Raw genomic sequence first — 187,719 nt, forward strand, 5'->3', positions numbered from 1 at the left:
AGCAAGGCATACGCCGTTACATCCACTACTACAATCACGATCGCATCAAGCTCAAACTAAAAGGCCTGAGTCCGGTTCAGTACCGAACCCAGGCCTCGGGTGCCTAGCGCCTAAACTGTCCAACTTCTTGGGGTCAGTTCAAAAGGGCCCTTTCCACTCGTCCATGACTCATCCCTGAGAGCTCGATCGGAAATCGATCAGCCGTTGATGCAGGTGCTGACCTTGGTGTTGGCGGTCGGCGCGGTGACGAACGCATAACCGGTGCCGGTGCCGATGAGCGTGGCGCCGACGCGGCGGGTGGCGCTGTAGGTGTACGACATCAGGTCACGCACGGCGGTGACGTCCGTGCCATTGCCCTTCTCGTTGAAGATCAGGTTCGACACGGCGAGGATCGGATAGCTCGTGCCGATGCCGTTGGCGTAAGCCGTCGGATTGACCATGAGCATGCAACCCGGGACCGGAGCGGCCGGGCTCAGGGCCTGGAGCTTCGGCGTGCCCAGGGTACCGGTCGTGTTCCAGCCGTTGATGACGTTGTCGACCACGATCGTGGTGAACGTGTAGGAGGAGGCCAGATCCGAGTACGGGTTCTTGCCATTCACGTTGGCAACGTGGGTGTTGGCCGAAACAGTCGTGTGCTGCAGGTTGGCCGACTCGGCATAACCGATGGCACCGGCATTGTTGCTGATGGCAGCCACCACGCCCGGGTTACCGGTACCGGCGATCGAACCGGCCGGCAGGCCGAACTGGGCAACGACAGTGGCGAACGACTGATCGGCCTGGAAGTACTTGCCACCGATCGTGCCGCAAACGGTGCTCAGGTGGTTGGCCAGCGAGAAGGTCGTGCCGCTGCCATCGCCACGATAGGCGACTTTGAGCGCGCGCGACGGCAGCGGGAACGTGGACGGCAGGGTGTGGAAGTCGGACGAAACCAGGTTGGTCCAGTCGGTGACCTGGCCCGAGAAGATGCGGCAGATGCCGGCATCGCTCAGATCGAGGCTCGAGGCATCCGGGTTGTTGAACGCGATGGCGACCGAGCCGACGATGGCCGGGAACTGCGACGGCTGTCCATACTGGGTAGCCTTGTTGCCGAGGTTCGTGCCATTGCCGAACCAGGTGAACTCAGACTGGGACATCGGAGCATCGCTGCCGACGAAATGCGGATCGACGATCGACGTATCCGCACCGAAGCCGGTTGTCGCGCTCGCGGAGCCGGTGCAAGCCTGGCCCGCGCCGCCCCACGTCGCCGTGCCGTCGGAATGATCGAAGATCTTCTTGCCGCCGCCGCTGCCGGTCTGGCAGTACGACACGCTGTTGCCGCTGGTGCTGGCCCAGTTGCCGATCAGCGAAGTCGAATCGACGGTGGCGCCCGGCTTGCCCGATACGTTGCTCGAGAAGACCGTGGAGGTCGCGCCCGACGTGGTGAAGTTCCAACCGACATAACCGCCGGCTGGCAGCGTGGCACCGCCGCCGCCCACGTTGGTGCTCATCGCGGCACCGGCAGCAGTCAAACCGAGCGTCATCAGGACAGCGCCAGCGAGAAGCTTGGCGCGGGTGTTCCCCATAGCATTACGGTTGAACATGGTGTTACCCCTAGTCGTTAGACCTCCTTTTGGAGGCCTTTCGATTATTCGCTCGATAATTGTCGTACGAATGACGTGGGCATGTCCCTCGATATGCCAGGACGATGACAGATTTAACGCGCAGTCGTCAGTAACGAGTTAATGACAAATAACATGACAATGACAGGGAAAAAGATGCCGGCGTGACATCGTCGCGCCGGCATCGTGTTGCGTTGCCTAGGCCAGGTTACTGCACCAGTCGCGCGCGCTCCGTCGGCGTCAGTCCATCGCCCGCGATTCCCGCGCGACGAACCACCTGCACCGGACTTGCACTGTCGTAGCCCGAGCCGCGCGTTCCGCTATCGATGCTCGCGCTAGGGTCGGCCCCAATCACCTGTACCGAGATGATCGACGGCTGGCGATCGCGTGCATCGGACTGCTGTTGACGCGCTACGTCTTCGGCGGCCTTCGTTGCGGCAGTCGCTGCCGAACTCGCCGCATTGAGTGCACCGACGTTCACCGCCTGCACGACGGGCAGACCGACGGAATCGCCCTTGACCTGCACGTTATCGGCATTGGCAACGTGCGCCGCGGCGACAACGAGGTTGCCGGAAACGCGTATGCCTGCGTCGCCAGCATCCACCGTGCCTCGCGGCGCCATGAGGTACACCGATCCTTCCGGGGCATCCGGAATCGTCTGCAACGTGGCGATACCCGCGCCGCTTACCTGACCGGCCGCATCCTGCGAACACCAGGCGTCGAGCGTACATTCGTAACGAACCGGCGGGATTTCGCTGTTGGTCTTCGCGCCCTTGCCTGCATTGATATCGCCGTTGGAGCTCCATATGGTCACATCACCGCCCTGCTCGGTGAAGATGCGGCTCTGCGCGAGCAAGGTGCTGGTGTCGGTGAAGATCGACACATTGCCTTGCTGAAGAGTGAGGATGCCCTGCGTGTTCGGGCCAGCGAGCACACTGCCGGACACCTTGTCGACGATTACCGGAGGTGCCGACGCGCTCCCCAACAGTGCTTCGCCGCCTGGCGCGAGAATGGAAACATCCCCTCCCCGCTGGGTCTGGATCGTGCTGCCGCGTATGTCCAGATCACCCGTATGCACGGTTTGCTGGGCACCATTGCTGCCGCCACCCAGTCCGTTCGCGGTGTAACCCAACGACGCAGGGAACAACGTGTTCAGCGCTTCGTAGCCACGGATGTACTGGTTTGCGTACGGGCTCGATGCGTCGCCGTAATCCTTACCCACCTTCGCCAACACACTGAACAGCGTCTGCTGCACGAAGATCGCCTTCGCCTCGTCCGGCAAGGCCTGGAACCTCGCCCACGCCTGATCGATGGTGTACGTCGGCACGTGGCGGTCGGCGAGAAGTCCCGTATCCACGGCCTGGCCGGCGTCGTAGTTTTCGACGAACGTCACCAGGCTGGCCGAACCATCGTCCAGACCAGGCGGTTTGACCACGGAAGGATCGATGTAATGGGCGATGAAGGACGCGGTATCGACACCTGGCGCAACCCCGTACGACGCGATGATCGATGCGCCCTGCCCCGTAAGGTTGGGGTTGTAGATATTGCCTACCGAATCGATGCCGGTGTACTGGCCACCGCCCGCCGGGGGAGCGAGAGAATTGAACAATATCTGCTTGTTTGCGTAGTACTCCGTCTGCGACGCGAGACGTCCGAGATTGCGCCCGGCTTCGACGGAGAGATAGCCCGGCCCGGCCTGGGCGATCACCGCCAGGATGTTGCGCAAAACGTCCACCGGACCAACGGTTCCCAACGGCGTATCGATGATGTCCCGACCAGCCTTGATGACGGAAATATCGTTGCCATGGAGCTGCTGACCGACGTAAGCAAGATCCACGATGTCACGGCCTGCCTCGATATGCGACACCTTGTTGGGCATGAAGAATACTGCGTCGGCACCGCCCCCCGTGCCGTTGACGATATCGCCGCCCACTGCGTAAACACGCACGGGGTCGGTATCGTCGGCGTGCCACGGATCGGCCGCGTGATACAGGACCGAATCCTGCGGGTTAGTGGATATCTGTTTCGCCAGGTAACCGCCCGGAGGGGCATCAGCCCCTGGCACGGCATTGGGATCGATCGGGAGAAGGTTCAGCGGCGACACCATGGAGCTCAGTGGCGCATCGATCATGCCCCAGGCATAGCGCGTTGCCTGTCCCAGACCCGTGAGATCGAAGGTCACGTCGCCCTGCGCCAACAGGCCCAGGTTGCCATCGGCGGACGGGAAGAGTTCGCCGCTGGTAAGCAAGGTCAGGTTGCCATGAGCAGCTGTGAAGTCGACGGACGCGGGCAGGATGTCCCCGCCCGTATCAAGGGAGGTGTTGGCCTGCGCAAGCAGGCCGGGGGCAAACAGAGCGATCGGTGACGCAAGGTCCCCATAGGTAATATCGCCTGTGAACGAGGTCACATCGATGCGCGAGCTGGAGGAATAGTTCTGTCCATCGACATGACCTGTCGGTGCCAGGGCCATCACACTGCTGCTATTGAGCAATGACGGATCGAAGATACCGCCAAGACTCACCGGCCCGGCTGCCTGGACCGACACCTGGCTGTCCTGCATGGCGATGAGCGTGGAAACGGGTGTGGTCGTCGACTTGCCGCCGATCGGCGTCGTATAAGCCACCGAGAAATCGCTACCGATCTGTCCACCAGCCTGGATGCTGCCCTGTCCTCGCGCGACGAAATAACTGCCGCTGAGGATGTCGCCACCAGCACGAACATCGAGGTCACCGCCGCCGAAGGTCTGCAGGCGACGCGTACCACTGGCATCGGTATTGATCGTCCATGTGGTGGGCAGCGATACCGAGAGTTCGCGGATATCGCCACCAGCCTGCACGCTCACATTGCCGCCAACGCTCATCACTCCCTGATCGAACCCACCGAAGTTGATCGACGAGCGACTGTCGGTGTTGCCCGTCTGCATCCACGGCCACCAGTACTGCGCCGTGCGCGTACCGGCCGTTCCCGTCAGGTCGCCCGTCGTGTCGACCGTATTCTGAATTCCGTCGATATCGCCACCCGCACGCAGGCTCAAGTGGCCTGCGCCGTCGGGATTGACCTCGCCGGTGACGACAAGCTCCGGTGTGGCCGACAGCGCCAACCCGTTATTCAGCGAGGGACGAAGGAGCGATACCCCATCGTCCGCCGTCGTGCCTTGCGCCGGTGCGCCTGCCGTGTATACCGCGGCGGGGGCCCGATCATCCGTCCAGCGAATGTCACCCGCGGCGGCGATCTCGATATCACCGGTACCGGTGCGCACGACGGTGGGTGCGGCGAGGACGCGATTGGTTTGCGGATCGGCGTAGTCGGTATGGCCTCCCAGCAGTACCGCGCCCAGGGCACCCTGGAGGGTTGCTCCGGGATCGCTGGACGCGAAATCCGCGCCCGCCGTCAGGCGGTAACTGGAACTGTTACCGCCGGTCAACGTGGCACTGAGAATCGGCAGAGGATTGGCCGCAACCGCACGCGGCGACGGGCTGTTGTCGACCGGAGCGGCCGTGGGAGTGATCAGGTCCAGTGTCGTCGGCGGCCCATCCAAGGTGGCGAAGTCGATCGGCATCGTGAATGTATCCGCGAAATCGGTCGATCTGGCTGCCGTAAGTAGATAGTTCTTGTACGCCGTCAGGTAGGAAGGAAATTCGTTCAGCGTTTGCGGTGTCGGCAGTTTCGCGGGCGCTTCCACCGTTGGGTCGGTAATACTGAAACCGACGCCGAACGAGATCACGGTAGCTGCGGAGACGGGCGTGGGACTACCAGGAACGGTGAGTTCGCCGATCGTCGCAGTCAGGTACTTCGCATACTCTACGTACTGACCGTAGTATTCCTTCACCGCTTCCGAGTCACCGTCGGCAAACTCGGCCGGCTTCGTGAAGACGCCATCGATCTGATCGGCGCCGTTGCCCTGGCTGACGATCTGGTCGTACCAGGTCTCCGCCTCGGCCTGGGTCGATTCCGGCGGCGCGCCACCTACGCCACCCGCGCTTCCCTGCTGATAGAAGCCGTCGGTGATGCTCGCCCGGATGTCCAAGTCGCCTTCGGCCCGCAGACTGAGCGCGGGCGCCTGGCCACCGTAACGATAAGCAAGGTGGAGCGTGCCATCGGCGTCGCTGGTTCCCGCGCCGAGGTTCCAGTTGGTGAGCACGGAGATATCACCTCCGTTCCAGGAGGCATTCTCGTTGCGCAATTCGACACCGGGCCGCACGACCAGGCCGGGCACCGCACTCTTCAATCGGGACTCGAAGGCAAAGCCCGGATTCTCGATGAAGTTCATCAACGTGCCGGCACCCTGCCCTTCGTCGCCATTGACGTAGCCGTAGAACGTCGTATGCGCCAGGTTCGGATTGGTCGGCGTGAACCGATAGCGGGCAAGGTAGTCGGCCACCTGTGTCGCATTGGTCGGATCCGGTCCGGCGACCGCATTGCCCGCGTCATCGGAGAACGTGCCGGGAACGAGCGTCGGGAGGCCCGTCACCGGATCGGCTGCATACCATCCCGCCGCGTCGACGAGGCCATCGAAGTGTTTCCCTGCATCGGCCACCGGGTCGACCGGTGTATCGCGTGTGTCCCACACCGCGTATGCCTCGACTGAAGGATCGCGACTGTGTGACAGATCCACACCCGGCGCGATGTCGATGGGTACGTCGCCGTCACTGAGCAGCGGCGCACGCAGGTAGAGCTTGCCGTTGGCATCGGTGCCGCTCTGCACGATGCGCGCACTGCTTCCGATACGAATATGTCCCGCATCGGCGCGTTGCACTTCCTCGTAGCCGAACGTGGCGTTCAGCTGCCCATCGCTCGTGCCGCTCGTGCCGATGAAAATGTCGCCACCATCCTTCCCGGCGGCGGATGCACTCGTGTTCAGGCCACCGTCGATATCGACGCCGCGGGCACCCGTCAGGTTGATCGTGCCACCGAACGTGCCCGACGCATCGATATCGCCACCGACATTCACCTCGCCACCGTCCGCGGTGAGCTTCACCACATGTGCGCGCAACGTCTGCCCACGGCCGATAGAAAGGTCACCGCTGCGCGTATGCACGGACACCGAGCCATCCAAGCCGCCTGCGTTGGTAATCGCGGCCAGCGAGCCCATGTCGACCGCACCCAAGGTATCGAGCGAGAGCGTGCCTCCCAGGTAGCCCTCCGCCGCGCGGCCGACGAGCGAGCCGCCGAGCGTGGCGCTCCCCTTCGAAGCGACGACATCCAGGTCGCCGGCGCTGCCGGAGCTTTTGCCACCGTCGGGACCGCTGATGTCGATCGACGAGCCCGCGGACGTCACGACATTGCCTGCGTCCGCCTGCAGGGTCACCACGCCACCCGGCACAGGCACGGTCGTATCGATGAAGGGCAAGGTGACACCGGCGACGTCGACGATCGCGTGGTCGCCGAGGTGGACATCGCCCTGCGTGGCACGCAACGAGACGTTTCCGCCCGGCACCACGATAGCCGTATCGACATCGAGGCTCCCCGCCTGCAGCCCGAGCTTGCCGCCTGTGTCATCACTGGAGGCCGGTGCGGGACCGTTGGTGGACAGATGCATGGCACCCGTCGTCTCCACGCGATTGTCCGCACCGATAGAGGCCACGATACCCGGCGTGGCGATGTCGATGTTGGCGCCTCCCAGATCGATGGTGCCGACACCCGACGCATGGACCCGAGAGGCGACATTCGCGGTGAACTGCCCGAGCCCACTTAGTACCGTATTGCCTGAACCCAGGTGCAGATCGTTCGCATCGACCTCGAGCTGGCCGGTGCCGACCGACGACATCGGCGACGCGGCGCCGGTGTCGTTCTCTATGGTGAGCGAACCTGCGGCGAGCGCAGCCTTTCCGCCATCGCTCTGGATCGACGGCGCGCTAAGCGTCAGCGCATTCGACACGGATAGCGAAGCGTCGCCGATCAGGTCGATGGCCTGGCGGCCGCGCAAGGTGGTTTCATCGCTGTTGGCGAACTGCGCGAGGATACGCGGTCCGATAAGCAGGCTGCCAGTCTGGTCCTGCACCGTGGGATCGGTGCCGGTCAGGCCGATGCGACGGGCCGTCACGTCGATCGCATGCGCACCGAGCGTGGCGTCGGGCGCGAGCGAGGTCAGTCCCGTGGCATCCAGGGTGATCGCGTTCGCGGCATCGATCACGGCACCCGCGCCGATCGCGAGGTTGCCGCCTGATGGACCGGCGGGGCCATCCAGGCCAGTGATGTTCGTACGCACGATGGGCGCGACATCGTTGCCCGACACGCGCAACAGGGCGCCATCGCCACTAACCGCCGGGGCGGTGTCCGTGGCCTTCTGACCGATGTGCAGAGCGGGCCCTGCCGCATCCTCGGTGGCCATGGCGCGCAGTACGCTGCCATTGTCGAGCGTTACGCCACCCTGACCGTCCGCGACGAGGATGATCTCGCTGCCTTGCAAGGGATGCGCCGCGTCGTTGGACAGCAGCACGCTGCCTGCGAGCACATCGACGCTGTCGCCGGCGTCGGTGCTTTCGCGCTTGCCACCGATGAGCAGACTGCCCGCGCCCAGTGTCGACAGCTCATCCGCTGAAACGTGCAGGTAGCCGTCGCGTGCGGTTTCGCCGGCACCCAGGATCTGAATGGCGTCGCCTGCGATGTCCACCTGGGACCCGCGGCCGCCCTTTGCCGGGGCGGCATCCAATGTCGCGCCCAGGCTCAGCGCCGCCGTGGCGGCAATGCTCAGCCGACCGGCATCGGCACCCAGACGGGGGATGACATCGCCATTCGCGTTGGCCTTGTTAGCGAAGAATGTCGATGCCGAGGTAAGGGAGTACTCCGAGTACTGACCCCACGTGGCTGCGGACTGCACGATGAAAGAACTCGACCGCGCATCCCGCGCGCCGGTCAAGGTGTCAGTGAAGTACCCCGTCACGATGTGGCTACCGTCGGGCGCTGTCGTGGATGCGCCGGGCACGGGATCTTTTACCCCAGTGTTCTGCACGACGCGATAAGCGCCGGGCAGCGTTGCGTAACGGGCGGGAAGCAAGGTGTAGACGCCATCCGGCAGTCCGGGCACGCCGGAAAGGTACACGGCCTGGCCTACGCCCGGCGCGGCGCCCGCACCCCATTCAAGCGCGGCATCGTGTGCGGAAAGCGGCGACTGAACACCGGGAACGATCGCGTAGATCGGGCGGTCATCCGCATATTGCGACTTCTGCACCCCCGCCTGGGAGCTCGTATAGTCGGTATAGGTCTGCGCCAGTACGTCGCGCGACCCTCCCGTACCCGGAATCCATTCGACGGCCTGCAGATCGCCGCCACCGGAAAGATCCACGGTCGCACCCGTATCCATGGATACCGAACTACCCGCGATCGACACCGATTTCTCGGGCGGACGATCCACCAGCGGCTGTGCCGTGCCGGCGTTCTCGTAGTGCCAGTCCTTGCCGTCCTGGGTGGTGCCGTAGGGCACGATCGCATTGTCGAGGGATACCGACGTGACGCTGCCCGACGCGAGATGCACGTCGCGCGTCGACACGATCGGCAGCGCACTGTTCAGTCCGAGAGCCGCCTTCATGTCCGCCGGATCGTCGGTACCCAGGACAATCGAACCCGATGGCACCCAGAGCGTACCGTCCTGCTCGATATGAGTGGCAGCCACGGCAAGCGTGCCGCCGGCGCTCAGCGGCGTCGAATCGTCGCTATCGGCTGCCCGGTGGAAGCCGACCGTGGTCTCGGAGGACGGATTGGCGGCATCGATCAGGAACGCGTAATGCGTCATCGGATAAAGACGGCTGGCCGTGAACTCCAGGTTGCCCGTGCTGTAGAGCCATCCCGTCTGGTTGCTGCCGGAGTCGCCGGTAGGCAGGGTGAAACGGATGTCACCGCTCGAATCGAACGATGCCTGGCCGAAGCCGGACAGGTTGACGCGACCGCCGAGATCGATGAAGTCGGCATTGACGTCGAGCGTCCCGTCTGCCGCCATGGCCTGCGTGGGCGGGGTAGGAGCCGCCGCCGGGATACGAGAGCCAAGGACCGAAACGTAAGGCGCCTGGAGAACGACTTGTCCGGCATGGCCGTCCGCGGCGTCGCCCGGGGTACGCGCCTCGGCGGCCATCGCGGACAGGCCAATCGTCTGCAGCTGGATGCTGCGGCCTGTGCGCAGTGACACGTCGCCCGCAAACGCGACGGTCATGGCCTGCAGCTGGGTGGTGTCGCCGCCGACGATCGGAAGGCCGATATAGAGATCGTCGACGCCCGAGCCATTCAGACGGTCGACAGCGAAGCGAAGGTCGCCACCGTCGAGCCTGTCCAGGCTGGTGGTTGCAAAAGGATCGCTCCCTTCCGGCAGCCGCCATTCGTCCTGTGTCAGGACGAGCAGCCCCTTGCTGAGGCTGGCCTGCTGGGGCCCCACCCGAGTCGAGATGGATACCTGACCTCCGCGGGCCTGCGCCGCGCCACCATGAGCGTCGAGGCTTCCATCGAAATACAGACCCGTGTTTGTCTGGATATCCAGGGTGCCAGCATCACTCCATACCGGCGTCGCCAGATAGGAAGCCTGTTCGATTCCCGTACGGCGGCCCTCCGTCGGCAGATCGTACGTATCGCTTGCGCCGGAAAGCAATATCTGGGATCCGCGCGCCGCGACCACGTCATGATCCGAATACAGCTGAACCGTGCCTCCAGAGAGAACCACACCGTCCGCACGAAGTACGTCGTCGGTCCCGTCACGAGGAAGCAGGCCCGCCGTGGGATCCCGCAGGGATATACCACTGGCATCCAGCACGCTGCCGCCCCCCAGCCAGACGCTACGGTTGGGCGCATCCGGTTTTACTGCCTCGGGCTCGAGGTTATGTAATGCGATCGCCCCGCCATGGGCAACGAGTGCACCGTCGACCACCACGTTGCCTGTACCGGTCAAGGCAATGGTGTCGCCCGTATCCACCTCGATGCGGGCGCCTTCGCCCACCACCACGCTACCGCTGATGCCAGGCAGTTCCGGGCCATGCCAATTGCGATAGTCGCCGGCCTCGATCGTCAGGCCGTCGTTCGCATTCCGATGCCTATACCGCACATACGGATCGAGAACGCCCAGGGATGCCACGTCGCCCTGCCCGTCTGCACCGAGCAGGTTGGTGCGACTACGCGTACCAAGCAGCGCCGTCTGATCGGCAAGCATCGCGCGCGGACGCACCGTAACCTGCGTGCCCGGCATCACCGTGGCATCCGTGTCGGCAATCACGTCGTATCGGGAGAAGCCCAGCGAAGAAAACATCGCGGGGTCGAGGTAAAGAAGCGATATGTCAGATGTGGGCGATGCCTCTCCACCAATCTGAATCTGCGGCGCGTGCAGGGTGAGCGTACCGCCGCCGGAGAATCCCTGGGCGACGAGCGTCGCACCGAGGTCGATGCCACCCCCCAGCAGGTCGCCCGACTGGGTGCCCAGCGATACATAATCGAGTCCGGGTCCATCGACATGGGTCTGAATGGTGACATTGCCGCCGCGCCCGCGCGGCACGTCGCCGTCCATAGACAAGAGACCATCGGTGCCGACATAGCCACCACCGGAGACATCAATCACTGCACCCTTGTCCAGCACGATATCCGGCGTGGTGTCGGGCACATTGCCACCACCGCTCTTCAACCCGGTCAGCGATATGCTGCCGCCATTTATCCAGTGGTCGCCCTGCAAGTCATCGGCCGTGCGTCCTGCGTCGTTCACCCATAGGCCACTGGTGTCGAGTCGAGCCCGCTCGCCCATCGAAATCGAAGAGGAAACGCCGTCCTGGTAGTCGCCATTGGTGTTACGGGCGGAAAGATTGATGGCACCGCCGTGAGCGACGATCGCGCCCTCTACATCGACGTTCGTCGCGGTGATATCCACTTCACCACCGTCGGCAACATGCAGATCGGAACCGTCCTTCACCAACACTGTGCCTGCCGTGGTGAGGCGCACCTTGCGGAGCCCCGCGTTGTCGATCATGGCAGTGGAAAGGCTGTGCCACCACAGCGGATTGTTAGGATCGGCCGGATCCCCACCCGGGGTCGGCCAGGGATCGCCGGCGCTGAAGTCGGGCGAATAGGTTTCCAGTGGAACGCGATCCGACTGGATCACAAAGTTGACCGCCCTGCCCTGATTATTGTCGGTCGCTTGAAAGAACGGGATATCGATAATGTTGATATCGAGTGTGCCACCCAGCGGTTCACTGCCATTACGCACCTGCTCACGACCGGCATAGGCATGCGCGCTGACGTCGCCATCCAGGATGACGTTGTCGACCAGCGTGGTGTTACCGCTCTGTCCGAACGACAGGGTGCCGGCGTTGCCGCCACTGATGAAACCGGGGTCCCAGCGCCCCATGTTCGCCAACAACGGGCTGGTATAGGTTTCGGTCACGCCCCAACGGGCATGATTCTGGCTGAAGACACCGGCAAAGCCGGTGTAGTCGACATTCGGATCCGCGGAAGCGATGTCGTAGACCAGGCCGTTCGCTGCCTGGAGGCGCGGTGTGCTGATGTAACCTGGCAGGTAGTTGAGGAAACCGCCTTCCAGCCGCAACTGCGCACCCGTCCGCACTATCCCGCCCAGCTGGAAGGCTATGTTGCCTGAGTTGATCATCAACTGGTCGACCGTGCGCGGTACGTTGTTCACATAGCCGGCCGCATTGAGCACGGGGCTACCGACCCAGTCGAGGCCATCGCTTCGCGTACCGGACTGGGTGCTGTCCACCGCGACATTCTTTGCGGAGAACAGGAAGCTGTTGCGCAGCAGCGGCGAGTTAGCAAGCTCGTTCAGACCGATGCGAGGAATGATCACCAACAGCGCCGACATCGGCAAGGTCACGTTGGCCAGTCCGGACACATCGATCGTCGCGCCGCCGTCCACGTAGGCCTCGCGGTGGAAGGTGACCTTGCCTGCAGGCACCTCCACCAGTGCACCGGGATTCAACACCGCTTTCATGTTGAAGTCCACGCTGCTTGTCGCGAAAGCCGCGTCGGCATCGGCCGTCGAGGTGGTGGTTTCGCCGTCCTTTTCGGGCAGCACCGTCGTGACCGATCCTTGACCAAGCGTCACCACCGTCGACACGTTGTGGGCGCTTCCCAGATCGAAGGTGATGCTACCTGGGTGACTCAGGCTCGTCGACGCCACGAGCACGCCGTTCTGGTGCAGATCTTCGCCGAGCCACTGGATCCGACCCTGGCGCGCCTGGATGAGACCCGTGTTTTCGATCGACCCGTTGAAGTCGGTGGAGGTGAATTGGGCAACCGCGCTCAAGCCACCGCCAGACGCATTCGTCGCGATACTCAGACCCTGCACGGCTGCCAGGATCACCTGGCCGTTATCGGCAACGATCTCACCAGCCTGGCTGATAGCGGGAGCGGCAACCAGGGCGAAGCCATCCTTGGAGGCATTGATCGACGCGCCCTGCTCGACCTTGACCGCACCGCGTTGCGCACCAGGCCTTGCCGCGTCGCCGCTGTCGGTGAGGGAGATGACCGCAGCGCTGCCGTTGCCCAGGATATTCTCCGGGTCCGACCCGCTGCCGACACCGTACTTGAGGAAGAACGCGTTACTCTTCGTCACGTCGTTCGTGAACAGATCCAGCGAACTCGCGATCAACGAATGCGTATCGACCTGCGCCCCGCCACCGAAGATCATGCCATTGCGATTGAGCAGGTAAACCGTACCCTCCGCCTTGATCTGCCCGAGAATGGTGCTCGGATTCCCCGAAGGATCGTTGATCCGGTTCAGCGCGATCCACTGGTTGGCACCGTTCGTCTGCGTGCCAGCGGTCTGGTCGAAATGCACCGTGGTGTTACGACCGACGTTGAACGATTCCCAGGTCAGGATCGCCTTGGATGCCGTCTGCTTGATCTCGACGTCGGTGTGACCACTTGCCACCGACTGCGTCGGGGCGTTCGCGTTCTGCCACAGCGTGGGGTCGCTGAGGACGTTGCGGTCGACCTTCAGACCACCGGCGGCGATACCGTCGGGTATGTTCGACGCCAGCTGTTGCGCCGCCTGCTGCGCACTCTTCTGCGCGGCCATCTGTGCCGCGACCGCCTGTGCGGCGGCGTCGAGGTTGGCGATGGACTGCTGGACGCGCTGCTGCAACATGATGTTGCCGGGCGTGAAGACGTTCCCGCCACTGGTGCCCGCGCCGCCCGCTTGCGTGGGCGTGGTCGGCTGCGTGGCGCCGGCCTGCTTGGCGGCCAGCCAGGCCTGGCTGAAAGGCGGCGGCGTCGCGGCGTGAGCCGTGCCACCGAACAGCGCCACGGCGATGAAGTGGCACATGGCATTGCGGCGGAAAGTCGGGCGCGGCTTGTTCATGAGAAATCACCAGTCATCGATGCCACTTCATCATTGAGTTCGGGCAGTGCGGCGAGCTCCCTGAGCTCGTCGTCGCAGAGTTCGCGGAGCACCGCCCGGATCGCCAGGCGGCGTCCGTCGTGCAGCCACGCATTGAGCACGCTGGCGATCGCGAGGATCGTCGGCAGCGCGGAGTCTTCCAGTTGCGCCTTGCGGTGCTTAAGGCGATCGTCGACCGCGTAACGTACGCGGCCGCCGAGAAACGCCGTCGGCTCGCCGAGCAATTGCTCCAACGTTTCGCGCGAGCAGCGATCCAGCAGCGTCTCGGCCGCCTTGTTCTGCCGGGCCGCGTAAAGCTGGCGAAGCATCTCCGCCAGGGCGTGCAGGCAGGTCATGCCACCCACCCTTGCGTCCACTTCGGCACGCGCGCGGGAAGCACGCGGCCGCGTGCAGCGGTATTCGGGCAGGCATGTCGAATCATGGTCGGGATACACGGAATGCCTCGCTGACCTGATGCATGAAAGAGAGACGTCCCTGTCCGTTGCGATGTCCTATGCATTCCTTTGCGCCCCACCGCCGGGCTGACGGGTCCTGTTTCATTTCGTAGCTGACGTCTGGCCGGCACGGGGATCGAAGCGCTGGTCGTACAACGTGTCGCCGAAGGATTGCGCCGCATTCTCGAGCTTCACCCGCGACTTGGCCGCGAATGGCTGGCGCGAGCTGACGATGTCCGACGTGTCGATGTTCTCGTAGGCGGCAATCACCTCCTGTCCGACCCGATACATCTGCACGTTACGCGCGGTGCAGGCATCCACCTGGGAGTGCGACAGATCGAGCTCCTTCGCCAGGCGCGCGCGCTCGGCTTCCGCCGTATGCAGGGCCACGCTCGCCGCATCGGTGTCGGCTTTGTTCCGCTGCAGGCTGGCTTCGGCCGCCTCGCGGCGCTGGCGCTCCGCCGCCAACTCACGCGTGATCTCCGGCGATACCGACGGCACCGCCTTGCTCGCGTGCGCCGCTTCGACTTCCTGTTTCGCTGCGTCGCGCTCTTTTTCCAGCGCTGCCTTCTCCGCTGCCCAGGTGGACTGCTGGGCCTGGAGCTCCTGCAACTGCGATCGCGTTTCGCGAAGCTGGTCGCGCATACGGCTTTCCAGGCTGGCGGTTTGCGCCTGCGCCGCCGGGAAAACGGCGAGCAGGATCAGCGCGATGAGGGTGCGTTTCATATCGCCTCCTTAGAACCGGGCATTCATTTCAAGCTGGAACACATCGATCGAGAGCGGCGGCCCAAACACTTCCTTGGCGTTGAAGTAGCGCAGGCTGAGCCATGCGTACTTCGAGATGCCGTAGCTGCCGCCGAGGATGAAGCCCTTGGCATTGGTGCCACCGAGGTGGAAATCGGTGTCCGTCAGGCCGTCGAGCGTCGCGTCCGGCTGCAGGTATTTGTAGGCCAGGCTCACATTCCAGTCGCCGGAGGCATGCGGGTTCACGTCGCCGAGGGTGGCGCGAAGCATCCAGCCCACCGGACCGCTCTTGTACGTGCCCTCGCTGACGTCGCCCGCACCGAAGTTGTTGACCAGGCGATTCAGGCCGACATCGGAACGGAACGCGTCCGCGCGGTGGTAGGCCATGTTGCGGATGTAGTCGGCTTCGACGCGCAGCGGCGTATCCGCCACCTTGGTGTCGAGCTGAACGTTGGCGTCGGCGACGTGATAGTCGTAGACCAGGCCCACGAACTGGGGCTGCGCGTAGTTGGTCGGCGAGTTCGGATCCGGCACGATGTCGCGGATCAGGAACAGCGAGTTACCCTTCTGCATGAAGGCGGAACGGCTCGTGTCGGTATCGCAGGCGGTCACGCCCAGATAGATGGAGCACGGTGACGACAGCTGTCCTTGCATGTGGTCGAAGCGGTAGTAGGCCAGCGCGGCTTTCAGCTCGGTGTCTTCGTTGAACTTCCACTTCGCACCGAGCTGCGCGCCGGTCATCCACTTGTCGCGGCTGGCTTGCTTGACGCCCTGCTGCGACGGAAAGTCGTCGGCCTGGTATTCGATGGGGAACATGCCGACATTGGCAAAGGTGCTGAGCTGGTCGGTCATCGGTACGTTGAACTTGCCGACGATACCGTCGAAGTTCAGGTCGTTCGAGTAGACGAGGTCCGTACTCATGAAGGGGTTCGGCATGCGACCGCCAACCACCTCCGCCCAGTCGGTCGGCTTCCAGGCCAACCAGGCCTGATCCAGCCAGAGATCCTTCTTGGCCAGTCCCCCACCGAGGGTCTGCGTGGTCGAGACCGGATTGTTATCGTTGCCCGTACCGATGCGGATGCCGGCGGTAACTCCCTCGCCAAGGTCCACGTTCACGCCCAGACGCGCGCGGATACGCAATGAGTTGGTACGATTTTCCAGCGTATTGAGCAGCGGCGGCGGGTTCGTGCCGTTGAGGTCGTAGGGACCGGTCCTGTTGAGTTGTGCGAAGTCCACCACCGGGGAGGCATTGCCCTTGTCGTAGTAATGGAATTCGTCACGCACGCGCATGTCGCCGGCCCAGCTGATCCGGTCGAGCCACTCGGGCAGCTTGCCCGGCTCGGCCCAATGCTCGGTCTTCGCCTGCGCGACCACTTCCTGGCGCAGCTCGTCCTTGATCTGGTTGCGCACCACTTCCGGCACGTAGGTGACGCGCACCTGGCCCGGCGTGGTCGGCGCAGCGTTGGCGGTGCCGGCGAGCTTCTGTGCCTGAGCGGCTTCGGCATTGGCCTGGGCGATCAGGCCGTCGGCGTCCGACTGGGTGAGCACGCCGCGCTTCACCAGCAGGCGCACGAGGTTGATCGTGGCGTTATCCGACGCGGCACTCTGCGCCTGGGCCGCGCCCGCACAGAGCGACAGCCCGATGGCAAGGGCCAGCATGGCTCGCGCGGGTCGATGGCGGGCCTTTCCGATGGTCATGCGAACTCTCCGGGGTTCCAAAGCGTGTGTTTCGAAGGGGGTTGGCGTAGCGGGCGTCATACGGGGCGCTTCCCGCGGATGGACACGCGCACGGGGAAGTGCAGCGTGGCCGGCGGCGCCACGTCGATACGCGGCATGGCGCGCAAGGCGTCGAGCAGGGCTTCGTCGGTCTTCGCGTTGCCGCTGCCGCCGACGAGTTCGGCGCGGGCAACCTTGCCCTCGGCGTCCAGCCAGACATCGGCGCGCACGTCGAAGGCTAGGCGGTTGACCCGGTCGTCACGCTGCACCGCCTGCTGGATCGCATAGCCCAGGTACTGGCCGTAACTGCCCGTACCCGTACCGGTGCCACCACCGGAACCGACCATGCCGCCGCCGTCACCGGCGCCGATGTTGAAGTTGTCGGTACCGGACTGTGCATCACCGTTGATCGTGACGTTCTTCGCCACGTCGTTGCTCGGCTTTGGCGCATCCGTCGGTTTTTGCGGAATGTCCTGCGGTTTATCGATCGGCTTGATGTCTTCCTCGACCTTCTTCGGCTCCGGCGGCTTTTCCTTCGGCGGCGGAGGCGGTGGGGGCAAGGGCGTGATGGTGGCGATGCGCGGCGCCTCGCGACGCACGCCGACGCTGCTGCCGGCGAAGTGCCAGATCAGCAGGCCCAGTAAGACTAGTGCGACGACACCGACCGCCGGACCGAACCAGCGTCTAGGTGTTCCGCGACGGGAGGTGGGCAAGGTCACGCGCTCATCCCTTCGGCGACTTGCCGGTAACCAAGCCAACCTGCGGCAGGTCCACGCGACGCAGTAGATCCAGGATGTCCATCACCTTCTGGTACTGGACCGTGGAATCGCCCTTCACCACCACCGGGAAATCCGGGGTGACCGCCTTCAGCGAGCGCAGACGCGCCTCGAGTTCGCCGATCGTGACCGGGTACGCGTCGAGGAAGATCTGACCCGATTCCGAAATCGTGATCGCCTTGGTCTGCGGCTTGGCCATGCTCACCGCGGCACTGGCCTTGGGCAGGTTCACCTTGATGCCCTGCACCGACGCGGTGGTCATGATGATGAAGATCACGAGCAACACGTACGCCAGATCGAGCATCGGCGTGATGTTGATGTCGTCGTACGGCTTGTCTTCGTCTTGTGCGCGCATGATCCGTTCCTCAATCAGGCCGCGACGGCCGACGGGTGGGTGGCGCGCTGCTGTTCCGCCAGGCGAGTCACGAACTCGTCGACGAATACCTGCATGTTCGCGGTGACGTTCTTGTTGCGGATCAACAGGTAGTTGTAGCCGAACAGCGCGGGGATCGCGACGAACAGGCCGGCGACGGTGGCCAGCAGCGCGGCGGCGATACCCGGAGCGATGGCGTTGACATTCACATCGCCCGCCGCGGCAATCGCGGCGAAGGTGATCATGACGCCGACCACGGTACCGAGCAGGCCGAGGAACGGTCCGCCGGAGATGGCGATGGTCAACAGCACCATCGATTTCGACAAGCGCTGGTTCTCGCGCACGAGCACCGAGTCCATGGTGGCGCGGATCGCTTCGATGGATTCCGAGGCGATGTGGTCGTGTCCGTCGGCGTCGCGGCGGTTCCATACTTCAGCCGCGCCGACCTTGTACAGGCGGTACAGTGAGGCATCCTGCAGGCGGGCGGCGGAAGGATCTTTCGACAGCGCCAGGATGTTGCGCCCCTGCTGACGGAAGGCCTCGAGGAAGTCCTCGTTGGCGTTGGTCACCCGATTGACGTAAGCCGCACGCTGCCACATCACGACCCAGGACAGGACCGCCATGATGAGCAGGATGCCGATGATGGACCAGGCATCCGCGGTAACCGACTTGACGATGATGCCGAAGTAGCCGAAGCCGACGCCCGACTGCTTCTCGTCCGCGCCATAGGCCAGCAGCTTGGATTCCGCGCCCTGGGTCTGTGCATCCACGGCGATCAGCGTGGCCGGGCGGGCGATGCGCGACAGGCGCACTTCGTCCATCTGCCCGACGAAGGGTACGAAGGTTTCGGTCTGACCGGCGATGTCGCCGCCGAGCGTGGCCTGGCTGGTCATCGCCGGGAGCCTTGCGGCGAGCTTGGCGTACGGCTTGCCGTCGACGTAGAGCCCGATATCGTCGCCGGCGGCGGTCACGGCGAGGTGCGTCCAGGCGCCAGCCTTGATCGGCTCACCGGCGGCGCTGGTGGCGTCGCCCGTCTGCACGAAGGGTATGCCGTGGTCGAGGCCGATCAGCAGCTTCTGGCCGCCCTGGCGGCGGGCATAGACCAGTGCGCGGCCGTCGGCGACCGTGTCTGCCTTGATCCAGGCGCTGAAGGTGAAGGTGCCGCCTTCGGCGACATTCATCGACACACTGCCCGGCAGTGTGACGATCTTCGAACCGTCGAAGCGAGCTGCCTTGCCGATGATGCCGTCGACGCCGACGATATCGTTGCCGATGGGGTTGTTGCCGTAGGCGGTGGCATCGTGCGGCGGCGTACCGGCGGGTTGATCGAAGTGGTAGACGGCGGCGTAGTCGGCGTCGAACACCGCACCGGCCTTCTCCCCGCCCTGCGCCTTCGCATTGCCGTAGTACATCCAGATCTGTTGTTGCGCATCCGCGGCCAACTGCGGCACGTCCACCCAGATCAGGGCCACGCCAAGCACCGGATCGAAGCTCTCGATCTGGAAGTTCAGCGGCGTCTTGTCGTCGGCGGCGACGAAGCGGATGTCCGCACCGGACTCCGACACGCCGTCGAAGGTGAAGTTGCCCGAGTGCAGGCGAACCAGAAGCGGTGTGCGACCGACCGCCGTGGTGACATTGCCACCCTTGGCGGTGGTGTCGATGGTGATCGCCTTGCGGAAAGAGAAATCCTGGTTCCACCACGAGGTGTCGGCGTGTGCCGCAGGCACCCAGCCGAGGATCAGCAAGCAGGTCAGTAACAAGATTCGAGTCACGGTGATACCCCTGGAGTCTATGGTCCGACCTGCCGGTCAGAGATCCGCTTTGAGTGAGAAATGGATACGCGTGTCGTGAGCGCGCGTGGCCTGCCCGTTGTTGAACGGATAAGCCACTTCGAACGCGCCGGTGGCGATGTTGAAGATCTGGAAACGGGTACCGACGCCCACGCTGGAAAGGTCGTAACTGTTCACGCGCGTGCTACCCGCGTCCGGCTTGGCCGGATCGATCAGCTGCGGCAAGGCGTTCATCAATGCAAGGTGCGCGGCATCGGCAAAGGCATGGAAGCGCCAGTCGTTCACCCAGCCACCGATGTGCTGGGCAATCGACGGCGTGCGAAGTTCGATCGAGCCGATCACGCCATGGTCGGCGGTCTCTTCGGCTTCGAGATACCCCCGCACGGTGCTGTCCCCGCCCGCCGCGTACTGTTCGCTGGATACCAGCGACGAGGTCGAAAGCTGCAACCCGAGACGCCCCGCCAGACTGAAACCGTCCTCGAACATCAGCGTGTGGCCACCGTCGACCTTCATGTAGAAGAAGTTCTGCCGCGCCTTGTAACGCTGGTTGTCGAAAGCGGCCGAGTCGCTTCCACCGGCACGGAAACCGAACGTGCCACTGATACCGATGCTGCTCGACGACCGCTCACCGATGGACTGCCCCTGGTAGCTGGCGGTCAGCGGGATGTACGTGATCGGTGCCTTTGACGTATTCGCGCCGAGGCTGATGTTCTGGTCGAAGTGCTTGCGCATGAGGCCGAGCGACAACGACTGCGAGTACTCGCCGTGGCTCGGCAGCGTGCGCACGAAGGTGAAGCCGAAGGCATTGCCCTTGCCGAGCACCGTGGTACCGCCGACGGCGTTGGCATTGCTGTTGGACTTGTAGCCCGAGCCAAGCACGCTCCAGTCGCTGTCCAGCGGAATGAGGTACGACCCGGCCCAGACTTCGGCCGCATTGCGGTCCTGCGGCGCGACGATATAAGTCAGCGAGGCCGACTGCCCCTTCTGAAACAGGTTGTCGTCACGTACGCTGGCCACGGTGCGTAGCTCGGGCGTGTTCACGCTGTGGTCGTTGTTGACCTCGAGGCTGGCATGCAGCGGCGAGCTATCGGTGACCTTGAGCGTCACGTCCATGGTCTGCGGCAGCTTGCCCTGGGCCAGCACCGGCACGACCTGGGCACCACCGCGCTTGTTCACGTCGGTGAGCTGCTGTTGGGCATTGGCAAAGTTCGGCACCTCGCCTTCCCGCAGCGCCGGCACCGCCTCACGGATGTCCTTGGGCGAGCGATACGTCGCGCCTTCCACACGCACGCGGCCTATGCTGTTCTCGGTAACCTGCAAGCGGACCACGCCACCCTTCACCTGCTGCGGCGGCAGATCCACCACGACGGACTGGTAGCCGTGCGCCTGATAGAGCTTTTGCAGCGCATCCCGCGCCGCGCTCACGTCGTTCATCGACTTGCCGGGTCCAAGGAATGGATACACGGCCGTTTCGATATCCAGCGGTTGGAGAGTCGTGTTGCCGTCGACGACGTACTCGTTCACGTCGAACGCGGTCGGCGCGTCCTGCGCCGTGGCAGCGCCTGTCAGCGCCAGCGAGATCGCCAGTGCCAGCGCATGTGCGCCTCGCACCCATACTGCTCGTGTAGCCACGCGGATCTTCCCCTGATGTTCCATCTGCCCTAATGACGCGTGGGCGGCGGCGGCACTGAACCGTTGTCACGAAAAATTCATGGGACGATCGGTTCCGTCCCTGCGCGACCGTCAGCTCAACAACACCCAGCCACCCGGAAGGTGAGTCGCGTGCGCGCCATAGGCCTCTTCGATCAGCGAGGCCACGTCGGCCATCTGGTCCAGGGTGAAGCGTGCATGCACGCGGCGCTCGCCGAGCGTGCGGTCGGTGATCACGATGCGGCCCGGGCGATATCGATTGATGTCGGTAACGACATCGGCAAGGGGCTGGTTGTCGTAAATCAATACGCGGTGCCTCCAAGCAAGCGCGGTATCGGGATTCACGGCGATCGCGGTGCCGAGGCCATCCGCGTCGAACGCCAGTTGCTGCGAGGGTTTGACCAAGGTCTTGCTTGTGGCGTGCGCCAGCACGGCCTGCCCTTCGAGGCAGGTGACCGTGGAAACGCCGTCCACGCAGCGCACCGCGAATGACGAACCCGGACGGGAGAGCACGCGGGCGTCTTCCAGTTCGACCACGAAGGGCGCGGTATGCGAGGGGGCGATGCGAACCACGGCCTCGCCCGAACGCAGGCGGAACCCGGTGACCGTGTTACCCGAAGAACGCACGCCAATGTTCGTGGCGGTGTTCATTTCCAGCGCGACGCCCTGCGTCACATCCACGTGCCTCTGCTCGCCGATGGCCGTGCGTAGCGTGGCGCCGCTTCCGCGTTGCCCGCCCATGTCGAGGCCATAGCCGGCGACGACGAGGGCGGCCACGGAAGCCGTGACGGCCGTGCCGAGGAAGGCGCGACGGCTCATGCGTATCGCATGCCGGGGTGCAGGGCGCCCCCCGCGCGATGCGGACTCCTGGCGCCGGGCGATGGCGGGGCCGAGGTCATGCCACATCCGTCGCGTGCGCGCGAAGGCGTCCGCATGCTGCTCGCTCGAGAGGCACCAGCGACGGAACGCTTCGCCATCCTCTCGCGTGGCCGTGCCCGAGGTCAGATGCACGAGCCACGCCTGGGCCTGGCGTTCGCTCTCGTGGATGTTGGTCGTGTCCATATCGGTCAAGACGGATCTCCGGCGCCGGGACCGAACCGCTGTACCGATTTTCTTCCCACTTTTGTGGCGCAGGTCTCAAGAGCCTTCTTCAGCTCCTTGCCCACCATGCGTACGGAGATGCCGTAACGCGCGGCGATCTCCGCCTGCGGCAGCTCGTCGATACGCGCGGCGATGAGGATCTCGCGCTGCCGGCGGGTGAGCATGTCCAGCGCCAGCCCGAGTGCCACGATGTCCTGCTGCGAGGACAGCACCGTCGGCGGGTCGAGGTGATCGTCCACGCCGTGGATCAGGTCGTCGACCTCGTCACCGGTAAGCAGGCGCCCGGACGCGCGATGATGATCGGCGGCCATATTGAGGGCCATGCGGAACAGGTACCCGGTCGGATGCGTCGCGCGCTCGGCCTCGGGATCGAGTCGCTCCACGCGCAGATAGGTCTCCTGGAGCACGTCGTCGACCAGATCGTCCGAACGAAGTCGACGACGCAGCCGACGACGGAAGTCTTCATAGTTGGCGAGGAAGAGGCCGAGCATGGACGTATCCACGTCAGCTCTGCCACGCACGCGCACCGGCGCAGCGATACGTACCGGGAGCCGACGGCGTCAGCAGAACTGTCACGGGGCTGAAACGGGACATCGACGGAGCCACGCGGACGCCGCGGAGCGCGGCGAGCACCTGGGTATCGCGCTGCGGGTCGTCCGACGGCGCCAGCGCAGCGACATCGTCGATCGCGCCCGTCGCGTCGATCCACACCTGCATGGCCAGCCGGAAGCTACCCGGACGCGTCGCCACATGCGCGCAGAGCGCCGCTTCGATGGCCGCCTGGATCATGGCGGCATCACGCGACCCGAGCGACGGCGCATCGTCGCTCGAATCCGCTTTCGCGACTCGGTTGGCTTCGGTCACGGTCGCGGGATCGGCGGTCACCGTGAACGCATTCATCGAGGAAAAATGAGCACTGAGGCCCGTTCCCACGAGCAGAACGCGCAGCGCATCGCGTGCATCGACCACCCCATGGATACCCGGCGACGAACGCCCCTCGACCAGTGCCCCATCGAAGAGAACGGCAATGCCCGTCGCTTCGCTATAGCCGCGAAGAGCGGTCGCGAGCGGCTGTGCGTCGATGTCGAAGCGCGTTGGCGCATGCGTTTCTTCCGACCCCTGTGATGCCTCCGCCGGTGTACGCGTTTGCGCCGCGAGTGGCGGCGATGCGAACAGGATGGAGCACGCGACCAGCGCGAAAACGCAGCGTGTCACGGTCATTCCTTCGCGCATGGGCGTACGGGACGGGGACTTGTCTCGTGGGAAGGCTAGGCGCGGTAAATGACACAACCGCGCTGTTTTCGTGACAAAGTGGATGACAGGAGCATGACAACGGCCTTGCCACTTCCGCAGGCCCCGCCGCGCGTGGTATCCAACGCGGCGAAGCCTCACGGAATGATGTATGCATATTCGGCACTGGGTGTTCTTACTAACCTGCTCGGCAGCGTCTGGCGCGTTCGCGCAGGACACGAAGAGCGTCGTCACGCTGCCGGGCGTGCATGCGTCGGCGACGCCGGCCTGTGTCGAACACGCCGAAGGCTCGACCGCGACCCTGTCGTATGCGTGCCTCAATCACCTCGTCGCGAACGATGTGGCGCCGGTACCCATGCCCGGCAATGCGGACATCGCCAGAGGTCCGTCGAACACCCTTGGCCTCTACAATGCCAACAGCCTGAGCCACCGCATGGGCCCGAACCTCGGTACCTCAGTCCAGCCCTACCGCCCCAAGGTGACGTATCCGTCGCCGTTGACCCAGCCGGCCATTCCCACGCACTAGCGCGAGCGGCACGCGGTCACCGGTGACCCTGAACTCCGTAGGACCACCATAGGCCAATGCTTGCAGGCGCGCCCCGGGCGCCTTTCCTCATGGTTTCCGGGGGGGCGACGACACGGCGGGCTGCTGACCGGCCGCCTTGGCGTCGGCACTGTACGGGCGCAGCGATTCGAACTTGCGCTGGTACTCGTCGGTGATCTGCTTGGCGTCATCGCTATTGGTGACCACGCGCGGCGTAATCAGGACGATCAGCTCGGTGCGGTTGCGACTGCGGTTGGTCGAGCCGAAGAGGCGACCGAACACGGGTATGCGGTTGAGACCGGGAATACCCGTATCGGTGACGCCTTCGTCCTGCTTGATGAGGCCGCCCAGCAGCACGGTCTGTCCGCTCTGCACAGCGACCTGGGTCGCCACTTCGCGCTGTTGGATCGGGAAGTTGCCCGTAGCCGTGTCTTTCGCGCCCGGCGAACTCACTACCTGGTTGATGTTGAGGTACACCAGGCCACCCGGATTCACGCGCGGACGCACGTTGAGGATCACGCCGGTGTCCTTGTACTCCACCTGGCCGATCGTGTTGTCGGTGTTCGCTCCGGTGTTCACATAGGTCTGCGTGATGGGAATCTGGTCGCCGACCTGGATATGCGCCTTCTGATTGTTGAGCACGACCAGCGATGGCGCGGAAAGCGTCTTCGTGTTGCCGCTGGTCTCCATCGCCTTCAAGGCGACCGACAGGTTGTTGTTCACGAAGGAGTAGAAGAAGCTGTCAGTGGACGGGTTATAGACATTGCCACCGTTACCGAGCGCCCACTGTTGCTTGTTCCCCGGTTGGCCCACCGAGCCGTTCTTGCCGCCGACAAGGCCCTCGAGGTACCACTGCACGCCGAACTGGAAGTTCCCCGTAAGCGCCACTTCGAGAATCCGCGTCTCGATCTGCACCTGCAGCGGTACCGCATCGAGACGCTTGATCGCCTGCTCGATCTCGGCCCACTGCGCCGGACGACAACGCACCATCAGCTGGTTGTTCGAGTCCACCGAGGTGATGCGAACGCCTTCGTCCGTAGTGATGCCACCGCTGTGCGAACGATGCGAGTTGTCATCGTCACCGAAGCCGCTGCCGGCGAAACCACTCTGGGAGCCGTTGATCGACGAACCACCGCTGCCGAATCCCGAAGACGAGCCGTTGATCCCGTTGCCGGTGGTCGTGTTGATGTAACCGCCGCTGGACGAGGACGACGACGACCCGCTGCCAAACGTGCCCGAGCCGCTGCCAAAGCCTGAGCCGCCGCGATTTGAATCGCTGTCGCCACCGAGCGTACCGGAGCTCAGGCCCGGGCCTACCTTGCCGCCTTTGTCGCCGGAACGCCCTCCGCCGGAACCGCCACCGTAGATGTCGGAGAGATAGTCGGCCAGATCCGAAGCCTGCACGTTGCGCACGTCATAGACATAGAGCTGGGCTTCGTTACCACCGCCATGGTCGATGCGGTCGATCCAGCTGCGCACTTCGTCCAGATACGCCGGCTGCGGACTGATCACCACCAGCGAATTGGTCCGTTCGATGGGGATGAAGCGCAGCAGACCCGCCATCGGCGTGTTGCCCTTGTCGCCGAAGAGCTTGTCGAGCATCGGCGTGAGGTCCTTGACCTCGGCGCGCTGCAGGCTGAACACGCCCACGGACATGCCGCGCAACCAGTCCACGTCGAACGTGGCCACCGTGCGCTGGTAATTGTCGAGTTCGCTCGGCGTGCCAGCCATCACCAGCACGTTGCGCGTGGGATCGGCGAGCAACACGGCATCGGCACGGGCGAAGGGCTTGATGAGTTTCTGCATCTCGGTGGCCGAGATGAAGCGCAACGGGAACAAGCGGGCCTGCAGACCACCGGCCGGCGCCGTCGCGCCGATGCTCGGCACGAGGTTGCCGGCAACGGCATCCTTGGCCGGCATCACCACGTAGCGACCGTTGCTGTGGACCAGCGCGTTGCCCGTCCACGAGAGCAGGGTCTCCAGGATCGGCAGGGCCTGCTCGGCGGTAACCGGCTGGGACGTAGAGAACGATACGTTGCCCTGCACACCCGGCACGATCGAATAGTTCTCGTGCAGCAGGTCGCCCAGGATGGCTTTCACCACCGACTCGACCGGCTGGTTCTCGAAATTGAAGGTGACCGTGCCCGCGCCCTCGGCCACCGGCTTCGGCTTGGCCAGGCCGACGGCCTTGACGAATTCGCCGGTACCCGTGGTCACGTCCGGCGCAGCCACGCCCGGCGCGGCCGGATTGGTGCTGGGGACGACGACAGGTCGTGGCGCCGGCTTTTCCGTGCCGGCCACGGCTTCCCGCTGAAGCGCCCCGTCATCGCGCGGTTGAGGCAGCGTCGAGCATCCGGCCAGCGCCACCGCGAGCGCCACGGCGCCGGTCAGCTTACATCTCAGCATCAAACAACGTACTCCCTCGTTGGTCGCGAAAGAGCCACCGCTCATGCGGCGGCCCTCCCGATTCCGCCAACTCTAAAGGGAGGTTCCCTGTCAGCGCTAGCTCCTAGATGTCGAAGGCGCGACGCAAGTCCGCTTACAACGACGCAGGGCACCGGCCTACAGGTTCGACACAGGACCGCTTCATCGCCCCCGTGGGAGCCGATTCATCGCCCCTGTGGAAGCCGATTCATCGGCCATGTGGGAGCCGATTCATCGGCGATCCCGCGGCAGCGGGCCAGGGTGCAGCAAGCACCCATCGCCGCTGAAGCGGCTCCCACAAATGAAGCGGTTCCCACATGACGGCTTGCCACATCGCGAGCGCTCCCACATGGCGAGCCGTCATGGCCGATAAATCGCCCCTACTCCGCCCACTCGGCGTGGAAGCTACCCTTCTCGTCCACCCGCTCGAAGGTGTGGGCACCGAAGTAGTCGCGCTGTGCCTGAATGAGATTTGCCGGAAGCCTGTCCGCGCGATAGCTGTCGTAGTAGGCGATGGCCGCGGAGAAGCCAGGCACCGGCACACCCACGCGGACCGCTTCGGCGACCACCTCGCGCAGGGCTGACTGGTAGTTCTGCACGATGTCCCTGAAGTACGGGTCGAGAAGCAGGTTTTTCACGTCGCCATCGTTCTTGTAGGCGTCGGTGATCTTCTGCAGGAAACGTGCGCGGATGATGCAGCCGGCACGGAAGATCTTCGCGATGGCGCCGTAGTCCAACTTCCAGTCGTTTTCGTCCGAGGCCGCGCGCAGCTGCGCAAAGCCCTGGGCATAGGAGATGAGCTTGCTCATGTAAAGCGCGCGACGCACCGATTCCTTGAACGCCGAACGGTCGCCCGAGAAGGCCTCCGCCTTGGGCCCGGACAGCAACTTGCTCGCCGCCACGCGCTCTTCCTTCAGCGAGGACAGCCCCCGGGCAAAGACGGACTCGGTGATCAACGTCAGAGGGACGCCGAGGTCGAGCGCGCTCTGGCTGGTCCACTTGCCGGTGCCCTTCTGCGCGGCGCGGTCGAGGATCACGTCCACGAGCATGTTGTCGCTCTTGTCGTCCTTCTTGGTGAAGATCTTCGAGGTGATCTCGATCAGGAAGCTGTCCAGCTCGCCTTCGTTCCATTCGCTGTAGACATCGGCCAGGGCCTGGTTGTCCAGGCCGAGCACGTGCTTGAGCACGGCATAGCTCTCCGAGATGAGCTGCATGTCGCCATATTCGATGCCGTTGTGCACCATTTTCACGTAATGGCCGGCGCCGCCCGGACCGATATAGGTGACGCAGGGCTCGCCATCGGGCGCCTTGGCGGCGATCTCGGTGAGGATCGGCGCGACCAGGTCGTAAGCGTCGCGCGGACCTCCCGGCATGATCGACGGCCCCTTCAGCGCACCTTCTTCACCACCGGACACACCGGTACCGATGAAGTGCAAGCCGTCCTTCGCCAGTTCTTCGCCGCGGCGTACGGTGTCCTTGTAGTAGGTATTGCCGCCATCGATGAGGATGTCGCCCTTGTCCAGCAGGGGGCGAAGCTGCTCGATCACGGCGTCCGTGCCCTTGCCTGCCTGCACCATCAACAGGATACGGCGGGGCTTTTCCAGCGAGTCGACGAACGCTTCGAGCGTATAGGTGGGCACGAGTTGCTTGCCCTTGCTCTCGGACATCACCTCGTCGGTCTTTTCCTTACTTCGGTTGAAGATGGACACGGCGTGACCACGGCTTTCGATATTCCAGGCGAGGTTGCGGCCCATGACGGCCATGCCGATCACGCCGATCTTCTGCTTGCTCACGAGAAACCTCCAGGTTGAAGAATTACGGGAGACGGGCTGGAAACCTGTCGATCAAACCGCCAACGGAGCGCAAGGTCTTGGTCGTTTCGGACTTTGCTGCCCAGCACCATGGACCAGCGTGAACCCACGAAGGGCCACGGGACGTGATGGCGCTCGGCTATGATGGCGGGCGAACCGGCGGCGGGACCGCCCGGATGGACTCGACAACGCATGAACCAGGTGAAGTCGCATTCGCGCGACAAACGCGTCGCCAACGCCCACGAGGCGCTGGCCGGCCTCGTGGCCGACGGACAGATCATCGCCGTGGGTGGCTTCGGCCTCTGCGGTATTCCCGAGCTCCTCATCGAAGCGCTTCGCGATTCCGGGGTGAAGGGCCTGACCGCGGTTTCCAACAACGCCGGCATCGACGGCGTGGGCCTGGGCCTGCTGCTGGCCACCCGCCAGATCCGCAAGATGGTTTCCTCGTACGTGGGCGAGAACAAGGAGTTCGAGCGTCAATTCCTGGCCGGCGAACTCGAGGTCGAGTTCACCCCCCAGGGCACGCTGGCCGAGAAGCTGCGCGCCGGCGGCGCGGGCATCCCGGCCTTCTTCACCCGCACCGGCTATGGCACCCAGGTCGCCGAGGGCAAGGAGACCCGCGAGTTCGACGGCAACATGTACGTCATGGAACGGTCCATCGTCGCCGACGTGGCGCTGGTCAAGGCATGGAAGGCCGATCCCTCGGGCAACCTCGTTTATCGCAAGACCGCACGCAACTTCAATCCGATGGCCGCGACGGCCGGCAAGGTCTGCATCGCCGAGGTGGAGATCATGGTGGAAGTGGGCGAGCTGGACCCCGACCAGGTCCACACGCCGGGCATCTACGTCGATCGCATCGTGCACAATCCCGCGCCGTCCAAGCGCATCGAACAGCGCACCGTGCGCGCCTGAGGAGAACACCATGGCCTGGACTCGTGAACAGATGGCGCAGCGCGCCGCCCTGGAACTCGCCGACGGCGACTACGTGAACCTGGGCATCGGCTTGCCGACCCTGGTCGCCAACCACCTGCCCGAGGGCGTGGACGTGTGGCTGCAGTCGGAAAACGGCCTGCTCGGCATCGGCCCATTTCCGACCGAAGACGAAGTGGACGCCGACCTGATCAACGCCGGCAAGCAGACCGTGACCGCCCGTCCGGGCGCGTCGTTCTTCTCCAGTGCGGACTCCTTCGCGATGATCCGCGGCGGCCACGTGGATATCTCGATCCTCGGCGCCATGCAGGTCACCGCCGAAGGCGACATCGCCAACTGGATGGTCCCCGGCAAGATGGTCAAGGGCATGGGCGGCGCGATGGACCTGGTTGCCGGCGTGAAGCGCGTGGTGGTGGTGATGGAACACACCGCGAAGGACGGCACGCCGAAGATCCTCACCGAGTGCAACCTGCCGTTGACCGGCAAGGGCGTCGTCGACCGGATCATCACCGACCTGGCGGTGTTCGACGTCACTCCGGACGGCCTCGCGCTGATCGAGCTAGCCCCTGGCGTCGACGAAGACCATGTGCGCGCCACCACCGAATGCGCCTTCACCTCGAAGGTGTAAGGGCCGCTCCTGGAAGGTGTAAAGGCTGCTCCTGGAAGGTGTAAGGGCTGCTCGCGCCGGTGACTTGCTCCGTGCGTGCAGGGGCCTCGCTCCGTGCTTCCAGGGACCTTGCTCCGTGCTTGCCGGGGCTTTGCTCCGTGTGGGAGCCGCTTCAGCGGCGATGGGGTGCTGGCACCACCCTGGCCCGCTGCCGCGGGGATCGCCGCTGAAGCGGCTCCCACACGTTTCGGCTTCCTTACCTTTCGGACCCCACACGTGTCGGACCCCACACGTATCGGAACCCGCACGCTTCGGATCCCGGAAAGAAAGTCGCCCCGCAGAGGACGCCTCGGTATGGGCCTCGGGGGGGGAGGTAGGCCAGATACCGGTGTTTAGCGTCGATGCGGGGCGAGGGACCTACCGACCCAGGGGGAGGGTTGATTGGTAGGTCGACGAGGATTCTAGATTTCCTAGGAATTTCTCGCCAATATATCTTTCACTGCCCACTTAGACGAAAATCGACTATGTTCGATCTGCGCCAGCTGCGCTACTTCGTGGAAGTGGCGGAAACCCTCAGTTTCACCCAGGCCGCCCAGCGCCTGCACATCTCGCAGCCTCCGCTGTCGCAGCAGATTCTCGCCCTGGAGGCCGATCTTGGCGTGCGCCTGCTCGACCGCAACCGGCGCCGCGTCGCGCTGACCGAGCCGGGGCGGCTGTTCCTGCTCGAAGCCAAGGCCATCCTGGCGCGGGCGGAGAGTGCACGAACCGTCGTGACCGAGGCAGCCGCCGGGTTCACCGGCCAACTGAGGCTGGCCTATGCCGTCTCCGTATCATTCCACCGGGCGCTGCCGGAAACCTTGCTGCGCTTCACACAAGCGGCACCGGGGGTCAGCCTGCACCTCGGCGAGATGCTCACCGGCGCCCAGTACGACGCCATCCTCAGCGGGCAGATCGACGTGGGCCTGCTCCGGGCGCATCCCGAAGGCGTGGCCAACGCCCGCCAGCTCAATGTCGAGGTGATCGACCACGAACCGCTGGTCATTGCCTTGCCCAAGCGACACCGCTTCGCCGGCCGCGAATCGCTGCGCATGGAGGAACTGGCCCACGAACGCTTCGTCGCTCCGCCGCGGGCGCACGCGGCCACGCTGATCGACCGCCTGATGCTGCTGGCTAACAAGGCCAAGTTCCGTCCGAACGTGCGCCAGGAAGCCCAGCAGATCCCTTCCCTGCTCCCGCTGGTGGCCGCCGGACTGGGCCTGGCCCTGGTGCCTGCCTCGTTGCGTGCCGTGCACCTGGATGGCGTCGCCTTCGTCGCGGTGGACGATCCGGAAGCACACCTGTTGCTTGCCGTGGCCAGTCGCGTCGACAATACGTCCCCCGTGCTCGACAGCTTCCTGCGCACCGTGCGCGAGGCGCGCACGGCCCTCGGCCTCGGCTGAAAGACCAATCTTTCCCGACGCTTGCGTAACGCCGACCGGATCGCTACAATTCCGTTTTTCCTTGTCCTTAAAGTTTCAGGAGCTGGCCGTGAAGGTGCTTTCCTCTTTGAAGTCCGCGAAGTCGCGTCACCGTGACTGCAAAGTCGTTCGCCGTCGCGGCAAAGTGTTCGTGATCTGCAAGAGCAACCCCCGTTTCAAGGCTCGTCAGCGCTGATTTCAGCCGCGACGGGTAACTGAAAAAGGCCGCGAAAGCGGCCTTTTTTTATGCCTGAAGCCTGGCGTCCCGAGTCAGCCACGCGCCTCGGTCAGGTACGGCGAATCCGGGATATCTCCCGTATCGCCCATGAAGACGCAATTGCGCCCTGCCCGCTTCGCGCGATAAAGCGCGGCATCGGCCACGACCAGCAGCCGGTGCAGTTCGAATCCGCATTGCAGCGTGGACGAGACACCGAAGCTCGCCGTGACCGCCAGCTCGGGACGCGCCTGCGTGGCCGACGTCGCCGAGATCGACAGCCGAAGCTGTTCGGCACGGGCTCGCGCCTGCGCGGGACTGCAATCGGGAAGAAGAATGGCGAACTCCTCGCCCCCCAGCCGGCCAAACACGTCACACGCATGCAAGGCACGGTGGCAGACGTCGACGGCACGCTTGAGCACTTCGTCGCCGACGGCATGGCCGTAGGTATCGTTGACGTTCTTGAAGTGATCCAGGTCGAACAGGATGACACACAGGCCGCGATCGGAGCGCGCACCGTAGGCAAGCACGCGATCGGCCTGTTCCACGAAGTGTTCGCGATTGCAGATACCGGTGAGACCATCGCGACGTGCGAGTTTCATGAAACGCATCTGCGAACGGCGCAGCCAGAGCACCAGCCAGGCGACGGCGAGCAGGCTCAGACCGAGGATGAAGATGTAGAGCCGTCCGGTCTCGACCTCCTTGCGGTCGAGCACGCCGTTCAGGCGCAGGATCTCGTTCTGCCGGTTGAGCACTTCGACCTCGGCCTTGCGCGCGACCAACTGCTGGTCGACGATCTGGAAGGCCAGGCTGCGCGCGCTCAAGTCGTTGAGGTAGGCCTTGTCCGCAGCCATGAACTGCTCGTGGTACCCGAGCGCAGCCGCCGCGTTGCCCAGACGCTCCTCGACCTGATAAAGCACTTCGTATCCCGCACGCCGCGCGTCGGTGAACTCACCCTGGATGGAACCGGCGAGCGCCGAAAGGCCGTAGCGCCGTGCGTTCGGCAGGTCGCCCAGCTTGAGGTAGGCCTGTGCGAGCAGCGCATCGAACTCGGCGAGCGTCGTCGGATAGTGCAGCGCGCGAAGGCCGTCGCGGTTCGCGACCAGGATCTTCACGGCTTCTTCGGGATGGCCGTTGGCCAGGTGGAACGCGGCGACGTCGGCGCGCATGGCATCGGCGAAAACTTCATCGCCACCTTCCACGCATGAGTCGATGGCTTTCTGGTAAATCGGATCGAGCGTTCGCAGCCGGCCGCCTTCACGGCGGGCACGCATGAGGTGTTGAGCGCCCTTGCAGATGGATTCGCCCGGCGGCGGGTCGTCCATCATCTGCTGCGCATAGGCCTCGGCCTGATCGAACTGCCCGGCCGTACTGAGCATCTGCGAGGCTTCGCCGAGCGCCTGGAAGCGCGCCTTGCGGTCGCGGATGGACGGCAACATGTCCTGGAGCTGGTTCAGACGCGTAAAGGCCTGTTCGTAGCGATGACCGATGCCAAGCAGGTTGATCAGGGTGGCTGTCGCGCGAGCACGCAGCACGTTGCTGCTCGAGGTGTCCGCGACGTTGTCGAGTTCGGCTTTGCCCGTTTCGTAATCGCCCACCCAGGTAGCGCGCCAACCACGGAGGAAATGGAACAGCGACTTCTGCTCGCGGTCGAGCTCCGCCTCCCTCGCACCGATTTCCTCGAGAAGCCGAGTGAAGCGGCCCAGGTCGACGACCTTGATCGCATCCGCGCGGGCCAGCATCGCGTCGAGATCGGCCTTGTGTTCGGCGGGCGGGCGTGGTGTGGACCCCGGCAGCTGGGGCGCCGCCAGCGTGATCGTCGCCTTGCTCGTGAAGACGAGCAAGGCGACGATCAGGCCCATGCGGACGCCGGCGTTCATGGAGTCAGTGCCGCGGACCGGGGACGGGCGGCTTTGGCCCGCGGCGCGACGATTTCTCGCCTTCTTCGTCGTCGTCCTCGCCTTCGTCGCCCTCGTCGTCTTCCGGCTCTTCCACTTCACGGAGCGGCTCACCCATCTGGGTGTTGAAGTAGATGCCCTGCCCGGCCACGGTACGAAGCGCTGTCACAGCCTCGTCCATGCCGGCCTCGCTCACGAGGGCGGCAAGCGTCTCGTCGGACGCATGGCACAGCGACGCGTCTTGACCAAGACGCGCCAGAAACTCGATGACGCTCCCCATCCCACTCATCCCTTGAGCACAGAGGACCAACCCCTGGCCCGAACTGGCGAATCCTCCCCTTGAGGTCGCCGTGCCGTGGATGATAGCGGTATGGGTCCCGGGGTTGAAGTAGGCCAGTCGGCCGGCCGTGAACCGGTCTTTCAGGCTAAGTAAAACGCCTTATCGTGCGATCGCCGGCGATCCGGACCGCATCGTGGCCGATTTCCGGCAGCCAACCTCCCAGGTTCGTCGCCGTCAGGGGGGGAAGACGACATTCGGTCATGTCGCGAACGCCGACTGTGCGAACCAGGCGTCGAAGCCCATCGTGCCAAGCTTCGCGCCCGCTCCCGGAATCAGCGAGTCGTCCTCCAGCACCGTACCGAAGTAGAGCGCCTGCGGGTCGGGAGTCACCCTGCGCGGATCCTTGATGGCGACGAGAAAGCGCTGCACCAGGTCGGCCATGCGGATCTTGTCCGGGCCGCCGATCTCGACGATGCCGTTGGCCGGCGCTCCCACGGTCGCCGTCGTCATGGCATCGGCGACTTCGTCCGAGGCGATGGGCTGCATGTATCCGGTCGACAGAGGCACCGACTCGCCGTTCGCACTGGCCTGGACGATGCCATTGAGGAACTCGAAGAACTGCGTCGAGCGAACGATGGTGTATGGCACGCCCGAGGCCCGGATCAGGTTCTCCTGCACGACCTTCGCACGCAGGTAACCGCTATCGGGCAGCCGGTCGGCGCCGACGACAGACAGGGCGATATGGTGCTTCACGCCCGCCTTCGCTTCCGAGGCAGCAATGTTGCGGCCGGTGGTCTCGAAGAACGCGAGTACGTCCTTGTCGGCGAACGACGGCGAGTTGCTCAGGTCCAGCACGGCGTCGACGCCCGCCATGGCCGCGTCGAGGCCTTCGCCGGTCACCGTGTCGACGCCGGACGAGGGAGAGGCGGAGATCGCTTCGTGGCCAAATGCGCGCAGCCGGGGAACCACCTTGCTACCGATGAGGCCTGAGCCACCGATGACGAGAATTTTCACGGGGTATCTCCTGTTCGAACGAACATGGCGCCATGCCCGAGGAACGGCATGGCGGGTTGGGAAAACGGTAGGCTTGCGCCAAGCCGGCCGGTAGAACCCTTGGTGGGACCACCGTGTTGCCTCTGCCGCACCAATCCTCAGATGAGGCCGGCGGTCGCCGGCAGACCGCCGCATCGCAGGTCCAGAGCGCGCACGCGGGCGATCATGTAGTCGACGAAAACACGGATACGCGACGGCAACTGCCGGCGGCTCAGGTAACAGATGTAGTGACCCCGATCGTCCGGCGCGTACTGGGGAAGACAGGCGACGAGCCGGCCCGAACGCAGGTGCTCGCACACCTGGTAGGCCGCCAACTGCGCCAGCCCGCGACCGTCGAGGGCCGCATCCATGAGCAGGTCGGTGTCGTTGAAGGTGAGCATCGCCTTGGGCAGCACTTTCTGCAGACGGCCCTCGACCTTGAATTCCCACTCGTGGAGACGACCCGACGCGAGGCGGAAATTCAGGCACTGGTGATCGGCGAGTCCGGCAACGCTTTTCGGCAAGCCGTATGCCGCGGCATAAGCAGGCGAGGCACAAACGATCATATGCATGGGAATGAGCTGGCGTGCGATCACCTGGCTGTCTTCCATCCGTCCGTTACGGAAGGAAACATCGATCTGTTCCGTCGTGAAGTCCGCCGTGTGATCGCCAAGCAGCAGGTCCACGGCAATCTCGGGATACAGGTCGCGAAAGCCGTTCAACAGCGGCGCGACGACCTTGCGCCCGAAGCCTGCCGCGGAACTGATACGTAGCTGGCCGCGTGGCGGCCCCTCGCGTAGCTCCTGCATATCGGCCAATGCCTGGGTGATGCGATCGACGCCGGGCTTGCAGTTCCCGAAGAAGATCTCGCCCTCTCGCGTCAGCGCGTTGCTGCGCGTCGTGCGGATGAAAAGTCGCGCACCCACCTGCCCTTCCAGCTTCTGCACGCTACGGCTGACTGCGGAGCGGCCGATGCCGAGCCGGTCGGCGGCCCTCGCGAAACTGCCTTCGTTGACCACCGCGATAAAGGCGATAACACCCGCGTAACTCGCGGAAAAACTCGAGGCCAGGGCGTCTGCCGGGCTGGCGGCGAAGGGGCCGGTCTGGTCGGTTGTCATGAAGTGCCTCCGCGTACATTCGGGTCGTGGCGGGCGACTTGGACGTGCGCGCGCGCCCGCTCGACAAGCTCGCGGCAGCAGGCGGTATCGCAGCGTATCAAGGCCGCCACGTCCTCCACGCGCATGTCGAATACCTCACTGAGGAGGAAAGCGACGCATGCCTCCGTTGGCAGCTGATCCAGCGATGCCAGCAATCCAGCCCAGACCGCATCGGGTGAGTCTCTCGGTTCGTCCATAACCAACAGACGCGGCAGCCGACGCTCTTGTGACGCCCCCAGGGGATTTATTGGCAGCCATTGGTGCTCGGCATGCAACACGGTGGTCCCACCCACGGACCTAGCGGGTAGCCAAGGGCATGCTTAACCTTTTCCCTCACCGCCATCCTCCATCGCTAACGAGGCGATGGCATGCACATCAGGAATACGACGATCCACGGCGAGCGCGCCTTGCGCCTGCACCGCCTCGCCATCGGGCGTGAATCGAACCTGTTCGCACCGCGTGAGCGTGCGTGCCTGGCCTGGGCCGAGGTCCTGACGCCGAAAAAGGCCAATCTTTCCTGACACCGCGAGGAATCCAAGATGAAACGCTTCAAGACGCTCACCCTGCTCCTGCTGGTGGTCGCCGGCAACACGGCCGCTCATGACGCCGCCACCCATGGCGATGCCTCCGCACCGCAAGCCAGGGTCACCGAGAACATGACCAGGCTCCTTGCCGACTACCCGGGCAAGGAGATTCTCACCATCACTGTCGATTACCCGCCGGGCGCCGTGGACCCTGTCCATCGCCACGACGCACACGCCATCGTCTACGTGCTCGAAGGTTCGATCGTCATGGGCGTGAACGGCCAGAAGGAGCAGGTACTCAAGCCCGGCGACACCTTCTACGAAGGACCGGACGACATCCACACCGTCGGCCGCAATGCGAGCAAGACCCTGCCCGCCAGGTTCGTCGTGTTCCTGCTGAAGAGCCAGAACACGCCGGTGCTTACCCCGGTGAACTGAAGCAGGTTCTGCAAGACGACGGCGGTTAGACTGACCCACCGTGTCACAACGACACGCGCTGGACCGTCTTGGTCTGTATGGACGACGCAACCGCCACCTTTACCGCGCTCCGTGCACGCCTGCACGGCGTCGCCTACCGCATGCTCGGCTCGGTTTCCGAAGCCGAGGATGTCGTTCAGGACGTCTGGATCAGCTGGAACGAGGCCAACCAGGCCGCGATCGGCAACGCCGAGGCCTGGTTGGTCACCGCCACCACGCGCCGCGCCATCGACCGCCTGCGCGCGGCGAAGGCGCGGCGGGAGCACTATGCCGGCATCTGGATACCCGAGCCGGTGCTGACCGGCGAATCGCACTCGCCGGAGTCCCTGCAAGAGCTGGCCAGCGATGTGTCGGTCGCCTTCCTGCTCCTTCTGGAACGGCTCACGCCCGAGGCACGCGCGGCCTTCGTGCTGCGCGAGGTGCTCGACTCGGACTATCCCGAGATAGCGCATACCCTCGGCAAGAGCGAAGCCGCCTGCCGGCAACTGGTCCACCGCGCCAAGGACCAGATCCGTGACGAACGCCCCCGCCAGTCCGTGACACCGGACGGCCATCGCCAGCTGATGCATCGCTTCGCCAGCGCGCTATCCGCCGGCGACTTCCCCGCCATCCGCGCCATGCTGGCCACCGACGCCGTGCTCATGGGCGATGGCGGCGGCAAGGTCACCAGCTTCCCAAAACCGATGGTCGGTGGGCAGCGCATCGCACAGCTCTTCTACGCGGCGAACCTGCGTTACAAGTACGGGCTCATGTTGCAGATCGCAGAGATCAACGGCGAGCCGTCGCTACTGCGCTACCTCAACGGGCAGCTGGAGTCGGTACAGACCTACGTCGTCGACGGCGAGCACATCACGCAGATCCTCGTCCAACGCAATCCGGACAAGCTCGAGCGCATCCTGAAAGCCCTGCACTGAACACGGCGACGCCTGTAGGAGCCGCTTCAGCGGCTCCTACAAAAAACAAAGCCCCTCGATGAGGGGCTTGTGTTCGTAGCATAAGTTCAACGATCAGCTATAGCGAACCTTCTCGATCGAATACGTCTTCACGCCATTCGGCGCCGTGAAGTCGAACTCGTCGCCTTCGCTCTTGCCGATGAGGGCGCGAGCGATGGGCGAAGAGACCGCGATGAGACCCTTCTTGATGTCGGCTTCCACGTCGCCGACGATCTGGTAGGTCACTTCGGTATCGGTGTCCACGTCTATCAGGTCGACGATGGCGCCGAACACGATACGTGTACCGACGGTCAGGCGCTCGGTGTCGATGATCTCCGAGTTCGACAGCGCGGCCTCGAGTTCGGCGATGCGACCTTCGTTGAAACCGTGTTCCTCGCGCGCGGCGTGGTACTCGGCGTTCTCTTTCAGGTCGCCATGCGCACGCGCCTCGGCGACCGCGGCGATGATCGCCTGGCGCTTCGGACCCTTCATGTGCTCCAGTTCCAGACGCAGGCGATCGGCGCCCCTCTGGGTCATGGGAGGACGGCTGCTCATGCGTTCAGCTCCTTGTGCAGATCCTGCAGGCTGTTCACTTCCCCGTTGGCGTGGAAGTCGAGCGAATGCACGAGGGCACGCGCGCCTGCGACGGTCGTGGAATACGTGACCCGCTGCTGCAGCGCTTCACGGCGGATCGAGAACGAGTCGGAGATGGCCTGCTTGCCTTCCGTCGTGTTGACGATATAGACCACTTCGCCGTTCTTGATCAGGTCGACGATATGCGGGCGGCCCTCGAGCACCTTGTTGATGCGCTCGCACAGCACGCCGTTGTCCTGCAGGAACTTCGCGGTGCCGGACGTGGCGACCACGACGTAGCCACGCTCGGCGACATCCTTCGCGATCGGCAGCAGGCGATCCTTGTCGGCGTCGCGCACGGACATGAACACCTTGCCCTTCGGCGGCGCCTTGATGCCGGCAGCCTCGTGGCCACGAGCGAAGGCGGCGCCGAATGTGCGGCCCACGCCCATCACCTCACCGGTGGAGCGCATCTCGGGACCGAGGATCGGATCGACGTTCTGGAACTTCAGGAACGGGAAGATCGCTTCCTTCACCGAGTAGTACGAAGGGATGATTTCCTTCGTCGTGCCCTGCTCGACCAGCGTGCGGCCGGCCATGGCGCGCGCGGCGATCTTCGCCAGCGACATGCCGGTGGCCTTGCAGACGAAGGGCACCGTACGCGAGGCGCGCGGGTTCACTTCGAGGATGAAGACCTCGTCGCCCTGGATGGCGAACTGCGTATTCATCAGGCCGATGACCTTCAGCTCACGCGCCAGCAGGGTGACCTGGCGGCGCATTTCGTCCTGCACCTCCTGCGACAGCGAGTACGGGGGCAGCGAGCACGAGGAGTCGCCCGAATGCACGCCGGCTTCCTCGATGTGCTCCATGATGCCGCCGACCAGCACGTTGCCGTCGGCGTCGGCGACGATATCCACGTCCACTTCCACCGCGTGATCGAGGAAGCGATCGAGCAGCACCGGCGAATCGTTCGAGACCTGCACGGCATCGCGGATATAACGCGAGAGGTCGGCGTCGGCGTAGACGATTTCCATGGCGCGGCCGCCGAGCACATAGCTCGGACGTACGACCAGCGGATAACCGATCTCGCGGGCCAGGGCCAGCGCTTCGTCGGCGTTGCGCGCGGTACGGTTCGGCGGCTGCTTGAGGTCGAGCTTGGTGATCAGGTGCTGGAAGCGCTCACGGTCTTCGGCCAGGTCGATGGACTCGGCATTGGTGCCGATCACCGGCACACCGGCCGCTTCGAGCGCGCGCGCCAGCTTCAGCGGGGTCTGGCCGCCGTACTGCACGATGACGCCCTTCGGCTTTTCGAGGTCGACGATCTCCAGCACGTCTTCCAGCGTCAGCGGCTCGAAATACAGGCGGTCGGAGGTGTCGTAGTCGGTCGAGACGGTTTCCGGGTTGCAGTTGACCATGATGGTTTCGAAACCATCCTCGCGCAGGGCGAGCGCCGCGTGCACGCAGCAGTAGTCGAATTCGATGCCCTGGCCGATACGGTTCGGGCCGCCGCCGAGCACGATGATCTTGTCGCGGTCGGTCGGGTTCGCTTCGCACTCTTCCTCGTACGTGGAATACATGTAAGCGGTGGTGGTGGCGAACTCGGCGGCGCAGGAGTCGACGCGCTTGTACACCGGGCGCACGCCGAGGGTGTGGCGGAGGTGGCGCAGTGCCTTCTCGTCGGTGCCGACCAGCTCGGCCATGCGCGCGTCGGAGAAGCCCATGCGCTTGAGTTCGCGAATGCGCTCCGCGTTGAGCGCGGTGAGACCCTGGCGCTGCATCTCGCCCTCGGTCATCACGATGTCCTCGAACGCGGCGAGGAACCAGGGATCGATACGCGTGAGGTCGTGGACTTCTTCCAGCGACAGGCCGGCGCGGAATGCATCGGCGACGTGGAACACGCGATCCGGACGCGGCTCGCGCAGTTCGCGCTTGAGTGTCAGGAAGCCTTCCTCGCTGCCGATGTCCAGGCCGGTCGGATTGAGGCCGGTCTTGCCGATTTCCAGACCGCGCAGGGCTTTCTGCAGCGATTCGTGGAAGGTGCGGCCCATCGCCATCACCTCGCCCACCGACTTCATCTGAGTGGTCAGGCGCGCGTCGGCGGCCGGGAACTTCTCGAACGCGAAGCGCGGAATCTTGGTGACGACGTAATCGATGGACGGCTCGAACGATGCCGGCGTGAGGCCGCCGGTGATGTCGTTGCGCAGTTCGTCGAGCGTGTAGCCGACGGCGAGCTTGGCGGCGACCTTGGCGATCGGGAAGCCGGTGGCCTTGGAGGCTAGCGCCGACGAACGCGACACGCGCGGATTCATTTCGATGACGACCACGCGGCCATCCTCGGCGTTGATGCCGAACTGCACGTTGGAGCCGCCGGTGTCGACGCCGATCTTGCGCAGCACCGCGATCGAGGCGTTACGCAGGCGCTGGTATTCCTTGTCGGTGAGCGTCTGCGCCGGAGCGACGGTGATCGAGTCGCCGGTGTGCACGCCCATCGGATCGAAGTTCTCGATCGAGCAGACGATGATGCAGTTGTCCGCCTTGTCGCGGACCACCTCCATCTCGAATTCCTTCCAGCCCAGCACCGACTCTTCGACCAGTACTTCGTGCACGGGCGAGAGTTCGAGGCCGCGGCCGACGATCTCGATGAATTCTTCCTTGTTGTACGCGATGCCGCCACCCGAACCGCCGAGCGTGAAGCTGGGACGGATGATGGTCGGGAAGCCGACCGTGGTCTGGATTTCCAGCGCTTGCTCCATCGAGCGCGCGACTTCCGCCTTCGGGCAATCCAGGCCGATATCGGCCATGGCGTGGCGGAACAGGTTGCGGTCCTCGGCCATGCGGATGGCTTCGCGCGACGCGCCGATCAGCTCGACGTTGTACTTCTCGAGCACGCCGTGGTCGGCGAGGTCGAGCGCGCAGTTGAGACCGGTCTGGCCGCCCATCGTCGGCAGCACCGCATCCGGGCGCTCCTTGGCGATGATGCGTTCCACCGTCTGCCAGTTGATCGGCTCGATGTAGACGGCGTGGGCCGTCTCGGGGTCGGTCATGATCGTCGCCGGGTTCGAATTGACCAGGACGACGCGGTAACCCTCTTCCTTCAGCGCCTTGCAGGCCTGGGCGCCGGAGTAGTCGAACTCGCAGGCCTGGCCGATGACGATCGGGCCGGCACCGATGACGAGGATGGTCTTGATGTCTGTGCGCTTGGGCATGGTTTCTCTCGCGAATCGAAGCGGATGGTCGAGTGGGCGGGCTAGCGGCGCGTCAGGACGCGCGCTTGGCCTTGTGCTCTTCCATCGAGGCGATGAACGTGTCGAACAGGTAGCCGACGTCTTCGGGACCCGGGCTGGCTTCCGGATGACCCTGGAAGCAGAACGCCGGGCGATCGGTCAGCGCGAAGCCCTGCAGGGAGCCGTCGAACAACGAGGTGTGCGTCACCCGCACGTTGGCCGGCAGCGTGTCCGCATCCACCGCGAAGCCGTGGTTCTGCGAGCTGATCAGCACGCGACCGGTGTCGAGGTCCTTCACCGGGTGGTTGGCGCCGTGGTGACCGAACTTCATTTTCAGCGTCTTCGCGCCGATGGCCAGCGCGAGGATCTGGTGACCCAGGCAGATGCCGAACAGCGGGATCTTCGTTTCGAGGATCTGCCTGGTCGCTTCGATCGCGTAGTCGCAGGCGGCCGGGTCGCCCGGGCCGTTGGCGAGGAAGATGCCGTCCGGATTCATGGCGAGCACATCGGCGGCCGGCGTCTGCGCGGGCACCACCGTGATGTCGACGCCGCGGTGAGCGAGCAGACGCAGGATGTTCTGCTTGACGCCGTAGTCGTAGGCGACCACGCGGAATTTCTTCGGCGCGTTGAAGAAGGCCTGCTTGTCGAGGTCGTACGTGCCCTCGCTCCACTGGTAGCTCTTGGTGGTGCTGACCACCTTGGCCAGATCCATGCCGTTGAGGCCCGGGAAGGCCTTCGCCTTGGCCACCGCGGCGTCGACGTCGATGGCGTCACCGGCGACGATGCAGCCGTTCAGCGCGCCCTTCTCGCGAAGGATGCGCGTGAGGCGGCGCGTGTCGATACCGGCGATGGCCACCACATTCTGGCGCTCGAGGTAATGCGGCAGCGGCTCGGTGCTTCGCCAGTTGCTGGCCAGGCGCGGCACATCGCGGACGATCAGTCCCGCCGCATGGACGCGGTCGGCCTCGACGTCGACGCCGTTGGTGCCGGTGTTGCCGATATGGGGATACGTCAGCGTAACGATCTGGCGGGAGTACGAGGGGTCGGTCAGGATTTCCTGATAACCGGTCATGGCGGTGTTGAACACCACCTCGCCAATCGTTTCGCCTCGTGCACCGACCGAGTGGCCGTGAAAAACGCTGCCGTCTTCGAGAGCAAGCAGAGCAGGAGTACGCATGGGATGGGCCGCCTTCAGGTGCAGCAAAGCCCGCAAGCCTGCTTTGAGCGGCTCGTGGGCCTTGGGGATAAGGGATCGTTGGGCGGGTATGAATGATAGGTGTGAAGGCGGCTTTTGTCCATCGGAAAACCATGAACGGCCGTGTAGGAAAAATCGCTGGCAACCCTGCCTGACACGATACAATGCCGTCCGAGGTACCTAGCCGAGATTCGCCCGCATGCTGCTCGACCCCGCCCGTCTGGAGCGTCCCGATACCGATATCCGGCATGAGCCGTTTTCGTTCATGATCGCCCACGGCCAGCTGCCGGACGAATCGCGCAACGACCTGGAACGCGACTTCCCCCAGTATTCGAGCGCCGGGTTCTTCCCCTACGACGCCAGCGACTGCGGCCCGTCGGTCAACGAACTGGTCGAGCAGATGACCTCCCGGGCGTTTTCCTCGGCCATCGGGCGTCACCTGGGCATTCCCGGCCTCGAGGACTACCCCACCCTGGTCACCCTGTGCCGACTGCTCAACCGCCGCCACGGCACCATCCACACCGACAGCAAGTCCAAGATCGCCACCGCGTTGATCTACCTCAACCCGATGTGGCCGGATACCAGCGACGGCTGCCTGCGCTTCCTGGCCTCGATCGACGATATCGACAACACCGTGGCGCCCGAGCTCAAGCCGCTCTACGGCGAGTTCGCGGTGTTCCGTCGCGCCGAGAACTCCTTCCACGGCCACCTGCCCTACGAGGGCGAGCGCCGGGTCATCCAGGTGGCCTGGCTGACCTCGGAGGAAGAAAAGGCCCGCAAGACCAAGCGGGGCAAGTTCTCCCGCGTCTTCAAGAAAATCTTCGGCAAGCTCGACCGCCAGCACGGCGCCGGCCGCGACCGCAGCGCCAACCACCCGGATTGAGTGCGGAAGCCGGCTATGTGCCGGCGATCCTGTGGGAGCCAGCTATGTGCCGGCAATCCTGTGGGAGCCGGCTATGTGCCGGCGATCCTGTGGGAGCCGGCTATGTGCCGGCGATCCCGCGGCAGCGGGCCAGGCTGCCGCGAGCACCCAATCGCCGCTGAAGCGGCTCCCACACCAGGGCTCCCAAACCGGGGCTCCCAAACCAGGGCTCCCAAACCAAGGCTCCCACACCCGGGCTCTCACACCAGTCTGCCGCGACTTCAGTGGGTACCGAACCACCAGCCCACGAACACCGCGAACACCCCGTACAGGCCGCCGATCGGCATCAGCCAGCGCGCTTCGACCGAACCGCGGCGGAACATGGCCCATAGCGCCACCACCGCCACCATGGTGATCGCGCCGGCGACGATCAACGGCGTGTCGAACAGCCACGGTGTCGCGAACAGCGCCAGCGAGCTCGGGATCGTCGCCTGGATCATCATCGCGCCCGAAATGTTGGCCAAAGCCAGGCGTTCCTTCCCCTGGCGCACCCAGATCAGCGCGTTCACCGTCTCCGGCAGCTCCGTGGCGACGGGGCTCAGCACCAGGGCCACGATGTGCGGCGACAGATGGAAGAAATCGCCGAACGCCTCCAACTGCCAGACGAAGGTGCGCGAGGCAATGGCAATGACGACGAGCGCAAGCCCCGTCTGCAGCATCACCCAGGTCATCGACGGGTTGGCGTCGTGGGGCCGGAAGGTGAGCGGGTCGAGTTCGTCCTCGCCCTCGGGAGCGCCGGTGTCGTCGCGCATTTCGCGCCATACATAGGCGACGTAGGCCAACAGAAAGAGCACACCTAGCCAGGGCTTCCACGCGAAGGCAATGAGGCCGAGTCCCACTTTCACCACGAAGATCGCAAGGAACCAGGACTGGTCGCGGGCCAGGCGACGGTTGTCCACGCGGACCCGGGTATCCGGTCTTTTCAGGCGCTTACGGCCAGCATATAAGGCGAATCCGACAACGGCGTAGGCGATCGTAGCAAGCACCAGCGGACCGCCCAGGGCCGCCCCCACGCCGATGTCCTTCGCTTCCGGCGTCTTGCCGAACATCACCGCGACGAAGGTCACCGCGCTTTCCGGAAGGGCCGTGCCGAAGGCGGCGAGCACCGTGCCGGTGGCCGTGGCGCCAAGATTGAGCTTGCGCCCGAACCATTCGACACCGTTGACGAAGTATTCGCAGGCGAAATAGATGGCCCCGGCCGAAACCAGGAAGAGGAAGCATGTCAGCAGCATGTTTTGTCTAAGGCCGGGCGAGCGAGTAATACCGATGGCACAGCCACACCGCTCGCCCGGCCCGGGTAAGCATGTCGCTGGCCAAAGGTCTCGCCGGGCGGACAGCGCACTCTCCAGGCGCTGTGCCGTTCGCGCCATGGGGCGCGAGGCCACCAAGTGTGTTGACGCGAACTCCTCGGGGTAGAGGATGGCTACTCCCCAATGACTTCGGCGCGGATCTTAACACGCGTTCGAGGATTCGGTGCGGAACATTCGCGCCCCCCTTGTAGGAGCCCAGCCTCACATCTTGCTGGTGATGACGTCTTCGATGGTCCACAAGCCCGGTGCCCGCCCGGCCATCCAGTTCGCCGCTTCCAGTGCCCCGCGCGCGAAGATCGAGCGATCCGTCGCCCGATGCGCCAGTTCGATCCGCTCGCCCTGCCCCATCAGCAACGCCTGGTGCTCGCCGACGATGTCCCCGCCACGGACCACGGCGAAACCGATCGTGCCGCCCTTGCGCGCGCCGGGACGGCCTTCGCGCGAATACACGGCAAGCTCCTCCAGGGTGGCCCCCCGTCCCGCCGCAGCGGCGTGACCCAGTGCCAGGGCCGTTCCGGAGGGCGCATCTTCCTTGCGTCCATGGTGCGCCTCGACGATGTCGAGATCCCAGCCCGGCAACGCCGCCGCGGCTTCGCGGAGCAGGCGTGTGAGCACAGCCACGCCGAGGCTGAAGTTGGCAGCGCGCAGCAAGGCGATGCGCTCGGCGGCCTTACTGAGCCGTTCTTCCAGGGCAGGCTCCAGACCGGTGGTGCCGGTGACGAGCGACGCGCCCGAGGCTTCGCAGTAATCGAGCGCGGCAACGAGCCCCTCCGGGCCGCTGAAGTCGATCACGACATCGATATCGCCAGCGTCGGTCCAGTCGGTGAAACGCAGCGCGGACACGTCGCCGAACGCCGCCTTGCCCAGGCGCGGCGAAGACGACGAGACGATGGCCCTGACCAGCTCGAAACGTTCGTCATCGCGCACGAGACCGAGCAGAGCGGTGCCCATGCGGCCGGAGGCGCCGCTGATGGCGAGACGGGCGGGGCGGGTCATAGGCGATGCCTTCGGAATGGGGAAGGCAATGCTAGTCGATGATTGCGGAAAGAGCATCGCCGATGAATCGGCTCCCACAAGGAGCGAGCCACTGGGAGCCACGGGGAGCAAGGGAAGCCATGGCAATGGGAGCAGGAGCAGGAGCAGGAGCCATGAGAGCCATGAGAGCCATGAGAGCCATGGGGAGCAATGTGGGAGCCGCTTCAGCGGCGATGCTCTTAATCGGCAGGAGCCGCTTCAGCGGCGATGCTCTTACTCGGCAGGATCAGCTTCAGCGGCGATGCTCTTGCTCGGCAGGAGCCGATCCATCAGCGATGGGACATTCGGCATCTTCGCTCCGCTGGCATTTCGCCGCTGAAGCGGCTCCCACATGCTAGTTATTACGAAGTGACTCGCGACCAGAAATCCTTCACGCCATCGATGAAGGTCGTGGAGCGCGGCGTGTGCTTGGCGGCGTCCTCGCCGACGAAGGTCGCTTCGAGCTGCGTGAGCAGTTCGCGTTGCTCCTTGGTCAGGCGAACCGGGGTCTCGACGACGACAGTACAGATAAGGTCGCCCGTGCGGCCACCGCGAACCGACTTCACGCCACGGCCGCGCATGCGGAACTGGTGGCCGGTTTGCGTTTCCGGCGGCACGCTGACCGGGATCTCACCTTCGAGCGTCGGCACCATAAGCTCGGTACCGAGGGCGGCCTGGGCGAAACGGATCGGCACCTCGCAGTAAAGGTCGCTACCGTCGCGCTGGAAGATGGCGTGCTCGCGCACACGCACTTCCACGTACAGATCGCCCGAGGGTGCACCCGCGGGACCGGCTTCGCCCTGCCCTGTAAGACGAATGCGATCGCCGTTGTCGACGCCGGCGGGAATCCGCACGGACAACGTGCGCTCTTCCTCGAGGCGACCTTCGCCGTGGCACTTCTTGCAGGGCTTGTCGATCTTCTGGCCGGAGCCATGGCAGGTCGGGCACGCCTGCTGGATCGAGAAGATGCCGTTCTGCATGCGCACGCGACCGTGACCGGCGCAGGTGCTGCACTTGGACACCTTGCCGTCTTCCGACCCCGAGCCGTTGCAGTGGTGGCAATTGACCTGGGTCGGCACTTCGATCTTCTTCTCGACGCCGAACACGGCTTCCTCGAGGTCCAGATCCATCATGTAGCGCAGGTCTGCGCCACGACGCGCGCGCTGGCGACCCGCGCCACCGCCGCCGAAGATGTCACCAAAGATGTCGCCGAAGATATCGCCGACGTCGCCGAAACCGGCGCCACCGCCACGACCGAACCCGCCACCTTCGAACGCGGCGTGCCCGTGCTGGTCGTACATCGCGCGCTTCTGCGCGTCGGCCAGCACTTCGTAAGCCTCTTTGGCTTCCTTGAATTTTTCGATCGCTTCCGGATCGTCCGGATTGCGGTCAGGGTGATACTTCATCGCGACGCGACGAAAGGTCTTCTTGAGGTCACCCTCGGTCACGGTGCGTTCCACACCGAGGATTTCGTAGTAGTCGCGCTTGCTCATTACACGTTCGCTTTCCCTGGACGGACGAACGCGCCGGCGGGTTGCCCCTCGGCGCGATCGTTCCGGTTAACCGTCGGTTCCGCACCGCGGGCGTGGAGCCCGCGGCGCGTCGTTACATGCCGAAGACGAATTACTTCTTCTCGTCCTTGACTTCGGTGAACTCGGCGTCGACCACGTCGTCCGGCTGGGCCGAACCACCGCCCGGTGCCGACTGCTGCGCGGTGTCCTGCGCGCCGCCCGACTGCGCCGCGGCGTTGAGCGCCTGGGCGACCTGCTCGAGGTTGGTGATCTTCGACTCGATGGCGTCCTTGTCTTCGCCGGTCAACGCCTTCTCCAGATCCGACACGGCGCTGTCGATACCGGCAAGCTGCTCAGCCGGGATCTTGCCGCCGTGCTCCTTGAGCTGGCTGCGCGTGGCATGAACGAGCTGGTCGCCACGGTTACGCACCTGCACGAGCTCGTGGAACTTCTTGTCGTCTTCGCGGTTCGCTTCCGCGTCGGCGACCATGCGCTGGACTTCCTCGTCCGACAGGCCCGAACCGGCCTTGATCTCGATCTTCTGTTCCTTACCGGTGTCCTTGTCCTTCGCCGACACGTGCAGGATGCCGTTGGCGTCGATGTCGAAGGTCACTTCGATCTGCGGCTGGCCACGCGGGGCCGAACGGATACCGGAGAGGTCGAACTTGCCCAGCGACTTGTTCGCGTTGGCACGCTCGCGCTCGCCCTGCAGCACGTGCACGGTGACCGCGGTCTGGTTGTCGTCGGCGGTGGAGAAGGTCTGCGAGGCCTTGGTCGGCACCGTGGTGTTCTTCTCGATCAGCTTGGTCATCACGCCACCCATCGTCTCGATACCGAGCGACAGCGGAGTGACGTCGAGCAGGAGGACGTCCTTGACGGAACCGCCCAGCACGCCACCCTGGATAGCGGCGCCGACGGCGACGGCTTCATCCGGGTTGACGTCCTTGCGCGGCTCGCGGCCGAAGAAGTCCTTGACCGCTTCCTGCACCTTGGGCATGCGGGTCTGGCCACCGACGAGGATCACTTCGTTGATGTCCGAGATCTTCAGGCCGGCGTCGTTGAGCGCGGTGCGGCACGGGTCGATCGTGCCCTTGACCAGGTCTTCCACCAGCGACTCGAGCTTGGCGCGGGTCAGCTTGATGTTCAGATGCTTCGGACCCGAGGCATCGGCGGTGACGTACGGCAGGTTCACATCGGTCTGGTGGGCCGAAGAGAGCTCGATCTTCGCGCGCTCTGCAGCGTCCTTCAGGCGCTGAAGGGCGAGCTGGTCCTGGCGCAGGTCGATGCCCTGCTCCTTCTTGAACTCTTCGACGAGATAGTCGATGACGCGGTTGTCGAAGTCCTCACCACCGAGGAAGGTGTTGCCGTTGGTCGACAGCACTTCGAACTGCTTCTCGCCGTCGACGTTGGCGATCTCGATGATCGAGACGTCGAACGTGCCGCCGCCCAGGTCGTACACAGCGATCTTGCGGTCGCGTGCATCGGTCTTGTCCAGGCCATAGGCCAGCGCGGCCGCGGTCGGCTCGTTGATGATGCGCTTGACGTCGAGACCGGCGATCTTGCCTGCGTCCTTGGTGGCCTGGCGCTGGCTGTCGTTGAAGTAGGCCGGTACGGTGATGACCGCTTCGGTGACCGCTTCACCGAGGAAGTCCTCGGCGGTCTTCTTCATCTTCATCAGCACCTTCGAAGAGATCTCCTGCGGCGCCATCTTCTTGCCGTCGGCGGTCTGCACCCAAGCGTCGCCGTTATCGTGCGCAACGATGCCGTAGGGGACCAGCTTCAGGTCTTTCTGCACTTCGGCGTCGGTGAACTTGCGACCGATGAGGCGCTTCACCGCGTAGAAGGTGTTCTTGGGGTTGGTCACGCTCTGGCGCTTGGCCGGCGCGCCCACGAGGACTTCGTTGTCCTTGGTGAAAGCCACGATGGACGGCGTGGTGCGATCGCCCTCTGCATTCTCGATGACGCGTGCGGTCGAACCTTCCATCACTGCTACGCAGGAATTGGTCGTACCGAGGTCGATACCGATGATCTTGCCCATAGTCACGTTGCTCCGAATTTCATGCGGCCCCCGCGGCCGCGACTGTTTTGGAAAATGGGGGTAACCCCCATCGATTCAATATCTTTGGTGAAGCTGTTCAGTTGTCGCGCACCACGGCGACGAGCGCCGGACGCAGCAGACGGTCGTTCAGCACGAAGCCCTTCTGGACCACGGCGACGACGGTGTTGGGCGCGTGCTCGTTCGAATCGACCGAGCTGATCGCCTGGTGGTGCTCCGGATTGAACGGCTGGTGCAGCGGATCGACCACCGACAGTCCGTTGGACTGGGTGACCTTCTCCAGCTGCTTCAACGACATATCCAGACCCTCGCGCAGCGTCTTCGCATCCGCGGCCTGGTTGGCAAGACCCAGAGCGATGCCGTCGTATACCGGCAGCAACTCGGCCAGCAACTTCTCGTTGGCGAAGCGGCGGGCCTGGTCGATGTCACGCTGCATGCGGCGGCGCTGGTTCTCGATCTCCGCCTTTTCGCGCAGCACCGTCTCGCGCGCCTGGGCCAGCTCGGTTTCCATCGCGGCCAGCTTGGTGTTCAGGGCCTCGATCTCGGCGTTGACGCCGTTATCGGCCACACCGCCGTCCTGCGCCGGATCCGGCACGTGGGGATCGTTGTTTTGCATTACTTGCTCCAAATGTCAGCGTACCGACCCCTCCGACGGAAGGGTCGAACATTCGCGGGAAATACTAAACCCGCCTCCCGTGGCGGTTTATGAGGTCGCCGCGGCGCGATTCAAGGCGTCGCTGAGCAGTCCGGCGGTGGCTTGCACCACCGGGATCACCCGCTCATATGCCATACGCGTCGGTCCAATAACTCCGATCGCACCCAGCATGCGCCCGTTCGTGCCGTAGGTGGCGGTGACGATGCTGCAACCGTCCAGGGCCGAGAATCCGGACTCCTCGCCGATGAACAGCCGCACGCCAGGGGCCTTGACGCACATTTCCATGAGCTGAAGCAGGTCGCGCTTCTGCTGGAAAGCGTCGAAAAGATCGCGGAGCCGGTCGATATCGGCCAGCTCGGAATAACCCATCAGGTTGGTCTGGCCACTGACCAGCACGTCGTCCGCGTCCTCGTCGGAGCTGAACGAGGCTGTGGCCAGTTCGACCACCCCATCGAGCAGGCGATTGAGTTCGCCACCCGCCTCGCGCAGCTCGATGGCCAGATGCGCACGGATGTCCGCCAGGCGAAAACCGGCGAACTGAGCGTTGAGATAGTTGGCGGCCTGCTCCAGCTCGGCCGATTCGAGTGCCTTGGCGAGTTGGACGACCCGGTTCTGTACCTGGTTATCCGAGAACACCAGGATCACCAGCACCCGCGCATCGGGCAAATTGACGAAATCGATATGCCGCAGCGGAAAGTCGCCCTGGCGCGGCACGGTCACCACACCGGCGAAGTGAGTCATCGCCGAAAGCAGGTGGGACACGTTGCCGAGCAGGTCGCGCGTGGTCGTCTGGTGTGGCGGCAAGCCGCCCTGCAGGCGCGCCATCTCGTCGCGCGGCAGCGGCTTGAGTTCGAGCAGGCTGTCGACGAACAGGCGCAGGCCGCGCGGCGTCGGGATTCGTCCCGCCGAGGTGTGCGGCGAGGCGACCAGTCCGGCCTCTTCGAGGTCGGCCATGATGTTGCGGATGGTCGCCGGGCTGACTTCCAGACCGGACGACTTCGCCAGCGTGCGTGAGCCGACCGGCTCGCCGTCCGACAGGTATTGGGAGATCAGGGTACGCAGCAGCCGGCGCGCGCGTGCATCGATGTCGTGACCGGAAAACGGATTCATGCGCGTGGGCGGGCCGGGGGTTGGTTCGTCGGGCTATCAATAAGGTCTCGACGGCTCCGTTGCAAGTCTCGGCTTCTGCGACGCGCCTGCCGCTACAATCAGCGCGATTCCATCCGCCGCCATCGGTAGCCATGCTCACCTCGCTCTACGTCCGCCAGTTTGCCGTCGTCGAAGAAGCCGAGATCGCCTTTGGGCCCGGGCTCACCGTGGTCAGTGGCGAGACCGGCGCCGGCAAGTCCCTCCTCGTGGACGCCCTCATGCTCCTGGCCGGCGCCCGCGCCGACAGCGGCATGGTCCGCTCCGGCAGCGATCGGGCCGAGCTGGCGGCGGAATTCGATCTCACCGGATTGCCCGAGGCCACCGCCTGGCTGCGCCAGGAAGAACTGGACGACGGCGAGACCTGCCAGCTGCGCCGCGTCATCCGCGTCGAGGGCAGCTCGCGCGGCTGGATCAACGGTCGCCCCGCCAGCCTCGCGCAGATGTCGGCCCTGGCCGCGCTCATCGTCGAAATCCACGGCCAGCACGAACACCAGGCTCTGCTGTCGCGCCAGCACCAGATGGGCCTGCTCGACGCCTACGCCGGCAACGAGGCACTGCAGGCCAGCGTGCGCGACACGGCCAGGTCGTGGCGCGAGGCCGTTGCCCGCATCCGCGCCTTGTCAGGCGGCGACGATCGCGAGCGTCAGATCGAACTGCTCGCCCACGAACTGGAAGAACTGGACCGCTGGGCACTCGCGCCTGCCGCGCTGGAAGAACTCGAAGCCCAGCATCGCCGGCTGGCCAACGCCGGCCGACTGGCCGAAGGCGCCAATGGCGTGGTCGAGATCCTCGACGGCGAAAGCGAGTTCGCCGTCGGCCGCGCCCTGCTGCGCGCCCACGCCGAGCTGTCCCGGCTGGCCGAACTGGACGCCTCCCTGGTGCCCACCCTCGAACTGCTCGACAGCGCGCAGATCCAGGTCGGCGAGGCCGTGGACGGTCTCGGCCGCTACGCGCAGGACGTGGAGCTCGATCCCGAGCGCCTGGCCGAGGTCGATACGCACCTCACCCACCTGCACGACCTCTCGCGCCGTTACCGGCTGCCGATCGAGGAACTGACGGTGAAGGCCGAGGAGATACGCGAGCGCCTGGCCGAACTCGAAGGCGCGGGCGATGCACTGGATCGTCTTGCCCATGAACGCGACCGCCTGCGCAAGGCCTACGACGAAGCGGCCGCCGCCTTGTCGGCCGCGCGTTCCGCCGCCGCCGGCCGCCTCGGCACCTCGGTCGCCGCGCTCATGGGCGAGCTCGGCATGGCCGGCGGTCGCCTGGAAGTCTCGCTGGAACGGGTCGAAGGCGACGAGCCCGATCCGCAGGGTCGCGAGCGTTGCGAACTGCTGGTCAGCGCCAACCCGGGCCAACCGCCCCGCCCGCTGCGTAAGGTCGCCTCGGGTGGCGAACTGGCCCGCATCAGCCTGGCCATCGAGGTCGCCACGCTGGGCAACGACAACATCGGCTGCATGATTTTCGACGAAGTGGACACCGGCATCGGCGGCGCCGTGGCCGAAGTGGTCGGCCAGAAGCTGCGCGCGCTCGGCGAGCGGGTCCAGGTGATGTGCGTCACCCACCTGCCCCAGGTCGCCGCGCAAGGCCATGCGCATCTGCAGGTCGCCAAGGAAAGCGACGGCGAAGCCACCCGCACGCGCATCCACACGCTCGACGCCGCCGGCCGTCGCGACGAACTCTCGCGCATGCTCGGCGGCGTGGAAATCACCAAGGAAACCCGCGCCCACGCGAAGAAGATGCTCGACCGCGCCCAGGGCTGAAGGCCAGGCTCGGGCACGCATCGTCAGGCCCGGATCAAGCCCCGTTCCTGCGCCATCCGGTAGAGGTCGAGTTCCGACCCCGCATTGAGCTTGTTCATCACCGCGGCGCGGTGGATATAGATCGTCTTCTGTCCGATCCCCAGCTCGGCCGCCACCTGCTTCGGCGCCCGCCCCGCCGCCAGCAGCAGGAACACCTCGCGCTCGCGCGCGGTCAGGCGGCTGAAGGGATCGAGGTCCACCGAGGACCGGCCCGAGCGGCGCTCGCGCAAGTCCGAACTCAGGTACTGCTCGCCGGCCAGCACGGCACGCACCGCCACGACCAGTTCCTCGGGTGCCACGCCCTTGGTGACGTAACCGCGGGCACCACGGCGCAGCGCTTCGGACACGTACGGCTCACCGTCGTGCATGCTCAGCACGACGATCTTCATGTTCGGGGAAATGCTGGCCAGATGCTCGATCAGTGGCAAGCCGCTGCCATCGGGCAGCGACAGGTCAACCGCCACCAGGTCAGGGCGGTGCTGGGTGACCGCGTCGACCGCTTCGTCGGCGTTCCTGGCCTCGGCGACGACGTCGAGGTCGGGTTCCAGCTCGATGAGGCGTTTAAAACCCTCACGAACAATGGCGTGGTCATCTACGAGGACGATTCTTGGCATGGACAGAATGTAACAGGCTCGCCCGACGCGTGCGTATGGCGGGGATAAGGCAGCGTCAGTCGAGGTTCGCCGTGTAACATTCGGCGAATGCGACTAAATGCCGTCTCCCGGTTCGCCGGCCCCCTGTTTGCCCTGGTCTACGGCGCCGCCTGGGTCCTGCTGTGGCCGACGGAACAACCTTACTGGGTGCTGCCGTTCGGCCTGCGCTTCGGCGCCCTGCTCCTCATGCGCACGCGCAACTGGTTCTGGATCCTCGGCGCCGAAATCGTCGCCAGCGCATTCTGCGAATGGCGTAGCGGCCTGCCGATCGGCGGCGCCGGCTTCGTGCTGGGCGACGCCCCGGAACCGCTGATGGTCGCCGCGTGCCTGTGGCTATTGCGCCGGGCCCACTTGCACGCCAGCCTCAACACGCCCGAAGACGTCGCCCGCCTGCTGCTGTCGGCCATGGTCACGGCCACCGTCGCCACCGCCGGCAACGCGGCGATGATGGCCTCCCTGCACCCCGCCGCGCCGGTGGAAATGCTCGGCACCACCTTCGGCAGCGACCTGCTCGGCAACTACCTCGGCGTGCTGCTGGTCGTCCCGGTGATGATCCTCATCTTCCGCGAGCGGCCCACCCAGTCGGCGCTGGCGGAGTTGCTGCTCGACGGGCTGCTGGTGATGCTCCCCTCGCTGGCGATCCTGGTGACGCTGGCCGAGTACTCGCCGCAGCCGCAGTTCGCCCGCGTGCTGTCGCTGGCACCGGTGCTGTTCTTCGCCTTCCGGCACGGCTGGCGCGGTGCGGGCCTGGCCATGTTGATCACCAGCGTCGGGCTGAACGTCACCGAGGACATGATCGGCCGCGGCGCGCCGACGGCGGCCGCCCATCTGTTCCTCGCCGTGGCCGGTACGGGCACCCTCATGCTCGGCGCGGCCACCGACGCCCTGCGCCGGAGCAGCGAGCGCGTGGCCCAGCAGAACACCCATCTGGCGGCCGCCAACCAGCGCCTCGACCAGCTCGCCCGCCAGCTGCGGGACGCGGCCCGCGGCAACCTTCAGGCCGAAGAAGACCTGCGCAAGCACATGGCCGCGGAGCTTCACGACGAGCTGGGCCAGAACCTCACCGCCATCCAGACCCATCTGAAGCTCGCCCAGGCCCGGCTGGGCAGCGCCGGCCTCGACGACATCGGCGCCTCGATCAACGGCATCCTCGGCCACATGCGCCGGGCCCTGCACAAGATGCTCGACAGCCTGCGCCCCTCCGTCCTCGACGAGTTCGGCTTGCTCAGGGCGCTCGACGAGGGCCCGGTCCGCGACATGCTGACCGCCGCCGGCATCCATTACGTAACCGACCTGCGGGGCGAGCCGAGGCTGCTCGACGATGAAACCCTTACCGCGATCTACCGCGTCGTGCAGGAAAGTGCGACCAATGTGGTTCGCCATTCCGGGGCGAAGGAACTGAAATTGCGGCTGCGCATCGGACTGCGCGACAGCGGTCCGGTGGCCATCCTCGACATACGTGACGACGGTACCGGCCTGCCCGCCACACCCAGGCCAGTCCGCACAGACGGTGGCGGACGCGGCCTACAGGGAATGAGCGACCGCATCACCGCTCTGGGCGGCATCTTCCGCATCCGTCCCGAGCCAATCGGATTACACCTTCGGGTGTTGCTTCGCAGCACAAGTATCGGAACTCACATAGGAAATTTTCCGATACCGGGCCAGTGAACGGTTCGTTACGATTCCGTCATCGATGTGGGGGAGCCGCCGTCGAGAGACGGTGAGCCCAGGTCGGTCGTGGGGACGATCGACCTGATGAGGCGACAGGATGTCAGCCTCGCCGATGCGAAATGGTGACCCGTGGATCCCGCGAGCAACTCGCGATTCACGAACCATGGAAACATCGGATCAAGCCGCTGGTGGACAGGAGTCCGCCAGCGGCGTTTTTATTTGGGAAAGCCTTTATTTGGGAAAGCCTTTAATTGTGGGAGCCGCTTCAGCGGCGATTGCCAGGCTGCCGTGCCCGTCGCCGGCACAGCCGGCTCCTCCAAAAGCCCTCGCCCACCAAAGAAAAAGGCTCCCATAGGGAGCCTTTTCATGCCTGCCAAGCCGTAAAGACCCCGCCTCAGCGCTTCTTCTTGGGTCGCACGTACAGCACCAGGCTGTGATCTTCGATCACGTACCCATGACGCTCCGCGATTTCATGCTGGAGGCGCTCGATCTCCTCGCTGATGAACTCGATGACCTTCCCGCTGTCCACATCGATCATGTGGTCATGATGCTTGCCGCGGTCCAGCTCGTAGACGGCCTGCCCACCCTCGAAGTTGTGCTTCATGACGATGCCGGCAGCTTCGAACTGGGTCAGCACCCGATACACCGTGGCAAGCCCGATGTCTTCCTGGTGCGCAAGCAGACGCTTGTAGATATCTTCGGCGGTCAGGTGGCGCTCGTCCGCCTCCTCGAAGATCTGCAGGATCCGCATGCGCGGATGTGTGACTTTAAGCCCCGCCTTACGCAGTTCTTTTGTTTCCTGGTCCATTGGGACCCCCTCGCGGTGCCGTCAGGCGCTTAGTGTATCATCGCAGGCTTCACGATCCGGACGTTACTACGCATGCAAAAGCTCATTCGCCGCACGCTGGGTATGGCCATGATGGCGGTCGCCATCGAGGGCTGCAGCCTTCTCTATACCCCCGACGTGCAGCAGGGCAACCTGCTCGACAAGAAAAATGTCGAACAGCTGCAGCCGGGTCTGACCAAGCGCCAGGTCCTGGTGCTGCTGGGCACCCCTTCGGTGGCCTCCCCCTTCGATAACGACCGCTGGGACTACGTCTCCACGTTCTCGCATCGTGGCGGCAAGATGACCACCCGTACGCTCACGCTGACCTTCAATAACGACACCCTGGTCCGTACCGAAGGCGATTTCTTCGCCCAGGACGCCCAGCAGCTGTTGAAGGACTCCAAGAAGTACAAGAACGATCCGGTCAACGGCACCAAGGGTGACAAGAACACCAGCGCCAACGACAAGAAGGATGACGACCAGGGCGGCATCTTCGGCGGCAGCTCGTCGGACGACAAGAAGTAACAGGCCTCTCAGGCGCCGCGCTTGGCGCGGCGCCGCCTGGCCTCCATCGGATCGAGTGTCAGCGGCCGGTACAGCTCCACCCGGTCGCCCTCCTCCAGGACTCGGTCCGCGGCGACTTTCTTCGCGAAAATGCCCAGCCTGTCCGGGTCGGGCATGACTCCCTTGGGTAAACCGCCCGCCGCCAGCTCGACCGCCTGCCAGGCGGTTGTCCCCGACGGAACGACCAGTGCAAGGACGACCTGCCCTTCCGGGCCGACGTAGGCGACCTCGACAGCCAGCTCAGCCATACTGCCGGCGCGCCTCGTCGCAGAAGTCGTCGACCATGCGGTTGGCCAGTTGCTGGAAGCCCATCCTCAGCACCGAACCACCCAGCCCGGCGTAGTCGAAGTCCAGCGCCAGGGCGATCTTGCAGCCCACATCGCCCAACGCCTGGAAGGTGAACACCCCATCCAGCGAGCGAAACGGGCCCTCGACGAATTTCATGGCCAGGCTATTCGGCTTGTCCATCGTGTTACGGGTAGTGAAACTCTGCTTCAGCCCGGCGAACTTGAGATCCAGCCTGGCCACCAGCACGTTGTCTTCCCGCTCGAGCACTTCGGCGGCGTCACACCAGCCGAAGCGCTTTGGGTATGCTTCCACATCGTTGACCAGGTCGAACATCTGCGCGGGCGTGAAAGGCACGATCGCACTGCGGCGGATTTCAATCACTGCTTTGACCTCGTCTCATTTGCCGGCTCACGGACCCGCCGGCCTTGTATCAGGGATCCGATAGACCGATTTTAGCGGACATGGCAAAAGCGAAACCGAAGGACACGGAAAAAGAAGGCGGCGGCACGATCGCGCTGAACAAGCGCGCGCGCCACGAATATCACATCGACCAGCGCTTCGAGTGCGGCATGGCCCTGCAAGGCTGGGAACTGAAGTCCCTGCGCGCGGGCCGGATCAATTTCGGCGAAGGCTGCTACGCGATCATCCAGCACGGTGAGGTCTTCCTCGTCGGCGCCCAGATCCCGCCCCTGATCAGCGCCTCCACCCACGTGATCGCCAACGACCGGCGCACCCGCAAGCTGCTCCTGCACCGCGAGGAGATCGACCGCCTGATCGGCGCCGTCGAGCGCAAGGGCTACACCCTCGTGCCCACCGCGATGTACTGGAAGAACAACAAGGTGAAGTGCGAGATCGGCCTGGCCAAGGGTAAGCAGGACCACGACAAGCGCACCGCGGAGAAAGAACGTGAGTGGGCGGTCGACAAACAACGGGTCATGCGCTCCCACAACAAGTTGGGCTGACCTGAACGGACGGGCGGCGCCCATTGTGGGTGGCCTGCCCCGGCCATATACTGCTAGATGTAGTCACACCACAGTTTTCCCCGGGGGTGTTCTGGTTTCGACGGGGGTAGTGCGATCTACTGGTGCATGCCGAGGGGGTAGCTTTCCTCGTTAAACCAGCTGCAAAACTATAGTTGCCAATGACAACTACTACGGTAATGACGCTTCGGTGGCTCTCGCCGCCTAAAGCGTTCGGCCCCTAAAAAAGGCCCTACCCCCGAACCGATCTTGTGCTCATGCTCGTCGGTGTAGGGTCACTATCATGAGACCGCCGAAAGACTCTCCATCTGTGGGTCTGACGCTAGATCAATCAGATATGTCCGTCGGTGCGCTTCGCACACCGTGCTGCTGGCGGACGAGACTTAACGGTGAGCTAAGCATGTAGATCTGGAGATTAAACGCCTTCGGACGCGGGTTCGACTCCCGCCACCTCCACCAATCGACGCTCGGGCCAAGGCTTAAACCCTTGGCCCGATTGCGTTTTTAGCGCCGCATTTCGATGACCCAAACGACCCTTCGAGGTATCGTTTGAGGTATCGATTTTGCCGAAACCCTATTTTCTTCAGCGCCCGTCCGGCATCTAACGTCAGACCCGCCCAATCGTTCCCTGTTCGCAAAGGAATGACTACGAAAGGGGCAACGCGTCTTTAGTCGTCAAGTTCTGCGGCCCCTCGCCGCGACGGGGCCGCAGAACCTGACGACCACACGGCCCTACCGACCGTCCTTTTTTGCGGATCCCGCCGCGATGCGCTTGGTCTCCTCGTAGACGTCCTTTGCTTCCTTCAACGGCGCGGAGTTGCCACAGCTATCCACGAAGTCCATTTCCGGGGAATGCTGAACGAAAAGAAGATAGGGAACATTGAGGTCCATCGGAAAGCGTGAAGATGTGTTGACCGAGAACAGCCATAACCTCTTCGCCGGCTTACCCTTGATGACTTCCCGTGCCTTCACGATGTAAATCGTATAGCTGGACATGCCATCGTCGTTGTCATCTGGCACGTCATGGCTCTCGATCGCTGTGCCGACCATCACAATGGGTGTCTTGGCGAACTCTTCCGCTACCTTGGGGTTCCCGTCCAGACAGGCCGCTGACGCGCCCCCTCCCCAGAATAAAAGGAGTCCAAATATGGCAACGGATAGACCAGCGCGACGGACAGATGTTGCTGTCATAGAGTGACCTTGACGTCGTCCCACTTTTTCGGCACCGCTGAAAACTGGAGTTAAGGTCGCCTCATCCACAGGCCCACGGGGTCGACAGAAGAAGATGACGGATATTATGGAGGCTCGCTGAATCGACCTTACAAAGTGCGCGCAAGCAAACGCTGCGCAAGATTCCAAACGCTTCATTTCCCTGTCCCCTGTTTGCCCACCGTCGTCGCGCGAGCCGCGTGTGCATTCTGTGATTATCCGGCGTGCCAGGGCATATCTTTCCGGAGCTTGCCGGTACACGACATTTAGCGGCATAAGTGGACCGCTAAAAACAAAGTCAATTTTGCAAACACTCGCCCGCCGCGTGACCGTGTGCATACGACCGTGGCACGTAAGCTGCCTGATGAGTGTCTGCCGAGTTGCAAAAATCTATTTGGTGACCGACTTTATAAAGTCTTCCAGCCTCCCCGGTTCAGGGAAATCGGCTAGCGTGAGCTGTCGCAGGTTTGTACCGGAATCTTGAAGGACTCGATCAAGCTCGTCAGCCACGGTCTGCGTCGCGCCGACGATAGTGACGTCGTGTTCCGCGAGTACTGCGATGGTTTGAGAACCGTTGTACGCAACCCATTCCACCGCGCCCTGAACCGACCAGCCCGGAATGTAGAGAAACGAGTCCCAGTCAAACGAAAACGATACGGGATCCGGCTGAGGCATCTCTGACCCAGCGTAGCCGCAAATCCACCAACAAGAGTCCTCGCTCGCTTCTCGAAGCGCTTCCCAGAGCAGCTTTGGCATGGCGTGCCACTCATACTTATCACGGTCAAGAACTGCGCCTCGCCAGCTTTTTCTGGCGAATCCGTCCTGTGCGCCCTCGTCCTCGACGAAAAAAGATCGTCGAGCCTCGTCAATCTTCATTGGCCTCGGAGAATTCATACTCACGATCCCCCTGGAGCTTCAGATTTTGGCTGAGGTTGAGGTGGCGGTGGCGGCTTCGGAAAACGAACGGTGCCGATGATTTTTCCGCTCGGATCGGTGATCTTGATGCTCGGCGTCCCTTGTGGATACTGACTCTTTGTACTGTTGTGTAAATCAGCGACGCCGCCATCGGACAAGACCTTCACTTTCGCGCTGCCCTTGTCTTCCTCCGTGCCGTCGATTTTGTCCCAAGCCTCCTTCTCCCCTCCGGCCACTCCTTCACGCTCCCCTTTTTTTCCTGCTGTCCCGACCGCGGGACTGGTGCCTTCAAAGATCTTGTCTTTCGCCTCTCCCGACGTCGGTGCTTCATTGAAAACGATAGAGCCCGTGCCTGGTTGCTGACGGTTTACCTGGTCGACGATCATGTAAGTGGCGTAGCCAGCACCCGCTGCCACAATGACCGCGCCGCCTACATAGACGACCTCAGCCGCGCAAGGCGCACACTTACCCGTCGGGTCAGACAAACTGACCGGGTTGTTGTTGACGTATGCGTACCTGTTCCCATCAAACACATTTCCCGCAGTGGGAACAATTGGGTCAACGGACAAGAACCGGCCGATTGCGGGATCGTAGTATCGGGCTTGCATGTAGACAAGCCCGGTGTCCGGATCACCGACGTGGCCGGTATATCCTGGGCCAGCCGCTTGGCTTCCGATGCTGTTCTGACCGAAGGGCCGATAGTCGGCTTGTGAGGTTATGTTGCCCGCGGCGTCGGCAGTTGCGAGTACGGACCCTAGCGAGTCACTGTAGTAATAGGTAACGCTTCTCGATTGCGCGCTTACTGAGCCACTAACGCACACGGCGACTAGTGCGGCCCCTCTCGCCAGAAGTCGAAGTCTGAGAACCAGAGGGTTCATCATTTACCCTTGATGTTTAAAAGTTGATGACCCGAGGTCTCAACGCGATGCACCGAAGTGCTGGTGCGCAGCAAAAGGGCGTATGACTGACTTAATCGGGCAAACGGACGCCATTTGTTACGCCCGGAGACACGACCTCCTGAAACGGGCGCTATGCACATCGCAGCGGCTCGTTGTAAGCCAAGACTCGAGTCCGACGGTGAAAAACACCCTGGCTCTCACTCAGGATGATGATGCATACAAGGGCTTGTCAGTCGCGTCGAGGACTTCATCCACTTCGCGGGTCAAGCAGTAAAACTCCGGCCGACGAAGAGAAATCGCCCTCACGACGCAGCACCTCTCTCCGGATGCTGCCGAGACTTCGCCCAACACCGTATGTCGCGCAGGAAACGAAAAACCCGTCAACTCCGGCGAGCCGACGACCTGACGTTCGTACATTCCGTTGCCCCTTCTTCTGGCGCGCTGCCAGGTCGCAAAAACCTACGCCCCCCACAAGAATGTGTCAACACACTCCATCAAGTCGCACATGATCACTCCGAAAGTCGGAGTGCTCGCCAGTGCGCTCTTCGAATTGCGCCGATATGCGCTGCTGATCGGCCGTCATTTAGACGAGCCCCCCACCAGCCCGAGCATCAATTTGAATCGACGGAATCTGGATGTCGCTAGGAATTCTCTTCAGGATGAATGGCCCGCAGGATCTTCTTTCTTGAACGACAAGGATTTCAGAAGCTGCTGATAGATCTTCCGCACCTTCGGTACCTCGTCGGCCGGCGCCACCATGATGGCTTGGCCGTCCGCAAACACGGTCCGCACGGGGGCGCTGAACGAGACAATCTCGTTCACCATCTCCTGGTGTTCCACCGTTCCTCTGCGCTGCTCTAACCATGCCTGCGTGCCATCCAACTCGACAACGGTCGAACCAGGTGGGCGAGTTGGCTTTTCGTCTTCTTCTACCCGCCATCCGACCAAAATGACGATGCAGCTTGAGTGGGACCCAACCGGGAAGATGTCGAACCCGTGGAAAGGGGCGTCATCTGCGACACCACCCCACCCCGTCTCCCCATTAGGAACGCTGATGACCATGTGATAGTCGTCATTCACCACGCGACCTCGATACGCGACCCCCGTTCCCGGTGACCCCGTAGTGAAGTCCGCGCACGTCCGGACAGATTGATTCTCGCTTCCCCATACCGGCGAGAGCGTGGATGCGACAACGAGCACTGCCAGGGCGTATAGGCGCATGTCTATATCTCAGATCAGAAGCTACTTATACCGATCCATCAGGAAACCAGGGGAGCGCCGATCCTCACCCGCGCAAGATCGGCTTGCTTGGTCGTTGGGGTAGTGGAAAGCCGAGCCGCAACGTTACTGGGCAAAGTTAAAGGAGACAGCGAATGGGTGTCTGTAGGGGAAGTCCTACATTTCCGAATAATACGATGGCTATCGCAAGCGATCAGGCAAGCGGATCGCGTGGATTTTTAGACAACCCGGGCATCCCGAGACAGCGCCGCTCCCTGGGCGACCCTCCCGTCAACTGATCCTCCGGCGGCGCCCGAACTGCATCACGCTTCAATGCCGGGCAGTAGCCGGAATGCACCTGAATCATCCGCGCCCCGCACCCGCCCCCGGCAACACATAAAACAACACAGCGAAGTAATGCAAAACACTTCCCGCCAACACAAACAAATGCCACAGCGAATGGTGAAACGGCAACCGCTTTGCCAGATAGAACGGAACACCCGCCGTATAGGCAACACCGCCCGCCACCAACAGCATCAGGCCGTCCTTCGGCACGTGACCTGCCAGCGGCTGGAACGTGGCGATCGCGCCCCATCCCATGGCGACGTACAGGAACACGGCCGCATGGTGATAACGCCTCAAGATGCCTAGCTCGAGCACCGTGCCGGCGATGGCAAGCAGCCAAATCGCCCCGAACAAGACAAAGCCCCACGTTTCGGGCATCGCGATAAGCGCGAAGGGGGTATAGGTGCCCGCGATCAGCCAGTAGATGCCCACATGGTCGAGCGTCCGAAGAAAGCTCTGGGCGCGGTGATTCTTAAGGGTGTGATAAAGGGTCGAAGCGGTAAAGAGGAAAATCAGTGTCGCCCCATAGAGCGCACTGGCGAACACCGCAAGAGGACCACCATACGAGGTCGCTTTCGCCACCAGGGCGACGAGCCCGGCGACGCTGAGCCCGACGGCCAGCCCATGGACGATGCAACTACCCAACTCGTCGATGCGTGCATAGGGAACAGAAGCGAGGTCCGGGTCCGTAGCCATCTGGGAATCCACTCGAAGGCAAGGGCCCATCGTGCCAGCGTGGTATTGCAGTTGTAGCTTGACAAACCGTCCGCCCCCACTTATTCATTGCCGCCGAGCCTTTACGCTGCAACCAAGCATGGATTAGGGGAAAAGGAAGATGCATCGGTCCGTATGGTTGTACCTCTCTTTAGGCCTTCTTGCGTTATGCCTGAGCACAGGCGCCCTCGCCCAGGATGCGTGCTCGTTTAAATCCGGTGGCGATAAGTCCACCGGACTGACCTTCGGAGCCGGCATAACATCGCCCGGCCTGCCCGCCCGGAGCGCCATTGCGCAATTGAAGGACATCGCCACCGCGAAGGGGTTCGATGTCGACCAGGGTAACGTCCAGGGGTCACAGGGATCGCTGACCATTCATCAGAAAGCGAGCGGAACCGCGCGAGGCTTTCCGCTCTTCATCACGGCCACCGATGCTGGCGCGGTCAATCTCGACGTGACGCTTCCCGCAGGCATGATGGTAAAACCGGACGATATGCGCGGGGCGATATGCGGCATGCTCGCGCAGGTGAAAAACTCCGGTGGCGCCGTCGCGGCCGCCGCACCGGATAGTCACGCCCCGACCGCCAGCGCCCTGCCCAGCGCGGCGATGCTATTCGGGCCGGTGGACTCCACGAAGCTCTGCATGACGAACTTCACGACGGCGCTGAACGACGACGAGGGCAGCGCGTACTCCACGTGGACCATGGCACCCAGCATCGATCCGCACGATGCGATCGCGAGCATGAAGAAGTTCATCGCTGCGATGAAGGACTGGGAGGTTCTTGTTGAGGACTATCACGGCCATCAGGGCGAGTTGACCGTCGCGATGAAGAGTATCGATGCGGTCAGGGATTCGGGCTACAGCTTTAACGGTCCAGATAAACGAGGTTTCCCCTTCCACGTCACGGTGGACGGTGATCTTGCCGCGATTTCCTTCGTGGCCCAGGTAAACCCGGATCAGACGAATATCAACGCCGCTCATATGGAATACCTGGCCTGCGGCCTGCTCGCTGGGGCCACCCACTCCGAGTTGCCGCCGGATCTGTCGAGAACGGGTGCGGGATCGCTTCCCGCTCAATCGTCGTCCCGCCTAGCGAACCTGTTCAAGACCCGCAAGACACTCGTTAAAGAGATAACGCAACAGGCCGCCGACAAACTGAAGGCCAGGCAGGACGCGAGTGCGACGCTGTATCGAAGGGCGCTTGCCTCCGGCAAGGCCGTCGTTGTCATGCCGATGGTGGATATCGGGGAGAAATACAAGAATGCGGGCCTGCCGACACCGGGTACGGACAGCTATCCCGATTACAGCCTGGACCGGAACTCCGCCATCATCTGGCAGAAAGACGGCGATCCAAAGAGCATCCTCAAGGTCGGCTATCCGCAATCCATGGATCGTGTCGGACTGCACGGCTACCTGACAGGCATCGATGCCGGCAAGTCGTATTACATGTTTTACATCGTCGATCCGGGTACGTATTCGCTTGTTGGCAATACCTACAAGTTGCTTCGAACGAACTTTCCGGACATGAGCGCGAAGCAGTGGCAAGCGAAGCCGAAGATCGGCCTCGCCTCACTGACCGCAACGAAGGAGAAGGAGTTCTACCAGACACAGGAATGGTTCGCTGCGCAATATGGTAGTAAGACCGTCTTCGACGGCACCTACTGCGACATGATGATGGTCGGTGGCGCGGGCGGCGGTGGCTGCGCACACATGTCCGAGGCCTCTCACAGCGAAACCGTGACGACCGATCCGGGCGGTTGGCGTAGCATCCTGCACGCAAAAATGGTCGACGGCGTCGCGGTGGCAACCAAGCTCACCCGCCCCTTCGCAAAGGTCAGCGTAGGTGCCGGCGAAGCGGTTGTCGTCGATGGCTTTTATAACGACAGCAATAACACCGCCCTGAACACGGATGGCTGCAATCAGGCCGACTCGAACCTGGTGAACTGCGCAATCAAGACGTTCACGCTGCATCGCATTCCCTCCCGCGTCGGCGACCTCAACGACGGTCCGGGCAACGCCATGGATTCGCTGTATCTGATCAACGATCGCCTGCCTTTCAGCAAGGACATCATCAAGACTCGCCAGCTGAATGTTTTGGCGAGCCCCGCAGATGCCAAGATCGGCACGTTCGAAGCGGGGTGGGCGAAGCCGTACTCCTTGTCAACTCAGTAGCGGCGAGTCTGAGTCACGCAGAAAGAATCGCTTGCCGAGGCGAGGGGTTCTTTCATGTTTGGAGGGAGGGCCTCTGTGGATCGGCGCGGCCGCGCTTGTAGTCACGAGTCTGGTTAGACCAACCGAGCGGGTCATCGGGGAGGTCCGAGAAATGCGAAGCCTCATGCACGCCGTCGTCATATATTTGTCTTCCGCATGGCCGATCGTGTCGACGAAGTAGCCGCGTGAGGCTGCGTGCGTATTGAAGCCACTCGGCGGCCTCGTTCATCAGGTCTTTCTGCGCTCTCGCAACCATCCACGCGCGGACTTCGAAACTTCGGAGCCATACGACGCGAAAGCGTCTCGGTCGAAGGCCTTCGGCGAGGTAGACGCACGGCTACGCGTCCGACCTTACGCGCTTGTAGCCGATCGAACGCTGCACAACTTTCCGTTTGCAAACGACGGATTAGCCAACCTCTTGCCGGAAAAGCGCCCGCCTTGTGTGGTGTACGGCCATGTTCGGCCCGGTATCGTTCTCGTGGGTGATGGCTCGGCCACACCCGTCCTTCCACCTACTGGAGCACGCCATGTACGCACTCGTCCGCCCGACCCTGATCGTTGCCGCCCTGCTTGCCCTCTCCTGCGGTGTCGCCGTGGCCAAGACGACGGCGCACACCGCCGCCGGTGCCAGCACGCAACAGACCCCGCATGCCGTCGACGCCGTACGTTGCAAGAATCCGGCGGAATGCAGCGTTCCGCGTTAAGGCGGGGTCGCCTGCGCACCGCGCCGACCCGCGCGCATGGGAAGTCTTGCGCCGACCATGAGCGCCGCTGAAAGGAACAGTGCCAGGACCACCTGGCACTGGATCATGGCCGGATCGAGCAAGGCCGTGCCGGTAGCCGCCAGGGCGATGCTTGCGCCCATGCCAGCGATCGCCGTGCCGTGCCACCCATGGCGCACCGCCAGGACCAGAACGGGCAACAGCAAGGCCAATCGCGCCGCCTGACGGAGACCATCGTGCTGCGTCGCCAGTGCAAGCCAGGCGAGGCCGAACAAGACCGGGACCACCCACAACACGACGTCGCGAAGCAGTGGGCTGCCCCAGAGGGACGCCCCGGTCGCTTGCACGTCGCCGCCGGCGCGCTCGCGCAAGGCGAGAATCGTCGGCGTAAGCGTCAGGGCACCGAGATAGGCGCCCAACACATAAGCCCAGAAATACGTGGCGACCGAAATATCCGGCCAGGCCTCCGGCGAATGCAGCAACGCCGTCATCAGCGTCACGACCGTCTTTACCGCCGTCAGCACCGCGCAGCCGAGCGTCGCGGCCAGGACCATGCCCATTCTCAGCTGTCCATCCGCCGTATAGAGGCTCCATCGCTGCCGCAGCGGCTGGACCCAGGCCATGCACAGCACGATCATCGGCACCGAGGCGGAGACTGCCCACGCGAGGCCGAACTGCGGCATGCACAGCACCGCGTTTTCAATCATGGGAAGCGCTTCGCCGGCGGCGAGCGCAGGCCAGTAGCGCCGTGGCATGAGCAGGAGGCAGGCCAGGCGAAGGCCGGCCGTGAGTATCCAGTGGGAGAAGGTCACATGGCGTGTGACCTCGTAGCAAGCCGCGTACGCGGCGGCTACCGCAAGGTGCTGGCCCCATGCATTCCATCGCGCGGCGCGTCCGTTCACTGCTTCCCCTGGCGGGTGGTCTGGAGGCCGAAGGATGCCATGAACCTGACCGGCCACGCCGTCCGAAACTGCGGCACTGCCGACAAAGGAGAACACCATGCCGAAAATGCATGGCGTTCATCGTTAGTCCACCAAGGTCGCCGCGGTCGCCTGCTCGGTGTTGTGAACTGCCCGCTTACGTGGCAGGAAGCTCGCCGCGATCAGCCCGAGTACGACCACGCCGAGCGCCCAGACAAAGGTGTGCCCGAAGGCGCGGCCGAGCGCAGGCAGGATTGCCGTGTGCATCGCAGGCGTCATGGTGCGGACAACGGCAAGGCCGGTTTCCTGCACGCCGGTCGAGGGCATCACACTGGCGATCTGGTGCGACAGCACCACCGCCAGCAATGCGGTACCCACGGAGCCGCCGACGCGCTGCACGACATTCATGCCGCTGGTGACACGCGCGATTTCGTGGCGCTGCAAGCTGCTCAGCGCGGCCGTCATCGACGGCATCATCGTCGAACCCATGCCCAGGCCGAGCAGGAACAGCATGCCCTCGACCATCCACATCGGTGTATCGCTCTGAATCTGGGTGAGCCCCACAAGACCGAGCGCCGTCATGGAAAGACCGACCAGCACGATGCGTCCGGGGCCGGTCTTGTCGGTCAGGCGGGCGGCGATCGGCATGGAGATCATCGCACCGATGCCCTGTGCCGCCATCAACAGGCCGGCACTCAACGCGGACTCGTTGCGCACCAGTTGGAAGTAAAGCGGCAGCAAGAGCGCGGTGCCGAAGAAGGCCGTACCGAAGAAAAACGACGTGGAGGCCGCGGCGCCAACGATACGCGTACCGAACAGGCGCACATCGATCAGGGCGCCTTCCTTGCGACGCGCATGCCAGACGAAGCCGATGACCAGGGCAAGACCCAACAGCACGCCGCCCACGGCGTCGGGCCGGCTGAAGCCACCGCCAGCCGCCGTCTCGGCCAGCCCGTAGACGAAGATCGCCAGACCCGGCGAGAGCATCAGCAAGCCGCGCCAGTCGAGCGAGTGATGCGGCTTGGGCTCGTCGCGTTCGAGGAAACGGGACGCCGCGAACAACGCGACCACGCCGATCGGCAGGTTCACGAAGAAGATCCAGCGCCAGGACAGATCGTCGACGAACCAGCCACCGAGGATGGGACCGACGATCGGCGCGACCAACATCGGTATGCCGACCAGTCCCATCACCCGTCCCATGCGTTCACGTCCGGCCGCGTGGGAGAGGATGGTCATGCCGGCGGGCATGATCATCCCGCCGCCGAAACCCTGCAGCACGCGGAAGACGATCAGCGAGGTCGCCGACCAAGCCAGTCCGCATAGCGCGGACCCGATCACGAACAACGCGATGGAGCCGATGTACAGGCGCTTGGTGCCGAAGCGGTCGGCAGCCCATCCGGTCAGCGGGATCACCGTGGCGAGCGCCAGCATGTAGCCGGTGGAGATCCACTGCGTGACCGACAGCGACGTGCCGAACGAGTGCGACAACTCACGAATGGCGACATTGACGATCGTGGTGTCGAGGATCGACATGAAACTGCCGAGGACGACGACGGAAGCGATGCTCAGCAACCGGCGGTCGAGCGTCGGCGACGCGGCGGTCTGGGTGGGGCCATTCATTCGGGCTTTTCCGGAGAGCAGTAGGAGGCGCCGGTGGGGACGGCGAAATGCTTGCGGGTGAGAACGCCGAGGGTGGTCAGCGCACCGGCGAGATCGGCACGCTCCTCTTCCGTGAGCGCCTCGACAAAGCGTTCGGCGGATCGACCGCGAGCGCGGCCGATCTTCTCGAGCGTTTCGCGCCCCGGCTCGGCCAGACCGATGCGCTTGATGCGCCGGTCCGCTTCGTCTTCCCGCCGCGTAAGCAGGCCGACGCGAACCATGCCGTCCACGGCGCGCCCGGCGGCCGGAAGCGACAGGGAAACCATCTCGGCCAGCTCGGTCACGGCGAGGTCGGAGCCAGAGTTATCGAGGATCCACAGCATGCGCAGCTGCGAAAAGGTCAGGTCGAAACCGGCCATGACCGCAGCCACGCCGGCCTGGCTGTCCTTGATGATGGGCATGAGCACGCCCATAAGTTCGGCCGCGAGCGGATGTGTGTCTGGAGGTAGCTTATGCATAGGCGCAATAGTACTCATCTGAGCAATAGTTGCAAGTGCGCAAGTATATAAGCATACGACGCAAGGCTGATGCCGCCTTCGCGGTAGGCCGCCTATGCTCGATCCATGGCCACCATCGACAAAGAAACCATACTCAGCCGCAGCCGCCTGGCGCTGGATGCGTCGGCGATCGGGCATGCCGTGATGGAAGGCGACATGGAGGAAGCGCGCTTTCGCGCCTATCTCCTGCGCAGCCAGGCCTCCGAACTGGGGCTCGAGGACGTCGAGAAAGCGGCGCTGATGGTTGTCGTGATGCTGCCCAGCGACGAGGGCATGCCCAAACGCGGCATTGGCCGGGCCATGTCGCGGCTTTGCGACACCCTCGACATCCGGCGTTGGGCACCGTAGCCAGCCCGCATCCGCAGGCCTTCCCCTTCGCTCATTTGAACGTGGCGAGCCACTTCAGCACGGCCTGCGACAGCTCGGTGCGCTGGTCCGAATAAGCGTGGTCGGTGGGCAGATGAAGGCTCGTTACCTGGGTGTCGCCAGCCCGACGAAGCGCGTTGGCGAACGCGTCATTCGCAGGAGCCAGACCATCGTCCGAGGTGATCACGAAGGCTGGCCGATGCGCGAGCCCTCCAACCTTGGAAAGAAATGCCCAGGCAGCCGCGTGCTCCGCCAGATCCGTGGCCAGGCTATCGGGCGTACATCCACTGAGCGGCGCCAGCCCCTCCTCCGCCAGTGCCGCACCCATCTTCTTGACCGCCACGGTTTGCGATCCCTGCTCCTGCGCCTGCATCTGGACAAACCTGCCGGCGAGGTCCGCAGCCGAGATCATCGCTATGCCCTCGATGGCAGGGTCGGCGGCAGCGGCCTGCACGGCCATGAAGCCGCCCATGCTGTGACCGACCAGCACGATGCGCGAAGGATCCAGCCGCAGCCGCTTGGCGTTCTCGGGCTGGCGCAGGTAAGCGATAGCGGACGCCACGTCTTCGATGCTGTGCGAGAACGAGAAGTCGCCCGGCGTTCCCCATGAACCGCGATAGTTGAAGAACAGGACGTCCCATCCGGCGCGACGCATGTCCTGCGCGAGATCCAGGTTGCGCTCGTTGCCGGGAAAGCCGTGCAGCAGGATCACGACCGGATGCGGCTGGGCGCCGGCGGCCACGTACACCAGGGCATTCAACGCAGATCCATGACTGGGAATCTGCATCGTTTGCATCGACGCCTTGGCGGCGACGTCAGGCTTGGCGAGTAAGGCCGGCTTCGCTGCCTCATCGGCGTGTGCCGCGGTGACTGCCATCGATAGCAGCAAGGAAACCGCCAAGCGCGTAACGGTCGAATGGATCTTCATGTCGCCCCCGTGTCATTCGGCGTGGACCTCTCGAGAAACGGAGTTCCGTTCGGAAAGTAGCTCGATCGCTGGAAGCATGCTCGATCGACACCCGGCCATGCAACACGAATTCGCCCTCCCTTGGCATGCGCCCCGCCCCCTGATAACCTCCGCCACGTCGCCGACTCAGGCGACCGTAAGCGTTTACGTCAACCAACGCGCATCCTGTCCAGTTGCCCTCGCGGTGGCTGGTCGCTGCGTTGGAGTGAATACGTGAACCTGCTTACCCTTGTCAGAAAGCCGGCGTACCTCGCCGCCCTCCTCTTCCTTTTCATCAGTATCGGCGACGGCGTGATGCTGCCGTTCTTTGCCCTGTGGGCACAGAAGGACGCGGGCGTACCTGTCGCCTGGATCGGCATGCTTTTCGGCTGTTATGCCGGCGGCGAGTTGCTTGCCACGCCGCTCTTGGGCGGCATCGCGGATCGCCTGGGTCGACGACCTGTCCTGCTTGCTTCGACACTCGGGGTTGGCGGCGGGTTTCTGCTGCTTTCGTTCTGCCACGGTGTGGTCGCGACGGCCGCGGTGCTCTTGCTGATCGGTGCGTTTGAAAGCGTGCTGCACCCTACCGTCTTCACCGTGATCGGCGACGTGGTGCCGCAGGACGAAACGCGACACTACTTTGCCGTGGCCCGCGTGCTTTCCAGCATCGGCCGCGCCATCGGTCCGGCGATCGGTGCGCTGCTGGTCTTGCGTTCGTTGAGCACGGTATTTGTCGGCTCGGCCATCGCGCTGCTATCTGCAGCGACGCTGGTGGTGTGCTTGCTGCCTGAAACCCTCGGCACAGGAGCCGGCGAAGAGGACGATGAGGAAGAGGAAGGTTTTTCGGCCCTGCTTCCCGCCTTGCGCGATCGCCGGCTCGGTGGATTGCTGCTGTGCTTCATGTTGCTCGAGCTGTCGGGCAGCTGGGTCGAGACCGTGCTGCCGCTCAGCGTGCATGCCGCTGGGACGTTGAGCCCTTCGGGAGTGGGCCTGCTTTTCACCTTTGGCTCGATACTCACCGCCGTCTTGCAGATTCCGGTCACTCGCCTGACGGCCCGATTCAATGCGCGTTGCCTGGTGCTTGCCAGCGCGGCCTTGTCGATCGCGGCCTTGGGCGTTCTCCTGGCGTCGCCCAGCCTCGTCGCGCTGGTCGTGGCAGTAACGTGCTTCTCGACTGCCGACGTGGTTTGCGGACCGCTGATGCCTTCGGCCGTTAACGAACTGGCCGCACCGAAGACGCGCGCGACGTACATGGCCGCGGTTTCGGTCGCTAACGATGTGAAGGACACCATCGGGCCGGCCAGCGGAACCCTGTTGTTCGCCATCGCGGCGTCGCTGCCATGGGTGGCAGGCATTCCATTGGTGGGGCTGGCGGCGTGGGGGCTTGCCGCGACGTTGGCGCAATCGGCATCAAGACCGACGGTATGAATCGGGCGCAATATGCAGGTAGCGGCCAGTCGGCAGCTCGCAAGAAAATGAGGAGCCAACCCTGTGAGAACCCAGACTTCATCACGTCCGCCATGGATACTGCTTGCCACGGCCGTCGTTTTCCTGCTGCTGGGCATGGCGCTGGCCATGCTCGGCGTACGCCTTGTCGCCCTCGGCGGCTCGCTGCATTACCTCGTGTTCGGCCTTGGGCTCATCGCCGTTGCGGCCTTGCTCTATGCGCGTCGGCAAGTGGCCATCTCGCTCTACGCGGCCATGCTCGTGCTCACCACCGTGTGGGCGCTGTACGAGGTCGGCCTCGATTTCTGGCAACTGCTGCCACGACTGGACGTCTGGTTCGCGCTCGGACTCTGGCTCGCACTGCCCTTCATACGTCGCCCGCTGCGAGCGACGTCGATTCCTTATCCGGCGGCATCCCTTGCCGTGGGTCTGGTCTTCGCCCTGGTCGTGGGGTTGGTGAGCCTGCCCCGTGAGTCGACCACCATCGAGGGCCACCTCGCACGCGGCCTCGACGCGGTCCTGCCGACAGCGGCCCTCGGCCCGGGTGGTACACCGGCCGGCGAGTGGCACTCGTATGGGGGAACGCCGTTCGGTCAGCGCTACTCGCCCCTGGACCAGATCAATGCCCAGAACGTGGGTAAGCTGACGAAGGCGTGGGAATTCCATACCGGCGATCTTCCGGGTCCCCAGGATCCGGTCGAGATCACCAACCAGGTCACGCCGCTGAAGATCGGCGACACCCTGTATGTGTGCACGCCGCATAGCATCGTGATTGCCGTGGATGCGACGACGGGCAAGGAGCAGTGGCGCTTCGATCCGAAAATCCAGAGCGCGAACGGCACCTTCAAGATGTGGGAACACATGACCTGCCGCGGCGTCTCGTATCACAACGATGCCGACTACGCGGCCGCCGGCGCAGCCTCGCCGGCGACAGCCACGACCACGGCCGTAGCCTCCGCCGCACCCGCCGTCACAGACTGCCCGCGCCGCCTCTTCCTGCCCACGGCCGACGCACGCCTGATCGCGCTCAATGCGGACAACGGTCAGATCTGCACCGGCTTCGGCGACAAGGGCACCATCCAGCTGCTCACCGACAATCTCGATGGGCGGATGCTGCCTGGCGGTTATTACTCGACGTCACCTCCGGCGATCACGCGCGACCTGGTCATCATCGGTGGCCATGTAAGCGACAACTACTCCACGCACGAAGCGTCGGGTGTCATTCGTGCCTTCGACGTACACGACGGGCATCTGGTCTGGAACTGGGACGCGGCCAATCCCGAAGAAACCACTCCGCTGCCCGCGGGCCAGCACTACACGCGTAACTCCCCGAACGTGTGGTCGGTGATGAGCGTGGACGAAGGACTGGGCCTGGTCTACCTGCCGATGGGTAACCAGACCCCGGACACCTGGGGCGCCGACCGCACCCCCGGTGCCGAGAAATACGCCGCCGGCGTGGTCGCGCTGGAGATCGCCACGGGCAAGGTGCGCTGGAACTACCAGTTCACCCACCACGATCTCTGGGACAAGGACGTCAGCGCGCAGCCCACCCTCGTCGACCTGAAGACAGCTTCCGGCGTGCAGCCCGCGGTGATCTCCACCAGCAAGCAGGGCAGCATCTACGTGCTGAACCGCCTGACCGGGAAACCCATCTTTCCCATCGACGAAGTGCCGGTCGCCCAGGGTGCCGTGCAGGGCGACCACACCTCGCCGACGCAGCCAAGATCGCAGCTCAACTACGACCCGCCGAAGCTCACCGAGGCGGACATGTGGGGCACCACGCCCTTCGACCAGGTGATGTGCCGCATCCGCTTCAAGTCCATGCGTTACGACGGTCCGTACACCCCGCCCGGCCTCACCGAGACCCTGATCCACCCGGGCAACGCCGGCGTCTTCGATTGGGGCGGCATCTCCGTCGATCCGGTTCGCCAGATCGCCTTCACCAACCCCAACTCGTTCGCCTTCGTCTTCCGCCTGGTTCCAGCGGCGGAGGTCGCGCGCAGGGAAGCCTCGACCAGCGAGAGTTCGGGCGTGCATCCCGATACCGGTGCGCCTTACGGCGTCGAGATCTCTCCTCTGCTCAGTGCGCTTGGCATTCCCTGCCAGGCGCCGCCGTGGGGCTGGGTGTCGGCGGTGGACCTGACCACCGGCAAGGTGATCTGGAAGCACAAGAACGGCACGACACGTGACAGCGCTCCCTTCGGCATTCCGCTACCCCTCGGTGTTCCCGGCCAGGGCGGCACGCTTATCACGGCCGGCGGTGTCGCCTTCTTCGGCGCGACGCTGGACTCCTACTTGCGCGCGTACGACGTCACCGACGGAAAACAATTGTGGAGCAGCCGCCTGCCTGCCGGTGGCCAGGCCACGCCGATGAGTTTCAAGGGAAAGGACGGCCGCCAGTACATCGTCATCATGGCCGGCGGCCATGGCTCGCTTGGCACGAAGATGGGTGACTCGGTGGTCGCCTACGCGCTGCCTGCGCCATAAATAAACCCAAATTTGCAAATATCCCCAGAATGCCCCAACCTCCGACGGATGCCAGATGGCAGTCCGTCGGAGGTTGGGGATGTTCGCTTTTCGCAGGCCGCATGGCCGTCTCGCCGGGTGCATGGGCGCCCTGGCGCTTTCCACGCTGGTCGCCGCGAGCGCGCCGGCACTCGCCAGTGAGTCGCCGGCCGCCTCGCCCGGCACGGCAACGACGCACCGCATCGCTTACGACCGCTACTCGCTCATCATCGACGGCAAGCCGACCTATCTGTGGTCGGGCTCCTTTCATTACTGGCGCCTGCCATCCCCCGATCTGTGGACCGATGTCCTGCAGAAGATGAAAGCCGCCGGCTTCAACGCGGTGGAGATTTATTTCGATTGGGGGTATCACTCGCCACGGCGCGGGGTCTACGACTTCTCCGGCATTCGCGACGTCGACCGTCTGCTCGATATCGCACGCGACGTCGGCATCTACGTGATTGCGCGCCCCGGCCCGTACATCAACGCCGAAACGGACGGCGGCGGATTCCCTGGATGGCTGGTCACCACGGCCGGCAAGCCGCGCTCCACCGATCCCGAATACACCGCCGCGTATCGCGAGTGGATGACCCAGATCGATCGCGTGCTCGCGCGTCATCAGTTCACCGATGGCCGCGGCAGCGTGCTGCTTTACCAGGTGGAAAACGAGTTCTACAACGACTCCGCCGATGGCCGTCGCTACATGCAGGATCTCGAAGACAAGGCCCATGCCGACGGCATCACCGTACCGCTCATCGGCAACCACAACAGCAATTTCTTCAGCGGTGTCGGCGCGGTGGATATGCCCGGTTTCGACTCGTATCCCGCCGACTTCGATTGCACGCGACCGGAACGCTGGAACAGCGTGTACGACTTCGCCAGCGAACGAAAGGAACTGACCCGCTGGCCGCTGTTCTTCCCCGAGTACCAGGGCGGCGCGTTCGACGTGTGGGGCGGTCCGGGCTACGAAGCCTGCCGTAAACTCACCGGCCCCGATTTCGAGCGTGTGTTCTACGAGGCGACCATGGCCGCCGGCTCGACCATGCAGAATTTCTACATGACCTACGGCGGCATCAACTGGGGCTGGCTGTCGTCGCCGGGCGTGTATACCTCGTACGACTACGGTGCGGCGATCGCCGCCAGTCGCCGGCTCACCGACAAGTACGACCAGCAGAAGCTCATCGGCTACATGACCCAGGCCGTCGCGCCCCTGACGCGAACCGATGCGGTGGCGAGCGCGGTGCCGGAGAACCCGCGCCTTCATGTCGACGTGCGCGTCAATCCGGACGATGGCACGCGCTTCTACATCCTGCGTCATGCGGATGCGGCGGATACATCGAACGATGCGACGCACCTGGCCATCGCGTTGGGCAAGGGGGATGCAACGACGATCCCGCAGCAGCCCGGTACGGCGATCCACATCGACGGGCGCGACTCGAAGGTTCTCCTGGCCAATTACCGCTTCGGCAAACAGGATCTCGCGTATTCGACGTCCGAACTGATGACGCAGATGCGACTTGGCGACCGGGATGTCGCTGTGCTTTACGGCCGACACGACGAGGACGGAGAAACCGTGTTGCGCTACGCGACCGAACCGACCACCCACGTTCTCGACGGCAAGGTCGCCGTACATTGGGATTCGGGCTCGCACACGTTGCGCCTCAACTACCGCCACGCCGGCCTTGCGCGCGTCGCGATCGGCCAGGGCGATGCGTCCCTGCTGCTGTTGATCGGAGACAACGACGCGGCGACGCGCTTCTGGCGTGTGGATACCCCGACAGGACCCATCCTCGTGCGTGGCCCCTATCTGGTCCGCAGCGCCGTGCGCAACGGCGACCAGTTCGCGCTCACCGGCGATACCGACAAGGCCGGCGATATCGAGCTGCTAGCCACCCCGGACACCCGCGGCTTCACGTGGAATGGTGCGCCGGTGCATACCGACACCACCGCCTCGGCGACCTTGCAAGGCCGCCTCGATGGCCCCGTACCGGTGGCGCTGCCGACCCTGACCACATGGCACATCAGCGATGCCGCACCGGAGATCGCACCCGCCTTCGACGACAACGACTGGCTCGCTGCCAGCCGGACCTCGACACCGAATCCGTACTGGGACCACAAACTGCCGATTCTCGACAGCGACGCCTATGGTTTCCACCACGGCCATGTCTGGTACCGCGGTCATTTCAAGGCCACCGGCAAGGAAGCCGCGATCCAGCTCGCCGCCAACACCGGCGTGCATCTCGGCAACCATGGCATTTTCACGGCATGGCTCAACGGACACTTCCTCGGTAACAACCCGAGTGGTGCGCAGCAGTTCGCGATCGATCCAGCGTGGCTGAAGCCCGGTGCCGACAATGTCGTCTCCGTTCTCGTCGAGAACACCGGACACAACCAGGAAGAGCACAACGGCGCATTTCGCGAGCCGCGCGGCTTGATCGCCGCGTCCTTCGCGAATGGCTCCACAGATATCCGCTGGAAGATCCAGGGCAATGTCGGCGGCGAGAACCTGCCGGATCCGGTCCGCGGTCCGTTCAACGCCGGCGGCCTCTACGGCGAGCGCATGGGCTGGCAGTTGCCCGGATTCCCGGATGGCAAATGGGCTACGACGACCCTGCCCCGCACGACCGACAAGCCGGGTGTCGACTGGTATCGCAGCAGCTTCCATCTGGACATCCCGACGGGGCACGACCTGCCGATCGCGCTTCGCATTCACGATGCAGCACCCCACCACTACCGCGCCGTCGTCTTCGTCAACGGCTGGCAGATCGGGCGTTACATCAGCGACGTCGGTCCGCAGACGGACTTCGAACTTCCCGCCGGACTGCTGAACACCCATGGCGACAACACGATCGCCATCGCCGCATGGAGCACGGCGCAGGACGGTGGATTGGGCGAGGTGTCTCTGGTGGCACAGGGCAGTTACCGGAGCGCACTGGACGTGAAATCCGTCGCCGCGCCCGACTACCCGCAGGTGATGCGAGCACAAGCAGGCTTGCCGGTTAGGACACCGCCGAACGCGGGTCATTGATCCGTTGCTCAGTGCAGCGACCATGCCTCGTGCACGACGGCATGGTCGCTTGTCGGGCTACGCCCCCGTAGAACGGTGTCTGCGATAGCGCTTCGCACACGCGCTTGACGGATAACGCGGGCATGGCATTAACTCCGCCGGAGTGGCCCCTCGTCGATCCGTCAGGGTCGAAGCCAACACCTTTCATCAAGCCACCCAGGGAAGCGACTCCATGAAAGCCCATGCCTCGATCGCGCTGCTTGCGTTGCTCATCATCCCCACCGTCGTCTCCGCGCAGTCCAGCGGATGCGACGCGAAGCGTCAGTCGATAGAAACCGAGATCGCCTACGCGCAGAACCACGACAACACGTCTCGCGTGCGGGGTCTGCAGACCGCGCTTGCGGAAGTGACGGCGCATTGCACCGAAGCCTCCCTGCAAAGCGCTGCCAACAACAGGATCGCCAAAGCTCGGGACCACGTGACAGAGAAAGCGCACGAACTCCAGGAAGCCAAGGCGCAGGGCAAGAGCCCGAAGAAAATAGCGGACCGCCAGCGCAAGCTCGACCAGGCCCACGCGGATCTGGAACAGGCGCTGCTCGACGCGGGAGCGTGATCAGGCCCCCGAAGGGGCGATCTCGCTCGCCTCGGAACGCTCCCGCAGGCTGACGAAGATCATCGCCGCTGCCACCAGCAACACCACGCCGGCGCCAACGAAAACCCCGGATGCCCCGGCGCGATCGAACACGAGACCGCCAGCGGCCGCGCCCAGCGTGATAGCGAACTGCACCGCCGCCACGATCAGGCCACCGCCGCTCTCGGCTTCGTCGGGAACGGTCTTCGTGATCCAGGTGGTCCATGCCACCGGCACGGCGCCGAAGGCCATGCCCCACAGCGCGACGAGCAGCGCATCGGCGATCGGCGCACGACCCAGCGCCACCAGCGCGAGGGCAATCGCACTCATCGCCAGCGGCATCAGCAGCAAGGTCATCCGCAGGCTACGCTCGAGAACGAAGCCGGCAAGCGACGTGCCGATGAAGTTGGCGACGCCGAAGCCAAGCAGGATCACCGAAAGCCCGTTCACGCCCACGCCGGTCACCCCTTCGAGGAAGGGCCGCAGGTAGGTGAAGAAGGCGAAGTGCCCGGTGAACACCAGCAGCACCGAGATCATGCCCGCGCGCATCGCCGGGCGCTTCATGACATCGACCAGCGTACCCATGCGTGCCGAACCCGTCGGTGCCATCTTCGGCAGCACGACAAGCTGCCAGAAGAACGCCAGCACGCCGATCACCGTCGCGATCAGGAACACGTTGCGCCAGCCGATGAGATGACCGAAGTAACTACCCAGCGGCGCCGCGGCCACGGTGGCGACGGAGACGCCACTGAAGATGATCGACAGCGCTCGCGGGACCATCGCCTCGGGCACCAGGCGCATCGCGACAGCGGCGGACATCGTCCAGAAGCCGCCGATGGCGATGCCGAGCAGCACGCGACCGACCAGGACCAGCGAGAGCGTCGGCGCAAAGGCGACCAGCAGGTTCGAGGCAACCAGGAGGACCGAGAAGGAAAGCAGCACGATCCGTCGGTCGGTGTTACGGGTGAGCACCGAAATGAGCAGGCTGGTGACCAGGGCGACGGCCGCCGTCGCGGTGACGGTCTGCCCCGCCATGCCTTCGGTCACACCCAGGCTCGCCGCCATGGGGGTGAGCAGGCTCGCCGGCAGGAACTCGGCCGTAATCAGCGCGAAAACACCCAGGGTCACCGCGAAGACCGCGCCCCAGGCGGGCTGCTCCGTTACTGCCACCGTGTCACAGGTTTCCGCACAAGCCGACATGTCGCATTCCGTCCAACCAAGGAAAGTCAGCATGGTAGGCGCCCCAGGCCGGACGGTATATGATGGCAAATCCTTAATATTTGATCATGCGTCCGGATCATGCCCCTTCCTGCCTTTGCCGACGAATCCGACGCCGCGAGCGAACTGCTCCTGGGGATGCGTCTGGTCGGCGTGAACTACCGGCGCATCGAACTGGCCCGGCCCTTCGGCGTCGGATTCAAGGGCGAACCCGGTCACGCGCAGTTTCACTTCATCGGCCGAGGCCCCGTGCTGCTGCGCACGCACAACGACAGGTTGCTCCCGCTTGAAACCGGCGATGCCGTGCTGCTGCCGCAGGGTGGTCCGCACATGCTGCTCTCGTCGGCGGACGTGCCCTCGCGCGATGTCACGGATTTCCTGACCACGCCGTTGTGCAACAGCGTCTCCGATATCCACCCCGAATGCGAAGCGACGGCGCGGGCAGCCGGCGCCCTGATCTTCAGCGGATGCATGGAATTCGAACTGGGCGGTATGCAGCCGCTCGTCACGGCGATGCCCGAGGTGATGCTGGTCGGCACCCTGCTCGACCGCTACCCCGAGCTGCGTCCGATGCTCGATGCGATGGAGCGCGAGTCCTGTCACAGGCGTGCCGGTTTCGCCGGCATTCTCGCCCGACTGGCCGATGTCGTCTCCGCGATCATCGTCCGCGGCTGGGTGGAATCGGGCTGCGGCGACGCATCCGGCTGGTTGAAGGCATTGCGCGACCCGCGACTGGGCAAGGCGATCGTGGCCATGCACCGCGAACCGGGTCGCAACTGGACGGTGGCCGAACTCGCCGACGAAATGGGCAGCTCGCGTTCGGTGTTCGCCGAGCGCTTCCTCGCCGTCACCGGCATGACCCCGGTGCGCTACCTCACCGAACTGCGCATGCGCCTGGCCGCGCAATGGATCGGCCGGGACAGCGCGACGATCGAGAGCGTGGCTTTCCAGCTGGGCTACGGCTCCCTGGCGGCCTTCAGCCGCGCGTTCAAGCGGGTGATCGGGGAGCCGCCGGGAGCGGTGCGCCAGGCCGCCAGGTGATCGCCAGGGCTTGATAAGGGAGCGGCTCAGAGAAACCTGTAGTTGAACGTCACCGTGACACTGTTCGGTGGCGCGTAGTACAGGTTGCTGTACTGGTCGAGTACGAAGTACTTCCGGTTGAGCAGGTTGTCCGCATTGAGCTGCAGCGAGGCCTGCGGCGAGAACGCGTACTTCGCCATGGCACTTATCAGCATCACCGACGACTGGTTCACCGTCTGCGGGCCTTGCGGACCATCGACCGGCGTATGGCTGGCCGACTGCCAGTTGGCGCCGCCGCCGACGGTCACGTGACGCCAGCGACCCGGCAACGTGTATGTGGTGAAGAGACGGACCAGGGTACGCGGCAAGGCGGTACGCAGTGCCGTACTCCTGCCATCGTCGCCCAGCCCCTTGATGTTGAAGTGCGACCAGCCCAGCGTGCCATTCCACGTATCGGAAAGCTGGCCTGAGACTTCGGCCTCGAAGCCTCGCGACTTGGTGCCGTTGACCGGATAGTAGGCCTGCGTGCGTCCGTCCGGCAGGAACTCGCCGACGGCCGCCTCGGCCACGTTGTCCTGGCGGGTCTCGAAGAACGTGAGCGATGTATTCAACAGGCCACCGAAGTGACGGCCCTTGATACCGACCTCGCGGCTGCTGCCCGTCATCGGATCGAGGAAGCTGCCGTCGGCACGACGGTTGTCCTGCGGATCGAAGATTTCCGTGTAGCTGGCAAACGCCGAGTACGTCGGGTCGATCTCGTAGATCAGGCCGGCATACGGCATGGTCTTGCTTTCGTTCTGGTGGTAGGTGCCAGCGGATGCATCGTCGGTGTCGTTCTTCCAGCGCGCATAGCGCGCGCCGGCGACGAGCTTGAGTGGATCGGCCAGCTGCAGGCGCGTCGCGACATACAGGCCGCTCTGTACCGTGCGTGCGATGTTCGCGCGGTCGCCCGTGGCCGCAAAATCGGGAAACGGGTAGTCGCCGTTCCAGGCGAGAAAATTGTCGATCGGTGCCAGATCGCCGTGGGCATGCTCGATCGAGTCCTTCGTATAGTGCGAACCGCTCGCGCCGACGACCAGCTCATGCTCGCGTCCGAACGCCTCGAACGGGCCGGACGCGTACAGATCCAACATGTTCTGGCGACCGCGGTCGCGCCCCTGGTAAGCGTAGGGATCCACGCCGGCGCCGGTGTCGCGGTTGGGAAATCCATAGACATAGAACAGCTGCGAATCGCCCTGGGTCTCGCGGTGGCTGGCCATGGCATGTCCCTGCCAACCGCTGCCGAACTCATGCTTGAGATCGATGAAGGCCGTCTTCGTGGTGTTGGTCCAGCGCGTCCAGTCGGCCGCACTGGTGAATCCGCGACGCCATGCGATGAAGCCGCCGTCGTCGTAGAACACCGGATACGAGCCCCAGGTCACGCCCTTGGGTTTGGATTTCTGCCAATCGAAGCCCACGCTCAGCGTCGTGCTCGCGTCCAGGTCGGCATCGACAACGCCGTAGAGCACATCCTTCTTGCTGCTGTAGCGGTCGAGATAAGCGTTCCCTTGCTCATGGGTGGCGACCACGCGGCCGCGCACGCTACCGGAAGCGTTCAGTGGCGAGGACACGTCCACCGATTCGCGCTGCGTGTTGTAAGAGCCGTAGCTGACGGTCGCGTCGGCCTGCAGTGTGTGGCTGTCCGCATGCTTGCGCACGAAATTGATCAGGGCAGACGGGCTACCTGCGCCACTGAGCAGGCCGGACGCACCGCGAACCACTTCGATGCGATCGTAGATCGAGGTATCCAGGCTGCCATCCGCGGAGCTTGCGTTGATGCCGGGCGCGACGGGAACACCGTCGTAGGCCATGTTCTCGATCGGAAAGCCGCGCGCGTAGAACACCACGCGCTCGCTGTCATACGCACTGGAGAACACACCTGTCGTACTGTCGAGTACGCGGCGAACGGAGGTGAGGTTCTGGTCTTCGATGCGCTGTTCGGTGATGACACTGACCGACTGCGGCGTATCCTGCAGCGAAAGCGGCAGCCGCGTCGCGACGGCCGTCTGCTCGACGGTGTAGTTCGACGTGCGCTGTCCCTGTACTTTCACCGCGTCGAGCGTGGTGGCGGTATCCGTGGTCACCGACTGTGCCTGCGCTGCGGCAGGTAAGAACAGAGCAAGGCCAATGGCCCGCGAAAGCAGCCGAGGACGGCTGGTACGACGTTCAAGCATGGTTTGATGCCCCTGGGCGAGTGGCCTACGCAAGCGGGAGTCTCGCTTGCATGAAAGTCACGACGGGGGGCTGGCTTGACACGGCTGGCAGGTCGCTTCGCCGCGAAGTCTAGCAAATGCGAACTCGCACGTGTAGGCCGCATCATCCTGGGACGAAGACCACCCTTGCCTTTCCGCTGTCGGCATCCCAGGCCGTCTGGACGTCCGAGAGCGGCAGCGCTCGCGTGGCAATCTTCAGGTTGGCGGGCATCGCCGCGGCAAAGACCTGCCCCGCGGCTGCAAGAAGATCCGGCAACGGAACGCTCTTGACGCCACTGCCCATCAGCACGATGGCCGACGACCTCAGCGCCGCGCCCGGCAAGCGGATATCGCCGCCGCTGGCACTGCCCACCTGCACGAAACGCACCGGGCGCGCGTCGTCGACGGCTTTCGCAATCGCGACGATGATCGTCTCGGCGCTCTTTCCCCACAGGTAATCGACAACCACGTCGATCCCTTCCTCGAACTGCTGCCGGAGCGCTGCCTCGAATCGCGACACGCCATCGGCATCGCTTCCGTCCAGTTGGAACGGAAGGACGATATCGGCGCCGATTGCCTCGACCGATGCCAGCGCCGCGGCGTCGCGAGCGGTCGCGATGACCTTTCCCGCGCCGAGGTGCTTTGCCAGCTGCACGGCCAGCCGTCCCGCGATACCCGTCGCGCCGTTGATCAACACGGTATCGCCGCGCTTGAGCTGCGCACGGTAGACGAGCGCGGCCCACGCCGACATGCCCGGGTTTGCCAGTGCGGCGGCGGTAACGTCGTCGAGACCGTCCGGCACCGGAATGCAGAAGCCGGCACGTACGCGCGTGACCTCGCACGCGACCGGGTGAAGTGAGTGAGCGGCGAGGCGGTGACGGCGATCAGTTCCTCTCCCTCGACGGCGGCGGGAGCGTCGATATCGGCGAACACGGGCGGCTTACCCGCCTCGAACATGACGGCTGCCTTCACGATGCACCTCCAGTAAATCTAACGTTGTTAGAGTTAATCTAACCGTGTTAGATTAACTTCGCAACCCCAGGCGGCAGGCCCGTATGAAAGTGAATCGCGACATCATCGTGCAGGCCGCCCTTCGCCTTCTGGATGAAACCGGCCTGGAAGACCTCACGCTGCGCAAGCTGGCGCAGACGCTCGACATCCAGGCGCCCACGCTCTACTGGCACTTCAAGAGCAAGGACGCCCTGATCGACGAGATGGCGACGCTCGTCCTTGTCGATGGCGCGGCGAATCTCATGCCCGGCGAACCGTCGGACGACTGGCGGGTGTGGGTATCCTCGTTCGGGCAAGGCCTGCGTCGAACCCTGCTCGGTTACCGTGATGGCGGCAGGATGATCGCCGGTACCCGCCTCACCAACACGCTGTTCCAGGAAACCGCCGAGCGGATCGGTGGCCACCTTACCCAGGCAGGGTTCACGACACGCCAGGCGGTCACGCTACTAAGCGCTGTCTACACCTTCACGGTGAGCTTCGCGATCGAGGAACAGGCGGTATTCCCCAGACCCGGCGAACGCTCGCCGGCGTACGACATCGACATGCGCAAGACGCATCTGGATCCCGACGCGTTCCCCCTGCTTCGAGAGGCCGGCGACGTCCTCTTCGACCGGTTCGACCAGCGCTTCGACGAAAGCATCGACCTGATGCTTCGCGGCGCGGCGACCTTGCTGCCGGGATAAGCCTCGATGTCATCCCTGACGACGCTCCTCGACGATGTCCGCGCATGCACCTTGTGCGCTCCCCATCTGCCCCTCGGTCCCCGGCCGGTCGTGCAGATGTCGGCATCCTCGCGCATCCTCATCGCGGGCCAGGCGCCGGGGCGAAAAGTGCATGAGACCGGTATCCCGTTCAACGACGTCAGTGGCGACAGGCTGCGCCAGTGGCTGGGCCTGTCGCGGGAGGACTTCTACGACCCGACCAAGCTGGCCATCCTCGGCATGGGCTTCTGCTTTCCCGGAACGGGCAAGTCCGGCGACCTGCCGCCACGCCCCGAGTGCGCGCCGACATGGCGGGCCCCGTTGCTCGCGCACCTGAAGAACGTGCGGCTGACGCTGGTCCTCGGCCACTATGCGATGGCGTACCACCTGCCCGGCCGGGGCAAGACGCTCACCGATGTCGTTACCGGATGGCGGCGCGACTGGCCGTCGATCGTTCCGCTTCCGCACCCCAGCCCGCGCAACCAGGCGTGGCTGAAGCGCAATCCGTGGTTCGAGCGCGACCTGCTCCCGGTGCTTCGCTCGAGGGTTGCCGAGGTGCTACGCGACGGCGACTGATACGACGCCTCACGCCTGAAACAGGCTGATCTGCGCCGTGGTGAGGTTCGCGAAGCTGTCGCCCAAGGGCCCGAGGATCGCATCGGCGATCGGCTGCAGCTGGCTGGTCAGGTAATGCTCGTAGTCGATCCGGGATTCGCGCGCCTCGAGCGGTTCGGGTCCGTTTCGCGTCATCACATAGCTGATCCATCCGCCGTTCTGGTACTGGCGTGGACGCTGGTTACGCACGTTGTAATCGTCGGCCATCCGCGCCGCCCGTACCTGCGGCGGCGTATTGCTCCGGTAGTCGGCGAGCTTGCCGCGAAGTCGCTTGCGATAGACGAGGAGGTCGTCGAACTCACCGGCAAGCAGGCTGCGCGTGTACTCGCGGACGAAGTCGGCATAGGGCTGCTCCTTGAAGATGCGCAGGTACAGCGCCTGCTGGAACGTCTGCGCCAGCGGGGTCCAGTCGCTGCGTACGGTTTCCAGCCCGCGATAGACGACCTCTTCTGCGCCATCGTCGGAGATCACCAGTCCGGCATAGCGCTTCTTGCTGCCGAGCTCGCTACCGCGAATGGTGGGCATGAAGAAGCGCTGGTAGTGCGTATCGAATTCGATCTCGAGTTCACTCTTCAGGCCAAGCGTGTCGGCCAGGTGTTCGCGCCACCACCGGTTCACGCGCTCCACCAGATGATCCGCAATGGCGGTCGCCTCGGCCTCGCTGCGGCGCTGCTTCAGCCAGATGAAGATCGAGTCGGTATCGCCGTAGATGACGTCGTAGCCTTCGGCTTCGACCAGCTCGCGCGTGCGCCGCATCACATCATGACCACGCAGGGTGACCGCCGAGACCAGTTCCGGATCGAAGAAGCGGCAGTTGGGTGCACCGAGCACACCGACGAACGAGTTCATCAGCAGCTTCAGCGACTGGCTCTGCGCCTGGTTGCCCTGTCGTTTCGCCTCGTCGCGACGCTCCCATAGTTGGGTGACGATGGCCGGCAGGCAATGCCTGGTACGCGAGAAGAAACGTCCGTGCACGCCGGGCACGGCGGCCGCGGCCGACGTGTCCAGGGCGCCTTCGGCGAGCCCGACGGGATCGACCAGGAAGGTTCGGATGATCGACGGGTAAAGGCTCTTGAAGTCCAGCACCAGCACCGAGTCGTACAACCCGGGGCGGGAATTCATGACGAAACCGCCGGGGAACGCCTTCTCGGCGATGTCGCCGACATTCGGCGCCACGTAGCCTTCGCGGTGCATGCGCGGCAGGTATTGGTGATCGAACGCGGCGATGGAACCACCGAAGTGATCGGCCTGCAGGCCGGTGACATGCGCTCGTTCGAGCATGAAGTCGAAGAGCTTCGCCTTGGCGAATATCCGTGTGACGAGCTCGCAGTCCTTGAGGTTGTAGCGCGCCAGGGCAACTTTATCTTCGTGGAAGCGACGCTCGATCTCGGCCATCCGGTGGTAGGGATCGTCGATCGACTTACCCTCGCCGAGCATCGTCTGCGCGACGTTTTCGAGGCTATAGGACGAGAAGCTCCACTGTGCGGAACGGACCGCTTCGATGCCGTCGATGACCAGGCGCCCGGCCATGGGGGCAAACAGGAAGCCCTCGCGCCGGGAATGACCGCGCCACTCGATGGGCTGCGCGCCGCGCCCCAGCAGCAGCGGGATGCCGTACTTGTCCGCGTGCGCCTGGAGAAGGCGAAGGTCGAACTGGACGAGGCTCCAGCCGATGAGGGCATCCGGGTCGTGCTCGACGAACCAGGCGTTCAGCCAGTGAATGACCTGCGCGGGATCGGAAACGTATGTCAGTTCGAAGTCGTCCGGCGGCGTGTCGTCCATGCCGGCCTCGCCAAGCATGATCACCTGCCGCTGCCCGCAGCCTTCCAGCGCCAGCGAATAAAGATCGCCTTCGGCACTCGTCTCGATATCCAGCGACACCACGCGCAACGACGGCCGGTAATCGGCGACAGGCCTGAGCTTGGGATCGAGAATGACGTCGCCCTCTTCCGCGCCACCTTCGAGGGTGACGGCTGCGGTGATGAAGCGCTCCATCATGTAGCGCTCGGGGGGACGTATGTCGGCCTCGTACAAAGGGATGCCGCGATCCCTCAGTCGCTTCTCGAGCAGGATCATCTGCCTGTGACTTCGCGCGTAGAGGCCGAGCACGGGCTCCTGGGCGAACGTTTTCAGTGGCAGTGGACGTATGTCCACCGAGCCGATCCTGCGAGCGACGCCTTCGATATCCGCTTGCTGCGATGCCCTGGCGAAGGCCACGGACTGCTGCGCGGTGATGACGACACGCTTCGGCCCTTTGTCGGTCGCCAGCCAGAACTCGACGTCGGTCCCGTGCCCCGTGTCCCGCCAATGGCGGGTAAGGATGAAACCCTGTCGGGTCGGGGACGTCACTGCGGTATCCTGCGGGTCGGCTGAAGCGTGAATTGTGCCATCCAGGGACATGGTATAGATCCAAACGTTCAAGACACGACCGCTGCTTCGGCGAATAGTCCTCCGTCTTCAAACAAGGCCCACGCTATGAATGACTCCGTCCTCAGCCAGAGCTTCCTCGATGCCCAGCGCGAGCGCCTGCTCGACCTGCGCAAGCAGCTGGTCGGTACCGCCGACGCGGCGGGCGACGAAGAAGGCCTGCTCCAGCAGACGGCCGGCGGCGAGCCGCAGGATTCGGGCGACGACGCCGAACGCTTCGCCCAGCAGGATCGGGACGAGTCCATCCTGAGCCACAACGAGGGCCGTCTCACCGTCGTCGACCGCGCGCTGGCCAAACTCGACGAGGGCACCTACGGCATCTCGGACGGCAACGGCGAGACGATCTCCAAGGCTCGCCTCGAGGCCATCCCCGAGACGATCTACACGATCGAGGAAATGGAACAGCACGAGCGCGCCGAGCGCGCCGCCCGCTAGGCCGCGCTTCCCGAAACGAGGGACCAAAACTGCAAGGAGCGCAGGGCCATCTGCTGCTACGTTGCCGCCATGAACTTACGTATCGGCATCGTCGGCGGTTCCATGGGCGGTTTGTTCGCAGCCAGCGTACTGCGTGCCGCCGGGCATGACGTGCATGTTTTCGAACGCTCCGAACGCGGACTGGAGGGCCGCGGCGCGGGCCTGGTGGGTCAACGGGAGCTGTATGCGATCCTGCGCATGCTCGGCTGCGAACAGGCCGCCCGCGTCGGCGTGCTCGCCCACGAACGGATCACCTTCGCACGAAACGGCAGCATCGCCCAGCGCGACGTGACGCCGCAGACGCAGATCTCATGGGATCACCTCTATCGCACCGTGCGGCACCTTTTACCGCCTGCGGCGTACCGCGTGGGTGCGCGGGTCGTTCGTGTCGAGAACGGGGCTTCGGCAGCAAGCGTGATACTCGATGACGGCCAGACGCATCGCTTCGACCTGGTCATCGGCGCCGACGGTATCGGTTCGGTGGCGCGGGCGGCGGTGAGCCATGGCCCCACCGCGAGCACCTATGCGGGCTATGTCGCCTGGCGCGGACTGATTGCCGAGGACACGCTTCCTGCCGAAGCCGCGAAGGTGCTGTCCGAACGCTTCGCCTTCTACCACATGCACGGATCGCAGATCCTCGGCTATCTGGTCCCCGGTCCGGGCGGCGAGACGGCGCCGGGTCAGCGGCGCTACAACTGGGTGTGGTACCGACAGGCGGCCGAGGGTGTCGCGCTCGATCGGTGGCTCACCGGCAGCGACGGGCGTCTTCGCGAGTACTCGGTGGCGCGGGGCGACATACCGGACACCCTGCGCGATGAACTGTGGACCGCGGCGCGCGAGCTGCTGCCCACGCCTTTCGCCCTGGCGGTGGAGGCCGAACCCACACCGTCCATCCAGGCGATCTTCGACTACGAGAGCACGCGCATGGTCCGCGACCGCGTGGCCCTCCTCGGCGATGCCGCCTTCGTCGTGCGGCCGCACACGGCGATGGGCGTGGCCAAGGCCGCAGGCGATGCCATGACGCTCGTGGCCGCACTGGATCGCCTGCCTCTGGAGAAGGCGCTGGTCGTTTACGAGGCCGAACGCCTGGCCGAGGGACACCGCCTTGCGGTCTACGGCAGGGAACTCGGGCGCCCCCTGACCGCCTGAAGTGCCGACCTCCGCACATTTGTCGTATCCGACCCCCTGACCACGATAGACGGCGGCGGCAGCGCCCCGATATGCTTCGGCGCAGGGGAAGTAGGGGTATGACGTGTCTGAGTTGACGACGAAAAGCATCCTCCACACGCGCACGTCGCATTTCGTGTCGGGGGTCGCCACAGGCATGGCCATCACGGGACCCACCGACGACGGTTTCCTGCACATGCACTTCTTTCGCGAAGTGCAGCGCATTACCAATGACGACGTACCTGCGCGCTCGTTGTCGCCGAACGAGATGGAGCTGGCCTGGGGTCACGCGGAGGCGAACATCCATCTGCATCGCGAGGAGATCGCGGTGATCTCGATCCCGGTCGGACGCCTGCCCGTCATCAGTACCTCGATCGCCCGCGCCATGCGCTTCGTGGCCACCCTGACGACGCGATCCCCGTGAGCCGAACTCAGGGACTCTGCCGGTCGTTCTCGGCGGAGATCTCCTGCATGTCGAGATCGCGTTCGAAATAGTGCAGCAGCTCATCGTGGATCTGGCCCGAGCGGTGTAAGCGGAGCAGTTCCGCCCGCCCTGCCGCGATAGCGGCGAGGATCACGTCGTAATGCGCCTCACGGCCGCCGGTGAAGTCCTGCGGCGCGATGGCATAACGTTCGGCGACCGTCACCCGGTAGGTGTACTGTTCGAGCAGCCGCGGATGCACCAGCTGCCCCTGGCTGTCGTATGCACGCGCCTTGACCGCCTCCAGCTGTGCGATATCGATCAGCCTGTTGGCCTGGCCTTCGTTGAGGTGGGCCGTGTCGACATGCACGGCACGATCCAGTTTCAGCCAGCGGATGACCGGGGCGATCGTGCCGCCCTGGACGACCACGGTGACCAGGATCACGGCGAAGGCCGCGGCGAGCGTCAGGTCGCGGCCGGGCATCTGCTCGGGCAGGGAGAGCGCGATCGCCAGTGTGACCACGCCGCGCATGCCCGCCCAGCTGAGCAGGAACGAGGCCGAAGGCGATGGTGGCGCGACTTTCCTCCCGACCATGCGCGCGAGCGGCATGCGGAGGTAATCCGTGGCATAGATCCACAGGAATCGCGAAAGGATCACGGCGGCGAGCACCGCGAGAATCGGCACGCCCAGGGCATCCAGCGCGCTGCCGATGCCGCCGAGACGCTCGACCACACCGCGCAGGGAAAAGCCGATGAGGATGAAGACCAAGGCTTCGAGCAGGAAGATCATCACCGCCCAGAACGCCGTGGCGCGCATGCGCACGTTGGCCGGGAAGATGTCGTGCTGGTACCAGCCCAACAGGATGCCGGTGGTCACGACCGAAAGCACGCCGGAAACATGCAGGCTTTCCCCGCCGATGTACGCCGCCCAGGGCGACAGGCAGGCCGCCGTGATCGCAAGATAGACGTGGGTGATGCGACGGACCACCTGGACCGCGACGAGGCCGACCGCCGCACCCACGGCGATGCCCCCCGCCGCGAGGCCGACGAAGCTGAGCGCGGCCTCCTGTGCGCTGAACGCGCCGGTGAGCGCGGCGGCGACAGCGAAGCGGAACAGCACCAGGCCCGTCGCGTCGTTGAGCAGGCTCTCGCCCTCGAGCAGGACCATCAGTCGCCGCGGCAGACGCACCTTGCCGAGGACGGCCTTCGCGGCCACGGCATCCGGCGGCGACACCACGGCACCCAGTGCGAAACACGCCGCCCAGGGCAACGAAGGCACGATCCAGTGCACGGTGGCACCGACGGCAAGCGTGGTGAACACCACCGCGCCGATAGCGAGCCACAGGATCCCGCCGAGGTACTGACGGAAGTCCGACCAAACCGTGTAGTAAGCACCGTCCTGAAGCAGGGGCGGCAGGAAGACGATCAGCACCAGCTCCGGGTCGAAGCTCACCGGCGGTATGCCGGGCAGGAACGCGATGCCGATGCCACCCGCCAGCAGTGCCGCGGCGGAAGGCAGCCGAAAACGACGCGCAATCAGTTCAAGCGCCAGGATCGCGACCAGAAGAATGAGTACGAACTTGAACGTTTCCGTCGACGACATGATGGCCCCTGCGCTAGCGGGACGCCCCGCTCGGTCACAAGCATAGACGAGGAGGACTATCCTTGGCCGATGGACCGAATCGAAGCCATGAAAGTGTTCGTCGCCACGCTGGACGAGGGCAGCCTTGCAGGCGCCGGACGCCGGCTTTCGCGATCGCCCGCCGCGGTAAGCCGCGCCATCGCCTTCCTCGAGAATCACGTCGGCGCGGAGCTGCTGCATCGGACCACCCGGTCGATCCGGCTCAGCGAAGCGGGCGAGCGCTACGCGGCCGCGTGCCGCCGTGTGCTGGCCGAACTGGATGAGGCCGACTTGAGCGTGGCAGGCGAGCGCGCATCGCCGCGCGGGACGCTCACGATCACCGCGCCGCCGGTCAGTGGCGAAGACATCCTTCGTCCCGTGGTCGACGCGTACCTTGAAGCCTATCCGGACGTATCGATCCACTTCGTGCTGCTCGACCGCCACGCCAGCCTCGTCGACGAAGGCATCGACATCGCCTTGCGCGTGGGCGATCTGCAGGACTCCTCCATGGTCGCCACCCGCGTCGGTGGCAATGTGAAGCGCGTGGTGGCGGCTTCACCGGCCTACCTCGAATCCCACCCGGCCATCCGCGAGCCTGGCGACCTCCTCCAGCATCGGATCATCACCACGACGCATTTTGGTCACGATACCTGGGTGTTCCCGCCTGCGCCGGGCAGTTCCGTGCCGCGCTCCATCCGTTTCAAGCCACGACTGGTGGTGAACAGCGTGCGGGCCGCCATGGCCTCCTCCGTGGCGCATCACGGCGTGACGCGCCTGTACACCTACCACGTGGCCGACCGCGTCCAGGACGGATCGCTCCGCCTGGTGCTTCGCCACGCCGAGTCGGCCGGACTACCCGTGCACCTCATCACGCCGAACGGTCGACTCGCCGTGCCCAAGGTCCGCAGCTTCGTCGACTTCGCCGTGCCGCTGCTGCGCGCCGAGTTCGCCCGCCTGATGGCCCAGGCCGACGCGCTCGACGGCAAGTAGCGCCGTCGCCCACCGCCGGTGCCGGTCAGCGCTGCGCGGCAGCCGCTTCCGAAAGCAGGCGTACATAGCCCTGCGGATCCTGCGATCCTGAAAAGAACGGCTTGTCGTGCATGAAGTAACTGGGCACGCTGGTCACCCCTGCCTCGAGCACGGCCTGTTCCCGCCGACGCACGTCCCCTTGCAGCGAAGCCGAACGCTCCACCGCCTGGGCAGCCATGCCGACACCGGCCGCCAAGGCCTCCAGCACGCCATGGTCACCGAGGTCCTGCCCCTCGGTGAAGTACGCCACGAACATCGCCTCGGCCAGACGCGTCTGCAAGGACGAACCGCCCTCCTTCCATGCCAGGCGAAGCAACGCGTGCGCGGCCAGCGTGTGCGAGGTACGCGGCTGCTTGTCGTAGTTGAAGACGGCACCGAGCGGCCGACCGGCGGCAACGGCACGCGCATCCATCGCCAGCGCGTTCTCCCAGCTGCCGAAGCGGGCGCTGCGGAAGGTTCGGCGATCCATACCCTCCAGCGGCAGGTTCGGATTCAGTTCGAACGGCATCCACTCCAGCTCGACCTCGATGCCCTGCCCGGCAAGTATCGCGATGGCTTTATCCAGGCTGCGCTTGCCGATGAAGCACCAGGGGCAGATCACATCGGCGACGACCTGAAGTTTCAGTACGGTGGTGTGTTGCGTTTGCATGAGGCTGGTTCCGGTTGTCGTGTGGGAAGGAGGCTGCGTGCCCGCGGTACACCACGGGCACGCGATGCGGTCTTCGGCGATCAGCGGCCGGCGTTCTGGCCACCGTCGACGTAGAGCACCTCGCCCGTGGCGAAGCTGGCACCCTCCAGATAGAGCACGGCGTCGGTGATGTCGCCGATGTCGCCAATCCGCTTCATCGGGTTGAAGCTGGCGAGGGTCGCGAAGGTTTCCGGCGAGTGGATCGGGGTCTTGATGAAGCCGGGGGAGACGGCGTTCACGCGGATGCCTTTCTCACCGTACTCGACGGCCAGTTCCTTCGTCACCGAGGTCAGGCCGCCCTTGGTCAGGTTGGCCAGGGCAGTCGGAACACCGGCAATGGCCTGGTTGACGAAGGTGGTGGTGATGCTGACGACGTGACCGCTGCCCTGCTTCTCCATCTGCGCGATGGCACGCTGGGTGATGTGGAAGAAGCCGGCCAGGTTGGTCGAGATCATCGCCGCGAAATCCGCCGCCGTGTAATCGGTGAATGGCTTGGCAATGAAGATGCCTGCGTTGTTGACCAGGGTGTCGATGCGGCCGAACTTCGCCAGCGCCTCACGCACCACACGCTCCGCCGTGGCCGCCTCGCCGATGTCGCCAGCGACGGCGAGCACGTCCGGATCGTTGCCCTGGACGATGGAACGCGATGTCGCGACAACACGGAAACCCTTCGCGCGATAGGCTTTTACGAGGCCTTCGCCGATACCCTGCGAACCACCGGTGATGATGGCGACTTTCTGTTCGTTGCTCATGTCGATCTCCTCAAGGGTCCGGCGATCGGACGATCGCCGGCGGCTCTGGTCGAGCCGATGGAAGCCAAGTTGGGGACCGCGCGGAACGTGCTGAATGGTCGGCCGAAGGCAGTGTCTCTTCCGCCGGCCGCAACAATGTCCGCCGCGCTGCCTCCGGGTGAAGACCCTCGTCGGTTTGCGCCATACCACGCGCCTTCACGGCCCGCGTTCTAGAATTCGGGCATTCCCTGGCGAGACTTCAGACACATGACCCCATCGACCCTCGACGAACTGGTCAGCGAGGAAGCGGCACTGCAGTTCGACCGCTTCGGCCTGGACGACGCCTGGACGATCGGCAACGCCTTGCGCGAGGCCGCGCTCGCGCGCCTGGGCGCCGTCGCTGTCGAGATCGCCCTGCGCGACCGCCCGCTGTTCTACACCGTGACCCCCGGCGCCGATACGTCCAACGGCAACTGGATCCGGCGTAAACGCAACACCGTGCTCGCCCTGGGCACCAGCACCCTCGTCGTCGGCATGAAGCTGGCGAAGGCCGGGCAGACCCTCGAAGAGCGCTATGGATTGTCCCCGGCGGAGCACGCCTCCGATGGCGGCGGCTTCCCGGTGCGCCTGCGGTCGCTCGGCGTCATTGGGGCGATCACCGTATCGGGCATGCCCTCGCTCGAGGACCACCAGTTGGTCACCGGCGTGCTGCGCTCGTTCCTTCAGCGCTGACCGACGCCAGCGGAGGAACGTGGCTCATCACGTGCTCGGCGATAGCCGTGATGGTGAGGCTGGGATTGACGCCAAGGTTGGCCGAGAGCACGGATCCGTCGCACACGTAGAGGTTGCGGTAACCGTGGACGCGGCCGCGGCTGTCGCATACCCCGGTGGCGGCGTCCCGCCCCATCACGGCACCGCCCAGGCAATGGGCCGTCATGGGGATATCCAGAAAGATCTCCGACAGCGAGGTCATCGGCACCCCGCCCGTCGCTTGCGCCGCCTTCATGGCGAAGTCGTTCGCGACGGGGATGAACGTCGGGATCTTCGGGCCTTCGGTCACCAGACGGCGACGAAATGGCCGGAACCATCGCCGCCCCAGCCGCATCGTGAGCTGGCCATCGAGAGTCTGCATACACAGCAGGATCATCGACTCGCGCGCCCAGTTCCTCGTGCGAACGAGCCGGAACAAGGCGAGCGGCCGCGTCAGGAGCATGTGCAGCATCGTGAACAGCCAGCTCGTCCGACGATGACGACCCTTTGCCATCACCGTCGTCAGCAAGCCCATCACATCCGAGCCAGCCGGGTAGCGCGTGGCTTCGATGTGCGTATGCGCGTCGATATAGATACCCGACCCGATAGCGACGCCGCGCGAAAGATCTTCGGAGGAACCGGGAAAGCGAATACCGATGAGCGACTCGGCATTGGTGCGCACACCATGTCCAAGGGCCGGCGATATCGACGGTAGCGCTCCGCTTTCGCGCAGGCGGAAGAGCAGATCCTGGGTACCCAGCGACGAGGCGGCGAAAACCACGCCTCGACAGCGCAGCCGGGTCGATACCGCGCCCTTGCGCGTGGTGACCACATAGCCTGCGGAACCATCCGGCGCGTCACCGATCGGGCGGACGTCGACCACGCGCGTCTGCTCGATAACCGCCGCGCCACGCTTCTGGGCAAGGTAAAGGTAGTTCAGATCCAGCGTGTTCTTGGCGCCGTACCGGCAGCCGACCATGCACCCGCCACAGCCGGTGCAGGCATGACGATCGGGGCCTTCACCGTCGAAGTAGGGGTCCGCATAGGTCTTGTCCGGCGCATCGCCCTCCTCGCCAAAGAAGACACCGACCTCCGTCGCATAGAAGCTGTCCCCAACGCCAACGGACTTTGCCATGTCGCGCAGCCGGAAGTCCGCCGCTGCGAGTCGTCGGTTGGTGGTTACACCAAGCATGCGCCGCGCCGTGGCGTAGTGCGCCGGCATGATCCGCTCCCAGTCTTCCAGCCCCGCCCAGGCGCCTTCGCGCCAGACACTGGACGGCGGTTCGAGAAGCGTCTGGGCGTACGTGATGGAACCGCCGCCCACGGCATTGCCGTGCAGAACGACCACGTGGCGAAAGAAACGCATGCCGAAAAAGCCGTGCATGCCAAGCGAGGGGGCCCAAAGCCAGCGCGACAATCGCCAGTTCGTCGTCGGCAATGTATCCGGCGCCCATCGCCGGCCCTGCTCGATCACCGCGACACGGTAACCCTTCTCCGCCAGTCGCAATGCCGCCACGCTCCCGCCGAAGCCGGAGCCGATGACGATGTAGTCGACGTCGGAGTCAGCGTTTTCTTGCATCAGGGACGGACAGGCGAGCGGATTTCAAGGAGGCAGCCGTTGAGGTCTCGCACATATCCTACCCGCTGCCCCCATGGCTTTTCTTCCACCGCTTCGACCGCGAGCGCACCGGCGGCAACCGCGTGACCGGACCGGCGGAACTCACGTGTCATGTGACCCTGGTCGCTGCAGCCGCCCCGGAGCGCGGCCTCGACCAGGCTGAGGGGACGTCGAACCTCAACCATGGTTTAGGTCAAGCACGAACGTACACGACTTGCGTACACATGCCGGGCGTAGCCTTGGGGACATGGCACACCGTGACGACCTTCAAAGCATGCTCGACCGCCTCGCCAGTGAGGTGCAGGCCGGTTTGCACGAAAATCCCGATCCGGATGCGTTCTGGCCGACGTTCGCGACGCAGTCCAACTTCGTACTCGAGGCGGCGGGGCCGGAGCATTTCGATTGGGTGAGCTCGGAGGTATCGGCCATCTTGATGAAGCATGGGATTTCGGTGCCTGAAGCGTGACCGCGAGCACCTGTCGCGGATAAATCGGATCCCACAGACGTTCCCGTAGGTGCCGCATTTGCGACGGTTCCGCCGCGGCGGGCACGTGCTCCATGCCAGAAGTCACGGATTTACCTGCTTAGGCCAATTTGCCAGACTCGGGCGATCGTCCCGACACTAAGGCTCCAGCATGCGACAGCCGCGCCCTGCCCTCTCTCACGTCAGGACCGCGTTGTCGGTCGGCGTCGCTTCCTTCTGCCTCGCCCTGCTGGCCGAGCCCGTCGCGGCCCAGGCCGTCCAGACGGCCGAACAGAAAGCACTCGTCGCCAAGCGCATCGATCTGGAGAAGCAGCTCGAGGATGTGGCCATCATCGACCGCAAGGTCATGGTGAAGATGCGCGACGGCAAGCGCATGGCGGCCGACGTATACCGGCCGAAGAACGCCGGCGGCAAGGTGCCGACAATCTTCGTGCGCACGCCGTACAACTTCAATTTCTGGGACGTCAAGAACGGCGCGCCGCGCGATATGACGCGCGAGCTCGAGGCCGTGAAACACGGCTACGCGCTGGTCGAAATGAACGAGCGCGGCCACTATTTCTCCGAGGGCAACTACGAGATCCTCGGCGCGCCGCTGAGCGACGGCGTGGACGCGGTGCGCTGGATGTCCACGCAGCCATGGTCCAACGGCAAGGTCGGCACCACGGGCTGCTCGTCGACGGCGGAATGGCAGATGGCCGTGGTCGCGGAGAACGAACCGGCCCTGGCGACGTTCAACGTCCAGGGCTTCGGCGCCGGCGTCGGCAAGGTCGGCCCGTACTACGAACAGGGCAACTGGTACCGCGGCGGCGCGGTGCAGATGCTCTTCCAGGCGTGGATCTACGGCGAGCAGAACCAGGTTCGCCCGATGTTTCCCGCCAACACCTCCCAGGCCGACCTGATCCGCGTCTCCAAGGCGTTCGACCTCGACCCGCAAATGCCACCGGTGGACTGGGACCAGGCCTTCTGGCATCTGCCCGAAAACGAGATCCTCAAGGCCGTCGACGGGCCCAAGGGCATTTTCGCCGATGCGATGGACGTCCCTACGGGCGGCAACATGATCGCTCGCACGCCGAACAGCCCCGCCTGGCGCAAAGGCGGCCTGTGGCACGACGACATGAAGATCGACAAGCCTGGCCTGTGGTTCATGAGCTGGTTCGACGTGTCCGTCTCGCCGAACCTCGCCGCCTTCAACCAGGTGCGCGCCACGGCACCGAAGGCCGTCGCGGACCAACAGTACGCGATCATCGCACCCGTGCTGCACTGCGCGTATACGCGTGCCACGGAGCACACCATGATCGGCGACCTCGACGTCGGCGATGCACGCTTCGACTACGAAGGCCTCGTGTTCGGCTGGTTCGACAAGTTCCTCAAGGGCGTGGACAGCCCGTTGGTCGATAAGCAGCCCAAGGTCATGTACTACGTGATGGGCGAGAACAAATGGCGTAACTCGCAAACCTGGCCGCCGGCCGGTGCGGTGACGCGCGACCTCTACTTCACCAGCGGTGGCAAGGCCAACACGCTCTACGGCGACGGCAAGCTCGTCGACGCGGCCGGTGGCACCGACCAGCCCGATAGCTTCGTCTACGATCCGGCCAACCCGGTCACCACGCTGGGCGGCGGCGGTTGCTGCCAGGGCAATGCGGTGAAGTTCGGTTCCTTCGACCAGAACCCGCAGCTGGCCCGAAACGACATCCTGGTTTACGACTCCGAGCCCTTCAAGGAAGGTACCGAGGTCAGCGGGCCGATCACGGTCACGCTTTACGTTTCGTCCGATGCGAAGGACACCGACTTCACCTTCAAGGTGATGGACGTGCATCCCGACGGCAAGGCCTTCAACATCACCGAGAACATCCAGCGCATGCGTTACCGCGAGGGTTACGACAAGCCGCCGGTGTGGATGAAGGACGGCGAGGTCTACAAGGTGACCTTCCAGCCGATCGACACGAGCATGTTCTTCTTCCCCGGGCACAAGCTGCGGGTCGCGATTTCCAGCAGCAACTTCCCGCGCTTCGATCGCAACCTCAATACCGGTGGCAACAACTACGACGAGGCGAAGGGCGTGATCGCGCATAACGCGGTGCATCACGATGCGGCGCATCCGTCGAAGATCACCTATACGATCGTGCCGCGTACGACGCCCTGACGCCCCGCTGCCGCGGGATCGCGGCAGCCCGGTCACGTCGCCCGGCAATCGGGCGACACCTTTCCTGCCGTCGGCGCAACGCACTGGCTGAACCCGGCCGGCAGGTTGTCGAGGCGCAACGCCTCGGCCACCGGCAACGAGAACGCGCGAACCTGCGCGCCCTCGTGGAACACCGTGTAGTAGCACCGCCCGCTCCGGCTCGCCTTGCATTCGAACCACGCGCGGCCCATGCGCACGTCGGTCAGGCTATCGAGAGTCACCTTGCCGTTCTCCTGTGCCGTGGCCGCGATGCTGCGGTTCTGGGCGTCGGTGCAACCGGCGAGGTTGAGGAAGCAGTAGATGATGGCAAGCAAGGTGCGCATGGAAGTCTCCTTCGTCACATGGCGCGGAAGATGGCCATGAACGGCTGACTCACATTCAGGGTTTCGGGGCGCCCACGCAGGCGCAGGCAGCCCTTGCCGGTGTCGTCCCGTTCGACCGAGGCGACCTGGCGCAGGTTGACGATGGTGGAGCGATGGATCTGGCGGAATGTCTTCGGGTCGAGCTGCCGCAGCAGGTCGCGAATCGGGCGACTCAACAGCGCATCGCCATCCGCTGTCGCGACTACCGTGTACTTGTTGTCGGCACGGAAGTAGATGACATCGTCGACGAGGATCAGGCGCGTCGCCTTGCCGGCACCGGCGGTGATCCAGGTCAACGGCTCATCCGGCGCCTCGTCGAAGCGACCGATCATGTCCTTGGCCAGGTCACCCGTACGACGCGCATGCCGCGCAGCGTCGGCAAGGCGGCTGCGTAGCCGCGTTACGGTCTGGGCGAGGCGCTCGGCGACCACCGGCTTGAGCAGGTAATCGATCGCCCCGCGCTCGAACGCGTCGACCGCGTACTGGTCATAGGCGGTCACGAAGACGACGAGCGTGTGCGGGCTGGCATCGGCCGCGGCGGCAGCGACCTCCATGCCTGTCAGTCCCGGCATGCGAATGTCGAGAAAGGCTACGTCTGGCTGGTGATTGGCAATGGCCTCCAGCGCTTCGCCGCCGTCCTCGCAGACCGCGACGATGTCCAGCTCCGGCCACGCCCTGGCCAGTTCACGTTGAAGCGCGGCGGAAAGCAGCTTTTCGTCTTCGGCAACGATGCACTTAGGCATGATCGTTCACTCCCTTCGTCGGCAGCGTGATCGTCGCGGCGACCCCGTTGGGAAAGTTGTTGCCGATGACGAAGGCCGCCGTCGCACCGTAGGTGAGGCGCAGCCGCTCGCGCAGATTCTTCAGGCCGATACCGGTGCCCGAGCCTTCGCTGCGAAACCCCATGCCGTCGTCGGCGACCGTGAGCGACAGGGCCCCGCCTTCCACGCGCCCACGTATCCACACGCCGCCGCCACCCGGCTTCGGCTCGAGGCCGTGCTTGATCGCGTTCTCGACCAGGGTCTGCAGCATCATCGAAGGCATCGGCACAGCGGCGATGTCATCGGCGACCTCGGTGTGCACGGTAAGGCGTTCGCCCATGCGCAGTTTCATGATCTCCAGCCACGCCGTGGAACGTTCGAGCTCCTGGCCCAGGGTCGACAACGATCCATCGGTATTCGGTAGCGAGCGGCGCAAATAGTCGATCAGGTGGCCGAGCATGCGATCGGCGCGGGCGGGATCGGTGCGGACCAGTTCCTGGGCGCTGGCCAAGGTGTTGTAGAGGAAATGGGGTTCCACCTGGGCCTGGAGCAGGCCCAGCTGTGCCGCCGTGAGCTCCTTCTCCATCGCCGTCTGCCGCACATCGGCACGCTCGCGATTGCGCCGTTCGGTCAGGCGTTGGGTCAGGGCGCGAACCAGGGTTTCGACATGCTCGAGCGATGCACCACCGTCCGGGTTGAACCAGTCCATCCACGCGCTGCTGTCCGGCTCGCAGACGAACATGACGCTGCTGGAACCATCGGAGGGCGTGATCGTGGCCGTGACCCGGGTGTTGCGATCGAGACCCTGCTGCGGCAAACCGCGGCGCCGCGGCGTGTCGCCGGGTAGCAGGCGAACCACCGCACGTATCTGCAGGCCACCCCGTGTGCCGCCGATGTCCTGCACATTCGGCAACTCGCGGATCGCCGCATCGACGATGTCGAAGGCCTCGTCGGCACCGTATGGCACTTCGACGCGACGACGCTGGCGGTTCGACAGCGTCTCCGCGTCGATCCGGCCGGCAAGGGTGCGCACGCGGTACAGGTGGGTCACGCCACGCCCCAGCGCAATGAGCAGGCCAACGAACCAGGCCAGCGTGACGAACCACGGCAGATCGCCGTGGTGCCAGTCGAACATGCCGAACAGCACCAGCAACATGCACCATGCGGCGAACCAGGCGACAACGATACGACCGAGGAATTTGAGGCTTGCCATCGCATGGCTCCGGAACGGGATTGCGACGGAGCATACGACGGTGTACGGAGGTTGCTCGACGCGTTTCCGACGAAACGCCCGATTGCCCGACGAAACGCCTTGGAAGCGCCCTTCTGCGTCGCAGCATGACCTGGGGATCGCGATAGGCCATGCTCGGGAGGTTGGCTTCAGCGGTGGGGACCGCAAGCCACGACAAAGACAAAGGGGTTAACGCATGGCCTTGTTGCTCGTCGTTTTCGCTGTCGTTGTTCTAGCGATCTATCTCGGCATCAATATGCTGCCGAAGAATCATCCCGCCAACTGGCTACTCGGTATCGTCGGTGGCGCCTGCCTCGTCCTCGCCTGGTACGCCATCTTCAGACCGATGATGATCGCCACGGGCGGTTCCGACCCGTCGCTGATCGCTCTGGGCCTGCACGCGGCCGGCATCGTTTCCTGCGTCCTCGGCCTCGTTTGCCTGGGCGTATGCGTGTGGCGCGACCCGGCACGCTTCTGGATGCTTTCGATCGTCTTCATCGGCGTGATCGGCGCCACCCAGGTCACCGCGCTCGGCTGAGCGCGGCGTTATCCCTGCTAGTTCTTGTAGGGATAGCCTGTTGCATGGAGTTCGGCTGCACCTTCCGATACGTCCAGCACCGCGTGGGCACCGAAAGGTAGCGTCCATTTGTCACGGCCGTGGCCGAACGCCAGGCCGCGCACGATAGGTACCGTGCACACGGCGGCAAACCGTTCGAGCGCATGCTCGATGTCGTAGCCGTTGTCGTACTCGCTGACCCGTTGCCCGCCCAGGCCACCGAGGATGATGGCGCGCTGTCCGGCAAGCACGCCGCTTAATTGCAACTCGTAAAGCATCCGCTCGACACGGTAAGCCTGCTCGCCGGCTTCCTCCAGATAGAGGATCCCGTCGTCGATCGCCGGCATGTAGGGCGTGCCGATGAGACTGCACAGCGCCGAGAGGTTGCCACCCCAAAGGGTGCCTTCGAGATGGACATTCGCCTGCCCTTCCGGACACGTCCAGACGATATCCGTGCGCGGCGATTGCAAGGTCTGCCAGAAGTGGCGCCAGGTGTTCTCGCGAAGGTAGCCGGCACCGAAGTCCTGCACGAGCATGGGCCCGAAAAGCGAACCGATGCGGCTGCGCGCATACAGGGCGCACTGGATCACGGTGAAATCGCCGTGGCCGACGAGGACACACGCACTTTCTGAGAAGCGGGCCTTCAGCCCCTGGTAATCCAGGTGCTCCAGCAGCGCGATGGCCCCGTAGCCGCCATGAATGGCCATGACCACGTCCGGTAGCGGCCGCTCGGGATCGGCGAGCTGGTTGATGTCCATGGCGCGCTCGGCGTCGCTGCCGGCGAACCGCAGGGCCACGCGGTCCACGACATGCGTGCCGAGGAGCGTGTGACCTGCGGCCTGCAAGCGCTCGATGCCTCGCTGGCAGGCGGCGCGGTCTTCGGCGTAACCAGAAGGAGCAATAAGACGGATCTCGAATCGTTTCGGCATGACTGGCAGTACGTGACCTGCACTACCAATACCCCTACGACCGCGCGAAGGCAACCCGAAGTTGTCCTGATCGGGCTCGACTGCCCCCTGAGAGGTACTCACCATTTCATCCTCACATTCCTTGGGCCCCACATCGCCCCGGGAAACCGGGCCATCACACCGCCGCGGGCGTGATGGCTTCGATCAGAGGAGGAGAACGTCGGTCACGTTGATCAATAACGGCCACGGAACCATCGAAAACGGCACGATCCGGCGGCCGTCACGGGTTACCAGCCTTCGAACTCTTCGGCCGCGGCGAGATCGTCCGCGGGTGCACTGCGGATGAGCGTTTCGCGTGGCTGTTCGCCAAACACGCTGCGATATTTCTCAGCAAAACGCGAGAGGTCCCACATGCCGCAACTCAGCGCGACGGACTTGACCGAGCGTCGACCGGCTTCCGCCGTGACCAGGCTACGATGCGCCGTGCACAGGCGAAGCATGGCGAGGTAACGGTTCGGCGGGATGCCGAGCAGGTCGTCGAAGGCGTAACGCAGGCCGCGCTCGCTGGCTCCTGCCGCCTGGCACAACTCCTGCGAATAGATATCGCGGCGGAGATTGGCACGCATGAAGCGCTCGGCGCGCCGCATGACCTGGTAGTGCGCCCGCCGCCCGCGCGATGCAACCGGCCGTTCTTCGGATGACGAGCCCAGGGCGACGCGAATATGTTCGTCGAGCAGGTCTTCGACCGGGCCGAATGCGATGTCCTCGGCTTCGTGTACGCGCTCGCGGATCTGCCGGTAGGCTCGCTTGAGGTGCTCGGAGGTGACCGAGAAAAGACGAAGACGCTGCGCGGCCATATCCACGTCGGCATGATCGGAAGCCATGAATCGCGAGCGGAAACGTGCATACGGCGCCACTACGAGGGTGAACCGCGTGCCACGTTCGAACATGAAGTCGGTGGGTGTGCCACGCAGCAGCGTCACGCCCATTTCCGATTCGACGCCGACGCCCTGGCACCAGCTGCGCTCGCCGGTCTCGTGCAGGTAGACGAGCATGCATGAGTCGTCGGGCACCGTGAGCGAACCACGCACGTCGAAATCGATGTGCCCGGTGAGATAGGTGACTCCATCGTGCGATTTCGACGCGATCGAGGCACGCGGCCGTGCCGGGCTGAGTGTCAGCAGATCGACCTCGCACAGGCCCAATGCCGCGCCCAAGGTCACCAGATCGTAGTCTTCCAGTCCCTGCATGTTGGAAGGGCGAGTCATGCGCCTACCTCCCTACCGTTGGTGTTTCCCTGCATCGGCGGAACGGCGTCATCTGAGTGCCATGCCATTCCGGCAACGCCCCTATCGTTGCCCATCCTGATCCGAACGCTAACCCTTCCCATATCCACCCCCCGCAGCATCCACTGGCAGGCTACGCCTGCACGCGACAAAATCTCCATCGGACGGCAAAAACCCGTTTACGTAAACGAGCGATGCCGACGCCATAACTACCGATGTAATGCAGCAAAAGCCAGCACTTTGTGAATATGCCGAATTCGCTTAGCGACTCTCGGAAGCGATTGATGAATTTGGTAAAAGTGCCGCTTGTGCGAGTCCAGAGACTACACCCAGAGAGGGGTCGCCGTGCACCACGCGGATACCGGGGAAACTTGCCCCCACCCGCTCGCGAACCTGCGGTGATCGCGAGGTGCCGCCGGTGAGGAAAACGCTCGCCGGAGGCTCGCCGATGTCCGCCTGGGCCTGGTCGAGAAGGCGTCCCATACGGTCGAGGAAATCCTCGGAAGCAGCGCGGAAGTCGCCGGCAACGGCGTCGATCGTCAGGCCTGCCTCGATAAAATCCAGCGAGGCGGACGCCGCATCCGAGGCCGAGAGGTCGATCTTCATCCGTTCCGCGGACTGGTTCAGACGGGTCGTCGCGCCGGTGCCCTGAAGGGCGCGCAGCCGCGAACCGAAGGGCTCGTCGACCTGGCGATAGTCCTGTTTGCGGAACTCGCGCTGCTTGGGCAGGTTGTGCACGCTGGCCGCTTCGACGAAATGGTGCACCGGCACGCCGCTCAGGTCCTTGCCGAACCGGGGCATGAAGCTGTGCAGGCTGACCCCCACGTCCAGGTCCGTGCCGCCGCGTGGCAGACCCCAGCTCCGGTGCATGATCGGCACTTGGCCCGCTCCCAGCTCGGCGTAGGCGACGTCCGTGGTGCCGCCGCCGATATCGACGATGATCGCCCGCTGCCGCTCCGCCAGCGACTGGTGGTAGTGCATCGCCGCGGCGGCGGGCTCCTCGAGAAAGGACACCTCGTCGAAGCCGGCGATGCGCGCGGCTTCGCGCAGAATGGAGAGCGCCTGCTCGCCACCGGCCGCGCCCATGGAGCTGCGAAACTCGACCGGACGACCGATGACCGCCTCGCGAACGGGCGTGCCGAACTGCCGCGTGGCCACCAGACGAACGTGCTCGAGGATGTGCGCCGCGATGCTAACGATGGTCTTGCGCACTCGTGGATCGAGCTTGTAGCCGAACATGGATTTCGGCGATTCGATCAGGTTGCCGGTGCCCTCTTCGAGATAGGCATCGACGGCTTCCTCGCCGAACAACGCGTCCTGGAAGCTCGCCACCGATGCCGACGCCTCGCGCGTGCGCTCCTCCATCCACTGTCGGCGCACCACGCGGATCGCGTCACGACGCAGGTCCATATCGCCACGCGGCGACCGCCCGGCCTGGCGCTCGTCCAGGCGCGAGGCGCGCACGAACGCGTCCACCTGGGCCTCGAGGGTGGGAGTCAGCACGAAGTCGTCGACGTTCGGCACCACTTCGGGAAAGAACACCGCGGTGCGGAACTGCCGCGCATCGCCGAAACGGACCAGCTCGAGTTGGCCGTCCACGATGGCGGCAGCGGCCGAATAGCTGGTTCCGAAGTCGATGCCGATACGCATGGGGAGGTCTTCCGGGGACGGGATAACCCACCATTATGACGCCCCGGCGGTCCCGGCGACAGGGCCGGGGGAGCAGCTACACTCGGGATCCACCTTAGCCACCCAAGGGGAATCTCCGCCGATGCGTCGACTCGCTCTCGCCTGCCTGACCGCCCTGACCCTGGCGGCCTGCCAGTCCCACGACGAAGACAAGACCGCGGCCACCCCGCCGCCCGCGCCAGCCAGGGCGGTCACCTCACCGCCCCCGCCGCTTCCGGCCGTGGCCAACGAACAGCACACCTTCAGCCCCGAGATCACGGCGGACGACTTCGCCGCGCACCTTCGGGTGATCTCATCCGACGAATACGATGGCCGCAAGCCGGGCACGCTCGGCGAGCGCCTGACCACCAACTACATCGTCGAGCAGTTCAAGCGCATGGGCCTGGAGCCGGGCAACAAGGGCGAATGGGTGCAGACGGTCCCCGCGGTCTCGACCGCTCTGATCGACCAGGCCAACCTCAAGCTCGACGTCGCCGAAGGCGGCGGACAGGAAACCTTCGCTTTCGGTAGCGACATGGTCGCAGGCACGCTCCAGGCCAAGTCCGACGTGGACGTCAAGGACTCCGACGTGGTCTTCGTCGGTTACGGTGTCGATGCGCCGGAAGCGCAGTGGAACGACTTCGACGGCGTGGACGTCAAGGGCAAGACGGTCATCATCCTGGTCAACGACCCAGGCTGGAACGCGAACGACCCGAAGCTCTTCAAGGGTCGCGAGATGACCTATTACGGCCGCTGGACCTATAAGTTCGAGGAAGCGGCCCGCCAGGGTGCGGCGGCGGCCTTCATCGTCCACCAGACCGAACCTGCGGCTTACGGCTGGAATGTCGTGCAGAGCAGCTGGTCGACGCCGAGGCTCGCGCTGCCCGCGAGCGAGGACCCCTCGCCGCGCCTGCCGGTCGCCGGCTGGCTCACCCACGAAGCGGCCCAGCGCCTGTTCGCCAAGGCGGGGAAGAACTTCGACGATCTGGCGAAACAGGCCGATAACCGCGGTTTCAAGGCGGTGCCGCTCGATGCGAAGGCGTCCATCCATCTGCAGAGCACGATCAGCCATTCGCTGAGCAACAATGTCATCGGCATGGTCAAGGGCAGCGACAAGCCCGACGAAGCCATCGTATACACCGCGCACTGGGATCACCTCGGCCACGACCCGTCGCTGAAGGGCCACGCCATCTACAACGGTGCGATCGACAATGGGACCGGCATCGCCGCCCTGCTCGAAATCGCCGGCAAGTTCGCCCAGGACAAGCCCAAGCGCACGGTGATCTTCGCCGCGGTGACGATGGAGGAATCGGGCCTGCTCGGCTCCGAGTACTACGTCGCCCACCCGCCTTTCCCGCTCAACAAGACCGTCGCCGACATCAACATGGACGCCTTGCCGATCACCGGCCCGACCAGGGACATGGAAGTGGTCGGCCTGGGCCAGGGCGATCTCGAGGACATGTTCGCCGATGTACTGAAGGCCGACGGCCGCGTCGTCAGCGGCGACGCGTCACCCGAGAAAGGCCATTATTTCCGCTCCGATCATTTCAATTTCGCCAAGGCGGGCGTTCCCGCGCTCGCCGCCAGCGGTGGCATCGACATGGTCGTCGGCGGCAAGGCCGCGGGCGAAGCGGCCTCCGAAGACTACGTGAAGAACCACTACCACCAGCCGACCGACGTCTACGACATGCGCTGGAACTTCGACGGCGTCACGCAGAACGTCAAGGCCTTCTACTCCCTCGGCGAAAAACTCGCCGACAGCGATGTCTGGCCGGCGTGGAAGGAAGGCAGCGAGTTCAAGGCCATCCGTGAAAAATCCCTCGCCGCCACCGCCAAGAAGAAAAAATAGGTTCATCGCGGCATTCCGGGGACGCCGAAGGCATCGGTTCACTCAGCGGCTGATGCCGCGGCGGCGGGCTCGGACGTGGCGGCGCAGAGCCTTCGGTGCCCACCCTCGCTGCTCAGACAGGTCCTCCGCGTTCGGTGCGGAAGGCCGCTGCGCGGCCCATGTTCTAATTGGCCTACGGCCGCTCCACTTGTGCGGAACTCGCCTCGAGGGTGGGCACCGAAGACTCTCCCGAACCGTGAGGCTCGCGTGGGCCGAGCCAAAGCGCGCGGCGGCATCACCGGCAAGCACGGCGACACTAGCGCTACGAAGGTGTTGGGCAACCGGATACCAGCAACCGCTTTCGCTTCGCCCGGATGTTCCAGGCGCGGCCGGGGCCGACGACGGCACCACACAACGGCTCTCCCGCCAGCTGACCGTATCGTCGTGAGAGACCTTGGCGTCCACCCTCGAGGCGAGTTCCGCACAAGTGGAGCGGCCGTAGGCCAAATAGGTACATGGGCCGCGGTTAGCGGCCTTTCCTTGTCGAACGCGGAGGACCTGTTTGAGCAGCGAGGGTGGGCGCCAAGGTCTCCCCGCGAGACGCCCAAGTGTACAAAGCGATGGCGAAGCCGAGCCCGCGAAGCCGAAGGCGAGCGAGGCGCAAGGTGCGAAAGAATGCCCGGCATGCCCAGCACCTGACCCCGTGTCTCGCTGGCATGCGCCTCGCCCTTGTCGGAGCCGCTTCGACGGCGAAAGCCCCGCGGCGCCATCCGCCGGCATTCCCGTTCCCGCGCTGGCCCTGTACGCTCGGAGCGTCCAGACGTACAGACGTCCAAAGGGGTGTGCATGAAAGCGATGGCAGGGGTGTTCCTCGGTGTGATGCTGGCCTGCGCCGGCTGTACGGCGCACATGCCGACCACGTCGCCAACGCTGGCGGGCGATGCCGCCCATCCGGCCGTGACCTCGGGGTGGGTGCGTACGGAACTGTATTTCGGTCTGGGCGCGGCAGGTCGCGTCGACGGCGTCAGCGAGGCCGAGTGGCGCGTTTTCCTGGACAAGGAAGTGACGCCACGCTTCCCCAGCGGCCTGACGGTCGTCGATGCCTACGGCCAGTGGCAGGGCAGCAGGCAGCCCGAGCCGGAGCGCCTGCGTTCGAAGGTCATCGTGCTCCTCTATCCCGACGGTATCGCGCAGCGCGAGGCGGTCGATGCCATTCGCACGGCCTGGAAGGCGAAGACCGGTGACCAGTCCGTCCTTCGCGTCACCCAGCCCGCGGAGGTCTCGTTTTGATGGCCACGAATCCATCCGCACGTCGTCGCTTCGGTGGCGGTGACCTCAACGGCGTACTCGGGCTCGTCGTCGACAACCTTTCGCTGCTCGCCTTCATGGCGACAGCACTCATCGGCATTTTCGGTATGCCAGCCGATATCGTCTTCCGGCGCATGTTTCCGGGTACGGCGCTCGGCGTGCTGCTCGGCAATCTTGCCTATACGTGGATGGCGCACCGGCTGGCCGCACGCACCGGCCGACACGACGTCACGGCGATGCCGCTCGGCATCGACGCACCGACGACGATCGGCATGGCCCTGCTCGTCCTCGGTCCCGCGTTCGCCGGCTACCGCCAGGGTGGCATGGATCCGCTCGCGGCAGGGGAGGCGACCTGGCATCTGGGCATGGCCTCGCTGGTTGTCATGGGCGGGCTGAAGTTCGTGCTTTCGTTCTTCGGCGCCTGGGTCCAGCGCACCGTGCCTCGGGCGGGCCTGCTCGGATCCATCGCCGGTATCGCGCTGGTGTTGATGGGCTTCCTGCCACTGGTGGAGATCCTCCGTGTTCCCGTGGTGGGATTCGCGGGTCTGGGCATCGTGCTCTACGCGCTGGTCGCCAGGCGGCGGCTTCCGTTCGGGATGCCAGGCGTGCTCGGTGCCTTCATTGTGGGGGTGGTTCTTTACTACGGGTTGGGACCGTCGGGTCTACTCGGCACCGGCTACCACTCGCCCGGCGCCTGGCAATGGCGCCTCGGCTTCCCGCTACCGACGCTCGGCTTCATCGACGGCTTACCGGCCACCGTGCCGTACCTGCCGTTGATCCTGCCGTTCGGCCTGTTGATGGTCGTCGGTGGCATCAACGTGACCGAAAGCGCGCGTGCCGCGGGCGACGACTATCCCACCCGGGACATCCTGCTGGTGGAGGCTCTCGCGACGTTGGTCGCAGGTATGTGCGGTGGCGTGGCGCAGACCACGCCTTATATCGGCCAGCCTGCCTACAAGGCCATGGGCGCACGCACGGGTTATACGCTGGTCACCGGGTTGGTCATCGGGCTGGGCGGTGTGTTCGGCTACCTGGCGAACCTGGTCGAGTTGCTCCCCGTGGCCGTCCTTGCGCCGATCCTGGTGTTCATCTCGATCAGCATCACCACGCAGGCCTTCGAAGCCACTCCCCTGCGCTATGCGAGCGCCGTGGTCTTCAGTTTCTTCCCGGCGATCGCGCGGATGCTCGCGATCAAGCTGGGCGATCCGTCCATCGTCGATCCCGTCCACTTCGCCGCGTTGTACGGGGAGGCTGGCCAGGGCATTTCGGCGCTGGCGGTCATATTCATCCTCGGCAACGGTTTCATCATCACGTCGATGGTGTGGGCCAGCTTCGTGGTGGCCATGATCGACGGGGAGGTGCGCAAGGCTTCCGGTATCGTGGCGATCGGCGCCGTGCTGACGGCGTTCGGCATCATCCACTCGGTCGAGCCGATCGGTGCGGTATACCTGCCGTGGCTGCTCGAGGCAGGTGCCCGTGCCGTGGTGTGGCAGTTCGTCGCTGCCTACGTGGCGTTGGCCGTGGTGCTGTTCCTGCTATCGATCGGACCCAGGCGGCGCTGAGTCGCTCGGTGCGGCAGCCGGCTTCCTCGCCGCGCTTGAATTGCCGCCCCGGGGCAGCCACCCTTGGGCATTGTCCCAAGGAATACGCCCATGTCCCTCGCCGACCTCACGTCGCTGCCCGGCGTGACCGCCACGCCGGATGCCGCGACCCACGGCTTCGTGTTCAACCACACCATGATCCGCGTGCGCGACCTCGATGTCTCGCTGGATTTCTACACGCGCGTGCTCGGGTTCACCCCGGTGTACAGGCATGTTTACGACGAGGCGAAGTTCACCATCGTCTACCTTGTCCTGGTCGGCGACCGTAGCGTGATCCCGGACGACGACGAGGCACGTAAGCGCTGGGTGCTGTCGCAGCCCGGCGTGCTCGAGCTGACGCACAACCACGGAACGGAGCAGGATGCGGAATTCGCGTACCACAACGGCAACAGCGAGCCGCGCGGCTTCGGGCACCTGTGCGTGAGCGTGCCGGACGTGAACGTGGCATGCGCACGGTTCGAGGCGCTCGGCGTTGCCTTTCAGAAACGTTTGAGCGATGGCCGCATGCGCCACATCGCCTTTATTCGCGATCCGGACCAGTACTGGATCGAGATCCTGCAGCCCACCCCGTTAAGCAGCTGACCGGACCCCGACGATGCCGACTAAATTGCCTCCGGTCACGCGAAACCTGCTCATCGCGAACGTCCTGGTGTTCATCCTTCAGCAACTGCTGCAGGACGACACCACGCTGGCGCTGAGCAAATGGTTCGCGCTGTGGCCCGTCGGTCACGACATCGCGGTGGATCTTGGCAACGGCAATGTGGCCGGCATCGGGTTCCGTCCGTGGCAGCTGATCACCTACGGCTTCATGCATGGATCGGTCATGCACATTCTGCTGAACATGTATGCCTTGTACATGTTCGGTGGATTGATCGAGCGGGTCATGGGCCAGCGCCGCTTCATCATCTACTACTTCACCTGCCTGGTCGCGGCGTCGCTCGCCCAACTGGCGATCATGTATTGGTTCCAGCCCGACCGTGTGTTCCCGACGGTTGGTGCATCGGGTGCGATCTTCGGTCTGCTCGGCGCGTTCGCGATGCTGTTCCCGCGCGAGAAACTGATGATGATCCCGATTCCGGTCGGCATCCCCGCGTGGCTGTTCGTCACGCTCTATGGCCTGGCGGAACTCGTGTTCGGCGTCACCGGCACGTTGTCCGGTGTGGCGCATTTCGCCCACCTGGGTGGGCTTCTGGCGGGACTGCTGCTGTTGTGGGCGTGGGGCGTAAGACCACCGCCACGCCGCTTTTCCTGAGCCTCAGCGCAGGGACAGGAAGTCCGGGCTGACCACGAAGCGCACGGCGTCCAGGCGCAGACGCGCCTGGGGGATCGCCGCCAGCAGGGCGTCGCGTTCGCTGGCGATCGCGTCCACTTCCGCCGCGGCGATCGACGGATTCACCGCGCGCAGGGCGACCAGGCGTGCATGCTCGGCGTCGAGTTCGAGCTTCGCAGCGTCCAGCGCTTCGTACTTGAGCACTTCCGCACGGCCCTCGGCGATGTCGAGAGCGTGCTCGAGCATCGGCGGCACCAGCTTGGACAGGAACTTGCGGAAGCGGGCCACTTCGATATTGCGATCCGGGGCGCGGCGTAGGGCGACGTCGCTCGGACGAAAGCCCGGGCGCTCCGACAGCTTCGTATCCACGGCGACAACGAGCGGGGTGGTCGGCAGGAAGCGGCCGGCGTCGAGCGCGCGATCGGCAATGATCTCGAGCACGTAGACCGTCTGCAGCAGCGCCGTACGCACGGGCAGCGCATCGTCGACGAGGAAGGCGGCGTTGCCGGTTTCACCGCTGACGAGCAGGTCGACCGCGGCGTAGACCATCGGGTGGTCCATGCGTAGCAGCGGCAGGTCTTCGCGGGCCAGCGCGACATCGCGCGAGAAGGTCACCGAGAGCGGGCCGTCGGCAAAGCCCGGCAGGCCATCGGTCGACAGGTACTGCGGGTCGAGAAGCACGATGTCGGGGGCGAGTTCTTCCGTATGCACGCCGTAGGTTTCGAACAGGCGCTGGATGAAGGCATCGCGTGCCGGATCCTGGTCTTCGCGGGCGAAGCTGGTGGCGATGTCGTCGGCGTGCGGGTCGCGGCTGGCGGCCAATTCGAGCAGATGGTCGCGGCCGGCGTGGATCAGGGCGGAGAGTTCCTCATGGGCACCGCGTGTTTCCGCGATGAGCGCGTCGAGCTCCTGGTCGCGCGCGTCGTCCTCACGAGCGTGCTCGTCGGCGAGGTTGGCGAGCAGGTCGCCGAAACGACGCAGCAGTTCGCGGCCATCGGCCGGGCTGGAGCGGAAGGCGTCGAGGCCTTCGTCATACCAGCGGGCGAGCACGTGCTGGGCGCTCTGCTCGACTACCGGCACATGCACGACGATGTCGTGGCGCTGGCCGATGCGGTCGAGTCGACCGATACGCTGTTCGAGCAGGTCCGGATCCAGCGGCAGGTCCCACATCACCAGGCGGTGGGCGAACTGGAAGTTACGACCTTCCGAACCGATCTCGGAACAGAGCAGAAGGCGGGCGCCATCGGGCTGGGCGAAGAACGCCGCGTTGCGGTCGCGCTGCACGATGCCGAGGCCTTCGTGGAAACGCGCGACGCCGACGCCGCTCTTCGTGCGCAGCGCGTCTTCGATCGCGAGCACCTTGGCCTGGCTGCGGCAGATCAGCAGGAACTTGTCGGACGGGTGCGCGTCGAGCAGGTCGATCAGGGCTTCAAGGCGTGGGTCGTCGTTGTAGTCGAACTCGAGATGGGCAGCCGCGTTCTGGATGTCTGCACGGAACTCGGCGAGCAAGGCGTCGCGCCGACCGGCGTCGAGGGTTTCCGGATCGATCGCGAGGATCTCCGGCACGCGGCGCGGAAAGCCGCCGATGCCGGCACGGCGGTTGCGGAACATCGCGCGACCGGTGCCGTGGCGATCGATGAGGGCGGCAAGCAGTTCGGCGTGCGCATCGTCGCGCATCAGCAGGCCGGCGAGTTCGCGGTCGCCCTTGAAGCGAGTGGCGAGAAGGGCACGGTGCTCGGCCGACAAGGGCTTGCCGTCGGCCAGTGCGTTGGCCACGTCGGAGAGCTCGCCGTATTCGGCGGATTCGGCAAGATAGGCGTCAAGATCGCTATAGCGCTGGGGATCGAGCAGGCGCAGGCGCGCGAAGTGCCCGGCGCGGCCCAGCTGTTCGGGCGTGGCGGTGAGCAGGATGACGCCCGGCGTCGCGTTGGCCAGCTCTTCCACGAGGCGATACCGCGGGCTGGCCGCTTCGGGCGTCCACTCCAGGTGATGCGCTTCGTCCACCACCATCAGGTCCCAACCGGCTTCGGCCAGCTGGCGTGCGCGCTTGGGCGCGGATTCGAGGAAGGCGAAGTCGGCGATCACCAGCTGGTCGTCTTCGAACGGGTTGCGTCCGTCGTTGGACTGTTCGATGGCCTCGCAGCGCTCCTCGTCGAAAATGGCGAAGGACAGGTTGAAGCGGCGCAGCAGCTCGACGAACCACTGGTAAACCAGGGTCTCGGGCAGCAGCACGAGCACGCGGCCGGCGCGCCCCGCGGCCAGCTGGCGCGCGAGGATCATGCCGGCTTCGATGGTCTTGCCAAGGCCGACTTCGTCGGCCAGCAGGATGCGTGGTGGACGGCGTGCGGCGGCGATGCCGGCGACGCGCAGCTGGTGCGGGACCAGACCGATGCGGGCCGATTCGAGGCCCCAGGCGGCGGAACGGCGTGCGTCGGCGCGGCGGCGAAGGGCGTCCAGGCGCAAGTCGAAGCTCTCGTTGGTATCGGTACGGCCACCGATGAGGCGGTCGTCGGCCTGCGACAGGGCCTGCTCGTCGTCGAGCTGGCCTTCTTCCAGTTCACGTCCTTCGCCGCGATAGACGAAGAGGCCTTCGCGCTCTTCGATGCGTTCGACGAGGAAGGCGATGCCCTTGCCCGACACGCGTTGGCCGGCGCGAAACTCGGCGCGGATCAACGGTGCGCTGTCGGTGGCATAGGGGCGGAGCACGCCCGCCTTGGCGAAGAGGACCTGCACGCCGCGTCCTTCGACGCGAAGAATGGTGCCGAGGCCGAGCTCGGGTTCGGCGGTGGAGATCCAGCGTTGACCAGGTTGGAACATGCGTCGGGGAGCCAAGGACATCAGGGGGCGCCAATTATCCGCCCCCGAGGGCGCCCCTGCCTACCTTTGTTTGGCTCAGGTTTCCGCCCATCGACGCAGCAGGTTGTGGTAGACACCCGTCAATTGCAGGATCGAAGCCTGGTCCGCGGCGCTGGCCGAGAGCGTGCGAATGGCCGTATCCAGCTCCAGCAAGAGCCGTCGCGCGCCGTCATCGCGCACAAGGCTCTGCACCCAGAAGAACGAGGCGATGCGTGCGCCGCGCGTGACCGGCGTGACCTTGTGCAGGCTGGAAGACGGATAGACGATGGCATCGCCGGCGGGCAGCTTCACTTCATGCTCGCCATAGGTGTCGCTGACAATCAGCTCGCCGCCGTCGTACTCCTCGGGCTCGCTGAGGAAAAGCGTGCAGGAAATGTCGCTGCGTACCTGCACATCGCTTTGGCCGGTGGCCATGACGGCACCGTCGATATGGAAACCGTATTCACCACCGCCTTCGTAGCGATTGAAGCGCGGCGAAAGCGTGCGCATGGGCAGCGCGGCGGCGTGGTACAGCGGATGGCGCGCGAGTGCCGCCACCACGATGTCGCCGAGTTCGCGGCGCAGCGGCGACGCATCGGGTAACTGCAGGTTGCGCTTCACCTTCGCGCCTTGTGGACCGACGGTCTGGCGACCGTCGGTCCACTCCGCGGCGTCCATGGCGCCGCGCATCCCGGCGACCTGTTCCTTGCTCAGGACTTCGGGGATATGCAGCAGCATGGGCGGTGTTTCCTTCGCTGAATCAGAAACGGACGTTCGCGGTCAGCATGGCCGAGCGCGGCGTGGACGGAGTGTAACGATAGCCGCTCTTGTTGATCGCGGACACGTAGTCCTTGTCGAAGAGGTTGTACACGTTGAGCTGGAGGTCGACGTTGCGGTTGATCGGATAGCTGGCCATGGCGTCGAACACCCAGTAGGCACGGGTGTAGGCAGGCGTGCCCACGGCGCCATCGGTACCGCGCTCGAGCGCCCCCGAGTAGCGGCCGCCGCCACCGATCGTCAGGTTGAACGGCAGGTGGTAGGTCACCCACGAGGTGAACGCCTTCTTCGGCGTATAGGCCAGGTCGTCCGAACCGTTGGCGGTGACGCCGGGGCCATGGGCGACCGTGGCGTTCATCGTAGTGAAGCCGGCGCTGATCGCGAGGTCGTCGGTCAGCTTGCCGATCGCGGTGACTTCCACGCCCTGCACGCGCTTCTTGCCGACCTGGTAGTACAGCTGATCGGTCGGATCCTGGACCAGATCGTTGGTCACCGTGGTGCGGTACAGCGCGCCGGTCAGCAACAGCCGCGAATCGAGCAGATCCCACTTCGTGCCTAGCTCGGCCGTGCGCGCCTTCTGCGGATCGAAGTTGGGGTTGTCGGCGCTGTTGGCGGCCGACGAAAGGGTGAGCGTGTTGCCACCCGGCGGCTGCTGCGACTGGGCGAAGTTGACGTAGATGCTGCCGTTGGCTGCCGGCTTGTACAGCACGCCGATCTTGTAGTTCTTCAGATTGTCGCTGCTGCTGGTGTCGACACCCTGCACGATGCTGCCGGCAGGTCGTGTGCCGCAGGCCGGCGTGTTACGCGCGCCGCAGGCGACCAGGCTGGAGAAGTCGGTCTTGTAGTGGTCCAGGCGCACGCCGGCATTCACCTGCCAATGCTCGCCGAACTTCAGCGTGTCGAAGAAGTACGCGCCTGCGGTGTTCGTCTTGCCGTTGCTCAGCGCCCCGGTTTCGCCATAGGTCAGGCCGCCCACGTCGCCGTCGGGGTGGTACAGGTTCGCCGCCGGCCAGACGCTGCCATTGAGCGGGCCCATGCCGATGGCGCGGGCCTGTTCCGAGGTCAGTTCGATGCCGGCGCTGATGTCCTGCGTGAAGCCGCCCGATTCGATCGTCGCCGTGACGTTGGTCTGGTTCGTGGCGATGCGATTGGACTGGTGCTTGAACGTGGGCAGGTTGCGCGAGATCGTCCATGTCGACGGATCGGCCGGATTCGGCGTGAGCAGGTTCGCCGTGGCGCCCATGAACGATGTGAGCAGGTAGTCCTGCGTGGTGCGTCCCCAGCGAGCCGTGTTGTGCAAAGCCACCTTGTCGCTGAAATCGTGCTCCAGGACGACCGTGAGCATGTCCTGGGTGACATGGTCGTGGTCCTGGTCGGTGCCGTAGTAGTTGTTCGGATCGACCTTCGCGGCATCGTTGAGGAAGGCGCGTGCATCCGGGCTGCTGTAGCCGGGCAGGCCGATCGTCGGCACGCCGCCGTCGGGCACGTTGTTCTGCTTGATATGCAGGTAGTCGATATACACGCGCGTCGGCGTGCCCAGGCCGAAGGCCAGCGACGGCGCGATGCCCCAACGGTTGTTCTCGATCTTGTCGCGACCGTACACGCCGCTCTTCTGGTCCATCACGTTCAGGCGTACCGCGGTGCTGCTGTCGAGCTGCTGGTTGATGTCGGCCGTGCCGCGGCGGCGTTGGCCGCTGCCACCCTGTAGCGAGCCGGATTGGCCACTGCCGAGCACTGGCTGCTTGGTCACCAGGTTGATCGCGCCGGTCGGCGCCGTGCGGCCGTACTCGGTGCCGTCCGGCCCCTTGGTGACTTCGACCTGCTCGATATTGAACACGTCGCGCGAGACCGTGCCGACGTCGCGCACGCCGTCGACGAAGATGCTGCTCGACGTATCGAAGCCGCGCATGTAGATCGAATCGCCCGTATTGGTCGCGCCGTTTTCGCCTACGTAGAAGGTGCCGACACCCGGGCTGTTACGCAGTGCCTCGGTCAACGTCGTCGCGCCCTGCTGTTTCATGAGTTCCTTGCCGATCACCTGGATCGTCTGCGTAGTGTCCAGCAGGGACTGGGTGAACTTGGGCGAGGAGACTTTCTCGACGCGGAAGTCGCTGGAGCGGTCCGCCTCCACCTGCATGCCGGGGAGTGCCTGCACGTCGCTGGTCTTGGCCTGCTGCGGCGGCGCATCGACGGTGTCGGCAGCGACGGCGGCGTGGGCGAAGGTCAGGAGGACCGCCGCACCGACGGTGCGCGCGGCAGGCGCGGCGTGCTTGCGGCTCTTGATGAAGGCCATGGATGATTCCCTTGCGTGGCAATGAACAAAGTGGCTTCGGGCCGAATCGCGCACGCATCCGCCCGGCGCGGGCCGGTGGCTCACGGGGAGTGGACTTCGTTGATGCCCTGGATGAGGAGGCGCGGCGCGGGGGTTAGCCCGAGATGCCGACTATCGTAAGACTAATGAGAATGATTCGCAATACAGCGATGCCCGGTTAGCGCAGCAGGTCCAGTCGGAGCCGATCGCGGCTGTCTCGCAGCTTTGCCACGGCGGCATAGGCGGTGCCTACAGCGGCAAGGCAACTCGCCCCCGTGAGGAGGATCAGGAGCAGGATCTGGTATTTCACCGCGTCGAGCGGGTCGGCGCCGGCGAGCAGCTGGCCGGTCATGGTGCCGGGCAGGGTAATCACGCCGGCGGCCGCCATCTGGTTGATCACCGGCACCATGGCTGCGCGGATCGAACGGCGGAGCAGGGGAGCCGTCGCCGTGCCAAAGCCTGCCCCGAGCATCAACTGGGCTTCGATCGCATCACGTTGCTGGCGCACGTTGTCGAGCACGCCCGCCAGCGCGATGCTCGCCGCATTGAGGATGCTGCCGAGCAGGATGCCGACCAGTGGAATGGCGTAGCGGGCGTCGTACCACGGGTGCGGCCTTATGGCGGTCAACAGGGCGAAGCAAGCGGTAAGGAGGACCACGCCCAGCACATTGGGCAAGGCCACCGCCGCGTTGCCACCCGCCAATCGACGTACGGGGCGGACGGCCACTTCACGGACGGCGACCAGGGACATGGCTAGCACGAGCGCGGCGGTCAGCCAGGGCGAGTGGCCCGCGAACACGTAACGGAGCAGGTAACCGACGGCGACCAGCTGGACCACCATGCGTACCGACGCGATAGCCAGCGCCCGGTGAAAGCGCAGACGCAGACCGATCGACAGCGCAGCGTCGACTACGAGCAGGATGGCGGCGATCGCGATATCGCCCGCGTGCAGGGTGAGCGGCGTCATGGCGCAAGCACGCCGCCGCTACGCATTTGCAGCGCCATGTGGCCGACCCGACCGGCCTGCGCCGCGTCGTGAGTCACCCAGATGACCGTGGTGCCCGCGGCGATCCGTTGCGAGACGACGGTTTCGACCGCTCGGGTGGACACCGGGTCCAGCGAAGCGGTCGGCTCGTCGAGCAGGAGTAGACGGGGGGCGGCGAGCAGCGCCCGGATCAGCGCAAGGCGCTGGCGCTCACCAGTGGAAGCATCCTCGATGGATCGCGCGAAGAGCGCCTTCGGGACCAGCAGTTCGGCGGCGAGCGCCTGCCACTCCGCTTCGCGTGCGGATGGGAAGTGTTCGCCGACCGTGTCCGCCCACCAGCCGCTGCGGGCGGGGACCAGGCCGGCCAGGCGTCGCCATGCCGGAGCGGGCAGGGAAGCGCGGTCGGTGCCGGCGAAGACGACCTTTCCTTCGTGCGGGTCGAGGTCCGCGATCATGCGTAGCAGAACCGTCTTGCCGGATCCCGACGCACCCGTGATGGCGAGGCACTGTCCCTGGGGTACCGTGAAGGTAAAAGGTCCGGCCAGGCCACTGCGCAGTCCTTCGACGAATAGGGTCATGATGGGTTCCGACGGGAGGCGATCACAGGCTGCCGACCCCGGCTTACCGCACGCTTACAAGGCGAGGCTAAGCGAAGACTAAGGCCGACCCTCGGATAATCACCCAACCTGTGCGTGTCATCGAGGACGTGGATCGTGAACATCATCGTAGTCGAGGACGACGTCCGGCTCGGCACAGCCATCAAGCGGGCACTGGAGCACCTTGCCTATACCGTCACCTGGCTACGTACCGGTGCGGAAGGGCTCGAGGCGCTGCGCAACCAGTCCGTCGATCTCGTGCTCCTGGATCTCGGGCTGCCGGAGAAAGACGGCATCGAAGTAATCACCGAAGCGCGCCGGCTCAAGGTCAAGACGCCGATCCTGGTCATGACCGCCCGCGACAGTGTCGAATCGCGTGTCCAGGGCCTGGACGCAGGTGCGGACGATTACATGACCAAGCCCTTCCACCTCGACGAGCTTGCCGCGCGCATCCGTTCCCTGGCCAGGCGGGCCCAGGGCCTGGCGGACAACCAGCTCGAATCGGGCGCGCTTTCGCTCAACCTGAGCTCGCTCGAGGTGATCTACCGGAATCAACGGGTCGAGTTGACCCGCCGTGAGTTCGCGTTGCTGCGCCTGCTGATGGAACGGCAGGGCAAGATCGTGCGCCGTGAGTCGATCGAGGGATCCGTGTACGGCATGGAATCGGATGTCAGCCCCAACGCGCTGGAAGTCCTGGTCCACGCCCTCCGGCGCAAGCTCAGCCCCGAGGCGATCCACACCGTTCGTGGTTTCGGTTACATGGTGCCTCGAGACATCACATGAGTCGGGCCAGCATCGCGTCGCGGCTACGTTGGTCGATCGGACTGCTGGCCGTCGCGGTGCTGGTTCCGACCGGCTGGCTTGCCGCCCGGCAGACGCTCGCGGAGGTGAACGCGCTTTGCGATGCCCGGCTGGCGCAGGCGGCATTCGGACTCGACACGATGATTTCGCGGACCGGTCTGGGCCACCTCGCCAGCGGTTCGGGCCAGCCACTGCCCGATGTACCGGTCGCGGGTCATCTTGGCGAGACACCGACACACGAAGTCGAAGTGGGCTACCAGGTCGTGGATGCGGATGGGGAGGTCTTGCTTGTCACCGGTAATATGCGCTCGCTTGGCGTAGCGCTCGCCGGCGGCCCCGCCTTCCGCGACGTCCACATCGACCGGCGCCGCTGGCGCCTCTATACCTACAGGGATACCGCCCAAGGCATCACGGTGACGGCCGGCGAGCGTTACGACAGCCGTCGTGACGTTCTGCGCGCGCTATGGATGGAGCATGCCGTACCGCTATTGCTAGGCATTCCCCTGCTGGTGCTCGCGCTGCGCTGGTCGGTGCGTCGCGCACTCGCGCCGCTGGTCACCCTGGCCGACCTGCTGCGCCATCGTTCCACCGCCTGCCGCGAAGTGGTAGTTCTGCACGGAGCGCCGCAGGAGATCCAGCCCATCGTGGACGCGTTGAACGGGCAGTTCCAGAGGATGGGTCACGCGCTCGAACGGGAACGGCGTTTCAGTGCCGACGTGGCGCACGAGCTGCGCACGCCGCTGGCGTCGACCATGATCAACCTCGACAGTGCGATCCTGGGCAGCGCCTTCGATGGCGGCGTGTCCCTGCCGGAGGCGTACGCCAGCCTGCAGTCGCTGGCGCACCGAACGGAGCAGTTGCTCCTCCTCGCCCGGCTCGAGGACACCACCGACATGCCGCGCGAACGCGTCGACCTCTGCGCGGTTGCACGCGCGGTCGTCGATGTCCTGCGAGCGACCCATCATGCGGACGGCGCCAGCCTGGAACTGAAGCTGCCGATTTTGCCCGTATGGCTTGTCGGGTACGGTCCGGCACTCGATGCGCTCATGCGCAACCTTGTCGAAAATGCGCTGCGGCACGCACCGCGGCGAGGTCATGTCAGCCTTGAAGTGAGGTACGCCGGCCCGGCGGCGGTGATCGAAGTGTCCGACGACGGTCCTGGCATTCCCGCCGAGCGGCGCGAGGCGGTCTTCGAGCGTTTTCACCGGGAGGCGACCAGCCTCGGCGACGGCTTCGGTCTTGGCCTGTCGATCGTGCAGCGGGCGGCCCGCCTCCACGCGGCCTCCGTCGAGCTGCTCGACGCCGCGTCCGTCCATGGCCTGTTGGTTCGCGTCACCATCCCTTTTTAACGCGCGCTGCAAAAAAACGGCCCGCCTGACAGTTTGCGCTAAGGACCGATACCTAACCTCCGGGACATCGATTGCCTTGGGATGGCCCTTCATGCGTGCCTTCGCGAAAGCGGCCTGTGGCCGTGTCCTCGCCAGCCTTCTGGTCGTGGTGTCCGGCGGTTGCGCATCGTACCGACCGCTGCCGCTCGCCTCGCATCCCGACCTTGCCCCTCGTGTCGAAGACCTGCAGGGGGCGGACGGCGTACATGCGCCGTACGACGAGGCCGCCGTCCTGCGTCTGGTGTGGATCAACAATCCCACACTGGCTGCCGCGCGCGACCAGCGGGGCATCGCCCAGGCCGAGGTCCTCGACGCGTCGATCCTGCCCAATCCCTCGGTACAGGCGAACCTGGGCTTCCTGGTCTCCGGCGCAGGCGACGTGCCGGCATGGTCGGCCGGCTTCGCGCAGAGCCTGCAGGGGCTGGTCGCGCGTGGCGCGCGGCGCGACGAGGCCCGGGCCTCGGCATCGTCGACGGACGCACAGCTGTTGTGGGAATCCTGGGTCGCGCTGTCGCGCGCAAGGCAACTCGTCGTCGACATTGTCGACGGTGAGCGCCGGCTCGCGTTGCAGGAAGCCTCGGCGGAGCGACTGGCATCACGCGCGGCGTCGCTGCGCACCGCCGTGGCCCGGGGCGACGAGGCGTCCGGCGCGGCCAGCGCCGTGTTCGTCGCGGCAAGCGACGCACGCACCGCCTGCGACGACGCGCGGCATACCCTGCGTGCCCAACGTGGGGAGCTGGCCGGCATGATGCGACTGTCTCCCGATGCGCCGTTGCCCTTGGCGCCTCTGCCACCGCTGCCTCCCTTCGACGTTGCCCAGGCGGAGTCGACCATTGCATCGATGGGCGAACATCGTCCCGATCTGGCGGCACTCCGCTTCGGCTACGCGGCACAGGAAGCCCGCCTGCGCGGCGCGATCCTCAGTCGGTTCGCGCCGCTTTCCATCGGCATGAACGCGTCGCGCGACAGTAGCAAGGTGCTCAACATCGGCCCGGCGGTGTCGTTCGACCTTCCGCTGTTCGATCGCCAACAAGGCAAGATCGCCATGGCCGAGGCGACGCGACAGCAACTGCACGACGAGTACACGGCTCGCATCGATGCGGCGGCGGCGGACGCCCGGGTACTGCTCGCATCGATCGTCGTGAACGAAGTCGCCGCACGCGAGGTGACCGACACCGCGCCGCTGGATGCGGCGAGCCGCGCTTTCGCCAGGGGCGATATCGACGCGTCCACCTATGGCGATCTCAGCGTGGCAACGCTGGGTCAGGTTGCCAACGACGTTACCCGGGATCTCTATCGCAGGGAGCAGCGCATCGCTCTCGATGCCTTGACCGGCGCGGGCCTGCCCGACTCGCTGCCACCACGGATGAATCCATGAACCGACTTCTTCTCTCCCTGGTCGTTGCGACGATCTGCGCCGGACTCGCCGCCTGTGGCGGTCGGGCCGACGCGGACGGTGCGGGCCTGACTCCGAGTGCGGTGATCCGCCAGATCATGCCCGCGCGTGGCAGCGTCGACGATGTGATCGTGTCCTACGGGCAAGGTGCCGCGGGCCGTGGCGGGTCACGCGTGCTGACCCTGCCGCTCGACGTAACCCTGACCGGCGTGGACGTCGTCGTCGGTCAACACGTGCGCGCCGGACAACGCCTCGCTGTATTCGCGCCGAGCAAGGCGGCCGTGGCGGCACGGGTCGCGGCGCGATCGAGCGTGACCGTGGCACAGGAGCAACGCGATCGCGTCGCGCGGTTGCTTGGCGACCGGCTGGCGACCAACGACCAGTTGGCCCAGGCCGACAAGGCGCTGCACGATGCCGAAGCGGCGCTCGCCGCGCAGGACACACCGGACAACGTCTTGCGTGCGCCCGAAGACGGGACCGTGCTCGGTATCGAAGCGCAGCGCGGCGCGCTGGTGACCGCAGGTGCGGCGTTGATGGCCTTCGCCGAAGACGCCCGGATCGGCTTTGCCGGCGGTATCGAACCGGCGGATATGCTCAAGGTGCACGCGGGCGACGCCGTCGCCTTGCACGCACTATCCGGAGGCGTGGCCCTTGGCGGACGCGTCACCGCGGTAGCGGGCGTGGTCGATCCGGTGTCGCGTCTGGTGGAGGTCAGGGTGGCGGCGTCGTCTCCCCTGGTGCAGGGCGCGGCGTATCGCGCGGAGATCGTTGTCGGCGTACGCGAGGGCTGGCGCACACCCGCCGACGCCGTCGTCGGCGACGACGACGCGCGTGCCGTGTGGCAGATCGTGCAGGGTAAGGCGCATCGCGTGGTCGTGACGGTGGTCGCGCAACGGGGCGACGAAGCGCTCGTCGAGGGCCCGATCGATGCATCGCATGCCCTGGTTACGGTGGGCGCCGCCCAACTGGACGAAGGCATGCAGGTTCGTCCGGCGGGGTCACGGTGAGCAGCGAAAGCTTCCTTTTCCGCCACGCCCGTACTCTGCTCCTGCTCGCCATGGCATTGGCGATCGCCGGCACGGTCTCCGGGTGGTCGCTGCCCGTGGGGTTGTTCCCGCAGGTGGCCTTCCCACGTATCGTCGTCGATCTCGACGCGGGCGATCGTCCGGCCGACACGATGGCCTTGCTGGTCACACGCCCCGTGGAGGAAGCGATTCGCACGGTGCCGGGTGTCGAAGGCGTACGCTCGGAAACGTCGCGCGGAGCGGCCCAGGTGTCGGTCGATTTCGGCTGGGGACGCGACATGGTGGCGTCGACGCTGCTGGTCGACGCGGCGATCGCACGTGTGGTCACCAGCCTTCCGGCCGGGGTCACGTACGACGTACGTCGCATGGATCCCACCGTCTTCCCTATCGTGTCGTATGCGCTTCGCTCGGATACGGTGTCGTCCGCCCGCCTGCGCGAGCTCGCGCAGTTTCGTATTGCGCCCTTGCTGGCCTCCGTGCCGGGGTTGTCGCGCGTCGGCGTGCAAGGCGGCGACACGCCGGAGATCGAGGTGGAAGCCGACCCGCGCCAGTTGGCTGCCCATGGGGTCGCGCTGGACGATCTGGTCGGCGCGATCGGCGGCGCCAACGTGGTTCGCGCGGTGGGCCGGGTGCAGGATCGCAACAAGCTGTTCCTGACCCTGGTGGATCGACCGATGCGCGACCTGCATGACATCGGCGCCATCGTCGTGCGTCGCACCGAGGCCGGCTGGATTCATGTTTCCGATGTCGCCACCGTGCGCATGGGGGTCGAGCCGCAGTGGACCCGCGTGGCGGAAGATGGTCGCCCGGCGGTCCTGTTCAACGTTTACGAGCAGCCCGACGGCAACGCCGTGGCCATTGCCGCCGAAGTCAGGGCGCGCCTCGCGACGCTGGCCCTTCCGCATGGCGTGACCTTGAGCAAATGGTACGACCAGAGCGAACTGGTGACCGACGCGGCGGCCAGCGTACGCGACGCCATCGCTATCGGCCTGCTGCTGGCGGCGCTGGTCCTGTGGGCGTTCCTGCGTAACGGACGGATCGTCGCGATCGCCCTTATCGTCGTGCCCGCGACGCTCGCCGTGACGGTGCTCCTGCTCGGCGCCATGAACATGAGCTTCAATATCATGACGCTCGGCGGGATGGCGGCAGCGGTCGGTCTGGTGATCGACGATGTGATGGTCATGGTCGAGCACATCGCTCACCGCGCCGCACGCGCCGCGAATGCAGGAGACGAAGCCGGCGCCCGGCGAAGCCTGTTCGAGGCGGCGCGGGAGTTCATTCCACCGCTGTCCGGCTCGAGTGCCGCCACGCTCATCGTGTTCGTGCCGCTGGCCTATCTCGACGGCGTCACCGGTGCATTCTCGCGGGCGCTGTCGGTCACGATGGCCTGCGCGCTGACGGTTTCCTGGGCGATGACGGCCTTCATCGTGCCCTACCTTGCATCGCGTTGGCTGGATGTATCCCGCTGGAAGGACCCCGGTCGAGGTCGTGCGCGCGGACTGGTGCGCTGGCACGGCGCAGCGTATCGCGTCGCGAGCCGCCGGCCCTGGATTCCGGGCGCGGTCGCCCTGCTGCTTGTGGTGGCGGGTGCCTTCGCCGCGTCGCAGGTGCCCACCGGCTTCATGCCCGATGCGGACGAAAGCGGCTTCGTGATGGATTACTACACCGAGCCGGGGACGTCGCTCACCGAGAGCGAACGGCAGGTCGCGCAGATCGAGTCGATCCTGCGTAGCCGGCGCGATGTCGAAACCTTCTCGCGGCGCCTCGGCAGCGGCCTGGGCGGTGACCTGGGCCAGTCGCACCACGGCGATATTTTTATCCGACTCGTTCGCGACCATGCCTTGCCGACGCGTGAGGTCATGGACGACGTTCGCGAAAGCGTGCTGCGCAATGTGCCCGGCGTCGAGGTGGAGACCGCTCAGTTGATGGAAGATCTGATCGGCGACCTCACGGCCGTGCCGCAGCCGATCGAAGTGAAGCTTTATGGCGACGATGAGACGGCACTACGCGCCACGGCGACGCAGGTGGCAGACAAGCTCGCTCACACCGAGGGTCTGGTGGAAGTACAGAGCGGTGTGCGTATCGCCGGCGACGCACTCGATATCCGTCTCGATCACGATGCGGCAGCCGCCGAAGGCGTGAGCGCGGACCTGGTCGCGCGCACCGTGAGCGATGCGCTGGAAGGGGTGGTCGCCACCCAGTTGCCGATGGTCACGCGAGCGGTCGGGGTGCGCGTCTCGATGCCCGGCGCGCTGCACTGGCGCATCGCCGATCTCGCCGACATGCCGTTGCGCGCGCCCGACGGCCACGTCTTTCCGTTGCGTCGTGTCGCGTCGCTGGTGCCCGTCACCGGGCAAGCGCAGATCACCCGGGAAAACCTGCAGACCATGGTGCCGGTGACGGCGCGCATCGATCGGGGCGGCATCGACGCAGCGGTGACCAAGGTGCGCGCGGTGCTGGCTCAACCCGGGTTGTTGCCGGCCGGCACCCGCTACGAACTCGGCGGTCTCTATGCACAGCAGCAAACCGCCTTCGCCGGACTGCGCAAGGTGTTTGCCGCGGCGATCCTCGCCGAGTTCCTGCTGTTGATGTTGCTGTATCGCAACATGTGGCTCGCCGGGTTGGTGATTACCGGATCGCTGCTGTCGGCGTCCGGGGTATTCCTGGCGTTGTGGCTGACCGGCGTGGATCTGAACGTGACCGCCATGATGGGCCTGACCATGGTCGTGGGTATCGGTACCGAGATGGCGATCTTCCTGGTCTCCGCGTACGTGGCCCGCCGATCCACCTCGACGCCGGTGGCGGCCCTGCGTCGCGCCGTGCGCCTGCGCGTCCGGCCCATCAGCATGACCACCTTCGCCGCGATCCTTACCCTGCTGCCGCTGGCCCTTGCGATCGGCCGCGGCTCGGGTATCCAGCAGCCCCTGGCCATCGCCATCGTCGGCGGCCTGTTGGTGCAGTACCCGCTGGTATTGCTTGGCTTGCCGGTCGCTATCGGGGCGGCGGAGCGCTGGCGGTCGCGAAAGTCGAATCGTCATGCCGCGGACAGGAAGACATAAGGTTACTAGGGCATCGTAGGCGGCAGACTTCCCGAGAGCCGTCCATGTCTCCTGTCGCCTCGTTCTCTCCCCCCTCGCCCAGTGAGCCGGCCCGCAAGCCCATGCATGGCAGCGGTGCCGTCTGGCGCCGCCGTGCCGGCGCCTGGCTGGCGCGGCACCTGATCTCGCCGCCGAAGAACCTGGTCGGGGCGGGTGAGCTGCCGGCGTCGGGTATCCAGCGTATCCTGGTCTGTCGCCCCAACCATCGGTTGGGCAACACGCTGCTGCTGACGCCTTTGCTGGTAGAGATCGAGCGGCGCTTTCCCGGCGCGGAAGTCGATCTTCTTTCCGCGGGGCCGGCGGCGCAATCGGTGTTTCGCGGCTTCGATATCGTCGGCGACTGCACCGCCCTCGATCGTCGTGCGGCACGCCGGCCGTTCGCGACCATCGGCGTGGTGCGCAAGCTGCGTTCGCGTCGCTACGACCTGGTGATCGACGCGGCTGCCGGATCGTCGTCGGGACGCATCGCCAGCGGTATCGCGAAGGCACGCTTCCAGTTGCGCACCGATGCCATGCCCGCCGACGGGTTTGCCGCGCATCTGGCGGCCAGGCCGGTCCAGGCACTGCGCTGGGCCCTCGGTGCGCCTATCGAGGCGGACATACCGATGCTCGACGTGCGCCTGAACGACACGGAGCGTCATAGCGGCCGTGAGGCCATGGCGCGGGTCCTGCACGATGCGAACGAGCGCGGTTTGCCGGTCGTCGCCATTTTTCCCAACGCCACCGGTTCCAAGCGTCTGCCCACCGACTGGTGGAGCGACTTCACGAAGGAACTGCTCTCGCTGATCGGCGACTCATGCGTCGTCGAGCTGGTCTCCGCCGATGGCCAGTCGCGGCTGGGCGGCGGCTATCCGACGTACTACACGAGTGACCCGCGCAAGCTCGCGGCCTTCATCGAAGCCGCCGGCACGTACATCAGCGCCGATTGCGGCGTGATGCACCTGGCCGCAGCCACCTCGGCCACGACGGTAGGCATTTTCGGCCCGACCGACCCGGCACGCTACGCGCCTTATGGTCGAGGGAACATCGCCATCGCCTGCGACGATGGCTGCCCGCGCCTGGCGGCAGGCCGGGTCGCCACTCACCTGCTCAAACGTCGCGCGGCGAACGCGCCGGCGTAACCTCAGTACGCCCCGCGTCCCACCGTGGACGCGGGCACCAGTCCTTCCCACCCGTCCGCCAGCTTGACGGCGACGCGGGTTCCCGCCGGCACGATGTTTTTTCCGCCGTGTATGAGCGCGAAGCCGTCCGGGTGCGCCGTCGCCCACGCCGCCGCGTTCGCTGGCGCGACAACGGGCAAGGGGGACGGCAGGCGCGTGAGGAATCCGATCATCCCAGGCTCGCCCTCCAGTGCGATCACGGGCACGCCACGCCGTTGCAGCTCGTGAACGGTGCTGGCCAGATCGTCCGCATTGGGTGACAGATGCAGGAACACGCCGAGTTGCAACACCAGCGCGGCGACGATGCAGGCCGACGCGATGGCAGTAACCGCGAGACGGTCGCGCTCGCGAAACACGCGGCCTGTGACGACGATAGCGACGCCCAGGAGGGCGAAGGCGACGAGTGCCGCCGGCAATTGAACGGTGTCGCCAAGGCCCGACACCATCCGGGCCACTGGCCACGCGCAGGCCAGCGCAACGATGGGAATGGCGATGCGCGGTCTGCGGTGATCGATCGTTGCCGGCTCCAGGCGGACGATCGCCGCGAGACACAGCGCAAGGCCTGGCAACAGGGGCAGCAGGTAATGGAGTTGCTTGCCGCTGATCAGGGAGAACAAGACCAGCGCAGGAAGGGACGCGGCGAGCCCGAAACGACCCATCGTGGTTGCGGTCACACGACGTGCGCCCCGGGCGAACGGCCGCCAGCGTATCCACGCCGACCATGGAAGCAGGAACAGCGGCAACCAGATCAGATACCACCAAGGCGCGCGACGATGCGCGAAGCTCTCGCTGACGCGGCCGAAGGCCTGGTGCATCAAGGTGTCGAGTACGGGCGCCTGCGCCATCCGCGCGGCGGCGTCTGCCGCCCACCACGCGAGCGGCAGGCAGGCCAGGAGCAGGACACCGACCATCATCGCGACACTGCGCCACGGATGCGGCAGGCGACGGTAGTTCCACCATGCGATCAGCAGGAGGGGGCCAACCAGGTGCACGAACACCACCGGCCCCTTCATCAACATGCCAAGGGCTGCGCTGGCGAACAACAACACGGCAGCGAGGACGCGTCGTTCCCGAACCCACAAGGCGACGGCGAGCAGCGAACAGGTGACGAAGAAACACAGCGGCACGTCGAACATGACGCTGCCGCTGAAGGTATCGAAGAGAATGAAGGGCAGGAGGATCCACGCGGCAACGGGTGAGCGCGTACCGTCGTCACCACCGAGGACGCGTTCGATCGACGCAACGATCGCGATCGTGCCCGCGGCGAAGGCGACAGCGACCATCCGTGCCGCCCATAGGGATTGGCCAAGCAGGAACCACATCGCATCGACCAGCCAGAACAGCAAGGGTGGTTTGTCGAGATAGGGCTGGCCGTTCAAGGTGAGGCCGATGAGATCGCCGCTGCGGTGCAGCTCCCACGCGATGGTGAGATACCGGGTCTCGTCGATCGGTACTGCCGGCAGCATGGCCGCGACGAGCGCGAAGACGAGGATCCACGTCCAGGGGTGTCGCACTAACCACGTGGTGAGGAGGTCGGCGTTCGGCATAGGCGTGATCTTAGAAAACTGCGCTTAGGTCGCCCTTAGATATTTTCTTTGCGAATCCCCTCATGCCGTGTTGCACGCGTGTTACAGGTCGTGATCGCGCATGGCGCAACCTGCGTTGTGCTCAGAGTCGGTTAAGTCCCTGGCCCCGAATCTCCGCCGCCTTCGCTCACTGAAACGACGGCATGTTCCTTTCTTTTCTTTTCCTTACGAGTGCCGTGGCGTTTGCGATCAGCACGGTCACCGGCGGAGGTGCAGGATTGCTCTTGCTGCCTGTGCTTCGCGCCGGCCTCACGGCGACACACGTGCCAGTTGCGCTGTCGATCGGAAGCACGGTGAGCAGTGTCGCGCGTTTGAGCCTGTTCGTCCGGAACATCGACTGGCGCGTCGTGCGCGCCTTCGTTCCGCTTTCGATTCCCGGCGCGTGCCTGGGTGTGTGGGTATTGGGGCAGGTGACGCCGATCTATCTGGAGGCGGTCCTGGGCCTGTTCCTGCTGGGCAACCTGCCGCTGCTGCTTCGACGAAACGACGAGCCGCCTGCCAAGACGCCAACGAGGGCCACGGTGGCCTTGCTCGGTTTCCTGGCCGGCTTCATCTCGGGCCTCACCGGCGCGGTAGGTCTTCTGTTCAACCGGTTTTATCTTCGCTACGGCTTGAGCAAGCAAGCGATCGTGGCAACGCGCGCCGCCAACGAGGTCCTCCTTCATCTCACCAAACTCGGCCTGTACGCGGGCTTCGGTCTGTTTACGACGGACGCACTGCGTGCCGGTCTTGTGGTCGGCGTGGCGGCAACGATCGCGGCCGTGGGCGTGAAGCGCATGCTTCCCTACATCGGGGAGCCTACGTTTCGGCGCCTGGGCTATGCGGCGGTGGTCGTGGCCGGTGCGGTGATGACACTGAACGCGGGTACGGCAGTGGCCGACGAGCATGGTGTAACGATGACGTCACGGCGCGTGGCTAAAGGCATCGACCTCTCTCTCCACGGTTTCGACGGATGGGTCACCTTCGAACTCAGGCGGGGTGAGCTTCCCGAAATCGAGTACCGCATCGCATTCGACGATCTACCTGCCGACCGAAAGCACATCGCTGCGCCATTGGCACAGGGCGCGGAGCACGTTGTCGTCGAGGCGGTCCGAACGTGGAGGAGCCTTGGTTATGAGCTCCATGTGCAGCGGGACGGCATCGTGACCAGGCACAGTCTTTGATGTCCGCTCGTCGTGCGTTTCATGCGTTGATCGCTTGTTCCGTCGGGGCGGCGCGATCGGCGGCGTAGTGGCGCGCGATCGTCTCCGCGACGCTGAGTGGCGTATGCATGCTGTTGTCGATGACGTAGCCGTTCTCTCCGTACGGGCCCCACTCCTGGATGTCGGTACCGGTGAAGATGCCGAACGTCGGCGTGCCCGACGTCCAGGCGAGATGCATGGGCCCGCTGTCCACGCTGACGAAGCCATCGAGCGTCGCGTTGCAGGACGCCATTCGTCGCAGGTTGCTGCAGAACATCGTGGGGTAACGGTCGTCGAGCATCGAGGCGCCCTCCGCGGGCGTGAACTCGATGAACGCGTGCTCCGGCAGCAGCAGCTCCAGTCGATCGAGCATGGCGAACCACCAGTCGCGCGGCAAACGCTTGGCGCCCGTCGCGTTGGCGAAGATGCCGATCACGTGCCGGACGTCGGTCGTGCCCCATCGTTGGCGAAGCACGTTGGCCACCTTGTTCCGCCCATTCGCCAGTTCGATATCGGTCAGGCGGATGTTCGGTCGGGGAAACGGCACCGGTTGCGTGCAATGCATGGCGGCGCGCAAGAGGTGTACCGGCACCTGAGCCACGTGGCGGACGCCGCCCTCCGTGCCGACACCGTGGGTGACGTCGCCGCTCTTCTCGCTTCCGACATAGCCAAGCTTGAACCGGGCATGCGCAAGACGAAGCAGGAGGCGCCCGGTTTTCGACTGTGGATCGGGATCGATAGCAAGGTCGTAGTGGGTCGAACGCATGTCGCGCAAGATGCGTAACACCCAGGGAAGATGGGGTGGAAAGCGCGAGGGAAGGCGCATCACGTTGCGTACCGTAGGCCACGACCCGTACATATCCGTGCCGGCCGGGCTCTGCGTCACGATGTCCACCTCGGCACCGGGGTAAACGCGTTCGAGTTCGGCGAGCAGGGGTGTGAGCAGTAACGAGTTGCCCAGGCTGTGGCTGGTCCGGCAGACCAGGATCCGGGTTATCCCGAACGAGGGCAGCGGTCGTTCCGAGAGCACGGCAGGCGTGCTCCACAGGTTTATCAGCCGACGAACGAGCCGGCGTCTGAAACCGTGGATGCCGGTCGCTGCCGAATAGCGCTTACCCATGTGCGTGGTCCTGCCCATTGAACATCGCTAGCATGCACCTGCTTGCTGTCGACAAGCTTGCGGCGGCGGACGCCTTCCTTTCAGGGTCGGTAAGCGAAATGTGGCTGGCGCTCAGCGCGAACTCAGCGAAATCGCAGGACAACGCTCCAGAATGCCGACGGCGCCCACGGTCAGGGCGAGATTGCATGAGGGAGTAACGAATTCATGAAATTACTTGCGCTTTTTCCCGTCGCCTCGCTTATCGCCATCGCGGTTCCAGCCGTCGCCGAGCAGGCTTCCTCGTACACCGTCACCGACACCTGGACCCTGGGAGGTGAGGGCGGCTGGGATTACGCTACCGTGGACCCGGCCACGCACCGCCTGTTCGTTGCGCGCAACGATCGCGTCATGGTGGTCGACACGGGTACCGGCAAGCTCCTGGCCGAGATACCCGGCATGCACCGCGCCCATGGCGTGGCGCTGGCACCCTCGTTAGGCAAGGCCTTTGTCAGCAACGGCGACAGTGGTGACGTCGGCGTCATTGATCTCGCCACGCTGACGTTGGAGAAGACGTTCCCGGCATCGGCGAAGAACCCCGATGCCATCGTTTATGACGAAACGATGAAACGCGTCATCACGATGAACGGTGGCAGCAACTCGATCAGCGTCATCGATCCGGCAACAGGCAAGGTCACCGCATCGATCGCCCTGCCGGGCAAACCGGAATTTGCCGCCGTGGACAAGCGCGGCAGCCTCTGGGTCAACCTCGAGGACGTCGGCAAACTGGTACACGTCGACCTGAAAGCCGGCAAGGTCTCCGCGACGTGGGATCTCGCACCCTGCGAATCGCCCTCCGGCCTTGCGTTCGACGAGGTGTCGCGACGCGTTTTCTCCGTGTGCGACAACCACACGATGGTCGTCACGGATGCCGACGACGGCCATCAGGTCGCCAGGTTGCCCATCGGTGGTGGTCCCGATGCCGTGGTCTATGATCCGTCGACCCACCAGGTCGTGAGCTCCAACCGTGACGGAACCCTCAGTGTGTTCAAGCAGCGCAGCGCCGACGCATACGGCGCATTGCCGACGGTGACCACTCACGCGAGCGCGCGTACGCTTGCACTGGATTCGGCGACGCACAAGCTGTACCTGCCGTTCGCGCAGTCCGCAGGGAAAGGCCAGCCGGTGCAAGGCTTCGGTATCCTGGTGGCTTCGCCGACCGCCTCGTCGGCTGCGCAATAGCACCCGGGGCAGATCGTTGCCCCGGCCGTTCCTTATGATGCCCGCGCGCGATGGGCACGAAGGCGTTGTGCAAGCGCTACTTCCAGTTGCTGCTGGATGGGTGTCGCGCTGAGCGAAAACGAACCGATCCACTCGAACAGCACCGTCCCTTCGCACCAGACGAGGCCGTCGAAATCGACCATTCGTGCGGAGACCTCGGCGACGATGAGCGCGGTGGCCAGGGCATGCCCTGGCATCGCCATCTCGACCCGATGGTAAGCACGCGTCCTGCTGGCGGCAGCCGACACCCTGCCGTTTGTGCCGGCAAATGCCGACGAAGTCCGTGGCGCACTATCGATCCGATGGACTTGTTCAATCATCACTTACCCCTCGCTTTCCCGAGGGCAGGGTCTCACAACGAACTGCGTCGAGGGACGGAACGGCCGAAAATTCCTACGAGTTGTCTGAGTTTTACCTGCGCTAACGAAAAACGCCGCACGTTTCCGTGCGGCGTTCCTCCTTACGCGATTTCCGGTGGAGCGATTTACCAGATCTTCACCAGCTTGTCGCCCGAGCGAACCATCTTCGCGTCCGGCTTGCACTGGAACGCCGTGGCGAAGGCCGCCATGTTCGACGGTGCGCCGATCGCTCGCAGCGAGGCCGGTGCATGCGGATCGGTGTTGAGGTACAGCATGGCCTGCTTCTCGCGAACGCTGCCGCGCCACACACGGGCCCAGTTGAGGAAGAAGCGCTGGTCCTGCGTGTAGCCGTCGATCTTCGCGTTGGCTTCCTGCGGGTTCTTCTTCAAGGCTTCCTGCAGGGCGTCGTAAGCGACGGCGGTGCCACCCAGGTCGGCGATATTCTCACCCAGGGTCAACTTGCCGTTTACGTGCAGGTCCGGCTTGTCCTTGATCGGTGCGTATTCGTTGAACTGGGCGACCAGCTTGCCCGTGCGCTCTTCGAACTTCTTCTTGTCGGCGTCGGACCACCAGTTCTTGTTATTGCCTTCGCCATCGAACTGGCTGCCTTCGTCGTCGAAGCCGTGGCTGGCTTCATGGCCGATCACCGCGCCGATGCCGCCGTAGTTGATCGCGTCGTCGCCCTTGGCATCGAAGAACGGCGGCTGCAGGATCGCGGCCGGGAAGTTGATCGTGTTGTCGGTCGGGTTGTAGTACGCGTTCACCGTCTGCGGGGTCATGCCCCAGTCGAGGCGGTCGGTCGGCTTGCCGATCTTGGCGATGTCGTAGTGGTAGTTGAACTTGCTCGCGGCCTGCACGTTCGTGTAGTAGTCGTCGCCGCTCACTTCCAGGCCCGACCAGTCACGCCACTTGTCCGGGTAGCCGATCTTCGGCAGGAAGGTGTTCCACTTCTGGATCGCCTTTTCCTTGGTTTCGGCGCTCATCCAGTCGAGGTTCTCGATGCGCGCCTTGAGGGCGTTGCGCACGTTGTCGACGAGTTCGTTCGCGCGCTGCTTCGCTTCCGGCTTGAACACCTTGGCGACATAGAGCTGGCCCAGGGCTTCGCCCATCGACGCGTTGACCGTGCCGAGTACGCGCTTCCAGCGGGGCTTCTGTTCCGGCTGGCCGGCGAGGGTCTTGCCGTAGAAATCGAACTTGTTGTCCTGGAAGGTCTTGGACAGGTACGGGGAGGCACCGTCGATCGCGTGGAAGCGCAGGTAGGCCTGCCAGGTGCTGACCGGCGTGGACGCCAGCATCTTGTCGAATTCCTTGAAGAACTTCGGCTGGGACAGCGAGAAGCCCTTGTCGATCGTCACGTTCTGCGCGGCGAAGAACTTTTCCCAGTTGAAGTGCGGGGTGATCTTGTCCGCTTCGGCCACGCTGACGAAGTGATACTGGTTTTCCGGGGCGCGCAGTTCGACCGGGGCCAGCGAAGCGGCGGCCAGCTGCGTTTCGAACTTCATCACGGCGGCGGCCTGGGTCTTCGCATCGGCATCGGACACGCCGGCGAGCGTCAGGGTCTTGGCGATGTAGTCGACATAAGCCTTGCGGTTCTCGGCCTGCTTCGGATCGGTGTAGTAGTCCTTGGTCGGCAGACCGAGGCCGTCCTGCTGGGCGTAGCCGATCTGCATCTTCGCATTCTGGAAGTCGGCGCCCGAGCCGAAGCCGAACACGTAGTTGTCGCCGTCGGCGAAGCTCTGGTCGAGGAAGTTGGCCACGTCGTCGCCATTCTTCAGCGCGTCGATCTTGGCCAGTTCCGGCTTCAACGGCTCGATGCCGGCTTTCTCGATCGCGGCCTCGTTCATGCCCGAACGATAGAGCAGGCCGATCTTCTGCTCGATCGAGCCGGCCTTGGCGTTCGGCGCACCCTTGTCCATCGCATCGACGATGTCGTGCTGGGTGTTCAGGCTGTTCTCGGCGAGCTGGTCGAAGGCGCCCCAACGGGTACGGTCCTGGGGAATCGGGTTGGCGGCCACCCACTTGGCGTTGACGAAGCCGTTGAAGTCGTCGCAGGCGTCGATCGTGGTGTCGATGTCGGCGACGTTGAAGGTCGGCGCGGCAGGCGCGGCGGCGGCCGTCGTGGCCGGCGCCGGGGCGGCGCTGCCGGTGGCGGCAGGCTGGTTGCCGCCCGGCGCGGCGGTGTCGGCATCGTTGTGCTGGCTGCATGCCGTGCCGGCGAGCGCGACGCCGAGCGCCAGTGCGAGCGGCTTCAGGTACTGCTTGGTCATGGGTGTCCCTCTGTCCTGGTGAAAGCGGTGCCCCCGGGCACCGGTGGGCTCCGAGCATAGCCGTTGGGAACGGCCCGGAGGAGCGACCGTGACGAAGGTCATGGTTTAAGAAAATTCGTAAGGGCTTGCGGATTTTGTCCCCCGCCTGTCATGCGTGCTTCTTACGCTGGCCGAACCGCATGACAGGGGATGCGGATCCTTGCAGTCCGGCCGCCACATCATCGAGGAGCCCTCGTCATGCGCAAATTACTGGCCGCAGGTATCGCCTGCGTGCTCACCCTCTCCGCCGCGTCGATCGTCGCCGCCCAGCAGGTGGCCTCCACCCCTGCCGAGGCGTCGACCGCCGCCCTGGGGTTCGGTCACGGCGGTCACGGTAGCGATCCGCGCACTGCCACGCCGATCAAGCACCTGGTCGTGATCTTCCAGGAGAACGTGTCCTTCGATCACTACTTCGGTACTTACCCGTTTGCCGAAAACGGCAAGGGTGAGCCGTCGTTCTACCCGCGGCCGTTCACGCCACCGGTCAATGGCCTGTCGCATCGGCTGCTGACGAAAAACCCCAACGCGGCCAACGCCGGCAATGGCGACGCTGCGATCAACCCCTTCCGCCTCGCTCGCGCCCAGGCGGCCACGGCCGACCAGGACCATGGCTATACCTCGGAACAGCGCGCCTTCGACGGCGGCAAGATGGACCTGTTCCCGCTATACACCGGTCACGGTGAAACCCTGCCGGGCGGCGAGGCGGCCGAGGAAGGCAAGGGCCAGGTGATGGGCTACTACGACGGCAACACCGTCACGGCCTTCTGGAACTACGCGCAGAACTTCGCCATGAGCGACAACCATTACGGCACGGGCTTCGGCCCTTCGTCGCCGGGTGCGGTGAACCTGATCGCGGGCCAGACCGCAGGCGTCGTCGACACGCTCAATGGCACCGGTGCCGAGACCGACGATGGTCATGGCGGACTGACCATGATCGGCGACCCGGACCCGATCGGCGATGTCTGCTCCTCGCCCACGGCGAGCCAGGCAACGATGGGCGGCCGCAACATCGGCAACCTGCTCAACGAGCGCCATGTCACCTGGGGTTGGTTCCAGGGCGGTTTCGACCTCACCCTGACCAATCCCGACGGCAGCACCGGCTGCAAGCGCCGCACGTTGTCGAAGGTGACCAACGCCACGTCGAACGACTACAGCCCGCATCATTCGCCCTTCCAGTACTACCCGTCCACGGCCAACCCGACGCACGCGCGGCCCTCGTCGATCGCCGCCATCGGCAAGACGGATGCGGCCAACCACCAGTACGACCTGCACGACTTCTATGACGCGCTCGATACGGACAACCTGCCGTCGGTGAGTTTCCTCAAGGCGCCGGCTTACCAGGATGGCCACGCCGGTTACTCCGATCCGATCGACGAACAGGCTTTCGTCGTCCACGTCATCAACGCGCTGCAGCAGAGCGGCGAGTGGAAAGACACGGCCGTGGTGATCGCCTATGACGATTCCGATGGCTGGTACGACCACCAGGAACCGCCGCATACCAACGCCTCGACCGGAACCACCGACGCGCTCGATGGCGCCGGCCTGTGCAAGGGTCGCGTGACGCTGCCGGGCCTGGATGGCACGACGCCGGCTCAGGGCCGTTGTGGCTTTGGCCCGCGCCTGCCGCTGCTGGTGGTGTCGCCGTGGGCGCGTGAGAACATGGTCGACCACAGCGTGACCGACCAGAGCTCGATCACCCGCTTCATCGAAGACAACTGGCTCGACGGCAAGCGTATCGGCGGCGGTTCGACCGATGCCACGGCCGGTCGCATCGACAGCATGTTCGACTTCTTCTTCCCGCGCCTGTTCGATCGCAAGCTGATCCTCGACGAGTCGACCGGTCAGCCGAAGCGCCCGCAATGGCCGTTCGGGAACGGTGGGCATGGTTGATCGCCGTCGCTTCCTGAAGACGGCGGGGTGGATGGCCGTGGCGGGTTGGATCCCGTCGCGGCTCCTCGCACACGACATGCACGGCATGCCGGCGACGCCGGCGGCCAAGGTCGGCAACGGCCTCTGCATGCATCCGATGGGCGACACGACGCCGATGCCTGGCCTGGTCGATCCGGGCAAGCTCGCACCCTTCGTCGATCCGCTGCCGATTCCTCCCACGCTGCGCCCGGTCGCCGGCAAGGCGCTCGAGGTGCGCATGGCGCAGACCGCGCAGAAGCTGCATCGCGATCTGCCGCCGACCGACCTGTGGACGTACGGTGGGCACTACCCCGGCCCGACGATAGAGGCCCGCACTGGCCAGGCCATCGACGTGCGCTGGGTGAACGCACTGCCGACGCATCATTTCCTCCCCGTCGATCACGCTATCTGCGGCGCCGAGGCGGATCAGCCCGAGGTGCGTGCCATCGTGCATCTGCACGGGGCCAAGGTGCCGCGCAAGGACGACGGCTTCCCGGAAGACTGGTACGTCCCCGGCAAGTCGCGCCAGCATCGCTACCCGAACGCGCAGGAGGCGGCGACGCTGTGGTACCACGACCATGCGATGGGTATTAACCGGCTGAACATGTACGCCGGCCTGATGGGACTCTACCTGCTGCGCGACGACCACGAGTTGTCGCTCGGTCTTCCTTCCGGCGCGCAGGAGTTGCCGCTGGTGCTCGCCGACCGCCTGTTGCACACGGATGGCCGTCTGTACTACCCCGATTCCGGCGACGCCTCGGCACCCTGGGTGCCGGAGGTGTTCGGCAACCTCACCCTCGTCAACGGTGCGATCCTGCCGCGTGCCGACGTGCAACCCAGGCGTTACCGCCTGCGTGTGCTTAACGCGGCGAATGGGCGCTTCTACCACCTTCGCTTCAAGGATGGCCGTCCGTTCCATGCCATCGGTTCGGACCAGGGCTTGCTCGCCGCGCCGGCTAAGCTGACATCCATTTTCCTTGCGCCGGGCGAGCGTGCCGACCTGGTCGTCGACTTCGCCGCCTTGCGCGGTGGCACGGTGGAGTTGATGAACGACGCACTGCCGCTGATGCGCTTCGCCGTGGGGCAGGGCACGGTGCGCGACGACAGTCGCATGCCGGATATCCTGCGCGACGTGCCGCGGGTCACCGAAGCGAGCGCATCGAAGGCTCGCGAACTCACGTTGGACGAATACAGCGATTGTGTCGCCACGCCGATGCTGATGCTGCTGAACGGAAAACGCTGGCACGATCCCGTCACGGAAACGGTGAAGCTGGGTAGCACCGAAATGTGGAGCCTGGTGAACCTCACCGAGGACACCCACCCGATCCACCTGCACCTGGTGCGTTTCCAGATCCTCGACCGCCGCCCCTATGACGTCGACCAGTACATGGAGAAGAAGACCATCCGCTACGTCGGGCCGGCACAGGAGCCGCCGGCGCACGAGCGTGGTTGGAAGGACGTGGTGCAGGCATTCCCAGGGATGATCACGCGCATCGTCGCCACGTTCGATGGCTATGCAGGACGTTATGCCTGGCACTGCCACCTCGCCGAGCACGAAGCGAACGAAATGATGCGACCCTTCGAGGTGATCGCCTGACCCGTGGGAGCCTGATACCTCCAGGAGCCCATAACCTCCAGGAGCATGTTGCCTGTGGGAGCCCATAACCTGTGGGACCCCATAACCTCTGGGACCCCATAACCTGTGGGAGCCCATAGCCTCCGGGAGCCTATAACCTGTGGGAGCCGCTTCAGCGGCGATAGCCCTTACAGCATCACCGCTCCGTTGGTTTTTCGCCGCTGAAGCGGCTCCCACATGTAGAACGCTTTATCGAATAGCGGACAGGGTTGCCGCATCCAGGCGAACCACAGGATATACGCCGACCTTCTGCACGGTGTACCAAGGGCTGCGTTCGTAAAAGAACGTGAGCCGTGCGCGCGGGCTGGCGGCGAATGCCGGGTCGTTCTTGAGCTTCGCCTCGAACTCGGTCTTCAACGCAGGGTTCTCTGCCATCATTTTCCGCGCGAGTGCCTCGAGCACGCGCGGCTCGCCATATTCCTTCTGCTCGAAGATGGCGTTGAAATAGCCCCAGCGCAGCAGCGAATCCGGCGCGCGGGCGTCGAGCAGGTTCAGTGCGAGCACGGCATTGGCGTCATCTGCGCGGACGATGATCGTGCCGGCGGGTAGATCGACATCCTGTCTCGACGAAGCGATATGCACGTCCTTCAGCATGTGGTGACTCTCGAACGGCTTGTCTGCCCACTTCGGCTCGGTCAGCTCGTCGCGGTCCGCGCGCACGCGTGTCGCGGCGGCGGTGCGTGTGTACGCTATGCCATGCGCATCGAGACGCTCGATGACATCCGCCCACTGCGGCGGAATCGCCCACGCGGCAGGCATCGGGGCGGCGACGTCGGGTAGCAAGTCGTTCCAGTTCTGGATCCGGTAGTCCTTCTTGGACGTCGGGTCGTATTGCACCCAGAGATCCCCGGAGATGTCGCTCTTGGTCTGCGTGAACGCATAGCCCTTGAGCAGGAACGGCGTCGACGCCGGATCCTGCTTGAATGTCACCGGCAGCGTGGCGTCAGGTTTCGCGGAAAGGGCGGCGGCCCAGTTGTCGGCATCCTTCGAGGCTTGCAGAAGCGCGCCCGGATCCTTGTTCACCTGATCGAGCACGCTGCGCACGACGTCGTAGGTCGCGCGCACGCGCACCTCGTAGGATTTGAGCATGTGCGTTTCGATCAGCAGCCCCGCGCGGTTGCGAATGGCCGCGTAGCCGGTCGAGAAGCGCGGGCCGGAGCCGAAGTTCTCGATACCCTTGGTGATGTCGCGGCCGTCGCGGAATTCCAGGTAGGGCGCGGCGAGGTGGCCAAGCTTCTCGTAGGCGGGGATGGCGTTTCCTTCATAGGCGGTCTTCTGCCATGCGGCAATCGACGGCGGCAGCTTGTGGGCATCCTCGGCGTACCAGGTGAGGTCGTACTGGTAGTCCGCGCCGTCGGTGGTATGGATGTCGATCAGCAGATCGGGCTTCCAGGTCTTCCACAGGGTCAACCAGGCACGCGTCTCCGGCGCATCGGCCTTGACGTAGTCGCGGTTGAGGTTGAGGTATTGCGACTGGCCGCGGAAACCCATCGCCGCCGGACCGTTCTGGTTGATACGGTTGTACGGGGTCGAGTTCTCGTGGCCGTCCGCGCTGTAGACCGGGATGTAGACCAGCACGACATGGTCGAGCAGGTGGGGCAGGCGATGCGCGGTGGCGACGTCGCGCAGCAGCATCAGCCCGGCGTCCTTGCCTTCGATTTCGCCGGGGTGGATGCCGGCCTGGAGCAGCACGATGGGCTTGCCCGCGGCGCGGGCTCTTTCCGGCGTGAGGTCGCCATCCTTCGCCGCGATCACCACCGTCATCGGACGGCACTCGGGCGTCGTGCCGAAGGTTTCCACGCGGAGCATGCCGGGTGCTGCGTCGGCCAGGCGGCGCAGATAGGCCTGCGTCTCGGCGTAGGTAGGTGTCGTGCGGAAGGACGACGCCTCGGCGGGCGTGACCCAGGTGTCTTTCGCCTGGACCGCCACGGGGGCCAGGGCGATCAGGGCGAGCAGGAAGCGAGCGGGGAGCGTGACTGACATGAACCCATCCGGCGGGAGAATCCACCCATTGTGTGATTTTTTTCTCGTGTTCGCCGGGGCGCACGCTAAGGCGGCACTAAGCTCGGCGCACGGATACTATCAGCGTCTCCCTCCCTGGGCCGCCCCCTTGCATATCATCCTCGTCGAAGACGATGCCCAGCTCGGCGACGCGATCCGCCGCGCGCTGGAGCGGCTGGCTTATACGATCAGCTGGTTCCGCGACGGCAACGAGGCACTGGCGGCGATGCGCGACCACGAGGCCGACCTGGTCCTGCTGGATCTCGGCCTGCCGGGCAAGGACGGGATGGATGTCCTAGTCGAGGCGCGGCAGTCGCGCGTGGCCACGCCGGTCATCGTCATGTCGGCTCGCGAGGCGCTCGATTCGCGTATCCGCGTGCTCGACGCCGGGGCCGACGACTACCTGGTCAAGCCGTTCCACCTCGACGAACTCGCCGCCCGCATCCGTTCGCTGGCCCGGCGGGTCCGGGGCGATTCGGTCAACCGGCTCGACGCTGGCGCGCTGAGTCTGGACCTGGGCAACTGCGAGGTCACCTGGCACGGGGACAAGGTCGAGCTGACCCGCAGAGAGTTCGCGCTGCTGCAGGCGCTGATGGAGCGTGCCGGGCGCATCGTCCGCCGCGAGGCACTGGAAACGTCGTTGTACGGCCCCGAAGCGGCCATGAGCAGCAGCGCGCTCGAGGTACTCGTGCACTCGCTCCGCCGAAAGCTCAGTCATGGGGCGATCCAGACCGTGCGCGGTTTCGGCTATATGGTCCCGCGGGAGCCTCAGTGAAGTCGCTGAGCCTGCGCTCACACCTGCTGGTACTCATTGTCATCGTGCTCGCCGCGGTGCTGCTGCCGATGGGCATACTCAGCGCCAAGCGCACCCTGGACGAAGTGGACGAACTCTCCGATGGCCGTCTCGCCCAGGCGGCGCGCACGCTGGAAGTGCTCATCGGCCGGATCGGCGTCGACCAGCTACGCAGCCAGCGGGCCGCGCGCCTGCTCGTGCCGAGCGTGTCCAATCATCCGCAGGAGCTCATGGTGCAGGGCCGCACCTATGAATCCGAGGTCGGCTTCGAGGTCTTCGATCGCGACGGCTCGTTGCTCCTTGCCACGGAGAATCTCGCTCAATTGCCGAACATGCCCGCCGCCGACGGTGCGTTCGAGGACGTGACCAGCGGCAACCACACCTGGCGTGTGTTCACGCTGATCATGGAAGGCGATGGCATCACCATCCGTTCCGGCGAACGGTATGACAGCCGCCACGAGATCACGCGCGCGCTATGGATCGAGCACGGTCTGCCGACCCTGCTTGGCCTTCCCCTGCTTGCGCTGCTGGTGGGTTGGGCGATCCGGCGTGGGCTCCGGCCGCTGGAGACCCTGGCAAGTGCGCTTTCGCGCCGCGAACCCGGCAGTCGCGATCCCATTCGCCTGGACGACGCGCCGACCGAATTGAAGCCGGTGGTGGATGCCCTCAACGGACAGATCAATCGCCTCGAGCGCGCGCTCGAACGCGAGCGCCGTTTCAGTGCCGATGTCGCCCACGAGCTACGTACGCCGCTGGCCTCGACCATGATCAATCTCGAGAGCGCCATGGTCTCGGCTCAGCCGCACGAGGCCCAGGCAGCCCTCGAGGCGGCACGCGAGTGCCTGGTCTCGCTGGCCCGGCGCACCGAGCAGTTGCTCGCGCTGGCGCGCCTGGAAGTCGGTGCGGCCTCGGGGCCTCGCAGCCGCGTCGACCTGGGCGAACTGGCACTGGAGGTGATCGACGAGCTCACACCGCTGATCGGCCATGGCGGTGTCGAGCTGAGTATTCGCGAGTTGCCGGTGGACCTGGTTGTCGACGGCTACGGCGTCGCCCTCGGCGCGCTGCTGCGCAATCTGCTGGAAAACGCCTTCAGGCACGTACCCGCCGGCGGCCACGTCGAACTGTCCATCGGTCGCGACGGTGACCAGGCCATCATCGAAGTCGTCGACGACGGTCCGGGTATCCCCGCCGAGCGTCGTGCGTCCATGTTCACCCGCTTCGAGCGTGGCCTCGACACCCAGGGCGAAGGCTTCGGCCTGGGCCTGTCGATCGTGCAGCGTGCCGCCGAGTTGCACGGCGCGACCATCCAGTTGCTGGATGTGGAATCCGGTCCGGGGTTGCGCGTGGTGGTGAGGCTGCCGCTGACCTGAGCGCCTAGCTGCTTTGCCGCTCATGCCCGAGCGGCTCCGCCGCAACGCCAGGGTGCGGCTCGTTGCGGGAGCCGATTCATCGGCGATAGAGGGCCAGCCCCAGGTCGTCCCTAAGCGAAGAACCCGCCCCATGTAAACCCCGCCAGCGTGTAAGTGTGAGCCACGCCCGCGCGTCAGAATCCCGTCGGATTTTTCAGAATCCTTCCATATCTTGGGGAACACCCCGACTCTACCGTGCAGCCTCGCCATCACATGTCGGGGTCGGTCATGTCGCCCATTCGTACTTCTCGTAAACGTCGCAACGCGCTTGCCGTTGCGGTTCACCTCGCGCTCCTGTCGGGCACCGTGTATGCCGCGGAAACGCCACCGCCGGTGCCCTTTCCCGCCTACCTCGACGGGCAGTCGGTGCCGGCCACGTTCGACGACCCCGGCGGCGAGGGAGATGTCCACCACGAAAGCGGGCGCCTGGATAGCGACGTCGACATCGCAGTCCAGGCGTATTGCGCGAACTTTCCCACCTTGCTCCGCTGCGAACTGAAGGGGCACGCCCCTCGCGAGGTGGCCGGCGCCGACGGAAAGAACAGCGCTTATTCCGTGCTCGATGTGACGGTGATCGAAACCACGGCGTCAAATCATACGAGTGAGCATGTGATCGACAGCCACATCATCCTCGTTCGCTCCTGTCCCACCGATTCCTTACTCGTCTCCGATCGCGGCGCCCATCTAGAGAACCGTGACCGCGAAACGGGCACAGGCGCCGTTGCCTGCGTGTCACCCGATGCCCTCCCCAAGAGCGCGTCACTCGGTGAGCCGAGGGAGAGCGGCGCAAATCAGTGTCCGATCGGTAACAGTCCTACCGTCGGCAATCCGATCAATCCGCTGACGATGAGCAAGATCGAGACGGCTGTCGATTACGCCGGCCCTGCATCGTCCGGTCTGATGTTCGGTCGCACCTACCACAGCGGTGCCTTTCCGCTGGGTTCTCAATTGGGCCGGGCCGCCGAACGATACCCTGCGGGGGCCCGGGTGGGGTCGCGTTGGCGGCACACTTACGACCGCTCTTTCGTCCGTCGTCCTTACTACGACGACAGCGGCAGGGTCTATTCCACGGCATTGCACCTGGTCCGCGAGGACGGCAACGAAACCCGCTTCGTTCGGAAGGGGAACACCTTCGTGCCCGCTGAAGGAGAGCGCGGCGTGCTGCGCGAGGATCCTTCCGGTGGCTGGACGTACACCTTGCCGAACCTCACCGTGGAACACTACGACGACAAGGGGCGCCTGCGTTCTCGCGCGGACGCCAACGGCAATACCCTCACGCTCGATTACGACGAGATCACCGTTGGAATCGGTTTGAAGGCCACCGTACTTGTAAGAGTCCGTGACCGGCAAGGTCGCGAGCTGCGGCTTGGCTACGATCGCCTTGGCCGCATGGAAACGCTCGATACGCCCGATGGCCGCGTTCGCTACGACTACAGCGGGGACATTCTCGAGGGTCTCGATGCGAACCTTGTCAAGGTCGACTACCCCGACGGGCGCAGCGTGCAGTACGCCTATGATGAGGCTGGGAGAGGCGGTACGCCGAATCATAAGCTCACCGGCATTCTAGGGGGCGACGGCAAGCGCTTTGCGACCTTCGATTACGATGGTGGCAACCGCGCAATCGGTTCCGCTCATGGCGATGATCTGGAGCGGACCGATATTGGCCTGACCAGCAATGGGATGATCAGTATCCGCCGGTCCGGAGCCACTCAGGAGATCTGGTTTCCCACGTTCAGTAACGGCGTCATTCGCCTAGGTCAGCGTAAAGAGGATCATCGGGGTGAGGATGTCTCGCGTACGTTCGACTACGTGAACGGCGCGCTCGTCGCGCGCGAAACGGACTACCTGGGCGTACCCACGAGCCATCAGTACGATACGGTCCGTCAACTCGAGGTCGAGCGTACCGAAGCCGAAGGCACGTCGGCCGCTAGAACGGTCAAGACGGCATGGCATCCGGTCTTCGACAAGCCTGTGCGTATCGACCACGGGGCGGCATGGTCGATGTTTTCCTACGACGCCAAGGGCAATCTTATCGAGCGTCGCGACGGTGGGCTGGCCGATGCGAGCGATACAAGCAGCGCGCCTTGGCCGGAAGAGCGCGTTACCCGGTACACCTACGATCCAGCAGGAAGGCCGCTGACCATCGATGGTCCGTTGGAAGGTTCGGGCGATACGATTCGCTACGCGTACCACGACGCCGATGCGCCCGATTGCGCCGCCGCCTGCACGTGGCGGAAAGGCGACCTGCACACGATCACCCATCCATTGGGGCATACCGCAACCGTGCTGGCCTACGACCCGTCCGGTCGCGTCCTGTCCAGCGCGGACGCCAATGGCGTGCGGACGGATCGACGTTTCGACGCCATGGGGCGCCCGCTGGAGGTCATTCTCCGCGCCCGGGGGGACGGAAGCGCTTCGCCCGACGACCTTGTCACCCGTATGAGCTATACGGCCAACGGGGACATCGATACCTTCACCGACCCCGATGGTGCCACCGTCACCCATCGCTACAACTCAGCACATCGCCTCATCGAGCAGGTCGATGCCATGGGCCACAAGCGCCGGATCGAGCGCGATCCGCAGGGGCGTGTCGGCACGGAGACGCGCCTGCGCGCCGATGGCACAGAAGATCTTTCCCTTAAGTACACCTACGATAGCCGGGGCGTGGTCGAGAAAATATCGGGGTCAGGAACTCAAACCGAGTTCGAGGTTGATGCCAATGGAGCACTGAAGCGGGCGTGGGGTGCCTTCAATACACCGATCTACAGCCGCGATGCCAGAGGCCGTGTCATCCGCATGACAGATGACGAAGAGGGCAATGATCCGCCTACGACGCTCTCTTACGATGGTGCGGATGGGATCAAGACCGTGGTCGACCCCAAAGGACTCTCCACGGCGTACCTGCGCAACGGGCTGGGTGACCTCCTTTGGGAGCGCAGCCCGGACACCGGAGACACGGCGTTCGAGAACGACGCCAACGGCCAGCCCGTCCACGAATCGCCGGCCGATAGCCGTCACGTCGAGCGGTCGTACGACCTCGGTGGGCGTATCGCGACAGTGACCTATCACGACGGGGCGAAGACGACGTTCGCTTACGACGCGCCGGCATCCAACTGTCCGTCAGCCGCCCGATTCGCGGTGGGGCGCCTCAGCAGCGTCACCGATCGCGACGGCAGCACCAGCTTCTGCTACGACTTCGCAGGCCGGGTCGTGACGAAAACCCAGGTGACTCGCGGTGTGCGTCTCGAGTTGAACTACGTTTACACCAAGGCCGGCCGTCTCTCAGCCGTGGTCTATCCGGATGGGCGTCGAGCGACCTATACGCGGGACGCCGCCGGAAACGTCACTGCCGTCGATCTTCAAAGCAGTGAAGGGGGCGTAATGCCCATCGTTTCCACGGTCCATCACGACGCGCTAGGGCGGCCGGTTGGGTGGATGGCGGGGTTGCGAGACGTGCGGCGTACATACAACGGTGCAGGTGCGGTCAACAGTGTTCGCGACGCTCAAGCCGGCGGCTTGACGCTAGATATCTCGTACATCGGTGGAGAGATCGATGCCATAAATACGGGTTCCGCCGATGGATACCCGTTCTATGACACGGCGTCCCGAGTCATCGCTTCTGGGTTTCTCTACCACACGGACCCCCAGCTAGGCAGCGCGCACACCTATACGTACGATGCGACGGGTAACCGGCTGAGCTGGCGATCGGTCGAGTCGCCGTCAGGCGCTACGGAGCGAGCCTTCATCTACGCGACCGACAGTCATCGTCTTCTTGCAGCGAGCAACGTCTCGCGCGAATACGATGCAGCCGGTAACACCACGCGTATTGGCAACCGCGAGTTCGTCTACGACTCGACCGGACGCATGAGTCAGGCGAAGGTCAACGGCGTGGTCGAGATGAACTACGCCTACAATCCATTCGGCCAGCAAGTTGGCCGCTACATCGCCGGTGGAACGACCGTGTCCCTTCACGACGAAGCGGGCCACTGGCTCGGCGACTACGACGGAGCGGGCCGAGCCATCCGTCAGGTCGTGTGGCTCGATGGTCTGCCAGTGGCAGCCCTCGACGGCGACGCGATCCGTGACATCCAGACCGATCACCTGGGCACGCCCCGCGTGGTGATTGATCGTGCAACGAACAAGGCGATCTGGGCGTGGGACATCGGGCGGGAGGCGTTCGGAAGTGGCGCGCCTTACGAGGATCCGGACAAGGACGGTAAGACATACGTCTTCGATATGCGCTTTCCTGGGCAGCGCTATGACGCGGTGACGGGACTCTTTCAGAATGGGTGGCGTGATTACGACCCGACGAGTGGTCGGTATATCCAGAGCGATCCGATTGGCTTGGCCGGCGGGATATCGACGTATGCGTACGTTGGGAGTAATCCGTATGTGCGGACCGATCCGCAAGGGCTGGACGATACGCAGTGCATGCTCAACCGATGGGCTTGTGGTTGGAGTAAAACCCCACAGGAATCTAACGTAAGCGTTGGTGTGGGTGGGTGGGGGAACCTGTTAGGTGGGTACGGCAGTGCCGAAGTGGGACTCGCGTTTGATAGCACGGGTAATGCGTGCATCTACCAGCAGAATTGTGGAGGGTTGATCGTTGGATTGCCGGTACAGGGTGAAGTCGCCGCATCTCTTGGCGTCGGGACGGGTGGCATTTCGTCGGGGCGCGTTGAAACAAGCGGGATAAATGTTATCGGAAGCGCGGGACTCGCCGGAGGAGCGCAGTTGCTCGGAAACAAGGGCGGATTCTCAATCTCCAGAGCTATGATCGGCGTAGGCGGGAGTCCAGAAGGCTGTTCTGCCGGGGTGGCGGCAGTCAAATGTGAAACGCGTAACTGGTGCTGGAAATGAGAATATCCTTCACCAAGATCATGTGTTCAATCTTGGCCTTCTTCGCATTGTCATCCAGTGCCTTCGCTCTTGTCTCACTGGGTTATCACTGGGCGCGGTGGATCGTCTTTATGTCGATCTCGACAGCGGTTTGGATTGGCCTTCCTTCAGCCGTACTAGTCATGTTGCGGAAGCTTGACGACGACAGAGGCGATCGAAAGGCCTATTCTCACTCAGAGTATGCAGGAAGAAAGATCGACGACCGCCTCTATGTCATATATCCCGTCTGCACGAGCGTTCTAGCCATTGCCGCTCTGGCGATATGGATCGGTTGTGTGGCCGCCTATGTCATCGCGCAACCAGTACATGGCACCTTTGCGCTGAGCGACTCGGGTCGACCTTTGACGCGAAACCAAGCGATGCAGATGGTGATCTTCTGCACTGGCATAAGCTCGATCCTGTCGCTTGGGATGGGATATCTCCAACGCGGAAAAGGGGACGTGCTCGTGAAAGCCTCGCTCTTATGTGGGGCCGCATACCTGACTCTCGGCTTGATCCTCACTACTTATCTGGTATGGGTGCGAGAAGCAGCGTCGTGACGGTTCTTTTCCAGAATGGGTGGCGTGATTACGATCCGACGAGTGGCACGTCGTTTCCGGGTTGGTCATGACTTGGGCGACAACTGGCGGCGGCCGAAAGAAGGTCTATCCCCCAAGGTAAGATTCGAACGTGAAAAATATTCAGGTAATCGACGGCGCTGACAACGCAACTTACGCCATCTGCGCAGCAGAGGATGACCAGTTTGACATCATCTTCCCTGGCGGCGCGGACATGGAATTCATTGGCGATCTATTCGATCGTGTTGGCGACGCGGTCGCAGACAGCGTGGCGGGATCGCTGTGGCACCACGTCGTGCATAAAGAGTCGGTCGAAGGCATTCACGGCACGCTGATCTATGAGCAATTCGTCAAGCGTGGCTATTTTCTATCCAAGCAATCAACAGAGATCGATCGTGTCGATTCCGTAGCGTACCGCTGGTTGCGCACGCCATCGCCGGAAACTCTCCGGCTCGTCAATAAGTATCTTCATGTACAATTAGTCGACGAACGCCCCGAAACGGACTATCCCGTTTTCGCGGTGACGCGAGCCGAGTTCGAGGAAATCTTTCCGAACGCCGCCGACATGGAATTTGAGTCCGACCTCATGGTGCGCCTAGGCCCGACACGGGGCAGTGAGCTGCTTTATCGAATCTTTGGTCGCCGTGTCCCAAAGACGACGGTTCGAGGTATACACGGCATGTTTTTTCGTGGCAGCGAATCAAGGAAGGCAATGTTTCCAACAAAGCGATCTACTGAAGAGCTTCTATACGCTGACAGCGTTCACTCTTAACGAGGTACGTCGGATCCGGATTCGACACGCCGGAGACGCGGTTTACGGGTGCGGTATCGCTTCTGTTCAGTGGCTTCGCTTGGATTGCTTTCACCAGGATCACAGTGCATCTGGCTTCTGCATGAGGGTGTTTATGAAGAATGTCCAGATCGTTGATAGCGCACGAAATGCGACATACGAGATATTCGCTGCGGAGGACGAGCAGTTCGCTGTCCTTTTTCCTCATGACGCGGATATCGAGTTTGTTGATGATGCTATCGATCGAATGGGTCAAGGAGCGGTCGATGCCGCTCTTGAAGCCTTGTGGAGTCGTCCGATCGACAAGCAGTCCGCAGAAGGCGTGCATGGGACGCTTATCTACGGACTTCCCGCAAAGCGCGCCTACTTTCCATCCAAGCGATCCACTGAATTTGATCGCGTGGATACTCCTGGATTTCGATGGCTCAGGAGGTCGGCCAAGGGCGTGAAAGCTGGGAAACGTGGACGTTATTTCCATGTACAGGTCATGGATGATCGTCCGGAATCGGACTATCCCGTATTCGCCGTAACGGCTTCAGAACTTGACCTGATCTTCCCCTTTGCTGCCGACATGGAATTTGAAGGAGACTTGGTGAACCGGCTTGGTTGGCTGCGTGGTCACAAACTGCTCTTTCGAATTTTTGGTCGACGTGTCCCTAAGTCCACGGTTGAAGGCATCGATGGAACGATCTACCGAGGCAATGATTCCAAGAGAGAAGTATTCCCCACAAAGCGTTCGCATGAAGAGCTTTCGCTCGCCGAATGCCGCCGCGCTATGGCGGAGACCGTCTTGAAGTTCAGAATGTTGGAAGACGCTCTTAGTATCGCCAGGTCGCCGTTTCGGAAGAGACTGCCTTGTTGAGCGAGGCGGTAGTTCGAAGATACCGTTTTGGTGCGGCGTGGTGCAGCGGAAAGTGAAAATACCATTCACCGTGGCGATCTCATTCATCTTCCCTCTTGCGTCCTTGATGGTCGCTAGCGGTGCCTTGGCTGCCACCGGCATTGAATGGTTAAGCCGCGTCTTTGCGTTTGGCACATGTGAGGCAAGCGCGTCAGTTCCGCTGTATCTATCTCCGTCGATCGCGGGGTTGATTGCGTCGTTGGTGGTAATGAACATTCAACGGAACAAGCTTCGACACCTCATGTGGATATCGGCCGCGTTCGCGCTGGCCTTCTCGTTGCTCGCGCTTGGGCTCGCGCTGTGGAAGAGAGTGCCGACGGTGCTCTGCTCGGTAACCCGAAAGTGATCGAACTGAAGGTTCGGGAGTGATACTTCCAGATCGCGGCGTCAGTTCTACGCAATCTACTCTTCAGCGGACGGGTAGCCCTTTCGAAGGCACGCTACGCGTGGTGACGGATCGTGCGACAAACATGGCGATCTGGGCGTGGGACATGGTGAGGGAGGCGTTTGTCATGAACTCGTGGCGTTACCGTATCGCCCGGAAGGCCGGTTCTGAAGACCTGACACGATACGGGCGAGTTCGAGTTGAAGACTAAGGATCGGCTGCTACTAAGCGTCATCGTCATCAACGGAATGATGGCTTTGGGGATGCTTTGCGTCTTGGTAGAGCGCATCTCTCTGGCCTTATTCCTGGGTTGGAAGTTGAGCATGGGGCGATGGATCGTTTCCGATGCATCGGTGCATGGGTGGACCCTATACGCCGTGCCGATCGTCAGCGTTGTGTGTATTGCGACCTCGATGGTTGGCGTTCACCGCAATGAGATGAACGCGAGATATCTCGCGATCGTCAGCGCGTCCGTTGCTGCATTGAGCCTGGTGTTCTTCGCATCACTGCTGTGTCGCAACGTCGTTCTTGGATGGTCCGCCCAGTGAATCTTCTTAGACAATCTTTTGTACAGGTCGTGCTGCTTCTTTCGATGCTGGGGTTCGTGAGTGTTGATAGGATTCTCAAGCTTGCCCTCCATCCCCTGGAGCCCGGCGCGGCGAATCCTTCATCGGGGCTACTCATTTCGTCGTCTGTTGCGAATATTTACCTTATGTATGCATACGGACTCGTAGCTCTGGCGTTGAACTTTCGCGGCGCGGTGTTGCAAGGCGCGAAGTGGGTTCAAGTGGCAATATCGACAGTGGTTGCTTGCCTATTGATGGGTGTCTACGGCCTTCTGCTTGCCTTCCTCAGACCATGAAGGGCGGGTACGTCTCGTAAGCTTCCCCTTCTCGCTGTCTTTTTGCCTTGAAGCCCGGCGTCGTTGATCCGAGCGCGTCCCCCAGGGCCATGCATCGACGATGGAGGATTGTCCTACGGGGATATCAGCAACCGATCCGCCTCGAGGTCTCGCCAACCCAGGGATCGAATCTCCAATCCTCGTAACAAACGTCGGCGCATACTCAAGGGCCCCACCGTGGAGCTCAGCAATGAAGAACCCAGAAGCGACCAAGGCCAAGCGCAAGGCCGACCTGCACACGCCGACCGGCCTCGGTGCCGACGCCACCCGCGATATCTCGGCCGAACTCAATGCACTGCTCGCGGATACCTTCGCGCTTTACCTGAAGACCAAGAACTTCCATTGGCACATGTCCGGTCCGCGATTCCGCGATCTGCACCTGCTGCTCGACGAGCAGGGCGAACAGATCTTCGACATGACCGACGATCTCGCCGAGCGGGTGCGCAAGATCGGCGGGACCACGCTGCGTTCGATCGGGCACATTGCGCGCCTGCAGCGGCTGTCCGACAACGACGCCGATTTCGTCACGCCGCAGGACATGCTTGCCGAACTGCGCGAGGACAACCAGCGCCTCGTCGGTTTCCTGCGTGAGACGCATTCGCTGTGCGACGAATACTCCGATGTCGCCACAGCCAGCCTGATCGAGAACTGGATCGACCAGAGCGAGCGTCGCGTGTGGTTCCTGTTCGAGACCAATCGCGAGAACACTTGACCGATGAGGCGGCGCGGCCCTGGCCGCGCCGCCTGCCTCGCCGGTCTTACTTGCGCGGCGTGGCGATCGCGCCGATCAGATCCTTGCCGTCGCCGCGTACCAGGTGCGGGTACTTCAGTCCGCCGTGGTAGTCGACCTTGACGGTGCTGAATTCGTCGATGTTCTTGACCAGGAACTCGATCGGCGTCGTGGTCGACTTCGCATCCGTCACGGCGTCCTTCAGGGCCTGGCTGGAGAAGTCCTTGCCGTTCACGGCAACGATCGTCAGGCCCGGCACGAGCCCGGCCTTCGCCGCGGTGCCATCCCATTGCACGTCCTGGATCACGCCCTTTTCGGATACCTGCACGCCTAGCGAATAGGCGAGATTGGTCGACTTGCGGAGGGTCTCGGCGGTCTTGTCGAATCCGCCCGGCTTGTCGTCGTAGACGAGCTTCCAGCCGCCGTTCTCGATACCGTGCTCGGGCAGCGTGTTGCCGGTGGCATCGAGTCGCTGGCGAAGGAAGCTCGCCCAGTCGTACGCCTGCACGCCGTTGAGCGCGCCGACGACGTCGTCGAAGGTATAGGTCTTCGTGCCGTACTCGCCGTTGTCCATGCCGTAGAAAGCACGGGCGAAATCGTCGAGCGAATGCTTGCCTCCGGAGAGGTCGCGGATCTTCGTGTCCACGTCGAGCCAGAGCAGCTGGCCTTCGGGATAGAAGTCCGTGCCGCGTCGATAATTGGCCCAGCCACCGGCGCCCGCGTAGGTGAGCGGTGCCGCGTCCGCGGTGTCCTGGAGCGAACGCCACGCGCGGCCGGTGCGGTTGCTCATGCCGGCCGAGATGCTCGCCAGCGAGTCGCGCCATTGCTCGGTGGTCCAGATCCCGGAGCGGGCGGCGAGCACGCCGCACCAGTAATCGGTCAGGCCTTCGTAAACCCAGAGCAGGTCGTCCTGCATGGTCTCGGTGAAGGTCGGCGTCCACAGATCGGCGGGGCGGCGGAACTTGCCGTTCCACGAGTGCACGTACTCGTGCGGAAGCAGCGTGCCGGCGACGAGATTGACGTCGTTGTCGGTGAGGAAGTTCGCGAACAGGCGATCGTCGCTCGACTGATGATGTTCGAGGCCGAAGTGCTGGGTGTGATCGGAGTTGATCAACAGGAAGTCGTAGTGGCTGTAATGGTGCGCACCGAAGAGCTTGTTGGCCTGCACGATAAGCGCGCGCTGGCCGGCGATCTGCTTGTCGGTGGCCTTCACGCTGGCGGCGCTGTCACCCACGATGTTCAGGTGCACGGCGGTCTTGTCGCCGGGTGCGAGGTCCACGCGGTTGAAATGGCGGCCGGCGATCAGTGGCGAGTCGACGAGGTTTTCGAAGCTGACCGCCTTGAAGCTGGGCGACGCGCTATCGGGCGTATCCGTTTCCAGCGCGCTGGCGAACTTCCACCCGGCCGGCAGTTTCACCGTCGGCTGGATCATGATGCGGCTGGTGTAGTAGCCCGCCGGGTAGAACGCTACCTGGTTGAACTCCAGCGCGACGAAGTTCGGCGTCGAGGAAGGACTGGACGAGAAGCCGCCGGCTTCGCGTGGCGCGAGGAATTCGAAGGCCACCTCGAGCTTGTCCACGCCGGCCGGCACGTCCACGTGCAGCGCGAACATCTCCTTGAGATCGCGGCGCCAGGCCAGCGGCTTACCGTTCGCACTGATGGTGAGCCCGGCCACGTTCTGGATGGGGCCGGACGGCGAGTGCTCGCCGGGGATCCACTTCGGATAGAACAGCGTGAGCGGGCCGGAGGCCACAGGAATGGTTTCGCGCACGTGGTAGATGTTCTTCGGTGCGTCGGTCAGGTCCACATTCAGGCCGAGCGTGCCCTGGTAGGCCTGGTCGACGGGAGTGGGGAGCTCCTGGGCGAGCGCGGAAGAACCTGAGAAGGCCATCGCCACGGCGAGGGCGGCGGGCAGGGTGGCGCGGCGGAGCGTAAGGCGCATGGCTCGGATTCCGGCGGCGGGGGGTGGGGATCGATGGTAGGCGCGTGGCCCCGGGTGGCCCCCTGCCATTGGTCACCCATCGTTTAAAACGGGGGTCTACGTTTGCCCGCATCGCGCGACTAGGATGGCTGGTTCCCGATCCTGACATCTTCTTCATGAAAGCAAGCACCTTGCGCCGCATCCTCAACGCGTGGCCCCCGTTCCTGTTCTCCGGTGTCCGCGTGCTGCGCATGGACGACGACTATCGGTTCGCCCGGGTCAAGCTCAAGCTCGCCTGGTACAACCGCAATTACGTGCGAACGCATTTTGGCGGCAGCCTGTTTTCGATGACCGATCCGTTCTGGATGATCATGACGCTGAAGAGCCTGGGCGACGATTACATCGTCTGGGACCAGGCTGGGGAGATTCGTTTCGTCTCGCCGGGGCGGGAAGACGTGTTCGCCGAGTTCCGCATCGAGGAGGGTGTGCTCGACGCGTTGCGCGCGGCGACCGCAAACGGCGAGAAGTGCCTGCACTGGTTCGATACGGATGTGCGTACCGCATCGGGCGAACTGGTCGCCTCGGTGCGGAAGCAGCTTTACGTTCGGCGTAAGAAGGGGCGGTAAGGCGGCTCTCTTCGCCGCTGAAGCGGCTCCTGCAGGGGGCGAGGGCATCGCCGCTGAAGCGGCTCCCACAGGGGGCGAGGGTTTCGCCGCTGAAGCGGCTCCTGCAGGGGGCGAGGGCAATGCTGCCGGAGCTCTTGTGGGAGCCGCTTCAGCGGCGATGCTTCCAGTCGTTCAGAACACCAGTGACGCCATCTTCCGGCGGTACTGGCTTACCAGCGCAGCGTCGTCGAGCGTCGTGAACGCCGCCAGCAGTCGCTTCTTCGCCTGGCCCTCGTTCCAGTCGCGCTGGCGCTTGAGGATGTCGAGGAACTGGTCGAGGCCGGCAGCGGCCTCGCCCTCGATCAGCAGGCGCACGCCGAGCAGGTCGCGGGCCTCCCAATCGCTTTCGTTCGACTGCACGCGGGCCTGCAGATCTTCCAGCGACGGCGCGCCGGCCAGGGCACGGGCCAGCTCGAGCTGGCTGCGCAGGCGCACGGCGCGTGCGTCGGTGGCGAGGTTGGCGGGCAGGGCGTCGAGTTCGGACTGGGCCGAGGCGACGTTGCCGGCGCGCATCAGGGCGAGCGCGAGGTCGAGCTTCAGCTCCGGGCGATCCGGTTCGGCGGCGATCGCCTGCTGGAGGCGATTGATCGCCTCTTCGGCGGTTTCGGGCGTAGCGACCTCGGTGCCTTCGTCGTTCGCCGCCTCGCCCGGCTGGACACCGTGCTTGGTCAGGAACTCACGGATCTGGCCCTCGGGCAGGGCGCCGGCGAAGCCGTCCACGACCTGGCCGCCGCTGATCAGGATCACGGTCGGAATGCTGCGTACGCCGAACATGGCGGCCAGCTGCTGTTCCGCGTCCACGTCGATCTTCGCCAGGCGGAACGCGCCGTTGTATTCCACGGCAAGCTTTTCCAGGATCGGGCCGAGCGACTTGCAGGGGCCGCACCATTCGGCCCACAGGTCGACGAGGACCGGGGTCTCGAGCGAGGCCTGGATGACGTCGTTCTCGAAGCCGGCCGTGGTCGCGTCGAAGATATGCTCGCTGGTGGTCTGGGCGCTGCTCACGGGGACTCCTGGGACACTGATTCGATGCCCCGTAAATCGGGGAAGAGCCGGAGCATATCAAGCCCCGACGCCAATTTAGGACAGATCCTACGTCGCCCGTCATGCGCCGTTTACGCGGATTTGCGATCATAGGCGGGCGGGCCATCGTGGCCTCGAACCGCCGGGACGGCATGCACCACGCCCAGAACCTGATCATTTGCGAGCACTGCGACTCCGTTTACCAGAGGCGGAAGCTATCGCGTGGGCAGGTGGCCGACTGTACGGTCTGCGGCGCCGTGCTGGAGCGCCATCAGTGGATCGGTGTGGACGGGCAGTTCGCCCTGATCGTCGCCGCCCTGATCGTCTTCGTCATCGCCAATGTCTCGCCCATCGTGACCCTGAAGCTGTCCGGCATGGCGGCGGATACCACCCTGTGGGGCGCGGTGATCGCCATGTGGAAGGACGGCGCCCAGCTGGTCGCCGCGCTGACGGCAATGACCTTGTTCTTCTTCCCGCTCAGCCAGCTGTTGATTTTCTGCTGGGTGCTCTGGTTCGCCCGCGACGGTCGGCGGGCGCCAGGGTTCGCCCAGGCCATGACGGCGCTGGTGCGGGTCAAGCCCTGGAGCATGATCGAGGTCTTCATGCTCGGTACGCTGGTGGCGGTGGTCAAGGCGCATACGTATTTCGATGTCGTCCCGGGTGCCGGTATCTGGGCCTATGGCTTCCTGACCGTGCTGATCACGGTTTTCTCGAGCCACGACGCCCGGCACCTGTGGGATATCACGGGGACGGCGAAAGCATGACCACGCCTCCACGGGCCCGGGAGCTGGGCATGATGTCCTGCCATGTGTGCCGTCTGGTTACCGCCTATAGCGACGATCCGCGCGCGCATTGCCCGCGTTGCCACAGTGCCTTGCACGTGCGCAAGCAGGGCAGCATCTCGCGGTCCTGGGCGCTTCTGCTGGCTGCGGCGATGTTCTACATCCCGGCCAACGTGTTCCCGATCATGCGCACGCAGAGCCTTTCCTCGAAAGACGACAACACCATCCTCAGTGGCATCTTCGAGCTCTGGCGCGCCGGTTCGCCGGGTCTGGCGGTCATCGTCTTCACGGCGAGCATCGTGGTGCCCATGCTCAAGTTCATCATCATGGGCATCCTGCTGGTGTCGGTCCAGCGATCGAGCGGCCTGGTGACGAAACAGCGCGCGAGGCTCTACCGCTTTGTCGAGCTCATCGGCTACTGGTCCATGCTCGACGTGTTCGTCGTGGCGATTCTTTCCGCCCTCGTGCACTTTCAAATTCTCAGCCGCGTCGAGCCCTTGCCCGGCGTGGTCTATTTCGGCGTAGTCGTCGTACTGACGATGCTTTCGGCCATGAGCTTCGATCCCCGTCTGATCTGGGACAACAGGAAATCGCAATGAGCGACACCAACCAAGGAACCACGCCGGCGCCGGACGACGAGCTCCCCCAACCGGAAGTGCGCAAGTCCAAGCTCGGCTTCTCGCTGATCTGGCTGGTGCCGATCATTGCCGCCCTGGTCGGTATCTCGCTGCTGGTGACGCATTTCACCTCGGCCGGCCCGAAAATCACCGTGACCTTCCTCACCGCCGAAGGCATCGAGGCCAACAAGACCCAGGTCAAGTACAAGAACGTGGTGATCGGCAAGGTCACCACCATGCGCCTGTCGAAGGACCGCACGCACATTTCCGTGGTGATCGACCTGGAAAAGGATGCGGCTGCTTTCGCGACCAAGAACACGCGTTACTGGGTGGTCCGGCCGCGTATCGGGGCAAGCGGCGTATCCGGTATCGATACGCTGTTGTCCGGTGCGTTCATCGGTGCCGACGCCGGCGATTCGGACGAGGAACAGACCGACTTCACCGGCTTGGAGACGCCTCCCGCGGTGACCCATGGCGCGCCCGGCCGTCGCTTCGTGCTACACGCCAGCGACCTGGGCTCGCTCGATATCGGCTCGCCGGTGTACTACCGGCGCATCCAGGTCGGTCGCATCGTGTCGTATGAGCTCGACAAGGACGGCAAGGGCGTTTCGCTACAGCTGTTCATCGATGGCCCGAACGATCGCTTCGTCCATCAGGACGCGCGCTTCTGGAATGCCAGCGGCGTCGATGTATCGCTCGGTGCCGATGGCCTCAAGCTCAATACGCAGTCGCTCGCCACGGTGATCGCCGGCGGCGTAGCCTTCCAGGATCCGCCGGGGCCGCACGATGAAACGGCGGCGCCGGAAATGAAGGAGTTCAGCCTGTTCAGCGACCAGGCCACGGCCGTGGCGCCGCCGGACGGCAAGCCGCGCTATATCCGCATGCGCTTCGAGCACTCGCTGCGCGGGCTCGCGGTGGACGCGCCGGTGGAGTTCCTCGGCGTGAAGTTCGGTCGGGTGGTATCGGTCAACCTGGACTACGACGCGACCACGCAGACCTTCCCGGTCATCGTCGGTGCCGTGGTCTATCCCGACCGCCTGGGCGAGGCCCACGCCAAGCTGGCGAAACTCTCCGGCGGCGTCGACGACTCGGAAATGCCGAAGATCATGAGCGGCCTCGTGGCCCACGGCCTGCGTGCGCAGGCGCGCAACGGAAACCTGCTTACCGGGCAGCTCTATATCGCGCTCGACTTCGATCCGAAGGCGAAGAAGGTCCAGTTCAATCCGAACGCCCGTCCCTTCGAAATCCCGACCACGCCGGGCGACTTCGATCATCTCCAGGAGCAGATCGCCAGCATCGTCGACAAGATCGAAAAGATCCCGTTCGATTCGATCGGCAAGAACCTCGACGGCAGCCTGCACGAACTCAATGGCACGCTGAAGCAGGTCAATACCGAACTGCTGCCGGAAGCCAAACGCACCCTGCAGGGCGTGAACGCGACGGTCGGCACGGCCAACACTGCCTTGTCGGAAGATTCCCCGCTCCAGCAGAACATTGGCAGGACCCTCGAGGAATTGCAGCGCACGGTGCGCTCGGTTCGCGCTTTCACCGATTACCTCGGTCGTCACCCCGAGGCGCTGTTGCGCGGCCGGGGCGCCGATGCGGCACCGCCGGTCTCGACGCCGTCGACCCCGAAGCAAGGCAAGGATGTACAGCCATGATCCAGACACTTCGCCTCGTCGGCGTCGCCGGCCTGATTGCCGCTCTCGGCGCCTGCTCGTCGGCGCCCACGCACTTCCACACGCTGGTGCCGGCATCGACCCCGATCGCCGCCGCCGCGGCGCCCTTCGTGATCGATGTCCAGGCAGTGGGCGTGCCGCCGCAGGTGGACCAGCCCTCCCTGGTGATGCGCCACGGCGCCACCGGCGTCTCCGTGCTGGATGGCGAGCGCTGGGCCTCGCCGCTCGGTGACGAGATCCGCGGGGCACTCGTAGCCGACCTTTCGGCCCGGCTGGGCACGCACGACGTGCACGGACTGCCGCACGCGAAAGGCGACAAGGTCGTCCGCGTGCAGCTCGATGTCCGCCGCTTCGACTCCGAGGTCGGTGGCAACGCGACGCTGGAGGCCAGCTGGTCGGTCCGTTCGGGCGACACGGCCGGCGCGGCCTGTGCCTCGCGGGCCAGCGAGCCGGCGGGTTCGTCGTACGACAGCCTCGTCGAGGCCCACCAGCGGGCGATCGGTCAGGTGGCCGACCAGGTGGCCGCCGCGGTCCGCGCGGTAGCCGCCGGCCGGTCGACCTGCCAATAAAGCCATGCAGGAGCCGCTTCAGCGGTGAAAAGCCAACGGAGCCGTGACGCTGGAAGGCTCATCGCCGACGAATCGGCTCTCAGGCAAAGCCCTCCAAAGGCCAGGTTCCGCTTTGCCTGAACCACCCTCCGTGGGATAGTCTCCCGCGATTGTGAGCTTCCCACCGGTACCCAACACCATGCAGGACACCCAAGACCCGGGCACGCGCGAACAGGGCGGTTACGCCCCCGACGCCGTCGAGACCGCCGCGCAGCACTTCTGGAACGCCACCCGCGCGTTTGAAGTGACCGAGGACGCGAGCAAGCCGAAGTACTACTGCCTCTCGATGCTGCCGTACCCCTCGGGCGCCCTGCACATGGGCCATGTCCGCAATTACACCATTGGCGACGTGATCAGTCGTTTCCAGCGGCAGCAGGGCAAGAACGTGTTGCAGCCGATGGGCTGGGACGCCTTCGGCCTGCCCGCCGAGAACGCCGCGATCAAGAACAACACGGCGCCGGCCAAGTGGACGTACAAGAACATCGACCACATGCGCGAGCAGCTCAAGCGCATGGGCTTCGCCTATGACTGGACGCGCGAAGTCACCACCTGCCGTCCCGAGTACTACCGGTGGGAACAGCAGATGTTCACCCGGCTGATGAAGAAAGGCCTGGTGTACCGCAAGAACAGCGTCGTCAACTGGGATCCGGTCGACCAGACCGTGCTCGCCAACGAGCAGGTCATCGACGGCAAGGGCTGGCGTTCGGGCGCCGAGGTGGAGAAGCGCGAGATCCCGCAGTGGTTTCTCAAGATCACCGCGTACGCGCAGGAACTTCTCGACGGCCTGGACACCCTGCCGGGCTGGCCCGACGCGGTCAAGACCATGCAGCGCAACTGGCTGGGGCGCTCCGAGGGTCTGGAAATCCAGTTCGACGTGGACGGCGAAGCCGAGCCGTTGACCGTTTTCACCACGCGCCCGGACACCCTCATGGGTGTGTCGTACGTCGCCGTGGCGGCCGAGCATCCCATCGCCACGCGCGCGGCCCAGGGTAACGCGGGTCTGGCCGAGTTCATCGAGAGCTGCAAGACCGGCGGTGTTTCCGAAGCCGAGCTCGAGACGCAGGAGAAGCGCGGCTACTACACGGGTGTCGATGCCACGCATCCGCTCACCGGCGAGAAGGTGCCGGTATGGGTCGCCAATTTCGTGCTGATGGGATACGGCACGGGCGCCGTCATGGCCGTCCCGGGTCACGACCAGCGCGACTGGGAATTCGCCCAGAAATATTCGTTGCCGATCAAGATGGTCGTCGTCGACCGCGGTGTGGTCGACGCCGTCGCCGAGCTCCGTCGCGATCTCGCGACCGAGGGCGGCGACGCGGTGCAGAACGCGCTGGAGGGCGGCTCGTCCGATGCTTACCAGTCGTCCTCGGCCGTCGAGACGATCAAGACCTTCGAATCGAACATCCAGACCGCCGGCGCGTATACCGAGTACGGCACGCTGATCAATTCGGGTGAGTTCGATGGCCTGGAATTCAAGGCGGCGTTCGACGCCATTTCGCTGGCACTGATCGCCGCGGGCCGTGGCGAGCGCCGGGTCAACTGGCGCATCCGCGACTGGGGCGTGAGCCGCCAGCGCTACTGGGGCTGCCCGATTCCGGTGATCTACTGCCCGAAGTGCGACGCCGTGCCGGTGCCGGAAGACCAGCTGCCCGTGGTGTTGCCCGAGGACGTCGCATTCTCCGGCGTGCAGTCGCCGATCAAGGCCGACCCCGAGTGGCGCAAGACCACGTGCCCGTCCTGTGGCGGCCCCGCCGAGCGCGAAACCGACACCTTCGACACCTTCATGGAGTCGAGTTGGTATTACGCGCGCTATACGAGCCCCGGCGCCGATGCGCAGGTGGACGAGCGCGCCAACTACTGGACACCTGTCGACCAATACATCGGCGGTATCGAGCACGCGATCCTGCATCTGCTTTACTTCCGCTTCTATCACAAGCTGATGCGTGACGAAGGCCTGGTCGCCAGCGACGAGCCGGCCACCAATCTGCTTTGCCAGGGCATGGTGATTGCCGAGACCTATTTCCGTAAGGAAGCCAACGGCTCGCTCACCTGGTTCAACCCCGCGGATGTGGACGTGCAGCGCGACGAGCGCGCGCGCATCGTCGGTGCCGTGCTGCGCAGCGATGGCAAGCCGGTGGAAATCGGTGGCATCGAGAAGATGGCCAAGTCCAAGAACAACGGTGTCGATCCGCAGTCCATGGTCGACAAGTACGGCGCCGATACCGTGCGCCTGTTCTCCATGTTCGCCGCGCCGCCCGACCAGTCCCTGGAGTGGAACGAGGCGGGCGTCGAAGGCATGGCGCGCTTCCTGCGTCGCCTCTGGCGCGACGTCTCGGCGCATGCGGAAGCCGCTTCCCCGGCAGCGGACCAGAATGCCGCCGCCGACGCGTCCCGCAAGGCCCTGCGCCGGCAGCTGCACGAGACCATCCAGAAGGTCACCGACGACATCGGTCGCCGGCAGTCGTTCAACACCGCGATCGCCGCCTTGATGGAGCTGTTGAACGCCCTGGCGAAGTTCGACGACGCCAGTGCCCAGGGCGCCGCGCTGCGCCAGGAAGCCTTCACCGCGGTGGTCCAGCTGATCAACCCGTTCACCCCGCACATCGCGCATGCGCTGTGGCAGGTGCTCGGCCACGGCGAGACCCTGGTCGAGGACGCCGGTTGGCCGGTGGTGGATCCGGCGGCCCTGGTTCGCGACTCGCTGACCTACGCCGTGCAGGTCAACGGCAAACTTCGCGCTACCATCGAGGTGCCTGCCTCGGCCTCGAAGGATGAAGCCGAAGCCATGGCGCGTGCGGAGCCCGCCGTGGCACGCATGCTCGAAGGCCAGACCGTGCGCAAAGTGATCGTCGTGCCCGGCAAGATCGTCAACATCGTCGCAGGATAACCATGAGCCCGAACCTCTCCCGTTCGCTGCGTACCGCCCTGGTCCTGGCCGCCGTCGTGCTGGTCACCGGCTGCGGCTTCCATCTGCGACAGACGGCGGCTCTTCCGCCCGGCATGAAGAAGGTCCACCTCACGGTAGCCAGCGGAGGCGGCCTTGAGCGTCAGCTGACCCGTGCCTTGTCGAATTCGGGCGTGGAGATCGTCGATCACGCCGCGCTCGACGCCGCCGACCTGACGGTCACCTCGAACACCTTCCGTACCGATTCGCTCACGGTGAGCGGCACGGCGCGCGTCACGGAATATGCCGTGCGCTATCACGTGGACTTCAACGCCAAGGCCGGCGACGGTACGGTGATCGTCCCCTCGCAGTCCGTCGATATGTCCCGCGAGTTCAGCTACGACGCCACCAATACCATCGGTACCGCCAGCCAGACCGAAGAATTGCAGCGCAGCCTGATCGGCGACATGGTCCAGTCGATCCTGTTCCGTCTGCAGGCTGCCGGCGCGCATCCCGCCGCGGCCGCACAGCCGACCAGTGGCAGCTGAGGCAACCCGACAGTGCCGATGAGCCCCGGTCAATGGCAGAAGCACCTCGCCGGCGACCGGATGGCGCCGGTGTACCTGCTTGCCGGTGAGGAATTGCTCGTCCTGGAAGCGGCCGATGCCGTGCGCGCCATGGCGCGTCGCCTGGGTTACAGCGAGCGCGAAGTCCTCGAGGCGGACAGCCGATTCGACTGGGACGACCTCGCCCGCTCGTCGGCCGGTCTCTCCCTGTTCGCCACCCAGCGCCTGCTCGACCTGCGCCTGGCCGGCGGGCGTGCCGGCAAGGACGGCAGTGCGGCGATCAGCGACTTCGTCGCCAATCCGCCGCCGGACACGACATTGCTGATCACCGCCACCGAGTGGAGCACCAAGCACGAAGCGGTGTGGACGAAGAACGTCGACGCCGGTGGCATCCAGGTGGTGTTCAATGCGCCACGCCCGAACGAGTGGACGCAATGGGTCGGCGCCCGGCTCACCTCGCGGGGCGTAAAGGCTAGCCCGGACGCGGTGGCCATGCTGGCCGAGCGTGTCGAGGGCAACCTCCTCGCCGCCGCCCAGGAAATCGACAAGCTGGTCGTCCTCGCCGGCGATCAGCGGCTCGACGCCTCGACGCTGGAGGGCCTGGTGGCCGACAGCGCGCGGTTCGATGCCTTCAAACTCACCGATGCCGCGTTCGCCGGGGAGGGCGGCCGTGCCCTGCGTATCCTCGCCGGCCTGCGCTCGGAGGGCGACGAACTGATCGCGCTGATGGGGTGGCTGGTCAACCAGCTGCAACTTGCCCTGCGCCTGGCCAACGCGCGCGATTTCGCCGCTCAGGCCAAGGTGGAGCGCCTGTGGCCGGCACGCGAGCAACTGTTTCGGAAGGCCTTGCGTCGAGCCCCCCGCGAGCATTGGCTGGCCTGCCTGGCCCGCGCCGCCCGGATCGACCGCATGGCCAAGGGCCGCGAGCAGGGTAACCCCTGGCTCGAAGCCGAGCGGCTCATCGCCGCGATCGCCGAGCCCCGCGCCGCGGTGGCGTTCGGATGAGCGAGGCGCGCCCGCTCGCCATTCTCGGCGGCACTTTCGATCCGATCCACCACGGCCACCTGCGTGCCGCCTGGGAGGCCGCCGAGGCTCTAGACGCCGAGGTTCGCATGGTTCCCGCACGGACACCGCCGCACCGGCCGCCGCCGGTGGCCGACGCGGCCGGCCGCGTGGCCCTTCTGCGTGCCGCGCTGGCCGGCCAGGACCGGCTGACCATCGACACGCGGGAACTCGATCGCGACGGCCCCTCCTACACGGTGGACACCCTGGCGTCGCTGCGCGCGGATATCGGACCCGACCGCCCGCTGGTGCTCCTGGTCGGGGCGGATGCCTTTGCCGGATTGGCGTCCTGGCACCTTTGGCGGCAGCTGTTCGAATTCGCCCATGTAGGCGTGCTGACGCGCCCGGGCGTGAGCCATGCGCCGTTCGGCGAGCTGGCCGATTTTGTCGCGGGCCGTCGTGCGGAGCGGGTCCATGGCCCCGCGGGGACGGTGGTGGACATCGCCATCACCCCGCTGGACATCGCCGCCACGGCGATTCGGGAGGCGTTTGCGGCGGGCTACGAGCCGCGTTACCTGTTGCCTTCGGCCTGTTTCGAGGACGAGGCGTTGCTGGCGCCTTATCGGGCCCTGGGACGCTGATCGCCGCTGAAGCGGCTCCCACAAGGAGCCCGCGCCAGACAAGAAGCCCGAGTCAGGCAAGAAGCCCGAGGCAGGCAAGAAGCCCGAGGCAGGCAAGAAGCCTGGGGCAGACCTGTGGGAGCCGCTTCAGCGGCGATGCCTTGGCTGAGGGAACCTGGGGCAGACAAGGGGCCTGTGGCAGACAAGGAACCTGTGGAAGACCTGTGGGAGCCGCTTCAGCGGCGATGCCTTGGCTGAGGGAACCTAGGGCAGACAAGGGGCCTGTGGCAGACAAGGAACCTGTGGAAGACCTGTGGGAGCCGCTTCAGCGGCGATGCCTTGGTTGAAGGAACCTGTGGCAGACAAGGAACCTGTGGCAGACAAGAGGCCTGGGGCAGACCTGTGGGAGCCGCTTCAGCGGCGATGCCTTGGCTGAAGGCGCAGTCCACCGCTCGAATACCTGTCCAGGCATTTGACGCGCCCCGAGGCGGCGGGGGTTATACTGCCCTCGAAGCCGGCATTCCGCCGCACGAGGTTTTCGCATCTTGAGTTCGACCGCATCCCGCAAGGCCAAGGGCAAGTCCGCCGTCAGCAACGAGCTCCTGCGCCAGCGCGTCGTCGCCGCGCTCGAAGACCTCAAGGCCAAGGACGTCCGCGAAATCGACGTTCGTGGCAAGACCTCCATCGCCGATATCCTTTTCATCGCGTCGGGCACCTCCGCCCGTCACGTCAAGTCGATTGCCGACGAAGTCATCAAGTTCGCCAAACAGGCGGGCGTGATGCCGCTCGGCGTCGAAGGCCAGACCGAAGCCGAATGGGTGCTGGTCGACCTGGGCGACATCATCGTCCACGTGATGATGCCGCGCATCCGCGAGTTCTACGGCCTCGAGCGCCTGTGGACCGTGGGCGACGACGGCTTCGAAGCCGCCAACGACTGAGCCCGCTGTGCGGGCTCGACTCATTGCCGTCGGTGAACGCATGCCGGCCTGGGTGGCGGAAGGCTTCGCCGAATACCGCAAGCGTCTTTCGCACGAGCTGCCGCTCGAGCTGATCGAGATCCGCCCCGGCATTCGCGGCAAGGGTCGCGATGACGCACGCGCGACGCTCGACGAAGGCGTGGCGATACTTGCCGCGCTCCCTCGCGATATCCACGTGGTCGCGCTCGACGGGCGCGGCAAGACATGGTCCAGCGAAGATCTCGGCCAGCAGCTCGAACAATGGCGGATGGGCGGTCGCGATATCGCCTTTCTGATCGGCGGCCCCGACGGGCATGCGCCCGACGTGCTGGCCCGCGCGGACCAGCGCTGGTCGCTGGGACCGCTGACCCTGCCTCACATGCTCGTGCGCCTCGTGCTTGCCGAGCAGCTCTATCGCGCCACCACCCTGGTGGCCGGTCACCCTTATCATCGCGCCTGAAGGACACGCCGTGCTCTATCTGGCTTCGCAATCGCCACGCCGGCGGGAACTCCTTGTCCAGCTCGGCGAAGCACCGCGGGTGCTGGATGTCGACGTGGAAGAGCGTCGGGCGGCTGGCGAGTCGCCGGACGCCTACGTGGCGCGGGTAGCGCTGGACAAGGCTCGCGCGGGCTACGCCATGGTCGCCGGCGAAGCCGGTGCCCGGGTGATCGGCGCGGACACCGAGGTCGTCCTTTGCGACGAGGTATTCGGCAAGCCCCGCGACGCCGCCGATGCCAGGGCCATGCTCGGCCGGCTGTCCGGGCGCGAACACCGCGTGGTCTCCGCGGTCTGGCTGATCGACGGGAAAGGCGAGCAGCCGGCGCTTTCCGTGTCCATCGTGCGATTCGCTTCACTCGACGCGGCCCAGATCGACGACTATGTAGCCAGCGGCGAATGCTTCGGCAAAGCCGGGGCCTACGCCATCCAGGGTCGCGCGGCGGCCTTCATCGAACATCTTTCCGGCAGCTATTCGGGCGTCATGGGCCTGCCGCTCCACGAAACTTCCCGGCTCATCAGGAGTCAGTGACATGTTGTCGACGCGCGGGCTATAAAGCGCGATGACTTAAGGATAGGGGCTGGTGTGAGCGAGGAAATCCTGATCAATGTCACACCGCGTGAGACGCGGGTGGCCGTTGTCGAAAATGGCATGCTGCAGGAGGTCCACGTCGAGCGCGCCCAGAAGCGCGGCTACGTCGGCAACGTCTACAAGGGCCGGGTGCAGCGCGTCATGCCCGGCATGCAAGCGGTTTTCGTCGAGATCGGTCTGGAGCGGGCCGCGTTCCTGCACGCCTCGGACATCGTCCGTGCGCCCCTGCCGCCTACCGATGCGCCGATCGACGGCAAGTCGAATAGCCACGGTCCCGTGCCGCCGATCAGCGAACTGGTCCATGAAGGCCAGGAAATCGTGGTCCAGGTGGTCAAGGATCCGATCGGCAGCAAGGGTGCGCGCCTGTCCACGCATCTCTCCATTCCGTCGCGCTATCTCGTCCTGCTGCCGCACTCGCGCACGCTGGGCGTGTCCGTGCGCATCGAGGAGGAATCCGAGCGTCAGCGCCTGAAGGACATCATCACCCCGCTCATCGGCGAGAACCCGCTCGGCTACATCGTTCGCACCAATGCGGAAGGCCAGTCCGAGGAGTCGCTCGCATTCGACGTGACCTACCTGAGCAAGGTCTGGCGCGTCGTCCAGGAGAACATCCAGAAAGCGAAGATGGGCGAGCGCGTCTACGAGGAACTCTCGCTGCCGTTACGTTCGTTGCGCGACTCGCTCAACGACGGGATCGAGAAGGTACGCGTCGATTCACGCGAAACCTACGAGAAAACCGTCAAATTCGTGCAGAAGTTCATGCCGGTGCTTTCCGACCGCATCGAACACTATGCGGGCGAGCGGCCGATCTTCGATCTCTACGGCGTGGAGGACGAAATCCAGCGCGCCTTGCGCAAGGAGGTTCCGCTGAAGTCCGGCGGTTACCTCATCGTTGACCAGACCGAAGCGATGACGACCGTCGATGTGAACACGGGTGGCTATCTCGGCAGCCGCAACCTCGAAGAAACCGTGTACCGCACCAACCTGGAAGCGGCGCAGGCGGCGGCCCGTCAATTGCGGCTGCGTAACCTGGGCGGCATCATCATCATCGACTTCATCGACATGGTGGACGACGAGCACAAGCGGCAGGTGTTGCGCATGCTCGAAAAGGGCCTGCAGAAAGACCATGCGAAGACCACGGTCTACCCGATGTCGGCGCTGGGCCTGGTCGAGATGACCCGCAAGCGCACCACGGAGAGCCTCGAGCGCCAGCTTTGCGAGCCATGCCCGGCGTGTAGCGGCCGTGGTGCGCTGAAGACGGCGGAAACGGTGATCTACGAGATCTTTCGTGAGATCACCCGTGCCGTGCGTCAGTTCAACGCGCAGAAGCTGCTCGTCATGGCCAGCCCGAAGGTCGTCGGTCGCATCCTCGAGGAAGAGTCCGCGGCCGTGGCCGAACTCGAGGAGTTCATCGCCAAGAGCATCCGCTTCCAGGCGGAAGAGCATTACTCGCAGGAACAGTTCGATGTCGTGCTTCTCTGACGCCGGCGCTGGCCGGAACGTGGGCCGGTGAATCCCGGCTGGCGCCATCGCGCACGACGCCTGCGGTTCTTCCTTCTGGGTCTGGTCGCGAGCGTGCTGGTGGCGCTCGCCCTGGCGATGGCCGTGGGCCAGCTGTTGTTGCCGCTGGCGGCCCATTATCCCGAGCGTGTCGCCGCGCTGCTCAGCGCGAAGCTCGGCAAGCCGGTGCGCTTCGGCTCGCTGGAAGGTTTCTGGCGACCGTCCGGTCCGCTGTTCGTCATGCGCGATGTGACCATCGTGCCGACCGAGGGCGGCGACCCGCTACGCCTGCCGCAGGCGGCGGTGAAGCTGGATTTTGGCGCCTTCGTGCTGCCCTCGCGCCACCTGCTGAACTTGCGCCTGCGTGACATGCGCCTGGGCCTGCATCGCGCGGCCGACGGTCACTGGAGCATCGACGGCTTCGGTGCCGGCGGTGGCACGCAGAAGGTGTCGTTCGGCAGTCTTTCCGCCGATCTCTGGCTCAGCAACCTGCGTCTGGACATCGCCGACGATACGACGCATCGAAATTACGGCCTGATCGCCGACCAGCTTCGCATCAGCCTGCAGGGGCAAGCCGTTCGCGTGGGTGGCACCCTGCGCCGCGAAAATGTCAGTGGCTTGCTGACCGCGGCGGGTCGCTTCGCGGCCGATGGATCCAACGGTCGCGTGTACGTCAAGGGCGCCGACCTGGACCTCGCCGCGCTGGCGGCGGACTTCGATGCCAATGGCTATGCCTTGGCCGGCGGCAAGGGCGGTTTTGCGTCCTGGCTCGACTGGCGGGATGGGCAGGTGGTGCGTGCGACGTCACGCATCGATTTCGACGGGCTCGCGGTCCGGGGTCCGGCACGCACGGTCAGCAGCCCCGGCCTGCACGGTATCGTCGACATGCATCGCACCGCCGACGGCCAACGCATCGACTGGGCCGACGTGGATGGCGGCGATGTCGCCGTCGTGACCCACACGCAAGGCGACCGTACGAGCGCGACGGTCGTCGGTCGCAAGATCGAGGTCGGCCCCCTGTTGCCGTGGGCCGGATTGGCGCCGCAGGTTTCGCCGGCGTTGGCGCACTGGCTCATGAATGGACGCCCGCGCGGACGTCTCGATGACGCGCGCGCCGATTGGAATTCCGACGATGGCCTGCGCTTCGTCCATGCGACGTTCGCCGGCCTGGGTATCGATGCGATCGACAAGCTGCCGGGCGTGTCGAAACTCGATGGCGAGGTGTTCGGCGATGACCAGGCGCTCGCGCTGAGCCTACCGAGGCAGGCGACGACACTCGATTTCACGGGCGTATTCCGCAAGCCGTTCGCGATGTCCGCGCTGGGCGGCGATATCGCTGTCTACAAGGATGGCGACGACTGGCATATCGGTGCCGATCCGCTCGACTTCCAGGGCGAGGGCTTCGGCGGCCAGGCGCGCGGCGAGTTCGTCCTTCCGGCCGCGGACACGGGCCCCTTCATGGATATGTATGTCGCGCTCGGACCGGGCGACGTACCTGCGGCCAAGCTGTTCTGGCCCCATTCGATGTCCGACGGCGCGCAGAACTGGCTCAACCGCGGCCTTGTCTCCGGCCATATCGAAAGCGGTTCGGCCGTGGTCCGCGGCAACCTTCGCGACTGGCCCTTCCGCAACCAGGAGGGGCGTTTCGAAGGTCGCGCCGTCATCGACGACACCGTACTGGATTACGGTAGCGGCTGGCCGCGGGCGGAGGGTCTGTCGGCCGTGGCGAGCTTCATCGACAACAGCATGTACATCGAGGCGACCGAAGGTCACTCGCTCGGCAACGCTGTCAGTTCGGCAACCGCGGCCATTCCCGATTTCGCCGAGGGCATCCTCGATCTGCGGGTGAGTGGTGCGGGCACCGGCGCCAGCTATCTCGACTTCGTCAAGAACAGTCCCATCGCCAGCAACAGCCGCGAGTCGCTCGACAAGCTCAAGCTCGGTGGTACGGGTGAGTTCGGTTTCAACATGTTGCTGCCGCTGGCCAACGCACGCGACGTGACGCTGGACGGCAAGGCCACATTGAAAGATGCCGACCTCGTCGCCAGCGATTGGAAGCTGCGTCTGGACAAGATCACCGGGCCGATGAGCTTCGATGCGAAGGGCTTCAAGGCCACCGACCTGAAGACTTCCTTCCACGGGCAGCCGGCCAATCTCGACCTCGCCATTGCCGCCGCGACGGGCGATCCGGCCAAGGTCATCGATGCATCGATCACTGGCGCATTCGCCGTGAGCGAGATGATCTCCGATTACGAGAACCTGAAGTGGCTCGGCGACACCGCCAAGGGGCGCGGTAATTTCCGCATCGGTTACGTCCTGTCGAAGACAGGGCAGGGCGATGCGACCGCGCAGGCGCTCACGGTGGACTCGGACCTTCGCGGCGTGGAGCTTCTCCTTCCCACGCCGGTCAAGAAGCCCGCGGTGCTTGCCCAGCCCTTGTCCCTGCGCGTTGGCCTGCCGGTGGACGGTGCGCGCCTGGATCTGGCCCTGGGCGATGTCGTCCGCGGGCGTCTGCGCCTGCCTACCGATAAGGTCCCGATCGCCGCCGCGTTCAATCTGGGCGCGATCGCCCCCGGTGCCATGCCGGCACAGGGCTATCTCATCGGCGGACACGCGTCGAAACTCGATGTCTCCGGCTGGGTGCAATACGTGGTCGGCCTGTCCGCCAGTGGCGGCAGTGGTCCCGGCCTGAGCGCACTGGACCTCGTCACCGACGACGGCGAAGTGTTCGGCCAGCACTTCGCCAACATGCATATCGTCGCGCGGCCGGGGCCGCAGGAACTGTCGCTGCGTGTCGACAGCGATGCGATGGCCGGTCAACTCACCGTGCCCAACGACGAATTGCGTCGTCGTGGCATCACCGCACGCATGGACCGTCTCTGGTGGCCTGCCGCGGACGATGCCGCGGACGCGGCGAAGAAGGGTAAGGCCGCCGCGGGCGCCGCCGCGACCGTGGCGTCGACGACCTCGAAGGGCGAAGACAAGGCCGCGGCGACAGCCGGCGCCGCGAATCCACCGGCGACCGCGGCGACCGCCGCTGTCGCCGGCAATGCAACGACGACGGCGAAGAAGGCGCCGGAAACCAACGAAGCCGGGGTCGCGCCTTCCAGTCTGCCGCCCCTGCATCTGCAGGTGACCGACATGCGCCTGGGCAAGGCCAAACTCGGCGAGGCCCGTCTTGAAACCTGGCCGACCGATGAAGGCATGCATATCGACCAGCTCCGCGCGCAGTCGAAGAACGTGCAGATCACCGCCAGCGGTGACTGGAACGGCGACGAGAAGCGTAGCCGCACGCACCTGGCCATGGACTTCGCCTCGGAGGATGTCGCGCGCATGCTCGACGCACTCGGCTTCGTCGGTATCTTCCAGGGTGGGCGCACGTCGGCGAGACTCGACGCCGTCTGGCCCGGTGGTCCGTCCGCGCTCGCCCTGGCGAACATGGATGGGACGCTGAAGGTGGATATCGCCAACGGCCGCATTCTCGAAGTACAGCCCGGCGTGGGCCGGCTGTTCGGTCTGGTATCCGTCACCGAACTACCGCGCCGTCTCGCACTCGACTTCGGCGACGTCCTCGGCAAGGGCTTTGGATTCGACTCGATCACCGGCGACTTCCGCTTCGCCAATGGCGATGCGAGCACGCAGAACCTCAAGATCCGCGGCCCGGCCGCCGAGATCACCATCACCGGTCGCGCCGGGCTGAAAGCGCACGACTACGATCAGGAAGTGCTGGTCGTGCCCCACCTGGGTAGCAGCCTGCCCATCGTCGGTGCCATCGCCGGCGGCCCCGTCGGCGCCGCCGCCGGATTGGCCGTGCAGGGGATCCTCGGTCACGGCCTCAACCAGGCTGCCCGAAAGCGCTACCACGTCACCGGCAGTTGGGAAAAACCCGTCTTCACCCCGATCGATAAAGGCAACCCCTCCACCGCCCCCACCCTCTGAGGCGTGAGCCGATCAGGGCTTCTGCCGACGAAACGGGAACAGCTGCTGCCGGACGAAGCCATCCGGCATGTAGTCCCCGACGACACCGTATTTCTCGGGGAACCTCTTGGTCGTCGATTTCACGGCCGTGCCGAAGAGGTAATCCAGAAAGGCCCAATGCGCGGCGTAGTTCTTGTCGATGGCTTCGTCATCGGACGCATGGTGCCAATGGTGGAAGTCCGGTGTGACGATCAGGTACTTCAACGGTCCCCACGGAAGGTGGACGTTGGCGTGATTGAACACGGCCTGGAAGCCGACGACGATGATGTAGGCATTCATCACCGCCTCGCTGAAACCGAGCACGTAGAGCGGGGCCAGTACGCATACGCGGGTGAAGATGAGTTCCAGCATGTGCTGGCGCGAGCCGGCCAGCCAGTCCATGGTTTTCACGCTGTGGTGCACGGCGTGGAAGCGCCAGAGGAAGGGAACCTCGTGGTACGCGCGATGCGTCCAGTATTGCGCCATGTCGGCGACGAGGACGCACAGCAGAAGCTGCGGTACGAACTGAATGCCGGCGATCGTGCGCTGGAAGTCGCTGCTCACCAGCCAGCCGAACGCATGGTGGATCAAGAAGTTCACGATCAGCAGCGCGAGACCCACGATGAAGTGATTCACCGCGAAATGCTTCGTGTCGGTCTGCCACTCGAAGCGGAAGACACTTTGCCCACGGTAGAGCGGGAACAATTTTTCGATCACCACGAACAGGACGGTCGAACCCAGAAGATCGAGGATGAACCAGTCCAGCCCGATATACGGCGTGTGATCGGGGAAGGCGCCGACCGGTACGCGGGAACCTCCCAGGGCGACGGCGGCGATCACCATGACAAAGGCGGCAATGTTGAGGTTGCGCTTGCGGCCCAGGATGACATTCGCCAACGCCAGGCCGCCGGCGACGAGCAGTCCGCCCAGGAGGATCTGGCGGAGGAGGTCGACGGAGTATTTGTGCCGCAGGTCTGGCGTGGTCAGGTATTGGGGAAAATGGAAGGCGATGACCGCCAGAAGGCAGAGAAAGCCGAGCGACAGCGCGATCGCCGTACTCACCATGGCCTTGCCCGGGGACAGTTCACCGCTCTTGTGCAGCAGGTCGCGAGTCTCGTCGACGACCGCCTCGGCCCGCCTGACCGGTGCCGCGGCGACCCGGCGGGCAAAGTTGCGCTTGTTCCCCTTGGCCATGGTGTCCTTCCTCATGAGTGGGACGCATCGTAGCAATTTGCATCGCGGGCGTGCCGCCCAAGGGTTTAAGCTGCTCCCATCCGACCCCAGATCCGGGGTTACCCCGTTTTCCTACCGGCAGACCTGATGGATTCCCTGATTTCCCTCGCCGAACGTCGCCTGCTCACCCCGGGCGGCCTGGCTTCCAGTGATCTGGATCGCGTGTTCTCCCAGCTCATGGGGCCCTCGATCGACGCGGCCGACCTCTACTTCCAGCATTCGCGCAGCGAGTCCTGGGTACTGGAGGAGGGCATCGTGAAGGACGGCTCGCATTCGATCGAGCAGGGCGTCGGTGTCCGGGCCATCTCGGGCGAGAAGACCGGGTTTTCCTATTCGGACGAGATCGTCCTGCCGCAGCTGCTCGAGGCGTCGCGCGCGGCGCGTGCTATCGCCCAGGGCGGCGCAGGTGAAGGCAAGCCGCTGGCCATCGCCACCGGTCGCGGCCTGTATCCGGCGATCGATCCGGTGGAAAGCCTGCCCAATGAGGACAAGATCGCGCTGTTGCGCGAAGTGGACGCCTACGCGCGCTCGCGCGACCCACGCGTCAAGCAGGTCATCGTCAGTCTCGCCGCCACACTGGACACCATCCTCGTCGCGGCTTCCGATGGCACGCTGGCGGCCGACGTGCGCCCGCTCGTTCGCCTGAACATCCAGGTGATGGTCGAGCAGAACGGCCGTCGCGAACAGGGGCATTCGGGTGGCGGCGGTCGTTATGGCTACCGCGAACTGATCGCCAACGGCCGCGCGCACGGCTTCGCCGACGAGGCCGTACGCCAGGCCCTGGTCAACCTCGAAGCCGTCGATGCCCCGGCCGGCAGCATGACGGTCGTGCTCGGTCCCGGCTGGCCCGGCGTGCTCCTGCACGAAGCGATCGGCCATGGTCTCGAAGGCGATTTCAACCGCAAGGGCAGTTCGGCCTTCGCCGGCCGGATCGGCCAGCGCGTCGCCGCCGAGGGTGTCACCGTCGTCGACGACGGTACGCTGCCGGGTCGTCGCGGCTCGCTCAGTATCGACGACGAAGGCACCCCGACCGAGTGCACCACGCTGATCGAGAACGGCATTCTCAAGGGCTACATGCAGGACAAGCTCAACGCACGCCTGATGGGCGTGAAGTCGACCGGCAACGGTCGCCGCGAGTCGTTCGCCCAGCTGCCAATGCCGCGCATGACCAATACCTACATGCTCGCCGGCAACCGCGAGCCCGAAGAAATCATTCGCTCGGTCAAGCGTGGTCTCTATGCCGTCAACTTCGGCGGCGGCCAGGTCGACATCACCAATGGCAAGTTCGTCTTCTCGGCGAGCGAGGCCTACCTGATCGAGGATGGCAAGGTGACGCGCCCGGTGAAGGGGGCGACCCTGGTCGGTTCCGGCCCGGAAGTCCTGACCCGTGTCTCGATGATCGGCAACGACCTGAAGCTCGACGAAGGCGTGGGCGTGTGCGGCAAGGACGGGCAGAGCGTGCCGGTCGGCGTCGGACAGCCGACGCTGCGCGTGGATGCCATGACCGTCGGCGGCACCGCCGCCTGACGGCAAGACAGGAAATTACGATGGCATCGTAATTGCTTGCGATAAGGGAAAGCAGCTTGACGGCGTCGGCGCCGTCAAGATCCCGACGCCTTGGACAGGCGTTCTCAAGGAGAGAAGCGCGTGGCAACCAACACCATCAATCTCGGGTCGAGCTCGATCGACGTCGCCGGCATCGTCAAGGGCCTGTCCGACAACAAGCGGAAGGCCACGGACAAGGCCCTGGGCAACCTGGATTCGGCGAACAAGACGAAGATTTCCGCCGTCGGCAATTTCACCTCGTCGTTGACCAATCTGCAGAATGCGATCAAGTCCCTGGCCGACGGCTCGGTGTTCAAGGCGCACAAGACGACGGTGAGCGAAGCCAGCGTCCTCTCGGCCGTCGCCGAGCCGGATGCCCGCTCCAACACCTACACGATCGTTGTCGACAAACTCGCCACCGCGCAGAAGACCACCTCGGCCGCCTTTGCCGGCGGCAAGGAGCCCATGGGCACGGGCACACTGACGATCGCCATCGGCGACAAGTCGATTGACCTCGACATCAAGCCGCCGACGAATACGCTGGAGAACATCCGCGATCTGATCAACAAGGCGCCGGGCAACCCCGGTGTCACGGCCAGCATCGTCACCGGTACGGACGGTGCGCACCTGACGCTGACCTCGACCTCGACCGGCAAGCGGAACGCGTTCACGGTCTCCGCCAGCGGCGATGCCGCGCTGACGCAGCTGGCCTTCGATCCGGCCACTGGCAGCGCCACCGTCACCGCGCAGGACGCCGAGTTCACGATCGACAACACGAAGGCGAGTAGCCCGACCAATACCGTGGCCTCGGCTATCGATGGCGTGACGCTCACCCTGACCAAGGCGGGCACCAGCACCGTCGTCATCCAGGACGATACGAGCGCCGTCGCCACCGCGCTGAATTCGCTGGTCACCGCCTATAACCAGTTCATCTCGCAATACCAGACGCTGACCAAATACGATAAGACGAACCAGCAGGTGGGTGCGCTGATCGGCGACGCCACCGTGACGTCGATCAAGAGCCAGGTATCGGCCCTGCTCGGATCGCAGTCGACCGGCTCCGCCAGCGGCCCGCGATCGTTGAGCGACCTCGGCGTCGCGTTCCAGCTCAGCGGAACACTGAAGTTCGACGCGACCAAGCTGACCAAGGCTCTCGCGATATCGCCGGCGGAGACCCAGGACGTGCTCAGCGGCACGAACGGCGTCGCGGTAAAGCTCGACAAGATGATCGCCGGGTGGACATCGACCACCGGCATCCTCAGCCAGCGAGCGGCCAATCTCAATGCGCGCGCCAAGGACATCGTCAAGAAATCGGCGGATTTCGAGGTGTCGATGAAGAGCTTCGTCGATCGCATCACCAAGCAGTACACGGCGCTGGACACCATGATGACGAAGCTGGGCAGCACGAGCAGCTACCTGCAGCAACAGTTCGACGCCTTGTCGAAGAAGGGCTGATCGCCGCGACGTACCTCGAAAGGGGTACACCCTCGATGGCACGGCACGAACGGTAAAAAACCGCTTGCCGGATTCTATCCCGTGGCGGGCAAACACGACGTGCGTCACGAAACGCGAGCGTATGGTGGCGAAAGTCCCTGCCAGGTGAGCGTAAGGTATTGTGAGTGTCATCTGGCAAGCGGATGATCCGCCGGCAGACAGCGTATGGACGGCTAAATCCGTCCCACTCACCACGTATCGACAGCAGTAGAGCCGGCAGCTCCGATCGCCGGCTCGTGCCGTCGTGCGTGTTGGGAATGCGCTGTCCCTCAGCGGCTCTCACAGGGGGACCCACACCCAATGAAGACACACCCGATATGGCAACGCGGGGCGAACGGACGAGGGCGGCTCGCGAGCCTGCTCGCCGCCGTACTCCTTGGCGCGACGATGACCGCGCAGGCGGTCACCCTCGCGCCATCGGATCGCCAGGACATCAACCTGGGGGCACGGCCCTGGAAGTATACCAAGCAGGCCGTGCCGAACCCGAACGACCCGGTGGTGTACGCGCCACTGCCCAATGGCGACGACGGTGCGATCCCGAACTACAACGACAGCGCCTGGCTGACCGTCGGTATCCCGCATGCCGCCAACGATTTCACCACGTTCATCAATCAGGAGTCCGGCGGTGGCCAGGGCAGCCTGGACGGTGAAACCAGCTGGTACCGGGTCAAGCTCGGCGACTCCGCGACGTTCGCCGGCAAGAAGGTCATGGTCGAGTTCGAAGGGGCGCATACCGGCGATCGCGTCTACATCAACGGTCACTTCGTTCCCGGCACCGGCGTCCTCAACCAGCAGGGTCAGGCGGATGCGAACGCCACCCATGTCATCGGCTTCCTGCCGCATATCGTCGACCTGACTCCCTTCCTCAAGTTCGACGGCTCCGACGTGCTGGCCGTGAAGGTCAGTCGTGGCGGCGGCGGTTTCTTCGAGGACCCCGGTTTCTCCGGCTCGTTCCGTTTCGGCCAGGCCGAGGCCGGCCTGTTTCGTCCGGTAAAGCTGCACGTCACGAATTTCGTGCATATCCCGGAGAACGTGTACGCAGGCCAGAATACCTGGGGCACGTACGTCGGCACCCAGAGCCTGAGTGCCGATCACGGCACGGCGACGGTGAAGGTGCAGACCAATGTGGTCAACGAGACCAACGCGCCGAAAGCGGTCACCCTGACCACGCAGATCGTCGACGCCGACGGCAACGTCGTCGCATCCGATCAGCAGCAGAAAACGCTCCCGCCGAATTTCGTGCCCGGCAACGAAACGCCGGTGTTCGACGAGACGCTGCCGGTGAGCCATCCGCACCTGTGGTATCCGAACAACAGCGTCGACGGCAAGCCGTACCTGTACAAGGTGCTGCATACGGTGAGTATCGACGGCGTGGTGGTGGACGCGAAGCAGAGCACGCTCGGTATTCGCGTCATTACCTGGGATAAGGACTTCCCGTACGTCAACGGCAAGAAGCAGTACATGTGGGGCGGCTCGGGCCGCTACGACTATCCCGCGCTCGGCTCCTCCGTGCCCGAGGAGCAGCAGTGGCGCGACCTGCAGCAGCTTGCCGCCGGCGGCGGCAATCTCTGGCGTCCGGGCCATTCGCCGTCCAGCCCCGAGTTCGTCGAGGCCGCGGACGCCCTGGGCGTGTTCATCGTGCAACCCAGCGGCGACGGCGAGAACGGTTTCGCCACGCCCTGCAAGCCCGGCGATCATCAGTGCAACGACATGTGGACGATCAAGCGCGAGGTCCATCGCGACATCGTGATCCGCGATCGCAGCCACCCGTCCATCCTTGCGTGGGAGCACGACAACGGCGTGATGTCGACGCCGTTCGCCGTCGAGCTGCGCGCGTTGGCCCGCACCTGGGACAGCATCAATCCGCGCGCCGCGGCCGACCGTACACCGGACGCCGCCAACGGCGACATCCTCAGCTGCTCGAAGGCCGGTTGCGAAACGTACCTGCACTCGAACGAATTCCCGAACAAGCCCGCCTGGGGCGCGGAATACTGGGGTCCGGGTACGTTGCGTCACTCGTACGACTACGAGCTGGCCTTCGCGCTGAACTACCTGGTGCCGTACTCGCAGGCCCGCAAGGTCGGCACGTTCGGCATGGCCCAGTGGTATATGTCGGATACCCCGGGCGAAGTCATCGAGATGGTCGAAGGCCTCGAGGACGCCACGCACTGGACTTACCAGCGCAATCCCGACGGCAGCATCGCGACGCATCCGGACGGCAAGCCGATCAAGGGTTTCCGTCACAACGTGCGCGGCAACAACGCCTCGATGACCGACGCGAACCGCTTCCCGCGCATGCTGTACTACATCTACGAATCCGTGTGGGTGCCTTACGACCTGCGCCCCATGGTCAAGCTGGCCAATACCTGGAATCGCTCGGGCGACATCCAGGTCAACGCCTTCAGCAACTGCCCGAAGGTTCGCCTGCTGGTGAACGGTGTTGCGCAGGGTAGCGATCAGGTCCCGAATCCATGGGACACCATCGACGATGCGTCCTACGCCGCCGAGAACGGTCCCACCGACGAGGACACCGGCAGGATCGTCGGTTCCGACAAGGCGCAGGCCACCACGAAGCTGCCGGGCCAGGTCCACTGGAACGTCACCTGGCAGGCCGGCAACGCGACCGCGCAGTGCATCGATGCGCTGGGCAACGTGCGTACGGGTTCGGACGGGCAGCCGGTGGCCGATACGCTGACCACGGCAGGCAAGGCCGACCATATCGAACTCGATGTCGTGCCGAACGTGGTCAAGCCCGATGGCATTCGCTTCCAGGTCACGGCCAACGGTTCGGATGCCGCCTTCATCGTGGCCAAGGTGGTCGATGCCAATGGCGTCGTCGTACCCGACGCCGCACAGAAGGTGAACTTCGAGGTCACCAGCGGCGCGTCGATCGTGACGTACCAGGGCGGCACGCAGCAGTACGTCGACTACAGCGCCGGCGAGGTGCCGGACAACAACGGCGGCATTCCCGAGCCGGTCCACAGCTACCACTCGCCGGGTTCGTCGGAGCTGCAGTTCGAGGGCGGTCTACAGAAGATCGCGTTGCGCTCGAAGTTCACGCCGGGCCAGGTCACTGTGACCGCCACGGCGCCGGGCCTCACGGCAGGCGCCGCCACGTTCGCCATCGCCGACGTGCCGGCGCCGCCGACCGCATCGGGTCCGCCGTCGATCATCGCCCAGCCGATCGAGCAGGACATCACCGAGGGCGATGTCGGTCACTTCTCCGTGACGGCTTCCGGCACGCCCCCGCTCAGCTTCACCTGGAAGAAGAACGGCGTGGCGATTCCTGGCGCGACCGGCGCCAGCTATGTCACGCCGGCTTCCACGCGTGGCGATGACGGCACCCTGTACACGGTGGTCGTGCACGGCCAGGGCCCCGACCAGGAGTCCAGCGCCGCGGCGCTCAAGGTGTTCGCATTCAGCCAGGTAGCGATCTCCAGCCAGCCCGCCGCACAGAACGTGGACGCGGGCCAGCAGGCTCACTTCCAGGTCGTCGCCTCGGGTTCGCCGACGCTCGCCTACCAGTGGATGAAGGGCTCGTCGCCCATTCCGGGTGCGAACGGCCCGAGCTATGACACGCCGACACTGGGCATCGCCGACAGCAATGTCGACTACTCCGTCGTCATCAGCAACTTCGGCAGCTCCGTGCCATCGCAGGCCGCTCATCTGACAGTCAATCAGCCGCGCCCGCCGGTGTTCACCGGCACGCTGGCCGATATTCGTGCGAACCCGGGCCAGCCGGCGACGTTCGACGTGTCCACGCTGGTGGCCGGCACCTCGCCGTTCCACTACAAGTGGTCGGTCGGTGGCGTGGCGGTCGGCGACGATCTGCCGACGCTCACCATCCCGTCCGTGCAGCAGAGCGACATCGGTACGTATACCGTGACGGTGACCAACATCACCGGCGTGGTCGCGACCGCCGCGGCCAAGCTCACCCTGGCTCCGCCGGGTGCCAACCTGGCCCGTGAAAAGGCGACCCTCTCCTCGCCGGTCGAGAACCCGCAGGGCACCGCGGCCTGGCAGGCCGTGGACGGTGACCAGACCACGCGCTGGGGCTCGAAGATCGGTGACGACAACGCGTTCATCACGGTCGATCTCGGTTCCTCGCGTACGTTCAATCGTGTCGTGCTGAAGTGGGAGAACGCCCATGCCACCGAGTACAAGATCCAGTACTCGGACAGTCCGGACAGCGGCTTCCAGGACGCTTACCACACCGATACCAGCACCGGTGGCACGGAAGACTTCACCTTCGATCATCCGGTGAAGGGACGTTATGTGCGCATGCAGGGCATGCATCGCGCCACGGACTACGGTTACTCGCTGTACGAGTTCGAGGTGTACAACGCCGCCGGCTGCTGTGCCGTCACCGATCGCTATACCTTCGCCACCGGTTCGAACCTGGTGACGGATACCCTGAGCGGCCTGCAGTGGGACCGCGTGCAGCGCGGCTTCACCGACCAGGGGGCGCAGTTCACGCAATCGGTCGCCATCCAGGCTTGTGCGAAGGACGGGATGCGTCTGCCGACGGTCGACGAAGCGTTGGCGATCAGCGGGCAGAACGACTCGAGCGAAGCCTTCCCGGGTGCGTGGAACACCTGGACGGAGGGACAGGACCCGACCGATTCGACCTTCGCCTTCCAGGTCAGCTCGTTGGGCGACATCCGCCGCGAAGTTGCCGAGAACAACCCGGGTCACGTGCTTTGCGTGAAGGGGACGAAGGTGATCGCCCCGACCATCACGGCGCAGCCTGCCAACCAGCGGGCTGGCGTGGGTCGATCCGCGCAGTTCACGGTCGCGGCGACGGGTGTCGGTCCGCTCAGCTACGACTGGTACACCGTGACCAAGGACGCGAACGACCAGGATGTGCTGACCTTCGTCTCGAGCACGGCCGACGGCACGTACGCGACGCGTGCCCTGACGGCGGCGCAGAACGGCATCGTCTATCGGGTCGACGTGGTCAGCGCACAGGGGCTCACTACCGCCAGCAACCATGTGTCGTTGACGGTCGACAACTCCACGGCCGGTAACGATCCGCCGGCCTGGGCCGGTCCGGTCACGCAGCCCAACGATGGCGGCGGCAACGACAATGGGGGCGGCAATCCGCCCAGTCCGGGTACGCCGGGCGACGGCAAGGGTGGCGTGAATATCGCCATCGGTGCCACGGCGTCGTCGTCGTACACGACGGAGCGCCCGGATCTCAATCCCGGCGCCGCGATCGACGGTGACTTCACCACCCGTTGGGGTTCCGTGCAGAAGCAGGACCCGGTCGACCTGATCGTGGACTTCGGTGCGCCGAAGAGCTTCGACCACGTGATCATGCGCTGGGAGAATGCGTCGTCCGCCCAGTACACGATCGATGTCTCCAATGACGGCAAGGCCTGGACGACGGTCGTCGGTCCGGTCGTCGGCAAGGGCGGCGTGGACACGCAGACCTTCCCGGTGCAGACCGCCCGGTTCGTCCGCATGAACAGCTTGAAGCGCAATACCGACTACGGCGTCTCGATGTTCGAATTCGAGGTGTACGCCGCCGCGGCTCCGACCATTATCGGCCAGCCGCAGTCGCAGAGCGTCACGGCAGGCCAGGCGGTGAACTTCACCGTGGGCGTCAAGGCCAACGGCACGGTCGGTTACCAGTGGCGCCGCAACAACGCGTCGATCGCCGGTGCCACCCAGGCCAGCCTCGGCTTCACGGCCTCCCTGGCGGACGCGGGCAGCTACGACGTGGTCGTGACCGACACGGCCGGTCGCACCGTGACGAGCCAGGCCGCGACGCTCACCGTGCAGCAGCCGGCCGCACCGCAACAGCCGGTCTCGGGTAGCAGCAACCTCGCCCTGAACCGTCCGGTGATCGCCTCGGATTCGGAGAATCCGGTGGCCTTCAAACCGGCCAACGTCAACGATGGCGACGCCGGCACGCGTTGGTCGTCCGGATTCACCGATGACCAGTGGATCGAAGTGGACCTCGGTTCGGTCAAGCTGGTGAACAAGGTCGTGCTCAACTGGGAGAACGCGCACGCCACGTCGTACGCGATCGAGGTGTCGACCGACCACAAAACCTGGCAGACGGCGGATGCGAATCCGGCGAGCACCGGTGGCGTGGAAACGCGCACGTTCACGCCGGTCTCGGCGCAGTACGTCCGCATGCACGGCATCAAGCGCAGCACGCAGTACGGTTACTCGCTGTGGGAACTCGAGGTCTACGGTACGGACGGTGGCACCACGCCGCCGACCCAGCCGACCAACCCGGGTTCGAACGATCCATCGCAGGGCTTCGATTACTCGGTGTATCCGGGCTTCATCGGTACCCAGCTGCGTAACACGACCGGTGGCAAGTGGACAGACGACAAGGTGTACGTCGCGGTGATTGGTCGCGATCCGAAGACGAACGTGTTCTCGTGGGTCAAGCCCGATGGAACGATCGCTCCGCTCAAGGTCGAGGACAACGACGGTACGGGTCACCTGACCAAGAACGGCCAGAACTATCCGAACTACTTCTTCACGCTGGCGCAGTCCAAGCTGCTCCTGCTGCCGAAGCTGGATTCGGGGCGCATCTTCGTCTCGGTCGGTGAGCCGATGTACATCAAGGTGCTCAAGGCCGCCGACGATTCGATCGGCTTCGCAGGTCCCAATCCGCTCAATGCCACCGATCCGAACATCGGCGTGTACTACGACTGGTACGAGTTCACCTGGAACGACAACGCCATCTTCATCAACACGACGCAGGTGGATCAGTTCTCCATCCCGCTCGCGCTCGATGTGTTCGGCGGCAACAAGACCCGTCACGTGTCGTCCGGCATCACGCAGACACGCGCGCAGATCTTCGCGCAGTACAACCAGGAGGTGCCGGCCGAGTTCGCGCTGATCGAGGCCGACCCGATCCGCATCCTCGCCCCGGGCAAGGATCAGTTCGACGTGGGCAAGCCGCAGGAGCATTACTTCGACGGCTATATCGACGATGCGTGGACGTACTACGAAAGCCACCTGCTGGAGATGACCATCGGTGCCAAGCAGTTCGAAGGCAGCGTGGTGAACGGTGTGCTGACCTTCCGTCACACGAACTGGGCGGACACGCACGAGGCGGACGAGCCGCAAGGCATGACCTTCAACGTGCAGAAGCCGACCACGCAGGACGTGCTGGAAGGCAAGGGCAGCCTGGCTCGCTCCAGCGACCCCTGGGGCGTGGAGGGCCAGCTGGAGGCGCAGATCTGCGCGGCGTTCAACCGTCACGTGATGGAAGACACCACGCAGTGGAAGGATGCTTCGTCGTTCTACCTGCAGTCGCCGGCGAACTACTACTCGCGCTTCTGGCACCTGCACGGCGTGAACGGCAAGGCCTACGGTTTCGCGTACGACGATGTATCCGACCAGAGCTCGACGTTGATCGAGACCCAGCCGGAACATCTCGAACTTGGGATCGGTTGGTAATGGGATGAGGTACGACAAGGGCGGCGGGACGATCCGCCGCCCTTTGAAAAGGAGAGCCCGGCTTAAGCCGGGCTTTTTCTTTATGTGGGAGCCGATTCATCGGCGATAACCAGGCCGCCACAACGCCCGGACACCCGTCCGGACGCTCCGCGCATCGTCCGCGGACACGACAACGCCATGCGTCCGGCCGGCGTAAACCGCCAAGGAATGCGCCCTTCAACCAATTCCAGCGGTTGGCACGCCCGATGCAACAGTAATCGCGAACCCACCCCAAACATCGCCAAAGGACAACGACCATGAAATTCGAAACCGCCATGCTGCAGACCTTCTTCGCCGCCGGTGTGCTGACCTGCCTGCTGATGCTGGGCGCTTTTGTCGCTTCGCCGGCGACTCACGTGGCTTCCGCGGATGCGTTCGTTGTCGCCGTTGGCTTCGACAATGCGTCGACCGTGCGTTGAGGTACGCCCCCAGGCGATGACATCGGTAGCAAGGGAAGGATCGAATACGATGGTTTCGCCTAGCGTGACCCCTGTGCTGGCTTCGTAGGCGCGCTTGAATGTGGGGTTATCCATTGCCTGCCGAGGGGATACCGAATGGTTGGATCGGCGTCCGGAATTCGGTGGAATACGGATGGAAGTACCTAAAAAAAGGATCGTACGTATCGATACGAATGCATCCATCGGGACTCATCTCCGAGGAATCGTAAGTCGCACAGGCCCGCTCCCACCAGTCCGAGCCCTGATAGAGCGCTGCGCTGCCCGTGAAGACGATGACGCCGAGGACAGAGACAGATTTCGTACGCATCAGGTCAGATCAAAAACGAGGTTGGCGAGCTCCCAGTGCACGTCGGAATGGATGACGAAGTCGCCTCCAAGGCCTGTCGTGCACCTGTACGTTTCGAAGTCGTGATTGAACACGTTATCGTTCATCCTTCGGACCCTCCGGCACAAGCCGATTCGCCTCCCGCCTCTTCTGGTAAAACGCCGCAAGCTTCGCCAATGTCGCTTGGTCGGAACAACGATCGGAATCGAAGAGAAGGAACTCGTTGGCAAACACGACTCGTCGTCCGGGCGCGCCCGTATCACCCCAATAAATGCGATTGGCGGGACCGACAGGGTCGAAGACGATGGTTTCGCCAAGGATGTCGCCCGTCCGTAATTCGTAGGCGCGTTTGAAGATCGCCTGCTGCCATGATCTTCCCAGGCTATTGCGGATCGCGGGATCCGTGTTGGGGCTTCGATGGAATATGGAAGGCAGGATCCAGAAAGGCTCATAGGTGTCGATACGAAAGCAGCCGTCAGGACTTAGCTCAGACGATTTGAATGTCGCGTAGGACCGTTCCCACCAGTTCGACACATGACAGAGTGCCAGCCCACTGGTCACGACTGCAGCGATGATTCCGAGAACCGCTTTTGGATTCATCAGGACAGAGCAAGCAGCAGGTTCATCGGCTCCCAATGAACATCGGAGTAAAGGACAAAGTCCCCACCGAAGCCAGTGAGACGACGATATGTGTCGAAGTCGTGATTGAACAGGTTACCGATAGGCTCGCCTTTCCACCGGGACACCATGCCGTCCAGCGCGGTGTTCATGAGCATGGCCGTCTTGCTCAGGACTCCGTTTGTCGTCCACGTCCCCAGATACTGAAAATCATTGAAGTCGTAAGTATCACGGATGTAGAAGCCTGCATGAGTTACCTGCAGGGCAATCTTTCCAGTTCGAACGTCGCGTGAAGCGTGGCCGATCAACGCCGCCTTTAGGGTGGCTTTCCCCAGGCCCCCATACACATCGTCCATGGTGTCCATGTCCCCGCCCAAAGGCTCGAAGTTGGATTGGCAAGTCCGGTCGAGTTGGAGGGCGCTGTTCCGTTGGTTGCCGAATTCAATCCGATGACTCCCTCCCCATGTTCCTTCGTCAAGTCGATCGTGCAAAAGCTTCCTGGCGGGTCCGTTGATCATGTTCACGCGCAGCTTGTTCATTGCGACGCGCACTCGCGGATTCGACATTGCCCAGCCCATTCGCACGATCTGTTGATCCAGATGCGAGACCGACAGGTCGAGGGGTTGTTCTTTCTTCCAGTCGATCGGCAGTACCCAGGCTGGCGAGTGAATCCACCTCTCCATCAACTCGCCCGCAACTCCCCACCCCATCCGGCGCATCGCGCCGGGAATGGCTTCTACCTTAGCCTTGATTGCGATGATGTCTTCGGACGACGATTTTCCATGCATGTTCACTGTCCTTGTTTGAATACGGATGTGCGCACCGTAAAGATCGGTGAATGAACAGCCTTCATACGAGAAAAAAAGTCGTCCGTTTTTCTCACGTATTCGGTTGCGAAATCCTATAAAAAGCGCACCACGCAATGCCTTCGCATCGCGCGCTGGAACATTCGTAAACCTCTGGAAGGAATTCAATGAAAAGCATCTATCTGAAGTTGTCTGGGCCCGACCTGAAAGGCGAATCCTCCGACAAGGAACACGGCCAGTGGATCGAGCTCAGCTCATTGCGGCACTAAATGCGTCAACCGACTTCTGCGCTTACATCCACCTCTGGGGGGCATGCAGTCGGCCGAACCGAGCACGGCGATATGACCGTAATCAAGGAGGTGGATTCTTCCAGCCCGCTTCTGTATCAGGCCCTGTCAGGAGGGACCACGTTTCAGTCGGCGCAGATAGACCTTTACCGCGACGCCGGTGACGGCAAGCGCGTCAAGTATCTTGAGATTCAACTCAAGAATGTCCTTATCTCGCAGCTTCTGCTCGGCGTCGGCGACAGCCCGTTGCCGTTCGAGACGATCTCGCTGAGGTATGCCGCCATACAGTGGAAGTATCAAAAGCAGAGCATCAGCGGTGGTCAGGCAGGTATGACGCAGGGCGCGTGGAGCCTGACGAAGAACGATAAGGTTTTCGTTGTCTGACTTGGCGGAGAGGCCAGGTGTTGCGAACCTTTTCGCCGGATAAAAAAGGTTCTTCGCGGATTACCGGGGGGCGGGCGCTGGGCATGCCGGGCATTCTTTCGCACCTTGCACATGGCTCGCCTTCGGCCTCGCGGGGCTCGGCTGCGCCATCGCTTTGTACACTTGGGCGCTTCGCGGGGAGACCTTGGCGTCCTGAAGTGGTCTAATTTTTCTGGACATCCCAAAGGGATTCGCAGCCAGAACGAGGTGAACCATGGGACGCAAAGACATTACGCAGGCTCAGCGGGACGAGGCCGTGCATCTGATCCTGGCCGAAGGCCATTCGATACGGCA

Annotated in this window: 144 protein-coding genes, 1 other RNA gene and 1 riboswitch; of the genes, 75 read left to right on the forward strand and 70 right to left on the reverse strand. The window is 64.5% G+C overall.

All coding sequences use genetic code 11. From position 1 onward, the window contains the following. On the forward strand, positions 1-107 hold a 107-nt coding region (locus VM621_RS01375), incomplete at its 5' end, for an IS3 family transposase (RefSeq protein ID WP_325467336.1). 90 nt (positions 108-197) lie between these two features. Here the strand turns inward: VM621_RS01375 and VM621_RS01380 are convergent. From VM621_RS01380 to VM621_RS01435, 12 genes are all read right to left on the reverse strand, one after another. Then, positions 198-1,580, reverse strand: coding sequence for a substrate-binding domain-containing protein (locus VM621_RS01380; protein ID WP_325467198.1), 1,383 nt, complete (start codon positions 1,578-1,580; stop codon positions 198-200). A gap of 226 nt (positions 1,581-1,806) precedes the next feature. Continuing rightward, the gene (locus tag VM621_RS01385; RefSeq protein ID WP_325467199.1) at positions 1,807-13,881 is read right to left on the reverse strand and encodes a filamentous haemagglutinin family protein; all 12,075 of its coding nucleotides are present in this window, start codon (positions 13,879-13,881) and stop codon (positions 1,807-1,809) included. Next, a complete protein-coding gene (locus tag VM621_RS01390; protein ID WP_325467200.1) occupies positions 13,878-14,354 on the reverse strand; it encodes a hypothetical protein in 477 nt (158 codons plus the stop codon). The genes VM621_RS01385 and VM621_RS01390 overlap by 4 nt, the downstream gene beginning before the upstream one ends. 102 nt (positions 14,355-14,456) lie before the next feature. Beyond that, a complete protein-coding gene (locus VM621_RS01395; RefSeq protein ID WP_325467201.1) occupies positions 14,457-15,080 on the reverse strand; it encodes a hypothetical protein in 624 nt (207 codons plus the stop codon). Between the two features lie 9 nt (positions 15,081-15,089). Continuing rightward, positions 15,090-16,796, reverse strand: coding sequence for a putative porin (locus tag VM621_RS01400; RefSeq protein ID WP_325467202.1), 1,707 nt, complete (start codon positions 16,794-16,796; stop codon positions 15,090-15,092). A gap of 56 nt (positions 16,797-16,852) precedes the next feature. After that, positions 16,853-17,533, reverse strand: coding sequence for an energy transducer TonB (locus VM621_RS01405; RefSeq protein ID WP_325467203.1), 681 nt, complete (start codon positions 17,531-17,533; stop codon positions 16,853-16,855). Positions 17,534-17,537: 4 nt separating this feature from the next. Continuing rightward, positions 17,538-17,945: a biopolymer transporter ExbD gene (locus VM621_RS01410; protein WP_325467204.1), complete on the reverse strand. Its 408-nt coding sequence runs from the start codon at positions 17,943-17,945 to the stop codon at positions 17,538-17,540. A gap of 14 nt (positions 17,946-17,959) precedes the next feature. Beyond that, entirely contained in the window at positions 17,960-19,735 is a 1,776-nt protein-coding gene (locus VM621_RS01415; protein WP_325467205.1) for a DUF2341 domain-containing protein, read from the reverse strand. Between the two features lie 36 nt (positions 19,736-19,771). Then, on the reverse strand, positions 19,772-21,385 hold the full coding sequence (locus VM621_RS01420) for a ShlB/FhaC/HecB family hemolysin secretion/activation protein (protein WP_325467206.1): 1,614 nt from the start codon (positions 21,383-21,385) through the stop codon (positions 19,772-19,774). Between the two features lie 111 nt (positions 21,386-21,496). After that, positions 21,497-22,465 carry a FecR family protein gene (locus tag VM621_RS01425; protein WP_325467337.1) on the reverse strand — a complete coding sequence of 323 codons (969 nt, stop codon included), beginning with the start codon at positions 22,463-22,465 and terminating at the stop codon, positions 21,497-21,499. A 5-nt stretch (positions 22,466-22,470) separates the two neighbouring features. Then, positions 22,471-22,995 (reverse strand): RNA polymerase sigma factor, encoded by a 525-nt coding sequence (locus tag VM621_RS01430; protein ID WP_325467207.1) that lies wholly within the window; start codon positions 22,993-22,995, stop codon positions 22,471-22,473. 13 nt (positions 22,996-23,008) lie between these two features. Beyond that, positions 23,009-23,719: an STN domain-containing protein gene (locus tag VM621_RS01435; RefSeq protein WP_325467208.1), complete on the reverse strand. Its 711-nt coding sequence runs from the start codon at positions 23,717-23,719 to the stop codon at positions 23,009-23,011. 187 nt (positions 23,720-23,906) lie between these two features. Between VM621_RS01435 and VM621_RS01440 the strand changes: the two genes are divergently transcribed. Continuing rightward, complete coding sequence (locus tag VM621_RS01440) at positions 23,907-24,281, forward strand: hypothetical protein (RefSeq protein ID WP_325467209.1); 375 nt, start codon at positions 23,907-23,909, stop codon at positions 24,279-24,281. An 87-nt stretch (positions 24,282-24,368) separates the two neighbouring features. Here VM621_RS01440 and gspD read toward each other — a convergent pair whose 3' ends face one another. Beyond that, a complete protein-coding gene (gene gspD / locus VM621_RS01445; RefSeq protein ID WP_325467210.1) occupies positions 24,369-26,705 on the reverse strand; it encodes a type II secretion system secretin GspD in 2,337 nt (778 codons plus the stop codon). A gap of 398 nt (positions 26,706-27,103) precedes the next feature. Then, on the reverse strand, positions 27,104-28,516 hold the full coding sequence (gene gndA / locus VM621_RS01450) for an NADP-dependent phosphogluconate dehydrogenase (RefSeq protein WP_325467211.1): 1,413 nt from the start codon (positions 28,514-28,516) through the stop codon (positions 27,104-27,106). 210 nt (positions 28,517-28,726) lie between these two features. Between gndA and VM621_RS01455 the strand changes: the two genes are divergently transcribed. The 4 genes from VM621_RS01455 (at position 28,727) to ykgO (ending at position 31,724) form a co-directional block, all read left to right on the forward strand. Further along, positions 28,727-29,446 (forward strand): CoA transferase subunit A, encoded by a 720-nt coding sequence (locus tag VM621_RS01455; protein WP_325467212.1) that lies wholly within the window; start codon positions 28,727-28,729, stop codon positions 29,444-29,446. A 10-nt stretch (positions 29,447-29,456) separates the two neighbouring features. Continuing rightward, positions 29,457-30,092, forward strand: a complete 636-nt coding sequence (locus VM621_RS01460) for a CoA transferase subunit B (protein ID WP_325467213.1) — start codon at positions 29,457-29,459, stop codon at positions 30,090-30,092. A gap of 503 nt (positions 30,093-30,595) precedes the next feature. Further along, entirely contained in the window at positions 30,596-31,510 is a 915-nt protein-coding gene (locus VM621_RS01465) for a LysR substrate-binding domain-containing protein (protein WP_325467214.1), read from the forward strand. An 88-nt stretch (positions 31,511-31,598) separates the two neighbouring features. After that, a complete protein-coding gene (gene ykgO, locus VM621_RS01470) occupies positions 31,599-31,724 on the forward strand; it encodes a type B 50S ribosomal protein L36 (RefSeq protein ID WP_029213509.1) in 126 nt (41 codons plus the stop codon). A 74-nt stretch (positions 31,725-31,798) separates the two neighbouring features. Here the strand turns inward: ykgO and VM621_RS01475 are convergent, their stop codons facing one another. The 4 genes from VM621_RS01475 to VM621_RS01490 form a co-directional block, all read right to left on the reverse strand. Then, positions 31,799-33,622, reverse strand: coding sequence for a GGDEF domain-containing protein (locus VM621_RS01475; RefSeq protein ID WP_325467215.1), 1,824 nt, complete (start codon positions 33,620-33,622; stop codon positions 31,799-31,801). A 4-nt stretch (positions 33,623-33,626) separates the two neighbouring features. Beyond that, positions 33,627-33,920, reverse strand: a complete 294-nt coding sequence (locus VM621_RS01480) for a hypothetical protein (RefSeq protein ID WP_325467216.1) — start codon at positions 33,918-33,920, stop codon at positions 33,627-33,629. Between the two features lie 258 nt (positions 33,921-34,178). Then, positions 34,179-34,934 carry an SDR family oxidoreductase gene (locus tag VM621_RS01485; RefSeq protein ID WP_325467217.1) on the reverse strand — a complete coding sequence of 252 codons (756 nt, stop codon included), beginning with the start codon at positions 34,932-34,934 and terminating at the stop codon, positions 34,179-34,181. A gap of 137 nt (positions 34,935-35,071) precedes the next feature. After that, on the reverse strand, positions 35,072-36,070 hold the full coding sequence (locus VM621_RS01490) for a LysR family transcriptional regulator (protein WP_325467218.1): 999 nt from the start codon (positions 36,068-36,070) through the stop codon (positions 35,072-35,074). Positions 36,071-36,477: 407 nt separating this feature from the next. Here VM621_RS01490 and VM621_RS01495 point away from each other — a divergent pair, with 407 nt between their 5' ends. The 3 genes from VM621_RS01495 (at position 36,478) to VM621_RS01505 (ending at position 38,024) form a co-directional block, all read left to right on the forward strand. Beyond that, on the forward strand, positions 36,478-36,630 hold the full coding sequence (locus tag VM621_RS01495) for a hypothetical protein (protein WP_325467219.1): 153 nt from the start codon (positions 36,478-36,480) through the stop codon (positions 36,628-36,630). A gap of 18 nt (positions 36,631-36,648) precedes the next feature. Then, complete coding sequence (locus tag VM621_RS01500; protein WP_325467220.1) at positions 36,649-37,071, forward strand: cupin domain-containing protein; 423 nt, start codon at positions 36,649-36,651, stop codon at positions 37,069-37,071. Between the two features lie 77 nt (positions 37,072-37,148). Continuing rightward, complete coding sequence (locus VM621_RS01505; protein ID WP_325467221.1) at positions 37,149-38,024, forward strand: RNA polymerase sigma-70 factor; 876 nt, start codon at positions 37,149-37,151, stop codon at positions 38,022-38,024. A gap of 93 nt (positions 38,025-38,117) precedes the next feature. Here VM621_RS01505 and greA read toward each other — a convergent pair whose 3' ends face one another. The 3 genes from greA to carA are packed head-to-tail and all read right to left on the reverse strand — an operon-like array spanning position 38,118 to position 43,016. Beyond that, a complete protein-coding gene (gene greA, locus VM621_RS01510) occupies positions 38,118-38,597 on the reverse strand; it encodes a transcription elongation factor GreA (protein WP_325467222.1) in 480 nt (159 codons plus the stop codon). Next, positions 38,594-41,821 carry a carbamoyl-phosphate synthase large subunit gene (gene carB / locus VM621_RS01515; protein ID WP_325467223.1) on the reverse strand — a complete coding sequence of 1,076 codons (3,228 nt, stop codon included), beginning with the start codon at positions 41,819-41,821 and terminating at the stop codon, positions 38,594-38,596. The genes greA and carB overlap by 4 nt, the downstream gene beginning before the upstream one ends. 52 nt (positions 41,822-41,873) lie before the next feature. Beyond that, on the reverse strand, positions 41,874-43,016 hold the full coding sequence (gene carA, locus VM621_RS01520; RefSeq protein WP_325467224.1) for a glutamine-hydrolyzing carbamoyl-phosphate synthase small subunit: 1,143 nt from the start codon (positions 43,014-43,016) through the stop codon (positions 41,874-41,876). A 217-nt stretch (positions 43,017-43,233) separates the two neighbouring features. Between carA and VM621_RS01525 the strand changes: the two genes are divergently transcribed. After that, positions 43,234-43,917: a 2OG-Fe(II) oxygenase gene (locus tag VM621_RS01525; RefSeq protein ID WP_325467225.1), complete on the forward strand. Its 684-nt coding sequence runs from the start codon at positions 43,234-43,236 to the stop codon at positions 43,915-43,917. 260 nt (positions 43,918-44,177) lie between these two features. On the opposite strand, the gene VM621_RS01530 is transcribed toward VM621_RS01525, so the two are convergent. From VM621_RS01530 to hrcA, 6 genes are all read right to left on the reverse strand, one after another. Beyond that, positions 44,178-45,188, reverse strand: a complete 1,011-nt coding sequence (locus VM621_RS01530) for a sodium:calcium antiporter (protein WP_325467226.1) — start codon at positions 45,186-45,188, stop codon at positions 44,178-44,180. A 36-nt stretch (positions 45,189-45,224) separates the two neighbouring features. Continuing rightward, a riboswitch (yybP-ykoY riboswitch) is annotated at positions 45,225-45,400 on the reverse strand. Between the two features lie 67 nt (positions 45,401-45,467). Next, positions 45,468-46,262, reverse strand: coding sequence for a 4-hydroxy-tetrahydrodipicolinate reductase (dapB, locus tag VM621_RS01535; protein ID WP_325467227.1), 795 nt, complete (start codon positions 46,260-46,262; stop codon positions 45,468-45,470). 380 nt (positions 46,263-46,642) lie between these two features. Further along, positions 46,643-47,773, reverse strand: a complete 1,131-nt coding sequence (gene dnaJ / locus VM621_RS01540; RefSeq protein ID WP_325467228.1) for a molecular chaperone DnaJ — start codon at positions 47,771-47,773, stop codon at positions 46,643-46,645. Positions 47,774-47,903: 130 nt separating this feature from the next. Further along, entirely contained in the window at positions 47,904-49,829 is a 1,926-nt protein-coding gene (gene dnaK, locus VM621_RS01545; protein ID WP_325467229.1) for a molecular chaperone DnaK, read from the reverse strand. Positions 49,830-49,926: 97 nt separating this feature from the next. After that, entirely contained in the window at positions 49,927-50,463 is a 537-nt protein-coding gene (gene grpE / locus VM621_RS01550; protein ID WP_325467230.1) for a nucleotide exchange factor GrpE, read from the reverse strand. Between the two features lie 87 nt (positions 50,464-50,550). Beyond that, positions 50,551-51,612 carry a heat-inducible transcriptional repressor HrcA gene (gene hrcA / locus VM621_RS01555; RefSeq protein WP_325467231.1) on the reverse strand — a complete coding sequence of 354 codons (1,062 nt, stop codon included), beginning with the start codon at positions 51,610-51,612 and terminating at the stop codon, positions 50,551-50,553. 131 nt (positions 51,613-51,743) lie between these two features. On the opposite strand from hrcA, the gene recN reads away from it, so the two are divergent. Then, positions 51,744-53,414 (forward strand): DNA repair protein RecN, encoded by a 1,671-nt coding sequence (recN, locus tag VM621_RS01560; protein ID WP_325467232.1) that lies wholly within the window; start codon positions 51,744-51,746, stop codon positions 53,412-53,414. A 23-nt stretch (positions 53,415-53,437) separates the two neighbouring features. Here the strand turns inward: recN and VM621_RS01565 are convergent, their stop codons facing one another. Then, complete coding sequence (locus tag VM621_RS01565; RefSeq protein WP_325467233.1) at positions 53,438-54,067, reverse strand: response regulator transcription factor; 630 nt, start codon at positions 54,065-54,067, stop codon at positions 53,438-53,440. A gap of 87 nt (positions 54,068-54,154) precedes the next feature. Between VM621_RS01565 and VM621_RS01570 the strand changes: the two genes are divergently transcribed. Beyond that, positions 54,155-55,774: an MASE1 domain-containing sensor histidine kinase gene (locus VM621_RS01570; RefSeq protein ID WP_325467234.1), complete on the forward strand. Its 1,620-nt coding sequence runs from the start codon at positions 54,155-54,157 to the stop codon at positions 55,772-55,774. A gap of 397 nt (positions 55,775-56,171) precedes the next feature. Here the strand turns inward: VM621_RS01570 and fur are convergent, their stop codons facing one another. Beyond that, complete coding sequence (fur, locus tag VM621_RS01575; RefSeq protein ID WP_046965876.1) at positions 56,172-56,585, reverse strand: ferric iron uptake transcriptional regulator; 414 nt, start codon at positions 56,583-56,585, stop codon at positions 56,172-56,174. Between the two features lie 72 nt (positions 56,586-56,657). Between fur and VM621_RS01580 the strand changes: the two genes are divergently transcribed. After that, positions 56,658-57,128: an outer membrane protein assembly factor BamE gene (locus VM621_RS01580; protein WP_325467235.1), complete on the forward strand. Its 471-nt coding sequence runs from the start codon at positions 56,658-56,660 to the stop codon at positions 57,126-57,128. 8 nt (positions 57,129-57,136) lie between these two features. On the opposite strand, the gene VM621_RS01585 is transcribed toward VM621_RS01580, so the two are convergent. Both VM621_RS01585 and VM621_RS01590 read right to left on the reverse strand, forming a co-directional pair. Next, on the reverse strand, positions 57,137-57,415 hold the full coding sequence (locus VM621_RS01585; RefSeq protein ID WP_325467236.1) for an RnfH family protein: 279 nt from the start codon (positions 57,413-57,415) through the stop codon (positions 57,137-57,139). After that, positions 57,408-57,836: a type II toxin-antitoxin system RatA family toxin gene (locus VM621_RS01590; RefSeq protein ID WP_325467237.1), complete on the reverse strand. Its 429-nt coding sequence runs from the start codon at positions 57,834-57,836 to the stop codon at positions 57,408-57,410. Before VM621_RS01590 ends, VM621_RS01585 begins: the two co-directional genes overlap by 8 nt. An 80-nt stretch (positions 57,837-57,916) precedes the next feature. Here VM621_RS01590 and smpB point away from each other — a divergent pair, with 80 nt between their 5' ends. Then, the gene (smpB, locus tag VM621_RS01595) at positions 57,917-58,417 is read left to right on the forward strand and encodes an SsrA-binding protein SmpB (protein ID WP_325467238.1); all 501 of its coding nucleotides are present in this window, start codon (positions 57,917-57,919) and stop codon (positions 58,415-58,417) included. A gap of 82 nt (positions 58,418-58,499) precedes the next feature. Next, positions 58,500-58,894, forward strand: a transfer-messenger RNA (tmRNA) gene (gene ssrA / locus VM621_RS01600). Positions 58,895-59,167: 273 nt separating this feature from the next. On the opposite strand, the gene VM621_RS01605 is transcribed toward ssrA, so the two are convergent. From VM621_RS01605 to trhA, 5 genes are all read right to left on the reverse strand, one after another. Then, on the reverse strand, positions 59,168-59,695 hold the full coding sequence (locus tag VM621_RS01605) for a hypothetical protein (protein ID WP_325467239.1): 528 nt from the start codon (positions 59,693-59,695) through the stop codon (positions 59,168-59,170). Positions 59,696-60,034: 339 nt separating this feature from the next. After that, positions 60,035-60,520 (reverse strand): hypothetical protein, encoded by a 486-nt coding sequence (locus VM621_RS01610; protein WP_325467240.1) that lies wholly within the window; start codon positions 60,518-60,520, stop codon positions 60,035-60,037. Between the two features lie 20 nt (positions 60,521-60,540). Then, the gene (locus tag VM621_RS01615; RefSeq protein WP_325467241.1) at positions 60,541-61,440 is read right to left on the reverse strand and encodes an RHS repeat-associated core domain-containing protein; all 900 of its coding nucleotides are present in this window, start codon (positions 61,438-61,440) and stop codon (positions 60,541-60,543) included. A gap of 672 nt (positions 61,441-62,112) precedes the next feature. After that, on the reverse strand, positions 62,113-62,538 hold the full coding sequence (locus VM621_RS01620; protein WP_325467242.1) for a hypothetical protein: 426 nt from the start codon (positions 62,536-62,538) through the stop codon (positions 62,113-62,115). Positions 62,539-63,039: 501 nt separating this feature from the next. Next, entirely contained in the window at positions 63,040-63,717 is a 678-nt protein-coding gene (gene trhA, locus VM621_RS01625; RefSeq protein ID WP_325467243.1) for a PAQR family membrane homeostasis protein TrhA, read from the reverse strand. A gap of 139 nt (positions 63,718-63,856) precedes the next feature. Here trhA and VM621_RS01630 point away from each other — a divergent pair, with 139 nt between their 5' ends. Together VM621_RS01630 and VM621_RS01635 are read left to right on the forward strand one after the other, a co-directional pair. Next, positions 63,857-65,908: a hypothetical protein gene (locus VM621_RS01630; RefSeq protein ID WP_325467244.1), complete on the forward strand. Its 2,052-nt coding sequence runs from the start codon at positions 63,857-63,859 to the stop codon at positions 65,906-65,908. A 566-nt stretch (positions 65,909-66,474) separates the two neighbouring features. Further along, positions 66,475-66,651, forward strand: coding sequence for a hypothetical protein (locus VM621_RS01635; RefSeq protein WP_325467245.1), 177 nt, complete (start codon positions 66,475-66,477; stop codon positions 66,649-66,651). Here VM621_RS01635 and VM621_RS01640 read toward each other — a convergent pair. From VM621_RS01640 to VM621_RS01650, 3 genes are all read right to left on the reverse strand, one after another. After that, on the reverse strand, positions 66,648-67,571 hold the full coding sequence (locus tag VM621_RS01640; protein ID WP_325467246.1) for an MASE1 domain-containing protein: 924 nt from the start codon (positions 67,569-67,571) through the stop codon (positions 66,648-66,650). The two genes, VM621_RS01635 and VM621_RS01640, sit on opposite strands and share 4 nt — an antisense overlap. Before the next feature lie 123 nt (positions 67,572-67,694). Next, on the reverse strand, positions 67,695-69,209 hold the full coding sequence (locus VM621_RS01645; protein ID WP_325467247.1) for a DHA2 family efflux MFS transporter permease subunit: 1,515 nt from the start codon (positions 69,207-69,209) through the stop codon (positions 67,695-67,697). Continuing rightward, positions 69,206-69,649 (reverse strand): MarR family transcriptional regulator, encoded by a 444-nt coding sequence (locus VM621_RS01650; protein WP_325467248.1) that lies wholly within the window; start codon positions 69,647-69,649, stop codon positions 69,206-69,208. Before VM621_RS01650 ends, VM621_RS01645 begins: the two co-directional genes overlap by 4 nt. Before the next feature lie 162 nt (positions 69,650-69,811). Here VM621_RS01650 and VM621_RS01655 point away from each other — a divergent pair, with 162 nt between their 5' ends. Further along, the gene (locus tag VM621_RS01655) at positions 69,812-70,093 is read left to right on the forward strand and encodes a hypothetical protein (protein WP_325467249.1); all 282 of its coding nucleotides are present in this window, start codon (positions 69,812-69,814) and stop codon (positions 70,091-70,093) included. A 31-nt stretch (positions 70,094-70,124) separates the two neighbouring features. On the opposite strand, the gene VM621_RS01660 is transcribed toward VM621_RS01655, so the two are convergent. After that, positions 70,125-71,039 carry an alpha/beta hydrolase gene (locus VM621_RS01660; protein WP_325467250.1) on the reverse strand — a complete coding sequence of 305 codons (915 nt, stop codon included), beginning with the start codon at positions 71,037-71,039 and terminating at the stop codon, positions 70,125-70,127. A 252-nt stretch (positions 71,040-71,291) separates the two neighbouring features. Here VM621_RS01660 and VM621_RS01665 point away from each other — a divergent pair, with 252 nt between their 5' ends. The 4 genes from VM621_RS01665 to VM621_RS01680 all read left to right on the forward strand — a co-directional run bounded on the left by VM621_RS01665 (position 71,292) and on the right by VM621_RS01680 (position 78,628). After that, positions 71,292-72,485 carry an MFS transporter gene (locus tag VM621_RS01665; RefSeq protein ID WP_325467251.1) on the forward strand — a complete coding sequence of 398 codons (1,194 nt, stop codon included), beginning with the start codon at positions 71,292-71,294 and terminating at the stop codon, positions 72,483-72,485. Between the two features lie 63 nt (positions 72,486-72,548). Further along, positions 72,549-74,990: a glucose/quinate/shikimate family membrane-bound PQQ-dependent dehydrogenase gene (locus VM621_RS01670; RefSeq protein WP_325467252.1), complete on the forward strand. Its 2,442-nt coding sequence runs from the start codon at positions 72,549-72,551 to the stop codon at positions 74,988-74,990. Positions 74,991-75,069: 79 nt separating this feature from the next. Beyond that, positions 75,070-78,036, forward strand: coding sequence for a beta-galactosidase (locus tag VM621_RS01675; RefSeq protein WP_325467253.1), 2,967 nt, complete (start codon positions 75,070-75,072; stop codon positions 78,034-78,036). Positions 78,037-78,247: 211 nt separating this feature from the next. Further along, the gene (locus tag VM621_RS01680) at positions 78,248-78,628 is read left to right on the forward strand and encodes a DUF1090 domain-containing protein (RefSeq protein ID WP_325467254.1); all 381 of its coding nucleotides are present in this window, start codon (positions 78,248-78,250) and stop codon (positions 78,626-78,628) included. Here VM621_RS01680 and VM621_RS01685 read toward each other — a convergent pair whose 3' ends face one another. Beyond that, complete coding sequence (locus tag VM621_RS01685; RefSeq protein WP_325467255.1) at positions 78,629-79,846, reverse strand: MFS transporter; 1,218 nt, start codon at positions 79,844-79,846, stop codon at positions 78,629-78,631. 99 nt (positions 79,847-79,945) lie between these two features. Here VM621_RS01685 and VM621_RS01690 point away from each other — a divergent pair, with 99 nt between their 5' ends. After that, on the forward strand, positions 79,946-80,905 hold the full coding sequence (locus VM621_RS01690; RefSeq protein WP_325467256.1) for an AraC family transcriptional regulator: 960 nt from the start codon (positions 79,946-79,948) through the stop codon (positions 80,903-80,905). A 26-nt stretch (positions 80,906-80,931) separates the two neighbouring features. Here the strand turns inward: VM621_RS01690 and VM621_RS01695 are convergent, their stop codons facing one another. Next, positions 80,932-83,097, reverse strand: coding sequence for a TonB-dependent siderophore receptor (locus tag VM621_RS01695; RefSeq protein ID WP_325467257.1), 2,166 nt, complete (start codon positions 83,095-83,097; stop codon positions 80,932-80,934). Positions 83,098-83,239: 142 nt separating this feature from the next. After that, entirely contained in the window at positions 83,240-83,917 is a 678-nt protein-coding gene (locus VM621_RS01700; protein WP_325467258.1) for a zinc-binding dehydrogenase, read from the reverse strand. Positions 83,918-84,170: 253 nt separating this feature from the next. On the opposite strand from VM621_RS01700, the gene VM621_RS01705 reads away from it, so the two are divergent. Further along, a complete protein-coding gene (locus tag VM621_RS01705) occupies positions 84,171-84,809 on the forward strand; it encodes a TetR/AcrR family transcriptional regulator C-terminal domain-containing protein (protein ID WP_325467259.1) in 639 nt (212 codons plus the stop codon). A 6-nt stretch (positions 84,810-84,815) separates the two neighbouring features. Then, entirely contained in the window at positions 84,816-85,403 is a 588-nt protein-coding gene (locus tag VM621_RS01710) for a uracil-DNA glycosylase family protein (RefSeq protein ID WP_325467260.1), read from the forward strand. A gap of 9 nt (positions 85,404-85,412) precedes the next feature. On the opposite strand, the gene VM621_RS01715 is transcribed toward VM621_RS01710, so the two are convergent. Continuing rightward, positions 85,413-87,791, reverse strand: a complete 2,379-nt coding sequence (locus VM621_RS01715; RefSeq protein ID WP_325467261.1) for a DNA polymerase II — start codon at positions 87,789-87,791, stop codon at positions 85,413-85,415. A 126-nt stretch (positions 87,792-87,917) separates the two neighbouring features. Here VM621_RS01715 and VM621_RS01720 point away from each other — a divergent pair, with 126 nt between their 5' ends. The 3 genes from VM621_RS01720 (at position 87,918) to VM621_RS01730 (ending at position 89,934) form a co-directional block, all read left to right on the forward strand. Further along, positions 87,918-88,304 (forward strand): hypothetical protein, encoded by a 387-nt coding sequence (locus VM621_RS01720; protein ID WP_325467262.1) that lies wholly within the window; start codon positions 87,918-87,920, stop codon positions 88,302-88,304. Between the two features lie 69 nt (positions 88,305-88,373). Then, positions 88,374-89,492: an FAD-dependent monooxygenase gene (locus tag VM621_RS01725; protein WP_325467263.1), complete on the forward strand. Its 1,119-nt coding sequence runs from the start codon at positions 88,374-88,376 to the stop codon at positions 89,490-89,492. A gap of 103 nt (positions 89,493-89,595) precedes the next feature. Beyond that, positions 89,596-89,934, forward strand: a complete 339-nt coding sequence (locus VM621_RS01730; protein ID WP_325467264.1) for a hypothetical protein — start codon at positions 89,596-89,598, stop codon at positions 89,932-89,934. Positions 89,935-89,941: 7 nt separating this feature from the next. Here VM621_RS01730 and VM621_RS01735 read toward each other — a convergent pair whose 3' ends face one another. After that, positions 89,942-91,534 carry a Na+/H+ antiporter gene (locus VM621_RS01735; protein WP_325467265.1) on the reverse strand — a complete coding sequence of 531 codons (1,593 nt, stop codon included), beginning with the start codon at positions 91,532-91,534 and terminating at the stop codon, positions 89,942-89,944. Positions 91,535-91,621: 87 nt separating this feature from the next. Between VM621_RS01735 and VM621_RS01740 the strand changes: the two genes are divergently transcribed. After that, positions 91,622-92,542 carry a LysR family transcriptional regulator gene (locus tag VM621_RS01740; RefSeq protein ID WP_325467266.1) on the forward strand — a complete coding sequence of 307 codons (921 nt, stop codon included), beginning with the start codon at positions 91,622-91,624 and terminating at the stop codon, positions 92,540-92,542. Between the two features lie 25 nt (positions 92,543-92,567). Here the strand turns inward: VM621_RS01740 and VM621_RS01745 are convergent, their stop codons facing one another. Then, on the reverse strand, positions 92,568-93,230 hold the full coding sequence (locus tag VM621_RS01745; protein WP_325467267.1) for a DsbA family oxidoreductase: 663 nt from the start codon (positions 93,228-93,230) through the stop codon (positions 92,568-92,570). A gap of 80 nt (positions 93,231-93,310) precedes the next feature. Then, positions 93,311-94,021, reverse strand: a complete 711-nt coding sequence (locus tag VM621_RS01750) for an SDR family oxidoreductase (RefSeq protein ID WP_325467268.1) — start codon at positions 94,019-94,021, stop codon at positions 93,311-93,313. 246 nt (positions 94,022-94,267) lie between these two features. On the opposite strand from VM621_RS01750, the gene VM621_RS01755 reads away from it, so the two are divergent. Continuing rightward, positions 94,268-94,732, forward strand: coding sequence for a heme-degrading domain-containing protein (locus VM621_RS01755; protein ID WP_325467269.1), 465 nt, complete (start codon positions 94,268-94,270; stop codon positions 94,730-94,732). Here VM621_RS01755 and VM621_RS01760 read toward each other — a convergent pair. Continuing rightward, positions 94,698-96,329, reverse strand: a complete 1,632-nt coding sequence (locus tag VM621_RS01760) for a GMC family oxidoreductase (protein WP_325467270.1) — start codon at positions 96,327-96,329, stop codon at positions 94,698-94,700. The genes VM621_RS01755 and VM621_RS01760 overlap by 35 nt on opposite strands. A gap of 313 nt (positions 96,330-96,642) precedes the next feature. Between VM621_RS01760 and VM621_RS01765 the strand changes: the two genes are divergently transcribed. Together VM621_RS01765 and VM621_RS01770 are read left to right on the forward strand one after the other, a co-directional pair. After that, positions 96,643-96,834 carry a hypothetical protein gene (locus VM621_RS01765; protein ID WP_325467271.1) on the forward strand — a complete coding sequence of 64 codons (192 nt, stop codon included), beginning with the start codon at positions 96,643-96,645 and terminating at the stop codon, positions 96,832-96,834. A gap of 169 nt (positions 96,835-97,003) precedes the next feature. Beyond that, on the forward strand, positions 97,004-98,995 hold the full coding sequence (locus VM621_RS01770) for a CocE/NonD family hydrolase (RefSeq protein WP_325467272.1): 1,992 nt from the start codon (positions 97,004-97,006) through the stop codon (positions 98,993-98,995). Positions 98,996-99,027: 32 nt separating this feature from the next. On the opposite strand, the gene VM621_RS01775 is transcribed toward VM621_RS01770, so the two are convergent. From VM621_RS01775 to VM621_RS01785, 3 genes are read right to left on the reverse strand one after another with little or no spacing between them, the layout of a single operon-like run. Continuing rightward, positions 99,028-99,357, reverse strand: a complete 330-nt coding sequence (locus VM621_RS01775) for a hypothetical protein (RefSeq protein ID WP_325467273.1) — start codon at positions 99,355-99,357, stop codon at positions 99,028-99,030. Positions 99,358-99,371: 14 nt separating this feature from the next. Beyond that, positions 99,372-100,139, reverse strand: a complete 768-nt coding sequence (locus tag VM621_RS01780) for a LytTR family DNA-binding domain-containing protein (RefSeq protein WP_325467274.1) — start codon at positions 100,137-100,139, stop codon at positions 99,372-99,374. Continuing rightward, positions 100,132-101,370: a histidine kinase gene (locus VM621_RS01785; RefSeq protein ID WP_325467275.1), complete on the reverse strand. Its 1,239-nt coding sequence runs from the start codon at positions 101,368-101,370 to the stop codon at positions 100,132-100,134. The genes VM621_RS01780 and VM621_RS01785 overlap by 8 nt, the downstream gene beginning before the upstream one ends. Positions 101,371-101,584: 214 nt before the next feature. Between VM621_RS01785 and VM621_RS01790 the strand changes: the two genes are divergently transcribed. Further along, positions 101,585-101,926: a hypothetical protein gene (locus tag VM621_RS01790; protein WP_325467276.1), complete on the forward strand. Its 342-nt coding sequence runs from the start codon at positions 101,585-101,587 to the stop codon at positions 101,924-101,926. 17 nt (positions 101,927-101,943) lie between these two features. Here the strand turns inward: VM621_RS01790 and VM621_RS01795 are convergent, their stop codons facing one another. From VM621_RS01795 to VM621_RS01805, 3 genes are all read right to left on the reverse strand, one after another. Next, on the reverse strand, positions 101,944-102,873 hold the full coding sequence (locus VM621_RS01795) for an LD-carboxypeptidase (RefSeq protein ID WP_325467277.1): 930 nt from the start codon (positions 102,871-102,873) through the stop codon (positions 101,944-101,946). Between the two features lie 266 nt (positions 102,874-103,139). Next, entirely contained in the window at positions 103,140-104,120 is a 981-nt protein-coding gene (locus VM621_RS01800) for a helix-turn-helix domain-containing protein (RefSeq protein WP_325467278.1), read from the reverse strand. Positions 104,121-104,399: 279 nt separating this feature from the next. Then, on the reverse strand, positions 104,400-105,788 hold the full coding sequence (locus tag VM621_RS01805) for an Hsp70 family protein (RefSeq protein ID WP_325467279.1): 1,389 nt from the start codon (positions 105,786-105,788) through the stop codon (positions 104,400-104,402). A gap of 121 nt (positions 105,789-105,909) precedes the next feature. Here VM621_RS01805 and VM621_RS01810 point away from each other — a divergent pair, with 121 nt between their 5' ends. The 5 genes from VM621_RS01810 (at position 105,910) to VM621_RS01830 (ending at position 111,795) form a co-directional block, all read left to right on the forward strand. Beyond that, positions 105,910-107,655: a M28 family metallopeptidase gene (locus VM621_RS01810; protein ID WP_325467280.1), complete on the forward strand. Its 1,746-nt coding sequence runs from the start codon at positions 105,910-105,912 to the stop codon at positions 107,653-107,655. Positions 107,656-108,480: 825 nt separating this feature from the next. Beyond that, on the forward strand, positions 108,481-108,924 hold the full coding sequence (locus VM621_RS01815) for a DUF3574 domain-containing protein (RefSeq protein ID WP_325467281.1): 444 nt from the start codon (positions 108,481-108,483) through the stop codon (positions 108,922-108,924). Next, a complete protein-coding gene (locus tag VM621_RS01820; RefSeq protein WP_325467282.1) occupies positions 108,924-110,504 on the forward strand; it encodes a hypothetical protein in 1,581 nt (526 codons plus the stop codon). Before VM621_RS01815 ends, VM621_RS01820 begins: the two co-directional genes overlap by 1 nt. 90 nt (positions 110,505-110,594) lie before the next feature. Then, complete coding sequence (gene gloA, locus VM621_RS01825) at positions 110,595-111,125, forward strand: lactoylglutathione lyase (protein ID WP_325467283.1); 531 nt, start codon at positions 110,595-110,597, stop codon at positions 111,123-111,125. Positions 111,126-111,138: 13 nt separating this feature from the next. Then, positions 111,139-111,795, forward strand: a complete 657-nt coding sequence (locus VM621_RS01830) for a rhomboid family intramembrane serine protease (RefSeq protein ID WP_325467284.1) — start codon at positions 111,139-111,141, stop codon at positions 111,793-111,795. A gap of 3 nt (positions 111,796-111,798) precedes the next feature. Here the strand turns inward: VM621_RS01830 and rapA are convergent, their stop codons facing one another. The 5 genes from rapA to VM621_RS01855 form a co-directional block, all read right to left on the reverse strand. Beyond that, positions 111,799-114,630, reverse strand: a complete 2,832-nt coding sequence (gene rapA / locus VM621_RS01835; protein ID WP_325467285.1) for an RNA polymerase-associated protein RapA — start codon at positions 114,628-114,630, stop codon at positions 111,799-111,801. A gap of 75 nt (positions 114,631-114,705) precedes the next feature. Beyond that, positions 114,706-115,386 (reverse strand): Fe2+-dependent dioxygenase, encoded by a 681-nt coding sequence (locus tag VM621_RS01840; RefSeq protein WP_325467286.1) that lies wholly within the window; start codon positions 115,384-115,386, stop codon positions 114,706-114,708. A gap of 22 nt (positions 115,387-115,408) precedes the next feature. Then, positions 115,409-117,718: a catecholate siderophore receptor Fiu gene (locus tag VM621_RS01845; RefSeq protein WP_325467287.1), complete on the reverse strand. Its 2,310-nt coding sequence runs from the start codon at positions 117,716-117,718 to the stop codon at positions 115,409-115,411. A gap of 196 nt (positions 117,719-117,914) precedes the next feature. Continuing rightward, on the reverse strand, positions 117,915-118,703 hold the full coding sequence (locus VM621_RS01850) for an ABC transporter permease (RefSeq protein ID WP_325467288.1): 789 nt from the start codon (positions 118,701-118,703) through the stop codon (positions 117,915-117,917). Next, complete coding sequence (locus VM621_RS01855) at positions 118,700-119,299, reverse strand: ABC transporter ATP-binding protein (RefSeq protein WP_325467289.1); 600 nt, start codon at positions 119,297-119,299, stop codon at positions 118,700-118,702. Before VM621_RS01855 ends, VM621_RS01850 begins: the two co-directional genes overlap by 4 nt. A 135-nt stretch (positions 119,300-119,434) precedes the next feature. Here VM621_RS01855 and VM621_RS01860 point away from each other — a divergent pair, with 135 nt between their 5' ends. The 6 genes from VM621_RS01860 to VM621_RS01885 all read left to right on the forward strand — a co-directional run bounded on the left by VM621_RS01860 (position 119,435) and on the right by VM621_RS01885 (position 128,146). After that, positions 119,435-120,100, forward strand: a complete 666-nt coding sequence (locus VM621_RS01860) for a response regulator (RefSeq protein WP_325467290.1) — start codon at positions 119,435-119,437, stop codon at positions 120,098-120,100. After that, a complete protein-coding gene (locus VM621_RS01865) occupies positions 120,097-121,467 on the forward strand; it encodes a sensor histidine kinase (RefSeq protein WP_325467291.1) in 1,371 nt (456 codons plus the stop codon). Before VM621_RS01860 ends, VM621_RS01865 begins: the two co-directional genes overlap by 4 nt. A 91-nt stretch (positions 121,468-121,558) precedes the next feature. After that, positions 121,559-122,884, forward strand: a complete 1,326-nt coding sequence (locus VM621_RS01870) for a TolC family protein (RefSeq protein ID WP_325467292.1) — start codon at positions 121,559-121,561, stop codon at positions 122,882-122,884. Next, on the forward strand, positions 122,881-123,909 hold the full coding sequence (locus VM621_RS01875) for an efflux RND transporter periplasmic adaptor subunit (protein WP_325467293.1): 1,029 nt from the start codon (positions 122,881-122,883) through the stop codon (positions 123,907-123,909). Before VM621_RS01870 ends, VM621_RS01875 begins: the two co-directional genes overlap by 4 nt. Beyond that, positions 123,906-126,986, forward strand: coding sequence for an efflux RND transporter permease subunit (locus VM621_RS01880; protein ID WP_325467294.1), 3,081 nt, complete (start codon positions 123,906-123,908; stop codon positions 126,984-126,986). The genes VM621_RS01875 and VM621_RS01880 overlap by 4 nt, the downstream gene beginning before the upstream one ends. Before the next feature lie 44 nt (positions 126,987-127,030). Further along, the gene (locus tag VM621_RS01885) at positions 127,031-128,146 is read left to right on the forward strand and encodes a glycosyltransferase family 9 protein (RefSeq protein WP_325467295.1); all 1,116 of its coding nucleotides are present in this window, start codon (positions 127,031-127,033) and stop codon (positions 128,144-128,146) included. Between the two features lie 2 nt (positions 128,147-128,148). Here VM621_RS01885 and VM621_RS01890 read toward each other — a convergent pair whose 3' ends face one another. Further along, positions 128,149-129,732: an ArnT family glycosyltransferase gene (locus tag VM621_RS01890; RefSeq protein ID WP_325467296.1), complete on the reverse strand. Its 1,584-nt coding sequence runs from the start codon at positions 129,730-129,732 to the stop codon at positions 128,149-128,151. Between the two features lie 182 nt (positions 129,733-129,914). On the opposite strand from VM621_RS01890, the gene VM621_RS01895 reads away from it, so the two are divergent. Next, positions 129,915-130,934, forward strand: a complete 1,020-nt coding sequence (locus VM621_RS01895) for a sulfite exporter TauE/SafE family protein (protein WP_325467297.1) — start codon at positions 129,915-129,917, stop codon at positions 130,932-130,934. A gap of 19 nt (positions 130,935-130,953) precedes the next feature. On the opposite strand, the gene VM621_RS01900 is transcribed toward VM621_RS01895, so the two are convergent. After that, complete coding sequence (locus tag VM621_RS01900) at positions 130,954-132,072, reverse strand: glycosyltransferase family 9 protein (RefSeq protein ID WP_325467298.1); 1,119 nt, start codon at positions 132,070-132,072, stop codon at positions 130,954-130,956. 204 nt (positions 132,073-132,276) lie between these two features. Between VM621_RS01900 and VM621_RS01905 the strand changes: the two genes are divergently transcribed. Further along, positions 132,277-133,290: a YncE family protein gene (locus tag VM621_RS01905; RefSeq protein ID WP_325467299.1), complete on the forward strand. Its 1,014-nt coding sequence runs from the start codon at positions 132,277-132,279 to the stop codon at positions 133,288-133,290. Between the two features lie 32 nt (positions 133,291-133,322). Here the strand turns inward: VM621_RS01905 and VM621_RS01910 are convergent, their stop codons facing one another. Both VM621_RS01910 and VM621_RS01915 read right to left on the reverse strand, forming a co-directional pair. After that, positions 133,323-133,526, reverse strand: a complete 204-nt coding sequence (locus VM621_RS01910) for a hypothetical protein (RefSeq protein ID WP_325467300.1) — start codon at positions 133,524-133,526, stop codon at positions 133,323-133,325. A 287-nt stretch (positions 133,527-133,813) separates the two neighbouring features. Then, positions 133,814-135,955, reverse strand: a complete 2,142-nt coding sequence (locus VM621_RS01915; RefSeq protein ID WP_325467301.1) for a M13 family metallopeptidase — start codon at positions 135,953-135,955, stop codon at positions 133,814-133,816. A 237-nt stretch (positions 135,956-136,192) separates the two neighbouring features. Here VM621_RS01915 and VM621_RS01920 point away from each other — a divergent pair, with 237 nt between their 5' ends. Both VM621_RS01920 and VM621_RS01925 read left to right on the forward strand, forming a co-directional pair. Then, positions 136,193-137,884: an alkaline phosphatase family protein gene (locus VM621_RS01920; RefSeq protein WP_325467302.1), complete on the forward strand. Its 1,692-nt coding sequence runs from the start codon at positions 136,193-136,195 to the stop codon at positions 137,882-137,884. Then, positions 137,877-139,499, forward strand: coding sequence for a multicopper oxidase family protein (locus VM621_RS01925; protein WP_325467303.1), 1,623 nt, complete (start codon positions 137,877-137,879; stop codon positions 139,497-139,499). The genes VM621_RS01920 and VM621_RS01925 overlap by 8 nt, the downstream gene beginning before the upstream one ends. Positions 139,500-139,727: 228 nt before the next feature. Here the strand turns inward: VM621_RS01925 and VM621_RS01930 are convergent, their stop codons facing one another. Continuing rightward, positions 139,728-141,521, reverse strand: coding sequence for a M14 family metallopeptidase (locus tag VM621_RS01930; protein WP_325467304.1), 1,794 nt, complete (start codon positions 141,519-141,521; stop codon positions 139,728-139,730). A 127-nt stretch (positions 141,522-141,648) separates the two neighbouring features. On the opposite strand from VM621_RS01930, the gene VM621_RS01935 reads away from it, so the two are divergent. From VM621_RS01935 to VM621_RS01970, 8 genes are all read left to right on the forward strand, one after another. Beyond that, positions 141,649-142,314 carry a response regulator transcription factor gene (locus tag VM621_RS01935; protein ID WP_325467305.1) on the forward strand — a complete coding sequence of 222 codons (666 nt, stop codon included), beginning with the start codon at positions 141,649-141,651 and terminating at the stop codon, positions 142,312-142,314. Further along, the gene (locus tag VM621_RS01940; RefSeq protein ID WP_325467306.1) at positions 142,311-143,702 is read left to right on the forward strand and encodes a sensor histidine kinase; all 1,392 of its coding nucleotides are present in this window, start codon (positions 142,311-142,313) and stop codon (positions 143,700-143,702) included. The genes VM621_RS01935 and VM621_RS01940 overlap by 4 nt, the downstream gene beginning before the upstream one ends. Positions 143,703-143,969: 267 nt before the next feature. After that, positions 143,970-148,601 carry an RHS repeat-associated core domain-containing protein gene (locus tag VM621_RS01945; protein ID WP_325467307.1) on the forward strand — a complete coding sequence of 1,544 codons (4,632 nt, stop codon included), beginning with the start codon at positions 143,970-143,972 and terminating at the stop codon, positions 148,599-148,601. Then, complete coding sequence (locus tag VM621_RS01950) at positions 148,598-149,179, forward strand: hypothetical protein (RefSeq protein ID WP_325467308.1); 582 nt, start codon at positions 148,598-148,600, stop codon at positions 149,177-149,179. The genes VM621_RS01945 and VM621_RS01950 overlap by 4 nt, the downstream gene beginning before the upstream one ends. A gap of 130 nt (positions 149,180-149,309) precedes the next feature. Further along, entirely contained in the window at positions 149,310-149,969 is a 660-nt protein-coding gene (locus VM621_RS01955) for a hypothetical protein (protein WP_325467309.1), read from the forward strand. Positions 149,970-150,102: 133 nt separating this feature from the next. Further along, positions 150,103-150,849 (forward strand): hypothetical protein, encoded by a 747-nt coding sequence (locus tag VM621_RS01960; protein ID WP_325467310.1) that lies wholly within the window; start codon positions 150,103-150,105, stop codon positions 150,847-150,849. Positions 150,850-151,473: 624 nt separating this feature from the next. Next, a complete protein-coding gene (locus VM621_RS01965) occupies positions 151,474-151,821 on the forward strand; it encodes a hypothetical protein (RefSeq protein ID WP_325467311.1) in 348 nt (115 codons plus the stop codon). Positions 151,822-152,364: 543 nt separating this feature from the next. After that, a complete protein-coding gene (locus VM621_RS01970) occupies positions 152,365-152,886 on the forward strand; it encodes a DNA starvation/stationary phase protection protein (RefSeq protein ID WP_325467312.1) in 522 nt (173 codons plus the stop codon). 46 nt (positions 152,887-152,932) lie between these two features. On the opposite strand, the gene VM621_RS01975 is transcribed toward VM621_RS01970, so the two are convergent. Next, positions 152,933-154,846, reverse strand: coding sequence for a M61 family metallopeptidase (locus VM621_RS01975; RefSeq protein ID WP_325467313.1), 1,914 nt, complete (start codon positions 154,844-154,846; stop codon positions 152,933-152,935). Positions 154,847-155,001: 155 nt separating this feature from the next. Here VM621_RS01975 and VM621_RS01980 point away from each other — a divergent pair, with 155 nt between their 5' ends. Further along, positions 155,002-155,451: a DUF4442 domain-containing protein gene (locus tag VM621_RS01980; protein ID WP_325467314.1), complete on the forward strand. Its 450-nt coding sequence runs from the start codon at positions 155,002-155,004 to the stop codon at positions 155,449-155,451. A gap of 171 nt (positions 155,452-155,622) precedes the next feature. Here VM621_RS01980 and trxA read toward each other — a convergent pair whose 3' ends face one another. Next, a complete protein-coding gene (gene trxA, locus VM621_RS01985; protein ID WP_325467315.1) occupies positions 155,623-156,495 on the reverse strand; it encodes a thioredoxin in 873 nt (290 codons plus the stop codon). Positions 156,496-156,665: 170 nt separating this feature from the next. Between trxA and VM621_RS01990 the strand changes: the two genes are divergently transcribed. From VM621_RS01990 to VM621_RS02050, 13 genes are all read left to right on the forward strand, one after another. Beyond that, positions 156,666-157,277: a paraquat-inducible protein A gene (locus VM621_RS01990; protein WP_325467316.1), complete on the forward strand. Its 612-nt coding sequence runs from the start codon at positions 156,666-156,668 to the stop codon at positions 157,275-157,277. Further along, positions 157,274-157,894, forward strand: coding sequence for a paraquat-inducible protein A (locus tag VM621_RS01995; RefSeq protein ID WP_325467317.1), 621 nt, complete (start codon positions 157,274-157,276; stop codon positions 157,892-157,894). The genes VM621_RS01990 and VM621_RS01995 overlap by 4 nt, the downstream gene beginning before the upstream one ends. Then, the gene (locus VM621_RS02000; RefSeq protein WP_325467318.1) at positions 157,891-159,573 is read left to right on the forward strand and encodes an intermembrane transport protein PqiB; all 1,683 of its coding nucleotides are present in this window, start codon (positions 157,891-157,893) and stop codon (positions 159,571-159,573) included. The genes VM621_RS01995 and VM621_RS02000 overlap by 4 nt, the downstream gene beginning before the upstream one ends. After that, positions 159,570-160,160 carry a PqiC family protein gene (locus tag VM621_RS02005; protein WP_325467319.1) on the forward strand — a complete coding sequence of 197 codons (591 nt, stop codon included), beginning with the start codon at positions 159,570-159,572 and terminating at the stop codon, positions 160,158-160,160. The genes VM621_RS02000 and VM621_RS02005 overlap by 4 nt, the downstream gene beginning before the upstream one ends. Before the next feature lie 178 nt (positions 160,161-160,338). Next, positions 160,339-163,086: a leucine--tRNA ligase gene (gene leuS, locus VM621_RS02010; protein WP_325467320.1), complete on the forward strand. Its 2,748-nt coding sequence runs from the start codon at positions 160,339-160,341 to the stop codon at positions 163,084-163,086. Between the two features lie 2 nt (positions 163,087-163,088). Further along, a complete protein-coding gene (gene lptE / locus VM621_RS02015) occupies positions 163,089-163,631 on the forward strand; it encodes an LPS assembly lipoprotein LptE (protein WP_325467321.1) in 543 nt (180 codons plus the stop codon). A 12-nt stretch (positions 163,632-163,643) separates the two neighbouring features. After that, positions 163,644-164,654: a DNA polymerase III subunit delta gene (holA, locus tag VM621_RS02020; protein WP_325467322.1), complete on the forward strand. Its 1,011-nt coding sequence runs from the start codon at positions 163,644-163,646 to the stop codon at positions 164,652-164,654. Next, positions 164,651-165,292 (forward strand): nicotinate-nucleotide adenylyltransferase, encoded by a 642-nt coding sequence (nadD, locus tag VM621_RS02025; protein ID WP_325467323.1) that lies wholly within the window; start codon positions 164,651-164,653, stop codon positions 165,290-165,292. The genes holA and nadD overlap by 4 nt, the downstream gene beginning before the upstream one ends. Before the next feature lie 524 nt (positions 165,293-165,816). Then, positions 165,817-166,209, forward strand: a complete 393-nt coding sequence (gene rsfS, locus VM621_RS02030; RefSeq protein ID WP_063573123.1) for a ribosome silencing factor — start codon at positions 165,817-165,819, stop codon at positions 166,207-166,209. A 7-nt stretch (positions 166,210-166,216) separates the two neighbouring features. Then, positions 166,217-166,687, forward strand: a complete 471-nt coding sequence (rlmH, locus tag VM621_RS02035; protein WP_325467324.1) for a 23S rRNA (pseudouridine(1915)-N(3))-methyltransferase RlmH — start codon at positions 166,217-166,219, stop codon at positions 166,685-166,687. Between the two features lie 10 nt (positions 166,688-166,697). Further along, a complete protein-coding gene (locus tag VM621_RS02040; RefSeq protein ID WP_325467325.1) occupies positions 166,698-167,255 on the forward strand; it encodes a Maf family protein in 558 nt (185 codons plus the stop codon). A gap of 54 nt (positions 167,256-167,309) precedes the next feature. Beyond that, positions 167,310-168,797: a ribonuclease G gene (gene rng, locus VM621_RS02045; protein ID WP_325467326.1), complete on the forward strand. Its 1,488-nt coding sequence runs from the start codon at positions 167,310-167,312 to the stop codon at positions 168,795-168,797. Positions 168,798-168,824: 27 nt separating this feature from the next. After that, positions 168,825-172,754, forward strand: coding sequence for a YhdP family protein (locus VM621_RS02050; protein WP_325467327.1), 3,930 nt, complete (start codon positions 168,825-168,827; stop codon positions 172,752-172,754). Between the two features lie 12 nt (positions 172,755-172,766). On the opposite strand, the gene VM621_RS02055 is transcribed toward VM621_RS02050, so the two are convergent. After that, the gene (locus VM621_RS02055) at positions 172,767-173,966 is read right to left on the reverse strand and encodes a sterol desaturase family protein (RefSeq protein ID WP_325467328.1); all 1,200 of its coding nucleotides are present in this window, start codon (positions 173,964-173,966) and stop codon (positions 172,767-172,769) included. A 126-nt stretch (positions 173,967-174,092) separates the two neighbouring features. On the opposite strand from VM621_RS02055, the gene tldD reads away from it, so the two are divergent. The 4 genes from tldD (at position 174,093) to VM621_RS02075 (ending at position 184,927) form a co-directional block, all read left to right on the forward strand. Continuing rightward, positions 174,093-175,532, forward strand: coding sequence for a metalloprotease TldD (tldD, locus tag VM621_RS02060; protein ID WP_414674475.1), 1,440 nt, complete (start codon positions 174,093-174,095; stop codon positions 175,530-175,532). Positions 175,533-175,652: 120 nt separating this feature from the next. Beyond that, a complete protein-coding gene (gene fliD, locus VM621_RS02065) occupies positions 175,653-177,005 on the forward strand; it encodes a flagellar filament capping protein FliD (RefSeq protein ID WP_325467329.1) in 1,353 nt (450 codons plus the stop codon). Positions 177,006-177,344: 339 nt separating this feature from the next. Continuing rightward, positions 177,345-184,469 carry a beta-1,3-glucanase family protein gene (locus VM621_RS02070; protein WP_325467330.1) on the forward strand — a complete coding sequence of 2,375 codons (7,125 nt, stop codon included), beginning with the start codon at positions 177,345-177,347 and terminating at the stop codon, positions 184,467-184,469. A gap of 296 nt (positions 184,470-184,765) precedes the next feature. Beyond that, positions 184,766-184,927 (forward strand): hypothetical protein, encoded by a 162-nt coding sequence (locus VM621_RS02075; protein WP_325467331.1) that lies wholly within the window; start codon positions 184,766-184,768, stop codon positions 184,925-184,927. A 345-nt stretch (positions 184,928-185,272) separates the two neighbouring features. On the opposite strand, the gene VM621_RS02080 is transcribed toward VM621_RS02075, so the two are convergent. Genes VM621_RS02080 through VM621_RS02090 form a run of 3 tightly spaced genes read right to left on the reverse strand, consistent with a single transcriptional unit; the run spans position 185,273 to position 186,883 of the window. After that, complete coding sequence (locus VM621_RS02080; RefSeq protein ID WP_325467332.1) at positions 185,273-185,398, reverse strand: DUF6402 family protein; 126 nt, start codon at positions 185,396-185,398, stop codon at positions 185,273-185,275. Next, on the reverse strand, positions 185,388-185,891 hold the full coding sequence (locus VM621_RS02085) for a hypothetical protein (protein WP_325467333.1): 504 nt from the start codon (positions 185,889-185,891) through the stop codon (positions 185,388-185,390). The genes VM621_RS02080 and VM621_RS02085 overlap by 11 nt, the downstream gene beginning before the upstream one ends. Further along, a complete protein-coding gene (locus tag VM621_RS02090; protein ID WP_325467334.1) occupies positions 185,891-186,883 on the reverse strand; it encodes a DUF6402 family protein in 993 nt (330 codons plus the stop codon). The genes VM621_RS02085 and VM621_RS02090 overlap by 1 nt, the downstream gene beginning before the upstream one ends. A 101-nt stretch (positions 186,884-186,984) precedes the next feature. Between VM621_RS02090 and VM621_RS02095 the strand changes: the two genes are divergently transcribed. Beyond that, positions 186,985-187,386 (forward strand): type VI secretion system tube protein Hcp, encoded by a 402-nt coding sequence (locus VM621_RS02095; protein ID WP_325467335.1) that lies wholly within the window; start codon positions 186,985-186,987, stop codon positions 187,384-187,386. Positions 187,387-187,719: the final 333 nt, after the last annotated feature.

The organism is Luteibacter sp. (assembly GCF_035539195.1).
Taxonomy (GTDB): Bacteria; Pseudomonadota; Gammaproteobacteria; order Xanthomonadales; family Rhodanobacteraceae; genus Luteibacter.

What these genes read in the sequence shown, in the direction of transcription:
- VM621_RS01900 (WP_325467298.1), bottom strand. Translation starts at nt 132,072, where the DNA reads ATGGGTAAGCGCTATTCGGCAGCGACCGGCATCCACGGTTTCAGACGC.
- VM621_RS01655 (WP_325467249.1), top strand. Translation starts at nt 69,812, where the DNA reads ATGGCCACCATCGACAAAGAAACCATACTCAGCCGCAGCCGCCTGGCG.
- greA (WP_325467222.1), bottom strand. Translation starts at nt 38,597, where the DNA reads ATGAGCAGCCGTCCTCCCATGACCCAGAGGGGCGCCGATCGCCTGCGT.
- VM621_RS01865 (WP_325467291.1), top strand. Translation starts at nt 120,097, where the DNA reads ATGAGTCGGGCCAGCATCGCGTCGCGGCTACGTTGGTCGATCGGACTG.
- VM621_RS01785 (WP_325467275.1), bottom strand. Translation starts at nt 101,370, where the DNA reads ATGGCAAGCCTCAAATTCCTCGGTCGTATCGTTGTCGCCTGGTTCGCC.
- VM621_RS01580 (WP_325467235.1), top strand. Translation starts at nt 56,658, where the DNA reads ATGCAAAAGCTCATTCGCCGCACGCTGGGTATGGCCATGATGGCGGTC.
- VM621_RS01610 (WP_325467240.1), bottom strand. Translation starts at nt 60,520, where the DNA reads ATGAAGATTGACGAGGCTCGACGATCTTTTTTCGTCGAGGACGAGGGC.
- VM621_RS01820 (WP_325467282.1), top strand. Translation starts at nt 108,924, where the DNA reads ATGGCCACGAATCCATCCGCACGTCGTCGCTTCGGTGGCGGTGACCTC.
- VM621_RS01805 (WP_325467279.1), bottom strand. Translation starts at nt 105,788, where the DNA reads ATGCGTATCGGCATCGACTTCGGAACCAGCTATTCGGCCGCTGCCGCC.
- gspD (WP_325467210.1), bottom strand. Translation starts at nt 26,705, where the DNA reads ATGCTGAGATGTAAGCTGACCGGCGCCGTGGCGCTCGCGGTGGCGCTG.
- VM621_RS01995 (WP_325467317.1), top strand. Translation starts at nt 157,274, where the DNA reads ATGACCACGCCTCCACGGGCCCGGGAGCTGGGCATGATGTCCTGCCAT.
- dnaJ (WP_325467228.1), bottom strand. Translation starts at nt 47,773, where the DNA reads ATGAGCAAGCGCGACTACTACGAAATCCTCGGTGTGGAACGCACCGTG.
- VM621_RS01465 (WP_325467214.1), top strand. Translation starts at nt 30,596, where the DNA reads ATGTTCGATCTGCGCCAGCTGCGCTACTTCGTGGAAGTGGCGGAAACC.
- VM621_RS01695 (WP_325467257.1), bottom strand. Translation starts at nt 83,097, where the DNA reads ATGCTTGAACGTCGTACCAGCCGTCCTCGGCTGCTTTCGCGGGCCATT.
- VM621_RS01800 (WP_325467278.1), bottom strand. Translation starts at nt 104,120, where the DNA reads ATGACTCGCCCTTCCAACATGCAGGGACTGGAAGACTACGATCTGGTG.
- VM621_RS01565 (WP_325467233.1), bottom strand. Translation starts at nt 54,067, where the DNA reads ATGCCAAGAATCGTCCTCGTAGATGACCACGCCATTGTTCGTGAGGGT.
- VM621_RS01475 (WP_325467215.1), bottom strand. Translation starts at nt 33,622, where the DNA reads ATGAACGCCGGCGTCCGCATGGGCCTGATCGTCGCCTTGCTCGTCTTC.
- VM621_RS01890 (WP_325467296.1), bottom strand. Translation starts at nt 129,732, where the DNA reads ATGCCGAACGCCGACCTCCTCACCACGTGGTTAGTGCGACACCCCTGG.
- VM621_RS01885 (WP_325467295.1), top strand. Translation starts at nt 127,031, where the DNA reads ATGTCTCCTGTCGCCTCGTTCTCTCCCCCCTCGCCCAGTGAGCCGGCC.
- VM621_RS01975 (WP_325467313.1), bottom strand. Translation starts at nt 154,846, where the DNA reads ATGCGCCTTACGCTCCGCCGCGCCACCCTGCCCGCCGCCCTCGCCGTG.
- VM621_RS01495 (WP_325467219.1), top strand. Translation starts at nt 36,478, where the DNA reads ATGCACATCAGGAATACGACGATCCACGGCGAGCGCGCCTTGCGCCTG.
- recN (WP_325467232.1), top strand. Translation starts at nt 51,744, where the DNA reads ATGCTCACCTCGCTCTACGTCCGCCAGTTTGCCGTCGTCGAAGAAGCC.
- VM621_RS01680 (WP_325467254.1), top strand. Translation starts at nt 78,248, where the DNA reads ATGAAAGCCCATGCCTCGATCGCGCTGCTTGCGTTGCTCATCATCCCC.
- VM621_RS01775 (WP_325467273.1), bottom strand. Translation starts at nt 99,357, where the DNA reads ATGCGCACCTTGCTTGCCATCATCTACTGCTTCCTCAACCTCGCCGGT.
- VM621_RS01945 (WP_325467307.1), top strand. Translation starts at nt 143,970, where the DNA reads ATGTCGCCCATTCGTACTTCTCGTAAACGTCGCAACGCGCTTGCCGTT.
- VM621_RS01710 (WP_325467260.1), top strand. Translation starts at nt 84,816, where the DNA reads ATGTCATCCCTGACGACGCTCCTCGACGATGTCCGCGCATGCACCTTG.
- VM621_RS01950 (WP_325467308.1), top strand. Translation starts at nt 148,598, where the DNA reads ATGAGAATATCCTTCACCAAGATCATGTGTTCAATCTTGGCCTTCTTC.
- VM621_RS01990 (WP_325467316.1), top strand. Translation starts at nt 156,666, where the DNA reads ATGCACCACGCCCAGAACCTGATCATTTGCGAGCACTGCGACTCCGTT.
- VM621_RS01960 (WP_325467310.1), top strand. Translation starts at nt 150,103, where the DNA reads ATGAAGAATGTCCAGATCGTTGATAGCGCACGAAATGCGACATACGAG.
- VM621_RS01440 (WP_325467209.1), top strand. Translation starts at nt 23,907, where the DNA reads ATGCATATTCGGCACTGGGTGTTCTTACTAACCTGCTCGGCAGCGTCT.
- VM621_RS01430 (WP_325467207.1), bottom strand. Translation starts at nt 22,995, where the DNA reads ATGCTCGGCCTCTTCCTCGCCAACTATGAAGACTTCCGTCGTCGGCTG.
- VM621_RS01675 (WP_325467253.1), top strand. Translation starts at nt 75,070, where the DNA reads ATGTTCGCTTTTCGCAGGCCGCATGGCCGTCTCGCCGGGTGCATGGGC.
- VM621_RS01760 (WP_325467270.1), bottom strand. Translation starts at nt 96,329, where the DNA reads ATGCAAGAAAACGCTGACTCCGACGTCGACTACATCGTCATCGGCTCC.
- VM621_RS02095 (WP_325467335.1), top strand. Translation starts at nt 186,985, where the DNA reads ATGCGTCAACCGACTTCTGCGCTTACATCCACCTCTGGGGGGCATGCA.
- VM621_RS01870 (WP_325467292.1), top strand. Translation starts at nt 121,559, where the DNA reads ATGCGTGCCTTCGCGAAAGCGGCCTGTGGCCGTGTCCTCGCCAGCCTT.
- fur (WP_046965876.1), bottom strand. Translation starts at nt 56,585, where the DNA reads ATGGACCAGGAAACAAAAGAACTGCGTAAGGCGGGGCTTAAAGTCACA.
- smpB (WP_325467238.1), top strand. Translation starts at nt 57,917, where the DNA reads ATGGCAAAAGCGAAACCGAAGGACACGGAAAAAGAAGGCGGCGGCACG.
- VM621_RS01720 (WP_325467262.1), top strand. Translation starts at nt 87,918, where the DNA reads ATGAATGACTCCGTCCTCAGCCAGAGCTTCCTCGATGCCCAGCGCGAG.
- VM621_RS01830 (WP_325467284.1), top strand. Translation starts at nt 111,139, where the DNA reads ATGCCGACTAAATTGCCTCCGGTCACGCGAAACCTGCTCATCGCGAAC.
- VM621_RS01790 (WP_325467276.1), top strand. Translation starts at nt 101,585, where the DNA reads ATGGCCTTGTTGCTCGTCGTTTTCGCTGTCGTTGTTCTAGCGATCTAT.
- VM621_RS01745 (WP_325467267.1), bottom strand. Translation starts at nt 93,230, where the DNA reads ATGCAAACGCAACACACCACCGTACTGAAACTTCAGGTCGTCGCCGAT.
- VM621_RS01705 (WP_325467259.1), top strand. Translation starts at nt 84,171, where the DNA reads ATGAAAGTGAATCGCGACATCATCGTGCAGGCCGCCCTTCGCCTTCTG.
- VM621_RS02055 (WP_325467328.1), bottom strand. Translation starts at nt 173,966, where the DNA reads ATGGCCAAGGGGAACAAGCGCAACTTTGCCCGCCGGGTCGCCGCGGCA.
- VM621_RS01875 (WP_325467293.1), top strand. Translation starts at nt 122,881, where the DNA reads ATGAACCGACTTCTTCTCTCCCTGGTCGTTGCGACGATCTGCGCCGGA.
- VM621_RS01855 (WP_325467289.1), bottom strand. Translation starts at nt 119,299, where the DNA reads ATGACCCTATTCGTCGAAGGACTGCGCAGTGGCCTGGCCGGACCTTTT.
- nadD (WP_325467323.1), top strand. Translation starts at nt 164,651, where the DNA reads ATGAGCGAGGCGCGCCCGCTCGCCATTCTCGGCGGCACTTTCGATCCG.
- carA (WP_325467224.1), bottom strand. Translation starts at nt 43,016, where the DNA reads ATGCGTACTCCTGCTCTGCTTGCTCTCGAAGACGGCAGCGTTTTTCAC.
- VM621_RS01920 (WP_325467302.1), top strand. Translation starts at nt 136,193, where the DNA reads ATGCGCAAATTACTGGCCGCAGGTATCGCCTGCGTGCTCACCCTCTCC.
- VM621_RS01490 (WP_325467218.1), bottom strand. Translation starts at nt 36,070, where the DNA reads ATGACAACCGACCAGACCGGCCCCTTCGCCGCCAGCCCGGCAGACGCC.
- VM621_RS01970 (WP_325467312.1), top strand. Translation starts at nt 152,365, where the DNA reads ATGAAGAACCCAGAAGCGACCAAGGCCAAGCGCAAGGCCGACCTGCAC.
- VM621_RS01500 (WP_325467220.1), top strand. Translation starts at nt 36,649, where the DNA reads ATGAAACGCTTCAAGACGCTCACCCTGCTCCTGCTGGTGGTCGCCGGC.
- VM621_RS01765 (WP_325467271.1), top strand. Translation starts at nt 96,643, where the DNA reads ATGCTCGACCGCCTCGCCAGTGAGGTGCAGGCCGGTTTGCACGAAAAT.
- VM621_RS01795 (WP_325467277.1), bottom strand. Translation starts at nt 102,873, where the DNA reads ATGCCGAAACGATTCGAGATCCGTCTTATTGCTCCTTCTGGTTACGCC.
- VM621_RS01685 (WP_325467255.1), bottom strand. Translation starts at nt 79,846, where the DNA reads ATGTCGGCTTGTGCGGAAACCTGTGACACGGTGGCAGTAACGGAGCAG.
- VM621_RS01750 (WP_325467268.1), bottom strand. Translation starts at nt 94,021, where the DNA reads ATGAGCAACGAACAGAAAGTCGCCATCATCACCGGTGGTTCGCAGGGT.
- VM621_RS01840 (WP_325467286.1), bottom strand. Translation starts at nt 115,386, where the DNA reads ATGCTGCTGCATATCCCCGAAGTCCTGAGCAAGGAACAGGTCGCCGGG.
- VM621_RS01505 (WP_325467221.1), top strand. Translation starts at nt 37,149, where the DNA reads ATGGACGACGCAACCGCCACCTTTACCGCGCTCCGTGCACGCCTGCAC.
- VM621_RS01915 (WP_325467301.1), bottom strand. Translation starts at nt 135,955, where the DNA reads ATGACCAAGCAGTACCTGAAGCCGCTCGCACTGGCGCTCGGCGTCGCG.
- VM621_RS01980 (WP_325467314.1), top strand. Translation starts at nt 155,002, where the DNA reads ATGAAAGCAAGCACCTTGCGCCGCATCCTCAACGCGTGGCCCCCGTTC.
- VM621_RS01895 (WP_325467297.1), top strand. Translation starts at nt 129,915, where the DNA reads ATGTTCCTTTCTTTTCTTTTCCTTACGAGTGCCGTGGCGTTTGCGATC.
- VM621_RS01780 (WP_325467274.1), bottom strand. Translation starts at nt 100,139, where the DNA reads ATGCCTAAGTGCATCGTTGCCGAAGACGAAAAGCTGCTTTCCGCCGCG.
- VM621_RS01740 (WP_325467266.1), top strand. Translation starts at nt 91,622, where the DNA reads ATGAAAGTGTTCGTCGCCACGCTGGACGAGGGCAGCCTTGCAGGCGCC.
- hrcA (WP_325467231.1), bottom strand. Translation starts at nt 51,612, where the DNA reads ATGAATCCGTTTTCCGGTCACGACATCGATGCACGCGCGCGCCGGCTG.
- gloA (WP_325467283.1), top strand. Translation starts at nt 110,595, where the DNA reads ATGTCCCTCGCCGACCTCACGTCGCTGCCCGGCGTGACCGCCACGCCG.
- VM621_RS01525 (WP_325467225.1), top strand. Translation starts at nt 43,234, where the DNA reads ATGCTGCTCGACCCCGCCCGTCTGGAGCGTCCCGATACCGATATCCGG.
- VM621_RS01385 (WP_325467199.1), bottom strand. Translation starts at nt 13,881, where the DNA reads ATGAACAAGCCGCGCCCGACTTTCCGCCGCAATGCCATGTGCCACTTC.
- VM621_RS02085 (WP_325467333.1), bottom strand. Translation starts at nt 185,891, where the DNA reads ATGAATCCAAAAGCGGTTCTCGGAATCATCGCTGCAGTCGTGACCAGT.
- VM621_RS01635 (WP_325467245.1), top strand. Translation starts at nt 66,475, where the DNA reads ATGTACGCACTCGTCCGCCCGACCCTGATCGTTGCCGCCCTGCTTGCC.
- VM621_RS01455 (WP_325467212.1), top strand. Translation starts at nt 28,727, where the DNA reads ATGAACCAGGTGAAGTCGCATTCGCGCGACAAACGCGTCGCCAACGCC.
- leuS (WP_325467320.1), top strand. Translation starts at nt 160,339, where the DNA reads ATGCAGGACACCCAAGACCCGGGCACGCGCGAACAGGGCGGTTACGCC.
- VM621_RS01905 (WP_325467299.1), top strand. Translation starts at nt 132,277, where the DNA reads ATGAAATTACTTGCGCTTTTTCCCGTCGCCTCGCTTATCGCCATCGCG.
- VM621_RS01660 (WP_325467250.1), bottom strand. Translation starts at nt 71,039, where the DNA reads ATGAAGATCCATTCGACCGTTACGCGCTTGGCGGTTTCCTTGCTGCTA.
- VM621_RS01585 (WP_325467236.1), bottom strand. Translation starts at nt 57,415, where the DNA reads ATGGCTGAGCTGGCTGTCGAGGTCGCCTACGTCGGCCCGGAAGGGCAG.
- VM621_RS01460 (WP_325467213.1), top strand. Translation starts at nt 29,457, where the DNA reads ATGGCCTGGACTCGTGAACAGATGGCGCAGCGCGCCGCCCTGGAACTC.
- VM621_RS01770 (WP_325467272.1), top strand. Translation starts at nt 97,004, where the DNA reads ATGCGACAGCCGCGCCCTGCCCTCTCTCACGTCAGGACCGCGTTGTCG.
- VM621_RS02005 (WP_325467319.1), top strand. Translation starts at nt 159,570, where the DNA reads ATGATCCAGACACTTCGCCTCGTCGGCGTCGCCGGCCTGATTGCCGCT.
- VM621_RS01645 (WP_325467247.1), bottom strand. Translation starts at nt 69,209, where the DNA reads ATGAATGGCCCCACCCAGACCGCCGCGTCGCCGACGCTCGACCGCCGG.
- trhA (WP_325467243.1), bottom strand. Translation starts at nt 63,717, where the DNA reads ATGGCTACGGACCCGGACCTCGCTTCTGTTCCCTATGCACGCATCGAC.
- VM621_RS01400 (WP_325467202.1), bottom strand. Translation starts at nt 16,796, where the DNA reads ATGACCATCGGAAAGGCCCGCCATCGACCCGCGCGAGCCATGCTGGCC.
- VM621_RS01725 (WP_325467263.1), top strand. Translation starts at nt 88,374, where the DNA reads ATGAACTTACGTATCGGCATCGTCGGCGGTTCCATGGGCGGTTTGTTC.
- grpE (WP_325467230.1), bottom strand. Translation starts at nt 50,463, where the DNA reads ATGCAAAACAACGATCCCCACGTGCCGGATCCGGCGCAGGACGGCGGT.
- VM621_RS02000 (WP_325467318.1), top strand. Translation starts at nt 157,891, where the DNA reads ATGAGCGACACCAACCAAGGAACCACGCCGGCGCCGGACGACGAGCTC.
- VM621_RS01810 (WP_325467280.1), top strand. Translation starts at nt 105,910, where the DNA reads ATGCGTCGACTCGCTCTCGCCTGCCTGACCGCCCTGACCCTGGCGGCC.
- VM621_RS01755 (WP_325467269.1), top strand. Translation starts at nt 94,268, where the DNA reads ATGACCCCATCGACCCTCGACGAACTGGTCAGCGAGGAAGCGGCACTG.
- VM621_RS01930 (WP_325467304.1), bottom strand. Translation starts at nt 141,521, where the DNA reads ATGTCAGTCACGCTCCCCGCTCGCTTCCTGCTCGCCCTGATCGCCCTG.
- VM621_RS01380 (WP_325467198.1), bottom strand. Translation starts at nt 1,580, where the DNA reads ATGTTCAACCGTAATGCTATGGGGAACACCCGCGCCAAGCTTCTCGCT.
- VM621_RS01530 (WP_325467226.1), bottom strand. Translation starts at nt 45,188, where the DNA reads ATGCTGCTGACATGCTTCCTCTTCCTGGTTTCGGCCGGGGCCATCTAT.
- VM621_RS01845 (WP_325467287.1), bottom strand. Translation starts at nt 117,718, where the DNA reads ATGGCCTTCATCAAGAGCCGCAAGCACGCCGCGCCTGCCGCGCGCACC.
- VM621_RS01425 (WP_325467337.1), bottom strand. Translation starts at nt 22,465, where the DNA reads ATGGACACGACCAACATCCACGAGAGCGAACGCCAGGCCCAGGCGTGG.
- dapB (WP_325467227.1), bottom strand. Translation starts at nt 46,262, where the DNA reads ATGACCCGCCCCGCCCGTCTCGCCATCAGCGGCGCCTCCGGCCGCATG.
- VM621_RS01925 (WP_325467303.1), top strand. Translation starts at nt 137,877, where the DNA reads ATGGTTGATCGCCGTCGCTTCCTGAAGACGGCGGGGTGGATGGCCGTG.
- VM621_RS01480 (WP_325467216.1), bottom strand. Translation starts at nt 33,920, where the DNA reads ATGGGGAGCGTCATCGAGTTTCTGGCGCGTCTTGGTCAAGACGCGTCG.
- VM621_RS01650 (WP_325467248.1), bottom strand. Translation starts at nt 69,649, where the DNA reads ATGCCCATCATCAAGGACAGCCAGGCCGGCGTGGCTGCGGTCATGGCC.
- VM621_RS01850 (WP_325467288.1), bottom strand. Translation starts at nt 118,703, where the DNA reads ATGACGCCGCTCACCCTGCACGCGGGCGATATCGCGATCGCCGCCATC.
- VM621_RS02070 (WP_325467330.1), top strand. Translation starts at nt 177,345, where the DNA reads ATGAAGACACACCCGATATGGCAACGCGGGGCGAACGGACGAGGGCGG.
- carB (WP_325467223.1), bottom strand. Translation starts at nt 41,821, where the DNA reads ATGCCCAAGCGCACAGACATCAAGACCATCCTCGTCATCGGTGCCGGC.
- rapA (WP_325467285.1), bottom strand. Translation starts at nt 114,630, where the DNA reads ATGTTCCAACCTGGTCAACGCTGGATCTCCACCGCCGAACCCGAGCTC.
- VM621_RS01815 (WP_325467281.1), top strand. Translation starts at nt 108,481, where the DNA reads ATGAAAGCGATGGCAGGGGTGTTCCTCGGTGTGATGCTGGCCTGCGCC.
- VM621_RS01630 (WP_325467244.1), top strand. Translation starts at nt 63,857, where the DNA reads ATGCATCGGTCCGTATGGTTGTACCTCTCTTTAGGCCTTCTTGCGTTA.
- dnaK (WP_325467229.1), bottom strand. Translation starts at nt 49,829, where the DNA reads ATGGGCAAGATCATCGGTATCGACCTCGGTACGACCAATTCCTGCGTA.
- VM621_RS01395 (WP_325467201.1), bottom strand. Translation starts at nt 15,080, where the DNA reads ATGAAACGCACCCTCATCGCGCTGATCCTGCTCGCCGTTTTCCCGGCG.
- VM621_RS02075 (WP_325467331.1), top strand. Translation starts at nt 184,766, where the DNA reads ATGAAATTCGAAACCGCCATGCTGCAGACCTTCTTCGCCGCCGGTGTG.
- VM621_RS01570 (WP_325467234.1), top strand. Translation starts at nt 54,155, where the DNA reads ATGCGACTAAATGCCGTCTCCCGGTTCGCCGGCCCCCTGTTTGCCCTG.
- VM621_RS01690 (WP_325467256.1), top strand. Translation starts at nt 79,946, where the DNA reads ATGCCCCTTCCTGCCTTTGCCGACGAATCCGACGCCGCGAGCGAACTG.
- VM621_RS01735 (WP_325467265.1), bottom strand. Translation starts at nt 91,534, where the DNA reads ATGTCGTCGACGGAAACGTTCAAGTTCGTACTCATTCTTCTGGTCGCG.
- lptE (WP_325467321.1), top strand. Translation starts at nt 163,089, where the DNA reads ATGAGCCCGAACCTCTCCCGTTCGCTGCGTACCGCCCTGGTCCTGGCC.
- VM621_RS01910 (WP_325467300.1), bottom strand. Translation starts at nt 133,526, where the DNA reads ATGCCAGGGCATGCCCTGGCCACCGCGCTCATCGTCGCCGAGGTCTCC.
- VM621_RS01615 (WP_325467241.1), bottom strand. Translation starts at nt 61,440, where the DNA reads ATGATGAACCCTCTGGTTCTCAGACTTCGACTTCTGGCGAGAGGGGCC.
- VM621_RS01410 (WP_325467204.1), bottom strand. Translation starts at nt 17,945, where the DNA reads ATGCGCGCACAAGACGAAGACAAGCCGTACGACGACATCAACATCACG.
- tldD (WP_414674475.1), top strand. Translation starts at nt 174,093, where the DNA reads ATGGATTCCCTGATTTCCCTCGCCGAACGTCGCCTGCTCACCCCGGGC.
- VM621_RS02080 (WP_325467332.1), bottom strand. Translation starts at nt 185,398, where the DNA reads ATGAACGATAACGTGTTCAATCACGACTTCGAAACGTACAGGTGCACG.